The sequence below is a fragment of the Streptomyces sp. NBC_01260 genome, assembly GCF_036226405.1.
Lineage (GTDB): Bacteria > Actinomycetota > Actinomycetes > Streptomycetales > Streptomycetaceae > Streptomyces > Streptomyces laculatispora.
In genome coordinates, this window is record NZ_CP108464.1 from 4,741,111 (window position 1) to 4,971,796 (window position 230,686).

Genomic DNA, 230,686 nt, shown 5'->3' on the forward strand with positions numbered 1-230,686 from the left:
ACTGCCTCGTCGAGATCTGCGCGGCCGACGAGCTGCGTACGGTCCTGTGGCCGATGCCCACCGACAACGACCCCGACTCCTGGGCGCTGCGGCAGCGGACCTGGGAGCACGAGGACGTCATGCTGGGCGGCTCCGACGCGGGCGCCCACCTGGACCGGATGTGCGGCGCCCCGTACACCACCCGCTTCATCGGCGACTGTCTGCGCGGCCGCAAGCTCGTCCCGCTCGAAGCGGCCGTCAAGATGCTCACCGACGACCCCGCGCGCCTCTTCGGCCTGCGCGACCGCGGCCGCATCGAGGAGGGCTTCCACGCCGACCTCGTGCTCTTCGACCCCGAACGCATCGACGCGGGCCCCGCCACCCTCGTCCACGACCTGCCCGGTGACAGCCCCCGGCTCGACTCCAAGGCCCTGGGCATCGTGTCGGTCCGGGTCAACGGGGTGGAGACGCTCCGCGACGACAAGGTGACCGGCGCGGTTCCGGGTACGGTGCTGCGCTCCGGACGCGACACCCGGACGGTGAGCACCGTATGAGCGTCGACCGGTCCCATGAGCAGCGGCTGTTCATCGGCGGTGAGTGGACCGAGCCCGCCGACGGTCACTACGAGGTGATCAACCCGGCCACCGAGGACGTCGTCGGCCTCGCCCCCGAGGCGAGCCGCGCGCAGGTGTACGAGGCGGCCGCCGCCGCCCGGGAGGCCTTCGCCACCTGGTCCCGGACCCGCCCCGAGGAACGCGCCGCGATCCTCGACCGCGCCGCCGGCCTGATGCAGCGGGACTTCGCGGCCAACGCCGCCCTGGCCCAGGCGGAGAGCGGCGCCACCACCGGCACGGCGCGCGGGATGCAGGTGGCCGTCGGCGCCGCCCGGTTCCGGCGGTACGCGAAGGGCGCGCTGGAACCGGTGGAGGAGGCGGTACCGCCGCAGATCAACGAGGCCGGGCCGATGGGCCGGGCCGGGATCTTCGGGGCGCTCGCCGTCCGTCAGCCCGTGGGCGTCGTCACCTGCATCACCTCGTACAACAACCCCTGGGCCAACCCGGCCGGCAAGATCGCCCCCGCGCTCGCGATGGGCAACACGGTCGTCGTGAAGCCCGCACCGCAGGACCCGCTCTCCGTCTACCGGATGGCCGAGGCCCTCGCGGAGGCGGGTGTACCGGCGGGCGTCGTCAACGTCGTCAGCGGTTCGAGGGCCGAGGTGGGCGAGGCGGCCGTGGACTCGCCCGACGTCGACATGGTCAGCTTCACCGGCTCCACCTCGGTCGGGCAGCGCATCGCCGAGGTCTGCGGCCGGTCCATGAAACGGCAGCTGATGGAGCTGGGCGGGAAGGGCGCCGCCGTGGTGCTCGACGATGCCGACCTCGACTCGGCGGTGGCGGGCATCGGCACCACGTTCTCCTTCTACAGCGGTCAGATCTGTACGGCTCCGACCCGCGTCCTGGTCCAACGGGGCGCCCATGACGCCCTGATCGAGAAGCTCACGGGGTATGCCGGGTACCTGACGGTCGGCGATCCGACGGCGAAGGGCACCGTGGTCGGCCCGGTCATCTCCGCCGCCCACCGGGACCGCATCGAGTCGTACGTCGAACTGGGCCGCAAGGAGGGGGCCCGGATCGTCACGGGCGGCGAACGCCCCGCGCCGACCGGCCGCGGCTTCTACGTCGCGCCCACGCTGCTGGCCGACTGCACGCCGGACATGCGGGTCGTGCGGGAGGAGATCTTCGGCCCGGTCGTGGTGGTCGTCCCCTTCGACGACGAGGAGGAGGGCATCGCGCTGGCCAACGACAGCGACTACGGACTGATCGACTACGTCTGGTCCGGCGATGTGGCCCGCGCCTTCCGCGTCGCCCGCAGGCTGCGGGCGGGCGGGGTCGGCGTGAACACCATCGGCCGGAACATGGAGGCCCCGTTCGGCGGTTTCAAGCGGAGCGGTGTCGGACGCGATGTCGGCTCGTACGCCCTGCACGCGTACAGCGAACTCCAGGCGATCGTCTGGCCGGGCTGAGCCCGCGTCCGGCCGTTCCGGTACCCGCCGTCCCGCCCGGCCCACGCCGGCCGGGACCAGGGCCGCCCGGCCGGGGGCGCGTAGGACGAGCTCGTTCCCACGGGCAGGAACAGGTGCGTGAACAGGTGCGTGAACAGGGGCGTGATCAGGGGCTTTGACAGGGGCGGGGCGAGACGCCGAGCAAGTATCTCGCCATCAAGTATCTTGACATCGAGAATGACTCGCGGCAGGCTTCCCCCGGTCTGCGGGGCCGCAGAGCTGTTGATGCCGAGGTATCCGGGGGTGGGCGGTGCGACGCACCATGAGGGACAGGGGTGCGCGGGCGCCGAGGGGCGGGCCGGGGCTGCTGACGCAGTTGCGCAACCCGCCGGGCGGCCGGGACGCCCGGATCATGCTGCTCGCCCTGTCCGTCGACCGCACCGGATCGGGGCTGTGGGCGGCGTCGTCGGTTCTGTACCTCACCTTCGTGACGCATCTGAGCGCTCAGCAGATCGGTGTACTGCTGGGGGCGGCCGGGGTGGCGGGCATCGCCGGTTCACCCCTGGCCGGACGGCTGGCCGGCCGCCTCCCGCTGCGTCCGCTGCTGATCGGCTGCCATCTGCTCCGGCTGGTGACCCTGACCCTGGTGCTGCTGTGCTCGGGCTTCGAGGCGCTGCTGCCCGTCGTCGCCGTCACCTACCTGGGGGACAGGGCGGCGAAGACGCTGGAGATGCTGTTCGCCACCCGTGCGGCGGGTGAACGGCGCGCGGCCTACCAGGCGTTGTCCCGCAGCGCCGCCAACGCGGGCTACGGGGTCGGCGCCGGGATCGCGGCCATCGGCCTGGCCGTGGGCACCACGGACGCCTATCGCGCCCTGATCCTCGGCAACGCGCTGTCCTTCGTCGTCGCCGCGGTGCTGGTGTGGCGCACGGGCGAGCTGCGGGAGGCGACGGTCCAGGTGGCACGGGCGACGGCGGTCGCTGGGACCGCATCGCCGGAGACCGCGTCCCCGCAGGCCACGCACCCGGGAGGAACATCGTCGCGGACCGCGTCGAAGGCCGCCGTCGAGCGTGACTCCGCCCGGCCGAAGAGCCCTTGGCGGGACCGGGGCTACCTCCGGTTCGTCCTGCTCGACATCCCGATGAACCTCGACGACTCCGTCCTCGGCGTCGGCCTGCCGCTGTGGCTGGTGAACCGCACCTCCGCACCGCACGCCCTCGTACCGGCCTTCCTCGTCATCAACACCGTGCTGGTCGTCGTGCTGCAACTGGCCGTGTCGAAGCGGGCCGAGGGCCCGCACCGGACGGTCCGGGCACTGCTGGTGTACGGCGGCCTGATGTTCGCGTGCTGCGCGCTCCTGGCCGCCGCCACCCGGTGCGGGACCTGGACGGCCGCGGCGGTCCTGCTCGCCGCGGCGGTGCTGGTCACCCTGGCGGAGCTGATGCGGTCGGTGAGTTCATGGGAGCTGGCCGTCCTGTTGGCGCCCCCGGACGCGAGGGCTGTCTATCTCGGGGTGGCGGGCATGTCGCAGTCCATCCAGAAGTCCGCCGGGCCCCCGCTGCTGACCGGCGTGGTGATGGCTGCCGGACCGGCGGGATGGCTGGTGCTCGGCACGGTGGTCGCGGGGCTGGCGGTGGTGCAACGACGCGCCTGTGCCCAGCGGTTCCGTACCCTCGCGGCACCCGCCCCGGACCGCGCGCGGCCTGCCGGGCAGGTCCGGCTGGAGTAGCGCGGGTTCCCGGGCCCTGCGGACACGGCGCAGCGCCGCCCCGGCGGGCAGGCAGCCTGCCGCGCGCGGGGTCCGCCGGGCCGAGCGGTGTCCGAGGAGTGCAGCAGGGGTGCCCCCGTACCGCCCCGGGCGCCCGTTGGCCGACCGGGCCCGACGCGGTATCAATGGGAGGGACCGATGGCTGGAGGCCCCGTGCCCGAGCACGAGCAGGAACGCCGCACCACCCGAGCCCAGCGTCCACGACCGCAGGACCGCGAGTCCGACCGGCCGCCCGGTCCGGTCGCGGCACCGGGGTCCGCCGCGGAGATGGCGGTGCTGCAGCGAACCGTGGGCAACGCCGCGGTCGCCCGGATGCTCGCGGACCGCCCCGTTCAGAGGTCGGCGGTGCACGACGTGCTGGGCACGACGGGCCGCCCGCTCGAACAGCCGGTGCGCGAGGACATGGAGGCCAGGTTCGGCACGGACTTCTCAGATGTCCGGCTGCACACGGACGCCACCGCCCAGCGCTCCGCCGCGGAGATCGGTGCCCGCGCGTACACGTCCGGCAACCACATCGTCCTGGGCGGCGCGAAGACCGACGAGCACACCCTCGCCCACGAACTGACCCATGTGGTCCAGCAGCGTTCGGGGCCGGTGGCGGGAACGGACGACGGGACCGGGCTGAAGGTCTCGGACCCCTCCGACCGCTTCGAGCGGGCGGCGGAGGCCAACGCGCACCGGGTCATGGCCGCACCGCGTCCGCATGCCACCACCGAGGCCGGGGTGCAGCGCAGCACCGGGGGCGCGGCACGGGACCACGCCGCCGTGCAGCGGGCTCCGGCTGCCGCCGGGCCCGCGCCGGCCCTTGGCGCCGCGGTCCAGAGCGACGAGAACGCGGAAGGGGTCTGCGGCTACTTCTCCCGGGTGCGGGAGTGGGAGATCGCCAACCCGCAACAAGGAGTGATCATCCAGAAGGTGACCAGGGACTTCGCCGTGGAGCGGCACACCGGCCAGGGCTGGTCCCCGATCGACGGGCCGGGGCTGGACACCTACGTGAAGACCGGCGGGACGGTCAACGGGAGCGAGCTCCAGTACTGGGAGTTGTGGGTGGTCGGCGCCGACGGCACCATCAGCGACGGGGGCCACGACACCTTCGGCATGACCTCGCTGATCGAGAGCGACGCCCAGTTGCACAACACCACCCGGGGTTCTTTCACCATCAGTGGCGAGGCGCACTTCTACGCCACGGCGCAGGCCCCGACGGCCATGGGGTTCCAGCCCTCCGGGGCGGTCTCGGCGGGCGGCCTGTTCAGCCGCACCACCGATCCGCAGTCGGAGCTGGCCGCCCTCGGCATGACCCCGGCGGGCGGGCCGGTCCGGTACACCGCCCGGGCCAGCTGGGACAGCTCGGACCGGCGGACCCCCGCGGTGGCGGCCAAGCCCAGGACCACCGTGTACACACCGAAGTCGGCGTGGAGCCAGGTGCAGGAGAGCACGGCCTGATCCGGACGAAAGGGCCCGGGGTCTTTCGCCTAACCCTCCAGGAACACCGGATTGGTCAGTGCCGCCAAAGCCCCGGGCAGCCCCGCCACCGCGGCCGGGTGCCGGACCTCGGCCCGGACATAGGCGGCGTAGGCGGGCGTCGTACGCCACTCCACCGTCCCCGTGCCCGACGTCGGGAGCACCGCGGTGAACAGCGTCCCCTGGTCGGTGACGAAGTGCGCGGTGCAGTCCGGCACCCCGGTGACGTCGAGCCGGACGGTGACGGGGGTGCCGTCCCCCTCGACCCGCAGCCGCTCACCGATCCCGGCATGGCGCCCGCGCCCGCCGGAGGCGCCGAAGGACAGGCTGACGGCGGACGACTCGGCGATGTAGGAGCGCCCGGCGCGGATGCCCGTCACGATCGCCTCGCGCGACAGGTCGTCGGCCAGCACGACGGTCTGCGGGAGCCCGATCCGGTCCGGCTCCCGGTGCGCGTCGCTGTTGCCCATCGCCGGAATCCACGGCTTCGACGAACGGGTGGCCGCCACGAGGGAGTTGTCCCACTCGGCCAGGGCGATCTCGTCCTCCGGGGTGTACGCCCCGTTCCACACCTCCACCGCGTCGGCCTCGCCGAGGCCGAACTTCCAGTGGCAGCCGATGCAGGTGGCGTGCGGATGGGCGGGCACGACCAGGCCGCCCGCCCGGCGGACGGCCTTCGCGTAGCGCCCGAACCGGTTGTCCCGGGCCCGGTAGCGCCAGTCGACGAACGTCCCCGGGTCGGTGGCGAGCGCGAGCACGTGCCCGTTGCGGGTGGTGACCTCCTCGCCCGTGAGGACGAGCAGATCGTCACCCCACAGCCCGTCCCACGCGCCGTGCGCGGACGTGGTGTTGTGCTCGCTGCTGTTGATGAAGTCGAGCCCGGCCGCGCGCGCGGCGGCCGCGATCTCGGCCGGGGTCCGCTTGCCGTCCGAGTGGACGGAGTGCAGGTGGCAGTCCCCGCGATACCAGGCGCGCCCGCGCCCCCTGGCGCGCTCCGGCGGATACACGGGCCGCGGCGTGGCCGCGGTGGGCCCGGGGCGCAGGGTGACCGTCACCTCGTACGGCAGCCCCTCAGGGGCGACGGTGTAGGGGCCCAGCGCGATGTGCCAGGTCCCGGCCCGAACCGGTCCCGCGAGATAGCCGGGGGTCGCCTCGTCGGCCCGGATGAAGAAGGTGCCGCGCGCGCCGCCGGACCACCCCCGGAACCCCGGCCCGCCCAGCTCCGTGCCGCGCTCGTCGAAGATGCCGATGTCGAGGGCGTTGCCCTGCGTCCCGGCCGGGACGGGCGTCTTCTCGTACGTGTACGAGACCGCGATCTCGGCGACCCCGCGTGGGACGTCGACCGGCAGATACACGTAGTCGGGCGACCCGGCGGGCAGGACACCCCGCACGGTGCGGGTCCGGGGGCCGCCCTCGTCGGCGTCGGCGAAGCTCACGGTCCCCCACGTTAGGGCGGTGGCGGCCGTACCGACGACAAGGCCACGCCTGGCGATCGGGCGGTGTGCGGGATGCGGTGCGGGAATCGGTTCGGGCATGTGGGCGCTCCCCGGGGTGCGGTGGGCCGAGACGAGTGTGCGTACCGACACCGTGGCGGGGGGCGATGAATGCCGTGTGAACGCGGGGAGTTCGGGGCGGGACGGGAGGCCGGGGCCACAGATCCCGCTCGGCGTTGATCACGGCCGCCGGCGTTGCCCGGCCGGTACCGTGGCTGCCGGTCTCACCGGTACCCGCAACCCGCTCCCTCGCGGGAGTGAAGGACACGTGATGAGCAGTCAGATCGAGATACCCGCACGCCTGGTGCCGCTCCTGGACCAGTTCGACTTCGGTTGCGAGCGCCTGCTCGGCCGTATCGAGGGGCCGGTGGTGGACAGCGGCAACGGAGTGGAGGTCGAAGCCACCCCCATGACTGACGCGGAGTACCTCTGGGAGCCGGTGCCCGACTGCTGGTCGGTCCGCCGTCAGGTGGACCGGCCGGGAGCAGGCGCCACCGCGCTGGTGGGGGCGGGTGACTGGGGCCGGGACTCGGCGGACTCGCCGCACCCGGTGCCGCCGCCCTTCACCACGATCGCCTGGAGGCTGACCCACCTCGGTGAGATGCTGGCCGTCCGCGCCGATCACGCCGGCGGTACCCGCACGCTCACCAAGGGCGACTACCGGGTGAGCCCTGACGCCGCCGGGGCGATCGCGGGCTTCTCGGCCGCCGCCGCGGCCTGGCGCGAGGCCCTGCTCGCCGCCGACGAAGTCGTGCTCGACAGGATCGGCCACTGCACGTACCCGCACGGCAGTGACGCGGAAGAGCCGTTCATCGACATCGTCTGGTGGGTGAACCGGGAACTTCTGCACCACGGAGCCGAGATCGCCCTGCTCCGCGACCTCTACCGGTACCGGTCGTAGGGAGCGCTTCGCGGCGCTCGGGCAGGCCGCCGCGGCCGGGGCGGCCTGGGTTCCTAGTGCTCTGACCGCAAAGGTTCACCGGTTTGGGTATCTCCGGCCCTGCACCCGCTCAGGAGGCGGTCGTTGTTGCCCAGGTTCGGAACAGGGTGAGGGCCTCGGTGAGGTTTCCGGGACCGCACGCGGCGTGGAAGGTCTTCTCAGCTATCCAGGTGCGGACCCAGTCCTGCGTGCCGCGGTTGACCTCCTGGAGGTTGTAGTCGCGTCCTTCCAGGTCCGTCTCCGTCAAATCGATCTCGATGGTCCAGCCGGGATTGTCGAGCGTGGCAATCTTCACGCCCCACTCGTGCTCCCAGTCGCCGTCGCACTGCTGCGTGTACCAGTTCTGCAGCCAGTCGAGAAGGGACTCCGAATCGCTCATGGCAGGAGATGCTAGGCGAGTCGCGCGCCGGGTTCGGGCGGGACTGGTCCGTCCTGCAGGGGAGAAGCGATGGCGGAACCGGTGCGAGTACGCAGACTGACCGACCAGGAGGGGCAACGACTGCAGCAGATCGTGCGCCGGGGCAGCACCAGCTCGGTGCGCTACCGCCGCGCGATGATGCTGCTGGCGTCGGCCGGCGGGAACCGGGTGCCGGTCATCGCCCAGCTCGTGGCCGCTGACGAGGACACCGTGCGTGATCTCATCCACCGCTTCAACGGTGCGACGTGAGGTCGCACATTCCAAGTGAGAGAGGCAAGGGAAGGGAGCCGCTCTTCCGGTCGGTGATCAAGGACCGGTCCCCGACCCCGGGCGCGACGCTGGTAACGGCGTGGTGCTGAGCCGGGGTAGTTGCTCAAGGAGACTGCGGGGCCACCGCGGACTTACAAGCAGGGGAAGCCCAGCAGGACGAACGAGAGTGAACCCTTGTATTTACGGCTCGTAAGGTGGACGCCGCGTCTGTGGTCTGTAAACGGCGGCGGAAGGACTGGATGTTGCAAAGCATCAGGCGGCCTCGGTGTTCGTTATCGCCGAGGCGATGATCACCGCTTGTCCCGGGTCATAGAGGGCGTGCTCGCTGGGTGCAACTTGGATGTGTGGAACACGGTAACCCCGTAGTGGTCCGGAGGGTTATCCGGTAAGCCCGAGGCAACGAGGGCCCAACTCCGCTGCGGGAACAGGAAGATTCGAGAAGCGAATGCCGCTGGGGCGAAAGCTCAGAGGAAAGACCGGATAGACGAGACTTCCCTCGCCGGTTATAACTCGGTGGATACCGGGCCCCGTGCTCGGACCCGAAAGGGTGCAGACGCGAATCTGGTGGACCTTTGAAGTGAAACTGAACAGCAACCCGAACAGTGCTGCAAGTTAGATGCAAAGGAGGTGGGAGGATGAGCCGAAAAAATACGTGTGACGCCTCGCGCGTCCCGGCAAACGGAGGCATTGACGCGGAACTATCAGCCTACTGGCACAGTATCGACTGGGCCGGGGCTGAACTACGCGTAAGGCAGCTCAGGCAGCGAATCTTCAAGGCGGCAAATGCTGGAGATCTGAAGAGGGTTCGAAATCTTCAGAAGCTCATGCTGCGATCTCACGCGAACACGTTGGTCAGTGTGAAGCGAGTGACGCAGACAAGCTCCGGCAAGGCTACGGCGGGGATAGATGGAGAGCGTGCCCTGAATCCGAGGGACCGGGCGAGGCTAGTACGGCAAATAAGTGCCGAGTCCGGGCTCGAAGTCATGCCCGTCAAGCGTGTATACATCCCTAAGGCCAATGGGAAAGTGCGGCCACTTGGCATTCCGGTGATCCGGGATCGAGTCCACCAGGCCCGCGTGAAGAACGCGCTGGAGCCTGAGTGGGAGGCACGGTTCGAGGCCAGGAGTTATGGGTTCAGACCGGGCCGAGGCTGCCATGACGCGATCGGGTTCATTTTCAATGTGGCCTCGAAGAAGGCGTCCAGGAGGCTCTGGGTGCTGGATGCGGATTTGGCGGCAGCGTTCGATCGCATCAACCATGAGCGCCTGATGGAGGCGGTCGGCACGTTTCCCGGGAGGGAGGCAGTCGAGCGCTGGCTGAAGGCGGGGGTGATGGACAGGGGGAGGTTCGCGCCGACGGAGGAGGGCACTCCGCAAGGCGGCGTGATCAGCCCGTTGCTGCTGAACATCGCTCTGCACGGGATGGCGACGGCTATCGGGGCGGATGTCGACCCGACAAGTCGGGCGGGCGTAAGGAACCCGCCCCCTGCGCTGGTGAGATATGCGGACGACTTCGCGGTGTTCTGTGCCACGGAGGAACAGGCAGGAAAGGTCAGGAGACAACTGGGCCTTTGGCTGGCGCCGAAGGGGTTGGCCTTCAATGACGAGAAGACCCGCGTGGTCCACGTTGATGACGGATTCGACTTCCTCGGATTCAATATCCGAAGGTATCAGGGAAAGCTGATCATCAAGCCGAGCAGGGGTGCCGTGGAGAAGGCGCGGCGCAAGATCAAGGAGATCGTCCGGGATGGGCGGGGCGAGTCGGTGGATTCTTTAATCCGGCAGCTCAATCCTTTCATCAAAGGATGGGCGACCTACTATCGTACCGTTGTGTCAAGTGAGATATTCCATAATCTTGACGACTATGTCTTTACCGCCTTGCGGAGGTGGGGCATAGCAGGCCACAGGAACAAAAGCTGGCGATGGATTGCCCACCGCTACTGGGGCCAGTTCAAGAGTGGCAGCAAGGACAAGTGGGTATTCGGGGATCGCCGTAGCGGCCTCCATGTCCACAAGTTCTCTTGGACCAGGATCAGCAGGCATGTGATCGTCAAGGGCACATCGTCCAAAGATGATCCAATGCTGACCGAATACTGGGCGGCACGGAACCAAAAGCGCGGGTTCCCACAGGCGGACAAGAAGTCTCATGTCTGGCTTGCGGCGCGACAGAGGGGACTGTGTACCCAGTGCGGGCTGGATCTGGTTGCGGGGGCGGAATACGAGCCCGACAACGTCCGAGAATGGGCGAGATGGTTCGAATACGGCTCCCGTACGCTCAGCGTCCACCAGAAGACGGGCGCAGGTGCCGCTGGCTCCGCTTGGAAGAATCTCGAACTTCTGCACGCCGGCTGCCATCGGCAGCTCCATGCCGGGAGCCATGAGAATCAAAACAACTGCCGCCCACAGCGGTCTGCTTGAGCCGGATGCGCTTAATGGCGCACGTCCGGTTCTGAGGGGGGCCCGGCGCAGTAATGCGTCGGGCCTACCCGACAGATCGGCCTGGCCTGCCTGGACCCTCAGTGGGCGGGAGGCCGTCCCCGCCTACTCAACGCTGACGACGAGGACTTCGTCATCGCGATGGCCACCACCCGCCCGGTCAAACTAGGCCAGCCCTTCACCCGCTGGTCGATCCGCAAACTTGCCGCCTACTTGCGCAGAGTCCCCGACCGCGTGATCCGCATCGGCCGCGAGGCCCTGCGCATACTCCTGTCGCGACGCGGCGTTACTTTCCAACGCACCAAGACCTGGAAGGAGTCCACCGACCCGCAACGAGACGTCAAACTGGACCGCATCGAGCACGTTCTGGAGCACTTACCAGACCGTGTTTTCGCGTTCGACGAGTTCGGGCCGCTCGGCATCCGCCCCACCGCAGGATCCTGCTGGGCGCCACGAAACCGACCCCAGCGGATCCCGGCCACCTACCACCGCACCCACGGCGTCACCTACTTCCACGGCTGCTACTCCATCGGTGACGACGTCCTGTGGGGCGTCAATCGCCGCCACAAGGGCGCCGCGCAGTCCCTGGCCGCGCTGAAGTCGATCCGCGCTGCCCGGCCCGATGGCGCCCCCATCTACGTAATCATGGACAACCTGTCCGCCCACAAAGGCGCCAAGATCCGGGCCTGGGCGAAGAAAAACCGTGTTGAGCTGTGTTTCACCCCGACCAACGCCTCCTGGGCGAATCCGATCGAGGCCCACTTCGGGCCCCTACGACAGTTCACCCTGGCCAACTCCCACCACCCGAACCACACGGTTCAGACGCGCGCACTGCAGGCATATCTACGCTGGCGCAACACCAACACCCGCCACCCCGACGTCCTCACAGCCCAGCGACGAGAACGCGCCCGAATACGCAGCGAGAAGGGCATGCGCTGGGGAGGACGCCCCCTCGCCGTCGCAGCATGACCTGCAAACCCGGTGAACCTATGCGGTCACAGCACTAGTGTGATGCGCCAGAAATCCTGATGGTTAGTCAGTACCCTGTTGTCATGTCACATCCCGGCCCTTCTGCTGTGAAGATCACGTTGTCAGGGGAAGAGCGTGCCGAGTTGGTGCGCCGGACGGAATGGCCAGACCGGCGCTCGGCCGAGAAGGCTCGGATCCTCCTGGCGTGCGCTGAGGGCATGTCGAACGCGGGTGTCGCACGCGTCGTCGGTGTCCAGGCCAAGACGGTTGGCAAGTGGCGTCGGGCTTTCGCCGCAGAGCGGATGGCCGGGCTTGAGGACGCCGGCTGGATCGGCCGACCCAAGGCCGACCTGGTCCTGAACGAGGCTGAGCGGACGCAGCTGACGCAGTGGGCGCGGCGGGCGAAGACCGCTCAGTTCCTCGCGTTGCGAGCCAAGATCGTGCTGCGCTGCGCGGAGGGCGGGACGAACCAGCAGGCCGCGGCCGACCTCGGCGTCGACAGATCGACCGTGGACCGCTGGCGGGCCCGGTTCATCGCCAAACGCCTCGACGGTCTGCACGACGAGCCCCGCTCGGGTCGGCCACCCTCGATCCTTCTCGACCAGGTCGAAGAGGTCATCGTGGCCACCCTGGAGTCGACCGCGGGCAGAGACACCCACTGGTCACGGGCCTCGATGGCTCAGCGCACCGGCCTGTCGAAGTCGACCATCGGCCGGATCTGGAAGAAGTTCGACCTCAAGCCGCACCTGCAGGACTCCTTCAAACTGTCCACCGACCCGCAGTTCGTCGCCAAGGTCGTCGATGTCGTCGGTTTGTACCATCACCCGCCCGAGAAGGCGGTCGTGCTCTGCGTGGACGAGAAATCCCAGATCCAGGCCCTGGACCGCTCACAGCCGGTCCTGCCGATGATGCCGGGCATGCCCGAACGCCGGACCCACGACTACTACCGGCACGGCATCACCAGCCTGTTCGCCGCCTTCAACATCACTGACGGCACCGTCATATCTCAGCTTCACCGCCGCCACCGCGCGATTGAGTTCAAGAAGTTCCTGATCCGGATCGACAAAGCGGTGCCCGTCGGGCTCGACGTCCATCTCGTCTGTGACAACTACGCCACCCACAACACCGCCGAGATCAAAACCTGGCTGGGCAAACACCCCCGCTTCCACATCCACTTCACTCCGACCGGCTCCTCCTGGATGAACCAGGTCGAGCGGTGGTTCGGCCTACTGACCGACAAGCTCATTCGCCGCGGCGTCCACAGGTCCGTGAAGGCCCTGGAGGACGACATCACCGCATGGATCGACACCTGGAACGAGAACCCAAGGCCCTTCACCTGGACCAAGACCGCCGACGAGATCCTCAACTCCCTCGCCGATTACCTCGCCAAGGTCGGAACCGATAGCCAGCAGACAGGGCAGAACTAACCATCAGGATTTCTGGCGCATCACACTAGTGCCGCATCAGGCAACGTTCGCCCTGCTGACGACTTCGCGTAGGCGTTCATGGGTGGCGTGCTTGTTCCGCCAGATTATGTAACGGCGGATCATGCTGCCCTGGGCCTTGTGGCTGGAATGGTCGGTGCCGTCGAGGGCGAAGTACCGCAGGGCGGTGAACTGGGCCTCGATCCGGTTGAGCCAGGAGCTGTTGGTCGGGTGTAGGAGATCTCGACATTGTTCGCCGAGGCCCAGGCCCCGACCCGCTGGCACCGTTTCGTCGTCAGGTGCGGTGAGTAGTTGTCGCAGACGATCGCGATGCGCACGTCCGTCGGGTGAAGCGAGCGCAGGTAGCGGCAGAACTCCAGGAACTTGGAGCGGTTCTTGGTCTTCTTGATGTGACCGTAGAGCTGGTCCTTGGCGAGGTCGTAGGCGGCGAACAGGTGCCTCACCCCGTGCGGGCGGGTGTAGGTCGCCCGCCGGCGGGGCCGGGGCTCACGTTTGGGGTCCTTGTGCTGGCCGCCGCGTTCGGCCCACTGCCGGCCGGGATGAGGCTGGAGATTGAGCGGCCCGAACTCGTCCAGACAGAAGACGACTTCGGGCTCGTCGTCGTCGGGTATGACCTCGCCGTCGGCGATCGAGTAGAGGTGCTCGACACAGGCCTTCTTGGCCGCGTAGTCAGGGTCGCGTGAGGTCTTCCAGGTCTTCACGCGTTGAAAGGAGACGCCTTCCTCGCAGAGCATGATGCGCAGCCCCTCGTGGCTGATCTCGTCGACCACCCCCTCGGCGGCCAGGAAGTCGGCCAGCTTGGCCAGGCTCCAGGTCGAGAACGGCAGGCCGTGCTCAGCCGGCTTGGACTTGGCAATCTTCTTGATCTCCCGACGCTCGGGCAGCGAGAACGTCCTCGTCCGTCCGCCCTTGTATTTTGGGTAGAGCGAGTCGAAGCCGCCCGTGTTGAAGTTGTGGATCACATCGCGGACCCGGTCCGCGCTGGTGAACGTCACCTCGGCGATCTTCGCGACAGGCATGCGCTGGGCGGACAACAGCACCATCTGGGCCCGCCGCCAGGTCACTACCGACGCGGCGCTCCGGCGGACGATCCGCAGCAGCCGCCTGCCCTCGTCGTCATCGATCTCACGGACCTGCACGCGTTCAGCCACGTGATTATTCTGACTGCCCGCTTCCAGACCATGCCGGGCCGCAGACCTGGCTGCTGACGGTTCAGAAGAAGAGGCAAAATGGAATCATGGATGCTGGGATCGCCGCGCTACTCGGCGCCGCCGTAGGTTCTTTCGCCACCATCGGCGCGGCGATGGTGAACGGGCGTGCTACCGCACGCTCGCAGTTTCGCCAGTCGCGTAGGCAGCATCGCAGGGACGCCTACGCGAACTACCTCGGTGCTCTTCACGATCGAGACATCGCCATGGACGCGGTGTTGGGCGCACTCCAGCCAGGGACTCCTGACCTGCTGGATGTGGACGAGAAGGTCCACCGTTTCGTCGAGCTGGCGCGGGACGTCCACCGTGCCGTTGAAGTTGTCAGTCTTGAAGGTCCGCCTTCGATAGTGGAAGCGGCCGACCGTGTGGCTCACGCATCCGGCGACCTCTCCAACGTGATGCGGCGCATGGTGAAGAACGCCCATTCAGGAGACTCCTCCCAGAAGGTGGTGGACACCGCTCTCGCCGCCGAGCGAGAGCACGCCCTCTACCAGGCCGTGAAGGGCTTCCGCGCGGCAGCTGGCGATGTCCTCGGCAATGCGAACTGACCACTCCGTCCTTGCGCCACCAGGGCGACACGCCTCACAACGGTGCAATTCGGCATGGTCCGGTCACCAGGTCAATGCCGTCCAAACACGGCAACCGGGCAACACGTCACGACAGGGCGAACGTTGCCTGATGCGGCACTAGTGTGATGCGCCAGAAATCCTGATGGTTAGTTCTGCCCTGTCTGCTGGCTATCGGTTCCGACCTTGGCGAGGTAATCGGCGAGGGAGTTGAGGATCTCGTCGGCGGTCTTGGTCCAGGTGAAGGGCCTTGGGTTCTCGTTCCAGGTGTCGATCCATGCGGTGATGTCGTCCTCCAGGGCCTTCACGGACCTGTGGACGCCGCGGCGAATGAGCTTGTCGGTCAGTAGGCCGAACCACCGCTCGACCTGGTTCATCCAGGAGGAGCCGGTCGGAGTGAAGTGGATGTGGAAGCGGGGGTGTTTGCCCAGCCAGGTTTTGATCTCGGCGGTGTTGTGGGTGGCGTAGTTGTCACAGACGAGATGGACGTCGAGCCCGACGGGCACCGCTTTGTCGATCCGGATCAGGAACTTCTTGAACTCAATCGCGCGGTGGCGGCGGTGAAGCTGAGATATGACGGTGCCGTCAGTGATGTTGAAGGCGGCGAACAGGCTGGTGATGCCGTGCCGGTAGTAGTCGTGGGTCCGGCGTTCGGGCATGCCCGGCATCATCGGCAGGACCGGCTGTGAGCGGTCCAGGGCCTGGATCTGGGATTTCTCGTCCACGCAGAGCACGACCGCCTTCTCGGGCGGGTGATGGTACAAACCGACGACATCGACGACCTTGGCGACGAACTGCGGGTCGGTGGACAGTTTGAAGGAGTCCTGCAGGTGCGGCTTGAGGTCGAACTTCTTCCAGATCCGGCCGATGGTCGACTTCGACAGGCCGGTGCGCTGAGCCATCGAGGCCCGTGACCAGTGGGTGTCTCTGCCCGCGGTCGACTCCAGGGTGGCCACGATGACCTCTTCGACCTGGTCGAGAAGGATCGAGGGTGGCCGACCCGAGCGGGGCTCGTCGTGCAGACCGTCGAGGCGTTTGGCGATGAACCGGGCCCGCCAGCGGTCCACGGTCGATCTGTCGACGCCGAGGTCGGCCGCGGCCTGCTGGTTCGTCCCGCCCTCCGCGCAGCGCAGCACGATCTTGGCTCGCAACGCGAGGAACTGAGCGGTCTTCGCCCGCCGCGCCCACTGCGTCAGCTGCGTCCGCTCAGCCTCGTTCAGGACCAGGTCGGCCTTGGGTCGGCCGATCCAGCCGGCGTCCTCAAGCCCGGCCATCCGCTCTGCGGCGAAAGCCCGACGCCACTTGCCAACCGTCTTGGCCTGGACACCGACGACGCGTGCGACACCCGCGTTCGACATGCCCTCAGCGCACGCCAGGAGGATCCGAGCCTTCTCGGCCGAGCGCCGGTCTGGCCATTCCGTCCGGCGCACCAACTCGGCACGCTCTTCCCCTGACAACGTGATCTTCACAGCAGAAGGGCCGGGATGTGACATGACAACAGGGTACTGACTAACCATCAGGATTTCTGGCGCATCACACTAGTTGGTCGTGTGCGTGGGGTAGACCTGAACGTCGGTGTAGGCGCCCTTGATCTCCCCCGCGCCCGCGGGCCACTTCAGGCTCACGGTGTGGGTCTCGTTCGGGGGCGTCACCAGGATGTTGGTCGGGTCCGCGAGGCTGTTACCGCTGTTGTCGATGTCGTAGGCGAGGTTGAAGACAGCGGCGTCGCCGGGCTTCAGGGTGGTGATGCGCGGCTGGGCGTGGCCGCGCTCGATGGGGTTCGAGGTGTTGTCGGCGTCCTTGATGTCGACACCCGCGAAGCCCGTCGCCGAGCAGGTGGTCGAACCCCGGTTGATCATGGTGATGTCGATCCTGCCGGACTCCTCGTCGGGCGCGGCGTCCATGGCATCGATGGCCAGGTCCTCCGTCTTGCAGAACGTGGTCTTGCCGCCGGTCGTCGTCGCGCCGTTCGCGCCGTTCGCGGCGGCGCGGGACTCGGTGTCCTCGCCGGAGCCCGACTTCGCGCTGCCGGCCTCCGAGCCGCCCTCCGACTTCGAGCCACCGCCCGAGGACGAAGAATTCGAGGACGAGGCGGACGAGGAGCCCTTGGCGGACGAGTCCTTCCCGGAGCCGTCGTTGCCACAGGCGGTGAGCGAGAGGGTGGCGACGACCCCGATGGCGGCGAGAGCGGTGATGCGGGTGTACTTCATGGTGTTCCCCCGGAACGAGCGCGGTGCGTGTGGTCTGCATCATTTTTATCTCGCACCGGGTTACAGGCGGTCTTCAGCGACGTTCGCGTTCTGTCACAGGCGTATTGACCTCACGGTCCGCCGAGGCGCCACCGTACGGTCACTGGTGGGCGGCCGCCGCCGATCCCGCGGCCTGTGGCCCCTCTTCGGGCTGTGAAGGTGCTCCAGCGGCTGATCCGCGACGCGGGCGGGACGGTCGCCTGACAGACCACCGGCCCCTCCCGCTCACCCCCGTACGGAAAGCACGGAGTCACCTCTCCAACGCGTCCTAGAAGGCTCCTCCGCTGTCCACCGAGGTGGTGTCCTCGCGTTCCCACGGCTCGGTGCGCATGAGGCTCGTCCTCAGCCGCCCGCGCCGTTCCTCGTCGAGCGCCGCCGGTTCGGGGTGCGGGAGTCCGGCGCAGTGGGCACGGAAGGGGTCGCGGCGGTCCGGCCAGAAGCGCAGGGTGAGCCAGACCAGCGGGACGGCGAGCATCAGGCCGGTGATCACGACGAGGAACAGCCCGAAGAGGAGGTCCCCGGCCCCGGCAGGCGTCTCCTTGCCCAGGAACACCCGCTGCACGGGGTAGAAGAAGGACAGCGCGAGCGCGGTCGCGCAGGCCGCCGTGCCGAGACCGTCGTTCCTGCGGCCGGACCAGCGCGGCACCCTCGCGTCCTGCTCCCGCAGGAAGTCCTCCCGGATCGCGCGCAGTTCGGGAATGAGCCGCAGCTTCCGCAGAGTGACCGGACCGTGCCGCCGTACGGCGTCCAGCAGGGCGGAGGCGACGGGGTGGCCGGTACCGGCGTCGCCGCCGTCCGTCACGCTCAGCCGTCCCTCGGCGTCTATCGTCAGGCGTCCTTCGAGCATCAGGACGGCGGCCGCGTGTCCGTCGGCGTCGTGTGCCTCGCCCGCCGTGGCGACGGCATGGTACGGATCGATGTCCAGGTGTCCGAGCGAGGCGGCGGCCGCCCGGTCGGACCGGTCCCGCACCAGCCACAAGGCGGCCAGCACTCCGTACACACCCACAGCGGCCGCCAACGCGGCTCCGGAAAGCTGGAGTTGGGTCACGATGCCCATGATGGCAGCGCCACCCGGACCGGGCCAGATGGCATGCGCTCACGCGCCCGCGCACGGCCGGGAGGCCAGCCGTTCCGCGGCGCCCGGATTCCGGCCTCTACGCTGTGCCGACGCATCCGCACCGGCACCTGGTGCGGAGGGCGAGAAGGAGGGGACATGCGAAGACATGTGCTGTGGGGCACGGTGGCCATGACGGTGGCCATGACCGTGCTGGGGGCGTCATCGGCGCAGGCCGAAGGGCGGGGTGACATCCGTGTCACCAAGGCGGTGACCAACAACGGCAAGAGCGTCATCGTCGGCATCAGCAAGACGGTGACCTTCCCGATCAAGCTGACGATCAAGGACAACTCCGGCGTCAAGAGGCTGGAACACATCGACGCGAGCAGCACCGGCTCCACCGCGGGCGGCCCGGTCGAGTGGATGGGGACCAGCTGCAAGAAGCTGAGCCGCACCACCTCGGAGTGCACAGCGACGATGAGCATCAATCCGCACTCCTTCCCTTGGTACAGCGACACCAACGCCAACGTCACCGCCGGTGAGTGGGCCGCGTGGGGCAACGTCCAGGCGAACGACGGGGATTACTGGCTCTTCGACCGGGTCGCCCTGTTCAAGTTCAAGCGCGCCGCGACCCTGACGGCGGCCGCCACGCGCCCCAACCCCTTCAGCCACAGCAAGCAGGTCAAGGTCACGGGCACGCTGGCCCGTGCCGACTGGGAAGCGCTGAAGTACCGGGGGTACAGCGGCCAGAGCCTCAAGCTCCAGTTCAGGAAGACCGGCGCAGCCTCTTACACGACGGTGAAGACCGTGCGGACGAACAGCGCGGGCAAGGTCGCCGCCACCGTCGACGCGACCTCTTCCGGCAGCTGGCGCTGGTTCTACCAGGGCACCGCGGCCACCATGCAGGTCGCGTCGCCGGGCGCGGCCATGAGCCTGGCCAAGCCCACGCTGCACGCTGCCCCACGACTGGGTTAGCCAAGCTCCGAGGGGAGCCCTGTCCCGGCCGAACAGGGGGCCGGGACAGGGCGCGAGGAACGCCCACGAGGAGTCGCGCCGGCAGCGGACACCGGTACGCGGTACGGGCACGTCGGCGCACGCTCGACGGTTGGCCTCCCGGAGGCGCCGAGGGCTCGGTTTTGCGCACCGGACGGCATACGTTTGGGCGGTCACCCGACGACGACGGAGGTGTCCTCGCATGCGGATCGCCACAACGATCTTCCTCACCGACGAGACGATCACACCGGTACGGCTCGCGCGCCAGCTTGAGCAGCGGGGATTCTCCGGGCTCTACCTCCCGGAGCACACCCATATCCCGGTGAGCAGGCAGACCCCGTACCCGGCGGGCGGCGAGCTGCCGCCCGAGTACGGCCGCACCCTGGATCCCTTCGTAACGCTCGGGCAGGCCGCCGCGGTCACCGAACGCCTGGCGCTCGGCACCGGCATCACCCTGATCGCCCAGCACGACCCGATCGACCTGGCCAAGCAGATCGCCACCCTCGACCACCTCTCCGGCGGCCGCTTCACCCTGGGTCTCGGCTTCGGCTGGAACGTCGAGGAGGCCGCCGACCACGGCGTGGACTGGCGCACCCGCCGCGATCTCGGCCGCGACCGCATGGCGCTGATGCGCGCTCTGTGGTCCGACGAACCAACGGCTTACAAGGGCGAGTTCGGCTCGGTGCAGGCCAGCCACGCCCACCCGAAGCCCTTCCAGCAGCCCCGCGGCCCGGTGGTCGGCCCGCGCACCCTGATCGGCGGTGCGGCCGGACCGAAACTGTTCGCGCACATCGCGGAGTACGCGGACGGCTGGCTCCCGATCGGCGGCCGCGGCCTGACGGAGTCCGTGCCGCAACTCCGTACGGCCTGGGAGTCGGCGGGCCGCGACCCGAAGGACCTCCAGGTGGTCCCGTACGCGGTCCTGCCGGGCGCCGGCAAGCTGGCTCACTACACGGACCTGGGCATCGAGGAGGTCGTCCTCCAGCTGCCCCCGGCGGGCGAGGCGGAAGTGCTGCGGACGCTGGACGCGTACGCGGAATACCTCTAGAGCGGCTCACCGAAGGCTGCGGGCCGGTGGAAACCGGCTGGAGTGCCGCCGGCGGCGGTGATGGAATGACGCGATGCGAGATGACGCGTCAGCGGTGACGGTGGAGCGTGGGCGGTACCCGGACGCGGTGACGCCCTGGCAGGACCCGGCCTGGCGGGAGGCCGCCCTCGCCTGGGCGGAGCGCACTCTCGCCGCCCACGGCCTGCGCACGACCAGACGGCTCGCGGTGCGGCTGCGGCCGTGGTCGGTGCTCGTACGGATGACGGCCGAGGGTGAACCCGACGTGTGGTTCAAGGCCAACCCGGCCGCCGCCGCCTTCGAGGCGGGCCTGGCCGAGGCGCTGGCCCGCTGGGTCCCCGGCCACGTACTGGAGCCGCTCGCCGTGGACGCCGCCCGCGGCTGGTCGCTGCTCCCGCACGGCGGCACGCTCTTCCGGGACACGCTCCGCCAGGACCCCGCCGACGAGCGAGCGTGGGAGGAGCCCCTGCGCCAGTACGCGGCCATGCAACGCGCGCTCGGCCCCCGAGCAGGGGAAATGGGTCAACTCGGCGTCCCGGACGCCCGGATGGCCGTGCTTCCCGCCACCTTCGACCGGCTCGTCGAGGAGAACGCCACCCTGGACCCCGCCACCCGCACGGCACTGCGCGAACTGCGCCCCCGCTTCAACGGCTGGTGCGACGAACTCGCGGCGACCGGAATCCCCGACTCGCTCGACCACGCCGACCTGCACGACGGACAGTTCTTCGCCCCCGGACCGGGCCGCTTCACCTTCTTCGACTGGGGAGACGCCGCCCTCTCCCACCCCTTCTGCAGCCTCCTCGTCCCGCTGCGCACCGCAGCCGAGCGGCACGGACCACAGGTGCTGCCGAAGCTGCGTGACGCCTACCTGGACCCGTGGACGGACACCGGACTCACACCCGCTGAGCTGCGGCGCGCCGTGAGCCTGGCCTGGCGCCTGGCCGCCGTGGGCCGAGCGTGCTCCTGGGGCCGGCTCTTCCCCGGGGCGGGCGAGGCGCCGGCGACGACGGGGGACGCGGAGAGCGCACGGTGGCTGCGGGAGCTGTTCGCTGAGCCGGTGTTCTGACCAGGTGGGCCGACGCGAAAGCGCCCCGCCCCAGCGAATCCGGGGACAGGGCGCTTCGGGCCGAACAGAAGGCTCAGGACAGGAGGTTGTAGATGTCCCAGCCGTGGCCGATCCTCACCCGCTTGGCGATCGTGCCGGTGCCGGTCGGGGTTGCGTCGTGCACGCACCGCGGCGGGATGCCGGTGGCCGCTTCGGGCCGAACCTGCTGACCGGCCTGGCCGCAGTGGACTGGGCCAACCTGAACCACGCCCACGGAACGGCCACCAAGTCACCGAAGTGTCTTAGGGTGCGGCCATGGCCACCACCCGCCCCCACGAGCCCGCCCTGCTGGATCCCAAAGGCCCGGTGATCACGGTAATCGCCTGCACCGTGGGCGCGATCCTGATGCTGGGCGCGGGCGGGGCCTGCGTCTTCTGCGTAGTCCTGGCCACCACCGGCATCGGCGGAACCCACGGCGGGTGGACATGGGGCGCCGCAGGCCTCGCCCTGGTCGCAGCGTTCATTGCCTGGGTCGGGTACTGCACCATCCTCAACGCCCGCGTGGAGCGGCAGGCCACTCTCCAACTCGCCGCCGTCGGTGTCGACTCGACCGCCCTGGTCCTGACGGTTGCCTCCGCCCCGTCGAGCAACGAGGACCACGCCCAGATCCGGCTCCTGATGCGGATCAGCGGCCCGGGATTCGAAACGTTCGAGTCCACCAGCGACGTCCCGGCCTACCGCTTCGGAAGAGCCACGCAGGGCACGGTACTGCCGGCCCGGGTCAATCCGGCCAGCCGAGTGTTCACACTTGAGTGACCACCCGCGCCACCCGCACCGGATTCCTGATCGGCTTCGGTGAAGTTCGGCGCTGTTCCTCGCATGCGGTCCTGTTGGCGGGGCAGCGCCTGGTCGACGGCGGCCCCACCTGCCGGGTCACCCACTCACTACGCGGCACGGGACAGCATCTGCCTGGAGGATCTCGGCGACTGCGCCGTGGTCGAGGGCCGGTCGGCTCTCCTCCATGGAGGAGGTCTTCGATCCCGCAGGCCGCAGGGGTGGTCGAGTGATGAGTGAGCGGGACCCTAAGGGCTGTCCCGCAGCCTCACTCCGCGCGCATCAGCAGATGACCCCGGCGGAACCGCTCCCCGTCGAGGGGCTCGCGCAGCATCCGGCCGATCTCGACGAACCCGGCCTCGCGGGCCAGGCCGGCGAGTTCGTCGACCGGCCACCGGTAGGCCGTCGTCACCTTGTGGTCGAACGTCTCCACCGGCCCGCCCCCGGACTCGAAGAAGGCGAACAGGAGGGTGCCGCCCGGGGGCAGAAGCCGGCGGAACTCGGTGAAGTAGGGCGGCAGTTCCTTCGGTGGCGTGTGGATGACCGAATACCAGGACACGATGCCGCCCAGCTCGCCGTCGGCCAGGTCCAGCGCGTCCATCGAACCGACCTCGAACCGCAGGCCCGGGTACGCCTCGCGGGCAAGGCCGATCATCACCGGGGACAGGTCGATGCCGAAGGCGTCCAGCCCCAGGCCCCGCAGGTGCGCCGTGAGGTATCCGGGGCCGCATCCCAGCTCTGCGACCGGCCCGGCATCGTTCGCCCGCGCGAGCTCGGCGAAGGCGGCGAGCAGCGCACGGTCCAGGGGGAGGACGTCGAGGCTGTCACGGGCGAAGTCGGCGTAGACAACGGCCATGGCGTCGTAGGCATCCGCTGTCGCGCGGAGGTAAGAGGGTGACTCGGTCATGGGGACCGACCCTAGGGCCTGTGTGCTCGCCGGTCACCATCTCCGCGCCTCGATGACATGGATCAACGACACCCCGCCGGACACCGGTTGCGACTGAGAGTCCCGGTTTGCCGCAAGGGGCAACGCAGTTGGCCCCGGGACGGCTGCTCCGGGCGTGACTCCATCTACCGGAAGCCGAGGTGCGGATCGGTGCCGGCCAGCTCACCGCTGGCGGCCCACAGGCGAGCAGCGATCGCCGGATCGGCCATGTGGGAGGGGACGGGCTCACGCCGTGGTGTGCCACGCAGGCCGAAGAACCTCGGCCCCCACAGCTGCCCTCCCTGTACCGCCGGGTCGAGGACGGCACGGACGACGGGCCATGCTCCGGCGTCCTTGCCCTGCACCAGGAGCCCGGCGGGCAGCGCGCGCAGTCGCTCGGCGGGGGTGGTCACGCGTACCGGCGGGCGGGACGGGGTGAGAGAGTCGAGCGCGCCGCCGGGGTGGGCCACCACACTGAGCACCGTGCTGCCGACGGCCCGCAGACGGCGATCGAGTTCGAAGCCGAAGTACATCTGCGCCAGCTTCGACCGGCCGTAGGTGCGCTTGGGCCGGTAGTCCTGCGTCGACTGCAGATCGCCCAGGTCCAGTCGCTCGGACCGCGCCGCGAAGCTTCCCACCGTCACGATGCGGCCCGCCGGCGCCGCTGACAGCAGGGGGGCCAGCTGCTGGGTGAGCGTGAAGTGGCCGAGGTGGTTGGTGCCGAACATCAGCTCGTAGCCGTCCTCGGTCTCCCGACGCGGCGGGGCGTCGAGGGCGACCCCCGCGTTGTAGACCACCGCGTCGAGATGATCGAGGTCCAGCCCGTCCACGGCGGACTTCAGGGACGACAGGGCGGCGAGGTCCAGTTGAAGGTGCCGCAGCTGCGCGCCGGAGACGCGCGAGCGGATCGAGGCCATGGCGGCGTCGGCCTTCTCGGCGTCGCGGCTGCCCAGCACCACGACGGCGCCGGTGGCGGCGAGCTGCTCCGCGACGAAGTAGCCGATCCCGGCGTTACCCCCGGTGACCAGGAAAGTTCTGCCCTCGGCAGACGGCAGTCGGTGAACGTCCCACGGCCGGCTCTGGGATGCGAAAGACACGGTGACGGGCTCCTTGCGCTCGGGCAGCGTGCTCATGGCGAGCACCAACCCGGCCAACGTCGCAGCCTTCACCGACAAACCGCCGACACATCACCCGCAGACAGATCAGCCGCCGACAAGTCTCCGACGCCCCTCCAGACAACTGGTAGGAGGAAAAGCGGCTTTCGCGCGTCTGGTCAGCCTTGTCGGGACTTGCCGTAAGTTTCGGAACGGGCCGTCAGGGCATGGCTACACGTCGTGTGATGTGAGCAAAATAAGTACCCGGTGTGGAGAGATTCTTCCTGCGCAGATTGAACTGATTACGAGATGGTCACTATGGTTGGCCCTCGAACCTTCGCACGGTTGATCACCCATCCGGGGTGGCAGCGAAGGAACCGCCGATTCCGTGACATGCACGGAGCCGGGGATTCCCGTCCCCCCATAGCCCGGTAGGCGGCTCGAGGAAGAAGGAGCTCGCCTTCGTGGCGTCCCACCGTCGTCCCAAGAACCCGAGCCGCGCCCGTGTGACCGTGCTCACCGCGACCGCCGCTGCGGCCGTGGCCCTGACCTCCCAGGCCGCTCACGCCGACCCCAAGCCGACCAAGAGCGAGGTCAAGGCGGAGGTCGACAAGCTCTACCACGAGGCAGAGGTCGCCAACGAGCACTACAACGAGGCCAAGCAGAAGCAGGAGAAGCTCGAGAAGCAGGTCGGCGCGCTGCAGGACAAGGTGGCGCGCGGTCAGCAGGAGCTCAACACGCTTCGTGCCGGGCTCGGTTCGCTCGCCGCCGCCCAGTACCGCTCCGGCGGCATCGACCCCTCGGTGCAGCTCTTCCTCGCCTCGGACCCGGACAGCTTCCTCGACCAGGCCTCCGCGTTGGACCAGCTGTCGGCCAAGCAGACCGAGTCGCTGACGAAGATCCAGAGCAAGCAGCGGACCCTCGCGCAGGAGCGCAAGGAGGCCCAGGACAAGCTGAACGACCTGGCCGACGTCCGCAAGACGCTCGGTGCGAAGAAGAAGCAGCAGCAGGGCAAGCTCGCCGAGGCCCAGAAGGTGCTCAACACCCTGACCGCCGCCGAGCGCCAGCAGATGCGCGACGACGAGGCACGCGCCAGCAACGCCGCCAGCGACAAGGTGCGCGCCAGCCGGGGCACCGGTGACCGGGTCGAACTCGGCAAGGAGGTCCCCGCGTCCGCCCGCGGTGCGGCCGCCCTCCAGGCCGCTTCCTCGCGGATCGGTATGCCGTATCAGGCGCGCGCCACCGGCCCCGGCGCCTTCGACTGCTCGGGTCTGACCCAGTGGGCGTACCACCAGGCCGGTGTCGAGATCACCCGCACCACGTACACCCAGATCAACCAGGGCACCCGCATCGCGCAGAGCCAGCTGAAGCCGGGCGACCTGGTCTTCTTCAACGGCAACACGCACGTGGGGCTCTACGCGGGCGGCGGCAACGTGCTCCACGCCCCGTACCCGGGCGCCTTCGTCCGCTACGAGTCGATGAGCACCATCGGCTCCATCGTGGGCGCGGTGCGCATCTGATCACGCTCTGACGGGCGAACTTCCGCGCCCGTATCGGCTCTCAGGGCAGCATCGCGGTGAGATCCACTTCCACGAGCTGCCCTGTGAAGCCGAGTTGGGACACGCCGAGCAGGGTGCTGGCAGTGGTGAACGCCGGTCCGAGGGCCGAGTCGGTGAGTCGCTGCCAGGCGGTCCCCAGGACGGCCCTCTCGTCGCTGCGCACGTAGATCACCGAACGGACGACGTCGAGCGGCCGGGCGCCCACCGCCGCGAGGGCGGTCATCGCGTTGGCCACCACCTGGTCGATCTGGTCCTCAAGAGCCCCTTCGCCGACGAGCGCGCCGCTGCCGTCGAGCGGGCACTGACCTGCGAGGTAAGCCGTCCGGCCGGCCTCGACGACGGTGATGTGGTGATAGCCCGGCGTCTCGTGCAGAGAGGCGGGGTTGATGCGAGCGATCTTCGCAGTCATGCCGGTGAGTCTGACGGGCCCGAGCCCCGACCGCATCACCATTTCCCCGAGCTGCCGCGTCAGGCCGACGCCGCCTGGTCCTGCGATGCGGCGCATCCATCGCAGCAGCCCGGTTCGGGGGCTCTGAACGCGCGGTCGCAGTCGTCGCAGTTCTGGAGCGGCACGGCTCGAAAGGCGGCAGGGAGCGAGCGCCCCGACGGGAGGAGCGCCGTGAGCCGGTGCCGCAGCAGCTTCGCCGGGAACCTCAGCGGATGAGGCAGGTCCGCCGTGAGGGCGTGACGTACGGCGGCGGGCGAGGCGTCCCGCTCGAACCAGGCCGCGACGGCAGGCGCCAGGTACGCGATGTCGGCCTCGGTGAGCACGAGTTGGGGCGCCTGGTGCCGCAGCCCGGCGAGCAGTGCCGCCGCAGCGTGCAGCAGCTGGGGCCTGGGGTCCCGGGGCGCCGGGAGCGGCGGGGGCGGCGGCTTCTGCGCCGTGGGTACGGGCACGAGCCGGGGCGCGATGGCCTCTGCGGGCGGCTGCGGCTGCGGCTGGGGCTGCGGTGCTGCTGGTGCTGCGGGCGGAGCCGGACGCCCGGCCGGGCGCCTGGGCTGCTGTTCCTTGCCGAGGGCGGCGGCTTCCGGATGGTTGTAGGACACCGTGCGCGTGTGGACCCGGCCGTCCGGTCCGCGCTGCCTGGTCCGCTTCAGGTAGCCGAACTCCTCCAGCTCACGAAGGGCGGAGGCGATGCGGTGCTCACTGTCCGGCAGCCGCTCGACGAGGGTCTTGATGCCGACCCTCGCGCCGGGCGGCAGTGACTGGATGTGCACGGCGAGGCCTCTGGCGGCGAGGGAGAGCTCCTCGTGCTGGCTGAGGTGATTGCCCACCACGGTGAAGCCGCTGGTGTGACGGATGTTGACATGCACCACACCGGCGGACGGGGCAGGAGAGGGCGCGATAATCTGCTGGGTATCCATCGGGAAGGGTCTTCTTCCTCGTTGGTCAGGCCCTCGTTCGGGATTGCTGTCCCGCCGGGGGCCGTCTCATGTCTGAAGTTTGGTGCGGCGAGCATATGCCAGGCAACCGGTGCCAAATCCAGCTCAGTTGGGAAACCTCACCCGTGCGGGTGACGGGCCCGCCGGGTGGGGTCGGGTTGGTGAGATTTCTTTACCCAAGTGCTTTAAAGCCTTTTACGTCGTGGGTTACCGCGACGCGGCGGACCGGGTCGCGGCTCGTCGTTTCACCGGGACGCGGATTCCTGCGATCCGGTGCGGGTCAGCCCCGGCGGGCGTACGTGACGAAGGCGGACCAGGCGGCCGGAGCGACGTCGAGGCGGGGGCCCTGGACGTTCTTGGAATCGCGGACGTGGACGATGGTGGGGCAGGCGGCCACCTCGATGCACTCGCCGCCACCGCCACTGCTGTAGCTGCTCTTGAACCAGCGCAGTTGCTCGGCGTTCATCGCTCTCCCAGCATCTTCTCGATCGCGGCCAGAGACTCCCTCGGCGTGAGGGCTGCCGACTGGATCGTTCCATAGCGTGCAGCCAGCACACGGACCTCCTCCAGACCGGTGATCAGCCGGGGATACGTGTGGATCTCCAGGTATGCAACCTGCTGCCGTCCCTTGGGTGTGACCAGGGTGAACGGGCCGTCGAGGCTGGGCTGTTCCGTGCGGTCCAGCGGCATCAACTGGAGCTGCACCGTGCGGAGCCCACCGATGTGCAGCAGCTTCTGCAATTGCTCTCTGTGCACGTTCCGGCCGCCGATGGGACGGATCAGCACGCTCTCGTCCAGGACGAAGTGGAAGGTGGGAGAGGGCCAAGGAGCGAAGATCTGCTGACGGCCGAGCCGATCGGCCACTCTCTTGGTCAGCGTACGAGTGCTCGGACACGCTGAGTCACGTGAACGCCGAAATCACTCTTGTGGGCGCCGAGTTCGTCCAACGCTTCAGCGCCACCCGTCGCGGTGCGCGGCTCGCCCGCCGGCTCGCGGTGCATCAGCTGGACGAGTGGGGCGTGTCGTACGGCAGTGAGCTGTCCGACGACGTGGGGGTGATCGTGGCCGAGCTGGCGGCGAACGCCGTCCTGCACGGGTACCTGCCGGGGCGGGACTTCGAGCTGCGGCTGCTCCTGATCGCGGACGGGCTCCGCGTCGAGGTGTCGGACGCGCGGGGCGAGCGGCGGCCGGAAGTGGTTGATCGGGAGCCGGGTGCGGAGACGGGATACGGCCTCCATCTGGTCGCCGCGCTGGCGGCGAAGTGGGGCGTGGCCGAGCGGACGGTCGGCAAGACGGTGTGGGCGCAGGTGGACCGCCCGGTAGCCCGCACCAGTACGCAGTCCGGTACTGGCCAGGTGTCTCAAACGGAATCAACTGTGTGCTCAGTGACGGGTCTATCCAGTTGACCGGGAAGCGCGTGGACCGTGGAATATCGATGCCCGTCCCGGTTCCGGGGGGTGGCACCGAGCGGAGGATGCGTATGTACGACATCAGCGGCTTCAGGGACATCTCACCGACCACCCTCGCCGACATCCTGGGGCGCGGGCAGGTCATGGACACCGGGATTCGCCCCCTGTGGCCGTCGCAGCGGGTCGCCGGGCCGGCGTTCACCGTGCGGTGCCCTCCGGGGGACAACCTCATGCTGCACGCGGCCATTCATCGCGCCGAACCCGGTTCGGTCATCGTCGTCGAAGCGGGCGATGTGGAGTACGCGTTGGCCGGCGGGAACATGTGCGCCGTGGCGCAGCGCCGGGGGATCGCGGCGTTCGTGACGAACGGGGTGCTCAGGGATCTCGCCGAGCTGCGGGAGCTGGGCTTTCCCGTCTTCGCCCGGGGCGTCATCCCCTTCCCGGGGGCCAAGAAGGCCGTGACGCCGCTCAACGAACCCGTGCGGTGCGGCGGGGTGACCGTGGCTGCCGGGGACATCGTGGTCGCCGACGAGGAGGGCGTCGTCGTCACGCCGGGGGCCCGGCAGGAGGACGTGCTGCTCGACGCCCGTGCGAAGGTGGCCAAGGAGGCGGCCGAGACCCTCGACGAGTGGGAGGCGGCGCACCTCGCCCGTATCGACAAGATCCTCGCCGCCAACGGCTACGAGGGCTGACGGGACCGGGAGGACCCGCACGGGCGGCCGGGACGCCTGCGGCACGAACCTCAACGATCTGCCACTGGCGGAGTTGCGCGCGGAGCTGGGCGACCCCGAATTCACCGTGGACGACGGGACGCCACTTCGCCCCCGCTTGAGCGGCCGGTGCTCCACCAGTTCCGGCGTGAACGTACGCGTCAACGCGCCGATCCGTATCCGCTCCGGAAAGGGCCGGCCCTGGCCCGGCTGCCGTACGCCGAATGAGCCCCGAACCCCGGCGCGCGCGCATGAATGATCGAGATTACATTGGAGAGAGGGGGAAGACCGGCGGGCGGCGAGTCGGTTTCCTGGCTCATCCCGCGGAACCCTGAAACAGGCGTCCGAGAGGGGATCCTTGCCATGGCCAGGGTGCTTTTCATCGTGAGCGGAGCCACCTACTGGGTGTTGAAGGACGGCACGAGGCACGCGACCGGCTACTGGGCCGAGGAGTTCGCGAACCCGTACAAGATCTTGACGGATGCCGGCCATGAGATCGTCGTCGCGACGCCTGACGGCGTGACCCCCAGCGTCGACATGATGAGCCTACGGCCCGAGATGGTCGGCGGAAATGACAACGCCCTCGCATTGGAGGCTGTCATCCGTTCCGCGGAGGTGATGCGTCGGCCCCTGCGGCTGTCGGATGTCCGCCTCGACGACTACGACGGGGTGTACTTGCCGGGCGGCCACGGTCCGATGTCGGACCTCGCCTGGGACGCCGATGCCGGACGGCTGCTGACGCAGCAACTGACCTCGGGCAACCCTCTGTTCATCGTCTGTCACGCGCCTGCGGCGATGCTGGCGACCAGGATCCACGGCGAGTCGCCGTTCAAGGGTTTCGACATCACCTGTTTCACCAACGAGGAGGAAGAGGGCGTCGGACTGGCCCCCCTGGCCCCGTGGCTGCTGGAGACCGATGTGCAGGAGAAGGTCGGGGTCAACTTCAGCCGCGGCCCGATCTGGGGGCCGTACATGGTCGAGGATCGCAACCTGGTCACCGGGCAGAACCCGGCTTCGGCCGCGATCCTGGGCAACCGGATGCTGGAGATCCTCAAGTGAGCCTGGACGACGCGACGGATACGGGCACCGCCCGGAAAGTCGCGGTCATCACCGGTGCCAACGGGGGGATCGGCTCCGCAATCGTGACCGCCTACCGCGGCCTCGGGTTCGCGGTCGCGGCCACCAGCCGTTCCATGCCGGAATCCGAGGACCCGCAGGTGTTCGCCTTCAGCGCCGATCTGGTGGAGCCCGGTGCGGGCGAGCGGATCGTCGGGGCGGCGATGGATCGGTTCGGTCGGATCGACACCGTGGTCAACAGCGCCGGCGTCTACATCGGCAAGCCGTTCACCGATTACACCGACCAGGACTTCGACCTGATCGTCGGCGTGAACCTGCGCGGATTCTTCAACGTTTCGCGCAGCGCCGTCGGCGCGATGCTCTCCCGCGGCGAAGGCGGCGGTCACCTGGTGAACATCTCCACCTCCCTGGTCGACCAGCCGAACGCTCGGGTGCCGTGCGCGCTCGCGTCGTTGACCAAGGGTGGCCTCAACGCGGTCACCAAGGAGTTGGCGATCGAATTCGCAGGGCAGGGCATCCGCGTGAACACCGTCTCGCTCGGCGTCGTCCGTACGCCGATGAACCCGGAGGCCACGCCCGAACTCGTGGCTCGCCATCCACTCGGGCGGATGGAAGAGGTCGACGACGTCGTCCAGGCCATCGTGTACCTCGAGCAGGCGTCCTTCGTCACCGGCGAGGTCCTCCACGTCGACGGCGGCCAGAGCGCGGGCCGTGGAAAGGATTGAGATGGATGACAACGCAGACACCGGGTCCGTTCCGCGCGAAGGGCTCAACAGGGCCGCCCTGGAGGAACACTGGCGAGCATCGGAACGTGGGGACACCGACGCCGAGCACGCCGTCTACGCCGCGGACGCGATCCTCGACTATCCCCAGTCAGGTGAACGATTCCGGGGCCGCGCGACGATTTCGGCGCAACGTGGCGGGCACCCTGCGAGTCGGCACTTCACCGTCCACCGGATCGTCGGCAGCGGGGATCTGTGGGTGAGCGAGTGTGTCATCACGTATGACGGGGTGCCCACCCACTCGGTGAGCCTGATGGAGTTCTCCCACGGGCATGTGGTGCACGAGACGCAGTACTTCGCGGACCCCTTCGACGCGTCCGAAGGGCGGAAGGCACTCGCGGAGCCGATGCCGGGCAGGAATATTGCCAGGGCCTGACCGGAGCGGCCCATACCCAGGGCGATGTGCACAGCCGGATCGTGGCCATGTGCTCCGGTCCGTGTCCGGTGCGGACCGTGGGGGACCGTACGGATGGAGGAAGGGTCTATGCGCTGCGTGATACGTCCACTTCTCTACGGAGCCGCGGCCGGCGCCGCAGGTACGACCGCGCTCAACCTCGTCAGCTACGCGGACATGGCGTTGCGGGCCAGGCCGGCGAGCGCGACACCCGAGGTCACCCTGCGCAGACTCGCGGCGAGACTGCATGTGAGGATTCCCGGCGACGGCCCAGCCCTGGACAACCGGGTCGCGGGACTCGCCCCGCTGACCGGAATCGCCAGCGGTCTCGGGATGGGAGCCCTGCTGTCCCTGGCGCGCAGCGCAGGCCTGCACCCGTCCGGAGCCCCCGAATACGCTGTTGCCGCAGTTGGGGCGATGATCGGCACGAACGGTCCGATGACGGCTCTGGGCGTGACGGACCCGCGGACTTGGTCGATGTCGGACTGGGTCTCCGACATCGTCCCCCACCTCGCCTATGCGGCGGTGACGGTGGCGGTTCTCGACCGCCTTTACGCGACGCCCAGCGGTGGGAGCGTGTCCCGTTGAACTCGGCACACCCGGCCCGGCGGGATGTGCGCGGCCGGGGTTACAAGGCCCGCAGCGCCCTCGGGCGGGGCCGTTCCGGCACCTGGCCCAGGAGGGCCGGGAGGTCCGTCAGCGCGTTGAGGCGGAAGTCCGCGGCGGCGACGACATCGGGGTGGTCCGCCCACCAGTACCCGCACGCCCCCCGCCGGAGGTGCGCCGCCAGCAGCCCGCACGACTTGGCCGGGAACAGATCGCTGGCCGGGTGGTCCCCCACGTACAGGGTCGACCCCGGTTTCGCCCCGGACACCTCCAGCACCCGGGCGAAGAACTCCGGGTCCGGCTTGGCGACGGCCCACTCGTCCGAGGTGACGACGAGATCCGCGGGCAGGTCCAGCGCCCGCAGGAGTTCGCCCGCCCGCACCGTCCCGTTGCCCGCGACCACCACCCGTACGCCCAGAGCGCGCAGCTCCGCCAGCGCCGGCCTCACGTCCGGGTAGAGGTCCGACTCGGCCAGGTGCTCGCCTCTCCCGGCCGCGGTCCGGGCGAGCGAGGCCTCGTTGATGTCCATGCCGGGGCGCAGGATGCTCAGCGCGTCGGCGCTGTCCCGCCCCTGGGCGACCGCGGTCCCGACCAGCGCACTCAGCGTGTGCGGCGGGACGCCGAGCCAGTTGGCCCAGGAGGCCCAGTAGCGGTCGTCGCGGATGAGTGTCTCGCCGATGTCGAAGACGATCGTTTCCATCACCGTGCCGACCCTACGGGGCGCGGACCGCTGCGCGGCCGAGGCGCCAGGGGCGGGCGGGGCCTGCGAGAGATCCGGCGTCAAGGAAGGGCGCGACCTCCGGGAGACGGACTGCCGGGGAGGGCGCCGCCTGTGGCAGACGGGATGCCGGGGGCGGCTGCGACCTGCGGGAGATCCGGCCGGTCACCGGCCGGCTACTCGCTCGTATGCTCGGTTCATGACCGATCCTCAGCGCGGACGCCCCACCACCAATTCCATGCGACGTGCCCTCAAGCGTGCCCGCGACGGTGTCGCCCTCGACGTGACCGAGGCCGCCGTCCTGCTCCAGGCGCGCGGCGACGATCTGACGGATCTCGCCGCCTCCGCCGCCCGGGTGCGGGACGCGGGCCTGGAGGCCGCGGGCCGGCCGGGCGTCATCACGTACTCCCGCAAGGTCTTCATCCCCCTGACCCGGCTCTGCCGCGACAAGTGCCACTACTGCACCTTCGTCACCGTGCCCGGCAAGCTCCGGCGCGAGGGCCACGGCATGTTCCTGTCGCCGGACGAAGTCCTCGACATCGCCCGCAAGGGCGCGGCGATGGGCTGCAAGGAAGCGCTGTTCACGCTGGGAGACCGGCCCGAGGACCGCTGGCCGGAGGCGCGGGAGTGGCTGGAGGCCGAGGGGTACGACGACACCCTCGCGTACGTGCGGGCCATGGCGATCCGCGTACTGGAGGAGACCGGCCTCCTCCCGCACCTCAACCCCGGCGTGCTGACCTGGACCGACCTCCAGCGGCTCAAGCCCGTCGCCCCGTCCATGGGCATGATGCTGGAGACGACCGCGACCCGCCTGTGGTCCGAGCCGGGCGGCCCGCACCACGGCTCACCGGACAAGGAACCGGCCGTACGGCTGCGCGTCCTGGAGGACGCGGGGCGCTCCAACGTCCCGTTCACCACCGGCATCCTCATCGGCATCGGCGAGTCGTACGAGGAGCGCGCCGACTCCCTCTTCGAACTGCGCAAGACCGCCCGCGCCTACCACGGCATCCAGGAGGTCATCGTCCAGAACTTCCGCGCCAAGCCCGACACCGCGATGCGCGGGATGCCGGACGCGGAGCTGGAGGAGCTGGCCGCGGCCGTCGCCGTCGCCCGCCACATCCTCGGCCCGTCCGCCCGCATCCAGGCCCCGCCGAACCTCGTCGACGCGGAGTACGCGCTGCTCATCGGCGCCGGCATCGACGACTGGGGCGGGGTCTCGCCGCTCACGCCCGACCATGTGAACCCCGAGCGCCCCTGGCCGCACATCGACGAGCTGGCGTCGAGGACCGCCGAGAGCGGCTTCGCGCTGCGCGAACGGCTCACCATCTACCCGGAGTTCATCCAGCGCGGCGAACCCTGGCTCGACCCGCGCCTCCTCCCGCACGTGCGCGCCCTCGCCGACCCGGAGACCGGGCTCGCGAAGGAGGGGGCGATCCCCGTCGGGCTGCCCTGGCAGGAGCCCGACGAGGGCTTCAACGCCTCCGGCCGCACCGATCTGCACCACACCATCGACACCGAGGGCCGCACCACCGACCGCCGCGACGACTTCGACGAGGTGTACGGGGACTGGGAGGCGCTCCGCGAGGCCGCCGCCCCCGGCATGGTCCCGTCCCGCATCGACGGCGATGTGAAGGCGGCCCTGAGCCAGGCCGCCGACGACCCGACGAAGCTCACCGACGACCAGGCCCTCGTCCTGCTGCACGCGGACGGGCCGGCGCTGGACGAGCTGTGCCGGATCGCCGACACCCTGCGCCGGGACGTGGTCGGCGACGACGTCACGTACATCGTCACGCGCAACATCAACTTCACCAACGTCTGCTACACCGGCTGCCGCTTCTGCGCCTTCGCCCAGCGGCGCACCGACGCCGACGCGTACACCCTCTCCCTGGACCAGGTCGCCGACCGTGCCGCGCAGGCGTGGGACGTCGGCGCGGTCGAGGTCTGCATGCAGGGCGGCATCCACCCGGACCTGCCCGGCACCGCCTACTTCGACATCGCGCGGGCGGTGAAGGAGCGCGTCCCGGGCATGCACGTCCACGCGTTCTCGCCGATGGAGGTCGTCAACGGCGCGACCCGCACCGGCATGTCCATCCGCGACTGGCTGACCGCCGCGAAGGAGGCCGGGCTCGACTCGATCCCCGGCACCGCGGCCGAGATCCTGGACGACGAGGTCCGCTGGGTCCTCACCAAGGGCAAGCTGCCCACGGCGACCTGGCTGGAGGTCATCAGGACCGCGCACGAGGTGGGCCTGCGCTCCTCGTCCACGATGATGTACGGCCATGTCGACCAGCCCCGCCACTGGCTGGGCCACCTGCGGACGCTGGCCGCCCTCCAGCAGGAGACCGGCGGGTTCACCGAGTTCGTGACCCTGCCGTTCATCCACACCAACGCGCCCGTCTACCTGGCCGGTATCGCCCGCCCCGGCCCGACCGACCGCGACAACCGGGCCGTCATCGCGATGGCCCGCCTCCTCCTGCACCCGCACATCACCAACATCCAGACCAGCTGGGTGAAGCTGGGCACGGAGGGCGCGGCCGAAATGCTCCGCTCGGGCGCGAACGACCTCGGCGGCACGCTGATGGAGGAGACCATCTCCCGGATGGCCGGATCGAGTTACGGCTCGTACCGCTCCGTCCAGGACCTGGTGGCCATCGCGGAGCTCGCGGGCCGGCCGGCGAAGCCGCGTACGACGCTGTACGGAGAGGTGCCCGAGGAGCGGGTCACGGCGGCCGCCGCCTCGGACGGCCACCTGCCGGAGCTGCTGCCGGTGGTGCCCTAAGGGCTGTCCCGCACGTGACCGGCCGGCCCGGCGTCGGTCACGGGCGGGCCTTCCCGGCCCGGGAAGCGCGTCGTGCTTGATCGCGTGGACTGGTAACTTCCCTGCACTCAGGCCACCCTTGGAGCGCCTTGGGGCGCCTTTGCGGGCACGTCGCGATGTCGCGGCAGCCGAGGCGGGACCTTCGAAAGGGCGGGTGACGGTCTCCGGTGTACTGGATTCGGCTGACGCTGTGGGGCGTAACCCTGGCCTTCTTCTACGTGCTGTTCTTCATCCGGCCCGCCAACGGGCCGTTGGCGGTGACCCTCATGGTGCTGTGCGTGCTCCTGCCGGGATGCGGCGAGGCGTACGCGGGCCAGCGCCGCCGGCGGGACTGGTTACACGCGGGGCACGGCGATGGCTGAGGGGCCGGTGCGGACCGGGACGGGGCACGGGCCGGGGACGGACGGCCCTGAGACCGGGGCCCCGGGGTTCGGCACCGGGCTGGCGTGGCTGCTGGACCACAGAGGGCTCAGCGCAACGGAGTTGGCCGACCGGGCCGGGCCTGCCGCCGACGAGGTCCGGGCGGTGCTCGCGGGCGAGCGCCCCGGCGAGGCGTTGCTCCGGCGGCTCGCGCCCGCGCTGGGTCTTCACGCCGTCGACCTGTTCGTCCTCGCGGGTGCGACGGTCCCGGACGACCTGGCGCCGCTGGACACCGCGGCCGCCCAGCCGGCTTCGCGCATCGTGATGGACGCGGTCCACCTTCCCCCGGCGGGACGGCACGAGCTCCTCCGGTTCGTCCGCTCGCTTCCGCAGGAGGACCGCCGTTCACGCTTCGCCCCGGAGCAGCCCGCGCCCCTCGCCGACGGTCCGGGAGGACGGCTGATCCGCATGTTCCGGTACCGCAACTTGAACCGGTCCGGCCTGGCGCACGCCCTGGCGGTCGTGACGCCCACGTACCTGTCGGCACCCACTTACGGGGTGATCGGCGCGGGCGGCAAGGAGCTGACACCCCGCCTGGTGACGGACTTCGCCGCCCTGCTGGGGATCGACGCCCGCGAACTGGCCCTGCTGACCGGTGTCGTTCTGCCGGAGACGCCACAGCCCGCGGCCCCGGAGGCGGTGGACGCCGCGGCGTTGCTGTGGGAGGTGCGACGCCTGTCCGCCGCCCAGGCGCGGAACGTCGCCGAGCTGGCGAACTCCATGCGCGCAGAACCCCGTTCCGAGTACCGCGTCAACCTGCCCGGACGCTGACAGCGGCCGGTACCGGCCCGGCGGGGCCGCCCTCGGCGCGCCCCATGGCTGTGGCGAGAGGCTCCTCAGCCGAACCGCTCGTGGTCGGCCAGCACCGCGTCGACCACCCGCAGTTCGGCGGCGGCCCGCCCGGGGTCCGCACCGGCGGGTCCCGTCAGGTTCAGCAACGCCTTCCACAGCGCCCACCCGCGGGCCCGCGCCCAGGTCCCGGCGTCCTGGCCGGCCGCGCGCCGGAACGCCTCCCGGCTCTCGCCGGAGAACATCCCCCACGCGATCACCAGATCACAGGCGGGGTCGCCGACCCCCGACGTACCGAAGTCGATGACCGCCGACAGTTCGCCGTCGGCGACGAGCAGGTTGCCGGAGGCGATGTCGCCGTGGAACCACACCGGTTCCCCGCGCCACGGCGCGGCGAGCGCCGCCTCCCAGACGGTGCGGGCCCGGTCCGTGTCCACGCGGCCCTCCAGCGCGGTCAGACAGCGCCGGGTCTCCTCGTCGTAGTGGGCGGGCGAGGCGCCCCGGTACCAGCTGTGCTCCCCGGCGAGCGGCCCGCCGGACGTGTCGCAGCGCTGGAGCGCGAGGAGGAAGTCCGCCACGGAGCGCGCGAACCGGGGAAGGCCGTCGATGCGGTCGGGGCCGGCTGTCTCACCGCGCAGCCAGCGGCGGACCGACCACGGGTACGGATAGCCCTCGCCCGGAGCGCCCAGGGCCAGCACCGGGGGCACGGCGACCGGCAGCGACGGGGCGAGGCGCGGCAGCCAGTGGTGCTCCTTCGTCACCGCGGGGACGTATCCGGCGGCCGTGGGCAGGCGCACCGTCATCGCGTCGCCCAGGCGGTACGTCCGGTTGTCCCAGCCGTCGACCGCCACGGGCGTCACGGGCAGACCGCTCCACCGCGGGAACTGTGCGTCGATCAGGCGCGTCACGAGCGCGGCGTCGATTCCGGCGCGGCCGTCGGGGTGGGGGGATGCCATCCGGCGATCATCGCGCCGGTGACCGTGCCGCGCAACGAGATATCGGCGGTGCGGCGGATGCAGGGGGAATCCCCGGAGAATGCCGCGCAAAGCTGAACCGAACCGCCACTTCGTACATACTGTTCCGCCCCCTTGACCGTGTGGTCGTTCGATTACAGTGCTGCGCAGTTAACGCGCAGTCGCACACGGGCGGACCAAGGGGGAGGGGCACGGTGAGCACAGGGACCACAGCTGTCTGGGGCCGTGCCGAACAGCAGGACTTCCGCAGCCGGGTACGTGGCGCGCTGCTGGGCGGAGCCATCGGCGACGCGCTCGGCGCGGGCGTCAGCGGGCTCTCGCTGGAGGAGATCCGCGAGGCCCATGGCGCCGACGCCGTCACCGACTTCGTCCCCGCCCACGGCGGACGCGGCTGTGTCACCGCCGTCACCCAGCTCACCCTGTTCACCGTGGACGGGCTGATCCGCGCCCAGGTCCGCCGCGACACCGGCGCCTGGCACCCGCCCACCGATGTGCACCAGGCGCATCTGCGGTGGGCCGCCACCCAGCGCGACTGGGGGCCCGACGAACGCCGCAAGGACAACGGCTGGCTCGGCGGGCAGGAATGGCTCTACGCCCGCCGCGCCCCCACCCGGGAATGTCTGAACGGTTTCGGCGACACCACCATGGGCACCCTCGACCGGCCCAAGCACCCCGCCGCACGGGACTCGGCCGCACTCACCCGCTCCGCCCCGTTCGGACTGCTGGTCGGCTGGGAGCCGCAGCTGGTCCTCCAACTGGCGGTCGAGTGCGCCGCCCAGACCCACGGACACCCCACCGCCCTGCTCTCCTCGGGCGCCCTCGCGGTGATGGTGCACGGGCTGGCGCGCGGCGAGACACTGGACGGTTCCGTGCAGCACGCCCTCGCCCTGCTCGCCGGGCGTCCGGGCCACGAACCCGTCACCGAGGCGCTCCAGCAGGCCCTCGGCACCGTGCGGCAGGGGATACCCGGGCCCGCCCTCATCGAGTCCCTGGGTGCGACGGACTCCGCCGAGGAGGTGCTCGCCGTGGCCGTGTACTGCGCGCTGGTGGGCGAGGACGTCCGGCACGGATTGCGGCTGGCCGTGAACCACGGCGGGCCGTCCTCGGCGACCGGGGCCCTGTGCGGGGCGCTGCTCGGCGCGCTGCACGGCGAGACCGCGCTGCCGCCGGCCTGGCTCGCCGAACTGGAGGGCCGGGCGACCCTGCTCGAACTCGCCGACGACTTCGCCATGGAGATGACCCAGGGCCCCGCCCTGCACAGCCCGGCCGCCGTCGCGGCGGGCTGGCTCGCGCGCTACCCGCGCGGCTGAACGCGGGGGAGCCCGCCGTCCTCGGTGGTGGCTGCGCAGGATGGTGGCCAACGTCGAGGGCGACGGGGACCCCGGAAAGGCGTGAGGGGCGGGTCACCGGAAGCCGCCGCGTCCCGTGACCCGCCCCTCACCCACGTTCCGTACAGCCGCGAGCGTCAGTCCGTCACGCCCCGCATGCCCTTCGCGCCCTTGGTGAACGACTCGTCCCCGGGGACGCCCTGCGCCGGCACGGTCGCGCCGGTGCCGGGCCCGTCGCCGTCCGAGTTGATCTGCTCGATGACCGCGTCGCGCTCCGGGGTGTCCTCCGGCTTGATGAAGCCGATGGCGATGTAGAGCACCAGCGAGATCGCCAGCGGCAGCGCCACCTGGTACTGCAGCGCCACGTTCGTCTTCACCGAGCCGTCGAAGTTGTAGTTGGTGAAGTAGAACGCCAGCAGACCGGCCGCCCAGCTGGTGAGTGCCGCCGTCGGTCCCGACTTACGGAAGCGGCGCAGCAGACCCAGCATGAACGGGATCGCGATCGGACCCATCAGACCGGCGACCCACTTGATGACGACGGAGATGATGTCCTTGAACGTGGGCGAGTTGATCTGGGTCGCCAGCGCCATCGACAGGCCCAGGAAGCCGAGCGTGGAGAGCCGTGCGGCCAGCAGCCCGGCCCGGCTGCTCCAGTTGCGGGCCGCCTTGGAGAAGACCGGGGCGATGTCGCGGGTGAAGACCGCCGAGATGGCGTTGGCGTCCGAGGAGCACATGGCCATCGTGTGCGAGAAGAAGCCGACGACGACCAGACCCAGCAGACCGTGCGGCAGCAGCTGCTCGGTCATCAGCGCGTAGCTGTCGGAGGCGTCCGGCTTCTGCGCGTGGACCAGCAGCGGGGCGCACCACATCGGGAAGAACAGGACCGTCGGCCAGACCAGCCACAGGACGGCGGAGAGCCGGGCCGAGCGGGTCGCGGAGGCGGCGGAGTCCGTGGCCATGTAGCGCTGGGCCTGGTTCCACATGCCGCCGTTGTACTCGAAGGTCTTGATGAACAGGTACGCCAGCAGGAAGGTCACCGTGTACGGGCCGGCCGTCGGGTCCGTGTGGCCCTCGGGCAGCTTGTCCCAGACCGTCCAGAGCGTGCTGAAGCCGTCCAGTTTGCTCATCGCCGTGACCAGCATCGCGACACCGGCGAACAGCTGGATGACGAACTGCCCCAGCTCGGTGAGCGCGTCGGCCCACAGACCGCCGACCGTGCAGTAGATGGCCGTGATGATACCGGTGATGAAGATGCCCTGGGTGAGGCTGATGCCGGTGAAGACGGAGAGCAGGGTGGCGATGGCGGCCCACTTGGCACCGACGTCCACGATCTTCAGCAGCAGACCGGACCAGGCGAGTGCCTGCTGGGTCTGGATGTTGTAGCGGGTCTTCAGGTATTCGAGCGGCGAGGCGACGTGCAGCCGCGAGCGCAGCCGGTTGAGCCGGGGGGCGAAGAGCTTGGCGCCGATGCCGATGCCGATGGCGATCGGCAGCGACCACGTCACGAAGGACGTGACGCCGTACTGGTACGCGATACCGGCGTAGCCGGTGAACATCACGGCGCTGTAGCCGGACATGTGGTGCGAGATGCCGGACAGCCACCACGGCATCTTGCCGCCGGCCGTGAAGAAGTCACTGACGTTGTCGACACGCTTGTGGGACCAGAGTCCGATCGCGATCATCACACCGAAGTAGCCGATGAGCACGACCCAGTCGAGACTGTTCATGTGCCCCCTCCTGGGGTCCGCCTTGTGAACGGGTACGCACTTCGCCAGTACGGCCGTTCAGCGGGGCCCCCGTGCGGGAGCGGGGACATCGGGGATTGAACCGCCTGGCCGGTCCCCCGGTCAAGGTCCCTTGCGGTCAGGGATGTGAACCTGGATCAGTGAGTCGAACGATTTTGCTGGTTCTTGACTCGCGAGGGCGTTGTCGTGAACGTGACGACGGCCACACCATGAGCAGGCACTTCGTCAGGCTGTGCAGAGAACGAGGACACGTCCAGGAGCGCCGAAGAGCACAGAAAGACCGCACGGGATGCGGGTCCCGTGCGGCCGAGAAGGAGGAGAACTGATCCTGCCGAAAGGTCTGTTGAACTCCCGGGGCGGGCCGGCGCCTCAGCGCATCAGTTCGCCGGCGTTGACCAGCAGGGACTGCCCGGTGATCGCCCGCGCCCGGTCGGAGGCCAGGAACACCACGGCCTCCGCCACATCGCCGTCCGTGGCCAGCTCCGGAAGCGCCATGCGCTCGGAGAGCCTCCCCAGCACCTCGGCCTCGGGCACCTTCTCGGTGTGGGCCGTGAACTGCACGTAGGCCTGCACCGGCGGTCCCCACATCCAGCCCGGCAGCACCGTGTTCACCCGGATCCGGTCCGGCCCGAACTCCCGGGCCATGGAGTACATCGCGGAGGTGAGCGCGCCCTTGGAGGCCGCGTACGCCGCCTGCCGCACCTGGGACGGCGCGGCCACCGCGGACTGCGTACCGATGACGACGACCGATCCGCCCCGCTCCTTGAGGGCGGGCAGACAGGCGCGCGTCATCCGCAGGGTGCCGAGCAGATTGACGTCGATGACCGACTTCCAGGTGTCGAGGTCGGCGTCCTCGACACCGCCGAAGTAGCTGTCCCAGGCGGCGACATGGACCACCGCGTCGATCCGCCCGAACCGCTCGACGGCCAGCGCCGCGAGCGCCTCGCACTGCGCCTCGTCGGTGATGTCGGTGGGCAGGTGCGCGGTGTGGAGCCCCTCGGGGTCGATCTCGGCGGCCGACTTGGCGAGATTGGCCGCGGTGCGCGCCCCGAGGACCGCGTTGCCCCCGTCCCGTACGACCGTGGCCGCGATCCGGTGCCCGAGCCCGGCACCCACTCCGGAAACGATGACGGTCTTCCCCGCGAGCAACATCGGCGCCTCCCGGCTCTGGCAGTTCTTCTGACGGGGCGTCAGAGTAGGTGGCTCCGGCGGAGTACGGAAGGGGAACGGCATGAGCGAGGAAATCCCGGACGAGGCGGCGCGGGACAGCGGGACGCGGAGCGGCACCTACGCCGAACTGGCCGCGCTGGGACCGTACGGGGTCCGCCCCGGCCATGCGCTGATCACCATGGTGGAACCGCATCCGGGCCACGAGTACGCGTACAACCGCTGGTACGAGGACGACCACTACTACGCCGGCGCGATGGCGATGCCCTGGATGTCCGCGGGGCGGCGCTGGGTGGCCACCCGGGAACTCCAGGAGCTGCGGTACCCGGAGAAGTCGGCGGTCGCGACGCCGGTCGGTGCCGGCTGCTACCTGTCCACGTACTGGGTGACGGAAGGGCGCTACGACGACCACATGAAGTGGACCGTCGGGATCAACAAGCGGCTGAACCGGGACGGCCGGGTCTACCAGGACCGCACCCATGTCTTCACGGCGTTCCAGGACCACGAGGCGACGGTCTACCGGGACGGCGCCGCGGGGCCCCGTGACTTCCACGCCCTCGACCATCCGTACCGCGGGCTGGTCCTGGAGGTGATCGACGCCGAAGGGCCCGAGCAGCGGGCCGAGTTGCTGGAGTGGCTGCGCTCACGGCACCTGCCGAAGCGGCTGAGCGGGTCGCCCGCGGCGATGGTGACGGTGTTCCGTCCCACCCCGTTGCCGGGGGACCGGATGACGTATGTGAAGCAGGTCGAGGGCGTCGACACCCGGCTGACCCTGCTCTGGTTCCTCCAGGAGGATCCGAGGGAATGCTGGGACGAGCACTTCACCGGGCTCGACGCGTCGGTCGCGGAATCAGGTCTGGGGCGGGTGGAGCTGGTGGCGCCGTTCATTCCTACCGTGCCGGGCACGGACCGTTACGTGGATCAGCTGCGCTGACCGGGCGGGCCGCGGTCCCTTGCCCTCTCGCGCCTCCGGGCTCCCCGCGGACCCGCGGGGAGCCCTCTCGGCCAGGACGGCGAACCGGGCGAGAGGGCTACCGGCAGCACCTGGACCGGTGCGGCGACAAGGCGTGGGAACTCATCGGTCAGGCGTCGAGGGCGCCTTTCGCGACATCGCGCACGAATGAGTTCCAGGCGCCGGGGACGAAACCGATCGAAGGGCCCTCGGGGACCTTCGAGTCACGTACGGCGATCGCCTGTACGAGAGGGGACCTGACTTCGACGCACGCGCCGTTGCCCCCGGAATACGACGACTTCGTCCACTTGTCCGTAGCACCCTGACGAATGGCCATGTTCACTCCGGTTCAGAGAATTGTGTGAGTGGCGCCAACGATGTTCTGCTGGCGTGATCGACGCTACTCGCCAAGCTCCCCGAGTGAAGGGGCCGTTCACTCGACCGGATGGCGTGCACCATGCGGGTCTTCCATTACGAGGTGGCGACGGTGTACCGTTCCGCCGCCCCACCCGTAACATCGCTTCTTTTCCCGCATTCCGGACTTCACGGGCCGGCTGGTTCAATCGCCCGTTCGGCCGGTGTTCACGCCGGGTTCAGGCGGGTGTAGTCCTTCGCGATCCCGTCGATGAAATCCCGGGTCTGCTCCACATTCAGCGCCTGCGCCCGCAGATGCTCGTACATGACGCTGTACCGCTGCACGTCATTCGCCTTCTCCAGATAGAGGTCGCTGGTGACTCCCTCGATGTAGACGACGCTGGAATCCGCGGTATCCGGGAATTCCAGGATGGCGTACTGCCCGTTGATGCCCGGGTGGGCGCCCATGTCGAACGGCAGCACCTGGACGGTCACATGCGGCAGGTGCGACAGCTCCACCAGGCGCTCCAGCTGCTCGATCATCACCTGCTTGCCGCCGACCAGCCGGCGCAGCGCGGACTCGTCGATCACCGCCCACAGCCGCAGCGGGTGCTCCGGGGCGTTGATCCGGTCCTGGCGGCGTGAACGGACGCTGACGCGCTTGTCGATATCGGTCTGCGGCGCCTCCGGCAGCGCACCGTTGATCAGCGCCTCGGCGTACTGCCGGGTCTGCAGCAGGCCCGGGATCACCTGGGGTTCGTACACCCGCAGCGATTCGGCGTCGGTCTCCAGACCGATGTAGACGCTGTACGGGATGTCGCCGAAGGCATGCCACCAGCCCTGCTGGCGGGAGTCCTTGGCCATCTGCATGAGCGAGTCGACGATCCGGAGGTCCTCGACCTCGTACACCCCGCAGAGATCGCGGACATCGCGTTGGCTGATGGAGCGGCGGCCGTTCTCCAGGCGGCTGATCTTCGACTGCGAGACCAGCAGCCGCTCCGCCACCTCCTCGGCCGTCATGCCCTTGATCTCGCGCAGTCGGCGCAATTCCTGACCCAACCGGCGTCGTCTGACGGTGGGATTGACGTTGGACGGCACGGAAACGGCACCTCCGGCTATGTAGCTGTGCGTATCTACTGCTCAGCAGATTGCCACCCGCGCCCCCGGCCGCGCTGGAAAATGGCCACACGCAGCGGCGCGGGGCAGCCGGTGGTACCGGCTGCCCCGCGCTTGGTGCGGCTCCCGAACCGGGTCTTTGGGGACGTCGGTGCGGCGGTATTCGGTTGTTGCGGCGGTGCGGATGATGCCTCGGCGTCCGTGCTGCCCTAGTGGGCCGCGGTGTGCGCCATGCTGTCGCGGCGTGACTGCGACTGCGCTTGCGGTTGCAACGGCACGCCGGCCGCCTGATTGCGGCGCGGTTGTGCGACCGCCCCGTTCTGGACGTCCATCACGGCATGCGCCACGAGACCGCCCATCGGGTCGTGTCTGATCAGGTCCCGGAGCCGGGAGCGCGACGAGCGCCCCTCGTTCCCGGGGTACAGGTGCTTGCCGAGTCCGACCGCGTGGGCCAGGGCGGCGAGCGCCGCGGTCCGCGGGTCCGGCGGTACGCCGGTGCGGATCGCACTGTCCAGCCGGGCCTTGATGTCCCGGCTGATTGCCGTGTCCGTCGCCTGGTAGCGAGTCGTCGGCAGCACTCCGCACATCTGGCCCGCCACGGCATGCACCATGCCGCACCGCTCCAGATGAGCGAGGTAGATCTGGCGAAGCCCCAGTCGGGGTCCGCCTATCCAGTGGACGGCCCGGACCGGGCTGCCGCGTCTGCGCAGCAGTTCCAGTGCGGAGTCCAGAGTCGGATCTCCTGTCGGCCGTGGCATCACCACGGCGATACGATCCCCGTCAGGGGCTATCCGTCCTGCCAGGGCCAGCTCTACTAGCTGGGCTCCGGCGAGGCCGAGGTCGAGCGACTGCGGCTGCGCTGTGGTACCCGTGGTCGGGTCCAGAGCGAGCAACAGAAGCTCCTCCGGAATTGTTCTGCGGCTCCTGCCCATCCATGCCTCCCCGCGTGGATGAGTGACAGGGTGACCCCTCTCACATCTGTCTGTCGAGGGTGCCTGGGTGCTTTGTATGGGAACCAGTAGGTATGTCGTTCTCGTCTAGCAGCCCAGCCAATGGTTCACACGGGACACTGGTAGATGGTTCGGACAGCGCGGGGGTGCCCCCGCGCCGCATGGAGGAGGCATCGGTGGCGGGCGAGTCCCCCGACAAGTCGGAGCAGCAGAAGTCGTCGGGAACGGCTCGGAGCGAGCACGATCCGCGGCTCGCGGTCTTCCGCGAACCCGCCTCGCCGGCGGAGTCCGGTGGCAGGACGGACACGGCGACAGCCGTTTTCAGCACGCAGCGGGTCGAGTTGGGGTCCGAGGCGGAGTCCGAGGGCACGTCCGAGGGCGAGCCCTCGGCAGCGTCCGACGTGGTGGGCGACGGCCAGGAGCCCGGGGCCGCCGCAGCCGCGGAGAAGGCCTCTGAAGGCTCTGAGAGCTCGGTGGAGGCCCCTGGGGTGGAGCCGGGTGCCGCGGAGGCGGACGGGGAGCCCGAGGAGCCTGCGGAGGGTGCCGAGTCCGCTGGGGCGGCCGGTGCGGATGCCGCGGACGCCGAGGACGCCGAGGACGTCGCGGCGGAGGTTGATGCCGCTGATGCGGCGGAGGCCGGTGCGGCTGATCCGGCGGAGGAGCCGGAGAGCGCGGCCGCCGGGCCCGGGAGTGACGCCGCCGAGCCCGGGGAGGGCGATGCGCGGCTGCGTGCGGCGGTTGCCGCCTGGGTGACGAAGGACGGTGACGGGGACGAGCCGGCCGGGGACGGTTCGAAGCCCGAGCCGGTGGCGGAAGCCGAGCCCGAGCCGGTGGCGGACGCCGAGGAGCCGGCCGGGGAGCCGCGCGACGGTGACGAGGCGTCCGGCGAGGCCCGAGTGCCCAGGACCCGTGCGGAATCCGGCGCGGAGGCCGTCGAGGAGTCGAGCAAGAGCTCCGAGCGGGACGCCGAGCCGGACTCGGAGCAGGACCCCGAGCCGTCGGGCTCCAAGGAGGACCCCGAGCCGTCGGACCCCGAGCAGGACCCCGACAAGCAGACCCCCGACACCGAAAACGCGCAGGCCACCGACAAGAAGGGCGGGGTCGATCAGCCGACGGCCGTCTTCAAGGCGCCCGTGCTGCCCCGCGTCGACCAGCCGACGACGGCGCTGAAGATCACGCCTCCGACGACGGCGAAGCCGAAGCCGGAGTCCCCCGCCGAGCGGACCAGCAAGTTCGTACCGCTGCGCGCCGACGACGTGCGGCCGGCCCCCGCGCCGCGCAGCCCCGAGGCCGAGGAACCCGCCCCTCCGGCCGGTCCGTCCTGGGCCGCCCAGCTGCCGCCCGACATGTCGCTCAGCGGTGCCGAGCGGACCCGGCAGCAGCCGATGCCGCCCAGGCCGCCGCTCGACCTGCTGGCCGAGCTGACGAACACCCCCCCGCCGCCGGAGACCCCGGTCCGCACGGCCGTGCGCAGGGTCAAGATCTGGACGCCGCTGGCCCTCCTGCTGGTGATCGCGTTTGCAATCGTGCAGATGGTGCGCCCGCTGCCCGACCCCGTGCTCACGCTGTCGGCGAATCCCACGTACACCTTCAAGGGTGCCGACCTGAAGCTCGACTGGCCGTCGCAGGGGCAGTCGGCGGTCACCGTGGACGGTGTCGGTTCACTCGGTTCGGCGGGAGCGCAGAAGCCGGCGCCGATCGCCAGTGTCGCCAAGATCATGACGGCGTACGTGATCCTCCAGGGTCACCCTCTCGCCGGCAAGGAGCAGGGCGAGAAGATCACTGTCGATCAGCAGGCCGAGGACGAGTCCAAGGCCGAGGACGAGTCCAAGGTGGCGATCACCAAGGGGCAGAAGTTCACGGAGAGGCAGATGCTGCAACTCCTGATGATCCCCTCGGGCAACAACGCGGCCCGGCTCCTGGCCCGCTGGGACTCCTCCTCCGAGGCCGCCTTCGCCTCGAAGATGAATGACGCGGCCAAGAAGCTCGGCATGAACCACACCACGTACACGGACCCGAGCGGACTGAAGAAGACGACCGTCTCCACCGCCGACGATCAGCTCAAGCTGGCCGCCGCCGTGATGAAGAACGAGGTCTTCCAGGAGATCGTCGACACCCCGCAGATCAAGATCGAGGGCATCGACACGACGATCTACAACAACAACACCATCCTGCTGGAGCCGGGTGTGAGCGGTATCAAGACCGGTTCCTCCACCCCGGCCGGCGGCAACCTGATCTGGTCGGCCAACACCGTCGTGGACGGCAAGAAGCTGTGGATCTACGGCGCCGTCATGGGGCAGCAGGCAGGCACGGGCCAGCCGTACGACAGCCTGGCGATGTCGCTGTCCAACAGCCTCAAGCTGATCAAGGGCGCGCAGCAGGCCGTGACCTCGGCCAAGGTGGTCCACAAGGGCGATGTCGTCGGGTATGTGGATGACGGTTTCGGTGGCCACACGCCGCTGGTCGCGACCGCAGACCTGAAGGCGAAGGGCTGGCCGGGCCTCGACGTGGAGCTCTCGGTCGCGGGGAACGGCAAGGAGATCTCGCGCACCATGAAGGCAGGCACCAAGGTCGGGGTGGTGACCGTGGGAACGGGCAGTGCCAAGGTCAGTGCTCCCGTTGCCCTTCAGCAGGACCTGACGGAACCGGGCTTCGGCCAGAAGCTGACCCGCGTCAGCTGATCCGGGTCGGCTTCCGGCCGAACATCCGAAGGCCTGGTCCCTTGTGCTCCGCGGCTTCTCCCGCGGAGCACAAGGGACCAGGGAGAAGCCGGTCGAGCCGGTCAGAGGCAGCGGCAGTGGCTCCATCCGCTGGTCCACGACACTCACCGCCGGCCGCCGGACCGCAGGGGCGGTCGGATCTGCTGCGGCACGTGGAGCGGGGTCGGACCGAGTGCCGGGCATCAATGGATGATCTTGAGGGGCTATCGAGCATCCCGCATGAGTGAATGCCGCCCCAGGGCCCTTTTCGGACAGCGCCAGAAGCTGCGTGCTAGCGTCCCAGAAACAACGCGTGTATCCCGGAACGCGTTTTCTGGCAATTGACGCCCACGCTGCGAACAGGTCGGCGGGTTTCACCGCGTCCGGGGAGGGACGGGGAGATTCGCAGTGACCACTGCTGAGCCGACACGGGCGAAGCGCGACGCATACGGGATACGGAGCTCGGGCGGAGGAACCGCACCGGACGGCGCCGGTCGGCTCGACGCATTCAAGCGGGGCTGCGTTCGTCATCCGGTCCTGCTGACGACTGCGGTGGCCGCGGCGGTCCACATCCTCTGGTTCTTCTTCTTCGCGAACAGCGGCGGCGACATCGCGGCCCAGGACGCCTGGGCCGAGTTCGTGGGCCAGCACCCCGGTACCGCGTACAACCTGGCCTGGTACGGGGGCATGCACCCCGTCTCGTACAGCGTCGTGTCGCCGTATCTGATGTCGGTGCTCGGTGTCCGTACGACGATGATGATCGCCGGTACGGTCTCGGCGGGGCTGACCTCGCTGATCCTGGTCAGGGTGCGGGCCGTCCGCAATCCGATCGCCTGCTCGATGGCCGGTGTCTTCGCGTACCTGTGCAACGCGCTGTCGGGCCGGGTGACGTTCGGGCTCGGCATGATGTTCGCGCTCGGTGCGGTGGCGGCGGTGTTCTGCTGGCCGCACCGCTGGCGGTACAAGCGGTGGGCGAAGGCGGTCGTGGCCGCGCCCCTCGCCGGACTCGCGACGGCCGGCAGCCCGGTGGCGGGGCTCTTCCTCGGTGTGGTCGCGGCGGCGCTGTTCCTGAACAAGCGCCGCCCCGGGGCGTACGCGCTGGGGCTGGCTCCGGTCGTGGTGGTGGCGCTGTCCGCGTGGCTGTTCCCGTTCTCCGGTACGCAGCCGATGTCGATCGCGACGCTGTCGCTGCCGTTCGTCTTCGCGGCCCTGGTCTTCTTCCTCGTGCCGCGCGACTGGAGGACCGTACGGACCGCGGCCGCGGTGTACGGCATCGGGACGCTGCTGACGTACGTGGTGGATTCGCAGATCGGCTCGAACGTGTCGCGGATGGCGATGCTGTTCGCCGGTGTGGTGCTGCTGGCCGCACTGCCGTACGCGGAGCCCCGCTCCCGGCGGTGGTACGCGCTGGTCCTCGCCTTCGTCGGGCTGAACTTCTGGATCGGGTTCAAGGGCGTCGACGACATCGTCCGGACCGCGCCCACCGCGTCCTGGACGCGCGAGCTGGCTCCGCTGGTCAATCAGCTCCAGAAGGTCGGTGCCGAGCGGGGCCGGGTCGAGGTGGTCCCCCCGAGCAGTCACCGGGAGGCGTCCGCGCTGGCTCCGCTGGTGAACCTGGCCCGCGGCTGGAACCGGCAGGCCGACATGGAGCGCAACCCGCTCTTCTACGACGACACGCTGAACGCCGTCAACTACCGGCAGTGGCTCGACCGCTGGGCCGTGCACTACGTGGTGCTGCCGCAGGGCTCCCCCGACTCCAGCGGCGCGGAGCAGGAGGCGGAACTGGTGAGCAAGGGGCAGTCGTACCTCAAGCCCATCTGGTCCGACTCCAACTGGCGGCTCTACTCGGTGGACAGCCCGGTTCCGCTGGCCGATCCACCGGCGACGGTGGACGAGGCCGGCGCGGGTGAACTGACCATCCATGTGAAGAAGGCGGGCCGGGTGCTGATCCGCATCCCGTACTCGCGTTGGCTCGCCCTGGTCGACGAGGAGGGCCGCAGCCTGGAGCGGCCTCAGGAGACCGAGGAGTCCAAGCAGCGTGAGGACAAGGAGCTCCCCAAGGACTTCGTCAACACGAACGGCTGCCTGATCAAGCTGGAGGAGGACCAGTACGGCGACGAGTGGACGGAACTGCTGGCGCCGCGCGCCGGCGTGTACCGGCTCGGCGCCCCGTATCAGCTGGCGCCGGGAACACCGTGCCCGGACGAACTGCGCTGACGGGATGACGGGAGCTGACGCCTTCGCTCCGCCCCGGCAAGTACTTTCCATGGTGGAAAGTTAATGCCATGATGGCACATGCCAACGGGCGTCAGCCTGCTCGCGTGCCCTCGGGAAGGATTCGGTGTGCCCATGCCGTCGCAGGAGAACAAGTCGGCACCCCTGGAGGGTGAGGGCCGGTCGGTGGCGTACGCCGAGGACGCGCTGAAGGGCGTGGAGGCGGCCAGGGAGCGGGCCCGGCTCAGGTCCGGGCTGGCTCCGGAGTGGTACGGCCCGGCCGTGGTGGTGACTCTGGTGCTGCCGAGCGTGGTGCAGGCCTGGAGTCAGGGCAGGGGTGGCTGGGCGGCACTGGTGGCGCTTGTCGTGTCACTCCTGGGGCTCGCCGCCGTGCTCGCGCTCGTCCGGGCCGCGCGGCGGGCGGCGGGGGTACGGGTGACGCGGTCCTTGTCCTCGCGCCTGCGCCGGAGCCGGATCGTACTTCCGGCCGTCCTGGCGGCGGGCCTGCTGGCGGGAGTGTGCTGCTGGGGATTCGGGGCCGGAGGGGCCGCGACCCGGATCACGGCGTTCGCCGTATGGGGGCTCGGCGTGTGGGGCGTATGCATCGCCCGTAACGCGGCGATCAGTCGGGCGCTACGGGAACTCGCGTGAAAGGCGATCCGCCAGGACGGGAGCGGGCCGCCCTGGACGAGACCATCCACCATCCGACCCGGCTGGCCGTGGTCGCCTTCCTCTCCGCCTGCGACGAGGCGGAGTTCGCCACCGTTCGTGATGGCTGTCAGGTGTCCGACTCGGTTCTCAGCAAGACCGCGTCGGCGCTGGAGGCCGCCGGTTACCTGGACGTCCGCAAGGGGCATGTGGGCAAGCGTCCCCGGACCTGGCTGTCCCTCACGCCCGCCGGCCGGCAGGCCCTGGCCCGGCACATCACGGCACTCCAGGACATCGTGGCCACGGCCCGGAGCGCGGCCACGGGCGCGGGCGCGGCCGTCCCCGGGCACGCCGAAGGCGCCGAACCGGCGGTCCGGGCGGCTCCGTCGCCTGAGTGAAGCGCCCTCGGTGAAGCGCCCTCGCGGACGGGCGGCGACCGGACGGGCGCGAACGGCCGGTCGCCGGACGGCCGGCACCTCTCAGCTGTCGCGCCCGGCGCCCCGGAAGATCCGGTCGAGGTGGTGGCGCAGGACGGCGATGGCGGCCTCGGCGCCGCGCTGGCCGGTCATGACGCTGATCCCGAGCCCCGCCGTCATGGCGAGCAGGCTGACAGCCTCTGTCCGTACGTCCACGTCGGGCCGGACGAGACCCGCGTCCTGCGCCTGCGCGAGCAGGCCGGTCAGGGTGTCCTCGGCGGCGTCGGGGTTCTGGAGGAACGGCTGCGCGGCGAGTGCCTCGTCCGTCACGGCGAGTACGGCGTACGAGGTGTACACGAGGTGGAAGGCGCGGCTCTCCTCGTCGGTGGGCAGTGAGGCCAGCAACAGCGCCTCGACCGTCGCGCGCGGCCCCGGGGCGTCCCCGGCGGCCCGGACCCGGGCGGTGACCCGCTCGCCGAACTCCTCGGCCAGCTGCTGGAGTCCGTGGAGCAGCAGCTTCTCCTTGGTCTCGAAGTAGTACTGCACCAGCCGCAATGACACCCCGGCCTCCGCGGCCACGTCGCGCATCCCCACGGCGTGCAGTCCGCGCCTTCCCGCGACCCGGACGAGGGCCCGGGCGATCTCGGTGCGCCGTTCGTCGTGGTCCACACGTTTTGGCATCGGCCGCTTCTCCACCTGTCCGTACGTCTCGTCCGCCCAGGCCGGGCGCACTTCATGGTACCGCCGTACCACGAACGTGGTACGGTCGTATCACAAAAGCGAGCTGCTTCTGGAGGTGGCCCACCGTGCCCGATGCGACGACCCGCGACCGCGCCCCGGCCGACGTCGGCCGTTATGTGAACGACGCCCTGCGCGACCGGTACTTCGCAGCCTGCGACGCGCTGTACGCGATGGGCGCCCCCGTACGGTCGGAACTCGACGTGGAGACCGGCTTCGGGACGACGCACGTATACCGGTACGGCCCCACGGACCCCGCCGCCGCATCCCGCACCCCGGTCGTCCTGGTGCACGGCGCCGGCTCCTGCTCGGCCATGTGGTACCCGAACACCGCCGCGCTCAGTGCCGAACGCCCGGTCTACGCGATCGACACCCCCGGCGATCCGGGCCGCAGCGTGCAGCGCGAGCCCATCCACCAGCCGGAGCGCGCCGCGCAGTGGCTGGACGAGACGCTGTCCGGCCTGGGCCTCGACCGCGTACACCTCATGGGCTCGTCGTACGGCGGCTGGCTCACCCTGAACCAGGCCCATCGCGGCCCCGACCGCCTTGCGTCGGTCACCCTGCTCGACCCCGGCGGGCTGGAGAAGGTCGGGCTCCGCTTCTTCGTCTGGATCTTCGTCAGCCTCTTCGCGACCTCCGCCCCCAAGGCGCTGCGTCCTCGCCTGGCGGCCTGGCTGGAGCAACCGGTGATCATCGTGCCGGAACTGCGCGCGATGATCAGGGCGAGCGTCCGCGCCTACCGCGTACGCCGCCCGGCCCCGCTGCCCCTCACCGAGGACGAACTGCGCACCATCCGCACGCCGCTCTACCTGGTGCTGGGACAGCGGAGCCTGCTGGTGCACCCGCGGCGGCAGCTGGAACGCGTCCCGCGCCTGATACCGGGGGCGGTCGCCGAGATCGTCGGCCACACCGGACACGGGCCACAGATCGACCACGCCGCCGAGGTCAACGACCGGGTGCTGGACTTCCTGGCCGAGGTCGATGCCGACGCCGGTACCAATGTCGACTGACACGGCTCGACGGCTTTCGGCGCCGTACTGCCAGTACGCTGCCGCCCCATGACGCCACCTCAACAAGACACGGAGGCAAGCGCCGAGGCGGACGCCCGGGCAGCCGTGAAGGCCGCACCGGATCGCCCGACGCTGCTGTGGGGCGTCTCGCTCGCCTCGATGGGCGTCTTCCTGGCCACCTGGGTCCTGCTCTGGCTGAACGCGTACGTGATCAACGACGACCTGCCCAACACCTGCCACGACGTACGAAGACAGCGCTTCCCGCCGGAGGTGGCGTGCGCGTCCGCCAATGGGACGCTCACCGGCGCGAACGCCGGATGGCTGGTGGCCCTGTTCTTCGCCTCGCTCGTGGTGTCGGTGCTGGTCGTGGGCATGTCGCTGGCGATAGCCACGGCCGTTCGCAGGCGATAGCCACGGCCACCCACCGGCGGCAGCCACGGCCGTTGGCGAGCGATGACGGCATACCCGGAACTTCGCACCTGTTCGGCCACGTTGGAGGCAGCCGCCCACGGGGCCGCCCCCAGCCTGCGCATACCGGCACGGCCCTCAGGCGTACGTCATACGGGTACCAGCGCGTGGCCCATGCGAGCCCGCAACGTCGGCAGCCCTGTCACCCTCCGGGGCAACAGGGCTCCTGGCCCGACACTCCGCAGGGACCGCGAAGGCATCGTCGTCAGCATGACGGGTCCGACGACTTCCACGGCCGCCCCGGTTCGGCCGATGCCGCTCACACAGGCGCCGACCTACCGGGGCCGAGCCAGGGGCTGAGGTCGGTCAGGGGCTGGGGATCTCCTCGATTCGTTCGCGGTTGAGCAGGAACTGGGGCAGGTGCGACTGGGCGGGATCGATGGGGAACCCGTAGTCGAAGGCGAGGCTCGCGATCGCCAGCGGTCCCAGAGCCACGTGGGCACGCGGTGCCGCCGACCCGCCCCAGTGGGCCCGGTGTTCAGCCAGGGCTTCGCCGAGTGTCTTGGCGAAGGTGTCGTGGTCCCGTGCGACGAGACGGTGGAACAGCGCGATCGGCTGGTAGTCGACCGCGTTCACGAACTCCATCGGGGCGTGGGTCACGTGGTCGGGCCCGGACGCCTCCATGGTGGCGACCAGCTTCTCCACGACCCCGTCCATGGAGTGGTCTTCGGAGAAGTACGCCTGCAGGGTGTCGATCCAGTGCAGCACGTACGCGTCGACGGAGTCGTCCTGCCGCAGCGCCTCCAGCGGTACCTGGCAGAGCCGGTGGATCCGGTCCCCCTCTCGGCACGCGATCGCCAGGTAGAGGGCGTCGAGCCAGGCACGGGCGTCCGCGGGCGGCGCGGCGGGGCAGGCCGGCAGCTCGATGACGAGGTCCTCGCCGAGCCGGCAGTCCTGCGGCTGAGCGCCGGTGAACAGGGCGGAGCCGAGCTGTACGGCGGTGGCCCAGGCGTCCCACGTGCCGATCTTCGCCGCCTGGGGATCGGTGGCGCACCGGGCGTGCGCGTGGGCGACGGCGGAGGCGAAGGCGTCGCCCGTGCCGATGCCCGGATCCCGGGCGAGACCTGCTATCGACTCGGCCGTGGCGCGGCTGAGTTCGGCGAGGTCGGGGGCGGGCGCCTCGGCGGCGGCACGGGTGGCGAGCCGGCCGGCGCGGTCGAGGCGAACCAGGCCCTTCATCAGGCCGAGCAGGGACGGCGGCGGCTGGACGGACAAGGAACGGGTCTCCTCGTCGATCACCGTGAGCGGCTTCAGGCTGCCGCGGTGCCACCAGTGGAGCCGCGGTGACAGGGGGCCCTGCCCGTCCTCGAAGGCGCCCAGCGCGTAGGTGGCCAGCGCGTTGACGGCGTCGGCCACCGTGCCGTCGGCGATCGGGTGGTACACCAGGTTGTGCCGGCTGGGCATGACGACGAGGGCGCCGGCGTCCGGAAGCGAATCGCCGGTGACCTGCCGGACCGCCGCGGACAGGAACAGGGCCTGGCTGCCGACGAAGTGCGAGTCTCCGTAGAAGGAGTGCAGGACCGTGCCGTCGAGGGGGATCTCCTCGTGTGTGACGGGCAGGCGCATCAGGTTCCCGTACGCCGCCCGCCCCAGCTCCTCCGGGCCGACGCGCTCCACGTCCACGTCGGTGAGGATCCGTACGTCGGTGGGCCGGTCGAGGGCATAGACGAAGGCGAGGCCGTCGGCCACCACACGCGCATAGCGCAGGGAGCCGGCGATCTCAGGGGCGATCGACTCGGTGGGCAGCAGGCGTGCGTACGTACCGCGCAGCAGTTCGTCGGTGTCGGGAGTGTGGTCCGGATTCATTCGCCTGACTCTACGAAGGCCGTGCGCGGCCGGATCATGCGGCCCGTTTTCCGGTTCAGCCCCGTCGAAGCCCCAAGTGGGCTCGCCGGCACGGCGCTTGGCGCAGCAGACCCATTCGGGCCTGCCCGGCCCCTGCGTAGAGACGTCAGGCTGTGGGGGCGCCCAGAGTCCACAGCTGATTCTCCGCCCAGGCACCCACGATGGCCACATCGGGGTTCTGCTGCCGTATCCCGGCGAACCGGTCCGCGAGCAGTTGGAGCCGGGCGGTCATCGGCAGCTGGGCCAGGACCGGCGGCAGGCCGTCGGTGCCGTGGCCGAGGACGTGGACGGTGATGCCCTCCGCACGGGCTGCTTCGCCGAGCGCCGCGACCAACCCGTCCGGATCCTTCGCGGGTTCCAACAGGACCAGTCCGTCGGAGGTCCCGAACGGGACGGCCGAACCGTGGAGGAAGTTCTCCGCCTCGAAGCCCTCTGCGAGGGTCCGGGACGCCTCCCGGATCTTGAGTGCGCCCTCCCTCGCGGTGACGCCCCATGGGCCGGTGCCGATCAGGGCGAGGGAGCGGGCAGGAATGGCGATCCCGTCGATCCCCGGGTCGGCCACGGCTGCCCGCACCGCTTCGGCGGTGCGCCGCAGCGCCTGGGGGCCGTACTGCTCAGCGCCCAGGCGGGCGGCAATTCCAGCGAGCACGGCGAGCGCGGCGGTGTAGCCGGCGGTGTAGGTCTCGGAGCGTTCACGCTCGACGGTCTCGATGGCGTCGGCCCAGCCGGACCCGATGCCGGTGACGGAGACGACCGGCACGCCGGCGGCCAGAGCCTGCTCCCGGCAGGTGAGCGCGAAGGCGGTCTCGGCAGTGTGAGTGATCACCACCACGGCGTCACCGTCTCGCAGCGGTGCCCCCCAGCGAGCGAACTGAGCAGCGGAAGACCAGCGGGCGTCTATCCCGGCGTGGACAAGCATCATGGCGCCGAGTTCGGCAGCGTGCTGGCTGGTGCCGGTGCCGACGAGCAGGATGCGTCGCGCTCCGGCCAGCCTCTCCGCGGGGATCGACAGGTCGGTGTCCGCCAGCCGTGCGATGGCGTCAGCCTGGGTGTGGATCATGTCGTACAGGGCCGTCTTCGAGGGCACGCCAGATCACCTCTCATTCTTGGTAGCGGTGTTGCCGTTGCTGTCAGGAAGGATGCGGGGCACAGGGGCGGAAATGCTGGGTGGCCCGGTCTTCGGCGGCCGGGTACGTCTGCCAGATGTTTTCAGGTTCTGTCGGTCGTGGGCTGGGCCGTGATGATCAGGTGCGGCGTGCACGTGAGACCGACTCAGGTCGCAGCCGCTGTCCACTCTTTCGCCGTCAAGGAAGCTGCCCCGGAGCAGCAGCGTGCACAACTCGTGCGCGCTGCAATTTCGGTGGTCGGCGGTGGCGGAGCGCTCAGGGATGGTGCCCGCGCTGCGGATACGCCGGCGGATCCGGCTGGTCAGCGGTGAGAAAGCGCTCCGCGCCGCACAGACGGGTCACCGGGCCGTCGGTGTCGAAGTCGTGACCGCGTTTGCCGAGGGCTGTACCGAAAGGGATGCCGCATGACCGAAAGGGATGCCGCATGCGCGCGAGGTGGGGCATGCGGACAGAGGTGGACCGACACGCACCTGGACGCCGGGCTCCGCACGGTCGCCAGGCAACTCGTGGTGAACGGCTGGGAGGTGTACGAGGACGATCCCAAGACCGACGCCGGAGCGCGCACCATCGCCCTCGACTCCGACACGGTCCAGGCCCTCAAGCGGCACCGCGCCCAGCAGGACAAGGACCGTGAGAAGTGGGGGAGTGCCTGGGTGGAGACTGGGAGGTCTTCAGCACCTACCTGGGGGATAAACCCCAGCTCAGCGCCGTAATGCCTGGTGCCCCCGGCAGGATTCGAACCTGCGACACCCACTTCAGGAGTTCGATCAGTGGAGCTTCACGGCATGCTGAGACAGAGGGTGCGAGGGCACACCGGGCTGCTGAAGACCGTGTGTGTACGCCATCGTTGATGTCAGGTGTGGATGTCAAGCGGGCTGAGGCGCGATGTTCACCGCACGGTAGTCGTACCCGTCTTGTCGGTAGCCTGGAGCTTCCCACTGGAGATCCACCTTCTGTCCAGGCGACAGTGTGTGGAAGCCTCTCGTCTGGATGTTGGAGTAATGGCCCCAACACCCCCCGGGAGTCTCGGGGGAGTCGAGCACGCCCCACCCCTCCTCGTCGTGCCACTCGCGGACAGTCGCAGTCACCATGGGGGAAATCCTACGGTTCCCGTCTGCGCCGGCGTCCTGGGAACTCAGAATGGGAATCACTGGTGCAGCCTCGAACGGGCCGATGGGCTGGGTGACAGAGGCTGGCGCACCCGGGCAGTCCGGCCCAGCCTCTGTTGTTGCGGACGTCCACACCCGCGCGGTCCACGACACCCAGCGGGAGGCGATCAGCCACATGGCCCGCCTGCTCACGCGCCGTCTGTCGGGTGCCTGAGACGCGACTGCCGTCAAATGGTGCCGTCAAAAGGCCCCGGACCATGATCGGTCCGGGGCCTTTTGCCTGGTGCCCCCGGCAGGATTCGAACCTGCGACACCCGCTTTAGGAGAGCGGTGCTCTATCCCCTGAGCTACGAAGGCGGGGCTCTGTGGGAAAATGTGTGGGAAATTGCTGCGATGTCCGCAAGGTCCCACACGATCTTCCGTTGGAGCTGTGCAGTGCGCCGCCCGTGGAGGCTGCGCATCGCCGCCAGTGTAGCGGGTGAGGCTCGATGGTGGCTCAGGTGCCGGAGGCTGAGTCAGGGGCTGCTGGCTGTGGCGAGGGCGACGGAGTTGTTCGCCCAGGCGTAGCCGAGGTACCCGAGGAGCGCACCCTCGGCCCCGTACATGGGGACCCGTTTGTCGCGGTGTGAGTAGTCGAGCGAGGAGTTCGACGACTCGCTGTCTTCGCGGAAGCCGAGGAGCCGGTCACCGTGGTGCGTACCCGGGGGGATTTGCCGGAGGTGCTCGGTGCGGTTGAACCGCTTGCGCTTGGTTCGGGGGTCGATGGCGCTGTCTTCCTGTGTTTCATATACGGGGATCAGTTCGGCATGGGGTCCGTTACGGCAAGGGATCTCGACGCGGTGGTAGAAGCGCCAGTCCGTTTTTCCTTCGCGCGCGATGAGCTCTCGTACGGGTAGCGGGTTGTACATGGTTTTCCCCTCCACTGTGATCTGGCGCTCGCAAGATCTACCGGCGGCGGCGTACACGTCGTGTGTGCATTTCTTGTACTGGCACTCGCAGTCGTTCTTGCACTTGCACTTGTACTTGGTCAGGGGGTGGGGCTTGATTCCGTCGTGCTGCCGGGTGAAGACGATGAGGCCTCTGCGGATCAGTGGTGCGCGGTGTTTGCCTCGCCAGGCGGTGTCGAAGCTGGCGGCGAGTAGTCCGGGGGCGCGGTCCAGGATCTCGTGGGCCAGCCGGAGGGCGACGGATGCCTCTTCGTCGCGTTCGGGATCTTCTTCCGGGGGCCTGTGGCGGGCACTGTCGACGTTGAGGATGAAGCGACTGTGGCACTTTGCTTCCTGGCGCACGGAGAAGGAGACAATCTTCTTTCCGTAGACAGCTCTGTCTCCCCCCTCCATTTGGATGCCGGCGTCATGATCGACGCGGTGGCGTCGTCGTTCTCCGGTCTTCTCGTCGTCTGTGAATTCCTCGGTCTGATCTGAAGGAGGGCGGACCACGGTGCCGTCGCCGTTGATGGTCTGGCTGCGGTGCGGCCGGAGCCGATCTCCTCTCCTTCTCTCTTCGGAGAGCAGGCCGTGGGCAATGGCCTGCCTGATCCAGGCGTCCCTGCTCTCCTTGCGGAATTCATGGATGGAGGGACGGAACTTCTTCCGATAGAAGTCATTCCACTGATAGAGCGAGGGCCCGTTCTCGGGCAGGGCGTCCGCCGCTTCGTCGCCAAGGAAGCGGCGTATGCCGGTGCGAATGATTTTCCAGTTATCTGGCTCGTAGAAGGTGGATTGGGTGTGCCGGGAACTGTCGTAGATGGAGATGGCTGCGAGGTAGATCAGGTAGATGTAGGCCGGGTAGTGGGCGGGCCTGCCTGGACCCTTGCGGGTCTTGGGCGGGAAGACGGTGGCTGCTACCTCGTACAGGGCGGGGTTGGCGATGACGTGCTTCAGACGCGTGGTGTCGCAGACGCTGGGAGCTTCGGGCGTTTTGGGCTCGGGCCGGAAGTTCGCTGGGCTGAGGATGTCCTCAGGGATGGGGCCCAGGATCCAGTCAGGCTTCTTCCCTGAGACCTTTCGGGCCCCCTTCGCGACCTTCTTCGCTGCCTTCTTGATGGTCTTGCGGGCCGGTGCGGCCGAAGGCGCGCTCACTCCTCGCCCTCCCAGCTCAGCGCGGGACGCCACTCGTATCCGGCGAGGCGGGCGGCGCCGTCGAGGGAGGACAAGCCGAAGCGGAGGGCCACGTCGGCGATCTGGCCTGATGCGGCCAGGGTCTTGGCTGCGGTCCAGGTGTGGATGTCGCGGGGTTGTGCGGGGCGGCCGCCAGGTGCGGTGCCGCTGGCATGGACGGTTTCGCCGAACGCTGTGCAGACGCTGGACTGTCGGCGGTAGGCGGGTGAGTCGGCGATGGTAGCGAGGGTGTGCGGTTCGTTGGGGGCCGTGTGCGCGCGGACGAAGGCGGCGCGCAGGCGCAGGACCTCGTGGGCCCAGGTGTCGAGGGAGCAATATCGGGCGGCGACGCGGGTGGCACCACATGACCAGACGCGGTTGTGCTCGAAGTCGAGGTCGGTGGTGCGGGTGAAGCCGATCTCGGCGGTGTGCTGGCCGGAAAGGAGCAGGCCCAGGACGGCGGCGTGCCGGGTCTGGGGCATGCCGCGTTCGGCGTGGAAGCGCAGCTGGTCGATGTCGGTGTCAGTAAGGCGTCCGGCGGGGAGTCGGGTGGAGCGTGGGATAGGTGGCAGGTCGATGAGCGGGGCGTTGGTGGTCAGTCCGAGGCCACGGCAGGTGGCGAAGAGCGCGTCGACCGCTGACTTGCGTACGCGGCGGGTGCTGTCGGCTGGGGTGGGGGTGAGATGCCCGTGGCGGTTGCGGCCGGGGGCGTCGATGAATGCTTGGGCGACGGCGTCGGTGATGTCGTCGAGGCGGGGCAGGCCGAGGGCTGCTGCGTAGCGGACGAGACGCTCGCACGCCTGGATGTATTTCTCGGCGGTCTGCAGACGCATGGTGCCGGTCTCGACCTGCTCGGCCCAGGCCCGGCCTGCGCGGAGCACGGCTTGGCGCAGCGTGACCTTAGCCATGGCCGACTCCGAACTGCGGATTCGGTTCGGACTGCGCCGCGCATGGGCGTGTCATGTGTGTTGCGGGAAGTGCGGGAGCGTGCGGAGAGTGCGCGTTACGGTGGGTGGTGGCTCTCGTCTTGTGTGAGGGCACGCCAAAGCCCCTCTCTCGCGGCCTGTGCCGCGCGGGAAGTCGTCGGGTTGCGGCGGAGGGGTCCGGGGGCGCGTCCCGGCCAAGGAATCAGCGCCCTCGGGTCCCGTTCTCGTCTCAGGCGTTCGTCGGCTGCCTCCTGAACGGTGCGGCTGCGGCCAGCTGCCGCACCAATGCGTGGGTGTTGAGCCAGTCCTGTCGACTGCAGGCGGCCATGGCCGCGGGGGTCCACGGCGTCAGCAGCGTCGCGTTCAGCGAGTCGCTGTGGCGCTCGGATCGCTCGTGCATGTCGGACAGGATGCCGAGCAATCCGGTGAGGTGGTCATGCAAGGTGCCGGCCTCCTGTGAGGTCAGATGCAGGACGTCGTGCAGGCCGAAGGCGGTGCTGAGCAATTCTTCGGCGCTTGGCTGGCCCGGTGCAGGCGCGGCGGCGTTCGCGTGGCGCGCGGACGGGATGGAGGCCGCTACGCCAGCGGTGGCGCCCTCGGCCGTGTTGTGCGAACGGCCGAGTTGGGCCTCGGCCAGCTTCGCCGCCTGGGGTGGCACGGGCCGCGCGAGGTCGTCGTTTCCGCCCTCCGCTCGGGCGGGATATGGCGAAGCAGCGATGGGCTCATCCGTTGTCGTGAGTTCTGTGACGGAAGCCGGAGAGCTTTCGTGCCAACCGATGAAGCCGTCCGGCTCCTCCACGAGGAATCCTGTGGCGATCATCAGGTCGAGAAGTCGGTTGACCGCGGATACGTGCCCCGACTCGGGTAGTCGCCGTTGCAACGTGAGGAGCAGGCCTGCGCGGATGCCGGGGCCGTCGCGCAGCCTCGCCTGAGCCGACTGGACGAACCAGAGCTTGCCCCAGACCCGACGCAGGGCGTCGAGGCCTTCCTGTTCGCTGACCGGCCAGACCTGGGCGATGGACAGGGCTTGCGCAGTTGCCTGGTAGGTGCCGCGCGCGCCGGGAACCGGCTCCACCAGTCCGCAGTCCACCAGGAACTTCATCGCGATGCCGGTACCCCACACGCCGGTCCTGGCGGCTGCGGCGATGTCACGGATGTGGCAGGGCTGCGGCAGCGCCCCGACGGCGGGGATCAGCTTCAGGTACGTGCCCGCCGGGATGCGGGGATGGGGCAGCGGTGGCCGGGGAGCTGTGTCGGGCACCTGGCGGCTACGTGACCTGGACACGGGAGTGTCTCCTCAACTAGTTCTTACGGAACGGTTGTTGTCGTGTGACAGTGGTGAATTGGGTCGATCGCGGGGTGCGCAGCCAAGATGACGACAGGGGTGGGCATCCCCACAAAGAAACCTGCTACTGTAATAGCAGGTGGTGGTCAGGTGCGCACTCCGGGCGCGCTTCCGTCACACTGGTCGCGTGGCTGAAGGAACGAGGCGTGGGAGAAGGCCGAGGGCGTTCGTGGTCGGCGGTGTCTGGCCGCATGCCGTGATGGAACCGCACCGCGGCGCCCTCGTCGTTCAGGTAGTCGCGCGCCGGCTCGGCGAGGCCATGGCGGAGCAGAAATTGAGCGCGAATGCCCTCGCCCGAAAGAGCGGCGTCAATCGGCAGGTGATCGCCAACGTGCTCAACGGTGAGGTGTGGCCGGACATGGTCACCCTGGTCGACCTGGAGGGCGCGCTCGGCGTCATGCTGTGGCCCCAGCACGCCACGTGGTGCATCCCCGCGCCCGGCGAGGCTCCCGACGGCGTCACGGACGAGACGCTCTGAACGACCGCAAGTGACGGAAATCCGGCATCGCGCGCACCGTGACCGTGCGCGCGAGCGCGGCCGCAGGGGCGGCACTCCACGGCGGGAGAAGCAGGTGCGACGGATCCGCACTGGTGAATACGCATGATGATTCGGCACTCCATGGGGCAAAGCGGATCGGTGGAGAGTGGATGAAGCCGAATACCAAACGCTCCCGGCCGGGGCCGGGTATGGTCGGAAACGGCCTGTCTAGGTCAGGCCGTCACCGCGGTCGCCCTCTCTGATTCGACCCAGGCGGGAGCTCCGCGGTGACGGCCACAGCACGTCAATGCAGCGTGACGTGTGGGGAGTTTATGGCGTCAAAGTCACTCGAACTTCCAGTTCATGAGGGGGCGGAAGTAGACGTGGCGGTCGTCCTCGCGGGTGACCCGCTCCAGCGCACCAGACACGACCAGCGCCTGCAGGCAGTTCCGCAGAGCCTTGCGCGCCTTGGCCTCCCTGGGGGTGCCCAGTACCTTCGCGATCTCCTCGCTGCCCCACAGTGGTTCCGACTCGGGACGCGAGGTGAGCGCGGTCAGAACGTTCTGCTGCGCCTTGCTCCGGACCGTGACCTTGGCCGCTCGCCGCGCCGCCTGCTGCTCGGGGGGAGCCGCGTCGGAGGCAGGGCCGTGGCCGGAAGGGCTTTCATGGCCGGAGCCATCGTCGGAAGTGTGGCGGATCCCGGAACCTGACTCGTCGTGCCCGTTCGACTCGTCTTCACCATCCGGTACGAGATGCAGGGGCGCCTGGTGTGCCGGCGGTCCGTGCAGGACTCCGTACCTCGCCGCGTGCTCCCGCATGCTACGCAGGCGGGCGTCGACGCCGAGCAGGTTGGACGCCTCCTCGCGCAGGGCGCGGATCGCCTCGTACGTCTCGGTCTCCTCGCGGAGGGACTCCTGCAGTCGACTGATGGTGGCGCCGGACGCCTCGAGTTTGGCGTCGCACTCGCGAACCACCTGCGCAGCCTCGTCGCCGGTGTCCATCGGCCGACCGAGGAGGGCTTCTTGGTGCGTCATGGTCATCACCGTAGGCCGTCAGATAGCTAGCTGTCTGCCAAACGCGCTGCCTGAAGGCTGATTTGATGGCTGAAGTTGACGAGCTGACGGCGCCCTTGGTGGCAAACAGCCTTTGGCTAGCAGTAGTTCACCGAGGAACAAGCCGTCACACGGGAAGTCGTAGCTACCTCGCTACCCTTCTGTGTCTGGTCTCCACTGTCATGATCTATCGAGGCTGCGCAACTGAAGTTGGCCACTACGGGTTACTGATCGTTTCAGAATGAACCTTGTCTGGCTGGTTGTCAGTTGCCGGAGCCGTCGGCAAGATCTGCTATGTGTCTGCTGACCTTGTCCCTGATGACCTGTGGGAACGTGCCGCCCCGCTGCTTCCGGCTCGGCCAGCGCGGCGGCATCGGTATCCGGGGCAGTTACCGGTGGATGACCGTGCTGCTCTGCGGGGCATCGTTTACGTGCTGCGCACGAGCGTGAGCTGGCGGGACGTGCCCGCAGAGTTGGTGGGCTGCAGCGGGGTGACCGCCTGGCGACGTCTGCGGGACTGGACCGAGGCTGGTGTGGCCCCGCTTGCACGAGGTACTTCTCGCGGAACTGCACAGAGAGGGCCTGCTGGAGATGGACGACGCCGCGATCGACGCCTCGCACGTCAGGGCGCTCAAAGGGGGGCTCACACCGGACCTTCGCCGGTCGACCGCGCACGGCCCGGCAGCAAGCACCACCTCATCGTCGACCGGCACGGCACTCCGCTCGTCGTCTCTCTGACCAGCGGAAACCGTCACGACGTCACCCAGCTCATGCCCCTGCTGGACGCCATACCCCACATTCGCGGACTGCGCGGCCGGCCACGCCACCGACCCCAACGGCTGTGCGCCGACCGCGGCTACGACTACGACAAATACCGGCGTCTCGCCCGCGCACGTGGGATCACACCCAAGATCGCCCGGCGCGGCACCCCACATGGCTCGGGCCTGGGCAAGACCCGGTGGGTAGTCGAGCGGACCTTCGCCTGGCTCCACCAGTTCAAGCGACTACGCATCCGCTACGAGATACGCGCCGACCTCCACCTCGGACTACTCCAACTCGCCTGCAGCATCATCTGATTGCGACGACTCAGTGGACGTTAAGTCCGATCTTCCTCGGTTCGTGATCGCTCGATCGTGTGACTGATCGCTGCATCGACCTGTTGCTCGGCATGGACATGCTGAGATTTGGGTCATGGGCAGAGAGCCGTATCCGAGTGACTTATCGGACGAGCAGTGGGCCTTGCTGGAGCCGATGATCACGGGCTGGAAGCAGGAGCGGGTGGCGCGGTCGGCGACCGGCGACCCGGGTTCCTGTGATCTCCGGGAGGTCGTGAACGCGATCTTCTATCAGAACCGGACCGGCTGTCAGTGGCGCTATCTGCCGCATGACCTGCCGTCCTGGTCGGCGGTGTTCTACTACTTCACTTTGTGGCGCCAGGACGGTCTGGACCAGCGGATCCAGGAGCTGCTGCGCTGCCAGGTGCGCGAGAAGGCCCGCCGATTAGAGGACCCGTCCCTCGTGATCATCGACACCCAGTCCGTGCGTGCGGCCGCCGGTGTCCCGAAGACCACGACCGGACTGGACGTCAACAAGAAGGTGTCGGGCGTCAAGCGCGGGCTGGCCGTGGACGTTCTGGGCCTGGTCATCGGCGTGGTCGTCCTGCCGGCCTCCGCCCATGACAACGCCGCCGGCATCGCGCTGCTCGACCAGGCCGCCGAGAAGTGCGGAAACCGGCTGGAGAAGGCGTTGGTGGACCAAGGGTTCAAGGACGAGGTCGTCATTCACGGCGTGCTGAACGACATCGACGTCGAGGTCGTCCGCCGCAACCCCGACGACCAGGGCAAAGGCTTCGTCCCACAGCCGCGGCGGTGGATCGTGGAACAGGTCAACGGGACCCTGCTGCTGCACCGGAGGCTGGCCCGCCACTACGACCACCGGCCCGACACCTCCGTCTCCCGTGTCTACTGGGCCTCCACCGCGAACATGGCCCGCCGCCTCACCACGCCGAGCCCCGCCTGGCGTGACGATCTCGGACTGGCCGCGTGAACGTCACCGAACTCCTCGCCGGCCTCCAGGCCCAGCACGAGGCGGCCACCACGCGCGCCGCGGAAATCCAGGAGCAGATCGACCACCTCACCGCCGCCCTGGCCGAGGCCGAGACCCGGCTCACGGAACTGGACACCGCCCGGAAAGTCATCGCGGAAACCGCCCCGTCAGCAACCGAGCCCGACTCGCCGCAGACCGAGACGAGCACCGCCTACCAAGCCATCGTGAACGCCTTCAACCAGCATCCCGGCCAGGCATTCCGGGCCCGTGAACTACACGAACTCCTCGCCATGCCCACCGACGAAGCCTCCGTCAACATCACCCGGAGCCGTCTCGCACGCCTCCTCCGCCAAGGCTTCCTCACCCAACCCGGACGAGGCCGCTACCAGAAACGGACTTAACGTCCACTCAGAACTTCATTCTGAAACGATCAGTTAGGGCTTGCCGGGAAACAAGTCGTGGCTTCCAGCTGTGGGGCTCGTTGGTCTGGTATGGGGAGACCGGAGGGGATCGAGTCCGTTCTGGCGGCGAAGTTCCAGGTGCTGTTGCCGCATCTGGACGAGCGTCAGCGTCGGCTGGCCATAGGGGCGGAAGCACTGTCGCTGGGGCATGGTGGGATCAGGATCGTCGCCGCTGCGGCCGGGGTCCGGGAGGCCACGGTCTCGCGTGGGGCGGCTGAACTGGACTCCGGTCAGGCCCCGTTGGGGCGGGTGCGCCATCCCGGCGGAGGGCGGAAGAAGGCGGCCGAGCTGGACTCTGGGCTGCGGCCGGCACTGCTGGCGCTGGTCGAGCCCGACGAGCGGGGCGACCCGATGTCGCCGCTGCGCTGGACGACGAAGTCGACCCGGAAGCTGGCGGCGGAGCTCACCCGCCAGGGGCACCGGGTCTCCGCCGATACCGTCGCCGGCCTGCTGCGGGAGGAAGGCTTCAGCCTGCAGGCCAACGCCAAGACCATCGAAGGTGCCCAGCACCCCGACAGGGATGCCCAGTTCCGCTACCTCAACGAGCAGGCACGAGGCCACCGGGACGCCGGTGACCCGGTGATCAGCGTGGACAGCAAGAAGAAGGAGCTGATCGGCGACTACAGGAACGCCGGGCACGAGTGGCAGCCGGCAGGCCGTCCCGTGAGGGTCAAGACGCACGACTTCCCCGGACAGGCCGAGAAGGCCATTCCGTACGGAATCTACGACGTGGCGGCGAACACCGGCTGGGTCAGCATCGGCACCGACCACGACACGGCGGCGTTCGCCGTCGCCTCGATCCGGCGCTGGTGGCAGGCGGTCGGCCGGCACGACTATCCCGGCGCCCGCCGGCTGCTGATCACCGCTGACGGTGGCGGCTCCAACGGCTACCGCACCCGGGGCTGGAAGACCCAGCTCGCCGATCTCGCCGCCGAGACCGGCCTTGAGATCACGGTGTGTCACCTGCCGCCCGGCACCTCGAAGTGGAACAAGATCGAGCACCGACTGTTCTCCCACATCACCATGAACTGGAGAGGCAGGCCCCTGACCAGCCATGAAGTCATGCTCCAGACCATCGCTGCGACCACCAGCCGCACCGGCCTCACCGTCCAGGCCGAACTCGACAGCGGTGAGTACCCCACCGGCATCCGCGTCAGCGACGACGAGATCGCCGCCCTGCCCATCACCCGCCACCGCTTCCACGGCGACTGGAACTACACCCTCCACCCCCAGCGCCCGAAGGACACGACGACCACCACCAGCACACAGGACGAGGCCCTGGCGGACGGACCGGCCCGCCTCACGCAGCGTTCGTTACAGGACCCGGAACTGACCGGGATGACCCGCCGGCAGCTCAACGAACTCATCGACGTGCTGACTCCAGCGATGGAGATTCAACGCGAGCAAGTGCTCCGCACCCGCAGAGGCCACGAACGCCTGGTGGCCCCTGGCACAGGAGCCAAACCCAAGCTCACCTCAGCCGACCGGGTCCTGGCCACCGTGCTCCACCTGCGAAAACTCGCGACCATGGACCTCCTGGGCCAGCTCTTCAACACCACCGCCATGACCATCAGCCGCGCGGCGAAAGACGTCCGCCCACTCCTGGAAGCCCACGGAATTCACATCCCTGCCTCGACCGCTCGCTTTCGCACACCGACTGACATCGCGAGATTCCTCGACCTCGACAAAAACAAGATCAAACCGACGTGTTGATTCCCGGCAAGCCCTTAGCTGTAGCGCGCAGTTCAAATCCGCTGCCGGGCACCGGCAGCTCGGACAGCAGCCTGCCGGTCAGCTCCTCCGTGCCGTCCTGGATGGCGCGCACCGCCGCAGCACGGAGGAGGTAGGCCAGCCGGCCCACATTGCCGCCCGTTCGCCGGTGCAGGGTGCGGGATAGGGCCGACAGCGTGCCAGGCGGATGCGCGCTCAGCTGCAGGGCTTGTTCGGCGTTGAGCAGGAGTTGTGTCCAGCTCTCGTCCTCGGGAAGATCGGCCAGCACCACTGACAGTAGGCGGCGGTGCGGGACGCTGGTCAGGGACGAGGTCAGCAGGTCCGGCGCGTCGAGAGCCGCGTAGACGAAAGTGGCTGGCGTCGTGTCGCACAAGAAGTCCAGGGTGCTGGCGACCGCGGCCCTGGACCAGCCAGGACCGTGCAGGTGGTGGGCCTCGTCGATGAGGATGAGGCTGGTGCGGGCTTCCTCCAGTGCGTGGCTGACATGGTGTGCGAGGTCGCTCGTCGTGGGCGTACCGCGCAGCGGAGTACTCAGAGAGCGGGCTAGCTCCGTCAGAAGCTGACGAGGTGAGGTGGCAGGAGCCAGTCGGACGTGGATCGCAGGACGTCGGCCCTCGTCGGGCGGGTACTGCGCGCGCCGGGACTGGAGGTGGTAGCTGGCGGCCCACTGCAGGGCGACAGTCTTGCCGCTGCCGCTCGGGCCGTGCAGCAGGACTCCGTGGCGACTGCTCAGGGAGGTGCGGTTGAGGAGTACGGCCTCGCCGATCCGTCGCACGGCGGCGCCGACGGCCGGAACCTCCAATGGGAGTTGAGCGTGATAGGTGATGCGCGCGGCGTCGGACTGGGTGACAGCGTCGCTGCCGATCCGAGGCGAGGGTGAGGCTTCCGCCGCGTCCTCGACCGTGATCGTCCGGAGGAATGACGGGCGACCGGATGTGGGAGACGCCGACCGCTCGACATACGCAACAACCTCCTGCCGCCCACTGTGCCCAAGCGCGTCTCGCAGCACACTTGACGGCCTGGGCACCCGCGGGGCTTCCAGCCACCGACCGTCCGGGCCCTCCACCCACACGCGGCGCAGGTCGTTCGGATCCCAGCGTACCGAAACGCGCCGCCCGGCCGTGGCATCCGCGGGCCGCGTAGAACGCAGCGGATTCAGGGCCGGAGCGTCATAGGTCCGGCCCGCCAGATGTACACCGGACGGCCCGACGACTCGGGTGGCCACTTCGAGCAGTTCGGCAAACTCCCGTGGAGTGAAAGGGGTTGGAGTCCAATGCGCGGCAGCCACCAGGTACTCGTACCGTCCCATTGGTGTCCGGTGCGCATCCGGGCACGACGCGGCGATGGGATCGTCGGCATACGGCCATACCCGCGCGACCCAGGCGTCCAGCAGTTCCTGAACCTCCTCCGCCGGCCAACTGGACGTTCCCGAAGCGCGGGAGGCGAACGTCAGTAGATGGTCCGTGAACAGCGATGCGGCCCTCGCCAGGGAACGTTCCACGCCGCGGCGTTCCGGCAGCGCCCGGCTCGTTTGTCGTACGTTGATCCCCAGACGGCCACAGCAATCGCGCAGCACAGCCAAGCCTGGCCAGGCAGTGCTGTCGACCACGAGAGCGGACGGGCGGATCAGCGGCGCACTCTCGCCCGGCCCACTACCGGGCGCGTCTCCCGCTCCTCGGCTGCGATCGCAGCTGTCCAGGCCGACCCATCGGTGGTGCTGGTCTTGGGGAACACCCATCCGGGCCAGCAGGGCCGGTCCCACGGGCGGAACGGGCTTGTCGGCGAACACCACGGCCGTCAGGATGAGCCGCGTCGCCTCGTCCATGGCGAACAGGATCCCTAGGCCGCCGTGAGACCCGTGCCCGTCATGGGCCGGCACGGGCAGGTGCACCGTATTCAGATACACACGTTCCCCCACCTCCGAAGCGCTGTTGCTCCCGGCCTCGGGCGCGGACGGTTCACGCGTCAACTCGGTGCGCAACCGGTGGATCGCCGAGCAGGAGGGCGCGGACAACTCGCCGCGGCCGAGCGGCTCCGCAAGCCGCCGCAGGACTTCTGCCCGCACCCGCTCGCTGCCCGGCAGTCGACCCGCGGCGGGCGTCAGCACGATGTCCCGCACGGCCTCAACGATCCGCGGATCGAGCCTGGCCCCGGGCGCCTCCCGCCGCCCGGCCCGGCCGTCCGCCAAGCCGCCCACCCCCTGGGCCTGGTAGCGCTGCCGCTTGCGCCGCACGGTACGGGCCGACGCCCCGGGAACACCCATGCCCGCCAGCTCCCTGGCCTTGGCCTGCTCCCGCTCAGCCAGGGAATGGGACACGGGGTCGAAGCCAGGGCGCGGCCGCGCCCCGGGCGCGGCATCCGCCGGTAGCCCAGTGAGCACTTCGACGATGTGCGACTCCCACCACAGCCCCCGGCCCATCCTCGCGCCATCGGCGTCGAGGTCCCATGCCACGCGCTCGGAACCGGCACAGGATTCGAGCATGGCGAAATCAGGGGCGAACAACAGTTCCAGTACGTCCTCTTCGCGCGCACGGTCAGCGTTGTCCGTGAGGGCGATTTGCCGACCGCGTACCGACGTGATTGTGTACGCGGCACCGTCCCGGCGGACCCGGTCACCGACCGCCAGCCGGTGGGGCCACAGCCGTCCTTCCACCTTCGCTCCGACCTGCTTCTCGTACGCCATGACAAGGGGCATCCTGCCCGACCTCTTGCATGCGGAACACACCGCGCCGACTGGGGAAGTTCTCCGCGGCCTGCTCAGCACACCCCGAAACGCCGCAGGTGAAGCCCCGGGTCCAGGAGCTCTGCGACCCGGCCGAGTGCGTCGACGTACGGGTGTACGGAGCGGCGTAGCTCATCCAGGGCCTCCGCGAACGCTGCGTACTCCTCCCACTCCGCCGGAGCATCGCCGGGGTGCGCACGCTCGTACGCGGCCAGGCGCGGATGCCAGACGGTCAGGAACAGGCGAAGACCGCGGGTGAGGATTCTCAGGGCCAGCAAGTGGACGGGCGCGACGAGCGGACCGCCGAGAGCCGGGGGCGGCGGATCGGCCATCGCTTGGTCCCGGTATATGTTGAACAGGGAGTAGAGGGAGCTGAGGGCGTTACGCGGCGTGCTGCCGCTGTCAGCGTCCAGCCGTCGCCTGAAGCGAGGTGCAGCCTGGAAGAACATCCGGGTTGCGGCCTCCAGGGCCCTCGCGTCCGACGTGATTGTCAACACGCCCTCGGGCAGCGTGAGATGCGTCCTGCGTATGTATGGGTGCCTCACCATTCGAACGTACCCGACCGCTCAGCGCACGGCGAGGCCCTCAATTCCGGTGAACACCTGTGGTCGCGGTACGGCACAGGTGCGCACTCCTTGCTGCGCACCGTCGATGCGGCACTCGATTCTCTTCGGCACCTGTGGTGGCCTCGTAGTGGGACCGGCTCTGGTGCCGCCGTGTCATTCCTGGGAAGTAGACGAGAGAAGTACGCGACCGTGTCGCAGAGGGGTAGTAAGGAGGACGCCGTGACCCCCGGCCGTCGGTGAGACTGAGCCGGTGATGAACGTGTCAGTGGCCGACCGGTTGCGTGACGGGTCCGCGGCGCTGATGCGCCCGAGCGGTCCGCTGCCCCGGCCCAGCAACCGCAGCCGAGTGTTCGATGCCGTGCTCGCGTTGGCCTTCTGCGTCGCAGGGGTCAACTATGCGTTGAGCGTCGGAGTGGGCCAGAGCTACCAGCTCATCGATGGTGTGCGTCGCATGCGCCCTGAGGGAGCCAGCAGCTGGCTCGGTGCGGTGGCCCCGGCGATCCTGGCGACACTGCCGCTGGCGCTTCGGCGGCGCTATCCACTGGCCGTGCTCTGGGTCGTGATGGGAGCGGGGCTGGTGGCGCCGGACAGCGAGGCACGGCTCCTCTTCTATGCCTTTGTCGTCGCCACGTACAGCGCAGTCGCTTTTAGCCCCTACCGGGCACTGGCGCTGATGTCTGTGCCAGTGGAAATCCTTGTGCTCATCACGACCGGGGATTCGGCGCTGCCCACCGTCCCGAACGAATACGTACCTCTGCTTGTCCTGATCCCGCTTGCGGTGGCGGCCAACGGTCTGCGGATGTGGAGGCTTCGGGCCGACGAGCGGCAGGCTCAGATGGCCGCACTGGAGAGCGAGCGGGTGGAGGAACTACGTCGCGCGGCAGAGCGCGAGCGGGCTCGGATCGCCCGCGAGTTGCATGACGTCGTCACGCATCACGTCAGCATGATGGTGATCCAGGCCGGGGCCGCACGGAAGGTCCTGGACGTCGCACCCGACCAGACCCGCGAGGCGCTGCTCGCCGTCGAGGCAGGCGGACGGTCGGCCATGGTGGAACTGCGACATGCCATGGGGCTGCTCACGATGGCGGCCGATGATGGGAACGGCACCACTGATCCGGCTGCCGGTGCTGGTGCCGGCCTCGCCCCGCAGCCGAGCCTGGACCAGGTGGAGGCGCTGATCGGAAGGGTCAGGAGCTCCGGCCTGTCCGTCGAGCTGACCGTGGGCGGAGCGCCGCGTCCGGTGCCGCCGGGGATCGGCCTCGCCGCATATCGTGTCGTGCAAGAGGCCCTGACCAACGCCGTGAAGCACGCGACCGGAGCGAGCGTGAAGGTCCTCGTCGAATACGGCGAAGGCCTTCTGCGGGTGGAGATCACCGACTCCGGCGGCAGCCCGAGTGCGTCCGCCGCCACCGGCAACGGGCACGGCCTGATCGGCCTGCGTGAACGCGTTTCCGTCTACGGTGGAACACTGCATGCCGGGCCGCACTCCGGCGGCTATCGCATCCGAGCATCGATCCCTCTGGAGGCAGCGTGACCCGGCCCCTGCACGTTGTGGTCGCCGACGACCAGGCACTTGTCCGTACCGGCTTCAGGATGATCCTGAGTGCCGACGGCATCGACGTGGTCGCTGAAGCGCGCAACGGTAGGGACGCCGTGGAGGCGGTCGGGCGCACACGCCCCGATGTGGTCCTGATGGACATCCGGATGCCGGAGATGGACGGCCTTGAAGCCACTCGTCGCATTCTGTCCCGTGGCTCGGCTCCGGATCCTCAGCCCGCAGGGGAGGAGCCGTACGCCCATGAACCGCGCGTGATCATCCTGACCACGTTCGACTTGGACGACTTCGTGTACGCGGCCCTGTCCGCCGGCGCCAGTGGCTTTCTCCTCAAGGACGTCACGCCGGAACACCTGGTCGCTGCCGTCCGGATGGTCCGCTCAGGCGACGCACTGCTCTCACCGGCCATCACCCGCCGCCTCGTCGAGCGGCACGCCGTCCGTCGTGACACGGAGACCGAACCCGAGCCGATGGCTCTGAACGCCGAGCTGGCCGCTCTGACTCCGCGCGAGCGGGAAGTGATGATTCTGGTGGCGCAAGGCCTGAGCAACGCCGAACTCGCCGCCCACCTGCGCCTGTCGGAGACAACCGTCAAAACCCACGTCAGTCGCATCCTCGCCAAGCTCGGCCTGCGCGATCGCGTCCAGGCGGTAGTGGTGGCCTACGAGTTCGGGCTGGTGAAGCCGGGCGCGAACCAACCCGGACTCAGATCCTGACCGCCTGCACCATGACGCGAGGCACGCTGGAGAGAAGGTTGCTGGCTTCCGTCGCCTCATGCAGCAGGACATCGGCAGCGGCGGCTCCCATCTCCCTTGTGAGAGCGGCCCGTTCCTGAAGGATCCGCTCGTACACGGCGACCTGTCGGTCGGCTGACCCGGCGATTTCGTGTGTCTCGATTCCCGAGAATCCCGCCGGCTCCAGAAACCATGTGTAGTCGAAATGGGAAGGCGCCCACGTGGTGAAGACGAGAGGGCTGCCTGGCTGAAGGATACGAGCCAGCTCTTCGAAAGCCGCCATCTTGTTCATGACCATCCACAGCGCGTCGACGCTCATCGCTCCGTCGAAAGCGGCGTCGGGCAGCCCCGTATCGATGGCGCTCGCCGTATGGAACGTGGCTTCGGGAGATTTCTCCATCCTCGCCGCGAGCTTCTCCGCCTGGGAGACAGCTTCGGCCACGATGTCGACTCCGTGCAGAGTGGCGTCCGCTTCACGGGCCACCCAGAGCCCCGGTCCTCCGCGTCCGCACCCGATGTCGACCAGACGCTGTACGTTGTGTTCGCCCAGAGCATCGGCCAGGAATCGAAGGTCGCTCATCGTCACAAATCCGAACGGCTCGACTTCTTCAGGGTATTCGGCCCCGTAGACGCCACGGTAAATGTCACGCAGGGTCTCACTGTGGGCCTGGTTCGCCAGAACGGGGCGGTAGCGGTCTTCCATAACCGCAGTTACGTCGGGCTGGTTCATTCCGTCTCCAGATCCACTTCCGAGTAGCCGCACATCCTCAGTCGCGAGTGACCCGTGGCGCTGAACTAATCAACCAGTGGGCCCTGACGCTAAGTTGAGCGCAGTTGGCTTGTCAATGATGGGCCCAGGTCGCCGCCGGTCAAGTCTGTGACGGCGCTGCGGCGAGGGACGGAGCATCGTTTAACTGGTGCGACAGCGCAGTTGAACATCGCCGGTGATCGTCGAGGATTGATTAGCCATGAGGGCCTGGCGGATAGTGATCCAGGGCTGCCCATGGCTGCCCGATTTCATTCACCCCAGAAGGGACGGCGTGGTGACTAATCCGTTCGACGACCCCGATGCCAACTACCTGGTCCTGGTCAACGACGAGGGACAGCACTCGCTCTGGCCGGTCTTCGTCGACGTGCCCGACGGCTGGAAGACGGTTTTCGGTGAGGCGGCGCGTCAGGACTGCCTCGACTACATCGAGAAGTCATGGACCGACATGCGGCCCAAGAGCCTGATCGAGGCCATGGGGAACTGAGGCCCTCTTGCTCGGCCGGCCGTTTCGGCCGGCCGAGCAACAGCGGTCCCTTGTGAAGTGTTTCTGGGCGCTACGAGCAGCCCTCGAAACGCAAATCATTAAGGCACAGCTTTATCTCAGGGAAGCTGGGCGTTTTTCGGCATGCCTGGACGGCGGCTGACCCACTGCTTTTCCAGTAGGCGAGTCGGAATGTATGGGGTGGGCGGGAATGGCTATTTTCGGCAGTGAATCTCAGGACTTGATGGCTGGCCAGCTCGGCATTTGGCAGGCCCAGCAACTGGCACCTGAGAATCCGATCTACAACGTCAGCGAGTACTTGGAGTTCCACGGAGAGCTGAACGTGGACCTCTTCGTAGAAGCCCTGCGGCGCACGGTGGACGAAGCCGACACCGTCCGCCTTTGCTTCCGTGTGGAGGCGGGCACACCGAAGCAGTACGTTGCCGCCCCGAGCGACTACCCGATTCATGTCATCGACGTCAGTGGCGCGCCGGACCCGCGCGAGGCTGCCGAGGACTGGATGCACGCGGACCTCCGTCGACCGATCGCTCTGACCGGCGGAGTGCTTTCGACCTTCGCCGTCCTCAAGCTCAGTACGGACCGGTACTTCTGGTACCAGCGTCACCACCACCTGGTCCTGGACGGCACCGGCGGCAGGATTCTCGCCACCCGCCTGGCTGATATCTACGAATCGCTGCTCTCCGGCCAGGCCACCGATGAGGGAACCCTTGCGCCGCTGTCCGCGCTGATCGAAGCGGACCGTGCGTACCAGGACTCAGCCGATTTCCCCCAGGACCGGGAGTACTGGCTCGGCGTCCTGGCAGACCTTCCGGACTCCGCCACCGTGGGCGGGCACGGCGTCCGGCGGCTGCCGGACAGCCTGGTCCGGCACACCGACGGCATCGACGGTGACGACGCCGCGAAGATGAAGGCGGCAGCCCGGCGGTTCAGGACCAGCCTCGCCGGCCTGATGGTCGCGGCCGCAGCCATCTACCGGCACCGGGTGACCGGGGAGCGGGACGTCATCATCGGCCTGCCGGTGAGCGGCCGATCAGGGCGCCGCGAACTCGGGATTCCCGGCATGACCTCCAACAACATGCCGGTGCGCCTCAAGATCGACCGAGCGACATCCATCGCGGACCTCGTGCGCCAGATATCCAAGGCAGTCCGCGAAGGACTGCGGCACCAGCGCTATCGCTACGAGGACACTCTTCGGGACCTCAAGCTCGTGCACAGCGATTCGCTGTGCGCCATGCACGTCAACGTCATGTCGTTCGACTATCCGGAGCGGTTCGGAGACTGCGGCGTCACCTCCCACAGCCTTTCCACCGGACCGAGCGACAACAGCCGGATCGACATCTACGACAGGCCCGGCGAAGCCGATCTCCAGCTCGACGTCCTCGCGAACTCCGGCCTCCACGACCTGGCATCGGCGCAGGACATCTCACGGCGCTTCCAGAACATCGTTAACTGGCTCGTCACGGCCTCGCCCACCGACCTCGCAGGCCAGGTAGACCTCTTGGATGCGGACGAGCGCCGACGCGTCCTTACGGAGTGGAACGACACGGCGATCGACGTGGCCGGCACCACAGTCCCGGAGCTGTTCACCTCGTGGGTGGCACGGACGCCCGATGCGGTGGCGGTGGCTGCCGAGGACACCCAGCTTTCGTACGCGGAGCTGGACGAGCGCGCGAACCGCTTGGCGCAGCACCTGGTGAAGCTGGGCGTAGGACCGGAGTCGGTGGCCGCCGTCGTGATGGAGCGCGGTGTCGACCTGGTGGTGGCGCTGCTCGCGGTGTGGAAGGCCGGGGCGGCGTATCTGCCGATCGATCCGAGCTACCCGCCGGAGCGGATCAGGTTCATGCTCGACGACAGCCGGGCCGAGGTGCTCCTGTGCGAGGGAGGGCTGCTCGAGGGTCTGCAGCCCAGCCGAGCGCTTGCTGTCGCTCTGGACTCGGCCATGGTGCACGCCGCCCTGGAGGTGGCTCCAGCCACAGCGCCCGAAGTCACGTCGATCCCGGGTGGTCTCGCCTACGTCATCTACACCTCCGGATCCACGGGTGCACCGAAGGCGGTGATGCTGACGCACTCCGGTGCCGTGAACCTCGTGGCGGCGACGGCACAGCGGTGCGTGCTGGACGAGAACAGCCGAGTGCTGCAGTTCGCGTCGGTGGGCTTCGACGGCGCCACCTGGGAACTGCTGATGGCTCTGTGCTCGGGGGGACGCCTGGTGGTGGCTCCCGCCGAGAACCTGCTGCCGGGCGGAGGCCTGACGCAGACGGTGGCTCGCCATGGCGTGACGCATCTGCTGCTGCCGCCCGCGGCGTTGGGCGTGCTGGAGGCGGAGGACCTGGCATCGGTGTCCACGCTGTTCTCCGGTGGTGAGGCGTTGAGCGGGGAGCTGGTGTCCCGCTGGGCTCCGGGACGGCAGCTGATCAATGCCTATGGACCGACCGAGACGACCGTCGTCGCGACGATGGCGGGCCCGCTGGAGCCGGGTGATGAGCCGAACATCGGCACAGCCAACGCGAACGCGCGGGTGTACGTGTTGGACGACTCCCTGAATCCCGTTCCGACCGGAGTGGCCGGAGAGCTGTATGTCGCAGGCTCCGGAGTCGCCCGCGGATATCTGGGGCGCCCGGAGCTCAGCGCACAGCGGTTCATCGCCGACCCGTTCTCCGCCGACGGGACGCGGATGTACCGGACCGGGGACCGCGTCAAGTGGACCGTGGACGGTCAACTCGCCTTCGTCGGCCGTGCCGACGATCAGGTCAAGGTCCGCGGCTACCGGATCGAGCTGGGCGAAGTGCAGGCCGCGGTGGCCAAGCACCCCGAGGTCGAGCAGGCGATTGTCGATGTCCGGGAGGAAGCTTCCGGGGACAAGCGTCTGGTGGCGTACGTGATTCCGGCCGACGGTGCGCATGCTGACGAACTTCCTTCTTCTGTACGCGAGTTCGTCGCAGGAGGACTGCCCGCGTACATGGTTCCGGCCGCCGTCGTGGCCCTCGACGTCTTCCCTCTGACGGTCAACGGCAAGGTGGACCGCAGGGCCCTGTCGGCACCCGAGTACACGGTCGGTGTGCGCAAGGGCCGGGCCACGGCCCAGGAAGAGATCCTCAGCGCTGCCTTCGCCGAGATCCTTGACCTGCCGGGTGTAGGGGCCGACGACAACTTCTTCGACCTCGGCGGACACTCCTTGATGGCGACACGCCTCGCGAGCAGGGTCCGTACGCTGCTCGACGTCGAGGTCGGCATCGCCGATGTTTTCGAAGCGCCGACGGTGTCCGCACTCGCCGAGCGGCTGACCGGTTCGGGGGTTGCTCGGGCCGCGTTGGCCGCCAGGCAGCGCCCCGAGCGGATACCGCTGTCCTTCGCTCAGCGACGACTGTGGTTCATCGGCCAGTTGGAAGGCCCGAGTTCCACATACAACGCACCGCTCGTCCTGGGCCTCACCGGAAGGCTGGACCGTGAGGCGCTCAAGGCCGCGCTGGGGGACGTCCTGGATCGGCACGAAGCGCTGCGCACGATGTTCCCCTCCGAGGGCGGCGAGCCCTATCAGCGGGTCCTCGGCCTGGACGAGCTGGCGTGGGACCTGCCCGTCGTCGACGTCGTGAAGACGAAGGAGTCGTACGGCCGCCTCCGGGCGCTCGAGGACCTTCGGGAGTCGACGCCGAGGGATACCGACACGCAGCCCGAACTCGCCGATGAAGTGATCCACGCTGCTGGCTACGCGTTCGACCTGTCGGTCGAGGTGCCGGTGAAGGCCTGGCTGTTCGCGGCCGGGCCGGATGAGCACGTGCTGGTGCTGGTCGTGCACCACATCGCCGGCGACGGCTGGTCGATGGGCCCGCTGGCACGGGACCTGTCGGCGGCGTACGAGGCGCGGTGTGCGGGCGGTGCCCCGACGTGGGCTTCGCTGCCGGTTCAGTACGCGGATTACACGCTGTGGCAGCGCGAGCTGCTGGGTGCCGAGCAGGACCCGCAGAGCTTGATGTCACGGCAGGTCGGCTACTGGCGTGAGGCACTGGACGGCTCGCCGGCCGAGCTGGAGCTGCCGTTTGATCGTTCGCGTCCGGCGGTGGCGAGTCATGAGGGTCACAGTGCTCCGCTGGAGGTGTCGGCGGAGGTGCATGCGCGGTTGGTGGAGTTGGCGCGTGCTGAGGGTGTGACGGTGTTCATGGTGCTGCAGGCAGGGCTTGCGGTGTTGTTGTCCCGCCTCGGGGCGGGTACGGATATTCCGATCGGATCTGCGATTGCGGGGCGTACGGACGAGGCGCTGGACGACCTGGTCGGCTGCTTCGTCAACACCCTCGTGCTGCGAGCGGACCTGTCGGGAGACCCGACCTTCTCCGAGGCCTTGGGCCGGGTACGTGAAGCGGGACTTCGTTCCTTCGCCAACCAGGATGTGCCGTTTGAGCGCTTGGTGGAGGAGCTGGCTCCGGTCCGCTCCCTGTCCCGTCATCCGCTCTTCCAAGTCGTCCTCACCAAGATGAACGCAGTCTCGACCGTGCAGGACGGCACCAGCGGGCCGGTCCTCGAACTTCCCGGTCTGGGAGTTGAACTGCTGTCGACGGCACGTCCGGCGGCGAAGTTCGACCTAGACGTGATGGTTGGCGAGGAATTCGACGCCGAGGGCGCACCGACGGGTGTTCGGGGTGCCGTGACGGTAGCCGCGGACCTGTTCGACGCGGAGGCCGCGGCGGGGATCGCGCGCCGGTTCGCTCGTGCGCTCGAGCTGCTGGCCGAGAAGCCTTCAACTCGGGTTGGTTCGGTGGATGTGCTCGGTGAGGGTGAGCGTCGTCGGATTCTGACTGAGTGGAATGACACGGGTGTTGAGGTGCCCGGTCTTTTGACGCCTGGGTTGTTCGAGGCTCAGGTCGAGCGGACGCCGGGCGTGGTGGCGGTGGTCTCCGAGGGTGTCGGGGTTTCGTACGCGGAGTTGGATGAGCGCGCGAATCGGCTGGCGCACTATCTGAGGTCTCAGGGGATTGGTGGCGAGTCGGTCGTCGGCCTGTGTCTGCCGCGTGGTGTGGAGACGATCGTCGGGATTTTGGCGGTGTGGAAGGCCGGGGCGGGCTATCTGCCGATCGATCCTGCGCAGCCGGCGGAGCGGGTCGCGTTCATGATGCGTGACAGCCGGGCCGTGTTGACGTTGACGACCGAGGAGATCCTGGATGATCTTCCGGCGGGTCGTCAGCGGCTGGTGGCGGTGGACGGGACGCTGCTCCAGATGCAGCTGGCGTCTGCTGCGGTGACGGCACCCGACGTTACCGTTGCTGCGGGTCAGTTGGCGTATGTGATCTATACGTCGGGGTCGACGGGCCGTCCCAAGGGTGTCGCGGTGACGCACGGTGCGTTGGCGAATTACGTGGCCTCGGTTCCCGTTCGTGTCGGGTTCGGTGATTCTGCGGGCCGGTATGCGGTGCTGCAGGCGCAGGCCACGGACCTGGGCAACACGGTGGTCTTCGCGAGCCTGACGACCGGTGGCGAGCTGCACATCCTCCAGGAAGAGGCGGTCACCGATCCGGTGGCAGTCGCCTCCTACCTGCAAGAACGGTCCATTGACTTCCTCAAGGTGGTGCCCTCGCACGTGGCCGCGCTGGGAGCGGCAGCCGCGCTGCCGGCGAAGGCGCTGGTTCTCGGCGGTGAGGCGGCCTCGCCGGAGCTGGTCGGTGAGCTGCTGGCGGCCGCGGGCGAGTGCGGGGTGTTCAACCATTACGGTCCGACGGAGGCGACGATCGGCGTCGCGACCACCCGCCTGACGCCGGAGATCGCGGCGGCCGGTGTCGTTCCGGTGGGTACCCCGGTGGCCAACACCCAGCTCTACGTGCTCGACAGCGCTCTGCAGCCGGTGGCCCCGGGTGTGGTGGGTGACCTGTACATCGCGGGTGCTCAGCTGGCACGGGGCTACGTGGGCCAGCCAGGCCTGACGGCCGAGCGCTTCATCGCCTGCCCCTTCACCATGGGCACCCGTATGTACCGCACCGGGGACCGCGCCCGCTGGACGGCTGACGGGCAGATGGTCTTCACGGGCCGAGCCGATGATCAGGTGAAGGTGCGCGGCTTCCGCATCGAGCTGGGCGAGGTGGAATCGGCAGTGGCGGCGCATCCGCAGCTTGCCCAAGTGGCCGTCACCGCTCGCGAGGACATCCCCGGTGACGTCCGCCTGGTCGCCTATGTCGTCGCCGACGACGAGGACACCGATGGCACTGACCTGGTGGCTGCTGTCCGCGAGTTCGCCGTCGGGAAGCTCCCGGAGCATATGGTGCCCGCGGCCGTCGTAGTTCTGGACGCTCTGCCGTTGACGGGCAACGGAAAGCTGGACCGCAAGGCTCTTCCCGCCCCCGACTATGCGGCAGCAGTCTCTGGCGCCGGCCGAGGTCCGGCCAGCCTCCAGGAAGAGATCCTCTGCCAGGCGTTCGCCCAGGTCCTCGGCCTTGAAGGCGTGGGTGTCAATGACGACTTCTTTGAGTTGGGTGGGCATTCGCTGCTGGCGACGCGGCTGGTGAGCCGGATTCGTACGGTGCTCGGAGTGGAGGTGGAGATTCGGACGCTGTTCGAGACGCCGACGGTGGCTGGGCTTGCTGCGCGGCTGGCGGAAGCGGGTTCGGCTCGGGTGGCGCTGGTGGCTGGCGAGCGTCCGGAGCGGATTCCGCTGTCGTATGCGCAGCGACGCCTGTGGTTCATAGCCCAGCTCGAAGGACCTAGCGCGACCTACAACAGCCCGACTGTTCTGCGTCTGACCGGTCAGCTGGACCGGGACGCGCTGTCCCAGGCTCTGAAGGACGTCATAGCGCGCCACGAGTCGCTTCGCACCGTCTTTCCCATGGCTGACGGCGAGCCGCATCAGCATGTCGTGGACATCGACGACCCGGCCTGGGAACTGTCGATGACTCAGGTGGTTCAGAACGACGGCCAGGCAAGGCCGTCGGACGTGCCTTTGCTTGAACTCGATGGACTGTCATGGGACCAGCCTGTGATGGATCTACCGGTCATCGAGCCTGCCGAGAGTCTCCCGACAGACGAGATCAGCGCAGGACAGCTGCCTTCCGCAGTGGCTCGGGCAGCTGGGTACGCGTTCGACTTGTCGATCGAGGTGCCGGTGAAGGCCTGGCTGTTCGCGGCCGGCCCGGATGAGTACGTGCTCGTCGTCGTGGTGCATCACATTGCGGGGGACGGCTGGTCGATGGGGCCGCTGCTCCGTGATCTCTCTTTGGCGTACGAAGCGCGGAGATCGGGCGCTGCTCCTGAGTGGACCCCGTTGCCGGTGCAGTACGCGGACTATGCGCTGTGGCAGCGCGAGTTGCTGGGTGCGGAGGCGGACCCGGAGAGCCTGGCGGCGCGCCAGATCGATTTCTGGCGTGGAGCGTTGGAGGGGTCTCCGGAGGGCTTGGAGCTGCCGTTTGACCGCCCGCGTCCGGCGGTGACGACCCACCGTGGGCATTCGGCTGGATTCGAGGTCCCGGCGGAGGTGCATGCGCGTTTGGCGGAGTTGGCGCGTGCTGAGGGTGTGACGGTGTTCATGGTGCTGCAGGCGGGGCTTGCGGTGCTGCTGTCGCGCCTCGGGGCGGGTACGGACATTCCGATTGGGTCCGCGATTGCGGGGCGTACGGACGAGGCCCTGGATGACCTGGTCGGTTGCTTCGTCAACACCCTCGTACTCCGCACAGATCTGTCGGGCGATCCGACCTTCACGGAACTGCTCGGCCGGGTTCGCGAGTCGGGGCTTGAGGCGTTCGCCAACCAGGATGTGCCGTTCGAGCGCCTGGTGGAGGAGCTGGCACCGGCTCGCTCTCTGTCCCGGCATCCGCTGTTCCAGGTTGTCTTCACCAAGCTGAACGCATCCATGGGACACGAGGGCGCTTCCCCGGAGTTGGTGCTCCCGGGCATTAATTCCAAGGCTCTGTTCCTTGGTAAGCCCATGGCGAAGTTCGACCTGGACGTGATGGTTGGCGAGGAGTTCGACGCCGAGGGCGCGCCCGCAGGTGTTCGTGGCGCGGTGACAGTGGCTGCCGACCTGTTCGATGCGGAGGCCGCTGGCGCGATCGCGAACCGTTGGATTCGAGTGTTGTCGACGGTGGTCGAGGATTCGTCGATACCCGTGAGTGACGTTGATGTGCTCGGTGGGGGTGAGCGTCGTCGGGTTCTGACTGGGTGGAATGACACGGGTGTTGAGGCGTCGGGTGTGTTGGTGCCTGGGTTGTTTGAGGCTCAGGTGGCGCGGACGCCGGGCGCGGTGGCTGTGGTCTCGGATGGTGTGTCGGTTTCGTTTGCGGAGTTGGATGGTCGGGCGAATCGGCTGGCGCATTACCTGAGGTCGCAGGGGATCGGCGGCGAGTCGGTGGTCGGTCTGTGTCTGCCGCGTGGTGTCGAGACGATCGCCGGGATTTTGGCGGTGTGGAAGGCGGGCGCCGGGTATCTGCCGATCGATCCCGCGCAGCCGGCGGAGCGGATCGCGTTCATGATGCGGGACAGCCGTGCCGTACTGACCTTGACGACCGAGGAGATCCTGGATGATCTCCCGGCGGGTCGTCAGCGGCTGGTTGCGGTGGACGGGCCGCTGGTCCAGATGCAGCTGGCGTCTGCTGCGGTGACGGCACCGGACGTCACCGTTGCTGCGGGTCAGTTGGCGTATGTGATCTATACGTCGGGTTCGACGGGCCGTCCCAAGGGTGTTGCGGTGACGCACGGTGCGTTGGCGAACTACGTCAGCTCGGTTCCGGCTCGTGTCGGATTGGGCGGGTCGGGGGGCCGGTATGCGGTGCTGCAGGCGCAGGCAACCGACCTGGGCAACACCGTGGTGTTCGCGAGCCTGACCACCGGTGGCGAGCTGCACATCCTCGCGGAGGAGGCGGTCACCGACCCGGTGGCGGTCGCCTCCTACCTGGCGGAGCAGCGGATCGACTTCCTGAAGGCGGTGCCCTCGCATGTGGCCGCGCTGGGAGCCGCAGCGGCGCTGCCGGCGAAGGCGCTGGTGCTGGGCGGTGAGGCGGCCTCGCCGGAGTTGGTCGGTGAGCTGCTGGCGGCGGCGGGCGAGCGGGAGGTGTTCAACCATTACGGTCCGACGGAGGCGACGATCGGTGTCGCGACGACACGTCTGACACCGGAGATGGTCGCGTCCGGGGTGGTGCCGGTGGGTACCCCGGTGGCCAACACTCAGCTCTACGTGCTCGACAGCGCTCTGCAGCCGGTGGCGCCGGGTGTGGTGGGTGACCTGTACATCGCGGGTGCTCAGCTGGCACGGGGCTACGTGGGGCAGCCAGGCCTGACGGCCGAGCGCTTCATCGCCTGCCCCTTCACCATGGGCGTCCGTATGTACCGGACGGGGGACCGCGCCCGCTGGACGTCGGACGGGCAGGTGGTCTTCACGGGCCGAGCCGACGACCAGGTGAAGGTCCGCGGCTTCCGCATCGAGCTGGGCGAGGTCGAGTCGGCCTTGTCGATGCACCCGCAGCTTGAACAAGTGGCGGTCACTGCACGAGAGGACTCGTCGGGTGACGTTCGTCTGGTTGCCTACGTCGTTGCTGACGACGAGGACACCGAGTCCGCTGAACTCGTAGCCGCAGTTCGTGAGTTCGCGGCCGGCCGCTTGCCGGAGCAGATGGTTCCTTCGGCGGTCGTGGTTCTGGACGCTCTGCCGCTGACGGGCAACGGAAAGCTGGACCGCAAGGCCCTGCCCGCCCCCGACTACGCGGCCGCCATTTCCGCCGCGAGCCGCGGCCCAGCCAACCTCCAGGAAGAGATCCTCTGCGGCGCGTTCGCCCAGGTACTCGGCCTGGAGCATGTCGGCGTCGACGACGACTTCTTCGAGCTGGGCGGACACTCACTCCTCGCGACGCGGCTGGTGAGCCGGGTTCGTGCGGCGCTTGGCGTGGAGGTGGAGATTCGGGTGTTGTTCGAGACGCCGACGGTGGCTGGGCTTGCTGCGCGGCTGGCCGATGCCGGCTCGGCTCGGGTGGCCTTGGCGGCTGGTCGACGCCCGGAGCGGATCCCACTGTCGTACGCACAGCGACGCCTGTGGTTCATCGGGCAGTTGGAGGGACCGAGCGCGACCTACAACAGCCCGGTTGTGCTGCGCCTGACCGGTCAACTGGACCAGGAGGCACTGTCCGAGGCACTGCGAGACGTCATTGCGCGCCACGAGTCGCTTCGCACGGTGTTTCCCGTGGCCGACGGCGAGCCGTACCAGCTTGTCGTGGACGTCGACGATCTGGCGTGGGACGTACCGGTGACCGATGTCACCTCCGCGCAACTGTCGGATGCGATAGCTGGGGCCACTGGGTATGCCTTTGATCTGTCGGTCGAGGTGCCGGTGAAGGCCTGGCTCTTCACGACCGGACCGAGCGAGCACGTCCTTGCGTTGATGGTCCACCACGTTGCCGCTGACGGCTGGTCGATGGCCCCGCTTCTCCGTGACCTTTCCGTGGCGTATGAAGCGCGGTGTGTCGGCAGGGCTCCTGGGTGGACCCCGTTGCCGGTGCAGTACGCGGACTATGCGCTGTGGCAGCGCGAGTTGCTGGGTGCGGAGGCGGACCCGGAGAGCCTGGCGGCGCGGCAGATCGACTTCTGGCGTGGAGCGTTGGAGGGGTCTCCGGAGGCTCTGGAGTTGCCGTTTGATCGTTCGCGTCCGGTGGTGGCGAGTCATGAGGGTCACAGTGCTCCGCTTGAGGTGTCGGCGGAGGTGCATGCGCGGTTGGTGGAGTTGGCGCGTGCTGAGGGTGTGACGGTGTTCATGGTGCTGCAGGCAGGGCTTACGGTGCTGTTGTCCCGTCTTGGTGCGGGCACGGACATTCCGATTGGGTCCGCGATTGCGGGGCGTACGGACGAGGCTCTGGATGACCTGGTCGGTTGCTTCGTCAACACCCTCGTACTCCGCACAGATCTGTCGGGCGATCCGACCTTCACGGAGGCGCTGAGCCGTGTGCGGGAGGCGGGGCTGGGCGCGTTCGCCAACCAGGACGTGCCCTTCGAGCGCCTCGTCGAGGAGCTGGCGCCGACCCGCTCCCTGGCACGTCACCCCCTGTTCCAGGTTGTCCTCACGATGCATAACACCGCCGATGCCGTACTGGAGTTGTCCGGGTTGGTGGGCGAGCGAGTGCTCACGTCTCGTCCGGCGGCGAAGTTCGACCTGGACGTGATGGTGATCGAGACGTTCGACGCCGAGGGTGCGCCAGCAGGTGTTCGCGGTGCGGTGACGGTGGCTGCGGACCTCTTCGACGCAGAGGCCGCCGACGCGATCGCGAACCGTTGGGCTCGTGTGTTGTCGACGGTGGCGGACGACCCGGAGGTTCGGGTTGGTTCGGTGGACGTGCTCGGTGAGGGTGAGCGTCGTCGGCTTCTGACTGAGTGGAATGACACGACGGTTGAGGCGTCGGGTGTGTTGGTGCCGGGTCTACTTGAGGCTCAGGTGGATCGGACTCCCGAGGCGGCGGCGCTGGTCGCCCAAGGCGAGGCGTTCTCATACGCGGAGTTGGATGTTCGGGCGAATCGGCTGGCGCACTATCTGAGGTCTCAGGGGATCGGTGGCGAGTCGGTGGTCGGCCTGTGTCTGCCGCGCGGCGTGGAGACGGTCGTCGGGATTTTGGCGGTGTGGAAGGCCGGGGCGGGCTATTTGCCGATTGATCCGGGGCAGCCGGCGGAGCGGATCGCGTTCATGATGCGTGACAGCCGGGCCGTGCTCACCCTGACGACCGAGGAGATCCTGGATGATCTTCCGGCGGGCCGTCAGCGTCTGGTGGCGGTGGATGGTGCGCCGGTGGAGATGCAGCTGGCTTCGGCCCCGGCCACTGCTCCTGTAGTGGAACTCTCTGGCGGTCAGTTGGCGTATGTGATCTATACGTCGGGGTCGACGGGTCGCCCGAAGGGTGTCGCGGTCACCCATGGGGCATTGGCCAATTACGTTGCCTCGGTTCCGGCTCGTGTTGGGTTCGGTGAGTCGGGGGGCCGGTATGCGGTGCTGCAGGCGCAGGCCACCGACCTGGGCAACACGGTGGTGTTCGCGAGTCTGACGACCGGCGGCGAGCTGCACATCCTGGGCGAGGAGTCGGTGACCGATCCGGTGGCGGTCGCTTCGTATCTGGAGGAGCAGCGGATCGACTTCCTGAAGGCGGTGCCCTCGCATGTGGCGGCGCTGGGTGCGGCGACTGCGCTGCCAGCCAGGGTGCTGGTCCTTGGCGGTGAGGCGGCCTCGGCCGAACTGGTCGGTGAGCTGCTCGAGGCGGCCGCGGGTGAGCGGGAGGTGTTCAATCATTACGGTCCGACGGAGGCGACGATCGGTGTCGCGACGACGCGTCTGACGCCGGGGATGGCGGCGTCGGGTGTGGTGCCGGTGGGTACGCCGGTGGCCAACACCCAGCTGTACGTCCTGGATGGCTCGCTCCAGCCGGTGGTCCCGGGCGTGGTGGGTGAGCTGTACATCGCGGGTGCGCAGCTGGCGCGGGGCTATGTGGGTCAGGCGGGCCTGACGGCCGAACGTTTCGTCGCGTGCCCCTTTGTCCCGGGTGCGCGTATGTACCGGACGGGTGACCGTGCCCGCTGGACGTCCGACGGCCAGGTGGTGTTTGCCGGTCGAGCGGATGACCAGGTGAAGGTGCGCGGTTTCCGGGTGGAGCTGGGTGAGGTGGAGTCGGCGCTGGCCGCGCACCCGCTGCTCGACCAGGTGGCGGTCACCGCTCGCGAGGACACGCCAGGCGATGTCCGTCTGGTCGCCTACGTCGTCACCGACGACGAGGACACCGAACAGGCCGACCTCGCGACGTCGGTACGTGAGTTCGCGGCCACCCACCTGCCGGAGCACATGGTGCCCTCCGCGGTTGTCGCCGTGGACACCCTGCCGCTGACGGGCAACGGGAAGCTGGACCGCAAGGCTCTCCCCGCCCCCGACTACGCGGCCGCAGCCTCGAGCTCGGGCCGCGGCCCAGCCAACCTCCAGGAAGAGATCCTCTGCCAGGCGTTCGCCCAGGTACTCGGCCTGGAGCATGTCGGCGTCGACGACGACTTCTTCGCGCTCGGCGGGCACTCGCTCCTCGCGGTCTCCCTGGTGGAGCAGTTGCGGACGCGTAGTGTGTCGATCTCGGTGCGGGCGCTGTTCCAGACGCCCACGGTCGCCGGGCTCGCGGCGGAGGCGGCTCCGGAGCAGGTGGAGGTGCCCGCCCGCCGGATTCCGGTAGATGCGGACGTGATCACCCCCGGAATGCTTCCGCTGCTCGATCTCTCGGCCGACGAAGTCGAGCAGGTCGTGGCGCAGGTGCCGGGTGGCGCGTCCAACGTGGCGGATGTGTACCCCTTGGCTCCGCTGCAGGACGGCATCTTCTTCCACCACTTGATGGCGGACAAGGACAGCCGTGATGTCTATGTGCTCCCCATTGTCCTCGGGTTTGACTCTCGAGACAGGCTGGACGCGTTCCTTGAGGCTCTGCAGCGCGTGGTCGACCGGCACGACATCTACCGCACGTCGATCGTCTGGGAAGGCCTGCGCGAACCGGTCCAGGTCGTGGCGCGTCATGCGGAACTCCCGGTTCATGAGCTCGAACTCGACGCTGTTGGGTCCGACGCGGTCGAGCAGCTGCTGGAGCAGGCCGGCGGATGGATGGACCTCCGCAGTGCGCCGTTGATCCGGATGAGTGCCGCTGCGGAGCCGGGCAATGGCCGGTGGCTTGGCCTCTTGCAGATCCACCAGATGGTCAGGGACCACACGACGCAGGAAGCGCTCCTGAGGGAACTGGGCGCATTCCTCTCCGGACAAGGTGACTCGCTGCCTGAGCCGCTCCCGTTCCGGGAGTTCGTGGCGCAGGCCCGCCTCGGTGTGTCGCGCGAGGAGCACGAGCGCTACTTCGCCGGACTCCTCGGTGACGTGGAGGAGACGACGGCGCCGTACGGGCTGCTGGACGTACACAGCGACGGCATCTCGTCGGAGCGTGCCCAGCTCGCGATCGATGACGAGCTCTCCTCGCGTATACGAGAGTTGGCCCGCACGCTCGGTGTGAGTGCTGCCACGGTGTTCCACCTGGCATGGGCGCGAGTACTCGCGACGGTCAGCGGCCGGGACGATGTGGTGTTCGGAACGGTGCTGTTCGGACGGATGAACTCCGGTGCCGGTGCGGACCGGGTCCAAGGCCCCTTCATCAACACCCTGCCTGTGCGCGTCCGGGTCGACTCGACCGGTGTGGGCAAGGCGCTGTCCGGGCTGCGGGAGCAGCTGGCCGAGTTGTTGGCCCACGAGCATGCGCCGCTCGCACTGGCGCAGAAGAGCAGCGGAGTACCCGGAACGAGTCCGCTGTTCACCTCCCTGTTCAACTACCGGCACAACCAAGTCGCGGCCAGGGCGATGGCTCGCGAGTCGGAGCAGGGAGCTGACACTGGGCTCGAGGGCGTCAGCGCGCTGCTCACCAGGGAACGCACCAACTACCCCCTCGTGGTGGCGGTGGACGATCTCGGAGTCGGCTTCAGGCTTACCGTCGACGCTGTGGCCCCGGTCGACGCGCAGGCGGTGTGCGCACTGCTGTGCACCGCTGCGGCGAACCTGGCGGCCGCTCTGGACGAGGTACCGGATGTCCCGCTGAATCGCGTGGACGTGCTCGACGACGGTGAGCGGGATCGGCTCCTGACGGAGTGGAACGACACGGCGGTCGACGTCGAGGCTGCGACGATGCCGGAGCTGTTCGAGGCCCAAGTGGCTCGCACCCCCGACGCCGTGGCTCTTGTGTCCCAGGGCACTGAAGTGTCGTACGCGGAGCTGGACGCACGGGCGAACCGGTTGGCGCGGCTGCTGGTCGGGCGAGGCGTGGGACCGGAGTCAGTGGTCGCCGTGTGCATGGAACGCGGCGTTGATCTGGCCGTTGCCCTGCTCGGCGTGCTGAAGGCCGGAGGCGCGTATCTGCCGGTCGACCCGGCGTATCCGGCCGAGCGAATGGCCTTCATGCTCGAAGACGCCTCGCCGGTGGTTGTGCTGACCACGACCGAGCCGGGCCGGACGCTTCCCGCGGGCGCGCACCGGATCACACTGGACGAGCCAGCCGTGGCCGAGACGCTCGAGTCTCTCGACACGAGTGTCCTGGGCCAGGGCGAGCGGCTGGCCGCGCTGACATCCGGGCACCCCGCCTACGTGATCTACACCTCGGGTTCCACGGGCCGCCCCAAGGGCGTACTGGTGGAGCATCGGTCGGTGGCGGGACTGCTGGCTTGGGCCGCCGACGCCTTCAGCGACGGTGAGCTGTCGCGGGTCCTGGCCTCGACCTCTCTCAACTTCGACGTCTCCGTGTTCGAGCTCTTCGGACCGCTGGTTTCGGGCGGCAGCGTCGAGATCGTCCGCGACCTTCTCGCCCTGGTCGACGAGCCGGCCGAGCCCTGGTCGGTGAGCCTGATCAGTGCTGTTCCGTCCGCGCTCGCCCAGGTCATCGGCGGCGGCGAGCTGGAGGCGCGGCCGCGGACAGTGGTCCTCGCGGGCGAGGCGCTGACGGCCGATGCCGTGGGCAGCGTCCAGGACGCCTTCCCGGGCGCCAAGGTCGCGAACATCTACGGTCCGACTGAGGCGACCGTCTACTCGACGGGCTGGCACACGGTCGGTGTCGGCGACGCGACTCCGCCGATCGGCCGTCCGATCTCGAATGCCAGGGTGTACGTCCTCGATGGACAGATGGCACCGGTTCCCACCCGAGTCGTGGGCGAGCTCTACATCGCGGGTGGAGGACTGGCACGCGGCTATCTGCGGCGTCCGGCCCTTACCGGCGAGAGGTTCGTGGCCGACCCGTTCGGTCCGGCCGGATCGAGGCTGTACCGGACCGGGGACCTGGTGCGCTGGCGCGCGGACGGAAACCTGGAGTACGCGGGCCGCGCCGATGAGCAGGTCAAGGTCCGGGGCTTCCGAATCGAGTTGGGTGAGGTGCAGACCGCTGTGACGGCGCACCCGTCGGTGGCGCAGGCCGTCGTGATAGCCCGTGAGGACGGAGCAGGGGACAAGCAGCTGATCGCGTACGTCGTCGCCGCCGATGACGCCGACGTGAGCAGCGTACTGTCGGACAGCGTCCGGAAGTTCGCCGGAGATCGGCTTCCCCAGTACATGGTTCCCTCCGCTGTCGTGGTGCTTGACGCGCTGCCTCTGACAGCGAACGGAAAACTGGACCGCAAGGCCTTGCCTGCCCCCGACTACGCAGCAACGGCGGGTACGGGCCGAGCTCCCGCGACAAGGCAGGAAGAAGCCCTGTGCCACGCCTTCGCGCAGGTGCTCGGAGTGCCCGTGGTCGGGGTCGACGACAACTTCTTCGCCCTCGGCGGGCATTCGCTGCTGGCCACCCGCCTCGTGAGCAGAGTGCGGTCGCTGCTGGACGTGGAGATGTCGATTCGGGCGGTATTTGCCACCCCGACGCCGGCAGGACTCGCGGCTTGGCTCGCGGATCAAAGCAGTCGACAGAAGAGAACCAAGCCCATGCTGCGGCCGATGCGCAAGCAGGAGGAGTCCCGGTGATCCCACTCTCATTCGCTCAGCGCCGGTTGTGGTTCCTGGGACAGCTGGAGGGGCCGAGCGCGACCTACAACACACCGATGGTGCTGCGTCTGTCCGGCAAGCTCGACTGCGAGTCGCTCGAGGCCGCGCTCCGGGATGTGATCGCGCGGCACGAGGTGCTGCGGACCGTCTTCCCCGCAGTGGCCGGTGAGCCGTGCCAGCGAATACTCCCGCTTGAGGAGACCGGGTTCGAGCTGCCGCTCGTGCCGGTGGCCTCCGAGGAACTCACAACGGCGATCGCCATGGTGACGCAGCGCCCGTTCGAACTGGGCGTTGAAATCCCCCTGCGTGCCTCACTGCTCGTCGAGAGCCGAACAGAGCATGTGCTCGTTCTGACGGCACACCACATCGCCGTCGACGGCTGGTCTACGGGGCCGTTGGCGCGGGACCTGTCGGCCGCGTACGAGGCGAGGTGCGCGGGCCGGGCACCGGAGTGGGAGCCGCTGCCGGTGCAGTACGCCGACTACGCGCTGTGGCAGCGGGAGGTGCTCAGCGACGAGGACGGGGTTCTTGCGGAGCAGGTCGCGTACTGGCGGAAGGAACTCGCGGGCGCACCGGAGGAGCTGGAGCTGCCTGTCGACCGGACACGTCCGGCGGCCTCCTCGCATCAAGGCCATCGGGTAGCGCTGGAGATTCCGGCCGATGTGCATGAGCGGCTGGCCGCGGTGGCGCGTGAGCGCGGCGTGACCCTGTTCATGGTGATGCAGGCCGCAATGGCCGTGACGCTCAACCGGGTCGGTGCGGGAACCGACATCCCGATCGGTGCTGCCGTGGCCGGGCGTACCGACCTGGCGCTGGAGGATTTGGTCGGCCTCTTTGTGAACAGCTTGGTGATCCGGACCGACCTGTCCGGGGACCCGACGTTCGACGAGGTCCTCGGCCGTGTTCGGGAAGCCGGGGTCGGTGCGTTCGAGCACCAGGACGTGCCGTTCGAGCGGCTGGTGGAAGAGCTGGCTCCAGCCCGCTCGCTGTCTCGCCACCCGCTGTTCCAGGTCATGCTGACGGTGCAGAACGCGGGTTCGTCGAGCATGCTCCTGCATGGGCTGGAGGTTGAAGGGATTTCGGCCGGCGGGACGACTGCGAAGTTCGATCTCGAAGTGTCGGTGGGAGAGAAATTCGACGCCCAGGGCGCCCGCGCCGGGGTGAGCGGACGGCTGGTGGTGTCGGCGGACCTCTTCGATGCGGAGACGGCCGAGCGGTTCGCGGGCTGGCTGCTGAAGGTTGTCGAGACGGCCGTCACAGCCCCTGAGACGCGGCTCTCGGCCATCGACGTACTGAGTGTGGCGGAGGGTCGGCAGCTGGTCGAGGGCTGGAACGCCACCAGCATTGCGGTGCCGGAGGCGACGGTGCCGGGACTGTTCGCGCAACGAGTGGCGAGCGCCCCGGAAGCAGTGGCCCTGCTGTCCGGGGACGCTGAGCTGTCGTACGCCGATCTGGACGCGCGGGCCAATCAGCTGGCACGGCTGTTGGCGAGCCGGGGTGTGGGACCCGAGTCGATGGTCGCCGTGTGCATGAAGCGCGGCGTCGACTTGGTGGTGGCCATGCTGGCTGTCCTGAAGGCCGGCGGCACATACCTGCCTGTTGACGTGGACTATCCCGCTGAGCGGATCGCATTCATGTTCGCGGACGCCGGCCCGGTGTGTGTGCTGACGTCGACCGAGTTCGCCTCGGTGGTGCCGGAGCCGGCGGGGATGCCGGTGCTGACGGTGGATGGCCCGGAGACAGCGGTTGAGCTGGCGTGGCTGGACGGGTCGGCGTTGAGCGACGAAGAGCTCAATGGGTCTCTGGCACTCGAGAATTCGGCGTACGTGATGTACACGTCGGGCTCGACAGGGGTGCCGAAGGGCGTCGTGACGACGCATCGCGACCTCGTGGAGCTGGCTTCCGCGTCGCACTGGGGTCTGTCGGGTGCGTCTCGCGTGTCGTTCCTGGCGCCACATGCCTTCGACGCGTCGTCGTACGAGGTATGGGTCGCGCTGCTGTCTGGTGCCGGCATCGTGGTGACGCCGCCCGACGTGGTCCTCGACGGTGGGGCGCTGCGGGGGTGGGTCGACGAGTTCGGGCTCACGCACGCGCATGTGACCGCGGGGCTGTTCAGGGTCCTCGCGGAGCGGGACCCTGAGTGCTTCGCCGGTCTTCAAGAGGTGCTGACCGGCGGTGACGTGGTGCCGGTGGGCGCTGTGGAGCGGGTCGTGGAGGCGTGTGCCGGGCTCGTCGTGCGGCATCTGTACGGGCCGACCGAGGTGACGCTGTGCGCGACGCAGCATGTGGTGACCGGGCCCGGAGCGTTGGACGGCGTACTGCCGATCGGCGGGCCGTTGGACAACACCCAGGTGTTCGTTCTGGACGAGCGTCTCTCCCCGGTTCCGGTGGGAGTCGCAGGCGAGCTGTATGTGGCAGGCGCCGGTCTGGCACGCGGCTACCTCGGGCGCGCGGATCTGTCGGCCGAACGGTTCGTGGCCTGCCCGTTCTCCGGTTCTGGCGAGCGGATGTACCGGACCGGCGACCGGGCCCGGTGGAGGGCCGACGGCCAGATTGTGTTCGGGGGCAGGGCCGATGAACAGGTGAAGGTCCGCGGCTTCCGAGTGGAGCCGGGCGAGGTCCAGGCGACGCTAGCCGTGCACGCCGGGGTCGCTCAGTCGACGGTCCTCGCGCGCGAGGACACTCCCGGCGACAAGCGCCTGGTCGCCTACGTCGTGCCCGCGGCAGTGGACGCCGTGCCGGAGGAATTGGCGGACGAGGTCCGTGCGTTCGCCGCGGAGTGGCTGCCCGCGCACATGGTGCCTTCAGCGGTCGTGGTGCTGGACGCGCTGCCGTTGACGGCGAACGCGAAAGTGGATCGCAAGGCTCTGCCTGCACCGGAGTACGCGGCGGGTGGTGGACGGGCGCCCGTCACGGTGCAGGAGGAGATCCTCTGCCAGGCGTTCGCGCATGTGCTGACCTTGGAGAGCGTGGGCGTCGAGGACGACTTCTTCGTGCTCGGCGGGCATTCGCTCCTTGCCGTGTCGCTGGTGGAGTACCTCCGAAGCCGTGGCGTGTCCGTCTCGGTGCGCGCGCTGTTCCAGACGCCGACGCCTGCCGGGCTGGCCGCCGCGGTCGGTCCTGCCGAGGTCACGGTCCCGCCGAACCTGATTCCCTTGGGCACCGAGCAGATCACGCCGGAGATGCTGCCGCTGGTCGATCTGACCGTCGACGAGATCGCGCGGGTTGTCGCGACGGTGGAGGGTGGCGCCGTCAACATCGCCGACGTGTACCCGCTTGCTCCGCTACAGGAAGGCATCTTCTTCCACCACCTCATGGGTGGTGAGCACGGCAACGATGCGTACACGATGCCTACGGTGCTGGCGTTCGAATCACGGCGGCGGCTTGACGCGTTCCTCGGAGCGTTGCAGCGGGTCGTGGACCGCCATGACATCTATCGCACAGCGATCTTGTGGCAGGGCCTGCGCGAGCCGGTCCAGGTAGTGATGCGCGACGCCGTGCTCCGGGTCAAGGAAGTCGCGCTCGACCCTCAAGGCGGGGATCTGACACAGCAGTTGCTGGAAAGTGGCGGGTCGTGGATGGACCTGAGCCGGGCACCCCTGATGGACGTGCACCTCGCTGCCGAGCCTGGCAGCGACAGGTGGCTCGTCCTGCTGCGTAGCCATCACCTGGTCCAGGACCACACCACGCAGGACGTGCTCCGCGGTGAGCTGAGCGCTCTCCTGGCCGGCCGCGGTGATCAGCTGCCCGAGCCGCTGCCCTTCCGCAACTTCGTGGCGCAGGCCCGCCTCGGTGTGGCGCGCGAGGAACACGAGCGCTACTTCGCAGAGCTGCTCGGCGACGTGGAGGAGACGACGGCGCCGTACGGGATGCTGGACGTTCGCGGCGACACGAGTGGTGCTCAGCGGGCGCGACGGTACGTCGACGGTGAACTCGCGGCTCGGGTACGGGAGACGGCCCGTTCGCGCGGCGTGAGCGTGGCCACGGTGTTCCACCTTGCGTGGGCGCGGGTACTTGCGGCGGTCAGCGGCCGGGACGACGTGGTCTTCGGAACGGTCCTCTTTGGACGGATGAACGCCGGAGCGGGTGCCGACCGGGTGCCGGGACTGTTTCTCAACACGCTGCCGGTGCGGGTACACGTCGACTCGACCGGCGCAGACGAGGCGCTGTCGGGGGTCCGGGAGCAGTTGGCCGAGTTGCTGTTGCACGAGCACGCGCCGCTGGCGCTGGCTCAGCAGGCCAGCGGGGTGCAGGGAGACAGCCCGCTGTTCACCTCGATCTTCAACTACCGACACAGCCAGACGGCTGGACAGGCAGCTGCCCAGAGAGCGGACACCGGGCTCGAGGGCATCAGGACCGTACTGACAAGGGAGGCGAGCAACTATCCCGTCAGCGTGTCGGTCGACGACCACGGCACCGGATTCGGCCTGAGCGTCAACGCGATCGGTCTGGCCGAGTCGGAACAGATGTGCGGATTGCTGCACACGTGCATGGAGAACCTGGTCACCGCCCTGGAGGACGCGCCGACGACTCGGATGTCGGCGGTGGAGATCCTCGAAACCGGTGAGCGGAACCAGCTCCTGGCGGAGTGGAACGACACGGCGGTCGAGGTGGCGGATATGACGCTGCCGGAGCTGTTCGCCGCGCAGGTGGCGCGAACCCCTGACGCGGTGGCGGTGGTTTCGCAGGGCGTGGAGGTCTCGTACGCGGAGCTCGACGCGCGTGCGAACCGGCTGGCCCGGCACATGCTGGGACAGGGTGTGGCACCGGAGTCCTTGGTCGGGGTGTGCCTGGAGCGCGGCATCGACATGGTGGTGGCCCTGCTGGGTGTCCTGAAGGCGGGAGGCGTGTGCCTTCCGCTCGACCCGGAGTATCCGGCGGATCGCAACGCGTACATGCTGGACGACGCGGCACCGGACGCGGTGCTGGCATCGGTGGCCACGGCGTCGCTGCTGCCGCGCTCCGTGGCGCCGGTGGTCCTCGACTCGCCGGAAACGGTGCAGGCGCTTGCCGCCCTGTCGCCGGACACGGCCGCCCCGGGTGAATGGGCCGGCCCGCTGCCCGCGAACTCCGCGTATGTGATCTACACGTCGGGGTCGACCGGCCGTCCCAAGGGAGTGGCCGCGCGGCACGAAGGCCTCAGCAACCTGTACGCCTTCCACCGCACCCGAGTGATGCCGCAAGGGCCGGACCGCATGCGGATGGCGTTGACGGCCTCGTTCTCCTTCGACACCTCGTGGGAGGGCCTGCTGTGGATGGTGGCGGGACACGAGCTGCATGTCATCAGCGACGAAGAGCGCCGTGACGCAACGGCTCTGGTCCGGCACATCGAGGCCCGAGAGATCAATGTCATCAACGTGACGCCCACGCACGCCGAGCAACTTGTCGCGGAAGGGCTCCTGGACACACCTGAGTCGGTCCTCCAACTCGTGATGCTGGGGGGCGAGGCGCTCGGCGGGCCGCTGTGGGACCGGGTGCGGCAGGCCGGGGGCGTTCAGGTCCTCAACCTGTACGGCCCGACCGAATGCACTGTGGACACACTCTGGTTCGACGCGGAAGGAAGTGAACGGCCCTTGGTGGGCGGGCCGCTGGCCAACGCGCGGGTGTACGCGCTGGACGGGGAACTGCGGCCGGTGCCCGCCGGCACTACAGGCGAGTTGTACGTGGCGGGTGCGGGGCTGGCCCGCGGCTATATACGCCGGTCGGCTCTGACGGCTGAGCGTTTTGTGGCGTGCCCGTTCGAGCCCGGTACGCGGATGTACCGGACGGGTGACCTGGTGCGCTGGGACCGGGAAGGCCGTCTGGAGTACCTGGGGCGCGCGGACGACCAGGTCAAGATCCGTGGCTTCCGGATCGAGCCGGGCGAGATCCAGGCTGTGCTGGGCGACCATCCGCAGCTGAACCAGGCCGCGGTCATCGCGCGTGACCACAGCACGGGGGACAAGCGGCTGGTTGCCTATGTCGTCCCGGCCGAGCCGGATGCCGCGCCAGCCGAACTGGCTTCGGAAGTAAGGCAGTTTGCCGCTGAGCGTCTGCCGCAGTACATGGTGCCCTCGGCCGTGGTCGTGCTTGATGAGCTGCCGCTTACGGTGAACGGGAAGCTCGACCGCAACGCCCTTCCCGCTCCGCAGTACGCCTCGGGCGCCGGGCGCGGACCTGCCACCGCACAGGAGGAGATCCTCTGTGGGGCGTTCGCCCAGGTGCTCGGCGTGGACAGCGTCGGGGTGGATGACGACTTCTTCGCGCTCGGCGGCCATTCGCTGCTGGCGATGCGGCTCGTGGGCCGGGTGCGCGCGGTGCTGGGCGTGGAGTTGCCGCTGAGGGCGTTGTTCGATACACCGACGCCGGCCGGAGTGGCCGCACGGCTGGACACGGTGGGAACGGCCCGCCCCGAACTGGTACCCATGGTGCGTCCGGAGCGGATCCCGCTGTCGTACGCGCAGCGCCGGCTGTGGTTCTTCGGCGAGCTGGAGGGGCCGAGTGCGACCTACAACATCCCACTGGTGCTGCGACTGTCCGGCCGACTGGACCGAACAGCACTTGAAAGCGCTCTGCGGGACGTGATCGGGCGCCACGAGGTGCTCAGGACCATATTCCCGGCGGTCGCCGGTGAGCCGTATCAGCGGATGCTTCCGGTCGAGGAATCCGGCTTCGAGCTGCAGGTCGTAGACGTGGCCCCGGAGGAATTGGCCGAAGCAGTGGCCGAAGGGGCGACTCGCTCGTTCGATCTGGGTGCTGAAATCCCCTTGAGGGCAGCCCTGTTCGCTGTGAGTCCTGACGACCACGCCCTCTTGGTGGTGGTCCATCACATCGCCGGGGACGGCTGGTCGAGCGGTCCGCTGGCACGAGACCTGTCGGCGGCGTACTCGGCCCGTTGCTTGGGCGCGGCTCCCGAGTGGACCCCGTTGCCGGTGCAGTACGCGGACTACGCGCTGTGGCAGCGAGAGCTGTTGGGCGCGGAGGACACCTCCGACGGGGTCATGTCGGAGCAGGTCGCGTACTGGCGGGAAGCGCTCGTAGGAGCCCCCGAAGAGCTGACGCTTCCCGCCGACCGGCCACGGCCGACGGTGTCGACCCATCGGGGACACCGCATCGCGCTGGACGTACCGGCCGAGGTGCATGAGCGGCTCGTGGAGGTGGCGCGCGAGCGCGGAGTGACCGTGTTCATGCTGCTGCAGGCCGGACTGGCGGTGACGCTCAACCGGATCGGAGCAGGAACGGACATCCCGATCGGGTCCCCGATCGCGGGACGTACCGACAAGGCACTGGACGATCTGGTCGGCTTCTTCGTCAACAACCTCGTGCTGCGTATCGACGTGTCGGGGGATCCGACGTTCGCCGAGCTGCTGGAGCAGGTTCGGGAAGCGGGCTTGCTGGCGTTCGCGAACCAGGATGTGCCGTTCGAGCGCCTGGTGGAGGAGCTGGCCCCGGCCCGCTCGCTCGCCAGGCACCCGCTGTTCCAGGTCATGCTGACGGTGCAGAACACGGGTGCGGCGGAGGTGAGCCTGCCCGGTCTCGAGATTGCCGGGCTGCCTGCCGCGGGAGCGGCGGCGAAGTTCGACCTCGAAGTCTCTGTGGGGGAGAAGTTCGACTCACAGGGAGCACCGGCAGGTCTGCGGGGATCGCTGATCGCGGCGGCGGACCTCTTCGAGGAGAGGTCCGCCCAGCGCATCGCCGGTCACTGGGCGAAGGTCCTGGAAGCCCTGGCCATCGATCCGCAGACGCGGATGTCGGCGGTGGAAATCCTCGACACCGGCGAGCGGAACCAGCTCCTGGCGGAGTGGAACGACACGGCGGCCGACGTGCCGGACGCGACGCTGTCCGAGCTGTTCGCGGCCCAGGTGGCCCAGAACCCCGAAGCGGTCGCCGTTGTCTTTGAGGGCGCAGAGGTCTCGTATGCGGAACTCGACGCCCGCGCAAACCGGCTGGCCCACCACCTTGTGGACCGGGGAGCCGGCCCTGAGTCGATCGTCGCCGTATGCATGGAACGCGGTGTCGACCTGGTGGTCGCGCTGCTGGGCGTGCTGAAGGCGGGAAGCGCCTATCTTCCCGTGGATCCGGAGTACCCGGCGGATCGGATCGCCTTCACGTTGGCCGATGCCGGTGCGGTCTGCATGGTGACTACGGCGGCGTTCGACGAAGCGTTGCCCGAGCACGTGGCGCGGGTCGTGGTGGACGCCCCGGCGACCGCGGAGGACCTCGACTCCAGGCCGGAAACTGCCCCCGAGGCATCGACGACATCAAGCAATCCGGCGTACGTGATCTACACATCGGGCTCGACAGGCCGTCCGAAGGGCGCGGTGGTCCCGCACGCGGGCATCGTCAATCGGCTCGCGTGGATGCAGTCCCGGTACAGCCTGACTCCGGGCGAACGTGTGCTGCAGAAGACACCGTTTGGTTTCGACGTGTCGGTGTGGGAGTTTTTCTGGCCACTGCTGAGCGGCGCCGCCCTCGTCCTTGCCCGGCCGGGCGAGCACCGGGACCCCGTCTACATCGCGGAACTCGTACGCGAGCAGTGGGTGACGACTGCCCATTTCGTGCCCTCGATGCTGGACGCATTCCTGTCCGAACCCTCGGCGAGCGAGTGCGTGACCCTGCGGCGGGTGCTCTGCTCGGGCGAGGCGCTGCCCCTGCCGACTCAGACGCGCTTCTTCGACCTCTACGACGGAGTGGAACTCCACAACCTGTACGGCCCCACCGAGGCGGCGGTCGACGTGACGGCGTGGCACTGCCGGCCCGAGCAGACGGACGGATCCGTACCGATCGGCACGCCGATAGCCAACACCCAGGTGTACGTCCTTGACGCTTCGCTGAATCCGGCCCCGGTCGGGGTGGGCGGCGAACTGTACCTGGCAGGGGTGCAGTTGGCGCGCGGATATGTCGGCGACAGCGCACGGACGGCAGAGCGGTTCGTGGCGTCCCCGTTCGTGCCCGGCGAGCGGATGTACCGCACGGGCGACATCGCGAGGTGGAACGCCGACGGTCACCTGGAGTACCTCGGGCGCGAGGACGAGCAGGTGAAGATCCGGGGATTCCGCGTGGAACTCGGCGAGATCCAGGCCGTGATCGCCATGCATCGGGCAGTCACGCAAGTCACCGTGTCCGTTCGCGAGGACATACGGGGGGACAAGCGTCTGGTCGCGTACGTCGTTCCGTCGGACGACGCTGAAACCGGTGCGCTGCCTGACGCCGTGCGTGCCCACGCGGCCGGACTGCTGCCGCAGTACATGGTCCCGTCGGCCGTCGTCGTCCTGGACGAGCTGCCGCTGACGGTGAACGGAAAGCTGGATCGCAAGGCCCTTCCTGCCCCGGAGTTCGCCTCGGGCGCGGGGCGCGGACCAGCCACCGCACAGGAGGAGATTCTCTGCGGCGCCTTCGCGCAGGTACTGGGGCTTGCCTCGGTCAGCGTGGAGGACGACTTCTTCGCGCTCGGCGGCCATTCGCTTCTGGCGACCCGGCTGGCGAGCCGGATCCGCGCGTTGCTCGGCGTGGAGCTGCCGCTGCGGTCGCTGTTCGAGGCTCCCACGCCGGCGGGCGTCGCTGCCCGTCTCAGCGGAGAGCAGATGGCACGCCCCGTGCTGCTGCCGATGGCACGTCCGGAACAGATCCCGCTGTCGTACGCGCAACGCCGACTGTGGATCATCGGTCAGCTGGAGGGGCCGAGCCCCACCTACAACATCTCCGTGGCGCTGCGCCTCACCGGTGAGCTCGACCGGAAGGCGCTCGAGGGCGCGTTGCGTGATGTCATCGGCAGGCATGAGGCGCTCCGCACGGTGTTCGGAGTGGCTGACGACGGTGAGCCCTACCAGCGGATTCTTCCGGTCGAGGAGACCGGGTTCGAGCTGGCCTTCACTGAGGCGGACTCGGACGCGCTGACGGACAAGCTGTCTAACGCCACGCGGTACGCGTTCGATCTTAGTGCCGAGATCCCCTTGCGGGCATCGCTCTTCGCGGTGGCACCGACGGAGCACGTACTACTTCTGACCGTGCATCACATTGCCACGGACGGCTGGTCGAACGGTCCGTTGGCGCGGGATCTGTCGGCTGCGTATGAGGCGCGGTGTGCGGGTGGTGCTCCGGAGTGGTCTGCGTTGCCGGTGCAGTACGCGGATTACGCGCTGTGGCAGAGGGAGCTGCTGGGTTCGGACGATGATCCGGAGAGTGTGCTGTCCCAGCAGGTGGCGTACTGGCGCGATGAACTCACCGGTATCCCTGACGAGTTGATGCTGCCGCACGACCGCCCCCGTCCGGCTGTCCCATCGCACCAGGGCCACCGGGTGGCCCTTGACGTGTCCGCCGAACTGCACGGCGAGCTGCTGGCGTTGGCGCGCGAGCGCGGCGTGACTCTGTTCATGCTGATGCAGGCCGGTCTGGCCGTGACGCTGTCGCGGTTGGGCGCGGGTTCTGACGTGCCGATCGGTGCGGCGATCGCAGGTCGCACGGACGAGGCACTTGACGAGCTGGTCGGGTGTTTCCTTAACACTCTCGTGATACGGAGCGAATTGTCCGGCAATCCGACGTTCGCTGAACTTCTGGAGCAGGTGCGAGAGACAGGGCTGCGAGCCTTCGCACATCAGGATGTGCCGTTCGAGCGGTTGGTGGAGGAGCTGGCTCCGGCTCGCTCTCTGTCCCGTCATCCGCTCTTCCAGGTCATCCTCACTTTCCAGGACACCGCCTCGATGGAAGGAGCCGACGCGAGTGCTGCCGCCGGGCTTTCCGGGCTTCAGGTGAGCGGCATGCCAGCGGGCAAGGCGGGGGCGAAGTTCGACTTGGCCTTGGCCGTAGGGGAGGTCTTCGACGAGCAGGCCGCTCCGGCGGGGCTGCGTGGTGCTTTGATCGCGGCGGCGGACCTCTTCGACGTCGAGACCGCTGAGCGGCTCATGGGTTATCTGGTTCGGGTGCTATCGACGGTGGTCGAGGATTCGTCGATACCCGTGAGTGACGTTGATGTGCTCGGTGGGGGTGAGCGTCGTCGGGTTCTGACTGGGTGGAATGACACGGGTGTTGAGGCGTCGGGTGTGTTGGTTCCTGGGTTGTTTGAGGCTCAGGTGGCGCGGACGCCGGGCGCGGTGGCTGTGGTCTCGGATGGTGTGTCGGTTTCGTTTGCGGAGTTGGATGGTCGGGCGAATCGGCTGGCGCATTACCTGAGGTCCCAGGGGATCGGCGGCGAGTCGGTGGTCGGTCTGTGTCTGCCGCGTGGTGTCGAGACGATCGCCGGGATTTTGGCGGTGTGGAAGGCGGGCGCCGGGTATCTGCCGATCGATCCCGCGCAGCCGGCGGAGCGGATCGCGTTCATGATGCGGGACAGCCGTGCCGTACTGACCTTGACGACCGAGGAGATCCTGGACGATCTCCCGGCGGGTCGTCAGCGGCTGGTCGCGGTGGATGGTGCGCTGGTGGCGATGCAGCTCGCCGCCGCCCCGGCAACGGTTCCTGAAGTGGCGCTCTCTGGCGGTCAGGTGGCGTATGTGATCTATACGTCGGGTTCGACCGGGCGCCCCAAGGGTGTTGCGGTGACGCACGGTGCGTTGGCGAACTACGTCAGCTCGGTTCCGGCTCGTGTCGGGTTGGGCGGGTCGGGGGGCCGGTATGCGGTGCTGCAGGCGCAGGCCACCGATCTGGGTAACACGGTGGTGTTCGCGAGCCTGACCACCGGTGGCGAGCTGCACATCCTCCAGGAAGAGGCGGTCACCGACCCGGTGGCAGTCGCCTCGTACCTGGAAGCACAGCGGATCGACTTCCTGAAGGCGGTGCCCTCGCATGTGGCCGCGCTGGGAGCGGCAGCCGCGCTGCCCGCCAAGGCGCTGGTGCTCGGTGGTGAGGCGGCCTCGCCGGAGCTGGTCGGTGAGCTGCTGGCGGCTGCGGGCGAGTGCGGCGTGTTCAACCATTACGGTCCGACGGAGGCGACGATCGGTGTCGCCACGACACGCCTGACTGCGGAGATGGTCGCGTCCGGGGTGATTCCTGTCGGGTCCCCGGTGGCCAACACCCAGCTGTACGTGCTCAACAGCGCTCTGCAGCCGGTGGCGCCGGGTGTCGTCGGTGAGCTGTACATTGCAGGCGGACAGCTGGCGCGCGGTTACGTGGGTCAGCCGGGTTTGACGTCAGAGCGTTTCGTCGCCTGTCCGTTCGTCCCGGGTGTGCGCATGTACCGGACGGGGGACCGTGCCCGTTGGACGTCGGACGGGCAGGTGGTGTTCGCCGGGCGTGCGGATGACCAAGTGAAGGTCCGCGGCTTCCGCATCGAGCTGGGCGAGGTCGAGTCGGCCTTGTCGATGCACCCGCAGCTGGCGCAGGTGGCCGTAACCGCGCGCGAGGATGTCGCCGGCGATGTCCGCCTGGTCGCTTACGTCGTTGCGGACGACGAGGACACCGAGACCTCGGAACTCGCCACGTCGGTACGTGAGTTCGCAGCATCTCGCCTGCCGGAGCACATGGTTCCCTCGGCAGTCGTGGTTCTGGACGCTCTGCCGCTGACGGGCAACGGAAAGCTGGACCGCAAGGCCCTGCCCGCCCCCGACTACGAGGCCGCCATCTCCTCCACGGGCCGCGGTCCAGCCAACCTCCAGGAGGAAATCCTGTGCGGCGCGTTCGCCCAGGTACTCGGCCTGGATCATGTCGGCGTCGACGACGACTTCTTCGAGCTGGGCGGACACTCACTCCTCGCGACCCGGCTGGTGAGCCGCGTGCGCGCGGTGCTCGGAGTGGAGATGGAGATTCGGACGCTCTTCGACGCGCCCACCCCGTCCGGAGTGGCTGCCGCGCTGGGCCGGGCAGATGTCGCCCGCGCGGCGCTGGTGGCCGGTGAACGTCCGGAGAGGATTCCGCTGTCGTACGCGCAGCGACGGCTCTGGTTCATCGGGCAGTTGGAGGGGCCGAGCACGACCTACAACATCCCGACGGTGCTTCGCCTGGATGGCGACCTGGACCGTGGCGCTCTTGAGGATGCCCTCAGGGACGTGATCGACCGGCACGAGGTGCTGCGCACCGTCTTCGGAGTGGCGGCCGATGGGGAGCCGTACCAGCGCATCCTCCCGGTCACGGAGTCAGGCTTCGAGCTGCCGGTGGTGGACGTGGCGGCTGGGGAAATCGCCGCTTCGGTAGCCGGGGCGACGGGATACGGATTCGATCTGGGCGCGGAGATTCCGTTGAAGGCCTCGCTGTTCGCGGTGGGCCCGGAGGAGCACGTGCTGGTGGTCGTGGTGCACCACATCGCGAGCGACGGCTGGTCCAACGGCCCGTTGGCGCGGGACCTTTCGGCAGCGTACGCGGCCCGACGCGCAGGTGAGGCTCCAGAGCGGACACCGCTCCCGGTGCAGTACGCGGACTACGCCCTGTGGCAGCGCGAGCTGCTGGGAGATGCCGACGATCCGGAGAGTGTGCTGGCCCAGCAAGTGGCGTACTGGCGCGAGGAACTGGACGGTGTTCCGGAGGAGTTGGCGCTTCCCTTCGACCGCCCGAGGCCAGCGGACTCCTCCCGTCAGGGGCACACGGTAGGACTGAACGTGTCGGCCGAGGTGCACGCTCGACTGCTGGAGCTGGCCCGCGAGCGCGGGGTGACTGCGTTCATGTTGATGCAGGCCAGCTTGGCGGTGACGCTGTCGCGGCTGGGTGGGGGCTATGACGTCTCGATCGGGGCTGCGATTGCGGGGCGTACGGACGAGGCACTGGACAATCTCGTCGGTTGCTTCCTGAACACCTTGGTGATCCGCAGCGACCTCTCCGGTGACCCGACCTTCACCGAAGTTCTGGAGCAGGTGCGGGAAGCGGGGCTGCGAGCCTTCGCCAACCAGGATGTGCCGTTCGAGCGGCTGGTGGAAGAGCTGGCACCGGCTCGCTCGTTGTCCCGGCATCCGCTGTTCCAGGTCATGCTCGCCTTCCAAGACACCACGTCGATGGCAGGTGATGACGCCGATGCGGGCCTGGGATTGACCGGGCTGCAAGTGAGGGGGTTGTCCGCCGGGAAGGTCGGGGCGAAGTTCGACCTCGCTGTCTCGATGGGCGAGAAGTTCGACGCTCAGGGTGTACCGGCCGGTCTTCGCGGTCGGCTGATCGTCGCGGCGGATCTGTTCGACGCGGAGACTGCCGAGCGGATCGCGGGCCGGCTCCTGCGAGTTGTCGAGACCGTCGCTGCCTCACCGGAGACGCGGATCTCGGCGGTGGACGTGCTGGATGACGCTGAGCGTCGTCGGGTTCTGACCGACTGGAACGACACGGCTGTTGAGACTACGGGTGTGCTGGTTCCGGGGCTGATCACAGCGCAGGTGGCTCGCACCCCTGAGGCGGTGGCTCTGGTCGATCAAAGCCAGCAGGTGTCGTTCGCGGAGTTGGATGAGCGGGCGAACCGTCTGGCGCATTACCTGAGGTCGCAGGGGATTGGTGGCGAGTCGGTCGTCGGTCTGTGCCTGCCGCGTGGCGTGGAGACCATTGCCGGGATTTTGGCGGTGTGGAAGGCAGGGGCGGGGTATCTGCCGATTGATCCGGGGCAGCCGGCGGAGCGGATCGCGTTCATGATGCGTGACAGCCGGGCCGTACTGACCCTGGCCACCGAGGAGATCCTGGACGATCTTCCTTCGGTCGATGGTGCTCTGGTGGCGGTGAACGATGCGGCGGTGGCGATGCAGATCGCCGCCGCTCCAACGACCGCTCCGGAAGTTGTCCTGGCATCGGAGCAGTTGGCGTATGTGATCTATACGTCGGGTTCGACGGGCCGTCCTAAGGGCGTGGCGGTCACCCATGGCGCGCTGGCGAACTACGTCCACTCGGTTCCGGCCCGTGTCGGGTTCGCTGATTCTGCGGGCCGGTATGCGGTGCTCCAGGCGCAGGCCACGGACCTGGGCAACACGGTGGTGTTCGCGAGCCTGACGACCGGGGGTGAGCTGCACATCCTCCAGGAGGAGGCGGTCACCGATCCGGTTGCGGTCTCCTCGTATCTGGCGGAGCAGCGGATCGACTTCCTCAAGGCGGTGCCCTCGCATGTGGCTGCGCTGGGTGCGGAAGCGGCCTTGCCGGCGAAGGCGTTGGTCCTTGGCGGTGAGGCGGCCTCGCCGGAGCTGGTGGATGAGCTGCTGGCGGTGGCCGGCGACCGTGAGGTGTTTAACCACTATGGGCCGACGGAGGCAACGATCGGTGTCGCGACGACGCGCCTGACTGCGGAGCTGGTGGCGTCCGGTGTGGTGCCGGTGGGTACTCCGGTGGCCAACAGCCAGCTGTACGTCCTGGACGGCTCGCTGCAGCCGGCGGCGCCCGGTGTCGTGGGAGAGTTGTACATCGCGGGTGCACAGTTGGCGCGCGGCTATGTGGGCCAGGCCGGTCTGACCGCCGAGCGCTTCAACGCCTGCCCCTTCATTCCCGGCGTTCGCATGTACCGCACGGGGGACCTGGCCCGCTGGACAATGGACGGCCAGGTGGTGTTCGCCGGCCGAGCTGACGAGCAGGTGAAGGTCCGCGGCTTCCGTGTGGAGCCGGGCGAGGTGGAGTCGGCTCTGGCCGCGCACCCGCAGGTCACGCAGACAGCAGTAGTCGCCAGAGAGGACATCCCAGGGGACGTCCGTCTGATTGCGTACGCAGTCGCCTCAGGAGGCGGCATTGGATTCTCCGAGGAACTGCGGGAGTTCGTCGCCAAGAGGCTCCCTGAGCACATGGTTCCCTCGGCGATCGTCGTCCTGGACGCGTTGCCGTTGACCGGCAACGGGAAATTGGACCGCAGGGCCCTGCCTGCCCCCGACTACGCGGCGGCAGCCTCACGGGCGAGCCGGAAGCCGTCCACCCCCCAGGAGGGGGTTCTCTGCTTGGCGTTCGCAACGGTCCTCGGCCTGGACGCGGTCGGCGTCGAGGACAACTTCTTCAAGTTGGGCGGGCACTCGCTCCTGGCGACCAGGTTGGTCAGTGAGTTGAGGGCTGAGTCGGGTGTGGAGCTGCCTATCCGGGCGGTCTTCCAAACGCCGACACCGGCCGGACTCGCCGCCTGGCTCGCAGATCAAGGCAGTCATGAACAGAAAGCTAGGCCCGCGCTGCGGCCGATGCGTAAGCAGGAGGAGTTCTGATGATTCCACTCTCGTTCGCTCAGCGCCGTCTGTGGTTCCTGGCGAAGCTCGAAGGCCCGAGCGCCACATACAACAGCCCCAATGTGCTGCGCCTTACCGGAACGCTCAACCGAGAGGCGCTGGAAGCGGCGTTTCGGGATGTGATCGGGCGGCACGAGGTGCTGCGCACCGTGTTCCCGGAGACCGACGGTGAGCCGTATCAGCGGGTTCTTTCATTGGATGAGGCTGATTTCGAGCTGACCGTCGCTGAAGTCGCTCCTGGAGAGCTGACGGATACGGTGGCCGCGTCGGCGCGGTACTCGTTTGATCTCGGTACGGAGATTCCGCTGCGGGCCTGGCTCTTCGCGACGGGCCCGGACGAGCACGTCCTGATGGTCGTCGTGCATCACATTGCGAGCGACGCCTGGTCGTGGGGCCCGTTGGCGCGCGACCTGGCCGCGGCGTACGCGGCCCGGTGCGAGGGCGGGCAGCACGAGTGGAAGCCCCTGCCGGTTCAGTACGCGGACTACACCTTGTGGCAGCGGGAGTTGCTCGGCGACGCGAGCGACCCCGAGAGCGTCATGTCGCGTCAGCTGGCCTACTGGCGTGCAGCGTTGGCGGAGATCCCGGAAGAGCTGACGCTCCCGGCTGATCGCCCGAGGCCGGCAGTGGCTTCGCACCGGGGACACACCGTTCCTTTGGAGGTGCCGGCCGAGGTGCATGAGCGGCTGGTCAGGGTGGCGCGTGATCGCGGTATGACCCTGTTCATGCTCATGCAGGCCGCCATGGCCGTGACACTCAACCGAGTGGGTGCGGGCACGGACATCCCGATCGGTTCGGCGATCGCCGGGCGTACCGACAAGGCCCTGGACGACCTGGTCGGCTTCTTTGTCAACACTCTGGTGATCCGTACCGACTTGTCCGGCGACCCAACCTTCGACGACGTTCTGGACCGTGTACGTGAAGCGGGAGTCGGGGCTTTCGAGCATCAGGATGTGCCGTTCGAGCGGCTCGTGGAGGAGCTCGCTCCGGTCCGCTCGCTGTCCCGCCATCCGCTGTTCCAGGTCATGCTGACGGTGCAGAACGCGGGTTCGTCGAGCCTGAGCCTGTCCGGGCTCCAGGCCGAAGGGCTGTCCGCGGGCGGGTCGGCCGCGAAGTTCGACCTGGAAATGTGGGTGGGCGAGAGGTTCGGCCCTCAGAGTGCACCGGCAGGCCTGCGCGGGGCTCTGATCGCCTCGGAGGACCTGTTCGACGTGGAGTCGGCCGAGCGTGTCGCACGCCGTTGGGCGCGCGTGATCGAGGCACTCGCCGCCGATCCCCGCACTCGGCTCAGCGAGATCGACGTTCTCGATGCCGGTGAGCGTGACCGTCTGCTGACGGAGTGGAATGACACGGCGATCGAGGTGGCGGATGCGATGCTGCCTGAGCTGTTCGCGGCTCAGGTGGCGCGGACCCCTGACGCCGTGGCGGTGGTTTCGCAGGGTGCGGAGGTCTCCTACACGGAGCTCGACGCGCGTGCGAACCGGCTGGCCCGGTTGCTGGTCGGCCGTGGCGTGCGCCGGGAGTCTGTGGTGGGCGTCGTGCTGGAGCGCGGCGTCGACACGGTGGTGGCGCTGCTGGCTGTGCTGAAGGCGGGAGGCGTGTACCTCCCGGTCGACCCGGAGTACCCGTCCGACCGGATCGCGTACATGCTGAAGGACTCGGCGACGGTCGCGGTGTTGGTGTCGGAGGCTACGGATTCGCTGGTGCCGCATTCCGTGGCCTCTGTGGTCCTCGACTCGCCGGAGACGGTGGAGGCGCTGGCCGCGCTGTCGCCCGCGGACACTGACGGATGGGCGAAGCCGCTGCCCGGGAACTCCGCGTACGTGATCTACACGTCGGGCTCGACAGGCCGTCCCAAGGGTGTGGTCGCCCGGCACGAAGGCCTCAGCAACCTCTACGCCTTCCACCACTCCAAGGTGATGCCGCAGAGGTCCGGACGCATGAAGGTGGCGTCCACCTACTCGTTCTCCTTCGACACTTCGTGGGAGGGCCTGCTGTGGATGGTGGCAGGTCACGAGCTGCATGTGATCAGCGACGATGTACGCCGTGACGCGAGTGCCATGGTCCGGCATGTCGCGGAGCACGGAATCAATGTGCTGGACCTGACTCCGACGTACGCCGAACAGCTGGTGGCCCAGGGCCTGCTGGACAACCCCGAGTCACGCCCCGGCCTCATCGTGCTGGGTGGCGAGGCGGCCGGCAGCGCCCTGTGGGAGCGTATGCGAGGGGCGGAGGGAACTCAGGTCCTGAACGTCTACGGCCCGACCGAATCCACTGTGGACGCGCTGTGGTTCGACGCGGCGGACAGCGAGCGTCCGCTGGTGGGCCGGCCCGTCGCGAACACGCGCGCGTACGTGCTCGACCACCGGCTGCAGCCCGCTGCTGAGGGCACGGTCGGAGAGCTGTACTTGGCGGGTGCGGGGCTGGCCCGCGGCTACCTGGGCCGAGCCGATCTGACGGGTGAGCGTTTTGTGGCGTGCCCGTTCGAGGCTGGTGTGCGGATGTACCGGACGGGTGACCTGGTGCGCTGGGACCGGGAAGGCCGCTTGGAGTACCTGGGGCGGGCGGACGACCAGGTCAAGATCCGTGGCTTCCGGATTGAGCCTGGCGAAATCCAGACGCTCCTCACAAGTCATCCCTCGGTGGCCCAGGCAGCGGCCGTGGTGTCGCGGGCGTGGACCAATGGAGACCTGCGCCTCGTCGCCTACGTCGTGCCGTCCGACGACCAGGATGCCGTTGACGGCGCTGCGCTGTCCGAGGCCGTCCGAGCGTTCGCGGCTGAGCGGGTGCCGCAGTACATGGTGCCCGCTGCCGTGATCGTCCTCGACGCGCTGCCGTTGACGGTGAATGGGAAGCTCGACCGCGAGGCCCTGCCCGCCCCCGACTTCGCCGCGATCGCCGGCACCGGCCGCGGTCCTGCCACCGTGCAGGAAGAGATCCTCTGTCAGACCTTCGCCGAGGTTCTGGGCCTGCCCTCGGTCGGTGTGGACGGCGACTTCTTCGCGCTGGGCGGGCATTCGCTGCTTGCGGTGTCGTTGGTGGAGCGGCTGCGGGGCCGGGGTGTGTCGGTTTCGGTGCGTGCGTTGTTCCAGACGCCTACACCGGCCGGACTCGCGGCCGCGGCAGGGCCGGCTGAGGTCACGGTTCCGCCGAACCTGATTCCTGCGGGCGCAGCGGAGATCACGCCGGACATGCTTCCACTGGTCGACCTCTCACCCGAAGAGATCGAGCGGATTGTCGCGCAGGTTCCGGGAGGCGCCGCCAATGTCGCGGATGTCTACCCGTTGGCTTCGCTTCAGGAAGGGATGTTCTTCCACTACTTGCTGCAGGCCGACAGCGATGTCGACGTGTACGCGTCGCCGAGGGTCGTCGGATTCGAGTCGCGGGGACGCCTCGACGCGTTCCTCGCAGCCTTGCAGCGAGTGGTGGACCGGCACGACATCTACCGCACGGCGATCGTGTGGGAGGGCGTGCGTGAGCCGGTCCAAGTCGTGGTGCGCGAAGCGGTGCTTCCCGTTGAGGAGGTCGTGCTCGAGGACCAGGGATCTGACGCGGTGGAGCAGCTGCTGGACGTGTGCGGTTCGAGGATGGACATGGGCAGTGCTCCGCTGATCCGGGTGCACGTCACTGCCGAGCCGGGCGGGAACCGGTGGCTCGCGCTGCTGCGCATCCATCACCTGGTGCAGGACCACACCACGCAGGACGTGCTGCTCGCGGAGCTGCGCGCGTTTTTGACCGGGCGCGAGGAATCGCTGCCCGAGCCGCTGCCGTTCCGCAACTTCGTGGCGCAGGCCCGTCTTGGTGTGTCGCGCGAGGAGCACGAGCGCTACTTCGCCGGGCTCCTCGGCGACGTGGAGGAGACCACGGCACCGTACGGACTGCTGGACGTCCATGGCGACGGCAGCGGCGTCGAGCGCGCGCGCATGCTCGTCGACGACGCTGTGGCCGAACAGATCCGTGACCTGGCGGGCTCCCTCGGGGGCAGCGCGGCCACCGTGTTCCATCTCGCCTGGGCGCGGGTGCTGTCTGCCCTCAGTGGCCGGGATGACGTCGTCTTCGGCACGGTCCTGTTCGGCCGCATGAACGCCGGCATCGGCGCGGACCGGGTTCCGGGACTCTTCATCAACACCCTGCCGGTGCGTGTGCGTGCCGGCGCGTCCGGTGTCGGGGAGTCTCTGTCCGGGTTGCGGGAGCAGTTGGCCGAGCTGTTGGTGCATGAGCATGCGCCGTTGGCGTTGGCTCAGCAGGCCAGTGGTGTGCAGGGTGACAGCCCGTTGTTCACCTCGATCTTCAACTACCGGTACAGCAACAACGCTCAGGCAGGAACCGGCCAGCAGACTGACGCCGGGGCCGAGGGCATCAGCACGGTGTTCACGCGGGACGTCACCAACTACCCGGTGTCCGTTGCCGTCGACGACAGAGGAATTGGCTTCGGTCTGACGGTCGACTCGGTGGGACCGGCCGACCCGGAGCAGGTGTGCAGGCTGCTCCACACCTGCGTAGAGAACCTTGTGGCCGCCCTGTCCGGCAACTCGGAATCCCGCATGTCGGCGGTGGATGTGCTCGACGCCGGTGAGCGGGAGCGCGTCCTCGCCGAGTGGAACGACACCCGGGTCGAGACGGCGTGCTCGACTGTGCCGGAGTTGTTTGCGGGGCAGGTGGTGCGTTCGGCGGATGCGGTTGCTGTGGTGTCGGGTGGTGTGGGGGTTTCGTTTGCGGAGTTGGATGGTCGGGCGAGTCGGCTGGCGCATTATCTGAGGTCTCAGGGTGTGGGTGCGCAGTCGGTGGTGGGTTTGTGTCTGCCGCGTGGTGTGGTGATGGTCGAGGCGATTTTGGGGGTGTGGCGTGCGGGGGCGGCTTATGTGCCGTTGGATCCGGAGTATCCGGCGGACCGGTTGGCGTTCATGCTTGCTGACAGTCGTGCGTCGGTTCTGATCGGTACCGGTGAGGTGCTTGATGATCTGCCGGTGGGCCGTATCCGTACGCTGGATCTGGATGATCCGATGGTGGTCGGTGCGCTGGCCGTTCAGCCGACGACGGCACCTGAACTCGCTCTCCACCGCGACGAGCTCGCCTACGTGATGTACACCTCCGGATCCACGGGCGTGTCGAAGGGCGTGGCGGTCACTCACGGCGGCCTTGCTAACTACGTGACCTGGGCCGCGCAGGCGTACGGGATGGAAGAAGGCGGCGGAGGCGCCGCCCTGCACTCGTCGCTCGCGTTCGACCTGACGGTCACGAGCGTCCTTGTCCCGCTGGTGTCGGGTTCGGCCGTGGTGGTCAGCGAGGCCGGTGGCGCCGAGGGGCTCGCGGAGCTCGTGCGGAACCATGATGAGTTCGGTCTAGTGAAGGTGGTGCCGGGGCATCTGCCGCTGCTGGCTGAGACGCTGTCGGCCGCCGAGGTCGAGAACGCGGCACGGCGTCTGGTCGTGGGTGGTGAGGCTCTGCCGGGTGCGGATGTCAGTGCTTGGCTGGAGCGGGTGCCGCGATCGGTGGTGATCAACGAGTATGGCCCGACCGAGACGGTGGTCGGCTGCTGCATCTTCGAGGTGACGGTCGGCGACGCCGTCGGAGAGGTTGTGCCGATCGGCCGTCCGGTCGCCAACACACAGCTGTACGTGCTCGACGGGCAGCTCCAGCCGGTGCCGGTGGGTGTCGCGGGTGAGCTCTACATCGCCGGTGATCAGTTGGCGCGGGGATACGCGGGGCGTGCGGGTCTGACGTCGGAGCGGTTCATCGCGTGCCCCTTCGAGACCGGTACGCGCATGTACCGGTCCGGTGACTTGGCTCGTTGGTCAGCGGATGGGCAGTTGGTGTTCCTCGGCCGGGCGGACGAGCAGGTGAAGATCCGCGGGTTCCGCGTGGAGCCGGGCGAGGTGCAGGGCGTACTGGTGGGACATCGGGCCGTGGCCCAGGCCGCCGTGGTCGCCCGTGAGGATCTGCCGGGCGACAAGCGACTCGTCGCCTACGTGGTGCCCGCAGACGAGGAGAACGCCGACGAGCTTGCCGCGCTGGTCGAGGAGTTCGCTGCCGAGCGGCTGCCGGAGCACATGGTGCCGTCTGCGGTCGCCGTCCTGAACGCGCTGCCGCTGACGGTGAACGGAAAGCTGGACCGCAAGGCCCTGCCCGCCCCTGACTACGCGGCGGGATCCTCCGGTGCGCGTCGCGGTCCTGTGACCCTGCAGGAGGAGATTCTCTGCGGCGCGTTCGCTCAGGTTCTCGGCCTGGAGAGCGTCGGTGTCGACGACGACTTCTTCGAGCTCGGCGGGCACTCGCTTCTCGCGACGCGACTGTCGAGCCGTGTGCGGGCGGTCCTTGGCGTGGAACTGCCGATGCGTGCTCTGTTCGATGCGCCGACACCGGCCGGCGTCGCCGCCCGCCTGGGGGCCGAGGGCACGGCACGGACCGCGCTGGCGCCGATGCAGCGTCCGGAGCGGGTTCCGCTGTCGTACGCGCAGCAGCGACTGTGGTTCATCGGGCAGCTGGAAGGCCCGAGCGCCACTTACAACATCCCGATGACACTGCGCCTGACGGGCGCGCTGAACCGCACCGCACTCGAAGACGCACTGCGGGACATCATCGGCCGGCACGAGGTGCTGCGCACTGTGTTCCCCGCGTTCGACGGACGGCCCTGCCAGCGGATTCTGCCCGTGGAAGAGAGCGGCTTCGGCCTGACCGTCACTAGCGTGACGCAGGAAGGCCTCACGGATGCCCTGGCCGATGCGATGGGGCTCGGCTTCGATCTGGCCGCGGAGATACCTCTGCGGGCCACGTTGTTCGAGGTGACCCCGGACGAGAGCGTTCTGCTGCTGCTGGTGCACCACATCGCCGGTGACGGATGGGCGACCGCTCCGCTGGCAAGGGACCTGACACTCGCCTACGCGGCTCGCGTCGAGGGCCGCGTTCCGGAGTGGACTCCGCTGCCCGTGCAGTACGCGGATTACGCCCTGTGGCAGCGGGAGCTGCTGGGGGAGGAGAACGACGAGGGCAGCCTCTTGTCCGCTCAGGTCGGCTACTGGCGCGAGGTGCTCTCCGACCTGCCTCAGGAGCTGGAACTCCCCTTCGACAAGCCGCGTCCGGCGGTGGCGTCCCACCAGGGACACCGCGTGCCTCTGGACCTCTCGGCCGAACTGCACGCACGCCTCCTCGAAGTGGCTCGTGCCGAGGGCGTGACGGTGTTCATGGTGCTGCAGGCCGCCCTCGCGGCACTGTTGTCCCGGCTCGGTGCCGGCACGGACATCCCGATCGGCTCCGCGACCGCGGGGCGCACGGATGAAGCACTGGACGATCTGGTCGGATCGTTCGTCAACACCCTGGTGATCCGCACGGACCTGTCGGGCGACCCGACCTTCACCGAGCTGCTCTCTCGGGTGCGGGAGAGCGGACTTGGTGCGTACGCCCATCAGGATGTGCCGTTCGAGCGGCTCGTGGAGGAGCTGGCCCCGGACCGCTCGCTCGCCAGGCACCCGCTGTTCCAGATCATGCTCACCCTGCAGAACAACGCCCGAGCGGTCCTGGACATGCCGGGAGTGCGGGCCGGTGGTCTGCCGGCCGGAACAGGTGGGCAGACCGGGGCCACCAGCGTGAAGTTCGACCTGGAGGTGACCGCCGCCGAGACGTTTGACGCGGAGGGCGCTCCGGCCGGACTGCGTGGTGCGATCGTCGCCGCGGCGGATCTCTTCGACACGGAGTCGGTCGAGCGATTCGTGACACGGTGGGCACGTGTCCTGGAAGCGCTGGCCGGTGACCCGAGCCTGCGGCTGAGCACGGTCGACGTGCTGGGCGACGCGGAGCGCCGACAGATCGAGGAGTGGAACGACACCGCACGCACCCTGCCGGACGCGCTGGTGCCGGAGCTGTTCGCTCAGCGGGCGGCCGCCGACCCCACCGCGGTCGCGGTGGTGTGCGACGGCGTCGAGGTGTCGTATGCGGAGCTGGAGGAGCGGTCCAACCGTCTGGCGCACTACCTCAGGGCTCAGGGCGTGGGCTCCCGGAGCGTGGTGGGGCTGTGCCTGCCCCGCGGGGTGGACATCGTGGTCGCCCTGTTCGGTGTGTGGAAGGCGGGTGCGGCCTACGTGCCGCTGGACCCGGAATACCCCTCCGACCGGCTCGCGTTCATGCTCGCCGACTCCGAGGTCGACGTCCTCGTAGGGATCGGAGGGTCGACCGCGGAGCTGAGCGCGGCCCACGTCGTCATGCTGGATGACCCGGAGGTGCTCGCGGCGCTCGCCGCGGCGCCGACGACGGCACCTGAGATCACGCTGGTGCCGAAGCAGCTGGCTTACGTGATCTACACCTCGGGCTCGACGGGCCGTCCGAAGGGCGTGCAGGCCACGCACGGCGGACTGACGAACCTCGCGGTGGCGTTGGGGCCGGTCCTCGGCGCGGCGCCTGGCGTTCCGGTACTGCAGTTCGCCTCGTTCAGCTTCGACGCGTCCGTACTGGATGTGGCGGTGACCCTGGTGGCTGGAGGCACTCTGGTGGTTGCCGCCCCGGCCGAACGGTCGGACACGGAGCTGTTGGTGGGCATGGTCCGCGATGCGGGCGTGCGGTCGACCAGCGTGGTGCCGTCGCTGCTCGGGGTGCTCGAGCCCGGGGAGCTTCCGGACGTCTCCACCATCCTGGTGGGCGCGGAACCGATCGGCGTGCAGCAGGCCGATGCCTGGGCGCGCGGACGGCGCCTCGTCAACACGTACGGTCCCACCGAGGCGACCGTGATGGTGACCACCGGGGTCGTCGACCCCGGGTGCGGGCCGGTGGTCCCCATGGGGGCACCGATCGCCAACACACGCCTGTTCGTGCTCGACGACTCGCTGAACCCCGTTCCGGCAGGCGTTGCAGGCGGGTTGTACCTGGCCGGTGCCGGGCTCGCGCAGGGCTATGCGCGACGGCCCGACCTGACCGCTGAGCGCTTCGTAGCCTGCCCGTTCGGGACGCCCGGTGAACGGATGTACCACACCGGGGACCGGGCACGGTGGACCGACGACGGACAGCTGGTCTTCGCAGGGCGTGCGGACGAACAGCTGAAGATCCGCGGCTTCCGGATCGAGCCGGGGGAGATCGCGGAGGTGCTCGCCGGACATCCGGAGGTGGCGCAAGCCGTGGTGCTCCCCGTCGAAGACTCGGCCGGGGAGCAGCAGTTGATCGCCTATGCCGTGCCGTCCGGCCAGGACGCGGACACCGGCTCGCTCGTCGGGGAACTGCGAGGCTTCGCCACCGGCAAGCTGCCGGGGTACATGGTGCCCGCGGCCATCGTCCTCATCGACGCTGTGCCGTTGACGTCGAACGGGAAGCTCGACCGGGCGGCGCTGCCCGCACCGGACTTCGCCGCGGCGGCCGGCGCGGGCCGGGCGCCCGCCACCGTGCAGGAGGAGATCATCTGCGGCGTGTTCGCAGAGGTGCTCGGACTGCCCGAAGTGGGAGTCGACGACGGCTTCTTCGCGCTGGGCGGGCATTCGCTGCTTGCGGTGTCGTTGGTGGAGCGGCTGCGTGGCCGGGGTGTGTCGGTGTCGGTGCGTGCGTTGTTCCAGACGCCCACACCGGCTGGACTCGCGGCCGCGGCAGGGCCTGAGCACGTAGTGGTCCCGCAGAACGGGATACCTGACGGCGCGCAGGAGATCACCCCCGAGATGCTGCCGCTGGTCGACCTCACGGCCGAGGAGATCGCGCGTGTCGTCGCGGGGGTGGAGGGCGGTGCGGCCAACATCGCGGACGTGTACCCGCTCGCCCCGCTCCAGGAGGGCTTCCTCTTCCACCACCTGCTGGCGGACGGCGGAGATGACACCTACGCCATCCCGACGGTGCTCGGGTTCGACTCGCGGGATCGGCTGGACGCTCTCCTCGAAGCATTGCAGCGGGTGGTCGCGCGGCACGACATCTACCGCACTGCGATCGTGTGGGAAGGCCTGCGCGAGCCGGCCCAGGTGGTGGTGCGTCAGGCGGTGCTGCCGATCCAGGAGGTCGTGCTCGACTGCCATGGCACCGCACCCGCACAGCAGTTGATGGCGGCAGCAGGCGTCGGCATGGACTTGAGCCGCGCCCCCTTGATCGACGTACACACGGCTGCCGAACCGAACGGCGACGGGTGGCTGGCACTGATTCGCATCCACCACCTGGTGCAGGACCACACCACGCAGGAAGCGCTGCTGGGAGAGCTGCGTGCGTTCCTCTCCGGGCAGGGCGATTCACTGTCCGAGCCGCTGCCGTTCCGCAACTTCGTGGCGCAGGCCCGCCTTGGCGTCTCGCGCGAGGAGCACGAGCGCTACTTCGCCGAGCTCCTCGGCGACGTGGAGGAGACAACCGCTCCCTATGGTCTGCTCGACGTCCTCAGCGGCGGAGCGGACGCCGAGCGGGCACTGCTCCTCCTGGATGGAGAACTGGCACGACAGGTACGTCAGTTGGCGAGCAGGCTCGGTGTGAGCGCGGCCACCGTCTTCCACTTGGCGTGGGCGCGAGTACTGGCCACGGTGAGCGGCCGGGACGACGTGGTGTTCGGCACGGTGCTCTTCGGCCGCATGAACGCCGGAGAGGGCGCGGACCGGGTGCAAGGCCCCTTCCTCAACACCCTGCCGGTGCGTGTACGGGTCGACACGACCGGTGTCGGGGAGTCTCTGTCCGGGTTGCGGGAGCAGTTGGCCGAGCTGTTGGTGCATGAGCATGCGCCGTTGGCGCTGGCGCAGCAGGCCAGTGGTGTGCAGGGTGACAGCCCGTTGTTCACCTCGATCTTCAACTACCGGCACCGCCACAGTGCGACCGACGGAGCGGACGAGGCGCGTGGCACCGAATCTCAAGGCATCCGGACCGTCTTCACGCGGGACATCACCAACTACCCGGTGTCTGTAGCCGTGGACGACACCACGGCCGGATTCGTCCTGAAGGTCGGCGCGGTAGCCCCCGTCGACCCGGAGCAGATGTGCAAGCTGCTGTACACCTGCGTAGAGAACCTTGTGGTCGCCCTGGAGCAGGCTCCGGAGACCGGGATGTCTGCGGTGGACGTCCTCGACGCGGATGAGCGGGATCAGGTCCTGACGGAGTGGAACGATACCGAGGCCGACATTGAGACCGCACTGCTACCGGAGTTGTTTGCGGGGCAGGTGGTGCGTTCGGCGGATGCGGTTGCTGTGGTGTCGGGTGGTGTGGGGGTTTCGTTTGCGGAGTTGGATGGTCGGGCGAGTCGGCTGGCGCATTATCTGAGGTCTCAGGGTGTGGGTGCGCAGTCGGTGGTGGGTTTGTGTCTGCCGCGTGGTGTGGTGATGGTCGAGGCGATTTTGGGGGTGTGGCGTGCGGGGGCGGCTTATGTGCCGTTGGATCCGGAGTATCCGGCGGACCGGTTGGCGTTCATGCTTGCTGACAGTCGTGCGTCGGTTCTGATCGGTACCGGTGAGGTGCTTGATGATCTGCCGGTGGGCCGTATCCGTACGCTGGATCTGGATGATCCGATGGTGGTCGGTGCGCTGGCCGTTCAGCCGACGACGGCACCTGAACTCGCTCTCCACCGCGACGAGCTCGCCTACGTGATGTACACCTCCGGATCCACAGGACGCCCTAAGGGCGTGCAGGTCACGCACGGAGCGATGGCGAACCTGGCGGTGACCGCGGGGCCGAACCTCGGTGCGGTCGCCGGCGCTCGTCTCCTGCAGTTCGCTTCGTTCAGTTTCGACGCGTCTGTGCTGGACGTGGCGGCGACGCTTGCTGCGGGTGCCACATTGGTGGTGGCCAACGAGGCCGAGCGCGCGGATACCGGCCTCCTGGTCAGCATGATCCGCGAGCAGGGGGTGCAGGCGGTCAACGTGCCGCCGCCGCTGCTCGGCGTGCTCGACCCGACGGCACTGCCGGACGTGACCACTGTGCAGGTCGGCGCCGAGGCGATTCCCGTGGAGCAGGCCGCACGGTGGAGCTCCGGTCGACGCCTGGTGCATGCCTATGGCCCGACCGAGTCGACCGTGATGGTCACCGGGGGCTTCGTGGACGGCTCGGGACCGGTGGTCCCCATGGGCTCTCCGATCGCCAACACCAAGGTCTTCGTACTGGACGGCTCGCTCGGCCCGGTGCCGGTCGGCGTCGCGGGCGAGGTATACATCGCCGGTGACCAGCTGGCCCGTGGCTACGTCGGCCGCAGCGCGATGACAGCCGAGCGGTTCGTGGCCTGCCCGTATAGCGGTTCGGGCGACCGGATGTACCGCACGGGTGACCTGGCGCGGTGGACCGATGACGGTCAGCTGGTGTTCGCGGGTCGATCCGACGAACAGGTGAAGGTCCGCGGCTTCCGCGTGGAGCCAGGCGAAGTCTCTGTCGCACTAGCGGCATCCCCTGAGGTCGCTCAGGTCGCGGTCATTGCCCGGGAGGATGTGCCGGGCGACAAGCGACTGGTCGCCTACGTGGTCCCGGAAGACGAGGAGACGACTGAAGAACTGCCCTCTCTCGTCAGGGAGTTCGCCGCCGACCGGCTGCCCGAACACATGGTGCCGTCGGCCGTCGTCGTCCTGGACGAGCTGCCGTTGACGGTGAACGGCAAACTGAACCGCAAGGCCCTGCCCGCGCCGCACTATGCAACGGCGTCGTCGGGCACGGGCCGAGTCGCCTCCACCCCGCAGGAAGAGATCATTTGCGGGGCCTTCGCGCTGGTTCTCGGCTTGGAGAGCGTCGGCATGGACGACGACTTCTTCGAGTTGGGAGGGCACTCGCTGCTCGCGACTCGTCTTGTGAGCCGCCTGAGAGCGGTTCTGGGAATGGAGCTGCCGATCAGAGCGCTGTTCGACGAGCCGACGCCGACCGCGGTCGCCGCGCACCTGGGCAGCGAGGAAACGACCCGAACCATGCTGGCGCCGAAGGAGCGTCCGGAGCGGATCCCGCTGTCGTACGCGCAGCAGCGGCTTTGGTTCATCGGGCAGCTGGAAGGCCCGAGCTCCACCTACAACATCCCGACGGCACTGCGTCTGACCGGCAGGCTGGACCAGGACGCGCTGGGCGCGGCTCTGCGGGACATGGTCGAGCGGCACGAGGTGCTGCGCACCGTCTACGCGGTGGCTGCCGACGGCGAGCCCTACCAGCAGATCCTGGACCCGTCGGAACTGTCGTGGGACCTGCAGGTGGTGGACCTCACCGACTCCGACGGTCCGGTGGATCCGACGGACGCCGTCGCGCAGGCAACCGGGTACGCCTTCGACCTTGCCGCCGAGGTGCCGATCCGTGCATCGCTGATCGCGGTGGGGCCGGACGAGCACGTCCTGGTGGTCGTGGTGCACCACATCGCGAGCGACGGCTGGTCGACGGGCCCGTTGGCGCGGGATCTGTCGGCTGCCTACTCGGCGCGATTGGAGGGGCAGGCTCCGGAGTGGTCTGCGTTGCCGGTTCAGTACGCGGACTATGCGCTGTGGCAGAGGGAGCTGCTGGGTTCGGACGATGATCCGGAGAGTGTGCTGTCCCAGCAGGTGGCGTACTGGCGTGACGAGCTCGCGGATGTTCCGGATGAGTTGTCACTGCCGCACGACCGTCCTCGTCCGGCAGTCCCGTCGCACCAGGGGCACACCGTGAAGCTGGACGTCCCGGCTGACGTGCATGGCCGACTCCTGAACCTGGCGCGTGAGCGCGGCGTGACCCCGTTCATGCTGATGCAGGCCGGTCTGGCCGTAACCCTCTCCAGGATGGGGGCTGGTACGGACGTCCCGATCGGGACCGCGATCGCGGGACGCACCGACGAGTCGCTGGACAACCTGGTCGGATGCTTCCTCAACACCCTCGTGATTCGAAGCGACTTGTCCGCCAACCCGACGTTCGGCGAACTGTTGCAGCAGGTCCGCGGAACGGGCCTGCGCGCGTTCGCACACCAGGATGTGCCGTTCGAGCGCCTGGTGGAGGAGCTGGCACCGACCCGCTCGCTGGCGCGCCAGCCGCTCTTCCAGGTCATGCTCACGTTCCAGGACACCCTCGCGATGGCCAGCACGGATGGTGAGGCCGCGCGTGGCCTGGCCGGGCTGCAGGCGAGTGGGATGCCGATGGGCCAGGCAGGGGCGAAGTTCGACCTCTTCGTGCAGGTGGGGGAGAAGTTCGACGAGCAGGGTGTCCCTGCGGGCATAGGCGGAATGGTCGTCGGCGCGGCGGATCTCTTCGAGGAATCCACGGTCGAGTGGGCTGTTGAATGCCTGGTTCGTGTGTTGTCGACGGTGGTCGAGGATCCGTCGATACCCGTGAGTGACGTTGATGTGCTCGGTGAGGGTGAGCGTCGTCGGGTTCTGACTGGGTGGAATGACACGGGTGTTGAGGCGTCGGGTCTTTTGACGCCTGGGTTGTTTGAGGCTCAGGTGGCGCGGACGCCGGGCGCGGTGGCGGTGGTCTCGGATGGTGTCGGGGTTTCGTTTGCGGAGTTGGATGGTCGGGCGAATCGGCTGGCGCATTACCTGAGGTCGCAGGGGATCGGCGGCGAGTCGGTGGTCGGTCTGTGTCTGCCGCGTGGCGTGGAGACCATCGCCGGGATTTTGGCGGTGTGGAAGGCCGGGGCGGGGTATCTGCCGATCGATCCCGCGCAGCCGGCGGAGCGGATCGCGTTCATGATGCGTGACAGCCGTGCGGTGTTGACGCTGACGACCGAGGAGATTCTGGATGATCTCCCGGCGGGTCGTCAGCGGCTGGTGGCGGTGGACGGGACGCTGGTCCAGATGCAGCTGGCGTCTGCTGCGGTGACGGCACCGGACGTCACCGTTGCTGCGGGTCAGTTGGCGTATGTGATCTATACGTCGGGTTCGACGGGCCGTCCCAAGGGTGTTGCGGTGACGCACGGTGCGTTGGCGAACTACGTCAGCTCGGTTCCGGCTCGTGTCGGATTGGGCGGGTCGGGGGGCCGGTATGCGGTGCTGCAGGCGCAGGCAACCGACCTGGGCAACACCGTGGTGTTCGCGAGCCTGACCACCGGTGGCGAGCTGCACATCCTCGCGGAGGAGGCGGTCACCGACCCGGTGGCGGTCGCCTCCTACCTGGCGGAGCAGCGGATCGACTTCCTGAAGGCGGTGCCCTCGCATGTGGCCGCGCTGGGAGCCGCAGCGGCGCTGCCGGCGAAGGCGCTGGTGCTGGGCGGTGAGGCGGCCTCGCCGGAGTTGGTCGGTGAGCTGCTGGCGGCGGCGGGCGAGCGGGAGGTGTTCAACCATTACGGTCCGACGGAGGCGACGATCGGTGTCGCGACGACACGTCTGACACCGGAGATGGTCGCGTCCGGGGTGGTGCCGGTGGGTACCCCGGTGGCCAACACTCAGCTCTACGTGCTCGACAGCGCTCTGCAGCCGGTGGCGCCGGGTGTGGTGGGTGACCTGTACATCGCGGGTGCTCAGCTGGCACGGGGCTACGTGGGGCAGCCAGGCCTGACGGCCGAGCGCTTCATCGCCTGCCCCTTCACCATGGGCGTCCGTATGTACCGGACGGGGGACCGCGCCCGCTGGACGTCGGACGGGCAGGTGGTCTTCACGGGCCGAGCCGACGACCAGGTGAAGGTCCGCGGCTTCCGCATCGAGCTGGGCGAGGTGGAATCGGCGCTGGCCGCGCACCCGCAGCTTGCCCAGGTGGCCGTCACCGTTCGCGAGGACATCCCCGGCGATGTCCGCCTGGTCGCTTACGTCGTCGCCGATGACGAGGACACCGAGACCTCGGAACTCGCCACGTCGGTACGTGAGTTCGCAGCATCTCGCCTGCCGGAGCACATGGTTCCCTCGGCGGTCGTGGTTCTGGACGCTCTGCCGTTGACGGGCAACGGAAAGCTGGACCGCAAGGCCCTGCCCGCCCCCGACTACGCGGCCGCAGCATCGAGCTCGGGCCGAGGCCCGGCGACGGTGCAGGAAGAGATCATCTGCTCCGGCTTCGCAGAGGTCCTGGGCCTGCCTTCCGTGGCGGTCGACGACGACTTCTTCGCGCTCGGCGGGCACTCGCTGCTCGCCGTGTCGTTGGTGGAGCAGCTGCGGGCGCGCGGCGTATCCATCTCGGTCCGGGCACTGTTCCAGACGCCGACGCCGGAGGAGCTGGCCACGGTGGCCGCTCCAGGACAAGTGGAGGTACCGGCCCGACGGATTCCGGACGGTGCCACCGCGATCACACCTGACATGTTGCCGCTGGTCGACCTTTCGGCCGAAGAGGTTGATCAGGTCGTCGCCCAGGTGTCAGGGGGTGCGATCAACACGCTGGACGTGTACCCGCTCGCACCGCTGCAGGAAGGCATCTTCTTCCACTACCTGCTGCAGGCCGAGAGTGGCGCGGATGTCTACGCCGCCCCCAGGGTCATCGGATTCGACTCGCGGGACAGGCTGGACGCCTTCCTAAAGGCATTGCAGCGCGTGGTCGACCGGCACGACATCTACCGCACGTCGATCGTCTGGGAAGGCCTGCGCGAGCCGGTACAGGTCGTCGCGCGCGAAGTGGTGCTGCCGGTCGAGGAGGTCACTCTCGACCCCCAGGGTCCTGATGTGATCGAGCAGTTGCTGGCGGCGTCCGCGGCGAGGATGGACCTGGTTCGTGCCCCGCTGATCCGGGCGCATGTCACAGCCGAGCCCGGCAGTGGCCGGTGGCTTGCGCTGCTGCGCATCCACCACCTCGTGCAGGACCACACCACGCAGGATGTGCTCCTGGGTGAGCTGCGCGCGTTCCTGACGGGACGGGAGCACACACTGCCCGAGCCGCTGCCGTTCCGTGACTTCGTCGCACAGTCCAGGCTTGGTGTGCCGCGCGAGGAGCACGAGCAGTACTTCGCCGAGCTCCTCGGTGACGTGGAGGAGACCACGGCACCGTACGGACTGCTGGACGTCCATGGCGACGGCAGCGGCGTTGTGCGCGCCCACTTGTCGGTGGAGGACGAAGTCAGCGTCCGGGTACGTGAGCTGGCACGCTCCCTCGGGGTGAGTGCCGCCACCGTGTTCCACCTCGCGTGGGCGCGAGTGCTCTCCGCGATCAGCGGTCGTGACGACGTCGTGTTCGGAACGGTCCTGTTCGGGCGTATGAACGCTGGAGCGGGCGCGGACCGGGTGCCCGGCCTGTTCCTCAACACGCTTCCTGTGCGTGTGCGGGTCGACTCGACCGGCGTACGCGAGACGCTGGCGGGGCTGAGGGAGCAGTTGGCAGATCTGCTGGTGCACGAGCACGCGCCCTTGGCGCTGGCTCAGCAGGCGAGCGGAGTGCCGGGCGACAGCCCGCTGTTCACGTCGATCTTCAACTACCGGCACCGCCAGCGGGTGGCTCCTGAGCCGGCCCAGGGGAGCGGGCCCCGTTCGCAAGGCATCAAGACGGTGTTCACACGGGATGCCACCAACTATCCCGTGGGTGTGGCCGTCGACGATTCCGAGACCGGGTTCGCTCTGACGGTCGATGCCGTGGTGTCGGTCGACGCGGAGCAGGTGTGCCGACTGCTGCACACATGCCTGGAGAACCTGGTGGCTGCTCTGGAGGACGCCCCGGAGACACGTGTGTCGGCGGTGGACGTCCTCGGCGACAGCGAGCGGGACCGGCTCGTGAGTGAGTGGAACGACACGGCGACGTCGGATGTCGTGGCCGCGACGGTGCCCGACCTGTTCGCGGTCCAGTTGGCACGGACCCCGGACGCGGTGGCGGTAGTGGCCGGAGGCACTGAGGTGTCGTACGCCGAGCTCGACGCTCGTGCCAACCGGCTGGCTAGGTACTTGGTCCGTCGGGGCATTGGTCCGGAGTCTTTGGTCGGGGTGTGCCTCGAGAGAGGGATCCAGCTGCAAGTGGCGCTGCTGGCCGTGCTGAAGGCGGGGGGCGCGTATGTGCCGCTGGATCCCGAGCACCCGGCGGAGCGAATCAGCTACGTCGTTCAGGACGCCGGCGTCGGGGTCGTGCTGACCTCCGAGGCGCTCGACAAGGTGGTGCCCGCGGAGGTGTCGCGGGTGGTGCTCGACGATGTGGCGGTAGCCGCGGAGCTGGCAGCCTTCGACGCTGCGCCGCTGACCGGTGATGAGCGGGGCGGGCTGCGGCCGCAGCACCCGGCGTACGTGATCTATACGTCGGGTTCGACGGGCCGCCCCAAGGGTGTGCTTGTCTCGCACGTGGGCGCGGCGAGCCTGGTGGCAGGTCATGTGCGATACCTGGGCGTGGGCTCCGGGGCTCGGGTGGCGCAGTTCGCGTCCGCGGCCTTCGACACCTTCGGCTGGGAGTGGATGATGGCCCTGCTGTCGGGGGCAGCCCTGGTGGTGGTGCCTGCTGACCGGCGCCTCGGCGCTGCTCTGCCGGAGTACTTGACCGAGGAAGGAGTGACACACGCGACGCTGCCGCCCGCAGTCCTCGCCACCCTCGATGAGGGATCGATCAGTGAGGAGACCGTGCTGGTGGTGGCGGGAGAGGCGTGCCCGCCCGAGGTGATGGCCCGCTGGGCGCAGGGCCGGGCGTTGTTCAACTCTTACGGCCCGACGGAGACCACGGTCGATGCGACGCTGTGGCGCTGTGACGCCGATGCAGGGCAGGTCGCCATCGGTTCACCAGTGGTGAACACCCAGGTGTACGTACTGGACGAGAATCTGGCGCCGACACCGGTGGGCGTCGCCGGTGAGCTGTACGTCGCGGGTGCGGGGCTGGCGCGTGGCTACGTGGGGCGTGCGGGCTTGACCGCCGAGCGGTTCGTGGCGGACCCGTTCGCTGGGGACGGCTCACGGCTCTATCGGACCGGGGACCGGGCGCGATGGACGCCGGACGGTCAACTGGTCTTCGCGGGCAGGACGGACGATCAGGTGAAGATCCGTGGCTTCCGGATCGAGCCGGGCGAGATCGAGGCGGTGCTCGCCATGCAGGCACAGCTGAGCCAGGCCTCGGTCATCGCACGTGAGGACGCCCCGGGAGACGTGCGCCTGGTCGCCTACGTCGTTCCGTCCGACCGGGACGTCGAGCCTGGCGTGCTGGCCGGTGCTGTACGGGAGTTCGCGGCCGAATGGCTGCCTCAGTACATGGTGCCGTCCGCCGTGGTCGTCCTGGACGCGCTGCCGTTGACGGTGAACGGCAAGTTGGACCGTCGAGCCCTGCCGGCGCCGCAGCACACTGCCGGGCCCGCTGGTGAACGTTCGGGCAGCCGCGGCCCCGCCGGCGTGCTGGAAGAGTCCGTGTGCGAGGCATTCGCCCAGGTGCTCGGGATTCCGTCGGTCGGGGTGGACGACGACTTCTTCGCACTGGGCGGGCATTCCTTGCTCGCGGTGTCGCTGATGGAGCTTCTGCGGACCAGGGGAGTCTCCGTGACCATGCGGGACCTGATCATGAACCCGACACCGGCGCGGCTGATGAGCACGCTGAACCTGTCGTCCGTCCAGGACGCGCTCGGCGGACTCCTGCCGATCCGGACAGGTGGCACGAAGCCCGCCTTCTTCTTCGTCCACCCAGGAGGCGGACTGAGTTGGTGCTACCTGCCGTTTGCCCGGTACATCCCGGAGGACTATCCGCTGTACGGCCTCCAGGCCCAAGGGCTCGACGGAACGGCCGAGTTCGTGGGCTCCGTCAAGGACATGGCCGCGGAGTACGTGCGTCAACTTCGCTCCGTGCAGGAGTCCGGGCCCTACCACCTGGTGGGCTGGTCCTTCGGCGGAACTCCGGCGCACGAGATCGCGGTTCAACTGCGGGCGGAGGGCGAGCAGGTGTCCTTGATCCTCATGGATGCCTACCCGCCGATGGCAACCGGCAGCTCCGATGTCCGTTCCGGTGACGCACAGCCCGGTGACGACGCCGGACTGGCGGACAGGATCCGTGCCGAGCTGGGGCACCTGCTCGGTGGCTTCTCGGACGAGGAGCTCAAGCTCATGGCGCGTGCGTACCACAACAACGCGGCGATCAAGGATGAGCACGAGTTCGGTCGATTCGATGGGGACGCACTGCTCCTCGTCGCAGAGGAGGGCAAGCCGGCAGGTATCTCGCACACTGCTCCGTGGGAGCCCTTCATCGAACGCCGGATCTCCGTGGTCTGCCTGCCCTGCGAGCACTCCAACATGGTCATGCCCGACATGTTGGCGATGGCATGGGAGGCCATCTCGGATTGGCTGCGCCGAGACTAGGAACGACCTGAGCCAAGCGAGGCCTCGTCTGAACATGCAGGTCAGACGGGGCCTCTTGGCGTCCGAGCACTGCTGGTCCTCATCTCCTCAACAGTCCCTTGGGGCTGGCAATCTATTGTGCTAGGGTCCTAGTACAAGGAGGTGGAGATGCCTTGATCGACTTTCATCTGGATGTCCAAACCGGCGTGTCGCCGTACGCTCAGCTGGTTCAGCAGGTCCGACAGGCCCTGCGGCTAGGTCTGTTGGACGTCGGGGACCAGTTGCCGACGGTCAAGGAAGTCGTGGCCAAGGTGGCGATCAACCCCAATACGGTCCTCAAGGCCTATCGAGAACTTGAGCATGAGGGCCTGGTGTCCCCCCGCCCGGGAGTGGGGACTTTCGTAACCCGCACTCTCACCGACGATTCACTTCCCGCTCATGAACCTCTTCGGCAGGAATTGCAGCAGTGGCTCGAGAAGGCACACCGTGCGGGGCTTGATACGGACAGTATCGAAGCCCTCTTTATGACCACATTCCGAACTTCCGTAAAGGTGAGGAAATGACGCTTGTCCTTGAGGCTGACGGCCTCGGTAAGAAGTACGGCCGCCATCAGGCGCTGGCCGACTGCAACCTCAAGATTCCAGTCGGCCGGGTCATCGGCCTCGTTGGTCCCAACGGAGCTGGCAAGTCCACGCTTCTCGGGCTGACGTGCGGGATGATCAAGCCAACCGACGGAACCATCAAGGTTCTTGGCAGTGAGCCGACGGATAGTTCGGAACAGCTGGCGCGTGTTGGTTTCGTGGCCCAGGACACTCCGGTCTACGCGAACCTGACCGTTGCTGAACACCTTCGACTGGGCGCGAAGTTGAACCCGCGCTGGGACCAGTCGTTGGCGGAGCGGCGAATCCAGCAGCTCAATCTCGGGCTCGACCAGAAGGCCGGGGGGCTTTCAGGTGGGCAGCGCGCGCAGCTCGCGCTCACCGTTGCCGCCGCCAAGCGGCCGGAGCTGCTCATCTTCGACGAGCCGGTCGCCGCATTGGATCCGCTGGCTCGCAGGGGGTTCCTGCAGAACCTGATGGAATTCGTGGCCGAACTCGAGGCCAGCGTCATGCTCTCCTCGCACCTGCTCGGCGACTTGGAGCGGGTCTGCGACTACCTCATCGTCATGGGATCGGGCCGCGTGCAGATGGCGGGGGAGGCCGATGACCTGGTGGCCAGCCACTACCGGCTCGTGGGAGCTCCCGGCGACTTTGATGACCTGCCCTCGACGATCGAGGTCATCCAGGCGGACAACACCGCTCGCCAGAGCACGCTGATCGTGCACTCACCAGGCCCGATTCCCTACTCGATCTCGGGAGCGACGCACCTCGATCTCGAGGACATCATCCTCGCTTACATGAGCCGCGCCGCGAACGCTTCCCTGACTGGAACGACGCCGAAGACTCTGGAGGCTCAGCGATGATCTGGCTCACCTGGCGCCAATTCCGTGTGCAGGCCCTGGCTGCCGCAGCCGCCGTGGCAGCCATCGCGATTTACTTTGTCATACTCGGCATGCAGCTTCGCAGCTCATACGACTCCGATATCGCCGGTTGCGGAGCGAAGGACAGCTGCGATACCGCCAAGAGCTTCTTTCTTGAGCAGTACGAGACTCAGCTTACCCTGGCCAGTATCGTGCTCGTCGTTGCCCCCGCCTTGATCGGGATCTTCTGGGGTGCGCCTCTGATCACCCGCGAGGTTGAGACAGGCACGCATCGCCTGGTCTGGAATCAGAGCGTGACCCGCGCGCGCTGGCTCACGGTCAAGCTCCTCTTCGTCGGCCTCGCCAGCACGGCGGTGATCGGTGTCCTGAGCATCTTGCTCACCTGGGCAGCCAGCCCGTACGACCAGGTAGAAGGCGCGAGGTTCGGCGCTCTGGCCTTTATTTCCAGGAACATCGCTCCGATCGGGTACGCGGTCTTCGCCTTCGTCCTTGCGACGGCCATCGGTCTCCTGACGCGCCGTACCATGCCGGCGATGGCCATCACTCTCGCCGTCCTCGCTGTCACCCAGGTCCTCGTTCCCTTCGTCGTCCGCCCGTACATGCAGTCCCCCGTCAAGACGACGATGGCGATGAGCAGCGATCCCACCAAGGCCCCGAGTCTCGTGCTCGCGAATGGGCAGATGAGTATCGCGGACTTCTCCATTCCTGGGGCCTGGGTGCTGGATTCCAGGGTCAAGCTGCTCAACTCGAGTGGCAAGCCGGTCACGGAGAAGATGATCAGTGACTGCCCCACGCGCACCTTCTCCGAGGAAGTGAAGTGCATGGCCGAGAAGGACCTGCACTTCAACGTGTCCTACCAGCCTGCTGATCGCTATTGGACATTCCAGTGGATCGAGCTCGTGGGCTATCTGGTACTCGCGGGTCTCCTCTCGCTCTTCTGTCTCCGGCGGATCCGTCAGCCCCTCCTCTGAGGCGGTACTGCGGATGTCTTCAACGAGGCGGTAGCCACGTCAGCGAGTAGCCCTCCGGTTAGTCGCTGATGTGGCTACTTGCCTTTGTAGCTGGTGAACGTGTCCCGGCGTGTGCGTATGCCTGCATTGTGTTCGCTTCCACGGGGGAGAGGTCTCTTATGGCCCCGATCGCCATCTTCGCTCGGTTCGTACTCTGTGGTGGCGGAGTGGGCGTCGCCACCAGTGCCGCAGTGCCCCTGCTCGCAGCGCAGTTGCCCTGGGCTGTCGCGAATGCCCTGGTGACCGTCGCCGGGACACTCCTCGGCACGGAATTACATGCGCGCTTCACTTTTGGATCGGACCACCGCTGTGGGATACGCAGACATCTGCAATCCGCCGGAACAGCGGTGGCGGCGTACGCGGCCACGACCGCCGCGGTGCTCGCGATCCAACCTCTTCCCGGCTCTCTGCGGGAGCAGGCGGTGTACCTGATGGCGTCAGCCTTGGCAGGTACCGGTCGCTTCGTGGTGCTACGACTCTTCGTCTTCGCCTCCGTTGGGAACCGGGAGCCGGCTTCCGTAGGCGTACGGACCGAGTTCGTTCCGGGCGATCTCAACGCGTCGGCGAACGCCCTGCGCTCATGTCACGCTCTGCCTCACGCCTCGCTTCACGGACCGCCGCGTCGTGTCGCGCCTTGTCGGCGGGCAGCGCGATGTCGTCCGCTCGGGCGAGACAGGACGGGGCCTCTAGCGGTGACGACTCCCTGCGGGCGTGGGAGACCCCGCGGGTGCGCGGCGGTGACCGGCTCTGCGCAGCGTCCTCTGCTTTTCGTGGGCAGGATCGATCGCGAGAAGGTCGGCCGACAGGCCGCACCGCCGTGTGATCTGATCTGGGCGACGACGCGGATCGCCGACGCCAACGAGTGCGTCGCGCTGCGGACCGGTCTGCCCGAGCCGGCAGTGATGATGTGGCCGGAACGACCCGAGTGGGACGCGCCGGACGGCCTGCACGGGAAGACGCGTGCTTGGGGCGACCGGGCCGCAGGGGCCCCGTCGCCTGGGTCGACGACGAAGTCACTGAGCATTTTCAGAGTGGCCACCGATGGGGTGACGGCGGCGGAGGCACAACGCACGAGGCACCCGTGCCGTTGAGGGGGGTGTTCTAAGTCTCAACTTATCAGCGCGGGTGCCTCGTTGGTTTCCTATCCTGCCGCACTCGATCTGCCTCATGCGCTGGTCGAGTGGGTCACCATGCTCATCGTCACCCGCGAGGGTGACCGCCGCTGCAAGCTCCCGCCGCACCAACGCGCGCTCGTCGGTCTGGTGTACCTGCGCAAGCACGACACTCTGGCCCAGATAGCGGCCGGCTTCGGCATCTCGGTCGGCACCGCCCACGCCTACGCCACCGCGGTGATCGGCCTCCTGGCTGGCCGTGCACCCGGCCTGCTGAAGGTCCTGCGTGAGCACGAACCGGAGTACTTACTGCTCGATGGGACGCTCGCCGAGTGCGACCGTGTGGGCGACGGCAGGGCCGACTACTCGCACAAGCACCGTCGCCACGGCGTGAAGGTGCAGGTCGTGACCGACCCGACCGGGCAGGTGCTGTGGATCTCTCTGGCCTTGCCAGGCCGGTGCCACGTCCTGACCGTGGCCCGCACTCACCGGATCATCCGGATCTGCGAACGCCAAGGCGTCCCTGTCCTGGCCGACCGCGCCTACCAGGGCGCCGGCCCCTGGGCCACCACCGGACGCAGACGGCCGGCCCGTCGGGCAGTTGCCCCCTACACAGCGGACGGTCAACCGGGCTCTGGCCAGGTCCCGCGCGCCCGTCGAACAAGGCATGGCACTGCTGAAGTCCTGGCGGATCTTCCGAAGATCCCGGATCAGCCCGAACCGCATGACGTCAGTCGCCAAGGCCGTCCTCACCCTGGAGAGGCAACGCTGAAAATGCTCACTGACGTCGACCGGGCGTGGGTTTGGGCATCACCACGGACCGGCCCTGCTCCACCGCGTGGACCCCGGCTGTGACCGGTCACGACTCTCCCACTTCAGCCCGTGTGAACTGGTCATCACCAGCAACCGGGCGCCCAGCGGTATCCGCTCTTCCCCGATCCCGTCGTCGCCGAGTTGCTACTGGACCGGCTGAGCAACACCAGCCACCAGGTCATCATGAACGGCTTGAGCTACCGCCCCAACAAACGTCCCAAGAATCGAACGAATTAACTTGAACCCAAGAAGAAGTAGCCGCAGCCACCTCCAGGGCTGAGGACTTGCGCGACCTCGGCCCTGGGGAAGCGCCTTCGTTCACACTCCGGCCAAGGCCCTACCGCAGGGGACCTCGCTGCTCTGAGCAAAGTGACTTCGTGGCCATGGATACGCACGGTGCTTCTCTCAAGCCATCGCAAGTGCCGCACCGTTCGCTCAATCCAATGTGGCTGTCTGCGCAATCGGTGCACCAGAAGGCAATTCCGGTGCCTGGTGGGCAAACTGGGTGTTGTAAAGGTCGGCGTAGAGACCGCCCATCGCCAGCAGTTCATCGTGCGTTCCACTTTCACGGATCCGTCCGGAGGCGACGACCAGGATGAGATCGGCCTCGCGGATGGTGGAAAGCCGGTGCGCGATCACCAGCGAGGTACGGCCGGCGAGCGCGGTCTTGAGCGCGTGTTGGATGGCCGCTTCCGACTCGGAGTCCAGGTGGGCGGTCGCCTCGTCGAGGACGACGATCGGCGGTGCCTTGAGCAGCAGCCGCGCCAAAGCAATCCGTTGCTTCTCTCCGCCCGAGAGACGATAGCCGCGGTCACCTACCATCGTGTCCAGGCCATCGGGGAGAGCTTGGACTGTGTCCCAGATCAGGGCTGCTTTGCAGGCCCGGATCAGGTCTTCCTCACCAGCATCCGGCCGGGCGTACGAGAGGTTGAAGCGGAGCGAGTCGTGGAACAGATGCGCGTCCTGTGTGACCACGCCGACGGTGTCGCGCAGAGACTGCAGCGTCAGGTCCCGAATGTCGTGGCCGCCAATGCGCACGGCCCCCGAAGTCGGGTCGTACAGACGCGGTACCAGGTGAGTGATCGTTGTCTTGCCGGCGCCTGAGGGGCCGACCAGCGCGGTGAGCTTCCCGGCCGGGGCACGGAAGGTCAGCTCCTCAAGGGTCAACACGCTACTCGCGTTCTCCGGCTTGCGCATCGCGACCGACTCCAGTGAGGCGAGGGAGACCTCGTCGGCGCCTGGATACCTGAAGGAAACTTCGTCGAACTCGATGTCCGGTGCGCTTGAACGCTCGCCACCGAGCTCATCGACTGGGGCCGGGTCTGTCAGCTCCTGGGCGTCCGGCCGCTCAGCGATGAGCGGCTTTAGGTCGAGCACTTCGAAGACCCGCTCAAAACTCACCAGGGCTATCAGCGCGGTGGTGTGCATGCTCGACAGCTGGTTGATGGGCCCGTACAGCCGGAGGAGGAGCGCAACCATCGCTACCAGCGTGCCGATTTCGACCGTGCCGTTGATCGTGAGGGCTCCGCCCAGGCCGTAGACGAGAGCCGTGGTGACGGAGGTGAGCACGGTGACGATGATGAACAGCAGACGGCCCCAGACGACCCCCTTGGCGGCGACGTCGCGAACCTGGCCCGCCTTGCCGGCGAACAGCTCTGACTCTTCTAGCGTACGGCCGTAGAGTTTGACGAGCATCGCCCCGGAGATGTTGAAGCGCTCGTTCATCATCGAGCTCATCTCCGCGTCCAACTGCATGGATCGTTTGGCGATCCCCTTCAGCTTGCGTGCGATCAGCCGCGCGGGAATCAGGAAGAGCGGGATCATCACCATGGCGGCGGCGGTGATCTGCCAGGACAGGTAGAACATCGCCCCAAGAGTGAGCACCAGGGTCAAGACGGTCGAGACCGCCTGCGACAGCAATGTGGTGACAGCCTGTCGGGCCCCGATCACGTCGGTGTTGAGTCTGCTGATCAGCGCGCCGGTCTGCGCTCGCGTGAAGAATGCCAGCGGCTGTGCCTGTACGTGCGTGAACACCTTGGTGCGCAGCTCGAAGACGAGCCCCTCACCCACCCGCCCCGAGCACCAGCTCTGGACGAAGATGGCCGCCGCGTCCACGAGGGCCAGACCGGTCAGCCCCAGACAGAGCCACACCACGACTGCGAGGTGCCCGGGCAGGATGCCGTCATCAATGATTTTCTTGAGGATCAATGGGCCCGCGGCCGCGATGCCCGCGCTGATGACGGTGGTCACCAGCAGCAGGGCGACCTGCCTGCGGAACGGCCGCGCATAGGGCAGGATCCGGCGCACAGTACTCGCCTTGACCCGAGCACCCTTGATGGCGTCTTCACCTCGCCGCACGCCTGCCGGGCCCAATTGTGGACCGCCAAGAAGGGTCACGGAAACCTGCCTCGCTCTCTTGCTTTCCTCTTGTGCGCGGTGAGATGTGGCCAGTTGAGGCTCGATGAGGGATGGGAGCGTCCCTCAGTCAGTACTTGTCGAGGAATTCGATGATGGCCGTATTGACCTCGTCTGGGCGCTCTAAGTATCCGAGGTGGCCGCAGTCGGCAATCTCTATGAGGTCGCAGTTCGGAATCGCATCAGCAACCTCGGTGACGAGATGCGGAGGACAGACGAGATCGTCGGTGAAAGCTATGGCGCGGCACGGGACGCTGATTTTCCGTAGGGCCGCACGATGGTCCTTGGAATGGTCGATGGCCGCAGCTTGACCTGCAGCGGGCTCTCCGCCATCGGACAGCTCGAAGATGTCCAGCCACGTGGAGACAGAGCTGTCGTCGTTGAGAGTTGCGGGGGAGAGCATTTCGATCGCTTTCTTGGCGGCCGCGTATTTAGGCGGCAACTGGATGCCGCTGCCCCTCAGCGCGCGGTCCGCCGCCGACTGCGCGCGCCGAATGGCATCAGAGCGTGCTCTGCTCGCCAAGAGAACTGCAGAGCGGACGAGTTGCGGCCAGCCGCGTGCCAACTCCTGGGCGATCATGGATCCCAGCGACGTCCCGACGATGTGGCACGGGCCGAGATCCAGGGCCTCGATCAGCCCGCGGGTGTCGGCGACCATGTCGTCGAGCGAGTAGTCACCGTCGGGAGCGTCCGAGGGGGCAATGCCGCGGTTGTCAAAGGTGACCGTCTCGTATCCGGCCCGGTTGAGCGCGGGTGTCTGGTGCATGGTCCAGACTCGGCCGGCAGCCGACGAGCCCATGATCAACATGACGGGCTCTCCATGCCCTGAGCGCTGGTAGGAGAGCCGGATGCCGTTGGTGTTCACGAAGGGCATGGGCGACCAGTTCTCGTGGTGGGCAAGGCACTCTCCTCGTCGTAGGGCGGGGAGTCTCGGGTGGTCTGCGCTCGCGGTGTCCGCTGACGCCATGGCAGGCGCCAACTGAATCTGCCCGCGCGTGGCGCGCGTCCGAACTCTCGCTCACACGGCTCGTTCTGGCACCCGGACTCAGCATGCAGCACGTCACCTTGGCACTGCTCCGCCGTGTGGATCAATCCCGATCAGGTGCGGTCACTCCTACACCCTCGCATTCGTTCAACTGCGTCCTGAAGCAGGGATGGCAGGACTTGACGGCATGGGGGACGGAGCCTGGGAGAAGCTCGACGAGAGCAATGCTGTTTAACTGACGTGACAGCGCAGTTGAACAGGCGCACTGAGTTGTCCGGGGTGACACCGGCGGCCACGCGTTCAACCGGTGTTGGGGCTGTTGAGCATTGTTCGTTCGAGTGCGCCCGAGTCATCCTGTTGGAGGGCAACACCCCATCGGTGCCGTGAACTTCAGGCCATTTTTCCCTGATGGTGTCGATTCAAGTTCCCAATGAACTGTGGCCCGAATAGTGAGCCACGGGGAATCGGCCTGCCCGCGTTCCGGGTAAGCCGATGCTTTTGTCTTTCTCCTGGAGGTAGGGGTACAGATGACTGACCAGCCGCTGTTCCTGCGGTCGAAGGTTATTGCCGAGCCGCTGGTGGACAGGTTCTTCGCCTGGCCATACACGATGGCGCCGGTGCAAGCGGCAATGAACCTCGCATTCCTTCAAGTGCCGCTCCTCGAGTCATATCTGCAGTCTCCGCAGGTGCATATCGCTGCGAGCAACAACCCGGAGCTGCGCGGCGGCTACTTCATCAATATCCCGGAGGAGCGCGCCGACGAGGTACGCGACCTGCTCGCCGCGATCAAGCGGGACAGGGCGGGCATCCTGCAGTTCGCCGAGGCGATCGCCGCCGGCCAGGAGCTGCTGCGAGCCAACGCGACCGGGTTCGACCTGACCCCCCTGTATCCGAAGCTCCCGCCGGAGCTGGGAGGCCTGGTCGAGCTGGCCTACGACACCGACAACCAGGCGCAGATGCGCTTCATGGAGCCGATCGTCTACACCAGCGACTACTACCAGGAGTCGCGTCAGTCGGTCCAGCTGTCGTTCGAGACGGGGATCGAGCGCCCGTTCGTCCTGAGTACGCCTCGGCTGCCTTCGCCGGACGTGCTGGAGCTGGACCTCCCGTTCCGGCACGCCGGACTAGAGGAGCTGTTCAAGTCCCGTGTGCACCCCACCACTCTGGGGCATTTGCGTGACGAGCTTGGTCTGAACGACGCCCAGGCGGGACAGCTGTCCGGGATGCTGAGCCCTGAGCCCAGTCTCGCGGAGGACCGGCACATCGAGGGCGGCGGGCGCATCCGCTACTTCGGGCACGCCTGTCTGGTTCTGCAGACACCGCAGGCCGCCATCGTGACCGACCCGTTCATCAGCGCCGACAGCTCTGCCGGTGACCGCTACACCCTCGATGACCTGCCTGACTTCATCGACCTGGTGGTGATCACCCACGGGCACCAGGACCACATCGTCCTAGAGACCCTGCTGCAGCTGCGCGGCCGCATTGGAGCGATCGTGGTGCCGCGTTCCTCGCGGGGTAATCTCGCCGACCCGTCGATGGCGCTGATGCTCAAGCACCAGGGCTTCCCGGTGATCGAGGTCGACGACTTCGACGAGGTGGAGTTCCCCGGTGGCAAGATCACCGCGACACCGTTCCTGGGTGAGCACTGCGACCTGGACATTCGCGCCAAGTCGACGTACTGGGCCGAACTCGCCGGCAAGAAGATCTTCATCGGAGCCGACTCCTCCGGCATCGACCCGCAGCTCTACCGCTACATCAAGCAGCACCTAGGCACCGCGGACATGGCCTTCCTCGGCATGGAGTGCGACGGCGCGCCGCTGACCTGGCTCTACCAGGCTCTGCTGACCATTCCGATCACGAAGAAGATGAGCAACTCCCGCAAGCTCTCGGGGTCAAATGCCGAGCAGGCCGCCGCGATCATGACTGAGCTGGGCGCCAACGAGGCGTATGTGTACGCCATGGGTGAGGAGCCCTGGCTCGGCCACGTCATGGCCACGACGTACACCGAGGACACGTACCAGATCAAGCAGATCGATGAGTTCATGACTTGGTGCAAGGACCGCGGCATCAAGGCCGGCCACCTCTACGGCCAGCAGGAATGGCGCTGGTAGCCACTCCCCGTTGTCATCGAGAGGCGGGACATCCAAAACGCAGCGCGCGTCAAGCGGACGTCCCGCCTCGGGCGGTGTCTGACAAGAACCGACCATCTTCCTTAGCCCTGGCCCTTCAGGAGGAACCCCCAATGGCTGTGCGGGACATAGCGCACGTCGAGATGTACACGCGGGACAAAGTGTCGACTGTCGAGTATTTCGTCTCAGCCATGGGCTTCACCCGGGTCGCGGACTCAGTGGAGGTCGACCGGAGTTCCGCACTCCTTCGGCAGGGTGAACTGCAGCTGGTGGTCACCTCGGGCCGGGGAGTCTGGAAGTTCCTTGACGAGCACGGGGACGGGATCGCTGACATCGCATTCACCTGCGACGACGTGACGGTGACCCACGATTCGGCGGTGGCGGCCGGTGCCAAGTCGATGGGGGCGCCGTACGGAAGCCCTGTCGTGTCGGGATTCGGCGCTGTCTCCCATACGCTCGTCCCCCTGTTGGAGAGCCCGGCCACCACGTTGCCCGCCGGTCGCCGGTGGGTCGCCGCGCAGGAGTCGCAGCCACGGTCGGCAGGATCCGTCCGGCTGCTCGATCATGTCGCGATCTGCCTCGAAGGGGGCAGTTTGGAGGACTACGCCGACTTCTACCGGGACGCCTTCGGGTTCTCACGCTATTCCTCCGAGTACGTGGCCGTCGGCGGACAGGCGATGGACTCGCTCGTCGTGCGCAGCGAGTCCGAGCGCGTCATCTTCACTTTGGTGGCACCTGACCCGACGAAAGAGGCCGGTCAGCTCGACGCCTTCCTGCAGCGGAACGCCGGCCCGGGCGTGCAGCACCTGGCCTTCCTGGTGGACGACATCATCCCCGCGGTGCGCGATTTCCGGGACCGTGGCGTGGAGTTCCTCAGCACCCCTGACAGCTACTACGACATGCTCTCCGACCGACTGGCTGGGATGGGCGAGGAGATCGCGGGACTCCGGGAGGCGCAGGTGCTGGCCGACAGCGATGAATGGGGCCACCTCCTGCAGCTGTTCACCCGCTCGCCCTATGAGAGGAACACACTCTTCTTCGAGCTCATCCAGCGTCAGGGTTCCCGCGGATTCGGAAGCGCCAACATACGTGCCCTGTACGAAGCGGTGGAGCGCGACCGTCTGACTGCCTCGTGAACGGCTCAGGGGCCAGCAGTGCCGCGTCGAGCGCGCTCACCTTGGCGGACTATGCCGCCCAGGCAAGCGAGAGAATGTCCCCCGGCGTCTGGGACTTCATCGACGGCGGTGCCGGGCAGGAGCGCACGCTCGCAGCCAACGTGGAGGCCTTCAACCGGGTACGTCTGAACACGCGTGTACTCAGCGGCGTCGCCTACCCCGACACTGGAACACGGATCCTCGGCCGCGCCTGGGCGGCACCGCTTGCCATCGCCCCTGTGGCCTACCACACGCTGGCCGACCCGGAGGGCGAGGTTGCCACGGCGCGGGCCGCAGGAGAGACCGGCGTGCCCCTCGTTGTGAGCACCTTCGCGGGGCGCACGTTTGAGGACATCGCATCGGCCGCGTCTTGTCCGTTGTGGCTGCAGGTGTACTGCTTCCGCGACCGCGACACGACACGTCAGCTGATCGAGCGTGCCGAGCGAGCCGGCTTCGAGGCTCTGGTCCTCACGGTGGACGCCCCGCATCTCGGCAGACGACTGCGCGACCTGCGTAATGACTTCCGGCTGCCGCCGGGAATCGAACCCGCGAACCTCACTGGTACCGGTTTCGATTCGCCCAGTGGACACGCGCGGTCCGAGTTCGACGCCACCCTCGACTGGTCGGTGATCGAGTGGCTGCGTTCCTTCAGCTCACTCCCTGTGCTGGTCAAGGGGATTCTGACGGCCTCCGATGCTCAGCAGGCGATCGCGTCCGGCGCCCAAGGCATCGTGGTGTCGAACCACGGAGGTCGGCAGCTGGACGGTGCTCCGGCGACACTCGACGTACTGCCGGAGATCGCGGAGGAGGTAGCGGGAGCCTGCCCGGTGCTTCTCGACGGAGGCATACGGCACGGCGCGGACGTACTTGCGGGGCTGGCGCTTGGTGCCGACGCGGTTCTGCTGGGGCGGCCCGTGCTGCACGGCCTGGCGGTAGGTCAGGAAGAGGGCGTCCGACGTGTTCTGAGCATCCTCACGGAGGAGCTCAGGGAGGCGATGACGCTCACGGGTACGAGCGCGGTAACGGCAGTGCGGCCGGACCTGGTGCGGTCTGCTGCGGCCGTTGCCCGGCCGAACGTTCCAGCACGGGTGGGGACTGCACTCGGGCGGTTGCCGTCGAACGGCTCGAGCCTGCTCAAAGAGGATCTGCACGGTAGCCTCGGTGACCCGGTCCTCGACACCATGAACTTCCTTAACGAGATCACGCACCGCTACCCCGACGCGGTTTCGTTCGCTCCCGGCCGTCCCTACGACGGCTTCTTTGAGACCGAGCAGATCTTCGAGTACCTCCGTCGCTACATGGAACACCTGGTGGCGGGTGGAGCCTCGCCGGACCAGGTTCGCTCCGCACTCTTCCAGTACGGTCCGACCAGCGGTCAGATCCGCGATGTGCTCGCTGACTGGCTTCGCAAGGACGAGGACATCGACGTTCCCCCCGAGTCGATCGTGGTCACCGTCGGCTGCCAGGAGGCGATGCTCCTCGCGGTGCGGGCGCTGATCTCAGGTCCGGAGGACGTCCTTCTGGTCTCCAGCCCTTGCTACGTCGGGATCACGGGTGCGGCCCGCCTCCTCGATGCCGAGTTGACCGCTGTGGCGGAGCACATCGACGGCTTCCGGTGCGCCGATCTCGAAGCGGCGATCCGCGCGGAGCGGGCTCAGGGACGCCGCCCTCGTGCGTTCTATGTCATCCCGGACCACGCGAATCCCTCGGGCACCACCATCCCTCTGAAGACCCGTCATGAGCTCCTCGAACTGGCGGCCCGCGAGGACATCCTCCTGCTGGAGGACAGCCCCTACAGGCTGGTGAGCGAGGGTAACCAGCTGCCCAGCCTCAAGTCCCTGGACCGTGACCGACGGGTTGTTCACCTCGGCTCGCTCTCCAAGACGCTCTTCCCCGGCGCGCGTGTCGGCTTCGTCGTCGCGGATCAGACGGTCGTCGACAGCACGGGCGGCACAGGACTCCTGGCCGAGGAACTCACCAAGATCAAGAGCATGGTCACGGTGAACACATCGCCAGTGGCTCAGGCCATGGTGGCCGGCATGCTCCTCGCTGCCGACGGACGGGCTTCGGAATTCAACTCCAAGACGGCTCAGTACTACGGCGACGCGATGCGGGTGACGCTCCAGCAGCTCGAGGAGACGTTCCCGAAGGACGAGAGAGAAGCGCTCGGCATCCGATGGAACGAGCCCAGTGGGGGCTTCTTTCTTGCCGTGAGCGTCCCGTTCCGCGCCGACAACGCCGCGTTGGAGCGTTCAGCGGAGGAATTCGGGGTGATCTGGACACCCATGTCGTACTTCTACCCGCAAGGGGGTGGCGAGCACGGCCTTCGCCTCTCCGTGAGCTATCTGAGCCATGCGGAGATCGCCGACGGTATCGGACGCCTGGCTCGCTTCATCAAGGCGCAGTCGGCTGCCCCGCGGCCTACCACCTGAGCTCGCCCCGCTCCTCCAACACCTCGGCCAACCTCCCGGAAGGGTGATCGACATGCTGTCAGCAGTACCTCTTATCCGCAGCAAGGTCCGTATGTGGGGGTGGACATTCCGATGACCAGCAGCGCGGGTGTTCAGGACCTCCTCCTCGCTGAAGTCCTGGCACCCGAGGGAAAGAACAACACAGGCGCCGCCAGAATTGTCGGCGTCGGCACGGCGAATACGGAGAATTCCTATTCGCAGCTTGAGCTACTCGAGCTCTTCAAGATCACGGATCCGAAGGTCCGCTCGGTCTTCCTCAACAGCGCGATCGACCGACGGTACTTGACCGTCCCGCCACAGGACGCCGATGGCAACTGCCTCCCGGAGGTCCAAGGCGAACTGCTCGCCAAGCACAAGAAGCTCGCCCTGGACATGGGTGCTCAGGCCGTACGGGCCTGCCTGGAGGCCTCCGGCATCGAGCTGACCGACATCGACTACCTGTGCTGCGTGACCACCACCGGTTTTCTCGCCCCCGGCCTGAGCGCCCTCCTCATGCGCGAGATGGGCATCCTCCCTAAGACCAGCCGGGTCGATGTAGTGGGTATGGGCTGCAACGCAGGTCTCAACGCCCTCAATGCGACGGCCGGCTGGGCTGTGGCCAACCCCGGCAAGGTCGCTGTCATGCTGTGCGCGGAGGCATGCTCGGCCGCCTATATCATCGATTCGACGATGCGTGCCGCGGTGGTGAACAGCCTGTTCGGCGACGGTGCGGCCGCGATCGCTCTGGTGGCCGACACTCCTGACGCCGCGCACGGGCCTTCCGATCCCGCATCGGGTTCCGGCAGCCCCCGCCTCCTCGGGTTTGCAAGCCACCTCATCACCGACGCGATCGACGCGATGCGCTTCGACTGGGACGACGCGCAGGGGAAGTTCAGCTTCTATCTCGATCCCAACGTCCCGTACGTGGTCGGTGCCCATGCGGAGCGGGTCGTCGACCGTCTACTGACGGGGGCCGGACTGCGGCGCAGCGACATCAGTCAGTGGCTGGTGCACTCGGGCGGGAAGAAGGTCATCGACGCGGTCCGGGTGAACCTCGGCCTCACGCGCCATGACGTCCGGCACACGACCGGCGTACTCCGCGACTACGGAAATCTGTCGAGCGGCTCGTTCCTCTTCTCTTACGAGCGGCTGCTCAAGGAGAAGGTCACCAAGGCCGGCGACTACGGCGTCCTGATGACTATGGGCCCTGGCTCGACCATCGAGACCGCGTTGGTGCAATGGTGATGGAGAATCAGATGAGAAATGGGACCGTGGTGACCAAGGCCGCAGCCCAGAAGAACGTGGACGACCAGGTGTTGCGAATCGACGGACGCCAGAGACTGTCGGCTGAGCAGGTGGCAGCTGTCGCAGCGTTCTGCGACAGCGTCGAGGACCGAGCAGAGCAGACCAGGGGCATCGTCCACGTGTCCGGCGCGCCGGTAGGGCAGCCGCGGCCCGGAGATCTGACGGTGGCCTTGGTGAGCAAGTGGGAACGCGCGCTGCGCCGTCTGGAGCGGCTGCCCGCGGCCACCATCGCGATCGCCGACGGCGACTGCGGGGGCCTGGCCCTGGAGGCGCTGTTGGCGACCGACTATCGGATTGCGACTGCCTCCGTATGCCTCACGGTGCCCGTCGAAGACGGGGCCACCTGGCCGGGAATGGCGCTCTACCGTCTCGCGCAGCGGGGACCGAACGCCGCCGTGATCCGCCGGGCGGTGCTCTTCGGAACACCCGTCGAAGCGGCCGATGCGCTGGCCCTGAACCTGGTCGACGAGCTGGCGGACGACGTGGCGACCGCCCTGGCCCTTGCGCGCGAGCGTGCCGGGGCCATCTCGGGATCTGAACTCGCCATCCGGCGACAGCTGATGATCGACGCACCGACCACAAGCTTCGACGACGCTCTGGGCGTTCACCTGGCCGCTTGCGATCGCGCCCTGCGCCGAGCCGCTGGCGAGGTGACCTCATGAGCACGGCTGAACTCCGAACGGAACTCCACGACGTACACGCGGACCTGGAAGCTGCACGTTCGGCGCTCGCCGAGGCCGCAGCGCGCACGGACCAACTGCTCGCGAGCTTGCCCGAGCCGGAGCAACGAACATCGTCGCAACGACTCGTGGCCACGGCGGCGATCGGTGCCACTCGGGCGCTGCGGGCCGCCTTCCTGGACACCCATGCCGACGCCGTCTATGAAGAACTCACCGAGGGCCGCACTCGGTACCTTCGGGTGGACGAACTGGTCGAGGCCGCAGCCACGGCGTTCCCAGGCCTTGTGCCCGACGCCGAGAGGCTCGAGGTCGAGCGCGTCCGACCGCAGGCAAGTAAGGAGGGCCATGAGATCGACCAGGGCATCTTCATCAGCAGGGCCCTGCGCTCGCGGCTGTCCGGCCCGCACCTGATCGACGCCATGCTGCGCCCGACGCCCAGGGCGCTCGCCCGGTTGCCGGAGTTCACCAAGGTGGGCACCGCAGATCTGGGATCCGTCAGGCTGGAACGCGTCAACGGTACGGCCCACTTGACCATGTGCCGCGAAGACTGCCTGAACGCGGAGGACAACCGGCAGATCGAGGACATGGAGACGGCGGTCGACCTCGCTCTGCTGGACCCTGGTGTGGAGGTCTGTCTGCTGCGGGGCGGCAAGATGACCCACCCGCGCTACCGCGGCAAGCGAGTGTTCAGCGCCGGCATCAACCTCAAGTCCCTACACGGGGGTAGCATTTCCCTGGTCGACTTCCTGTTGCGACGCGAACTCGGGTACATCCACAAGATCCTGCGCGGACTGCTCGTCGACGACGGCGCCGCCTGGCAGGCGAAGACCGTCGAGAAGCCCTGGGTTGCTGCGGTGGACACCTTCGCCATCGGCGGCGGTGCCCAGCTCCTGCTCGTCTTCGACCACGTGATCGCGGCGTCGGACGCATTCGTCAGTCTTCCCGCGGCGAAAGAGGGGATCATTCCCGGCGCTGCCAACTTCCGTCTGGGCAGGGCTGTGGGATCCAGGCTCTCCCGGCAGGTTGTCCTGGAAGGCCGCAGGATATGGGCGGGTGAGCCCGATGCACGGCTACTGCTCGACGAGGTTCACGAGAACGATGACCTGGACCTCGCGATCGAGCGCAGCATCGAGCGGCTCCGGGGCCCGGCGGTGGTTGCCAATCGGCGGATGCTCAACCTGGCAGAGGAGCCGGTGGATGACTTCCGCCGCTACATGGCCGAGTTCGCGCTCCAGCAGGCACTTCGGCTGTACAGCGCGGACGTGCTCGACAAGGTGGGACGCTTCTCAGCGGCCAAGGAGGCGAGCCCGCGGTGAGCGGACCGCAGGAGCCACACGTCATGTACGAGAAGAAGGACCACGTCGCCCGGGTCACGTTCAACCGTCCGGCTGTACTCAATGCCATGGACTTGCGGATGCACGCGGAGCTGGCTGACATATGGGACGACGTCGAGGCGGACGACGAGGTTCGGGTCGTGGTGCTGACCGGGGCGGGCGACCGCTCCTTCTCGGTCGGACAGGACCTGCGAGAGCGAGCTCGCCTAGATCGGGAAGGGGTGCCGCGGTCGACCTTCGGGAGCCGCGGACAGCCCGGCTGGCCGCGGCTGACCGAGCGGTTCAACCTGACCAAACCAGTGATCGCCAGGGTCAATGGTTACGCGCTAGGTGGGGGATTCGAGCTGGCACTGGCGTGTGACTTCGTCATCGCATCCGACCAGGCGGTGTTCGCTCTGCCGGAGGCCCGGTTGGGGCTGGTCCCCGGCGCTGGCGGGGCCTTCAGACTGGCCAGACAGATCCCTCTGAAGGCTGCGATGGGCTACCTGCTGACTGGCCGCCGTATGACGGTGCAGGTCGCGCAGCAGTTCGGTCTGGTCAACGAGGTGGTTCCACCTGAGCAGCTCGACGACTGCGTGGATGCGTGGACTGGTGACTTGCTGCGCAGTGCCCCGTTGGCTGTCCGGGCCATCAAGGAGGCCGTGATGAGTTCGGTGGACATGCCCCTGGAAGAGGCGTTCACCACGGCGTACGAGTGGGAACAGCGCCGTCGTCACAGCGAAGACGCCATCGAAGGTCCGCTGGCCTTCGCCGAACAGCGCGAACCTCGCTGGCAGGGCCGCTGAGGAGACCGTGCTCCAGCGCCTGCGGCGCTGTCCTTCATGGGCGGCGCCGTAGAGCTGTTTCTACGCTTAGGGGAACCCCGTGGGAGGATCGGGCCGCTCGGCTTGTCCGCAGCGCGCGCCGATGTCAGTGTGAGACTGCCCAGCCGCCCGCGCCCAGCAGACGGGCCAGCTTCGCGGCCGAACCTTGGTGCACGTGGAGTTCGACGAGCCCTTGGCCGTGCCCGGGAGAGTGCTCGATGCGGATGTCCTCGATGTTCACCCCGATCTCACCCACGGCCGTGAACACTCGGGCCAACGACTTCGGTTGATCGGGAATGGCCACGGTCACTGTGGAGAGATCGACGAGCGTCGTACCTGGTTTGTGCTCGATGCGGGTGTGCCCCTGGTTGCCGCGTTCGAGTAGCTCCTCCACGTCGTCCGTCGCGCGCTTCTGCACCTCCGGATCGCCAGCGGCCAGGGCGCGCAGCGCGGCGATGGCCCTATCCAGGTCGGCTGCGTACGCGTCGAGGACGTCCGCCACCGCCTCGGCGTTGGTGTTGAGGATGTCCCCCCAGAGCCCGGGATCCCCCGCTGCGATGCGGGTTACATCCCGCAAGCCTTGCCCTGAGACACGGATGCTCGCCTCTGTGGCGTGGGTGAGTTGAGCCGCCATCAGCGAGGAGACCAGGTGTGGGGCATGAGAGGTGAGAGCGACGGCGCGGTCGTGCGAGACGGCGTCCATGATGACCGGAGTGCCGGCGCACAGCGTGACCAGCTCCAGGGAGTAGTTGACGACCGACTGCTCGGTCTGTGTTGAGGGAGTGAGGACCCAGGGTCGGCCTTCAAAGAGATCGGCTCGAGCAGCCAGCGGGCCGGAGCGTTCCGTGCCGGCGAGTGGGTGTCCCCCGATATAGGTGGACAGGTCGGTGCTCGCCGCCCGCATCTCGTCGTGCGTGCGCGCCTTGACACTGGCGACATCTGTGTAGGCGCGTGCGAGCCCAATGTGCTGCAGGCGCGTGAGCACCGGGGCGATATGTGCCGGGGGCACCGCAAGCACGGCGAGGTCCACTTGCTCGTCCGGTGCCTGGAAGAAACCCGCGCCCATGGCTTCGGCGGTCCTGGCCGCCGTGCTGTTGACGTCGTCCAAATGAACCGACACACCGGTGCGGGTGAGGGCGAGTGCGATAGAGGTGCCTATCGCGCCGGTGCCGATGACCGCGGCACTCTTCATCGGCCGCGGCCCTCAGGAGCTGGCGTACTGGCTCGTGACGCGAAGTTTACGGGCGCGATGCTGGGTACGAGCATGTTGATCCCCTTCGAGAGCCGAGGCGGCTCGGGCACTTGGCCCGGCTCGCTGCGTTACACGAGCAGGACGGTTCACAGATATTCCATAGCGATGGCTCATGGCCGGGCTGCCGAAGCTTCCCTGAGCGAGCGCCGGAACGTTTCAAACGGCCAAGAGCCGGCTGTCAACTGAATATTGCAGGCCGCTCGGCGGCGTTGTCAGCACCGGAGTGCAGTGTGCCCGGAGGGCGCCTAACCCACTCTTTCGGACGCGGGTGGACCGTGGAGACTCGCTCCAGTTTGCCATCAAGTAAGGCTCACGGGAATGAAGTGCCGCCGAACGTAGTACTAAGAGGATGTCTCACGTGGCGAGCTTCGCGAGTCTCTTGTAGCAGGTGAGGGCTGCGGCGAGGCCGAGAAAGGCGAGGAAGTGGCTGCCTTTTCGTTCGTACCGGACGGTGAGGCGTCGGTATCCGAAGAGCCAGGAGATCGACCGCTCGATCTTCCAGCGGTGCTGGCCGAGCCGCTCGCCGGACTCGATACCGGGGCGGGCGATCCGTGCGATGAGGTTGCGGCCGCGGAGCCAGCGGAGGTGCTCGGCGGAGTAGTACGCCTTGTCCGCACGGACCTTCACCGGCTTCCTCCGACGTGGTCCGCGCCGGGACCGGACGGCGGGGATGCCGAGAATCAACGCCTTGAACGCTTGGCTGTCGTGCAGGTTGGCGCCGGACACCGCCACGGCCAGCAGCAGGCCCTGGGCCTCGGACAGCACGTGGAGTTTGCTGCCCTTCTTACCGCGATCGACCGGATTCGGCCCGGTCAGCGAGCCCCCCTTTTTGCCCGGACCGACGCGGCATCGACGATCGCGGACGACCAGTCCAGCTCACCCCGGGCGCCGAGTTCGTCCAGCACCGCCCGGTGCAGCCTGCGCCACAACCCGGCCTCGGTCCACACCGTGAACCGGCGGTGCGCGGTGGCCGGTGAGACACCGAACGACTCCGGTAGATACCGCCACGCACACCCACTCGTCAGCACGTACACCACGGCCGTGAACACCGCCCGCTCGTCCACCGGAGCCGTACCACCACCCTGCGGACGGGACGTGAACCTCGGCAACAACGGAGCGGTCAGCTCCCACAGTTCGTCCGGCACCAGCCGACGCGACAGATCAGCACCCACGATCCAACATCATGCCGCATCAGCGGAACAGCCACGTGAGACATCCTCTTAAACCCACGGCCTGGTAAGTGAGTTCGCTGCCGTGCTCGACTCCCGCGGCACCGCCTTGCTGGCATGCTGGCTCGAACGGCTCCCTGCCTCCCACCTTGGTTGGCCTGGCCGACGCCATCCGCGAGGACCAACCCGCGGTCGTCGGCTAGGGCAATCACCACCCTGTTCTACTCCGGTGTCAACGACGACCGCGTCGCCGACCTCAAGCTCCAGAAGTGGATCATGGTCGGAATGCCCAGGAGTTCTACTGCCCCGTCGCCGCATCATTCTCATGACTCTGCTCCGACGCCAATTCCCGGAGCAGAGGGGGTATATCTCAACTTTACGAAAGCTTGCCAGGGCCAAATATGGCCGTACGCCGACACGCGCCATGCGGCAGCTGATCGACGCCCGATTATGACTGATCATCTACCAACTACGCACCTACGCCCCCGTGTTCAACCCGGTTGAGGACGTGTGGTCACACCTGAGACCTGCTGGTCAACCTCGCCAGACACAGTCCCGACCGGCTCACCCGCACTGGTGGAGACCCGCCGCAAACGGATGCAGTAGCCACCCGGGCTCATCGATGGCCTCATCGCCAAGACCGGCATCGGCTTCCAGTCGAGGCAACCTGAGCCATTGAAGATCTCTACAGTAGTGACGGCCAATGAATGACCTTATCCCGGGGCGCTGCTGTTTCTGGTTAATAAGCGCATGGGGCAGACCATTGCATCAGGCGGTGAAACATTCCTTTTTTCCTCCGCTTTGGGAGGGGTGGGCAGGAGTTGGTGCAGTTTGGTCATGTATTTCCCGTTGGGTTCCAATTCCGGTTGACTATGTTTTTGGCCAAGTTTTCTCGGCCTCGCTGAAAAATCTGCTTCCTGTCACCGCTGCTACATGCTTATCGTGGCCACCATGTTCGTAGGTCCAGCCCGCAGGCCGTAGGTGTAATTGGGGGGAGGCGCTTAGCGCGATACTCGGTGGGGCGTCGCAGTCCGTCCGGACTCTGGCCCCATTCTTGAAATATGCTGGCAAATGGGACGCGGTCGGGCCGATAGGGCCAGGCGTAAGGTCTGTGCCCTGCCCCCTTTCGGGGAAAAGGGGCAGGGTATTGTTCGGGGGATGACTGTGGCGAGGCTTGGGGGTGAACGATGACGCGGGCGTCGAAGGAAGAACGTGGCGTGGGGCTTATGAACAGAGCTCTCGACCAGATACGGACCCGGCGTAAACAGCGTCTGCTGCGGCGTGAGACCGAGGGCCTGGTGGCCTCTATGCCGATCCCGCGGCCTTTCGATCTCGATCAGTTTGTTGCGAATATCGAGCAGGCTCGAGGTCGGCGCATCGTTCTGAAGCCGATGCCGGCCCATCTAGCCAATCTCACCGGATTTTGCGGTCTTTGGATCAGGCACGATACCCGGCCATTCGACCTGATCCTTCACCTCAAGGGCGGTTCGCCCTCACACGAGCTCCAGATACAAGTGCATGAGCTCGTCCACCTCTGGGCGGAGGATGCCACCGGTGTCGTTGGTACCGACGAGGTCCTGCGAGACCTCACACCAGCGCGAGTCGAGCAGCTGGTAGCCGCTGGCCAAGCCGCCGGACGGCGCCGCTACGACACCGCGATTGAGAAGCGCACCGAGGACGCGGCCTCCCTCATCAGCCAGCGAGCCAACAGCTCCAACCTGATCGAAGACTCCGTGGCCCGACGCCTCGCCGAAGACTTCGCCTACCCGTTCAGTAGCGATACCCCGCTTTAAGGAAGCCATGACCGTGACCGATGCGTTCGCCTACGCGATCGCAAGCATTCTGCTCATTCAGGCCGTCCTGAGAGTCAAGTCTGCCTGGAGCGGGCGCCGTCGCGAGCGTTCACTGTGGGGTGCATTCGCCGCACTTGCGGTGAGCTGGTTGTGCCGAACATCGACTGCCAACGATCTCCTGGATGCGACGGGCATCCTCGATCTCGGCTTCCTGGTCAAGCACGCCACGGCGATTGTAGGGATCTGCGTCCTGCTGCGCTACGTCACTGCGGTCTACACGGACGCCGATCGCGCCGTAGGCGCGCGACGTAGCGCCCGCGTATCCGCCGTCGTCCATCGGGTTGCCACGCGCGCCTCGGGCGGCACGATCGCCGTTATGGCGGCCGTGTTCATTTTCCTACTGAACCCGCCGGACACCAGAACCCTGTTCTTCCTGGAGCGCCATGAAGGAGATCTGGGCCTGCCGATCTACATGGGTCTGTTCTACGTCTACATGGGTGCCGCCGCCGCGGTCTGCGCCGTCCAGTGGGGCGGCGCAGCCCGAGTAACTCCGATTCGGTCGGTCCGTATAGGCATGATCCTTATGTCCTGCGCGATGGTCCTGGCTGTGCTCTACGTGCTGCTGCGTACCGCCTTCGTCGTGACGATCACTGTTACGGCGGTGTCCGACAGCACCAGCCAAGCCCAGGAGACACTTACCGATTCCTTGCTCTACCTGTTCTCGCTACTCTGGGGGATCGGCGCCATTGCGCCCGTCAGCCGAGCGGGGGCCGAGCGATACCGGGCGGCCCGCAGCCTCCTCTCGCTGCACTGGCTCTGGAGGGAGTTGGCGATGGCCGCACCTGACGTCGTCCGCTACCGGCCCAGCCGGCTCTTCGCGCGTCTGCCGTTCGGCCAGGCCCTCGATACCTTCCGTGACGTGTTCGCGAGCCCTGATGCTTCCTTGCTCGTGCGGCTCAACCGTTTCACGGTCGACATCCGCGACGCGATCTTCGAACTGCAGCGACGAGCCCCGACAGGCCTTGCCGAGCAGGCCCGCGACCATGCGCAGGGCACGCCGAATGGCTTCCAGGACACCGAGATCCAGGCCGAGGCGCTGTGGATCCGTTCAGCCCTGTTGTGCGGGGGCCCTGCAATTTCCGGCAAGCCAGGCGGTCCAGCACCGTACCCCTTCGACCCCGGCACCGACTCACGGCACGAAGTGCAGCACTTGCGGGCTGTGGCTGCTGCGTACAGGCGCATCCGCAACGCCGAAGCCCGCGCCCTGCTGGCCAGCACCACTGCCAACTACGCCTGATCTCCAGACGCAAGGAGTCACTGGTGAACGCCAGCCCTGCTCAACCGACCATGTCGGCTGCCGCCGTCCTGACCAACGGCGATGGCGAGTACCTCATCGTCAAGCCCGGATACAAGCACGGCTGGAACCTGCCAGGCGGCCGAGTCGACGAGGGCGAGACACCCAGACAGGCATGTACGCGTGAACTCAAGGAAGAACTTGGTATCGACCAGACACCCGGGCGCCTCCTGCTGTCCGCCTATGTGCACACTTCGGATGGTCCGCACATCTACTGGGTGTTCGACGGCGGAACGCTCACCACTGAGCAGCAGGAAGCGATTGTGCTGCAGGAAAGTGAACTCACCGCATTCCGCTTCAGTGCCCCCGGCGAGATCTCTCCGGACGAGATCCCGCCGTCACGCAAACCCCTGTGGGACGCGGCGCTCGGTGCACTCACAGACGGCGGTACAGCTCACCTTGAGGTGGTCGGCTAGGGAGGGCCTATCGGGGGCTACGTCGGCATGTTGTCCGCATCGGTGCCGAGGATCTCCGCCATGGTGTCGCTGATGAACTCCCGGAGCTGATCCCGCGCTTCCTGTGAAATCTCCCTCTCTCCGCCGCGCGCGGCCATGACAGTGAACTGACTGCGCACGGCGCGTGCCGAGACGACCAGGCGGTCGATCTCCGGATCGCTGCTACGGAAGAACACCGGAGGGACGTCGAAAGCCAGAGCCAGGGCATCGAGAACGTCATCCGGGGCAGTCGGCAGCGTACCCGCGCGCAAGTCCCTGACCAGGTCCTCCGTCAGGAGAGACCTGCCACTCTTACGGTTGCCGTCCGAGGCGAGGGCTGCGTCCAGGGGCGCAGTCCCGCGGTAGATCTCTGTCTGCAGGTACTTGATCTTCTCGGCAACAGTGTTGACGACCTGTGGCGACGTCTTCTTCACAGCAGGCACGCTGTGGCCGAACGATCGCTTCTGTGCCGCCAACAGTTCGGTGCGGGTGACCTTGTAGGCGGCTGCCAGCGCCGTCACCGCCTCATCGGATAGTGCGCGTTTCCCCTGCTCGGCTGCACGGATTGGCATCGGCGACGTGGTGTTGGTGTAGCACGTGGTGTCCGACTGTCTCATGCCGGCGTCGCAGCGCAAATCGGCGAGATTGGGCGGCTCCAGCCGCGGAAAGAGCTCGTCAAGTTCGGCCCCGACCAGCGCAGCGATCGCCGGCAAACGCTCCTGCGGCGGCGTGGCCAGGTGGTTTTCCCAGCGGTAGACGGCGTTCACCTTGACGTTCAAGCCTGCGGCCAGATCGGCCTGCGACAGGCGCTTGGCCACGCGGCGATCGCGCAGCTTGCTGCCGTCGAAGACGCGGTCGGGCATACAGGAACTCCATGAGGTTGGCGCAAGGAACTCTGACCACCTGATTGAATCACTCAAAGGCGATGGTGTAACCTTTCGGTGATCTGCGAGGCGGGTGGTCTACGCCTCAATCGCTCAATCCGTCCACTGTAGAGCGACCTGCTTCTCGGGGGGAAGCGGGTCGACCTTTTTGGCGAAGGTGCGAGGCTGCGTGATGGCCGGGCTCGGCCGTGCGCGATGTCAAAGGTCGGGTCGATGGTGCCAGTGTTGGTCGCCCTTGCGTATGCGTGAGAGGCGTCACCAGTGCAGGTCGTATCAAATCGTAGCCAAGACCGAATGAAGAGCAGCCAGTTCTGGAATGTTGCTTGACTGTGACCAAGGGGGCAGGGTGGTATCAGTGGCCATTCTGAGGGGGGATGGCGCCATGGGCGCGTTTTATCAGCATGTTGCCGTAGCTGGCTTGGTGGATGCTACGGGCAAATAACGCACACGCTTCCGATCGCTGCTGCCGCAGATTTTTTTGACGGCTGGAGAAATCGTTGGCCCCATATATTCAGGCCAAGGCGAATCTATCGTCACTCGCGACTAATTCGCCTGCTGTCACGGCCCCGGTGGGTGTCGAGCGTGAAGGAACTCGTCTGTAACAACTCAAACTGACAGGATCAGGGTCGCGAGACGCCAGATTCTGATCGCATATCTACGTGGGGGATAAGCTTGAATCGTCACATTGTTGCCGACCTCATCGAAACCACGCGGACCGATCGCGTCGTCAGTCTGACCAAACCGACCATCGCCGGAAGGGGCGGTGAGCGAGTGATCATCTCGGTTCCCATTTCCATGCTCCTGCCCGGTGAGTCTCCGCGCCTGGAAGGGCAGGAAGCGGATCACGTCGCCCGTTTAGCGGAGCTGGACGTACCGCTTCCGCCGATTCTCGTGGATCGACGCAGCATGCGCGTCATTGACGGTATGCATCGCCTCATGGCTGCCCTCCTGAAGGGCGATGAAACGATCGATGCTGAGCTTTTCGAAGGCACCACGGAGGAGGCATTTCTGCGGGCTGTCGAGGCGAATGTGACGCATGGCCTTCCGCTTTCTCGTGAGGATCGTCGAGCCGCGGCCGCGCGGATAATCGCCTCTCATCCAGAGATGTCGGACCGGGCGATCGCGCGCGCGGCAGGATTGGGCGCGAAGGCGGTCGCTACGGTGAGGCGAACGGCACTCGAAACGGCGCCGCTTGGCGCGCGTGTCGGCAGAGACGGCAAGGTGCGTCCGCTAAGCAGCGTGGAAGGCCGGAGGCGGGCCGCCGAGCTGATTGCCGAGAACCCGCAGGCATCTCTGCGCGAGGTGGCGCGGCACGCTGGAATCTCGCCGGCGACAGTGAGCGATGTCAGGAAGCGCCTGATGTCAGGCGAGTCGCCAGTGCCGGAACAGCGAGCCGGCACGTCCCACTCTGGTGCTGATCAGGCTGAATCAGCCGATCGATCGCAGTCGGGCGAGCAGCGCACCGGGCAGAAGATGCGGCTCGTGCAGCCAGCCCCCGCCTCACTAGTGGAGAAGCTTCTGCGCGACCCATCCTTGCGTCACAAGGAGGAGGGGCGACACCTTCTGAGGGTTCTCCAGCAAAACGCACTCGGGGATCAGGGGTGGGCCAAGCTGGCCGCCGCAGTTCCATCGCACTATGGGGACTTGGTCGTCGACCTTGCAAGGCAGTACGCAGAGACCTGGATGGAGTTCGCGAAGGAACTCGACGGCCGAATCCAGAAACGTCGGTGAGACGCCTCAGGCTTGGCTGTGAAAGCGGGTCGGGTTACGGGTACTACAGCCGGAGATCTTGTGACCGTGTCCTGTCATGCTCGTTGACCGGGTCATGATGGCGGATGTGACGGCTAAAGAGCTCGTAACACGATCTTGTTGATGTTGGCTGGTGGGGCGTTACCGGTGTGACGATTCGGCCGTTCGTGAGGGTGTGGGTACTCGACCGTGGATCGTGGACGATGAGTTGTGGGCGTTGATCGAGCCGTTGCTGCCGCCGTGGCCGGAGCGGTCGCCGGTGTCGGACCGGCTCTGCCTGCAGGGCATCCTGCTCGTCCTCTACAACGACATAGCCTGGCAACTGCTGCCTCTGGAGCTGGGGTTCGGCTCAGGGCAGACGTGCTGGCGTCGCCTGGACCGGTGGCAGAAGGCAGAGGTTTTTGACCGGTTGCACCGGGTCCTGCTCACCGAGCTGAACGCGGCAGGCGAACTCGACTGGTCACGCGCGTGCGTGGATGGCTCCCACAGCCGCGCGAAAAAGGGGGGCCCGACACCGGTCCGTCGCCGGTCGACCGGCGGAAGACGGGCAGCAAACACCACTTGATCTGCGACGGACGCGGCACCCCGCTCAAGGCCATCACCACCGCGCCCAACGTCAACGACGTCACACAGACCCTCGCCCTGGTCGACGGCATCCCACCCGTCGCGGGCCGCCCCGGCCGGCCCCGTCGACGACCAAAAGCCCTCCTCGGCGACAAGGGCTACGGCTCCAACGCGCACCGCGACGAGCTGCGTCACCGACTGATCCTGCCCGTCATCTCCCGCAAGGGATCACCCAACATCAAAGGCATCGGCAAGCTCCGCTACGTCGTTGAGCAGACCTTCGCCCTGCTCCACCACTTCAAACGCCTCGCCGTCGGACTGCAGATCGCGAGCGGTGCACGACATGCGGCGGGCTGGACGGATCAAGCCAATCTCGATTGCGTACAGCGGCACGTTCAGTCTCCTCGGTGACTCAGTACAGGGAAATTGGGCCGTCGGGAAGCCAGCCCTCGACGTATCCGAGGGCAAGGAGAATGACGCCCTCCGGGGAGATCATGCGTCGGTGCTGGGCGAGATCTCGTGCGCCCCATCTCGCGTGATGCGGCGACATCGCCACGAACGACGCCGAGTCCCCGGCGCTGACGCGCACGATGAATACCTGCGAAACGGTCGGTCGGTCCCGTTCCCAGCAGTCCTTCATACTCGTCTTGTGGATGCCGAGTACGCGGCCGTACTGCGGATTATCGATACGGAGTCTTGTCGAGAGGAATTGAGTGGTCGCCGCCCGGAAACTGACATCTGGATCGACCGGGAACTGGGGAACGGTCCAGCCGCCGCAGCAGCTTCCGCACAGCATCAGTCGATTCTCGTCGTCCAGCAGGAGTGCGTAGACGCGACGCTCGGCCCATGTGGTGGAGGGCGGGAAGGTGGCGCGGTTCGTGGGCATACCCGCAGCCTGCGGGTATGCTATTTCTATAGCAAGGCGTGGCCGTCGTATGGGTGAGTCAAGGGGTAGCTTCAGGGGGCGGCAGGCTGTGCGGAGGGTTCAGGCTGGACCGTCTGGGTCGGCCCGCACAAGCCTGGCGCCCCATCCCGCCTGACCTGGACAAGCCTGGCGGAGCGTTCGGAATTCGGGGCTGACTCGTTCGCAAGCCCGCCAGTAGCCACGCTCTGACCTGCGGCGACGTAATTTCCCACAGACCCCACGAAGGCGTGGGCTTGGAGGGAGCCTTGCTGAAGACCCGGTGGACGGGTCATCGCCAAGGGCTACAAGCCCGCTGGTCGGACAGGGTGTGGCGCCTTCTGCGATCCTGCTGGGGCAGGCGGCGGGACATACCAATGACCGATCAGGGACAGCCTAGCGGATTCATCCCTGCGAAGGGCCTCCCCATGGGGTTGGCGGCATCGGACGCCGTGCGCCCGCTCCTGACCTGCTATTTCTGTGAGCCTGGGGTCCTCCGGTAGGGAGGCGCTGCCTGCCCGGCCATGCGGCGCGCATGGCGGCTCCCCGCCTTCCCGTCTCCCTGATGTCCATGCTCAACTGCGCAACGTCCAGCGAAGGCGTTTTCGGTGGTGATCGCGGAGTCGGCGGTATCTCCTCCGGCAAGGGCGCAATCTCGCAGCGTTGCTCTCCGTCCTGATCGCCGGGGCGCCGACCGTGCTGGGCCTCACCCTGTACCCGTGCTCACGGTTCACCCGGCAGGCCTGTCGGTGGCACACTTCGCCGGCCGTGTGGCGGGACGTATCTGTGACGGCGGCCGCCGTGGCGCCGGTCCTCTGTCTGTTATCTGTGGGGGTGTCTCCTCGCCCTTTTCCTCGAAGGCCAGGGAAAGGGCGAGGTGCGCGGGCGGGGGCGCCCCGAGGGTGTGCCGATGCTCGTCGACCGCAGAGGCGACTTCATCAATCCGGCCCTCGCCGCCCCGTTGCCGATCGCGCTCGCTTGCGCCCTCGTCGCCACCGTCCTTCACCGTGAGCGGCGCACGACGAGTTGATGACGCATCACGGACACTTGGAGTGTGACGTGGGTCACTGGAACTTGTGAGGGTGGGCGGACAAGACAAGACGTGAACTACTCGATGCATGTCCGCATTCGCGCGGGAGATCCTGATGCCTTCAGGGAGCTCTTCCGTGACTACGCGCAGCTGGTCTACCGGCACGCCGTGCGTAATACGGGGAATTGGGCCGTGGCCGAGGACGTCGTGTCGTTGACCTTCCTGGAGGCGTGGCGGCTGCGGGAGAAGTTGCGGGACGAGGGGGAGAGCCCCCGGCCGTGGCTGATGGGGATCGCGGTCAATGTGCTGCGTAATACGGGGCGCGCGGCCCGGCGCCATGACCGGGCCCTGGCGCGGCTGCCCCTCCGGGACGTACTGCCGGACTTCGCCGACGAGTTGGTCGGGCGGATAGCGGATTCCGAGGAGTTGGCTGCGGCGAAGGTCGCGCTGGGGAAGCTGCGGCGGTCCGAGCGGGAGGTGTTCGCGCTGTGCGTGTGGTCAGGTCTCGGTTACGCGGAAGCCGCCGAGGCACTGGGAGTGCCGGTCGGGACGGTGAGATCGCGGCTGTCGCGGGCGCGGATCCGGCTGCGCAAGCTCACGGACGGGGAGCTGTGGCGCTCACGAAGCAGGGCGGAACCGGTCGGGGTGTGCGGACAAGTACAGGGTGACCGCATCGCAGCGGTCCGGTCGAACGAGGAGAGTGACCGATGATTCGCGCCCCTTGGCGGCGGCGAAAGCCGCTCGACCGTGTGGAGCTGGCCCGGCTGTTCCCGGGGCCGGGCGATCCGGAGCTGCCTCAAGACCGCTTGACCACGCTTGAGGAGCACTTGATGAACGAGATTCAGCAGCACCAGGCGCGTCAGCAGGCTGAGTTGCGGCAGATCCCGGTCTTTCCGCCGCCTCCGGTAGTGGAGCGCCGGTCCCGTCGCAAGGTTGCGTTGATCAGTGCGGCGGTCGCGGTGGCCGTGCTGGCCGGTGTGGTGGGCGTCGGACGGCTGGGGCTCGGGCAGGGAGGCGGGGGCGGTGCGGAGGCCTTGGTGCCCGCCCCTGTCGTGCGGGTGGTGCCGGGGACGACGCGGGGGCTGGGCGGCACGGTGGACCGGATCTCGGTGGCGGCCGGCAAGGATGCGCTGCCGGAGCCGGGGCCGGGGCAGTTCATTTACGTCAAGAGTCAGGTGTCATGGCTCGCTTCGGAACACAACCTCAGCACCGGCGAGGAGAAGACATGGGTGCAGAAGCTGCATCCGCGCGAGGTGTGGATGTCGCCGGACGGACGCAAGGGCTGGCTGATCGAGGCGGACAACGGCACCACCTCGAAGGAGGGCATGGATCTGGACAGCGACGTCGAGCCCCATCTGTCCGCGCCCAGCTACGACTACCTCAAGACCTTGCCCACCGACCCGGACGCGCTGCTGAAGAAGATCTATGCCGAGACCGAGGGGCTGGGCAATGGAAGGAACCAGGAGGCCTTCACCGTCATCGGTGATCTGGTGATGGAGCAGTTGATGACACCCGAGCTGACTGCCGCCCTGTACCGGGCTGCCGCGAAGATTCCGGGTGTGGTGCTGGTGGACGAGGCGAAGGACGCGGAGGGGCGGAGCGGAATCGCCATAGCGCGGGTCGACGAGGAGGCGGGTGAGCGCACGGAGTGGATCTTCGACGCGAAGTCGTACGACTACCTCGGTGAGCGCACGGTCCGGATTCGGGAGGCCGACGGAATAGCGGCCGGCACCGTCACCGCGCGGACCGCGATCACCCAGCGGGCCGTGGTCGACGAGATGAAGGCGCTGCCGGGGACGGGCAAGGCCTAGGCGGGGAGGGGGTGAAAGTGGCAAGGATGGGAGGTAGCCCCTGTGACAGGGGGTGGGGTGATGGGGAGGCTGCCCAGGCACCCAGGCACCCCAGACACTCCAGGTGCCGGGTGATCTCTTGACGGGGTGCGGGCGCGGGCATAGCGTCACGAAAGCCCTGAGCAAGCGCTTAGAAAGGTCGTTCGTGTCGCACACCGACCCGACTCCAGCCACACCCGCTCCCGAGCCTGCTGAAGGGGCTGAAGAGCCCGCTGCCGCTGCCGAATTCGATTCCGAGCCTGGTGCCGCCCCCGCGCCCCGGCCCCTCGCCCCCGCCGCCACCGAGGCAGCCACAGCTGTTGCCGAGGCTGCTGTCCGGGTGGAGGCCGCGCTGACCGGACCCGGGGGCCCGTTCGCCGTCGTACGTGCTGAGGACGGGCCGCAGGCGGGCTCACTCGTCTATGCGGACGGGCCCAGGACCCTCCGTGAGTTCGTGGAGACCACCTGGGCGTTCGGGGACCAGCCGTTCCTGATCGCGGGGGAACGCAGCTATTCGTACGGGGAGTTCTTCGCCGCGGCATCCGCGCTGGCGTGCCGGCTGAGCGAGACGTACGGGCTTCGGCCGGGCGACCGGGCCGTGGTGGCGATGCGCAATCACCCGGAGTGGCAGATCGCGTTCTGGGCCGTCCAGCTGGCCGGACTGGTCGCCGTCCCGCTGAACGCCTGGTGGACCGAGGAGGAGTTCACGTATGCGCTCGACGACTCCGGACCGCGGGTGCTCCTGGTCGACGGGGAGCGGATGCCGCGGGTCGCGGCCTGGGCCCGTAGCTCCGAGGCGCGCGTGATCGTCTTTCACGACGAGGAGCGCGAGGCCCGCGGGGCGGTGCCGCCGCGCGGGGTCGAGTGGTACGAGGACCTGCCCGCGCCCGATCCCTTCGCCGCGCCGCCGGAGGTCGAGATCCGGCCCGAGGACGACGCGACGATCATCTACACCTCCGGCACCACCGGCAGGCCCAAGGGTGCCGTCGCCACACAGCTCGCCCAGGCGGGTGCCGCGCGCAATCCGCGGTTCCACGCGGCGGCCTCCGCGCTCAGCCGGGGCGTCATCCCGGGACAGGGGCCGGCGCCGGTCTCGCTGCTGACGTTCCCGTTCTTCCACGTCGCCGCGTTCACCAGCTTCTATGCCGCGATGTCGGCGGGTGGCGCACTCGTTCTGATGCGCAAGTGGGACGCGGAGGAAGCGCTGCGGCTGATCCGTGAGCACGGGGTGACGCACTACGCCGGAGTGCCGGCCACCGCGCTTCAGCTGCTCGCCGCGGCCACCCGGGAGGGAGACGGTCTGGAGAGCCTCCAGATGCTCAACACGGGCGGGGCCGCCGCTCCGCCGGATCTGGTCGCTCGGCTGACCGCCCGCTACGGCGAGCGGATCGAGCCGCGCAACGGGTACGGGTTGACCGAGACCAGTGGTGGAGTCATGGCGAATTTCGGCGAGGACTACCGGCTGCACCCGGGCAGTGTCGGCCGCCCGACCCCCACCACGGAGGTGCGCATTGCCGGTCCGGCGGGTGACGTGCTGCCCGAGGGCGAGGTCGGCGAGCTGTGGCTGCGCGGCCAGGCGCTGGTCCGGGGCTACTGGCGGGACGAGGCGGCGACGGCGCAGGCGTTCAGCGGTGGCTGGTTCCGTACCGGAGACCTGGCGGTGGTCCACGAAGGGCGGGTCAGCGTTGTCGACCGGCTCAAGGACATGGTGATCCGCGGCGGTGAGAACGTGTACTGCGTCGAGGTCGAGGGCGTGCTGCACGACCACCCGGATGTCGAGGACGCGGCGGTTTTGGGGGTGGCCCACCCGGTGCTGGGCGAGGAGGTCGCCGCGGTCGTCCGGCTCCGCCCCGGTGCCGTCGCCACGACCGAGGACCTGCGGGCCCATGTGAGGCGGAGCCTGGCCGCGTTCAAGGTCCCGGCGCATGTGCTGGTGTCCAGGGAGCCATTGCCCCGCAACGCCACTGGAAAGATCCTCAAGCTGGAGCTGCGCGGGCCGGTCGAGCGGGAGGTGCGGGAGGCGCGGGCGGTCAGGGGCGAGTGACCCGTACCCGGTAGTTCCCCTTGGCCTCCTTGTCGACCACCGATATGCGTATCCCGCTGGCCTGGTCGGTGAAGGTCTGGCCGGGCTGGAACGGGGCGTCGGAGAGTTCGGCGTGCACATTGGGCAGCCGGGTGCAGCCGCTGCTGTCCTTGGTGCTGTCCGCGACGGAGATGGGCCCCTGGCCGGTGTCGATGTCCGAGCTCACCTTGTAGATCAGTACGCCGGGGCGGCAGACCGCTTGATCGTTGCCCGACTGGGTCCGTACCTCCACCGCAAAGCCGGACTCCGCGGTCAGCGGCACGAACGCCAGCTTCGGGCCGCCGCGGGTGGCCAGCGGCTCGAGGACGTGGTCGCTGGTGCCGGTCCCGGAGGCGCAGCTGATCTGGCTGTCGTCCAGCCAGCCGAGCTTCCACTTGTGCCAGCCCAGCAGGTCGTTGTTGGCGCCCCAGTCCTCGGACATGATGTCCCAGTGCCCGACGGAGCCGCCGCCCTGCATCGTGTAGAGGTCGGGCAGGCCGAAGACGTGGCCGTTCTCGTGCGGGAGGACGCGGTATCCGTTCTGGGCGTACGACCCCGAGCCGTCGTCCTGCCGGCTGTAGATGAAGGACGTGTTGGCGAGCGGCACGCCGTCCGCGTACGGGGCGTCGTTGTTGCCCGAGAAGGTCACGGACAGCACGGTGTCCAGGGCGGAGGGTCCGGCGTTCGGGCTGACGAGAATGTTGACCAGGTCGTACGCGCTGAAGTCCACCTTCGGGTCGGCGGCGGCGACTATGTCCTTGACGAGGTGGCGGTAGCCCGGTTCGTACGGTGATCCACGCTCGATCCCGTATCCCGAGAACGGCAGCGGCATCCGCAGCCAGGACTTCACCGGGGCCTCCGGCACGTAGGTGAGCCGCCCGTACGAGCTGGTGCGGAACCAGTCGGTGGTCTGCGGGAAGAATTCGGCGAGCCGGTCCATGGCCGGCTCCTTCCCCGGCGCGTCCGGGAAGTCGACCATCAGATTGAGTGCGTGGATCTGACCGGTGGAGCGGGCGTAGCCCGGCTGTGTCGGCATGCCCTCCGACATTTGTACGCCCATGGTCGACGAGATCCGGCACGGGCCGATCCCGGCCGGTCCGGTGCTGGACACCGGACCGGCGGAGGCCCGGCTGGGAAGGGGGAGCGTGTTGCTGGCCGAGGCCAGCGCCGCGATGACCAGGGCTGTTGCCGCGCCAAGGGCGACCGGGTGACGGTGCTTGCGTATCCGGTGGCGGGGCTGCTGCATGGAGCCGCCTTCGGGGCCGCGGCAGCCGGCCGACCCTGGCTGCGCTCTGCCGATCAGCCTGTGACGGGTGGTACGGCGCCGCGCGTTGGGTGCGCCGAAGGGGTGGGATTTTCCCGCTTCAAGGTGATGTGACGTAGGTCACATTGGGTCGGGAAATAACCGGGGATCCTTTCCCCGTTTGAACCTGTGTCTCTGCGAAGCGGGGAAATGCTCCCCGGTTACGCGGAGGGGTCGCCCGAGTAACGCACGCACGAACACGCACGAACAGCACGGACCGCAAGAGCAGTCGGAAGGTCGGCCGGAAGGCCAGGAAGAGAAGGAGTGCCGTCGTGGACACCGTCGCCCGTACCGCCGCCGGAACCGCGCAGCCGCGTACACCCCGCCCGCGGGCCGACGCGCTGCGCAACCGGGAGCGGATCGTGACGGCCGCGCGCGAGATGTTCGTCGAGTTCGGGCCGGATGTGCCGCTCGACGAGGTCGCCCGCCGCGCGGGTGTCGGCAACGCCACGCTCTACCGGAACTTCCCCGACCGGGCCGCACTGACCCATGAGGTCGTCCTCGCGGTCACCTCTCGCACCACCGATCGCGCCGAGGAAGCCGCGAACGATGAGGGAGACCCCTTCATTGCGCTCAGTCGCTTCGTGCACGCGGCGGCCGACGAACGGATCGGTGCGCTGTGCCCGATGCTGTCCGGCGGCTTCGACAAGGACCATCCCGAACTGCTCGCCGAGCGGCGACGCCTCGAAGAGGCCGTCGAAGGACTCGTCGGGCGTGCCATGTCCGCGGGGCGCCTGCGTACCGACATCGCCGTCGGTGACGTACTGGTCGCCCTCTCCCAGCTCACCCGGCCGCTGCCAGGCACTGCCTGTATGAACATCGACCGGTTCACCCACCGCCACATCCAGGTGTTCCTGGACGGTCTGGAGGCCCCGGCCCGGTCCCGACTGACCGGAACGGCGGCGACTTTGGAGGATCTGCGGCGCCGGACATGACCATCGCGCCGGGCTCCTGAGACGGCTGCCCGGCCGCGCGTCCGCCACGCCTCGACCACCCCTTTCGTCCCGACCCACGCCCGACCCACGCCCGGTCCGCGCCTGGTCCGCGCCTGGCCCAGGCCCTCACCGAGCTTCTCCGAGCCTTCTCCCCCGCATTCCGGTCCACGACCGCTTTCCCGGTTGACGACCACATCCACGGTTCACGACCGCTTTCACGGTTCACGGTTCACGACTTCGCGCGCCCGAGCGCGCTCTTAGGTGGCTACTCCCATGTCAAAAACACCTGATATACGACTCCCTGATCCGAGTCGCTGGAAGGCGCTGGCGTTCATCGCGCTCGCTCAGCTGATGGTCGTGCTCGATGCCACGATCGTGAACATCGCGCTGCCGCACGCCCAGACGGACCTGGGCATCACGGATGCCAACAAGCAGTGGGTCATCACGGCCTACGCCCTCGCCTTCGGCGGACTGCTGCTCTTCGGAGGCCGGATCGCCGATCTCTGGGGCCGTAAGCGCACCTTCGTCGTCGGTCTGATCGGCTTCGCCCTGGCCTCGGCGCTCGGCGGAGCGGCTCAGAACCAGGGCATGCTCTTCGGCTCGCGCGCACTCCAGGGTGTGTTCGGCGCCCTGCTCGCCCCTGCGGCGCTCTCGCTGCTCGCGGTGATGTTCACCGACGCCAAGGAGCGCGCCAAGGCGTTCGGCATCTACGGTGCGATCGCCGGTGGTGGTGGCGCCGTCGGCCTGATCCTCGGCGGCTTCCTCACCCAGACGCTGAACTGGCGCTGGACCTTCTTCGTCAACATCCCGTTCGCGATCGTCGCCGCCGTCGGCGCGTACTTCGTGATCCGTGAGCCGGTCGGCAGCCGCAACCGTTCCTCGCTCGACATTCCGGGCGTCGTCCTGTCCGCGCTGGGTCTGGTCTCGCTGGTGTACGGATTCACCCGCGTCGAGTCCAGCGGCTGGTCGGACCCGCTGACCATCGGCACGTTCGTCGCCTCCGCCGTGCTGCTGCTGGCCTTCGTTCTGACCGAGTCCAGGGTCAAGTCGCCGCTGCTCCCGCTGCGCGTCGTGATGGACCGCAACCGCGGTGGTGTCTACCTCTCGCTGGGCCTGGCCATCATCGCGATGTTCGGCCTGTTCCTCTTCCTCACGTACTACCTGCAGGTCGTCCAGGGCTTCTCGCCGATCAAGACCGGTTTCGCCTTCCTCCCGATGATCGCGGGAATGATCACCGGTTCGACGCAGATCGGCGCCCGGCTGATGACCCGGGTCCCGGCCCGCATGCTGATGGGCCCCGGCTTCCTGACCGCCGCCATCGGCATGCTGCTGCTCACGCAGCTGGAGATCGACTCGTCCTACGCGGCGGTCATCCTGCCGGGGCAGCTCCTGCTGGGTCTGGGCATGGGTACGGCGTTCATGCCCGCCATGTCGCTGGCCACGCACGGTATCGAGCCGCGTGACGCGGGTGTCGCCTCCGCGATGGTCAACACCTCGCAGCAGGTCGGTGGTGCGATCGGTACGGCGCTGCTCAACACCATCGCCGCCTCGGCCGCCACGGCGTACGCCACCTCGCACGCCGCGCTCGGTGCCACCGACCCGGAGCTGCTGAAGCTCCAGTCGATGGTGCACGGCTTCACCGGCGCCATCTGGTGGGCCGTCGGCATCCTGGTGGTGGCCTCCGCGATCGCGGTGACCTTCATCAACGCCGGCCGTCCCTCGTCGATCACGACGTCCGGTGGTACCGGCTCCGGCTCCGGTTCAGGCTCCGCCGACGGTGTCGAGGACGAGTTCAAGATCCCGGTCGTCGCTCACTGAGCCACCTTGAGCCATCCAGAGCCATCTGGAGCCGCCTCACAGGCCTCTGCCCCGGTTCCGTTCGGCGGAACCGGGGCAGAGGTGCGTGCGGTGGGCGGTGGGTCAGCGGAGCCAGGGCAGATCGGCGTTCGTGCCCTCCGGCTGCAGTCCGGCCGCGATGACCTGCATGATCTCGCCGAGCGAGCGCACCTGCTCGGGGGTGAGCCGGTCGAACATGGCCTGGCGTACGGCGCTGACGTGGCCCGGTGCCGAGCGCTGGAGCATCTCGTGGCCCTCGTCGGTGAGGACCGCGTTCTGGCCGCGCTTGTCGGACGGGCAGTCCTCGCGGCGCACCCAGCCGCTCTTCTCCAGCCGGGCGACGGCGTGTGAGAGCCGGGAGCGGGTGATCTTGGCGTCCTTGGCCAGCTCCGTCATCCGCTTCTGGCGGCGGGGCGCCTGGGACAGCTGGACGAGCAGTCCGTAGTAGATGTGCGGCATACCGGCATCGCGCTGCAACTGGCGGTCGAGGTGATCCTCCAGCAGCGTGGTGGCGTGGAGGTACGCCCGCCACACGCTCTGTTCTTCGTCGGTGAGCCAGCGCGGCGCACCGGTGGATGCCGTGGTCATGTACTCCACTGTACGACCTTTTCTTGAAAGTTGAACTAGATAGAGCTAAGGTCTCCGAACATGGGAACTTGAAGGTTAAAGAAGTGTTCCTTCTGAAGGCCCAGTAGAAGACTTACCTTGAGCAGCAGCGGATGGGGAGTGCCATGACAGTCACTGCGGAGCGCATGCCCGCCCTCTACCTCTCCCACGGCGCCCCGCCGCTGGCCGACGACCCGGTCTGGCCCGGTGAGCTGGCCGCCTGGTCCGCCGGGCTGCCGCGGCCCACCGCCGTTCTGATGGTCTCGGCCCACTGGGAGGAGGCCCCGCTCGCTCTCGGCTCCACCGAGACGATTCCGCTCGTCTACGACTTCTGGGGCTTCCCCGAGCACTACTACCAGGTGCGGTACGCCGCGCCGGGCGCCCCGCGACTGGCCGAGAGCGTCCGGAAGCTGCTGCGCGGCGCCGGTACGCCGGTCCAGGACATCCCGGACCGCGGGCTCGATCACGGGGCCTACGTCCCGCTGGTGGAGATGTTCCCGGAGGCCGACATCCCGGTGCTGCAGATCTCCATGCCGACGCTGGACCCGCAGAAGCTGATGGACATCGGACGCAAGCTCGCGCCACTGCGCGACGAGGGCGTCCTGATCGTCGGCAGCGGCTTCTTCACCCACAACCTGGCCGCCCTGCGGCATCAGGGCGGTGGCACCCCCGGCTGGTCGGCGGAGTTCGACGACTGGGGGAGCCGCGCACTGCAGGCGCAGGACATCGACGCGCTGCTGGACTTCGAGAACAAGTCCCCGGCGGGCCGGCTCGCCCATCCGCGCACCGAGCACTTCGCCCCGCTCTTCGTGACGCTGGGCGCCGCGGAGCACGATCTCGACCGGGGGCGCAGCGTGATCGACGGATTCTGGATGGGACTGGCCAAGCGCTCGCTGCAGTACGGCTAGGGCGACCGGGACCCCGCAGCCCGCGGGGCCTGTCCGGCGGCTCGTTCGCCGGCCGGACAGGCCCCGGTTCATGGCAGGGTCAGAGCATGGGGTCAGAGCGCCGGAGGGTTCAGCTCGATCGAGCGGAGCGCGGCGGCCAGCGCGGTCGGGCCGCCGACGTCCAGCGCGGTGTCGGTGAACTTGATGGTGTGGTCGTCACCGTGTGCGGCCGCCCGCGCGAAGACCTCCTCCGGGGTCAGGCCGTCGGGCACGGCCGGGTAGTCGGCCGGCTTGGCCGGGGAGTACGCGGCGATGACCGCCGCGCCGGCCGCCCATGCGGCGTCCAGGCTCGGCGCCCACAGGTCCCGGGGGAGCGCCGGCAGCGTACGCAGCACGGCATTGGGTGCGGTGGCGGCGTGCACCAGCATGATCGGCGAGCCGTGCGCGTATGCCGCGTAGCGGTGGGTCGCGGCGCGTACGAGCTCCTCCAGCCGGGCTCGGGCGAGGTCGGGGTCCGCCACGGGCTGCTGCGGCCACAGCGGGAACGCGGTGAGCTGTCCGAGCCGTTCCCGGATGCCGCCGCTCTGGTCCGGCACCCGGTCCACCGCGTCCAGCGCGGCCGCGGCGTCGGCTGCGGGGGCTAGGGAGGCCAGCGGGGGCAGCGGCTGGTGGCGGGCGGCCCAGTAGCCGAGTCCGTGGGCGAGTTCCGCGACCCGGGGCGCGTTCTCCCCGGAGGCCAGCAGGGTGCGTACGCAGTGGCCGACCCGGATCACCGGGTGCGTGGCGCCGGCCGCGATGCCGGGGAGCAGCCGGGGCCACCACTCGGCGAGGACCTCGCGCCAGGGCCGGTCGGCCGTCTCCCGCTCGAAGTACGCCGTCCAGTCGGCGATGCGGCGCGGGTCGCCCAGGGCCTCGCGCCAGTTGGCCGGGGTCACCTCGGTGAACCGGTCGGGCATGTCCTCCAGCTTCGCGCGGTAGTGGTCCAGCCATCGGTGCACACCGGGTGCCTGGCCGTGGTGCACCAGCGCCTCGACGGCCATCGGGGCGTGATTGCTGAGCCAGCCATCCCGTTCGGGGCCGAAGGAGTGAAGCCGCTCCAGTGCTTCGTCGAGCGTGCCCGAGGTGTCGGGTGTCCTGCGTGTCGTGTCATCCATGCGGAGTCACGCTAGGCACCGCACCGGCTCCCCGTAACGGGCTGTGGACCTAGGTAGGCAAGGGGCTGTGGACCTAGGGACGTAACGGGCTGTGGTCCTAGGGATGTAACGGCTGCGGTCCTGGGGAACACCGTGGCGGGAGGCGCTGCTCGTGGCACAGCCCAGGATCCGGGGATCCGGTCCGTCGACATTACGGACATCCTGAGCAACCAGGAGCCGGTGCGGGCCGTCTTGGGAGTGGGAGCACGCAACCAGGGCAGACGCCGGTCGAGAGTGAAGGGAACCGTGTCGAATGTGAGGGCGGTCTCACGTACGTCATGGTCGTAGATGTCCGTGAGGGCCTCCAAATCGCTCTCGACACCTGGCCTGACCTGCGTTTCCGTGCCGAACTTGGCCATGCGCCCTCCCCGGGTGGCGCGACAGGGTACTGCATGATCGCGAAAATGAATGCCAGGCATGGGAATTCTGTCCGGATTCCAGTCGTTGTTTCCATCGGAAGCTGGGCACCCGAAAGGGTGTCGCGACCTACTCAGCAAGGAGCACGCATGGCAACCCGTGCCGTCGCCCGTCGTTCGTCCGCCACCGGCGGGACCAACCGGGCAAGCAGTGTTCGCGCCGTGGGCGGGGAGATCGCCGATCGCGACCTGGTCGGCATGTACTTGGACGAGATCGCGCGGACGCCGCTGCTCGATGCCGCCAAGGAGGTCGAGCTGTCGCAGACCGTCGAAGCGGGCGTCTTCGCACAGCGGATCCTCGACGGCGTGGTGGAGAGCGATGCCGGCGGGGCCTCGCGCGAAGAGCTGGAGGCGCTGGTCGCCGAGGGCGAGCGCGCCAAGGACGTATTCATCCGGTCGAACCTCCGACTCGTGGTTGCCGTCGCCCGCAGGTATCCGCGGGCCGGGCTGCCCCTGCTCGACCTGATCCAGGAGGGCAATGCGGGCCTGGTGCGCGCGGTCGAGAAGTTCGACTACGCCAAGGGCTTCAAGTTCTCCACGTATGCGACGTGGTGGATCCGGCAGGCCATCACCCGCTCCATAGCCGACCAGTCGCGCACGATCCGGCTCCCCGTCCACCTGGTGGAGGAGCTCGGCCGGATCCGCCGGGTGCAGCGCGAGTTCAACCGCGAGCACGGGCGCGACCCGGAGCACGCGGAGATCGCCGCCGAGCTGGACTCCACCACGTCGCGGGTCGGTGACGTGCTGGACTGGGCCCGTGACCCGGTCAGCCTGAACATGTCCGTGGACGACGACGGCGACACGCAGTTCGGCGATCTGCTGGAGGACACCTCGGCGGTGTCTCCCGAGCAGTCGGTGATGACGCTGCTGCGCAGCGAGGAGCTGGAGGACCTGATCGGCAAGCTCGACAACCGCACCGCCTCCATCATCCGAATGCGGTACGGCATTGAGGACGGCCGTGAGCGGACGCTGACCGAAGTGGGCAAGCAGCACGGGCTGACCCGCGAGCGAATCCGCCAGATCGAGAAGCACGCACTGCTCGAATTGAAGCGAATGGCTCACGACACGGGCTTTGACGCTGCGGCGTGAGCCCAAGTCCAGTAACCTCCGAATTGGGCCGCTTCATATCGGCCCCCTGAGCTGAGTCCCGGCGCCCACCCCCCCCTGGCGCCGGGGCTCATCCTTTTTGAGCCGGCGAGGACGCCGCGCGGGTGAGCCTGCCGCCCAGGTCGTTCAGATACGCCACCAGCTGCGGCGGCCGGTGCGCGGTGAATTCGCAGTCGACCAGCGCCAGCCGCACCGCCACCCACTCCAGCGAGTCCGACAGCACCGCACGCAGCCGGCAGCTGTGCTCGCCGGTCGGCTCCAGCGGGCCGATCGCGGCGGGCAGCCGCGCGGCGACGAACTCCGCCGGAGCCTCGAAGCTCACGTCGACCGCCAGCTCCGGCTTGATGCGCGCCATGGAACTGCTCAGGAACGCCGCCGCATCCCCGGTGGGCAGCTCACGGGGTGTGAAGCGGACCCCGGTCGCGAACGGATCGTTCACCCGGTCGACCCGGAAGGTGCGCCAGGCATCCCGCTCCAGGTCGTACGCCACCAGATACCAGCGCCACCCGGTGCTCACCAGGCGATACGGCTCGACCTGCCGCCGTGTCTCGGCGCCGTCCCCCGCGCGGTACGCGAAGCGCAGCCGCTCCCGTCCGGTGACCGCCGACGCCATCACGGTCAGTGTCTGCGGGTCGATCGTCGCACCGTCACCGCGGGTCAGCGGCACCGTCGCGTTCTGGAGGGTGGAGACCCGGTGGCGCAGCCGCGACGGCAGCACCTGCTCCAGCTTGGCCAGCGCCCTGACGGAGGCCTCGTCGACACCCTCGATGGCGTGACCGGCCCCGGCCCGCAGCCCCACCGCGATGGCCACCGCCTCCTCGTCGTCCAGCAGCAGGGGTGGCATGGCCGTGCCGGCCACGAGCCGGTAGCCGCCGACCGAACCGCGCGATGCCTCGACCGGGTATCCCAGGTCGCGGAGGCGGTCGACGTCCCGGCGGATGGTGCGGGGGCTGACGTCGAGCCGGTCGGCGAGTTCACTGCCCGGCCACTCGCGCGGCGTCTGGAGCAGTGACAGCAGATTCAGCAGTCGTGCCGGGGTGTCGGTCATGTCACCCAGGATGCCCGCCCATTGGGTCACGTTCTGACCTAATAGGCCTTTAACTTCTTCATATGACTTCTTCCGCACCCCAGCCGTCCGGGGCGGCCGCTCCCGCGGTGTCCTCGGACTCCTCGGACCGCCGCCGGTGGTTCGCGCTGGCCATCGTGATGACCGCGGCCTTCATGGACCTGGTCGACGTCACGATCGTCAACATCGCCATCCCGAGCATCAAGCGCGACACCGGTGCCTCGTTCAGCTCGATCCAGTGGATCACCGCCGGATACGCCCTGGCCTTCGCCGCCGGGCTGATCACAGGTGGCCGGCTCGGTGACATCTACGGCCGCAAGCGGCTGTTCCTCATCGGGATCGGCGGCTTCACCGTGGCCTCCGCACTGTGCGGCTTCGCCGCCAACCCGGAGATGCTGGTCGCCTCCCGCATCCTCCAGGGCGGCACGGCCGCGCTGATGGTCCCGCAGGTGCTGTCGATCGTGCACGCCACCTTCCCGGCGCACGAGCGCGGCAAGGTCTTCGGTCTCTTCGGTGCGATCGTCGGCCTCGGCGCCGTGTCCGGGCCGCTGCTGGGCGCGCTGCTCACCGAGTGGAACATCGCCGGTCTGGAATGGCGCCCGATCTTCCTGATCAACCTGCCGGTCGGCATCGCGGGCCTGATCCTGGGCCGCAAGTTCATCACCGAGTCCAAGGCGCCGAAGGCGCTGCGCCTCGACCTGACCGGGGTGGCACTGGTGACGGCGGGGATGCTCATGCTGATCTACCCGCTGACCCGCGGCGAGGAGCTGGGCTGGCCGCTCTGGGGTTACCTCTCGATGGCCGGCAGCCTCGTGGTGTTCCTGGTCCTCGTGCTCTTCGAGCGGTCGAAGGCGCGCCGGGACGGTTCGCCGCTGGTCGAGCTGTCGCTGTTCCGGGTCAAGAGCTTCGCCGCCGGTATCGCCGTGCAGCTGACCTTCGGCGTCGGCCTCGGCATCTTCTTCCTGGTGTGGACGCTGTACATGCAGGAGGGGCTCGGCTGGAGCGCGCTGCGGGCCGGTACGACCGGTATCCCGTTCTCGGTCGCCGTCTCGTTCGCCGCCGGGATCTCCGTACAGAAGCTGGTGCCACGCTTCGGCCGCAAGGTCCTCCAGGCGGGGGCGCTCCTGATGGTCGCCGGGCTGCTGCTCTACATCTGGGAGTCCGACCGCTACGGCATGGGGATCACGTCCTGGCAGATGGCGTTGCCGCTGGTGGTCATGGGCGTCGGTATGGGGCTGATCGTGGCTCCGCTGGCCGACGCGGTGCTGTCCGAGGTGCCCAAGGAGCACTCCGGCTCCGCCTCCGGGCTGTTCAACACCGTGCAGCAGATGGGCAACGCCCTGGGGCTCGCGCTCGTCTCGGTCGTCTTCTTCGGGGCGATCGGTGACAGGCTCACGCCCGCACAGGTGGGTCCGGCGTTCGCCGACGCCTTCGAGCACTCGCTGTGGTGGGTGGCCGGCGTGCTCGCGGCCATCTTCCTGCTGATGTTCGCGCTGCCGGCCCGGCCGAAGCAGCACGTGGAGGGCGGCGAGGTGGCCACCGACACCACCGCGGAACCCGCCAAGGAGCCCGCGCTCACGCACTGAGCGGACGCAGGACGCGACGCAGAGCGGACGGAGGACATGACGGTGCCCGCACCCGGGGGGTGCGGGCACCGTCATGTCCTGTCCGCGGAACCGGCCGTCGGCCCGCAGCGCGGGTCGGCGGGTGGCGCGGTGCCGTCGTGTGCCGTGCGCGCGCCGTGGGTCAGCAGATGCGCGTACGGCTCTCCATCGCGCCGCGCGCGGCCCGCTCGTCGCCGTACACCTCGCACATGTGGCGGCCGTCAGGCGTCGCCGTGTGCTCGACCTCCCACAGGCTCGTCTCGCTGCCGTCCAGGAGCAGGAAGGCGTGCTCGTACAGGGTGAAGCCCGCGTCCCGCCCGTCCACCTGGCACTGCCGGCCGAAGATCTGCGTGATGTGGTGGGCGAAGGCGGCCCGCAGCAGGTGGGCGGTCTCCTCGCCCGGGACGTCCCGGTTCTCCGCGCGGCGCAGCACGCGGCGGGCGTGGTCCGCGGAGTTGTCCGGGGCGTACATCCGGGGGAGCGGTGCCGGGGGCGCGGCCATCAGGGCCGTGAGGATGTCCAGGTCGGCCTGCGGCCCGTCGTCCCCGAAGACCGGGTCGTCGCAGAAGCCGCCTGCGAGCCGGGCCGCGGCGATGTGCACGTCGCCCTCGTCGTCGTACAGCTCGTGCTGCCGGAAGCCGGGCTGCGAGCCGTGCCGGGTGTCCTCGGCGTGCCGCTGACCGCAGTGCACCAGCTCCCAGAGGGTGAACGGGCTGCCGTCGGCCAGCAGATACGTATGCCGGTAGGTCTCGCGGTGCAGGGCCGAGCTGTGGTGCGAGGAGTGCAGGGAACTGCTGTGGGCGAGCGCTGTGCCGAGCCGCTCCACCGTGCTGTCGGGCAGGTCGAACGAGTTGAGAGCCCGTCGCAGGAGTCGCTCGAGGTGCTGCTCGGTTGTCTCGTACGGATCGCTCAAGGTGCTTCTCCAGGCCGTCGCCGCGTGTTACCCGATGCGTGCATAACGTAGTCCCTGGGTCTGACATCGTGACCGGGGTTCAGAAAAACGTACGACGCACGCAGAAGGTTCCCGGCGTTTTGCCCGAACTTCCTTATACGGCGGGCGAGTCGGTTGCCGGTCCGCTGCCGTCCGTCGGCCGCCGCGGGTGCTGCTCCGTGCCGTAGAGATCGCTGTACGAGAGATATGCGCCGCCGCCTTCGCGGCCGCTGACGCCCGCCGCCGCCCGCACGGCCTTCACGATGGCGCGTGCCACGGCCTCCGCACCCGCCGCCAGCAGGTCGTTGAGCGCGATCGGGTTGGCCGGGTCCAGCGTTCGTCCGCCGGTCGCCAGCGCGAAGACGGTGTCCCCGTCCGTCAGCAGATGTACGGGCCGGATGGCGCGTGCCAGCCCGTCGTGCGCCGTGCCCGCGAGCTTCTGCGCCTGCGCCCGGCTGAGGTCGGCGTCCGTGGCGACGACGGCGAGCGTGGTGTTGAGCGGGGGGCGCGTGTTCGCGTCGTGCGCCCGGGCCAGGCGCTGTTGCGCCGCGTGGTGGATCTCCGGCGCCGGGGCGACGGCCGGCTCGGCGGCGCCGTACTCCCCGTACAGCACCCCGGTACGGGGATCGAGCACCGAGCCTGCCGCGTTCACCACGGCCAGCGCGCCCACCGTGATCCCGGACGGCAGCACGACGCTCGCCGTCCCCACTCCGCCCTTCAGCTGCCCGGCGACCGCGCCGGTACCCGCGCCGACGCATCCCTCGTCGACCGCCGCCCCCGGCTCCGTGCGCGCGGCGTCCTCCACGGCGGCCCGGCCGGTCGACGCGTCCGGGCGGGCCCGCCAGTCACCGCCCCGGCCCAGGTCGAAGATGCACGCCGCCGGGACCACCGGAACGACCTGTGCCGGATCGGCGCCGACCCGCACGCCGCGCCCCTGCTCCTCCAGCCAGGCCATCACCCCGGAGGCCGCGTCCAGTCCGTACGCGCTGCCGCCGGTGAGGACCACGGCGTCGATGCGCTGCACCAGATTGCGCGGGTCGAGCGCGTCCGTCTCGCGGGTGCCGGGGCCGCCCCCGCGCACATCGACGGCGGCGACCGCACCGCCCTCCGGGGCGAGGATCACGGTGGTGCCGCTGAGCGCCCCCTCGCCCGCGAGCGCCGCATGACCGACCCGCACTCCGGCGACATCGGTCAGCGCGTCCAGCCGCCGGTCCGCCGGCGGCGGTGCATCCGAGGGCTGTGGCGGCTGTGGCGGCTGTGAAGGGCGGTTCGGCGGGTCCGCGCTGTCCTGGCCGGTCATCCGGTGCTCCTCGTGCTCGGGTCGTGATCGTGGTGGTGATCGTTGTGCGGGCGGCTGACTGCTGGGCAGCGCAAGGCGAACGTACCCGCGGGAGTGTGGGGAGCAGGTGCGGCCGAAATATCGTGAACACATTCACAAGCGAACGATGGGTGAGGTCCGTGCTGATGCCCGGGCTGACGGACGACCCTGCCGGCGTCGAGGGTGTCGCCGCCTTCGCCGTCTCCCCGGCCACGCAGTCTCACGCAGACGCGCTCACCCCGTAAGGCCATAAAACAGGGCGAATATCCCCATACGGCCCTACGGTGACCGAGTGACCGAGCCACCAGAACCCTCTGCTGCCGCCGCGCAACCCGCCCCCGGTGCCGGCACCGGCTCGTCCGCCGCGGCCGGTACCTCACCGTCCGCCGACGGGTCCGCCCGTCCCGGTGCGACGAGCCCCCGGTCCGCCACCGCCCGCGCGACCGCGGTCGGCGTCATCGTCTCCCTCCTGCTCGTCATCGCGATCGTGCTCGGCAGCAGGCTTCTGGAGAACTTCGACTCGGCCCTCCTGCCCTATGCCGTGGCCACCGTCTTCCTCGCCTTCGGAGTGGCCCACCGCTACACGGTCTGGGTCTCCGCGCCCGGCGCCCGGCGGCTGTTCAAGAAGGGCTGGGGGAGCCTCTTCTCGGTCGCCAACTTCCGCAGGGCCCCCACCGCCCTGCCGAAGATGATCGCCACCTACCTCGGCTTCCAGAAGTTCCTCGGCGCCCGCTCCCACGCCCGCTGGGCCGCCCACCAGCTGATCTTCTGGGGCTGCATCCTCGCCTCCCTGATCACCTTCCCGCTGACCTGGGGCTGGTTCACCTTCACCTCCGGCAACGGGTCCGGGCCCGGTTACGAGATGCGCATCTGGGGCTTCAAGATCATCGGTTTCGACTCCCTGAACATCCTCGGCTGGCTGATGTTCCACGGCCTGGACATCGCGGCCGTTCTCGTCATCCCCGGCGCCTCCTATTTCCTGTGGCGCCGGATGAAGGACCGCGGCGCCATCACGGGCCAGCGGTTCGCCTACGACCTGGTGCCGCTGATCGCGCTCATCGTCATCTCCGTCACCGGTCTGCTGCTCACCTTCTCCTCGATCTTCCTGCACGGCGGCGGATACGAGTTCCTGGCGATCCTCCACATGGTGTCGGTGGTCTTCACCCTCATCTACATCCCGTTCGGGAAGTTCTTCCACATCGTCCAGCGGCCCGCCGCGGTCGGTATGCAGCTGTTCAAGTACACCGGCCGGCAGGACCAGGAGGTCTTCAGCTGCCGCCGCTGCGAGGAGCCCATCGACACCGCCCCGTACGTCGACAACCTCCGCGGCACCATGCGCGACCTCAGCCTCGACTTCGACGCGTGGGCCGAGTACTGCCCGCGCTGTAAGCGGGTGCTGCGCGGCAGTGCCTATCTCTCCCAGGTGAAGAAGGGCTTCAAGTGACCGCGGACCCCCGAGCGGCCGACCCCCGAGCGGCAGACACCCGTGCGGTCGTTCCCCTCGACCCCTCCCTCGCACCGCCGGGCACCCGCGCGTTCCGGGACGCGGGCGGCATCCCCGCCGACCAGTGGCACGCCGACCAGAACGGCGAGACGCTCGTCCCCACCCACTGCTGCTTCTGCGGCGTCCAGTGCGGGATGTATCTCCGCGTCGACCGCGGCGGCAAGGTCTTCGGCGTCGAACCCCGCAACCACGACATCAACCGGATGCGCCTGTGCCCCAAGGGCATCAACGCCTACCAGCAGGTGAACCACCCCGACCGGCTCACCGCCCCGCTGATGCGCCGCTCCCGCGACGAGGACTTCCGGGAGGTCTCCTGGGACGAGGCCCTCGACTTCACCGTCGCCGAGATCAAGCGTATCCAGCAGACCCACGGGAACGACGCCTTCGGGCTGCTCGGCGGGGCCAGCCTGTTCTCCGAGAAGACCTATCTGGTCGGCAAATTCGCCCGGGTCGCCCTCAAGTCCCGGCACGTCGACTACAACGGCCGGCTCTGCATGGTCAGCGCCGCCGGTGCCAACAAGCTCGCCTTCGGCATCGACCGGGCCGGCAACCCCTTCTCCGACATCCTGCTCACCGACTGCCTGCTGATCGCGGGCTCCAACGTCGGCGAGTGCTTCCCGGTGATGACCCAGTACGTGTGGGGCGCCCGGGACCGCGGGGCCAGCCTGATCGTCATCGACCCGCGCGAGACGGCCATCGCCCGCACCGCCGACATCCATGTCGCCCTCAAACCCGGCACCGACTCGGCGTTCTTCAACGCCGTACTGAACGTGGTCATCGAGGAAGGGCTCACCGACGAGACCTATCTCGCCGCCCACGCCACCGGCTGGGCGGAGGTGAAGGCCAAGGCCGCCGAGTACCCGCCGTCCAGGTCCGCCGAGATCTGCGGTGTCCCGGCCGAACAGATCGTCCAGGTCGCCCGCACCTTCGCCCGTGCGCCCAAGGCCATGGCCTGGCACGCCCGCGGTATCGAGCACCACTCGCAGGGCGTCGAGAACTGCCTCACCGTGATCAACCTCTGCGCGGCCACCGGGCACATCGGCAAACCCGGTGCCGGATACGGAACCATCACCGGCCAGGGCAACGGGCAGGGCGGCCGCGAACACGGCCAGAAGTCCGACCTCCTGCCGGGCGGCCGCTCGATCGTGAACGAGGAGCACCGCCGGCAGATCTGCGAGATCTGGGGCATCGAGGAGTCCGAACTCCCGCCCGCCGGAACGTCGATGATGGAGATGGTCTGGCAGATGCAGCGCCGCGAGATCCGCGGACTGATCGGTATCTGCAACAACCCGTTCGTCTCCCTCCCCAACTACAAGGTGGTCAAGGAGGGGTACGACGCGACAGAGTTCCACGCTCAATTCGACTTCTTCCTTTCCGAGACCGCCGCCAACGCCCATGTCGTCTTCCCCGTCACCACCTGGGCCGAGGACGAAGGGGTGATGGCCAACGCCGAAGCCCGCGTGGTCAAGCACAACAAGGCCCAGGACCCGCCCCCCGGCGTACGGACCGACACCTGGGTGATGTGCGAACTGGCCAAACGCCTCGGCGCGGGCGACAAATTCGCCTTCACCGATTCCCGCGAGGTCTTCGACGAACTCCGGATCGCCTCCGCCGGCACCGTCAACGACTACTACGGCATCACCTACGAACGGCTGGAGGAGACGGGCGGAATCGCCTGGCCCTGCCCCTCCACCGACCACCCCGGTACCCCGCGTCTCTTCGAGGACGGCAGGACCTACCACCCCGACGGCAAGATCCATATGCAGGTCGTCGAGTGGCACCCGCCGATGGACCCGTACGACGACGAGCACCCGATGTCCCTCACCACCGGACGCACCGTCGCGCATTTCCTCTCCGGCAACCAGACCCGCCGCCTGGGCGCCCTCGTCGAACAGACCCCGCGTCCCTGGGCCGAGATCCACCCCTCCCACGGCTTCCGCAACGGCGAACCGGTCCGTGTCGTCACCCGGCGCGGCAGCGAGGTCTTCCCCGCTCTGGTCACCGAGGCGATCCGCCCCGACACCGTCTTCATCCCGTACCACTGGCCCGTTCCCACCTCCGCCAACGCGCTGACCATCGACGCCCTGGACCCCCGCTCGAAGATCCCCGAGTACAAGGTGTGCGCCTGCCGCATCGAGCACGCCGAGAAGATCGACGAGGTCCCCGCGCCCCCTGTCGCGCCGGGCCATGTCGCCTATCCGGAGACCCAGGTCTCCCGTACCGACCCGTTGCCGCCCACGTCCCCGCAGGGCCGTGGCACCTCGGAGAGGAGCTGAGTCCCGCATGATGGGCAGAACGATCTTTATCGACCCGGGGCGCTGTATCGGCTGCCAGGCCTGCGTCTCCGCCTGCCGGGAATGCGACTCGCACCGAGGCAAGTCGATGATCCACCTCGACTACACCGACGAGGGCCAGTCCGTCGCCTCCCTTCCCACGGTCTGCATGCACTGCGAGGACCCCGTCGCCCCGTGTGCCGAGGTCTGTCCCGCCGACGCGATCCTGGTGACCGCGGACGGGGTGGTGCAGCAGGCGGACACCACCCGCTGCATCGGATGTGCCAACTGCGTCAACGCCTGTCCCTTCGGTGTGCCGAAGATCGACCTCCAGGCCAAGCTCCAGATGAAGTGCAACCTCTGCTACGACCGCACCGCCTACGGCCTCGCCCCCATGTGCGCGACCGTCTGCCCGACGGGGGCGCTCTTCTACGGAACCGTCGAGGAGCTCCAGGCCGAACGCCCCGGCGTCCAGGTCGCCGACACCTTCGTCTTCGGCGAGAGCGAGGTCCGCACCGGCGTCGCCATGGTCGTCCCCGCCGACAAGGTCCAGTGGCCGGTGCCCGGCGGCCTGCCTGTCGTGGAGATCAACGGGAAGGACGTCCGCCGATGAGCATCACCGACCCGCCGCCCTCCCAGCCGCCCGGCGGGGACCCGCGTGAGGCCCTGCGCGACCGGATCTCCGCGGACTCCCTCACCACCCGGCGCGACTACCTGCGGATCGTCGCCACCGTCTCCGGCGGACTCGCCGTCGGCGGTCTCGGCGTCGCCTCCGGCATCCTCCCGCGCCATGGCGACCCCGACGACGCCAAGGCACCCGCACCGAAGAGGATCAGCGCCCAGCTGCTGCCCGGGGAGTCCGTCGCCTTCCGCTACCCGGACGAGGAGGACCGCGCGGTCGCCGTCCGGCTCAATGACGGGACCCTCGTCGGCTACTCGGCGATCTGTACCCATCTCGCCTGCGCCGTGCTCTGGCGGAAGGACCGGGGCTCCGAGGGCGAGCTGTACTGCCCCTGCCACGAAGGCGTCTTCGACGCCCGTACCGGCGAGGTCACCGCGGGACCGCCGCCGCGCGGACTGCCCAAGGTGGTGCTCACCGAGCAGACCGACGGCAGCGTCTGGGCCGTGGGCACCACGTACTCCGGCGAGAGCGTCGAGCACGGGCTCTGCCGCCAGTTGGGCGAGGACCGCCCGGACCTCGCCTCCCGGATCGGCTGCCCCGGAGCCAAGCGGGGCGCCGAGGCCCCCGCGGCCGCCGGCCCCTCCCGTACCCCGGCGTCGCCGGCCACCCGGGCGACGGACGCCACCGACGCCGAGACCTCCGGCAGGCGGACATGACCGACGCCCAGCAGCCCGAGCCCGAGCCTGTCCCGCACTACCCGGAGTACCACCCGGGCAGCTCCCGGCCCGAACTCAACCGGCCCGTCCATGAGCGCTACCCGCAGATCCGGGCCACCAGTGGTTACGGGGACCCCCGCGTCCGCCACACCGGACCGGGGCCGGGAGCCGGCAGCGACCAGGAGCCGGAGCGCTCCTCGAAGCTCACGGCCCGGCTGACCCTGGCCATGACCGTGGTCATCGGGCAGCTCTGGGGCCTGACCGTGATCATCGACGAATGGATGGAGGGCAACTCCGGCACCGCCTGGTGGGGGGCCGGTTTCCTCTGCCTCTCGTTCCTCGTCGTGCTCGGCCTCTGGGCGCTCGACCCGAAGGACCGCTGACCACGGCCGCACCGCCGACCGCACCCGCACCGCTCATCACGGCTGCGCCGCGGAGGGCGGCCGTACCCCGGAGGGCGGCCGTACCCTGGGGGTATGAGTACCGCCCCCGCACCCGGACCGCGTGATCCGAAGCCGGATCCGTCGGACCGGCCCGAGCCCAAGCCGAAACCGGCACTGATCTTCGACGATCCGCTGGACCAGCAGTCGGCGGACGACACGGACCGGGGGTGGGGGGAGCGGGCCCCCTCCGGCGGCAGCACCGCCGACCTGGCGCGTTTCCTCGACGAGAAGCCGCCGCACCACGTCTGACTGCCGGCAGGTGCCATGATGGTTCGTCAGTACGAATCAGCACAGGACCACCGCAAGTCCGGCCGAAACCCCCGCACCCGCCAGCGTCGCTGCCGTGGCTCGCGGCACGGACAGCACGATGAGTGCCCCGTTCTCCATCGAACCCCCGGTGGACGGCTCCGGCACCTGGGCCACTCGCGCGCTCTTCGCCAGCACCCGGGCGTCGGTCCCGGACCCCGCGGACGCGATCACATCCACGCGGTCGCCGGGCCGCAGCAGTCGCACGGTCGCCGCATCCGCGATCCGCACCGGCGCCGATACCAGCCGCACTGGCGGCGATGCCCGCTCCCGCGCCGTCCCGGCCGGGTGTGCCGTGCCCGTGGCCGCGCCGGCCGCTTCGTGTGCCGCGTCACCGCCCCCGCTCCCTCCGAGCCCCGAGGCGGCCAGCGCGGCCGCTGTCAGAGCCAGCCCGGCAGCCACCGCCCGCCGCCGGCGCCACACCGCCCGCCGCAGCCGGTGCCCGCCGCCCCCGCGTACCCGCAATGGCGGGAACGCGGGCACCCCGCAGGGTGCGGGCGCGGGCGCACACATCAGTGGAGAGCCGGCGGACGGGGGAGCGGGTTGCGGGGACGCGGATGAGCCTGATGAGCCGGATGAGCGCATGTCGAACACCGCCTGGGGTGAGGGAGTCGGGGAATCGATCGGCCCCGCATGAACAGACCTCACGATCCGGCATCCGGGAGATTCCCGCTGAGCCCTGTGGACGGCTCAGCCGATGTGGAGATCTCCCTCGCCCGCCCCCGACCTACGGCAGCTCGATCCCGGTGTCGATCCCGTCCAGCGCGTGCGCGCACGGACAGTCGCGGTCCGCCTCGGCGGGCAGCGCGGCCACCGCGTCGAAGAGGACCGAGCGCAGCCGGTCGACGTTGGCCGCGAACACCTTGAGGACTTCGCCGTGGGAGACGCCCTCGCCGGTCTCCGCGCCCGCGTCCAGGTCCGTCACCAGCGTCGTCGTCGTGTAGCAGAGCGCCAGTTCGCGGGCGAGGACGGCCTCCGGGTGCCCGGTCATGCCGACCACCGACCAGCCCATCGCCGCGTGCCAGCGCGATTCCGCCCGGGTCGAGAAGCGCGGCCCCTCGACGACCACCAGCGTCCCGCCGTCCACGGGCTCCCAGTCCCGGCCCCGGGCCGCCGCCAGCGCGACCTTGCGTCCCTTGGGGCAGTAGGGGTCGGCGAAGCCCAGGTGCACCACGTTCGGCGCCACCCCGTCCGTCCGGGTCTCCCCGTCGTAGAACGTCTGGGTGCGGGCCTTCGTACGGTCCACCAGCTGGTCCGGTACGAGCAGCGTGCCCGGCCCGTAATCCGGGCGGAGCCCGCCGACCGCGCACGGGCCGAGCACCTGGCGTACGCCGACCGAGCGCAGCGCCCACAGGTTGGCGCGGTAGTTGATGCGGTGCGGCGGCACATGGTGGCCGCGTCCGTGCCGGGGGAGGAAGGCGACCCGGCGGCCGCCGATCTCGCCCATGAAGACGGAGTCGCTGGGCTCTCCGTAAGGGGTCTCCACGCGAACCTCGGTGACGTCCTCCAGGAAGGAGTACAGCCCCGATCCGCCGATCACACCGATCTCTGCGTTCACCATGCGGTCACAGTAGCGGGGCCGCAAACGCCGGGAACCCCGCCGAGTGGATCAGCGGGGTCACGGTCGAAGCAGGTGGGCCGGCGGCTCAGGCGGCCGACGTACCGCTCGACGAAGACGAGGACGAGGACGACGACGAAGCACTCGAAGAGGAGGACGTCGAGGAGGACGAAGAGGCCGAGGACTTGGTGTCCGACCCCGTCGAGGACGACGATCCGGAACCGGAGGCCTTCGCGGCGGCCGGCGCAGGCGTGCTGCTCGACGAGGAGCCGCGGCTGTCGTTCCGGTAGAAGCCGGAGCCCTTGAAGACAATGCCGACCGCCGAGAACACCTTCTTGAGGCGTCCTTCGCAGTTCGGGCACACCGTCAGGGCGTCATCGGTGAACTTCTGCACCGCTTCGAGGCCCTCGCCACACTCGGTGCACTGGTACTGATAGGTCGGCACTTGTTCCTCCTGGCACTCTGACTCAATGAGTGCTAACGACGCTCCATAGTGACGCATTCCGCTGGATCAGTCCACCGTGACCGGCCCGCGGTGACCGACACCACGTGCCACGGTCCGCCCCGAAGTGCTCGGTACGAGCCTGGAACGCAGTGCCAGCAGGGTCACCAGCGCCAGCACCGTACCCACCAGCGGCACCAGGAATCCGGTGCTCGCGCCATGGGCGTCCGCGAGTTGCCCCGCGACCGTCACGGCCGCCGCCTGCCCGAGCGCGACCGCGCCCGTCAGCCAGGTGAACGCCTCGGTCCGGGCGGACGCCGGCACCAGCGCCTCGACCAGCGTGTAGCCGCTGATCAGGGCGGGGGCGATGCAGAGTCCGACCAGCAGCCCGAGCGCGGCCAGCAGGGGCACGGAGTGCACCGCCCACAGGCCCGATGCGGTCAGGGTCAGTGCCGCGTATCCGGCGATGAGCCGACGCCGCGGTCCGGTCTTCCAGGCGATGGCGCCGCAGGCGATCCCGGCCAGCATGTTGCCGGCCGCGAAGATTCCGTACAGCACCCCGTTCGAGCCGGGGCTGCCGATCTCCTCGGCGAACGCGGTCAGCGAGACCTGCATGCCGCCGAAGACCGCGCCGATCCCGAGGAAGGCCACCGCGAGCACCCGTACGCCGGGTACCGACAGGGCGGAGGCGTGCCGCGGGGAGCCGGCGGGACCGACGTCGCGCACGGTCGGCTGGGTGGCGCGCTGCGCGGCGAAGAACAGCCCGCCGATCAGTGTCAGCGCGGCTTCCGCGATGAGTCCCGCCGCCGGATGCACCCCCGTGCACAGCGCGGTGGCGATGACCGGTCCGATGACGAAGGTGAACTCGTCCGTCACCGACTCGAAGGCGGCGGCGGTGGACATCAGGGGTGAGGCCTCACGGCCCGGCGCCGCCCCGAGCACGGCCGCCCAGCGGGCGCGCACCATGGGGCCGATCTGCGGGATGGAGGCACCCGTCGGCACAGCCGCCAGGAACAGCGCCCAGATCGGCGCGTCCGCCAGCGCGAGTACCGTCAGGGCCGACACGGACGCCGCGTGCACCAGGACACCGGGCAGCAGTACGGCCCGCTGTCCGAAGCGGTCGGCGAGCTTGCCGGTCTGCGGCGCGAACAGGGCCATGGAGACGCCGCTCACGGCCGCGACGGCGCCCGCGCTGCCGTAGGAGCCGGTGGTGTGCTGGACCAGCAGGACGATGCCGATGGTCAGCATGGCGAAGGGCTGCCGTGCGGCGAAGCCCGGCAGGAGGAAGGTCCACGCACCTGGAGTGCGCAGCAACTGCCCGTATCCGGGGCGGTCGGAGACCGTGGACGCCACGGTCCATGCCTTTCTGCCGCCTGGTGGCCTTGCTCCTGCGGGACGGGCTGGCACCTGGGTGCGGGCCCGGTCAGGGGCTGCCGAGAGCTGTCCTCTTCGCGCGGAACTGCGGTAGATGCCGGGCGCTCACAGCTGAGGCGGAGGACGCCACGACCGCCATACGGTCGCGCCAGCTCTGCGTCAGGCAGAGTTGGTCGATCAAGATCATTGAGTGTCGGTGGATCTGGTGGATCTGAATGCCGGTGGATCAGTCACTGCCGGACGCGCGCGGTACGGCTGTGCGGCACCGGGGTGCGTCACAGCCGTACGGAGCATGGGCAGGTTTCCTTCATGGTACAGGCAGAGTTCCGTATGAACCTGCGATTGTGCGCCAGTCACCCTCCGTAACCTGCGAACGCGGGCGCACTCTCACTGGTGGGCCTTCGCTTCTCGCGCCTTCGCTTCACGGGCCTTCGTCTCGCGGGTCTTCATCTCCCGGGCCGTCGTCTCGTGCGCCACTGTCTCGTCCGGCATCCGGCCCAGTTTCTTCACGGCCTTGAGCGCATTGGAGACATGTGGCCCGGTGAAGGGTTCCGCGCCGGGATTCCCGTCGGTCCCCAGCCAGCCGGCCAGCTTGCCGCCCTCGCCGACCGCGTGCAGCCGCGCCTCTGTCGCGTCGCGCACCGGATCGGTCGTGACCACCAGCAGTTCGTCGCCGCGGCGCAGCACGGTCGGCGGGGTGGGGACGAAGCTCTTGTCGTCCCGTACGACGAGGGTGACCGCGGCCCCCGCGGGCAGTCGCAGTTCGCCGACCTCGACACCGTGCATCTTCGACTTGGCGGGGATGGCCACCGACAGCAGATGTCCGCGCAGCCGCTCCAGGGGCGCCGACTCGATGCCCAGGTCGGCCGCCTCGGACGGGTCTTCGGCGATCTTGAGGGCCTTCGCGAGCCAGGGCAGCGTCGGGCCCTGGATGAGGGTGTAGACGATGACGAGTACGAAGACGATGTTGAAGACCCGGGTGGAGCCCTCGATACCGGACACCATCGGAATGGTCGCCAGGATGATGGGCACGGCGCCGCGCAGCCCCGCCCAGGACATCAGGGCCTTCTCCTGCCACGGCAATCGGAACGGCGCGAGCGAGAGGAAGACCTCCAGCGGCCGGGCCACCACCGTGAGCACCAGGCCCACGACGACGGCGGGCCAGAAGTCGTCGAGCAGGTCGTGCGGGGTGACCAGCAGGCCGAGCAGCACGAACATGCCGATCTGGGCCAGCCAGCCGAGCCCGTCGGCGAAGCCGCGGGTGGCGGGCCAGTGCGGCAGCTTGGCGTTGCCGAGGATCATCGCCGCGAGGTAGACGGCGAGGAAGCCGCTGCCGTGGACCAGGGCACCCGCCGCGTACGCGGACACCGCGATCGCCATCACGGCGATCGGGTAGAGGCCGGAGGCGGGCAGCGCCACATGCCGCAGCCCGAACGAGCCGAGCCAGCCGACCGCGATGCCGACGGCCGCGCCGATCGCCAGCTCCAGTGCTATCTCGCCGACCAGTACGTACCAGCTGTCCACCGGCCCGACGGTCGAGAAGGCCACCACCAGAATCACCACGGGGGCGTCGTTGAAGCCGGATTCGGCTTCCAGGACGCCGGTGATCCGGGCGGGCAACGGCACCTTGCGCAGTACGGAGAAGACCGCGGCGGCGTCCGTGGAGGAGACGACCGCGCCGATGATCAGCGCCTGCCGCCAGTCGAGGCCGACCAGGTAGTGCGCTCCGGCGGCGGTCACGCCCACGCTCACCGCGACGCCGACGGTGGAGAGCAGCGCCGCCGCGGGCAGGGCGGGTCTGACCTCTTTCCACTTCGTGCCGAGGCCACCCTCGGCGAGGATCACGACCAGGGCCGCGTACCCGATGACCTGCGTCAGTTCCGCGTTGTCGAACTTGACGTCGAAGAGCCCGTCCTGCCCCATGACGACGCCGATGCCGAGGTACAGGAGCAGGCTGGGGAGCCCGCTGCGTGACGAGATCCGTACCGCCGCCACCGCGACGAGCAGGACAAGTGAGCAGACGAGCAGGAGCTCGTTGAGCGCGTGGACAGTCAGTGGCCGGTCCTTCCCTGCGAGCGCCTGCCGGAGCGTGTTCCGGCGGCCGGTACTTCGTTACCTTACCTAATCTTTAACGTTTTCTTGATGCGTTCGAGTACTCGTGCGATCGCTACGCAATTCGAACCATCCCGATACCGCGTCAGAGAGGCTTCGGCGCTGCGCCTATGGTTGCTCCTGCACTCCCAGGACCACCCTGCCCCTCGAAGGACAGCGATGCCCGCCAACACAACCGCCTCTTCCGGCTCCACCGGTACCGCCGGTGGCGGGTCGCGCAAGAAGAAGGGGCGACGCGCCCGCCTGATCGTGATCGTCCTGGTGCTGGCGCTTGTCGCGGGTATCGGATACGGCACGTACTGGTCCGTATCCACCGTGCGGGCCTCGTACCCGCAGACCAACGGGACCGCCCAGCTCGCCGGCCTCGACAGCGATGTCGAGGTGAAGCGCGACAGCTACGGGATTCCGCAGATCTACGCCGACTCCGATGCCGACCTGTTCCGCGCCCAGGGATTCGTCCAGGCGCAGGACCGCTTCTGGGAGATGGACGTCCGCCGTCACATGACGGCCGGCCGGCTCTCCGAGATGTTCGGGTCCGGCCAGGTCGAGACAGACTCCTTCCTGCGCACGCTCGGCTGGCGCAAGGTCGCACAGGAGGAGTACGACCACGTCCTGTCCGCGGAGACCAAGAAGAACCTCCAGTCGTACGCGGACGGGGTGAACGCCTACCTCAAGGGCCGCGACGGCAAGGACATCTCCGTCGAGTACGCGGCGCTGGGCCTCACCAACGACTACAAGCCGACGCAGTGGACCCCGGTCGACTCGGTCGCCTGGCTGAAGGCCATGGCCTGGGACCTCCGCGGCAACATGCAGGACGAGATCGACCGTTCGCTGATGACCAGCAGGCTCGACGCGAAGCAGATCGAGGACCTGTACCCGCCCTACCCGTACGACAAGCACAAGCCGATCGTCGCCGAGGGCGCGATCTCCCCGGTCACCGGGAAGTTCGACCCGCAGGCGACGCCGTCCGACGGCCTCGGCTCGTCCACCGCGCAGGGCGCCACACAGGGGCTCAACACCCAGCTCGGCGCGCTCTCCGACACCCTCGACAAGATCCCCTCGCTGCTCGGGCCTAACGGCACCGGCATCGGGTCGAACTCCTGGGTGGTCTCGGGCAAGTACACGACGACCAACAAGCCGCTGCTCGCCAACGACCCGCACCTGGCGCCGCAGCTGCCCTCGCTCTGGTACCAGATGGGGCTGCACTGCCGCACTGTCTCGGCGACCTGCAAGTACGACGCCGCCGGCTACACGTTCTCCGGTATGCCGGGCGTGATCATCGGCCACAACCAGGACATCGCCTGGGGCTTCACCAACCTGGGCGCGGACGTCACCGACCTCTTCCTGGAGAAGGTCTCCGCGGACGGCTACCAGTACGACGGCAAGGTGAAGCCCTTCACCACCCGCGAGGAGACCATCAAGGTCGCCGGCGGCAGGGACCGGCACATCACCGTCCGTGAGACCAACAACGGTCCGCTGGTCTCCGACCGTTCCAGCGAGCTGGAGAAGGTTGGCCAGAAGGCGCCCGTCACCAACGCGGCTCCGGACCGTGCGGACGGCTACGGGGTGGCGCTGAAGTGGACCGCGCTGGAGCCCGGCAAGTCCATGGACGCGGTCTTCGAGCTCAACCGCGCCAAGGACTTCACGTCCTTCCGTGCGGCGGCCGAGCACTTCGAGGTTCCCTCGCAGAACCTGATCTACGCCGACACCAAGGGCCACATCGGCTACCAGGCGCCGGGCAGGATCCCGCAGCGCAAGTCCGGCGACGGCACGATGCCCAGCCCCGGCTGGTCCTCGGCCTACGGCTGGAAGAAGGACCCGATCCCGTTCGACGAGCTGCCGTACGAGTACGACCCGAAGCGCGGGTACATCGTCACCGCCAACCAGGCGGTCATCGACGAGGAAAAGTACCCGTACATGCTCACCAAGGACTGGGGCTACGGCACCCGCAGCCAGCGGATCAACGACCTCATCGAGTCGAAGATCAAGGGTGGCGGGAAGATCTCGACCGATGACATGCAGAAGATGCAGATGGACAACACCAGCGAGATCGCCACGCTGCTGGTGCCCGAGCTGATGAAGATCAACATCTCGGACAAGGACGTCCGGGAGGCGCAGAAGCTGCTGGAGGGCTGGGACTACACCCAGGAGTCCGACTCGGCGGCGGCCGCGTACTTCAACGCGGTCTGGCGAAACATCCTCAAGCTGGCCTTCGGCGACAAGCTCCCCAAGGAGCTGCGGGTCAAGGGCGAATGCCTGAACGTGCCCCCGGCCAAGAGCTCCGGTCCGGTCGACGAGCAGGACAAGCGGGTACGCGAATGCGGCCAGCGCGCCCCCGACTCGGCGCAGCCGGACGGCGGTGACCGCTGGTACCAGGTCGTCGAGAACCTCATGGACAAGCCGGACAGCGACTGGTGGAAGGCGCCGGCGAACCGCAAGGACAAGGCGACCGGGAACCGCGAGGAGCTCTTCGCCCGCGCCATGGAGGACGCCCGCTGGGAGCTGACGGCCAAGCTCGGCAAGGACATCACCACCTGGAACTGGGGCCGGCTGCACCAGCTGACCCTGAAGAACCAGACCCTCGGTACGGAGGGGCCCGGACTGCTCCAGCGGGTGCTGAACCGGGGCCCGTGGAACCTGGGCGGCGGCGAGGCCGCGGTGGACGCCACCGGCTGGAACGCGGCGGGCGGCTACGAGGTCGTCTGGGTCCCGTCGATGCGGATGGTCCTCAACGTGGGGGACTGGGACAAGTCCCGCTGGATCAACCTCACCGGCGCCTCCGGGCACGCGTTCAGCGCGCACTACACCGACCAGACGGACAAGTGGGTCAACGGCGAGCTGCTCGACTGGTCCTACGGGACGAACGCGGTCACCGGGTCGACGAAGGACACGCTGACCCTGAAACCGTAAGGGGCGCGCCGCCCCCGAAGCCGTGGGCACGGGCCCGCTCCCGGAGTTCCGGGGGCGGGCCCGCGGTGCTTCAGCCGTCGCTGAAGCGCCGTGATCCAGCCGGTGTCACGACCGCGTCCACGGGGTGGTCGTGCGGTTCCTCCGGGACCCGCGCGGCCACCTCGTCGTCGTACAGCAGGACGATCAGGGCCGGATGCGCCCCGGCCGCCGAGAGCCGGGCCAGCACCCGGTCGTAGCTGCCGCCGCCGCGGCCCAGCCGCATTCCGCGCCCGTCCACCGCGAGGCCCGGCAGCAGTACCGCGTCCGCCTCCAGAACGGCGCCGGGGCCGAGCCGCTCCCCGTCCGGTTCCAGCAGTCCGCGACCGGCCTTCTCAAGCCTCCCGGCGCCCTCGTACGGCGCCCAGTCCAGGTCGTTGTCCGGCAGGAGCACCGGCAGCAGCACCCGCACGCCCCGTGCGCGCAGCGCGTCCAGCAGGGCGCGGGTGCCCGGTTCGCGCCCCACCGAGACATACGCGGCGACGGTGCGGGCCGCGGAGAGCTCGGCGAGTCCGAGCGCGCGGCGGGCCAGAACCGCGGCGGCCCGTTCGACGTCCTCCTCTGTCAGGAGGCGTCGTGCGGCGAGCAGTTCACGCCGCAGCAGTGCCTTTGCGGACATGTCGTCGTTCAACGGGGCACCCACGGATCTCTCGTACTGGCATATATGAGGACAAAGTTAACCGGAGACTCATCTTCCGCCCATGTCTGCCGGTTAAGGTTCTGCGCATGACTCAGTCGAACCCCAGGATCAGCAAGGCTGTCATTCCGGCGGCGGGCCTCGGTACCCGCTTCCTGCCGGCCACCAAAGCCACTCCCAAAGAGATGCTGCCTGTCGTCGACAAGCCTGCCATCCAGTACGTCGTCGAGGAGGCGGTGGCCGCCGGGCTCTCCGACGTACTGATGATCACCGGTCGCAACAAGCGTCCCCTGGAGGACCACTTCGACCGCAATTACGAACTGGAGTCCGCGCTCACCCGCAAGGGTGACGCCGAACGGCTGCGCAAGGTCCAGGAGTCGAGCGACCTCGCCACCATGCACTACGTCCGACAGGGCGACCCGCGCGGCCTCGGCCACGCCGTCCTGTGCGCGGCGCCGCACGTCGGCGACCAGCCGTTCGCGGTGCTCCTGGGCGACGACCTGATCGACCCGCGCGATCCGCTGCTGGCCCGCATGGTGGAGATCCAGGAGCGCGAGGGCGGCAGCGTCATCGCGCTCATGGAGGTCCCGCCCGAGCTGATCCACCAGTACGGCTGTGTGGCCGTCGAGCCCACCGCCGAGGGCGATGTGATGCGGATCACCGGCCTGGTCGAGAAGCCGGAACCGGCCGACGCGCCCAGCAACCTCGCCATCATCGGCCGCTATGTCCTGGACCCCGCGGTGTTCGGGATACTGCGCCGGACCGAGCCCGGCCGCGGTGACGAGATCCAGCTGACCGACGCCCTGCAACTGCTGGCCGAGGACGAGAAGGCCGGCGGCCCGGTGCACGGGGTCGTCTTCAAGGGCCGCCGCTATGACACCGGCGACCGGAGCGACTACCTCCGTGCCATTGTCAGACTCGCGTGCGAACGTGAAGATCTGGGACCGGAGTTCCGGACCTGGCTCCGCAGTTACGTCACCGAGGAGATGTAAGACCTTGAGCAGCACGATCTGGTCGGTGGACGAGCACCTGGAAGACATCCTCGCCGCGGTGAAGCCGCTCGAACCCATCGAGCTGCAGCTGCCCGATGCGCAGGGCTGCGTCCTGGTGGAGGACGTCGTGGTGGAGATCGCCCTGCCGCCCTTCGACAACAGCTCGATGGACGGCTACGCGGTCCGCGTCGCCGATGTGGAGGGTGCCACCGAGGAGTTCCCCGCGGTCCTCACCGTCATCGGTGACGTCGCGGCGGGCGACGCCGGACTCCTCGGCGGCCAGCGGGTGGGGCCGGGCGAGGCCGCCCGCGTCATGACCGGCGCCCCGCTGCCGGCCGGTGCGGAGGCCGTGATCCCGGTCGAGTGGACCGACGGCGGCACGGGCGAGGGCCCCGTCGCCGCGATGCGCGCCCACAGCGACGCCCCGGAGGGCGCGCGCGGCGAGGTCCGCGTCCACCGCCCGGTCGAGGCCCGCGCCCACGTCAGGGACCGGGGCAGCGACGTCCGGCCGGGCGATCTGGCCCTGCGCGCCGGGTCGGTGGTCGGACCGCCGCAGATCGGCCTGCTCGCGGCGATCGGCCGCTCGACGGTGAAGGTGCGGCCCCGGCCGCGCGTCGTCGTCATCTCCACCGGCAGTGAACTGGTCCAGCCCGGCGAGGAACTGACCGGCGGCCAGATCTACGACTCGAACAGCTTCGCGCTGACGGCCGCCGCGCGCGACGCCGGAGCGATCGCCTACCGGGTCGGCGCCGTCACCGACGACGCCGAGACGCTGCGCGCCACCATCGAGGACCAGCTGATCCGTGCCGACATCGTCGTCACCACCGGTGGCGTCAGCGTCGGCGCCTACGACGTGGTCAAGGAGGCCCTGTCCTCGGTGGGCGACGAGGACGAGCCGGGGAGCGGCATCGACTTCCGCAAGCTCGCCATGCAGCCCGGCAAGCCGCAGGGCTTCGGCTCCATCGGCCCCGACCACACCCCGCTGCTGGCGCTGCCGGGCAACCCGGTCTCCAGTTACGTCTCCTTCGAGCTGTTCGTGCGGCCCGCGATCCGTACCCTGATGGGCCTTCAGGATGTGAACCGCCCCACCGCCAGGGCCACCCTGGTCGGCGACAAGGCGCTGTCCTCGCCCGCGGGCAGGCGGCAGTTCCTGCGCGGGACGTACGACGCCGAGGCGGGCACCGTCACGCCCGTGGGCGGTTCCGGATCGCATCTGATCGCCGCTCTCGCCCAGGCGGACGCGCTGATCGTGCTGCCCGAGGACGTCACCTCCGCCGAGCCCGGCACGGACACCGAGGTGATCCTGATCCGCTGACCCGCGCCGGGTGGCGGTACGGTATCTGCCGCTGTGCCTTCCGGGGGACACCCCCCGGACCCCGGGCCTGCACCCCGGTGCGGCCCAGGGGCAACCGGCGCCCTACCGCTAGGCGGAGTTAGTTGAGTACGCAGAACAGGCTGACGCATATCGACGAGGCGGGCGCCGCCCGCATGGTCGACGTCTCCGAGAAGGACGTCACCGCGCGCGTTGCACGTGCCAGCGGCCGGGTCCTCGTCTCGCCGCGCGTCATCGAACTGCTCCGGGGCGAAGGGGTCCCCAAGGGCGACGCCCTCGCGACCGCGCGCATCGCCGGGATCATGGGGGCCAAGCGCACCCCCGACCTGATCCCCCTCTGCCACCCGCTGGCCGTCTCCGGTGTCACGGTCGACCTGAGTGTGGCCGAGGACGCGGTGGAGATCCTCGCGACGGTGAAGACCGCGGACCGCACGGGCGTGGAGATGGAGGCCCTGACCGCGGTGTCCGTCGCCGCGCTCACCGTCGTCGACATGATCAAGGCGGTCGACAAGGCCGCGGTCATCACCGACATCCGGGTCGAGGCGAAGTCGGGCGGCAAGTCCGGCGACTACCGGCGCACCGCACCCGGCGGAGCGGACGCATGACCACACCGGGGACATCGCCGTCCGGGTACCGCGCCCTCGTGGTGACCGCGTCCAACCGCGCCGCCGCCGGGGTCTACGCCGACAAGGGCGGCCCGCTGATCGCCGAGGCGCTGACCGGGCTCGGCCTCACCGTCGACGGGCCGCGGGTCGTCCCCGACGGCGATCCGGTCGAGCAGGCGCTGCGGGCCGGGGTGGCCGCCGGGTACGACGTCATCGTGACCACCGGCGGTACGGGCATCTCGCCCACCGACCGCACCCCCGAGGCGACCGGGCGTGTCCTGGACCGGGAGATTCCCGGTATCCCCGAGGCGATCCGTGCCGAGGGCCGGGACAAGGTCCCCACGGCCGCGCTCTCGCGCGGTCTGGCGGGCGTGGCCGGCCGTACCCTCGTCGTCAACCTGCCCGGTTCCACCGGCGGGGTGCGCGACGGGCTCGCGGTCCTGACCCGACTCCTGGTGCACGCCGTCGACCAGCTCCGCGGCGGCGATCACCCCCGACCCGGGAGCCCGAGCTGAACGTCCCGACCTGGCCGGTGACCCTGGTGGACGGCGACGTCACCCTCCGGCCGATAAAGCTGCGCGACCAGACCATGTGGCGCGAGGTCAACCGGCGCAACCGGGACTGGCTGCGCCCCTGGGAGGCGACCGTGCCGCCGCCCGCCCCCGGCGGTCCGGTGGCCCAGCGCCCCACGTACCGGCAGATGATCCGCCATCTGCGGGCCGAGGCCAACGCCGGCCGGATGCTGCCCTTCGCCATCGAGTACCGGGGCCTGCTGGTCGGCCAGCTGACCGTCGCCGGGATCACCTGGGGCTCGATGTGCTCGGGCCATGTCGGCTACTGGGTCGACCAGGAGGTGGCGGGCCGCGGGGTGATGCCGACCGCGGTCGCCCTCGCCGTCGACCATTGTTTCCGCGCGGTCGGACTGCACCGGATCGAGGTGTGCATTCGCCCGGAGAACGCGCCCAGCCGGCGGGTGGTGGCGAAGCTGGGATTCCGTGAGGAAGGGATCCGGCCCCGCTATCTGCACATCGACGGGGCCTGGCGGGACCATCTGATCTACGCGCTCACCGCCGAGGAGGTGCCCGAGGGGCTGCTCCGGAGATGGCAGCGGGCCCGTCCGGAGCACCCCGAACATCGCACTAAATGAAATATGTGTTCGAAATTGATCGCGATTTGACCGCTAACGGACACGCAAACGCCGACTGTTGATCCGAACAATCACAAAAAAAGTCTGTGATATCAGCCGGATCGCGCGACACACCGCGTCAATTGGCGGATGCCTCCATGCAAACCCCTCTACGGTGTGAGATGTGAGCAGCAGCGGCCTGATCTACGCAGTCATCGTCGGGGCCTGGGCCGCCTACTTGGTGCCGATGTGGCTCCGCAGGCAGGACGAGCTCAACGAAGCCCGTCCGACGGAACGCTTCAGCACGGCCATCCGGCTGCTGTCCGGACGGGCGGCGATGGAGCGCCGGTATGCCAAGGGGCTGCAGGAGCGCACCGACGATGAGGCGGCGCCCGACGCCGACCCGGACGCGAGCACGGATCGAATGGATACCGTCGACGTCCGGAACTTCTCCGCGCCTCCGGCACACACCGAGGCCCGGGTGCACGACCCGGCTCGTGCGCCGGAGGAGCGCCCGGCCCGGGAACGGCCGGCTTCCCCCTCCGACTCCGCACCCGCCCGGCGCAGGCGTCCGCGCCCCGGCGGGATCGACGCCGAGCGGGCCCGGCGTGCGCAGCGCACCCAGGTCCTCGCACGCCGTCGGCGTACCACCGTCGTCCTGTTCCTCGGCTTCACGCTCGGCGCGGTCGTCGCGGCGGTCGGCGGCCTCGGCTTCCTCTGGGCCCCCGCGGTTCCCGCGGTGCTGCTGAGCACGTACATCGTGCATCTGCGCGCCAAGGAGCGGCACAGATTCGCCTTCACCATGGACCGGCGACGGGCCGAGGTGGCGGCGCAGCGCCTCCGCGAGAACCGCCCGCGCAGGCACCAGCCCACCGCGACGGCCCCCGCGGAGTCGGACGAGGACTCCGAAGCGCGCCACCCCGTCCCCGAGCCCACCCCCACGGTCTCCCCGCAGGAGGCCGGCCGCCGCGCCCTCGTCGAGCAGACGGACCACGCGGAGTGGGTGGACCAGCAGCGCGAACGAGGCCGGGTCCACGGCGACAGCTGGGAGCCGGTCCCGGTCCCGCTGCCGACCTATGTCACCGCCCCGGTCGCCCCGCGCGCCACGGGCGGCGTCGAGGTCGGCAACCCGGAGACCTGGAGCGCGGCCCGCTCCAGCACCGCCGAACCCACCCAGCCGGCCGCCCCGCACCCCGCGGCACCCCCCGTGGACCCGGCGCCCCGCCAGCGCACCAACCAGTCCCGCCGCTCCCGCGACCGGGGCCGGACCCCCCTCTTCGACCAGTACGACGAGGACGACCGCCCCCGCGCGGCCAACGAGTGAGACCTCCGCGCCGCGCCGCGACACCGGCTCGGCTGACCAGCGCGGAACGGATTTCCGAGCACCCCGGTGAGGGTGCTAAAGTTTCACTCGTTGCAAGGGCCTGTGGCGCAGTCTGGTAGCGCACCTCGTTCGCATCGAGGGGGTCTGGGGTTCAAATCCCCACAGGTCCACCGCAGCAACTGTTCTTGAGCTGGCTCAGGAAGAGTTCACAAGATCCCGTCCGATCTGATTGATCGGGCGGGATTTTGGCGTTTCCGGGGTTTGTTCGAGGAGTTGTCCGAACGCGATCGGTGCCGGAGGCGGTTGCCGGGCGGTCGTCGGCCTGATGTTTTCGGGGTGGTTCGGGTGCGTGAGGCATTTCTGGGCTGTATGCGGGCGCGCGTGATCCCGGCCTGTGGTGCTGGGGTCTCAGATGGTCTTGCAGATCTCCGGCCGTATGGGCGGCGGCAGCCCGGCCGCGTCGGGGGGCGTGGATGCCGATCCAGCGAGCGCGGTGACTCCGTGGGCGGTCCCGGTCGCCTGTGTTCGGGTGGTCTGGTGCCAGCTGAAGAGGATGTGCAGGTTGATGCTGCAGATCATCAGCGCGAGCAGGATGGTCTGCGCGACTCTCCCGTGAGCGAGTCGCTTCGTGGGGTCGGAGATGTCGATGCCGTGGCTCTTGGCCCTGCCGTTGAGGCCTTCGATGTTCGCTCGCTCGGGACGGTAGGCGTCCTGCCAGGTGGGGTGGAGGTAGTGCCGGTCCTGGCGGAACTTGTCGAGCTTGCCGAGGGCGCCGGGGCGGACGGTGATCGTGGGCTTCTGGCAGATCCGCGGAAGCTCGTCCTGGGGCAGGGGCCGCAGCCGTTCACCTTGAGGGATCGGGACGGTGGGTTTGGCCGCGCTGTGTGCGGCGGTGGCCCGCTTGTCGGTGAGGTCGACCACGGCCGGCCGTGGTGCCGGGACGCGGTGGACCTGGTTGAAGCGGGGACACACCACGGCGGGCGAGGGCCCGCTTGCCGGGCACTGGAGCCTGATCGCGCCCCGCTCGTCGGCGGACTCCTTGAGCTTGAGGAAGTACGGTTCCCGGCCCGCGATTCGCTCGCTGAGTTCGGTGCCGTCATCGAGGCTGCGTACGGCTTTGTCGTTGAGCCCTGTGGTCGCGTGGGCCAGTGCTGGCGGCATGGCGGGGCAGGCGAGGGATCCGTCGACGAGAAGGGCGCCTTGGTGGGTGCCCTGGACTCCACGGTGTTGCTGTTTGTAGTCGAGGTCACTGATCTCCTGCAACAGCTCCCGCCGACGCGTGCGCTCGACGTCCGCATCTTCCCAAGCAGCAGCGACAACTCTCGCCTCTTCGGCCGGCAGGCGGCTGCGCCGGTCACAGCGGTGAGGGTCGACGACTGTGGTCAGCCGGTCGAAGGAACGGTAGATACGACGGGAGAACGCGATCCTGGCGTGGCCATCAACACGACTGCCCTCCGGAACACCGAGCCAGGAGCGCGCAGGGGCCCGCAGCTCATCGAGGAGCACCCGGCAGACAACCGCGAGGCTGGCGCTCTGGTGATAGTGCAGCGCAAGCAACAAGCCCACCAGCACGGTCCGCACCGGGAGCCCTTTCGGGCCTGGCCGATTTCCCAGCTCGGTGTCGATCAGATGGAGGACTCCGGACTCGTGCAGGAGCGCATCGAGTTGTCCGACCTTGGAGTCCGGAATCTCCATCGGCGCGTCGGTGACCGGCCGTGGCCGGCACTGCTTGATCTTCTCCGGGCTTCGCCAGGCCCGGGGTTTGGTCACCTCGCCTTCGGGCCTCGCAAGAGCCGGGCCGCAGTCAGCTCGTCCACGGGTGGGACCAGGTGCTGCCAGCGGGCCAGAGACGCGGCGGAAGAGAGCCCGGCTGCCTGGGCGATCAGCTGGTGATCGATATGCGCGCGCATCAGCTCGACGATCCACGTCGCCCGCAGTCGGCCCACCGACACCGCGGGGAGCTCCTGCGGAGGCCGGTGGATCAGGGACCAGGAGCCGATCAGGTTCTTCGCGTACTCGACAGTCCGCCTCGGCCGGAACAGGTAGCCGCCGCCCGCCGTTTCTGCCAGCTCCCCCAGAACTGTGTCCCAGGCCGCCCTGGCGACAAGCGGGACCAGCCGGTCGACGCCCCGGTGCAGCAGCGGGCCGCCCCGGCTCGGACGGTACAGATCGAGACCTCGGCTGGCCGCGACCTCCTTCGGCATCAGGCCCAGACCGGCACCCAGCCCCAGCAACGCGAGCGCGTCGGTCCGCTGCTGACGGGGCAGATGGGTGGCCCAGTGCCGCAGCCCCGCCAACTCAGCTGCGCAGTAGGGCTGGTGCGGGCTTGTGTCCGCACGTATCCGTGCCGGGGGCGCCTCCCCGCGCTCGCTCCAGGCGAGGGCGTCGCGGACACGCAGCAGCCACGTCCGGTACGTCCGTACCGACGCCCCCTGGATTTCCCCCACCCTCGAGAGTACGAACGCGTCGATCACCTCATTGCGCAACCACGCGTCCGGGGATCGTTCGAGCCCTGCCGCCTCGGCCCACAACGCCAGCCGGCCGACCACGTGCAGCAATCGCTCCACGTCATAGGGAACGGCCGTCACGGCGGCGGCAACGATCGACCGCACCAGCGGAGCGACCTCGGCCCAGACAGGTGGAGCGCTCTTGGGCCGATAGCGAGTGATCTTTACGGACGTGACGGGATCAAGGACCACGGTCCATACATACCGGCTGGACAAGCAGCCATTCACAGCTGATCAACTTCAACGGACAGGATGGTGCGCGCATGGTCGGCGGACGCGCCCGCGCACGCTCCCCCCGGGAGCTGACCGACGATCCGAAAGCCTGGCCCGAACAGCCGAGCGCCGACGTGGCCGCTGAAGCGGTCCGCCTCATCGCACGTACCCTCGCCCTGGTCCTGAACGACCAGGGCCTGAGCCTGCGTGCGACCGCCGCCGGCTCTGGAGTGAACAGGCAGGCCATTGCCGACCTCGTCGCGGGACGGTCCTGGCCGGACGTGGCCACCGTCGCCCGCCTCGCACACTTCACCGGCACCACCCTGTGGCCGAACGGCACCAACATCGATCGAAAGAGAACGCATTGAGCCTCGATCCATGCCCGAAGACGCCAAACAGCGACCGGGCATGACGTTTCGTGGCTCCGCGCATCGAGAGGAGACTGCCTCAACTACCCTCGAAAACGCGGGAGCCACCTGTCAGACGGCGCTCACGCACCCGGCACCGCCGAGTCGATGGGTAATCCCTCGGCGGTGCCACCCTCTCCTGCCGCGCGCTCGCGGCCCCGGATCACCCCCGAGGATCCTCCTGCCGCTCGTTACCGGCGCCGACCGGAGAGATCGTGAACCAGGCCGTTGGACCTTCAGTGACGCGGCCGTCCTTCGCCAGGCGCTTCAGCCGGGACCTGGTCGTCTCCACCCGCCGCCCCTTCGACGTGGCCGAGACGTCCTCGCCGATCGCCGACGCAATGTCCTGCACCTTCATCGCCCGACCCACCCCCGCCAGCAGCACCAACATCCGCTCTCGCGCCACTTCCCACTCCAACGGGCCGCCCGAGGCGGGCCCACCGGCAGGTACTTCCGCATCGGCAGGTTGGGGATCAGAGGCAAGACCATTCGGCATCGGCTCGGCTGCGGGCCTCGCCGTCGCCTGTTGCGTGGCATCACCTTGGTTGACGCAGTCCTCGCCGCCCAGGGACAGCAGCGTCTCCCGAGTGATCGTCAGGTGAGCCAGCCGCTCCTCGGCCACCGCGACCTTCTCGCGCAGCGTGGCCAACTCGCCACGAACAACCGCCTCTTCCTGATCCAGACGCTCGAACAGTGGCGTCATCCCGGCCCCGCCTTCGCTTGCCGATCCCCGAGCCCGATGGCACTCCGAGCCCCAGCCAAACGTAGGGGCGGGCATAGCAAGATCGCAGAAGGTGACCGCAGATGCCCCCAACCGACAACTCCTGCCCGCCTTGAGTCCACCATTCGAAATGGATCGACCACTTCCACCCATGACTGCAGTCATCGGTAACGGGCCTCGGGCTGGCCTGATCCACGTCGCGAGACAAATTAGCGATTGAGCGGCCGATTCCCGCAGGAATCGGCCCCTCATCGACGCGGAGATCAGGTGGGTTCGGCAAAGTGGTGCCGATGTCCGTATACAGCTCAAGTTCCAGCGACTGGACCGTGAGCGGCTCTCCCTGACGCAGCACCCGGGCCCCATCTGTGCGCCGCCGACGTTGTATGGACCCACACCCACGACAGCGCCGCCATGCTGCCGTAACTGGGTGGCCCCTTTCGTCAGTCGGCCGCCGGCTTCCAGTTCTGGGCCTCGCGGGCTGCCGCGCGTGCACCAAGGAGTCCGACAGCCAGGGAGACCGCGGCACAGGCTGAGATGCCGGCTGCCAGGACTGCCCAGGACACAGAGCCTTCATTCACCAGGGCGATGAAGAACACGGAGTGCCACGCGGTCACTGCTCCCGTGATGACGGTCGCAATGAGCAGGGGCACGGTGAGGTGCCACGAGGTTACTGACCGGAACACGCGGCGTCGTCCGGTCAGTACGGACAGCGGGGCGAGAGCGTGCCGGATCCGGACGAACTCGGCCGCCGCACTCACCGCGCCGGCGACGAGAATGAAGAGGATGCCAGTGATCCCGAACAGTTGGATCCAGTTCGGCAGGCGGGTACGCGATGAACCCAGCCAGTTCCCCCCCAATGCCTCCACTTGTACCGAAGGGTTGGGAAGCGTGAACCCGGCCTGCTTCACCGCGGCAAGCTGCCCAGCGGCAGGGGCCACGACAAGGAGCGACTGTTCTCCGTCTGCCTTCACGGTGATCCGGGAGGCCTGTACAAATCTCACGTCGCCGTACCAGCGGCGCATCTCCTCCACCTGGGCGTTTCCTCCCGTCGGTGCCGTCGTGCTGCCGTGGCACTCCACCTCCAGCACGCGCAGGTCGTGACACGTCCCTCCGACCGTGACCCACGGATCCTTCGGCGGCCCTGGATCATGGAACGTACGACTCAGCAGAACCGTGCCTGCCGGCAGAGATGAGCGAAAGTGGTCGGTCTGGGCCGCGGTCATGTTGCTGGCGGCCACCTCGATGACGGTGTCCTTGATCCGCTGATGCGTGGCAACGGCCGCTTGCGAGTGAGCCCCCAGCCTGCTGGTCCATACCTGCATCTGGGCGACGATGCCGATGCCGATCACCATCGCAAGGGCTAGGCGCACGATCACGCCAGGGTGGGCGTGCGTCCATCGTCCGCCGATCAGGCGGCCCGGATGGCCCTTCCGCCTTCCGCTGTCGGCGACCCAAGAGCCCAAGTGGCGGGTGAGGAGGGCCACGACGGACGACAGGAAAGCCCACATGGCTACGGTTCCGGAGGTGAAGACAATGAGCTGTGCCCTGCGAGGCACGTACTGGCTCGTCAGGACTAGTGCAACCCCCACACCGCAGAGAGCCAGGCGCCACGCGGGAACCCGGGAACTGAAAGAGGTGGGGCGGGTGGACGTGCCGTTGCGTTGAATGCGGTGCGTGCCCACCACGATACCGAGGACTACCAACAGGGATACGGCGGCCATGGCGCAGGCCATAAGCCAGGCGTCCCACACGTCGCGGTGATCGAGGATGTATCCGGTGGGCGCCAGGCGTGTGCTGTGTACGGACGCGATGGCATATGGGACGAGCGCGGTGAGTGTTCCCAGTGTGGCTGGGATCGCGGCTTCGCCGGTGTTGACGATCATGCGGTGGCGCCAGGTGCCGCCGAGTGCCTGCAGCAGGCCGCTGCGCCGATCGCGAGTGCGAGAGCCGACCCGTGCGGCCACGACCGTCAGGGCGAGGGCGGGCAGCCCGGTCAAGGCCCACAGCGCGAGGATCGGAGAGGTTACCGTCGGCTGATCGACCATCTCTCCCGTCGCCCCGCCGTTGCTCCCGAAGCCGGACACATGCATCCACCTGGGATCGTTCCTCGGCGCCCCGTCCCCTACTCGGACATAGGCAATCCGTTCGGAGGGAGTAACCAGGCCGTCCGTGGTGACGGTGCCGGCGAACCTTCCAAAACGGGTCAGGATTCCTTCCCCGCTGCCGGTCCTGATGAGTTCGGGAGAGAGTAGAACCTCGCCCGGCTTCGGCCAGCGGGTCACGCCGGCGGGAACCGGAGCCTCGGCAGTGAGCGGCCGGACGAATACTACTGAGAATGGTCTGCTGCCGACAGTGTCGGCCCCCTCCCGGTACAGCAGGGCGGCATCCTTCCCGAAGGTGATCACCGGCCCTCTGGCGTCTGCCCTAGTTTCCCGGCCGTCGTACGTCGCGACCGTGGCCACGGTCGCCAGGACGACGAAGGCGACGGCAGCCGCCGCACAGAACAGCCCCCACCATCGCAAGCGGTCGCCCGGAGTGGAGCGGCCTGCGGCAAGACCGATCCGGAGCAGCGTGGCCGCGGTGCGGATCACGTTCCCCATCACAGGGCCCCAACTTCGGCCAGGATCCCGCCACGCAGTTCGTGGCGTCGGTCGGCACGCTCAGCCACCGAGAGGTCATGGGTGACGACCAGCAGCGCGCACCCCCGGTCTCGGGCGGCCGTGAACAGGAGCGTGGCGACTCCCTCTTTGGCCTCCGGATCGAGGGCCCCGGTGGGCTCGTCAGCGAGTAGGACGGCGGGCTCGGTGATCAGGGCGCGGGCGACGGCGGTCCGCTGTCGTTCGCCGCCGGAGAGCATGCCGGTGGGAGTGGAGCCGGTGGGGACACCGAGATCCCCGAGGAGTTCTTCCGCACGCCGGTAGGCCTCCTGATGCCGGCCTCCGTCGAGCAGAACGGGCAGAGCGACATTCTCTACCGGGCTGAGCTCAGGCAGGAGCTCACCGAACTGGAACACCATGCTCAGCGTCTTCCGCCGCGCCTGGGCGAGCCGTGCCGATCCGACTCTGGTGATGTCCATACCCCCTGCGCTGATAGTGCCCGCCTGCGGTTTGATCAGGCCGAGGATGCACATCAGCAGGGTCGACTTGCCCGATCCGCTGGGGCCGGTCACGGCGACCGACTCAGTCCGGCGTACGGACAGCCCCACGCAGTCGAGGAGAGTCCGCCCGCCGACCTGGTAGCTCAGACCGCTGACGTCGAGCCCTGACGAATCGTTCTGGTTCACGAAGAATTGCCTCTTATCGCGGGAACGGGGACGCCGCACCAGCCGTGTGCTGGCTGGTGCGGCAGTGACGCCTCGGAGCTTCTGCCTACGAAATCTTCCACCCCGAGCAATCGTCCGGCGTTCCGTAGTTCTCGTCGCATACCTGGAACTTGTAGATTCTTGCCCCGTCAGCCGAGTACGACGTAGTTCCCGGGCCGCTGTGGTTCCACAGGGTCCGCTTCGTCTCCGTGGTGTCGGTCCGGTAGTACTCGGCCTTCACCGGGTCGCCGTCGCTGCTGTTGTCCTTGACGGCCACCTTTCCGCTGTCGTTCGTGGCCGGAGTCCAGCCGTGTGCGCCCCCGCCGTAAGCATCCACCGCCGCCGCCGTGGCCGTGGGCACGGCGAGCGCCAGCGTGAGTAGCGCAGCTGCGACGATCTTCGTTCGGGTCATTCGAGTACTCCTCAGCTGATGATGTCGAGGACACGGAAGGACCATCAGTCAGCGACAGGAAGTGATGCTGCCACTGATGAGTGGCGCTTCCTTGACGTGTCCGAATCAAGGCCCCCAACGGGACGGCCGAAAGGAATCACGCCCAAGGTCGCGGAGGCAAGGGATGGCTCGGGTCGCCCCTCCCTGCCTCCTGGGCGCATTCTGTATTGCGCTCCGTGCAACGCAGCAGCTCCGGCGCTGCTTCATCCCGCCTTCGCGGAGGAAGTCCGAGATCGGGGATGAACTTGATCCGAACATGATCGACCGAAAACTGCCTCTGGAGTCGAGGCCTCCGGTTTGTGAATTGCTCGTCCACGATCGCGGATTTCCTCCCGGGACTCCGTGAAGTCTCAGAACTGAGACCAATTGGCGGTGGAGCACGCGCGATGATGTGGTGCGTGGCCTGACCTGCGATGCTGAGCTGCTGCGGCAACTCGGAAATGTCGATGGATGCCAACTTGACATCCAGCGTGAGTTCCTGGGTGACCCGAGCTCAGTCGGCGGTAACCAGACTCACACCGCTGTTTCTCCAGGTTTCTCAGCAGACTGGCCGCGACCATCCAGGCGTGCCCGGTGATCCCGAAGGGAGGGGCTTGCGGCAGGGAGCTCCCCGGCCCGCTCGTTGGCCCGTCCACCGGGCGGGCCTCACGTCCATCGGCTCGTTCCTGCGCCGTACGGACCGGTCCCATCTTCATCGTCAACTTCTGGCCTCTGCGGTCGTCCGGGCCGCCTCCATTACGACCCGCAGAGCAGTGTGTGCCAGACCGGCGACGAACTCGACCTCTCCCACCAGCTCCTGACGGGGCGCGACCTGTGCGCCACCATCCTCGCCACCCAGATCGCCGCCCTCGTAGCGGCGCGGGAACCACCCCGTGCACCCGCCTCCTGTGCGCACGGAGGCCGCTGGCGTTGTCTCCGCCCAGGTCATGACCCAACTTGCCGCAGGAGGAGCCTTGCAGCGGGGTGGGAAACGATCTCCGTTGGTTTGGGAAGCGATCTTCGTGCGCCTCGGGAGCGCCTGGTCAGGGGGACTCGTGAACACCCCACCGCAGCAACTGTTCTTGAGCTAGCTCAGGAAGAGTTCACAAAATCCCGTCCGATCTGATTGATCGGGCGGGATTTTGGCGTTTCCGGAGGGCGTCGGGACAGCTCTCGTCCGCGTCGTGGCCGCGGTCGCTGTCAGTGGCTCCTGCCAGGATGCTCACACGGCCCCGGGCGGGCGAACATCCACCGGGTGCGGGGCGCGCTCCTGCCACAACCTGCTGGGGTGCGGCTCCCGCCTGGCCTGGGACACCCCGACCACCCGACGAGTCCTACCCGGAAGATCTTCATGAGCTGGGACGTGCTTCTTCTCCGCCTGCCTGACGAGATCACCTCGGTCCAGGACATCCCCGACGACTACTCCCCGCCCCCGCTCGGCCGCCGCCGCGACGTACTCGCGGCCGTCACCCGGGCCGTCCCCGCAGCAGATCTCTCGGACCCCGCCTGGGGCGAACTGCTCGGACCCACCTGGTCCATGGAGCTCAGTATCGGCTCGGCGGACCGCGTGGACACGATCATGCTCCACATCCGGGGCTCCGGCGACGGCGTACTCACGACCGTCTTCCGTCTCGCCGAAGCTCTGAGCTGCAAGGTGCTGGACTGCTCCGAGGGAGACCTGATCACTCCGGGGGAGACGTCGGGATGGCATGGCTTCCAGCAGTACCGCGACCGTGTGGCCGGCGGCGTGCACTGACCACCGCGGGGCCGTTCGCGAGCCGGCCCGTGGACGGATCACGAACGCCCGCCCGGTCACTTCGACCGGACGGGCATGCGTCTTCACAGGGCCGGTGCGGTGGTCATGCCGCACCCGGGCGAGCCAGGTACTCAGGCCCTAGCAGGGGCTGAGGTACCAGACCCACCGCCAGTCCGCGGCAGCGTCCTGGCTGTAGCCACCCGGCGAGGTCCAGCGCAGAATCTCGTCGCTGTCGTAGAACTTCGCGCTCAGCCCGGCCCGCTGGTTGTTCTTCCACGATCCGGTGGTGTTCCAGTAGATACGGACCGGGTAGTTGCAGGTGAAGAGGCGCAGCTCGTCACCGGTGAAGTTCGTTCCCGAGTACGCGCACACATAGGTGTACGGGCAGGAGGAGGCGGCAGCCCGCGCGGCGTCCTTCGTGCCGAGGTTGCGGGCGTGCTTCTCCCCGGGCAGGGCGAGCGTCAGCTCTCCACCCGGCACCCGGATCTTGTTGGCGGCCACCTGAGTGCCGCCCCACTTGGCCACGTTGGCGTCGGCCTCGGCCTGAAGTGCCCTGGCCTCGGAGCTGCTCAGCCCGGCGCCCTTCGCCTGAGCCGAGAAGTCCGGCCGGCTGTCCGCGTCGGCCGAACCCGCCGTGGCCACACACGCGGCCAGCACCATCATCAGCGCGACGACAACCCTCCCCACCCCGGTCGGTCTGTACGTCCGCTGCTGGATCCGAGTCACTGGGACACCCCTCCGTTTGACGTTCCCCCCATGGGGATCGTCACCACTGTGCGGCGCGGTGCGTGGTCCGGTCGTTGGCCGGGAGCGCAGACATTCTGTGCACGGAGTGCATCGAGCGCCGCCGCTCGCCCGGTGCGATCCCGTACGCGGCGCGGAACATCCGGCTCAACGCCGCCCCGTTCCCCAGACCCCACCGCGCCCCGATGTCCTGGACCGACAGCCGTCGGAGCCGCGGGTCGGCCAGATCCGCGTAGCAGCCCTCCAGCCGCTGCCGTCGTATGGAGGCGGCCACGGTCTCCTTCCGCCGCCGGAAGAGCTGATGGAGCAGCCGTACGGAGATGTGATGCCGCGCGGCGATCGCACCGGGGGTGAGCGCCGGGTCAGCCAGGTTGTCCCGGACGAAGACGTCGATACGGGCCAGCAGCAGCTCGTGCCGCGCCTCCGGGGGCAGGAACTCCTGCGCGTCGAGCCGGTGGGCGAGGAACCCGGCAGCCAGGTCGAGCCCCGTGTCGCCGAGCCGTGCGCGGCTGCGCTCGTCCAGCACCGCCGCCTCTGCCATCGACGAGCCGAGAAAGTCGCCGAGCACCTTCCCGAGTCCGGCTCGGGCAGGCAGACCGTGTGCGAGAAGGGCACCGACCCGGGCCTCGGGCAACGGCACGAGCGCGCGCGGCAGATGCAGGATGAGCGCGCGCGAGGCCCCGGTCACCGGCCCGCTCACCGCCTCCCCGCTGTAGGGCCGCGACGATGTCCACAGGGTGATGTCACCGGCGGCGAGGCGGGTGGTGTGACGCCCCTGCGAGACCCCCATCGACCCGCCCAGGATCAGGGTCAGTTCGTACGTCTCGGGGTCGGCCCGCCGGATCAGTTCCGGAGTGCGCCGCGACCGCAGGGCGGGAAACGACATCCTCGTCAGCTGAAGCCGTCCCAGATCGAGGGAGCCCACACTTCCCACGAAGTCGGGGGCGAAATCGCTGCTGATGTGAGTCGGCGCGACCCCCTGCCCGACGGCCTGACGCCACCAGTCGAACCGCTGCTCCCGCGGTAGCAGCCCGGTGTCGAACTCCGTGAACGCCATCAGATCCCCCGTATGAGCGGCACATGGATACAGCACTCACAGTGGCTATCGGGGCGTGGGACGCGCAATCGTGCCTCGGCGGCCCGCCGGAGCGCGAGGCCGGAAACCGTCTTTGTGCTCCGGCGGGCCGCGCGGTCACCCGCGATGCCCGCCGGGCCGGGGCGTCAGTGAGCCCCGTCCAGCCGGGCCCGCTGCTCGTCCGTCAGCTCCAGGTCGACCGCCGCCAGGTTCTCCTTCAGCTGGGCCACCGATGACGCCCCGGCCAGCGGGATCACGGGGAGCCGGCCGCCGATCTGCCAGGCCAGGACCACCTGGTTGACGCTCGCCCCGGTCTCGGCGGCGATCTCGCGCAGCACCGTGAGCCGCTCCCGGCTGCGCTCGGCGGCCTCGCGGACCGCCTTCGCCGACAGGCCCTCCGGGTTGTCGGTGTAGCCGGTGCCGGGTGCGAGGGGCGCGGCGCCCAGCTTGGTGGCGATGACTATCTCGTCACCGACACCGCGGCTGCGCCGCCACTTCCCGAGCAGCCGCTCGCTCTGGCCGCCGAGGCCGCCGTCGACCCAGAAGGCGTAGTTGTCGGAGGTGTCGATGAAGGTGCCGCCGGCCTCGACGTAGTGGTCCAGGACGGCGAACGAGGTCCTCTCGTCGGTCACCGACCCGAACAGCATCGCGCCGAGTGCGAGGACGCTCACCTCGCGCCGGGTGGCGGGGTCCGTTCCGATGGTGCGGTACTTCATGGCTGTCCCCTCCGTCGGGCCGCCGTCGCCCGGTGGCCGTGGGAGGGAGTGTGGTTGTTGAAGTGCGCTTCAGGGCAAGGGGATTGCTCAGGCGGGTCCACCGCCGGTCGCGGAACGTGCGGCGCGGATCGTCGGCCCGGGCGTCCGGGACAGCCCTTACGCTGAGGGCGCTCGCAAGCACCGTGTTTCCCGTACAGAGGAGCGTCCTGTGACGGCCGGCATACCCCACCCGCGGATCGACACCAGCAAGCCTCATCCCGCGCGCGTCTACGACTGGCTGCTGGGCGGCAAGGACAACTATCCGGTCGATCAGCAGGTGGCGGAGAAACTGCCGGAGGCGGCTCGGGGCAACGCGGCCCGCAACCGGGCGTTCATGCACCGGGCGTCGGCCTGGCTGGCGCGGGACGGGATCGACCAGTTCCTCGACATCGGCACCGGAATCCCCACGGAGCCGAATCTGCACCAGATCGTCCAGGCGATCAGGCCGACGGCCCGGATCGTGTACGCGGACAACGACCCGATCGTGCTGCGTCACGCGGAGGCGCTGCTCGTCAGCAGCCCAGAAGGGGCCACGGACTACCTCCACGCCGATGCGCGGGAACCGGAGGCGATCCTCGAACGGGCCAGGGAGCTGCTGGACTTCGACCGGCCCATCGCCCTGTCGCTCATCGCGCTGATGCACTTCCTGCCGGACGACCAGGACCCGTACGGCATCACCCGCACCCTGGTCGACGCGCTGCCCCCGGGCAGCTTCCTGGTGCTTTCGCACGGCACCGCCGACCAGCATCCGGAGCTCAGGCAGGAGACCGAGACGGCGTACAAGAAGGGCGCCATCGCGCTGCGGATGCGTACACGCGTCGAGGTGGAGCGGTTCTTCGACGGGCTGGAACTCGTCGAACCCGGGCTCGTCCCGGCCACCGAGTGGTACCGGCAGGAGCCGGCGCCGGTCGTGGAGCGCAGCGGTTTCTACGTGGGCGTCGGGCGGGTCCGGTAGGTGTCCGGGAGCCTCAGGGCGTGATGTCCAGCAGCGGCTTCGCGAAGCAGCGGCTGCTGTCGTACGTCCGGTAGTGGCCGAACTTCTCGCAGGGCTCGTAGCCGCTGGAGGCGTACAGGGCGATCGCCTCGGGCTGCTGGTCGCCGGTCTCCAGGACCATGCGGACGCGGCCGGCCGCACGGGCGTCGGCCTCCAGGGCGGCCAGGATGCGGCGGGCCAGGCCGTGGCCGCGCCCCTCGGGGATCACGTACATCCGCTTCAGCTCGGCGTCCCCGTCCGAGTACCCCTCGGTGTTCCGCTCCTGCGGGCGCCAGCCGCCGGTGGCGACCGGGCTGTCCGACGCGTCGTAGGCGATCAGATAGCGACCGTGCGGCGGATCGAACATCGTGGCGTCCAGCGGTGTGACATCGCCCTCGTCCCCGTAGCGCTCGGCGTATTCGAGCTGCACGCGATCGTTGAGTTTGACGGCGTCGGGGTGGTCGAACGCACGGGTGTGGATATTCATACGGGCGATGGTACATGTATGCGGATGGCGGGTGTCGGTATCGTGCCGGAATGCTCACCGTTACCAGCGTGAATGTAAACGGTCTCCGTGCCGCCGCCAAGAAGGGCTTCGTCGAGTGGCTGGCGCAGACCGACGCCGATGTGATCTGCCTCCAGGAGGTGCGGGCCGAGGCGCAGCAGCTGCCCGAGGAGGTGCGTGAGCCCGAGGGCTGGCACACCGTCCACGCGCCGGCCGCCGCCAAGGGCCGTGCCGGGGTCTCGCTCTACTCCCGCCGGGCGCCCGAGCGGGTACAGATCGGCTTCGGCGCCTTCGGTGACGCCGGGAGCGAGGAGTTCGACGCGAGCGGCCGGTACGTCGAGATCGACCTGCCGGGTGTCACGGTCGCGAGCCTGTATCTGCCCTCCGGCGAGGTCGGCACGGAGAAGCAGGAGGAGAAGGAGCGCTTCATGGCGGCCTTCCTGCCCTACCTGGCCGGGCTGAAGGCGCGGGCCGCCGCCGGTGGGCGCGAGGTGGTGGTGTGCGGCGACTGGAACATCGCCCACCAGGAGGCCGACCTCAAGAACTGGAAGGGCAACAAGAAGAACTCCGGCTTCCTCCCCGAGGAGCGGGAGTGGCTGACCCGGGTCTTCGGGGAGGCCGCGTACGTCGATGTCGTACGGGCTCTGCACCCGGACGTCGAGGGCCCGTACTCGTGGTGGTCCTACCGCGGGCGCGCCTTCGACAACGACACGGGCTGGCGCATCGACTACCAGGTGGCCACCCCGGGACTGGCCGCCCGCGCGGTGAAGGCGTGGGTCGAGCGGGCCGCCACGCACGGCGAGCGGTGGAGCGATCACGCGCCGGTGACGGTGGTGTACGAGCAGTAGGGGAGCGTCTGCCCCGGAGCGGGGATTCGCCGGACGCCCGGGGCGCGTGCGCCGCCCGTGCGGGAGCCCGCATGGGGCAGCACGCGGCCGGGGCCCGGAAGAAGAAGCCACACATCCCGCGAAAGGAGAACGCCCCGGCATCACCGTTCCGAGGCACCGTCACCGTCGCGGCGGTCCGCCCATGGCTCCGCCCGTGATGCGTCGGACGGAACTCAGGGGTGCATGACGATCTTTCCCACGTGCCCCCTGCGGGACAGCTCCTCCTGCGCCTGAGCGGCCTGGTCCAGTGGGAAGGCCGCGGCGATGACGGGCTGAATCTCCGCCCGCCGGGCCAGGTCCATGAGGAGGTCGAAGTGCGTGGGCGTGTGCATCGCGGACCCGATGACCTGAGCGTTGTGCAGGTAAAGGCGGCGCACGTCAAAGGCCACGTCGTAGCCACCGAGTGCGCCGGCGATGACCCACCGGCCCCCTTCGCGAAGCAGCGGCAGCCCCTCACCCACCAGCTCGCCGGCCACGACGTCGAGTGCGACGTCGATGCCCTCGGGGGCGGCAGCGCGAATCTGTTCGGCGACGTCTCCTGCGCGGTCGATGACTCCGTGCGCGCCTGCCTCGCGCACCGCATCGATCTTGGGTCCGCTACTGATGGCGAGCACCCTTGCGCCGCGCGCACGCGCGATCTGCACCAGCGCGAGGCCGACGCCGCCGGACGCTCCCGAGACCAGGGCGGTTTCTCCCTTCCGCAGCCGGCCTCGCTCGATCATTCCCAGCGCCGTGCCGTAGGCAGTCGGCAACGTCGCGAGCTGGTCGTCCGTGAGCGGGGATTCCGTCACGTCGTGTACACGCTCTACGGGTGCTGTCACGTACTCGGCGTACCCGCCGTCGCGTTCGCTCCCCATCAGACCCACCGGGTTGGCGTCCGGCCCTACGGTGTCGTAGATCGCGGGATCGACGACCACGCGGCGGCCGATGAGGCTGTCCTCCACCCCGGCCCCGACGGCCACGACCCGGCCGGCTACGTCGGCACCCTGGATACGCGGAAAGTCGATCTGGCCGCGCCAGCCCGACAGTGCCTTCGGGTCTCCCGGGCAGCCGTAGGCGCCCTCTCGGGTCCACAGGTCGGTGTTGTTCAGCGCTACCGCGCTGACCTGGATCAACGCCTCTCCTGCCTGCGGCGCGGGGACAGCGACCTCCGTCAGCTCAAGAACCTCCGGTCCTCCGTGCCCTGTGATCCGCACCGCTCGCATGAACGGGGACGCACTCATCGCTTGAACCTCCCTGAAGGTATACTGATCTGTGAACATCTCCCACCGTACACCGATCAGTGAAGGGGCTCGCAGTGCAGGAAGCGCCGTCTATGACTCCGGCCGGTCGGCGCATCGTGGCGGCCGCCGAGGAACTGTTCTACAACCGCGGGATCACGGCGGTCGGCGTGGATCTGATCGCCGAGCACTCAGGGGTGTCCAAGCGGACCCTGTACAACCAGTTCGGTTCGAAAGACCATCTCGTGGCGGCCTACCTCACGGAACGCGACCAGCGCTGGCGGTCACTTGTCCGTGCCGCCGTTGACGCCAGTGCCACTCCCGCCGAGGCCGTCACCGCACCCTTCGAGGCGCTGCGGACCTGGAGCGAAACCAACACCCGCGGGTGCGCCTTCATCAACGCACTGGCCGAACTCCCGGACCCCTCGCATCCCGCATACCGCATCGCCGCGAACCAGAAGCTCTGGTTGCTGAGCCTGTTCAAGGAGCTCGCCGCCACAGCGGGGTGCTCGCACCCGGCCACCCTCGCCAACCAACTCCTCGTACTGCACGAGGGTGCCGTCGCCACGCAGCCCCTCCCGCTCGACAGCCTTCCGGGCAGCACTGACCTGGCACGATTCCTGGTTCAAGCCGCCGCATCGCCCCGCCGCTAGAGCGTTTTCGACAAGGTGGCGTCGTTCGGCCAGGCCGGGCGGCGCCCGGTGCCTGCGATCGCACGGCGGAGGGTCGTCCTCGTGCGGGGTGCACGGATGCAATTCCTACTAGGGCGGGTGGACGCAACGCCGAGCGCAGCGCGAAGGCACAGGAGCAGGAGCCCCGCTCCTGACCCCGGCCACCTGAGACGCAGAGGGGGCCTTCCCGTTCCGGTCGTACGGAACGGGAAGGCCCCCCTCGTCGCTGCCACCGGCCGGCGGCGGCGAGCCGCTGCCCGTCAGCCGATGTTCGGCCCGTTGTCGTTGGACAGGTCCAGACCGAACCGGGATCCCGGCACCGGGGCGCCCAGGTCGACCGGGTCGAACGCGAAGGCGCCCGTCGTGCTCAGGCCGGCGGCGGCGCCACGCAGCGCCCACACCGCACCGCCGTCCGCGACCGCGTCGAGGTTCTCGTCGGGGGCGCCGGCCGCCAGGTCCGCCTTCCCGTCCTTGTTGATGTCGAGCAGCCGGACCGATCCGCCGAAGTGGTCACCGGTCTCCGCCACGCCCGGCACGCCCGCGCTGTCCTGGTGGAAGGACTGCGAGCCGGTACCGCTCAGACCGCCCGCGCCGCCCTTCAGCAGCACCACGGCGCCCGCCCCCTTGGTCTTCTCGATGGCCTCGAAAGGCACACCCGCGGCCAGGTCGGCGTAACCGTCGCCGTTGACATCACCCGCGCTGAGCCGGGCGCCGAACTGGTCGCCCTTCTCGCCCACCCCGGGCACGCCTGCGGTGTCCTGGGTGATCGTCTTCGTCCGGGTGGTGCTCGGACCGGACGCGGAACCGTAGTAGATCTTGATGGTTCCGGGGTCCGTGGGCAGGTCCTCCGTGATGCCGTTCGGGATCACCCGGGTGGCGAGGTCGTCCTTGCCGTCCTTGTCGAAGTCACCGACCGCTGTGGCCGCGGCGCTCGGGAGTGGGGTCGAGGTCGTGGACAGGCCCTTCGGGGTGCCCAGCCACAGCTTGCCGCCCTCGGCGTGGTTCTCGTACACGTAGAACGTGCACAGGTCCTCGATGCCGTCGCCGTTGAAGTCACCGGCCGCGGTGTTCGACATGTAGTTGTCCGTGTCGAACATGTTGATCCGCTGCTCGCGGGCGGGCGACCCGGCCCGGGTGAACGGCCCGTAGAGCACGCTGCGGAAATCCCCGTCGTCGCCGTGAAGCATCATCAGGTCCCTCGTCCCGTCGCCGTCGAAGTCACCGGCGGTGAGGTTGTCCCCCACCTGGGTGTCGCTCGAAGCCGCGATACGGGCCGCGCCCTGCCCGGTGATGCCGCCGGTGTTGCCCCACAGCACGATGACGGAGCCGTTGATGGCAGAGCCTTCGGACGAGAACCATTCATGGGTGACCAGGGCGAGGTCGGTCAGCCCGTCGTGGTCGAGGTCCTCGGCGAACATCCGGTAGCCGAAGCCGTGATCGTCACCGGGCACCCCCGGCACGCCCGGGGTGTTCTGATCGATGACCGTGGTGTTCGCTGTCGTCAGGCCCTTGGCCGAGCCGTAGCTGACGGTGAGGTAACCGGCCCAGGAGTGGCCGGCCACCGTGGCGGCGGGGGCGGCGACGGCGAGGTCCTGATAGCCGTCCCCGTTGAAGTCCTCGCGCACGGTGGTAGCTGCTGTACTCCCGGCCGTACCCGCGGACGTGCCGCCGGGAGCTGCGACGGCCGTGCCGCCCGACAACGCCGTGGCAGCACAGACGGCTATGGCCAGCATGGTGCGAATGCCCACAAAATTCTCCTTGGTCGCGTACGTGGAGCCAGCGGCGTACGAGGTGTGAGGGCTCGCATAGGAGACACCCGCGACAGGCAGATGGTTGCCCCGTTGACGGAAGGTGAACTCGACGGCAGCGGAGGGGAGTCGGCACCGGGCGTGGGCCGGCGCACCCATGGGCGGGGTCGTGGCCGCCCCCGCGTCTCGCTCAGCTGCCGGCGAGGAGGGTGAGGGTGTCGATATACCAGCAGGAACCACCAGGACGACCGCTTGCCCAGAGACGTAACAAAGCCCTACCAGGCCGGCGGCCCCGCCCCCTCCGCGTCGCGGCGCAGCCGCCGGTCCAGGGCCATGGAGAGTTCCGCGTCCACCACCGCGCGTGCCAGCGGCCGCAGTTGGGGAGGTTCCTGCTGCGTGCTGTGGTCGCGCAGGGTCGCGACGAAGAGGTCGGCCAGCGCGTCCGCGTGCTCGCGGACCCGGCGGCCGGCGGCGAGGACGGTGGCGAGCGGGACCCCCTCCCGCACCAGTTCGGCCGACACCTCCAGGAGGCGGCGGCTGATGTGCACGATCTCGTCGCCGTCCGTGCCGAGGTAGCCCAGCTCCATCGCGGCCGCCAGGTTCTCCGGGGTGGACTCGCCCTCGAAGTAGTCCGCGAGCTGCTCGGGCGTGAGCCGGACCGGGGTCTCCTCGGTCGGTTCGCCCAGGCCCAGCACCTCGGCGACATCCCGGCCGCTCTCGAAGGTGCGGGCCAGGTCGGCGATGCCGGTGAGGGTGTGGCCCCGCTCCAGCAGGCCCGTGATGGTGCGGAGCCGGGCCAGGTGGTGGTCGTCGTACCAGGCGATGCGGCCCTCGCGGCGCGGCGGTGAGATCAGGCCGCGTTCCCGGTAGAAGCGCAGGGTCCGGACGGGGATGCCGGCCTCCTTGGCCAGCTCCTCCATGCGGTATTCGCGGTGCTCGTGTCCGTCAGCCACCCCCGCACCCTACCGGCCTGCCCCGCGGCGGAGGCCGCTTGTTGTACCGCCGGTAACTTTCCCTCGCCGCACCCCTACCCATCGGTACGGAGCTGCTCTAGTCTCCCAACAGTGCCAGTGATTGCTGGCAGAGTCGTGTGACGTACCGCGGGGAGGCGGCAGCATGGCCCAGCACGAACATGTACGAGTGGCGGTGATCGGATCCGGATTCGGGGGCCTCGGAGCCGCTGTCCGGCTCCGCCGCGAAGGCATCACCGATTTCGTGATCCTGGAACGCGCCGGTTCGGTGGGTGGCACCTGGCGCGACAACAGCTATCCGGGCTGCGCCTGCGACGTACCGTCCCACCTCTACTCGTTCTCGTTCGCTCCCAACCCCGAGTGGCCGCGCACCTTCTCCGGGCAGGAGCACATCCGCGCCTACCTGGAACATGTCGCGGACACCTTCGGACTGCGTCCGCACCTCAGGCTGAACCATGAGGTGACGATGATGCGCTGGGACGGGGACGAGCTGCACTGGGTCATCGAGAGCGCGAACGGCACCACGGTCCTGGCCGATGTCGTCGTCTCCGCGACCGGTCCGCTCTCCGACCCGAAGATGCCCGACATCCCCGGACTCGCGGACTTCCCCGGCAAGGTCTTCCACTCCGCCCGCTGGGACCACGACGCGGACCTGACCGGCAAGCGCGTCGCGATGATCGGCACCGGCGCCTCCGCGATCCAGATCGTGCCGTCGATCCAGCCGAAGGCCGCGAAGCTCACGCTGTTCCAGCGCACCCCGCCCTGGGTCATGCCGCGGATGGACCGCACCATCAGCGGCGCCGAGCGCTGGCTGCACCGCACGCTGCCCTTCACCGGCACCGCGCGCCGCGGACTGCTCTGGGGCATACGGGAGTTGCAGGTCAGCGCCTTCACCAAGCACCCGGACCAGCTGGGTCTGGTCGAGCGGATAGCCAAGTCCAACATGGCGCGCTCCATCAAGGATCCGGCGCTGCGGGCCAAGCTGACCCCCTCGTACCGCATCGGCTGCAAGCGCATCCTGCTCTCCAGCGCCTACTACCCGGCGCTTGCCCGGCCCAACGTGGACGTCGTCGCCTCCGGCCTCGCCGAGGTGCGCGGCTCCACGGCCGTCGCGTCCGACGGTACGGAGGCCGAGGTCGACGCGATCGTCTTCGGCACCGGCTTCCATGTGACGGACATGCCGATCGCCGAGCGGGTGGTGGGCGCTGAGGGCGGCACGCTCGCCGAGTCGTGGAAGGGCGGCATGCAGGCGCTGCGTGGCGCGAGCGCGGCCGGCTTCCCCAACTGGATGACGATCATCGGCCCCAACACGGGCCTGGGGAACTCCTCGATGATCCTGATGATCGAGGCCCAGCTGAACTACATGGCCGACTACCTCCGCCAACTGGACGTACTCGGCGGACGGGTGGCGCTCGACGCGCGGCCCTCGGCGGTCGGGTCCTGGAACCGCCGCGTCCAGGAGCGCATGAAGCGCACGGTCTGGAACACCGGCGGCTGCACCAGCTGGTACCTGGACGCCAACGGGCGCAACACCACGGTCTGGCCGGGCACCACCGCCGAGTTCCGCAAGGTGACGCGGACGGTCGACCTCTCGGAGTACCAGGTCGTACGGGTGCCCGCGCAGCGGGACGCGAGGCAGGCCGTCGCCGAGGAGGTCGCCGGATGAGCCGCCCGCTGCGGAGCGGGAGCACCCGGCCGGTCCCCGTGCGCGAACTCATGGCCGTCTCCGCCGACGGCTCCCGCCTCCACGTCGAGGTGCACGGACAGGACGGCGCCCCCGCGGTGGTCCTGTCCCACGGCTGGACCTGCAACACCAGTTTCTGGGACGCGCAGATCCGGGACCTGGCCGTGGACCACCGCGTCATCGCCTACGACCAGCGGGGCCACGGCACCTCACCCGCGGTCGGCCCCGCCGGATACACGACCGGCGCGCTGGCCGACGACCTCGAAGCGGTGCTCGCCGCCACGCTGGAACCGGCGGAGAAGGCCGTACTCGTGGGGCACTCCATGGGCGGCATGACGATCATGGCCGCCGCGCGCCGGGCCGGTCTGCGCGAGCACGCGGCCGCCGTACTGCTGTGCAGCACCGGCAGCTCAGGGCTGATCGCCGAATCGCGGGTCGTGCCCTTGCGGGCCGGTGCGGTCCGGACTCGGATCACCCGGGCCGTCCTCGGCGCGCGGGCACCGCTCGGACCGGTCACCCCGCTCTCCCGCCGCATCCTCAAGTACGCGACGATGGGGGCGGGTTCGGCTCCCGACCGGGTCGACACCTGTGCCCGGATCGTGCACGCCTGTCCTCGCGTCCCCCGGGTCGCCTGGGGCCATGTCCTGGCCGGCCTCGATCTCGACGAGGGCGTACGGGAGCTGCGGGTGCCCACCGCGGTGATCGCGGGTACGGAGGACCGGCTGACCCCGCCCGTCCACGCCCGCGCCATCGCGGCGGCGCTCCCGGACTGCCTGGGGCTCACCGAGCTGGCGGGCCTGGGGCACATGACGCCGGTGGAGGCGCCGGAGGCGGTCACGGAGAAAATAAGGGAACTGGTGACCGCGTGCCTCCCGGTGCGCGAAACGGCTGAAGTCGAGAGCAAGGAAGAGGAGGTCGCATGAGCGGCAGGCGCAGTCTCGAAGGTCAGGTCGTCGTCGTCACGGGCGCGGCGCGCGGTGTGGGCGAGCTGCTGGCCCGCAAGCTCTCGGCGCGCGGCGCGACACTGGCGCTCGTCGGCCTGGAGCCGGACGAGCTGAAGAAGGTCTCGCAACGGCTGCACGGCGACAGCGACCACTGGCACGCGGACGTCACCGACCACGAGGCGATGTCCCGGGTCGCGCAGGAGGTCAAGGAGCGGTTCGGCAAGATCGACGTCGTCGTCGCCAACGCGGGCGTCGCCTCGGGCGGCCCGTTCGTCGACTCCGACCCGGTGGCCTGGCGACGGGTCATCGAGGTCAACCTGATCGGCGGCGCGGTCACCGGCCGGGCGTTCCTGCCGATCCTGATGGAGAGCCGCGGCTACTTCCTCCAGATCGCCTCGCTCGCCGCGATCACCCCGGCGCCGATGATGACCGCGTACTGCGCGTCCAAGTCGGGCGTCGAGGCGTTCGCCCACAGCCTGCGCGCGGAGGTCGGCTACCGAGGAGTGAAGGTCGGCGTCGGCTACCTCTCCTGGACCGATACGGACATGGTGCGCGGCGCCGACGAGGACGACGTGATGCGGGAGTTGCGGCAGCGGCTGCCCTGGCCGTCGAACCGGACGTACCCGCTCGGCCCGGCCGTCGACCGGATAGTGGCCGGCATCGAGCGGCGCTCGGCGCATGTGTACGCACAGTGGTGGCTGCGCGGGATGCAGTCCGTGCGGGGCTACCTGCCGACGCTGATCGGCGTCGTCGGCCAGCGCGAGATGAAGAGGTACGGCTCGCGGCTGGAGGGCGTCGGCAAGGGCCTTGTGGGCGCCGGAGGCGCCGCTGACCAGGACGAACGGGCGGCGCGTACGCAGCGTAACTGATCGAAATGCGATGGATGTCCGGCCGTGTCAGTCTGGTCGAGGCCCCTCCGGGGGCCAACCCCCACGCACCACACAGAGGAGTGAACAGCATGGGCATCGCCGACCAGTTCAAGGACAAGGCGCAGGATCTTGCCGACCAGGCGCAGAAGAAGATGAAGGACGGCAAGGGCGAGGGCCGGGACCGGCCGCAGGACCGGTCCGACCGGACCTCCGGCGCGTCTGAGCGGGGTCGCGACAAGGCCCGGGGCGCGGCGGACGACATGCGCGAGAAGTTCGACCGCTGACGCGGCTGTCGCTTGCGTGTCTGCGCGTTAGCTGTGAGGGGCGTGCCCGGGTTTCCGGGCGCGCCTCTCGCGCGTGTCATGAGCCGACGCCTTCCACCCCGATCGCGATGCCGGGGGCCACCCCCTCGACCGCGTAGGCGGTTCGCGAGGCCGGCGTCGCCGGTTCGTCCTGGCCATCGTTCGGCGTGTCGTCGCACGGCGGCTCGGTGGCGGTCCCGAGCTTCTCCCCGACCGTGACCTTCACGTTCCCCGGCCCAAGTAGGTGCGGTTCTGGTACTCGACCAGGGCCGCGCACGACGACGCGGCCTCGCCGCCGTCGCTGTCACTCGACATCGTGCAAGCGGCGGACAACGCGAGGACGGCTACCGCGAGGAGCGTCCGCACCGGGCCGCTCCATGAGCCGGACAGTGCAACGTTCGCCGGTGTGCTTACTCGGACGGCGTGACGAGAACAGTGCTGCTTTCAGGCGGACTTGACGGACTCCACGAAGGGCGCCCAGGCAGCCGCGTGCACGATGAGCGCGGGGCCGTCGGGGCGCTTGGAGTCGCGTACGGGGACGAGACCGGGGAGGCCGTCGGCTACTTCAAGGCAGTTGCCGCCGTCGCCGTTACTGTGGCTGCTTTTGTGCCAGGTGGCAGCGCTGAGGTCAAGATCGGTGCTGGCCATGCCGGTACTCCTCAGCCGCCCTTTTGATCAGGGTGAGGGACACCTCCGGCGGCAGTGCGGCGGCCCTCAGCCGATCGTATGTCTTGCGGTACTGCATCACGAGCGCCGGATCGTCGATGGTCTGGCCGTGGTAGGGCCCCTCGGTGTAGAGCAGGGGTGGCTCGTTGTCGAAATCCATGAGAAAGAGCGGCAGTTCGGTGAGCGCGCGGGTCGGACCATTCCACGGAAGGATCTGCGCAACGATGCGGCCGCGCTGCACCAAGGCGGCGATGTGATCCAGCTGCTCGGCCATCTCCGCAGGCGGGAGAATGGGTTGGTGCACCAGAGACTCGTGCAGGATCACCCAGTACTCGGGCTTCTTGGGGTTGTCGAACAGCCGGGCCCGCCGCAGTCGACCGTCGACCTTGGCTTCGGCCTCCTCCGTTGTGTCCAGGGAGTGCGCGGACTGGACGACGGCATGGGCGTACGACCTGGTCTGGAGCAGCCCCGGGATCAGCGTGCCTGACCATTCGCCGATGGAGCGGGCTCGCGTCTCGGCTTCCGTGAGCTCGGCGAAGTATTCGGCGTGAGGACCCCGTTTCGCCTTCCGCACGTCCTCGCACCGCCGCTGGAAGAACCCGTCCGTCCCCAGGACCCGGTCCACATGCCGCGCCAGCTCCACCGGCATCCGGCGGTGGCCGTGCTCGATCTCGCTCAGGTACGTGATGCCGAAGAAGCTGCCGTCCACCAGCTTCTCCAGGGTCAGGCCCGCTTCCTCCCGTTTGAAGCGGAGCTCGTTCCCGTAGAACTGCGGGACTCCCGCCGAGCCGTCGATCTCCTTGCGTGTGGCCACCGTTGACCGCCTTTCGCGCTGTTCTCTGTGGAGCGGTAATCCCTTCCACGGTAGAGACCCGTGCGGCAGCGTGTGAGGCGTTCGTCACAGTCAGCAACGAAAGGTGTACGGCTCCTCATGGGCGAGAAGATGGACGGCTCGGCGCACGACAGGCAGGACACACCCACGTACGACATCGTCGAGGACATCGACGCGCTGCGCGCCGCGCTCGCCGCGCACGGCATCACCCTGCCGTCGCTTGGCGTCGACCCGCTGACGCTCGCCGGGTGGACGAACCACCCGCCGCTCGTCGCCCTCGGCAACTGCACGGTGGTGACCGCGCGCCGGCTGACCGATGCGCTGCGCCTGGCGGCCGGGGGATGACGCCGCTGCCGTTCACGGTGGACCTGCTCGCCGTGCCGGAGGCCGTACCGGAGATGCGTCGCATGCTGCGGTCGCGGTTCGGGGAAGCGGACGTTCCCGGTCTGCTGCTCTGCGTCAGTGAGTTGCTGACCAATGTGATCGTGCACGTCGGTGAGGGAACACCGGTCACGTTGCGGGTCAGCGGCACGGGTTCCGGACGGGTCCGCGTCGGGCTGAGCGATCCCGCGCCCGATGTCTGGCCGGTCATACGGATCGCGGCGCGAGGTGAGGAGTCCGGGCGGGGGCTGCTGCTCGTGGACGCGTTCGCGCTGCGGTGGGGCGTGGAGCAGGGGCCGTACGGGAAGACGGTGTGGTGCGAGCTACGGGCGCCCGCCGGGCTCCGGCCCGGGCAGGTCCGGGGCCGGGCCGACGCGGTGAGCCCCGGGGTGAGCGGCTGACGCGGCGGCTGGTGGTCGGGCCGGGCGCTGAGGGGGGAAGGGTTCCGCCTCTTGACGTACGCGGCAAGCGCATCAACGACGGCACCCCCGAAGGCCGGCTACTCAGCGGCACCGTCTCCTTCATGTCCGCGGTGGACCGGACGCCTACCGCGGCGGCAGCGGCGGCCGCTGCCGGTTGGGGGCCGCCTCGTACGTCGGCGGGGTCGCCTCCGGGTGCGCGGCCAGGAGGTCCAGGGCCATCCAGACCGCGTCGTCCAGAACCGCGTGCCGGCCCTCCGCCCAGTCCAGGGGGGTGCGCAGGGCCTCCACGTCGGGGGAGACGCCGTGGTTCTCCACCGACCAGCCGTACGCGTCGAACCAGGCCGCGTTCATCGGCACCGTGATCACCGTGCCGTCGCCCAGCCGGTGGCGGCCGGTCATGCCGACCACGCCGCCCCAGGTGCGCTGGCCCACCACCGGGCCCAGTTCCAGCAGGCGGAACGCGGCGGTGATCATGTCGCCGTCGGAGGACGTCGCCTCGTCGGCGAGGGCGACCACCGGGCCGCGGGGGGCGTTGGAGGCGTAACTGACGGGCTGGGCGTCGCGGGTGAGGTCCCAGCCGAGGATCGTGCGGGTGAGTTTCTCGACGACGAGTTCGCTGATGTGGCCGCCCGCGTTGCCGCGTACGTCCACGATCAGGGCCGGGCGGGAGACCTCCAGGCGCAGGTCCCGGTTGAACTGGGCCCAGCCGGAGCCGCCCATGTCGGGGATGTGGAGGTAGCCGCAGCGGCCGTCGCTCATCTCCCGTACGACCTCGCGGCGCTTGGCCACCCAGTCCTGGTAGCGCAGCGGGCGTTCGTCGACCAGGGGGACGATCGCGACCCGGCGGGAGCGGCCCTCGCCCTCGGCCGGCCGGAAGGTCAGCTCGACCGTGGTGCCGCCCGCGGCGGAGAGCAGCGGGTAGGGGCCGGTGACCGGGTCCACCGGGCGGCCGTCCACGTGGGTGAGGACCGCGCCCTCCCTGATGCCCGTACCGGCCAGTGGGGAGCGGGCCTTGGAGTCCGAGGAGTCGCCGGGCAGGATGCGCTGGATGGTCCAGTCGCCGTCCCGGCACACCAGGTTCGCGCCGAGCATGCCCATCGCCCGCTGGTAGTGCGGCGGGCCCTCGTTGCGGCGGGCGGGGGCCACGTACGCGTGCGAGGTGCCCAGTTCGCCCAGGACTTCGCGCAGCAGATCGGCGAACTCGTCGGGGGTGGCGACCCGTTCGACCAGGGGGCGGTACTGGTCCAGGATCGCGTCCCAGTCGATGCCGCACATGTCCGGCTCCCAGAAGTAGGAGCGGATGATGCGCCCGGCCTCGCCGTACGCCTGCCGCCACTCCGCCGCCGGGTCGACGTCGTGCAGGATGCGGCGCAGGTCCAGGTAGACCGTGGAGTCGTTGTCGCCGGGCTCGGTCGCGGGGACGGCGCGCAGCTCGCCGTCGTCCATCACGACCAGCCGGGAGGCGTCGCCGCTGACGGCGAACCAGTCGAGGTGGCCGACGAGTTCGGTCTTCTTCGCCTTGGCGATGCTGAAGTGCTCCAGGGTCGGCCGGCCCGACATGTCCGCCGGGTTGGCGAACGTCTCGCCGAGCGCGCCGGAGATCGGCCAGCGCAGCCAGACCAGTCCGCCGCCGCTGACCGGGTACAGCGCCGAGTACTTGGAGGCGGAGACGGGGAAGGGCGTGACCCGGTTCTCCAGTCCCTCGAACTCGACGGTGACCGTGGACCCCTCGGCCGTACCCGCCTCGGCGGAGTCCAACGGGTCGAGGCCGCCCGCGGCCGGCCGGCCGTCGGGGGAGAGCGCGAAGGGGGAGGGGGTCGCCGAGGAGAGCGGGACCAGGTACGGGCGGCAGCCGAGCGGGAAGGAGAGGTCGCCGGTGTGCACGTCGTACACCGGGTCGAAGCCGCGCCAGGAGAGGAACGCGAGGTAGCGGCCGTCGCCCGTGAAGACGGGGTTCTCGTCCTCGAAGCGGCCGTTGGTGACATCGACGATCACGGGGGAGTCGGCACCCATGATCCGGGCGAGTTTGATCTGGCGCAGCGAGCGGCCGATGCCGGGGTGCGACCAGGTCAGCCAGGCCCCGTCCGGGGAGAACGCCAGATCGCGGACCGGGCCGTTGACGGAGCGGATCAGTTCGACGGGTTCGCCGGTTGCGTCCTCCGCGGTGTCCAGGAGGAGCAGCCGGCCGTCGTGCGAGGCCATCGCGAGCGTCTCGCCGTCCGGGTCGGCGATCAGCTCCTGGACCCGGCCGACCAGGCCGGAGGCGAGCCGGCGCGGGGCGCGGTCGCCGCTGGCACGCGGCAGGTAGGCGATCTCGATCGCATCCTCGCCCGCCGCGTCCGTCACGTACGCCACCTGGCCGCCGCTGCCGAGCATCTCCGGCAGCCGGACCCGTACGCCCGGGGTGTCGGCGATGGTGCGGGCGGGCCCGTCGCGGTGGGTGAGCCAGTACAGGCTGCCGCGTACCGATACGGCGCTGGCGCGGCCGGTCTCGTCCACGGAGAGCGAGTCGACATGGCTGGCGGCCGGCACCTGGTAGGTGCGCCGGCCGGCGCGCGGACCGCCGAGCCGTACCTCCAGCTTGCGGGGCACCGCGCCCGGCGACTCCAGGTCGTCGGCCAGCCACAGCTCGCCCGCGCACTGGTAGACGACCCGCCGCCCGTCGCTGGAGGCGTGCCGGGCGTAGAAGGCGTTGTGGTCGCTGTGGCGGCGCAGATCGCCGCCGTCGGGCAGGCAGGAGTAGAGGTTGCCGACGCCCTCGTGGTCGGAGAGGAAGGCGATCCGGCCGGCGACGAACATCGGCGAGGCGAGGTGTCCGCCGATGTCCGGGAGCAGCCGCTCGCCGTGCAGCCACAGGCGCCCCGTCGCCCCGCCCCGGTACCGCTTCCAGGCGGCCGGCTCGTGCGGCGGGGTGCCGGAGAGCAGCAGGGTGCGGCGCTCGCCCCCGATGTCCGCGACGGCGATGTCGGAGACCGGGCCCCAGGGCAGCCTGCCGCCGGGGCTGCCGTCCGTGGGCAGACTGTAGGCCCAGGAGAAGTACGAGAACGGCTGCCGGTGCGAGGAGACGGCGAGGATCTGCGCGGCGTCCCCGGCGTCCGGCGTCCAGCCGCAGACCCGGGCGTCCGTCGAACCCCAGTAGGTGAGCCGGCGGGCCGGACCGCCGGTGACCGGCGCCAGATGGATCTCGGGGTCGAGGCTGCGCCAGGTCGTGTACGCGATCCGGGTCCCGTCGGGGGAGAAGCGCGGATGGCTGACTCTGGTGCGGTCGACGGTCACCCGCCAGGCGCGTCCGGGCCGGTCGCCCTCGGGGACGAGGGGGGCGACCCAGAGATCGTCCTCTGCCGCGAAGCAGAGCTGATCCTCGTGGAGGTGCGGGAACCGGAGATACGAGACGTCGTCACTCACCCCTCAATGCTTTCCGTGCACGAGGGCGGCGGCAACTTGTGGTGCGGAACACAAGCGAAACGACTTCGTTTCGCTGGATGCCCGGGGTACCGTCGATGTGTACGAAACAGTTTCGTTCGATTGACTGACATTCGATCGAGTGACATACGCATCGCGCGAGCTGAGGATCGGGGGTCGACACATGGCACGCACACGGCTCACGCCCGAGCGTGAGGGCGAGCTGTACGCCGCCGTGCTCGACCTGCTCCGCGAGGTCGGCTACGACGCCCTGACCATGGACGCCGTCGCCGCGCGCACCCGTTCCAGCAAGGCCACCCTCTACCGCCAGTGGGGGAGCAAGCCCGAGCTCGTCGTCACGGCTCTGCGGCACAACAAGCCCGTATCCCTCGGCGAGGTCGACACCGGCTCGCTGCGCGGTGACTTCCATGCCGTCCTGAGCCGTACCGATGACTGCCAGATGGAGAAGGACGCCGCGCTGATGCGGGGTCTGAGCCATGCCGTCCACAACAACCCCGACCTCCTCCAGGCCCTGCGCGAACTGCTGGTCGAGCCGGAACTGACCGGTCTCGAAGCGCTGCTGGGCCGAGCCCTGGACCGGGGTGAGCTGAGCCCGGACAACCCGGCGCTGAAGTACGTACCGCACATGCTGATCGGCGCGTTCACCGCTCGGCAGCTGATCGAGGACCGCGCCGTAGACCACGCGTTCCTCACCGACTACGTCGACTCCGTGATTCTCCCCGCTCTCGGACTCTGACCCCCGTCCCTCGCACCGCCCTCTCCCCAAGCCCCACCTGACACGCCGCTCTCGTCGTCGGGCTGGTTCGTCATGCCTTTTTCCACTCACGACCTGACCGGGAGTACGCCTCCGTGGCCACATTCCTCTACAGAATCGGACGGCTCGCCTTCCGGCGCCGCCGCTATGTCGCCCTGATCTGGGTGGCACTGCTGGCGCTCGCCGGATTCGGCGCGGCCTCCGCGTCCACCGCCACCTCCAGCTCCTTCTCGATCCCGGGCACGGAGGCCCAGAAGGCCTTCGACCTGCTGGAACAGCGATTCCCCGCTGCCAGTGCCGACGGCGCGACCGCGCGCATCGTCTTCAAGGCCCCCGGGAACGAGAAGATGACGGACCCGGCCAACAAGGCCGACGTCAAGAAGATCACCAGCCGGCTGAAGTCCGGCTCGGACCAGGTGGCCTCGGTCGTCGACCCGTACACGGGCAACGCCGTCTCCAAGAACGGCTCGACCGCGTACGTCTCGGTGACCTACAAGGTCAACTCGATGGAGCTGACCGACGACACCCGGACCGCCCTGGAGGACGCGGGCGAGGCGGCGCAGAAGACCGGCATGACCGTGGAGATCGGCGGTGACGCGCTCCAGGTGATGCCGGAGACCGGCGCCACCGAGATCATCGGTGTCGCCCTGGCCGCGGTGGTGCTGGTCATCACCTTCGGATCGCTCATCGCGGCGGGGCTGCCCCTGCTCACCGCGCTGATCGGCGTCGGCATCGGCGTCTCGTCGATCACGGCGCTGGCCAATGTGCTGGACCTCGGCTCCACCACCTCGACCCTCGCGATGATGATCGGCCTCGCGGTCGGCATCGACTACGCGCTCTTCATCGTCTCCCGCTACCGCGCCGAACTGGCCGATGGCCGGGAGCGCGAGGAGGCGGCGGGACGCGCGGTCGGCACGGCTGGTTCCGCGGTCGTCTTCGCCGGCCTCACCGTGGTCATCGCCCTGGTCGGCCTGGCCGTCGTCAACATCCCGATGCTGTCGAAGATGGGCTTCGCCGCGGCCGGCACGGTCGCCATCGCCGTCCTCATCGCGCTCACCCTCGTCCCGGCCCTGCTGGGCTTCGCGGGCAAGCGGGTCATGGGGCGCAAGGCACGCAAGGCCGCCGAGGCCGAGAACAGGCCCGAGGCCAAGCCGAACATGGGCACCCGCTGGGCGCGGTTCGTGCTGCGCAAGCCCGTGTGGGTGCTGCTCGTCGGCGTCCTCGGCCTGGGCGCGATCGCGATCCCGGCCGCCTCCCTGGAGATGGGCCTGCCGGACGACGGCTCCCAGCCCACCAGCACCACGCAGCGTCGCGCCTACGACCTGCTCTCCGAGGGCTTCGGCCCCGGGTTCAACGGCCCGCTGATGGTCGTCGTCGACACGGAGAACAGCTCCGACGGCAAGGCCGCCGCCAAGCGGGTCGGCGACGAGATCTCCGACATGCCCGGTGTCGTCGCCGTCACCCCGGCCAACTTCAACAAGGCCGGCGACGCGGCGATGATCACCGTCGTCCCGAAGGACCGGCCGAGCTCGGTCGAGACCGAGAACGTGGTCCACGCGATCCGCGACGCGGGCACGGACATCAAGTCCGACACCGGCGCCGAGGTCCTGGTCACCGGTTCCACCGCGATGAACATCGACTTCTCGCAGAAGATGAACGACGCGCTGCTGCCGTACCTGGCACTCGTCGTCGGCCTCGCCTTCCTGCTGCTGATGGTGGTCTTCCGGTCGGTGCTGGTGCCGCTGAAGGCGGCGCTCGGCTTCCTGCTCTCGGTCGTCGCGGCCCTGGGCGCGGTCGTCGCGGTCTTCCAGTGGGGCTGGCTCGGCTCGCTCTTCGGGGTCGAGCAGACCGGTCCGATCATGTCGATGATGCCGATCTTCATGGTGGGTGTGGTCTTCGGTCTCGCGATGGACTACGAGGTCTTCCTCGTGACCCGGATGCGTGAGGCGTACGTCCACGGGGAGAAGCCCGGCCAGGCGATCGTCACCGGCTTCAAGCACGGCGCCCGGGTGGTCACGGCCGCGGCCGTGATCATGATGGCGGTCTTCTCCGGCTTCATCGGCTCCAGCGAGCAGATGATCAAGATGATCGGCTTCTCGCTGGCCATCGCCGTCTTCTTCGACGCGTTCGTCGTGCGGATGGCCATCGTGCCCGCGGTCCTCGCCCTGCTCGGCAAGCGCGCCTGGTGGCTGCCGCGCTGGCTGGACCGGGTGCTGCCCAACGTGGACGTGGAGGGCGAGGGGCTGCGCAAGGAGCTCGGCGCCCCGGCCGGGGACGGCGCCGGTCCGGACCCCGGCGGTGAGCGCGAGCTGACCCGCGTCTGAGCCGCCGCCGGAGAGCCGCTGACCTCCGGAGCCGCGCCTGAGCGGAGCGCGGCCCCGGAAGCGCCGGTTACCTGTGGGGACGGGGGACCGGAGCGACGAGAGCCCCCGTGCACCTGGTGCACGGGGGCTCTCGGCATGGGACTACGTACGCTCGAATCCGTGGGTCCGGAGCGCCCGGTCCAGGTGCCAGAACGTCTTGTCGATGGCGTTGCGCGGGAAGGTGATCGTGTACGGCGCGGCGACCGCGGGAACGGACTCGCAGCCCTCTTCGGCCAGGACCAGCACCCGGTCGAACCCGCAGTGGCCCTGGAACAGGCCGATCTCGTGGATCACGTTCTGGCGGGCGACCAGGTGCCCGTCCCCCGTGGTGTCCTCCGCGGTGAGTACGCAGATCGCGAAGCTGCAGCGCTGCATGTAGTCCGCGAGCGCCTCGGTGACCTGGCGGCTGCCCCACGCATCGGACTCGAAGGAGTAGACGGGCAGACCGAACCGCCGCTCCACGAAGGCCTTGACGGCCAGCCATTCGGGATTGCGTCCATGGGCGACGAAGACCCCCACGGGGCGGCCCGCCGTACGACGGGCCGCGTCCAGGGAGCGGATGAAGTCCCGGGTGACCTCGGCGAACTGGCCGTGGCCGTGGCTGCCCACGTAGCGCAGCTTGTGGCGTGCGAGTGCCATGCCGAGCAGGGAGCCGAGTTCGACCTGAAGCCGGTCTCCGGTGATGACGGCGATCAGGCCGGCGGCGAAGACGTCGCCGGCGCCGGTGGCGTCCTCGACCTGGTCGTCGGGGAGCACCGCCTGGGAGTAGAAGTCATCCAGGGCCTTGCCCCTCTCGCGGCGCCAGGACTGGATTCCCGCGCGGCGTTTCACCACGATCACACTGCGGTCGCCGGTGACCCGATCCAGGAGGCGCGCGGCGACATCCGCCTCGGTGTCCTGGTCGGTGCGGCGGCCCAGTTCGTGGAACTCGCGGTGGTTGAGCAGCAGGTAGTCGGCCAGCGCGACGATCGCTTCGGTCTCCGGGGTGGGCTGGGCGCTCCAGACGTGGCCGGGGTCGACGCTGATCAGGGTGTGGGGGCTGGCCCGCTTGACCGCCGTGAGAAGGGCGAGGAGCTGCGCGGGGGTGCGGTCGTCGAGGAAGGAGGTGACGTGGATGACCCGGGCGTCGGACAGGTAGGCGACGAGCTCGTCGAAGGAACGGTCAAGGTGGTCGGCCATGGCGGCATTGGCACCGGCATGGGTGAGCAGGGTGCGTTCACCGTCCTCGGTGAAGGAGAAGCACACGCCGCACAGGTGCTCGTCGTCGCGGAAGACGAACGAATGGTCCACGCCCAGTGCTTCCATCTGCTGAACGGCCGACAGACCCGGGCCGGGCACGCGCCCGGCGACGCCGACGTATCCGAGGCGCAGGTCGAGCTGGAGCTGCGCGAGCGTGTGGATGGCGTTGTAGGCGGAGCCTCCGAGCGAGGTCTGGAGGGACGCGGCGTTGACGGCTTCCAGTGCCGCGTACACGGTGGCCTCGTCAACGGCACTCTCCGTGCCCCACTCGGGTGCCGGCCGCCCGGCGTCGAGCAGACCGGCGATCCGTTCGACGAGCGGCGTGGGGCGCTCGGTGTCCTTTCCCCGCTCGGAGCCCCTCTCCCGGTCGGAGTGGGTGATGTAGTCGAGGTTCAGGGCTCCGATCCCGACCACATCCAGCGCGAAGCCGGGGCGTGGCGAAACCGCCGGCCTGTTGGTGGGGTCACTGGTCATGGCGACTGCCTCCTCGCGTCAGAATGCCCTCCCTGATCAGCATCCGCTCCAACTCCAAGAACGTGCTGTGGATACGGTCGGGCCCGTAGTCGAGCCGAATCAGACCCGCGTTGTTGGAGAACGGTTCGCATCCCTCCTCGGCCAGGATGGCGACGCGTCCGAAGCCGTAGTAGCCCTGGAAGATGCCGACCTGGTGAACGGTGTCCTCGCCGGCGCGCCTGCTCCCGCCGCCCATCAGGCGGGTGGCGGAGAGCACGCACACCGCGAAGCCGCTGCGGGCCAGCTGCTCCCGCATCAGCCGGGCGTACTCAGGGCCGGACGCGTGCTCGACGCTGAGCGCATGGACCGTGAGGTGACAGTCCTCGACCAGGAACTGCCGAAGGGTCTGCCACTGCGCGCCGCCGTCGTGGGCCACCAGTACCGCGGTGGCCCGGGCTCCCGGCCCGGTCAGGGTCTCGGCCGACTGCAGGAAACCGTCCCGGCCCAGCGCTGACGCGCCGGAGGCCGGGCGGTGTGCGGTGCGGTGCCGTGACAGGCTCAGGCCGAGGTAGGAGCCGAGCTCCACCTGCAGCCGCCGGGAGGTGGCTGCCGCGAGGACGGAGGCGGCGAACACGTCTCCGGCACCGGTGGCGTCCTCCAGTGGCTTCTCGCGTACGGGCCTGCGCAGTTGGAACCGCTGCTCAAGGACGCCCTGCGGGGAGGAACGGAAGACCTTCACGAAGTCGTAGCGCTTGGTGACGAACACCGTCGCCGTGGCAGAGCACCGGGCCAGAACCCGGGCGGAGAGCACCTCGTCGGACTCGCCGAGCGCGTACTCGCCCAGCGCCCTGAATTCGCGGTGGTTGACGAACAGCAGGTCGCTCAGGGCGAGGATTCCGTCGATCGCCTCGCTCCGGTGCTCGGCCCAGTCGAATCCCGGGTCGAAGCTGATCCTCAGTGCCGGATTGCGCAGGCGCGCGTCGGTGAGCACGCGCAGCATCAGCGGGGGCGTGTCCGCGTCCAGGAAGGAGGTGACATGCACGATCCGTGCCGCGGCGAGGTAGTCGGCGATCTGATCGCCGTACCGAAGCAGGTGATCCGCCATCGCGAAGTTCGCGCCCGGATGCGTGAGCATCACCCGCTCCACGTCGTCCGGGTAGGACAGGCACACCCCGCACAGCAGGTCGGGGCGCCGCCCCACGAACCGCCGGTCGATCCCGAGCCGGTCCATCTGTCCCACGAAGGACAGCCCGGGGGTCTCCATCCGGCCGACCACCCCGACGTACCCGAGCCGGATGTCGAGCCGCATCTGGGCCAGCGTGAAGATGGTCAGCCACGCCGACCCGCCCAGCGAGGCGTCCAGCGACGAGGTGCCCAACCGCTCGATCGCCCTGGCGATGGTCGCGGCGTCGACCGGTCCCTCGGTGTTCCACTCGAAGCGGGCCGTCGATTCCGACACCTGCTCCGTCATCCCGGCCGACAGCCGGGACGCGCTCGCGATGTAGTCGACGTTCAGTGCCCCGAACCCCACCACCTCGACGGACCGCAGCCCCTGCGCTAAGTCTCCAACACCGTCCACGGCGCCCCCCACCAGATTCGTCGCTTCCTCTGCGCCGAGTCATACCCTCCCCGGGGGTTCATCCACCGCACGACGGGGGAGCGCTCAGGCGCGGGCGGTCTCGGTCCTGGTCTCGGTGTGGGTGCGCCGCAGGAAGCGGATCAGGGGGGCGCTGTCGAACTGCACCACCTCGACGCCGGTCGCCGAATGGAGCTCGACGACCAGCTGGGCCCGGCCGCACGGCCAGATCCGGTAGCCGTCGTGCTCGACCGGGGCGCGCAGCCCGCGCTCCAGTAGCTCGCGTTCGAGGGCCCACTCCGCGCCGCCGGGGAAGGCGACACGGATGGTATGCGGAGCGGCGGCGGTGTCGTATCGCAGCTCGACCGGGACCGTGGGCAGGTCGCGGGCGTCGGTGACGAGCCGGGCGCGGGCATGTTCTTTGATCACGGGGGACATGGGCCGGCTCCTCCTGTATGTGTGACTTCGTCCTCTAATGTCCCATATTTTACGTAAAGAGCACTGTGGGAACCCTGGGCAGTTGTGACGGAAGCGCTCTTGCGAACAGTTCGCAACAAGGTCCTATTATTGAGAGGTTCATGACCCCGCGCAGCAATGCAGGAACGCAGGAAGCGGAGCCTCCCCATGCATGTACCCGACGGATTCATCAACGCACCCGTCTCCGCCGTAGCCGGAGTCGTGGCCGCCGGTGCCGTGGCCGTCAGCCTGAAGGGGGCCCGCCGGGAACTGGACGAGAAGACCGCGCCGCTGGCCGGACTGGTCGCCGCCTTCATCTTCGCCGTACAGATGCTGAACTTCCCGGTCGCCGCCGGTACCAGCGGCCACCTGCTGGGCGGGGCGCTGGCCGCGATCCTGGTCGGGCCGTACACCGGCATCCTCTGTATTTCCGTCGTCCTGCTGATGCAGGGCATCCTGTTCGCCGACGGCGGGCTCACCGCGCTCGGCGTGAACATCCTGGACATGGGCATCGTGACCACCGTCGTCGCGTACGCCCTCTTCCGCGGACTGGTCGGCCTGCTGCCGCGCACCCGCCGCTCCACGACCGGCGCCGCCTTCGTCGCCGCACTCGTCTCCGTACCGGCCGCGGCCTGCGCCTTCACGCTGATGTACTGGATCGGCGGCACCACCGACATCCCGATCGGCAAGGTCTTCACCGCGATGGTCGGGGTCCACGTCCTGATCGGCATCGGCGAGGCCGTGATCACCGCGCTGACCGTCGGCGCCGTCATCGCCGTACGCCCCGACCTGGTCCACGGCGCCCGCGGGCTCACCGCCCCGCTCAAGCTCCGGATCGACGGCGAACTCGTCGACGCACCCGCCCCCGAGCCCGTCGCCGCGGCCCCGGCCGCCCGCTCCAACCGGGGCCTGTGGGCCACCGGCCTGGTCACCGCGCTGGTGCTCGCCGGCTTCGTCTCCTTCTACGCCTCCGCCAGCCCCGACGGCCTGGAGAAGGTCGCCGGCGACCAGGGCATCGACAAGAAGGCCGAGGAGCACGCGTCCAAGGACTCCCCGCTCGCCGACTACGGCGTCAAGGACATCTCCGACGCCCGGATCTCCGGGGGACTGGCCGGAGTGATCGGCGTCGGCGCCACCCTCGTCGTCGGCAGCGGCGCCTTCTACGTCGTGGCCCGCCGCCGTCGTGCGACGGACGAGCCCGCGGACGGCACCACCCGTACCGACGAGAAGGTCTGATGGGCGCGGGGCACGCCCACAAGCTCTACCGGCACGGGCACTCGCCCGTCCACGACCTGCCGCCGCACTGCAAGCTCGCCGCCGTCTTCTGCTTCGTCGTGGTCGTCGTCACCACCCCGCGCGAGGCGGTGTGGGCCTTCGGGCTGTACGCGCTGCTGATCGCCGGCGTCACCGCACTCGCCCGCATCCCGGCCGGCTTCCTCCTCAAACGGCTGCTGATCGAGGTGCCGTTCGTCGCGTTCGCGCTGCTCATGCCGTTCGTGGTGCCCGGCGAGCAGACCCATGTGCTCGGCCTCTCCGTCAGCGTCCCCGGCCTCTGGGGCGCCTGGAACGTCCTGGCCAAGGGCACCCTCGGCGTCGCCGCCTCCGTGCTCCTCGCCTCCACCACCGAACTGCGCTCCCTGCTGCTCGGCCTCCAGCGCCTGAAGCTGCCGCCGCTGCTCGTCCAGATCGCCTCCTTCATGATCCGGTACGGCGATGTGATCACCGACGAGATGCGCCGGATGTCCATCGCCCGCCGCTCGCGCGGCTTCGAGGCGCGCGGGGTACGGCAGTGGGGCGTGCTGGCGAAATCGGCCGGCGCGCTCTTCATCAGGTCCTACGAGCGCGGCGAACGCGTCCACCTCGCGATGGTCAGCCGCGGTTACACCGGCACCATGCCGGTCATCGACGAGGTGACCGCCTCGCGCACCCAGTGGGCGTACGCCTCGGCACTCCCCCTGCTCGCCCTCGTCGTGTGTCTGCT

164 protein-coding genes, 2 tRNA genes and 7 pseudogenes (2 of these 173 running past the window's edge) are annotated in these 230,686 nt (G+C 68.7%); 102 read left to right on the forward strand and 71 right to left on the reverse strand.

What is annotated here, in order from left to right; translation table 11 throughout:
• From OG322_RS21270 to OG322_RS21285, 4 genes are all read left to right on the forward strand, one after another.
• Nucleotides 1–533: the 3' end of an N-acyl-D-amino-acid deacylase family protein gene (locus OG322_RS21270; RefSeq protein WP_123459941.1), read on the forward strand. 1,207 nt of this gene lie to the left of the window's left edge; only the last 533 of its 1,740 coding nucleotides appear in the window; its start codon lies beyond the left edge, outside the window; the stop codon is at nt 531–533.
• Nucleotides 530–2,002, forward strand: coding sequence for an aldehyde dehydrogenase family protein (locus OG322_RS21275; RefSeq protein WP_329306801.1), 1,473 nt, complete (start codon nt 530–532; stop codon nt 2,000–2,002). Before OG322_RS21270 ends, OG322_RS21275 begins: the two co-directional genes overlap by 4 nt.
• A gap of 301 nt (nt 2,003–2,303) precedes the next feature.
• Complete coding sequence (locus tag OG322_RS21280; RefSeq protein ID WP_329306802.1) at nt 2,304–3,710, forward strand: MFS transporter; 1,407 nt, start codon at nt 2,304–2,306, stop codon at nt 3,708–3,710.
• A 192-nt stretch (nt 3,711–3,902) separates the two neighbouring features.
• The gene (locus OG322_RS21285) at nt 3,903–5,192 is read left to right on the forward strand and encodes an eCIS core domain-containing protein (RefSeq protein ID WP_329306803.1); all 1,290 of its coding nucleotides are present in this window, start codon (nt 3,903–3,905) and stop codon (nt 5,190–5,192) included.
• A 29-nt stretch (nt 5,193–5,221) separates the two neighbouring features.
• Here OG322_RS21285 and OG322_RS21290 read toward each other — a convergent pair whose 3' ends face one another.
• A complete protein-coding gene (locus OG322_RS21290; RefSeq protein ID WP_329306804.1) occupies nt 5,222–6,745 on the reverse strand; it encodes a CehA/McbA family metallohydrolase in 1,524 nt (507 codons plus the stop codon).
• A 241-nt stretch (nt 6,746–6,986) separates the two neighbouring features.
• Here OG322_RS21290 and OG322_RS21295 point away from each other — a divergent pair, with 241 nt between their 5' ends.
• Entirely contained in the window at nt 6,987–7,604 is a 618-nt protein-coding gene (locus OG322_RS21295) for a DinB family protein (RefSeq protein ID WP_329307754.1), read from the forward strand.
• 109 nt (nt 7,605–7,713) lie between these two features.
• Here OG322_RS21295 and OG322_RS21300 read toward each other — a convergent pair whose 3' ends face one another.
• The gene (locus OG322_RS21300) at nt 7,714–8,022 is read right to left on the reverse strand and encodes an immunity 53 family protein (protein ID WP_123465949.1); all 309 of its coding nucleotides are present in this window, start codon (nt 8,020–8,022) and stop codon (nt 7,714–7,716) included.
• Nucleotides 8,023–8,091: 69 nt separating this feature from the next.
• Between OG322_RS21300 and OG322_RS21305 the strand changes: the two are divergent.
• The 4 genes and pseudogenes from OG322_RS21305 to OG322_RS21320 form a co-directional block, all read left to right on the forward strand.
• A pseudogene (locus OG322_RS21305) lies at nt 8,092–8,298 on the forward strand (helix-turn-helix domain-containing protein); the annotation flags it as partial.
• 668 nt (nt 8,299–8,966) lie between these two features.
• On the forward strand, nt 8,967–10,748 hold the full coding sequence (gene ltrA / locus OG322_RS21310) for a group II intron reverse transcriptase/maturase (RefSeq protein WP_329306099.1): 1,782 nt from the start codon (nt 8,967–8,969) through the stop codon (nt 10,746–10,748).
• Nucleotides 10,749–10,820: 72 nt separating this feature from the next.
• Nucleotides 10,821–11,735: pseudogene (locus OG322_RS21315) on the forward strand (IS630 family transposase); the annotation flags it as partial.
• A gap of 107 nt (nt 11,736–11,842) precedes the next feature.
• Nucleotides 11,843–13,162 carry an IS630 family transposase gene (locus OG322_RS21320; RefSeq protein WP_221198154.1) on the forward strand — a complete coding sequence of 440 codons (1,320 nt, stop codon included), beginning with the start codon at nt 11,843–11,845 and terminating at the stop codon, nt 13,160–13,162.
• A gap of 36 nt (nt 13,163–13,198) precedes the next feature.
• On the opposite strand, the pseudogene OG322_RS21325 reads toward OG322_RS21320, so the two are convergent.
• A pseudogene (locus OG322_RS21325) lies at nt 13,199–14,331 on the reverse strand (IS630 family transposase).
• 86 nt (nt 14,332–14,417) lie between these two features.
• Between OG322_RS21325 and OG322_RS21330 the strand changes: the two are divergent.
• Entirely contained in the window at nt 14,418–14,936 is a 519-nt protein-coding gene (locus tag OG322_RS21330) for a proline dehydrogenase (RefSeq protein ID WP_123459710.1), read from the forward strand.
• A 167-nt stretch (nt 14,937–15,103) separates the two neighbouring features.
• Here the strand turns inward: OG322_RS21330 and OG322_RS21335 are convergent, their stop codons facing one another.
• The 3 genes from OG322_RS21335 to OG322_RS21345 all read right to left on the reverse strand — a co-directional run bounded on the left by OG322_RS21335 (nt 15,104) and on the right by OG322_RS21345 (nt 18,251).
• Nucleotides 15,104–16,423 (reverse strand): IS630 family transposase, encoded by a 1,320-nt coding sequence (locus tag OG322_RS21335; RefSeq protein WP_221198154.1) that lies wholly within the window; start codon nt 16,421–16,423, stop codon nt 15,104–15,106.
• Between the two features lie 69 nt (nt 16,424–16,492).
• The gene (locus OG322_RS21340) at nt 16,493–17,164 is read right to left on the reverse strand and encodes a DUF4232 domain-containing protein (RefSeq protein ID WP_124284260.1); all 672 of its coding nucleotides are present in this window, start codon (nt 17,162–17,164) and stop codon (nt 16,493–16,495) included.
• Nucleotides 17,165–17,471: 307 nt separating this feature from the next.
• Nucleotides 17,472–18,251, reverse strand: coding sequence for a hypothetical protein (locus tag OG322_RS21345; protein ID WP_148085512.1), 780 nt, complete (start codon nt 18,249–18,251; stop codon nt 17,472–17,474).
• Between the two features lie 165 nt (nt 18,252–18,416).
• Between OG322_RS21345 and OG322_RS21350 the strand changes: the two genes are divergently transcribed.
• From OG322_RS21350 to OG322_RS21365, 4 genes are all read left to right on the forward strand, one after another.
• Nucleotides 18,417–19,232, forward strand: coding sequence for a hypothetical protein (locus tag OG322_RS21350; RefSeq protein WP_164494340.1), 816 nt, complete (start codon nt 18,417–18,419; stop codon nt 19,230–19,232).
• Nucleotides 19,233–19,452: 220 nt separating this feature from the next.
• Complete coding sequence (locus OG322_RS21355; protein ID WP_329306805.1) at nt 19,453–20,298, forward strand: LLM class F420-dependent oxidoreductase; 846 nt, start codon at nt 19,453–19,455, stop codon at nt 20,296–20,298.
• A 73-nt stretch (nt 20,299–20,371) separates the two neighbouring features.
• Nucleotides 20,372–21,382 (forward strand): phosphotransferase, encoded by a 1,011-nt coding sequence (locus OG322_RS21360; protein WP_266411708.1) that lies wholly within the window; start codon nt 20,372–20,374, stop codon nt 21,380–21,382.
• A gap of 294 nt (nt 21,383–21,676) precedes the next feature.
• Nucleotides 21,677–22,177 carry a hypothetical protein gene (locus tag OG322_RS21365; protein ID WP_123459932.1) on the forward strand — a complete coding sequence of 167 codons (501 nt, stop codon included), beginning with the start codon at nt 21,677–21,679 and terminating at the stop codon, nt 22,175–22,177.
• Between the two features lie 286 nt (nt 22,178–22,463).
• Here OG322_RS21365 and OG322_RS21370 read toward each other — a convergent pair whose 3' ends face one another.
• Both OG322_RS21370 and OG322_RS21375 read right to left on the reverse strand, forming a co-directional pair.
• On the reverse strand, nt 22,464–23,102 hold the full coding sequence (locus tag OG322_RS21370; RefSeq protein WP_123459931.1) for a class I SAM-dependent methyltransferase: 639 nt from the start codon (nt 23,100–23,102) through the stop codon (nt 22,464–22,466).
• Nucleotides 23,103–23,266: 164 nt separating this feature from the next.
• Entirely contained in the window at nt 23,267–24,217 is a 951-nt protein-coding gene (locus OG322_RS21375; protein ID WP_164494339.1) for an SDR family NAD(P)-dependent oxidoreductase, read from the reverse strand.
• A 461-nt stretch (nt 24,218–24,678) separates the two neighbouring features.
• Here OG322_RS21375 and OG322_RS21380 point away from each other — a divergent pair, with 461 nt between their 5' ends.
• The gene (locus OG322_RS21380) at nt 24,679–25,734 is read left to right on the forward strand and encodes a C40 family peptidase (protein ID WP_185095303.1); all 1,056 of its coding nucleotides are present in this window, start codon (nt 24,679–24,681) and stop codon (nt 25,732–25,734) included.
• A 40-nt stretch (nt 25,735–25,774) separates the two neighbouring features.
• Here OG322_RS21380 and OG322_RS21385 read toward each other — a convergent pair whose 3' ends face one another.
• The 4 genes from OG322_RS21385 to OG322_RS21400 form a co-directional block, all read right to left on the reverse strand.
• Nucleotides 25,775–26,182, reverse strand: coding sequence for a RidA family protein (locus OG322_RS21385; protein ID WP_123462042.1), 408 nt, complete (start codon nt 26,180–26,182; stop codon nt 25,775–25,777).
• Nucleotides 26,183–26,241: 59 nt separating this feature from the next.
• Nucleotides 26,242–27,138, reverse strand: coding sequence for a helix-turn-helix domain-containing protein (locus OG322_RS21390; RefSeq protein ID WP_329306806.1), 897 nt, complete (start codon nt 27,136–27,138; stop codon nt 26,242–26,244).
• A gap of 298 nt (nt 27,139–27,436) precedes the next feature.
• The gene (locus OG322_RS21395) at nt 27,437–27,622 is read right to left on the reverse strand and encodes a DUF397 domain-containing protein (RefSeq protein ID WP_123459928.1); all 186 of its coding nucleotides are present in this window, start codon (nt 27,620–27,622) and stop codon (nt 27,437–27,439) included.
• Nucleotides 27,619–28,020, reverse strand: a complete 402-nt coding sequence (locus OG322_RS21400; protein WP_123459927.1) for a DUF5753 domain-containing protein — start codon at nt 28,018–28,020, stop codon at nt 27,619–27,621. The genes OG322_RS21395 and OG322_RS21400 overlap by 4 nt, the downstream gene beginning before the upstream one ends.
• A 41-nt stretch (nt 28,021–28,061) precedes the next feature.
• On the opposite strand from OG322_RS21400, the gene OG322_RS21405 reads away from it, so the two are divergent.
• The 6 genes from OG322_RS21405 (at nt 28,062) to OG322_RS21430 (ending at nt 32,116) form a co-directional block, all read left to right on the forward strand.
• The gene (locus OG322_RS21405; protein WP_124284254.1) at nt 28,062–28,562 is read left to right on the forward strand and encodes an ATP-binding protein; all 501 of its coding nucleotides are present in this window, start codon (nt 28,062–28,064) and stop codon (nt 28,560–28,562) included.
• A 74-nt stretch (nt 28,563–28,636) separates the two neighbouring features.
• A complete protein-coding gene (locus tag OG322_RS21410) occupies nt 28,637–29,257 on the forward strand; it encodes an RraA family protein (RefSeq protein ID WP_124284253.1) in 621 nt (206 codons plus the stop codon).
• A 381-nt stretch (nt 29,258–29,638) separates the two neighbouring features.
• Entirely contained in the window at nt 29,639–30,334 is a 696-nt protein-coding gene (locus OG322_RS21415) for a type 1 glutamine amidotransferase domain-containing protein (protein ID WP_123459924.1), read from the forward strand.
• Nucleotides 30,331–31,077 (forward strand): SDR family NAD(P)-dependent oxidoreductase, encoded by a 747-nt coding sequence (locus tag OG322_RS21420; RefSeq protein WP_260146687.1) that lies wholly within the window; start codon nt 30,331–30,333, stop codon nt 31,075–31,077. Before OG322_RS21415 ends, OG322_RS21420 begins: the two co-directional genes overlap by 4 nt.
• Nucleotide 31,078: 1 nt before the next feature.
• On the forward strand, nt 31,079–31,510 hold the full coding sequence (locus OG322_RS21425; protein WP_124284252.1) for a nuclear transport factor 2 family protein: 432 nt from the start codon (nt 31,079–31,081) through the stop codon (nt 31,508–31,510).
• Nucleotides 31,511–31,627: 117 nt separating this feature from the next.
• Nucleotides 31,628–32,116, forward strand: coding sequence for a hypothetical protein (locus OG322_RS21430; protein ID WP_260146686.1), 489 nt, complete (start codon nt 31,628–31,630; stop codon nt 32,114–32,116).
• Between the two features lie 40 nt (nt 32,117–32,156).
• On the opposite strand, the gene OG322_RS21435 is transcribed toward OG322_RS21430, so the two are convergent.
• Nucleotides 32,157–32,834: an HAD family hydrolase gene (locus OG322_RS21435; RefSeq protein ID WP_329307755.1), complete on the reverse strand. Its 678-nt coding sequence runs from the start codon at nt 32,832–32,834 to the stop codon at nt 32,157–32,159.
• A gap of 217 nt (nt 32,835–33,051) precedes the next feature.
• Between OG322_RS21435 and OG322_RS21440 the strand changes: the two genes are divergently transcribed.
• The 3 genes from OG322_RS21440 (at nt 33,052) to OG322_RS21450 (ending at nt 36,861) form a co-directional block, all read left to right on the forward strand.
• Nucleotides 33,052–35,631: a bifunctional FO biosynthesis protein CofGH gene (locus tag OG322_RS21440; protein WP_123459921.1), complete on the forward strand. Its 2,580-nt coding sequence runs from the start codon at nt 33,052–33,054 to the stop codon at nt 35,629–35,631.
• Nucleotides 35,632–35,837: 206 nt separating this feature from the next.
• Complete coding sequence (locus OG322_RS21445) at nt 35,838–36,032, forward strand: hypothetical protein (protein ID WP_123459920.1); 195 nt, start codon at nt 35,838–35,840, stop codon at nt 36,030–36,032.
• Nucleotides 36,025–36,861, forward strand: a complete 837-nt coding sequence (locus tag OG322_RS21450) for a hypothetical protein (RefSeq protein WP_329306807.1) — start codon at nt 36,025–36,027, stop codon at nt 36,859–36,861. Before OG322_RS21445 ends, OG322_RS21450 begins: the two co-directional genes overlap by 8 nt.
• A 65-nt stretch (nt 36,862–36,926) precedes the next feature.
• On the opposite strand, the gene OG322_RS21455 is transcribed toward OG322_RS21450, so the two are convergent.
• On the reverse strand, nt 36,927–37,835 hold the full coding sequence (locus tag OG322_RS21455) for an aminoglycoside phosphotransferase family protein (protein WP_329306808.1): 909 nt from the start codon (nt 37,833–37,835) through the stop codon (nt 36,927–36,929).
• 212 nt (nt 37,836–38,047) lie between these two features.
• On the opposite strand from OG322_RS21455, the gene OG322_RS21460 reads away from it, so the two are divergent.
• On the forward strand, nt 38,048–39,163 hold the full coding sequence (locus OG322_RS21460) for an ADP-ribosylglycohydrolase family protein (RefSeq protein ID WP_123459918.1): 1,116 nt from the start codon (nt 38,048–38,050) through the stop codon (nt 39,161–39,163).
• Between the two features lie 155 nt (nt 39,164–39,318).
• On the opposite strand, the gene OG322_RS21465 is transcribed toward OG322_RS21460, so the two are convergent.
• Nucleotides 39,319–40,908: a sodium:solute symporter family protein gene (locus OG322_RS21465; RefSeq protein WP_329306809.1), complete on the reverse strand. Its 1,590-nt coding sequence runs from the start codon at nt 40,906–40,908 to the stop codon at nt 39,319–39,321.
• 387 nt (nt 40,909–41,295) lie between these two features.
• A complete protein-coding gene (locus OG322_RS21470; protein ID WP_306089894.1) occupies nt 41,296–42,078 on the reverse strand; it encodes an SDR family oxidoreductase in 783 nt (260 codons plus the stop codon).
• Nucleotides 42,079–42,157: 79 nt separating this feature from the next.
• Between OG322_RS21470 and OG322_RS21475 the strand changes: the two genes are divergently transcribed.
• Nucleotides 42,158–43,027 carry a hypothetical protein gene (locus OG322_RS21475; protein WP_123459915.1) on the forward strand — a complete coding sequence of 290 codons (870 nt, stop codon included), beginning with the start codon at nt 42,158–42,160 and terminating at the stop codon, nt 43,025–43,027.
• A gap of 148 nt (nt 43,028–43,175) precedes the next feature.
• Here OG322_RS21475 and OG322_RS21480 read toward each other — a convergent pair whose 3' ends face one another.
• The 3 genes from OG322_RS21480 to OG322_RS21490 all read right to left on the reverse strand — a co-directional run bounded on the left by OG322_RS21480 (nt 43,176) and on the right by OG322_RS21490 (nt 45,447).
• Nucleotides 43,176–43,382, reverse strand: a complete 207-nt coding sequence (locus tag OG322_RS21480) for a DUF397 domain-containing protein (protein WP_123459914.1) — start codon at nt 43,380–43,382, stop codon at nt 43,176–43,178.
• Between the two features lie 245 nt (nt 43,383–43,627).
• Complete coding sequence (locus OG322_RS21485; RefSeq protein WP_123459913.1) at nt 43,628–44,497, reverse strand: helix-turn-helix domain-containing protein; 870 nt, start codon at nt 44,495–44,497, stop codon at nt 43,628–43,630.
• Between the two features lie 227 nt (nt 44,498–44,724).
• On the reverse strand, nt 44,725–45,447 hold the full coding sequence (locus OG322_RS21490) for a GOLPH3/VPS74 family protein (RefSeq protein ID WP_024491270.1): 723 nt from the start codon (nt 45,445–45,447) through the stop codon (nt 44,725–44,727).
• A 194-nt stretch (nt 45,448–45,641) separates the two neighbouring features.
• On the opposite strand from OG322_RS21490, the gene OG322_RS21495 reads away from it, so the two are divergent.
• The 4 genes from OG322_RS21495 (at nt 45,642) to OG322_RS21510 (ending at nt 51,424) form a co-directional block, all read left to right on the forward strand.
• A complete protein-coding gene (locus OG322_RS21495) occupies nt 45,642–48,146 on the forward strand; it encodes a serine hydrolase (RefSeq protein WP_329307756.1) in 2,505 nt (834 codons plus the stop codon).
• A gap of 426 nt (nt 48,147–48,572) precedes the next feature.
• On the forward strand, nt 48,573–50,381 hold the full coding sequence (locus OG322_RS21500) for an MFS transporter (protein WP_123459911.1): 1,809 nt from the start codon (nt 48,573–48,575) through the stop codon (nt 50,379–50,381).
• A 132-nt stretch (nt 50,382–50,513) separates the two neighbouring features.
• Entirely contained in the window at nt 50,514–51,029 is a 516-nt protein-coding gene (locus OG322_RS21505; RefSeq protein WP_241200008.1) for a hypothetical protein, read from the forward strand.
• Entirely contained in the window at nt 51,026–51,424 is a 399-nt protein-coding gene (locus OG322_RS21510; protein ID WP_123459909.1) for a winged helix-turn-helix domain-containing protein, read from the forward strand. The genes OG322_RS21505 and OG322_RS21510 overlap by 4 nt, the downstream gene beginning before the upstream one ends.
• 81 nt (nt 51,425–51,505) lie before the next feature.
• Here OG322_RS21510 and OG322_RS21515 read toward each other — a convergent pair whose 3' ends face one another.
• Nucleotides 51,506–52,123 carry a TetR/AcrR family transcriptional regulator gene (locus OG322_RS21515; RefSeq protein WP_266411718.1) on the reverse strand — a complete coding sequence of 206 codons (618 nt, stop codon included), beginning with the start codon at nt 52,121–52,123 and terminating at the stop codon, nt 51,506–51,508.
• Between the two features lie 125 nt (nt 52,124–52,248).
• Here OG322_RS21515 and OG322_RS21520 point away from each other — a divergent pair, with 125 nt between their 5' ends.
• Both OG322_RS21520 and OG322_RS21525 read left to right on the forward strand, forming a co-directional pair.
• The gene (locus tag OG322_RS21520) at nt 52,249–53,190 is read left to right on the forward strand and encodes an alpha/beta fold hydrolase (protein ID WP_123459908.1); all 942 of its coding nucleotides are present in this window, start codon (nt 52,249–52,251) and stop codon (nt 53,188–53,190) included.
• 48 nt (nt 53,191–53,238) lie between these two features.
• Nucleotides 53,239–53,601, forward strand: coding sequence for a hypothetical protein (locus tag OG322_RS21525; RefSeq protein ID WP_148085511.1), 363 nt, complete (start codon nt 53,239–53,241; stop codon nt 53,599–53,601).
• Between the two features lie 363 nt (nt 53,602–53,964).
• Here the strand turns inward: OG322_RS21525 and OG322_RS21530 are convergent, their stop codons facing one another.
• Nucleotides 53,965–55,464: an immunity 49 family protein gene (locus OG322_RS21530; RefSeq protein ID WP_124284244.1), complete on the reverse strand. Its 1,500-nt coding sequence runs from the start codon at nt 55,462–55,464 to the stop codon at nt 53,965–53,967.
• 145 nt (nt 55,465–55,609) lie between these two features.
• Nucleotides 55,610–56,590, reverse strand: coding sequence for an SIS domain-containing protein (locus OG322_RS21535; protein WP_123459905.1), 981 nt, complete (start codon nt 56,588–56,590; stop codon nt 55,610–55,612).
• A 444-nt stretch (nt 56,591–57,034) separates the two neighbouring features.
• Between OG322_RS21535 and OG322_RS21540 the strand changes: the two genes are divergently transcribed.
• Nucleotides 57,035–57,343 carry a hypothetical protein gene (locus OG322_RS21540; protein ID WP_241200007.1) on the forward strand — a complete coding sequence of 103 codons (309 nt, stop codon included), beginning with the start codon at nt 57,035–57,037 and terminating at the stop codon, nt 57,341–57,343.
• Between the two features lie 153 nt (nt 57,344–57,496).
• On the opposite strand, the gene OG322_RS21545 is transcribed toward OG322_RS21540, so the two are convergent.
• The 5 genes from OG322_RS21545 to OG322_RS21565 all read right to left on the reverse strand — a co-directional run bounded on the left by OG322_RS21545 (nt 57,497) and on the right by OG322_RS21565 (nt 62,025).
• The gene (locus OG322_RS21545) at nt 57,497–57,721 is read right to left on the reverse strand and encodes a cold-shock protein (RefSeq protein WP_124284243.1); all 225 of its coding nucleotides are present in this window, start codon (nt 57,719–57,721) and stop codon (nt 57,497–57,499) included.
• 299 nt (nt 57,722–58,020) lie between these two features.
• Nucleotides 58,021–58,096, reverse strand: a tRNA-Arg gene (locus OG322_RS21550).
• 158 nt (nt 58,097–58,254) lie between these two features.
• Nucleotides 58,255–59,820, reverse strand: coding sequence for a hypothetical protein (locus tag OG322_RS21555; RefSeq protein ID WP_266411740.1), 1,566 nt, complete (start codon nt 59,818–59,820; stop codon nt 58,255–58,257).
• Nucleotides 59,817–60,746, reverse strand: a complete 930-nt coding sequence (locus OG322_RS21560) for a hypothetical protein (RefSeq protein ID WP_266411741.1) — start codon at nt 60,744–60,746, stop codon at nt 59,817–59,819. Before OG322_RS21560 ends, OG322_RS21555 begins: the two co-directional genes overlap by 4 nt.
• Nucleotides 60,747–60,993: 247 nt before the next feature.
• Nucleotides 60,994–62,025, reverse strand: coding sequence for a hypothetical protein (locus OG322_RS21565; RefSeq protein WP_329306810.1), 1,032 nt, complete (start codon nt 62,023–62,025; stop codon nt 60,994–60,996).
• Nucleotides 62,026–62,236: 211 nt separating this feature from the next.
• On the opposite strand from OG322_RS21565, the gene OG322_RS21570 reads away from it, so the two are divergent.
• Entirely contained in the window at nt 62,237–62,587 is a 351-nt protein-coding gene (locus OG322_RS21570; protein WP_266411743.1) for a helix-turn-helix domain-containing protein, read from the forward strand.
• 344 nt (nt 62,588–62,931) lie between these two features.
• On the opposite strand, the gene OG322_RS21575 is transcribed toward OG322_RS21570, so the two are convergent.
• The gene (locus OG322_RS21575) at nt 62,932–63,621 is read right to left on the reverse strand and encodes a hypothetical protein (RefSeq protein ID WP_266411745.1); all 690 of its coding nucleotides are present in this window, start codon (nt 63,619–63,621) and stop codon (nt 62,932–62,934) included.
• Nucleotides 63,622–63,935: 314 nt separating this feature from the next.
• On the opposite strand from OG322_RS21575, the gene OG322_RS21580 reads away from it, so the two are divergent.
• The 4 genes from OG322_RS21580 (at nt 63,936) to OG322_RS21595 (ending at nt 67,859) form a co-directional block, all read left to right on the forward strand.
• A complete protein-coding gene (locus tag OG322_RS21580; RefSeq protein WP_266411746.1) occupies nt 63,936–64,715 on the forward strand; it encodes an IS5 family transposase in 780 nt (259 codons plus the stop codon).
• 115 nt (nt 64,716–64,830) lie between these two features.
• The gene (locus OG322_RS21585) at nt 64,831–65,685 is read left to right on the forward strand and encodes an IS5 family transposase (protein ID WP_266411748.1); all 855 of its coding nucleotides are present in this window, start codon (nt 64,831–64,833) and stop codon (nt 65,683–65,685) included.
• Nucleotides 65,682–66,086 carry a hypothetical protein gene (locus tag OG322_RS21590; RefSeq protein ID WP_266411749.1) on the forward strand — a complete coding sequence of 135 codons (405 nt, stop codon included), beginning with the start codon at nt 65,682–65,684 and terminating at the stop codon, nt 66,084–66,086. The genes OG322_RS21585 and OG322_RS21590 overlap by 4 nt, the downstream gene beginning before the upstream one ends.
• A 90-nt stretch (nt 66,087–66,176) precedes the next feature.
• Nucleotides 66,177–67,859, forward strand: coding sequence for an ISAzo13 family transposase (locus OG322_RS21595; protein ID WP_266411580.1), 1,683 nt, complete (start codon nt 66,177–66,179; stop codon nt 67,857–67,859).
• Here the strand turns inward: OG322_RS21595 and OG322_RS21600 are convergent.
• A complete protein-coding gene (locus tag OG322_RS21600; protein ID WP_266411750.1) occupies nt 67,843–70,560 on the reverse strand; it encodes an AAA family ATPase in 2,718 nt (905 codons plus the stop codon). The two genes, OG322_RS21595 and OG322_RS21600, sit on opposite strands and share 17 nt — an antisense overlap.
• A gap of 74 nt (nt 70,561–70,634) precedes the next feature.
• Nucleotides 70,635–71,096 carry a hypothetical protein gene (locus OG322_RS21605; RefSeq protein ID WP_266411751.1) on the reverse strand — a complete coding sequence of 154 codons (462 nt, stop codon included), beginning with the start codon at nt 71,094–71,096 and terminating at the stop codon, nt 70,635–70,637.
• 322 nt (nt 71,097–71,418) lie between these two features.
• Between OG322_RS21605 and OG322_RS21610 the strand changes: the two genes are divergently transcribed.
• Together OG322_RS21610 and OG322_RS21615 are read left to right on the forward strand one after the other, a co-directional pair.
• The gene (locus tag OG322_RS21610; protein WP_266411752.1) at nt 71,419–72,699 is read left to right on the forward strand and encodes a sensor histidine kinase; all 1,281 of its coding nucleotides are present in this window, start codon (nt 71,419–71,421) and stop codon (nt 72,697–72,699) included.
• Nucleotides 72,696–73,436, forward strand: a complete 741-nt coding sequence (locus OG322_RS21615; protein ID WP_266411754.1) for a response regulator — start codon at nt 72,696–72,698, stop codon at nt 73,434–73,436. Before OG322_RS21610 ends, OG322_RS21615 begins: the two co-directional genes overlap by 4 nt.
• Here OG322_RS21615 and OG322_RS21620 read toward each other — a convergent pair.
• Entirely contained in the window at nt 73,426–74,184 is a 759-nt protein-coding gene (locus tag OG322_RS21620; protein ID WP_266411755.1) for a class I SAM-dependent methyltransferase, read from the reverse strand. The two genes, OG322_RS21615 and OG322_RS21620, sit on opposite strands and share 11 nt — an antisense overlap.
• A 313-nt stretch (nt 74,185–74,497) precedes the next feature.
• On the opposite strand from OG322_RS21620, the gene OG322_RS21625 reads away from it, so the two are divergent.
• From OG322_RS21625 to OG322_RS41610, 9 genes and pseudogenes are all read left to right on the forward strand, one after another.
• Entirely contained in the window at nt 74,498–74,707 is a 210-nt protein-coding gene (locus OG322_RS21625) for an MbtH family protein (protein WP_323179822.1), read from the forward strand.
• A gap of 208 nt (nt 74,708–74,915) precedes the next feature.
• The gene (locus tag OG322_RS21630) at nt 74,916–91,166 is read left to right on the forward strand and encodes a non-ribosomal peptide synthetase (protein WP_266411758.1); all 16,251 of its coding nucleotides are present in this window, start codon (nt 74,916–74,918) and stop codon (nt 91,164–91,166) included.
• On the forward strand, nt 91,163–107,233 hold the full coding sequence (locus OG322_RS21635; RefSeq protein ID WP_266411759.1) for a non-ribosomal peptide synthetase: 16,071 nt from the start codon (nt 91,163–91,165) through the stop codon (nt 107,231–107,233). Before OG322_RS21630 ends, OG322_RS21635 begins: the two co-directional genes overlap by 4 nt.
• A complete protein-coding gene (locus OG322_RS21640; protein WP_266411760.1) occupies nt 107,233–127,272 on the forward strand; it encodes a non-ribosomal peptide synthetase in 20,040 nt (6,679 codons plus the stop codon). The genes OG322_RS21635 and OG322_RS21640 overlap by 1 nt, the downstream gene beginning before the upstream one ends.
• Nucleotides 127,273–127,424: 152 nt before the next feature.
• Nucleotides 127,425–127,814: a GntR family transcriptional regulator gene (locus OG322_RS21645; protein WP_266411761.1), complete on the forward strand. Its 390-nt coding sequence runs from the start codon at nt 127,425–127,427 to the stop codon at nt 127,812–127,814.
• Nucleotides 127,811–128,713, forward strand: a complete 903-nt coding sequence (locus OG322_RS21650) for an ABC transporter ATP-binding protein (protein ID WP_266411762.1) — start codon at nt 127,811–127,813, stop codon at nt 128,711–128,713. Before OG322_RS21645 ends, OG322_RS21650 begins: the two co-directional genes overlap by 4 nt.
• Complete coding sequence (locus OG322_RS21655; RefSeq protein WP_266411763.1) at nt 128,710–129,702, forward strand: ABC transporter permease; 993 nt, start codon at nt 128,710–128,712, stop codon at nt 129,700–129,702. Before OG322_RS21650 ends, OG322_RS21655 begins: the two co-directional genes overlap by 4 nt.
• 1,172 nt (nt 129,703–130,874) lie before the next feature.
• Nucleotides 130,875–131,625: pseudogene (locus OG322_RS21665) on the forward strand (transposase family protein).
• Nucleotides 131,626–131,742: 117 nt separating this feature from the next.
• Nucleotides 131,743–131,903, forward strand: a pseudogene (locus OG322_RS41610) (ATP-binding protein); the annotation flags it as partial.
• Nucleotides 131,904–132,101: 198 nt separating this feature from the next.
• Here OG322_RS41610 and OG322_RS21670 read toward each other — a convergent pair.
• Both OG322_RS21670 and OG322_RS21675 read right to left on the reverse strand, forming a co-directional pair.
• Nucleotides 132,102–134,063: an ABC transporter ATP-binding protein gene (locus tag OG322_RS21670; RefSeq protein WP_266411765.1), complete on the reverse strand. Its 1,962-nt coding sequence runs from the start codon at nt 134,061–134,063 to the stop codon at nt 132,102–132,104.
• Between the two features lie 88 nt (nt 134,064–134,151).
• Nucleotides 134,152–134,955 (reverse strand): alpha/beta fold hydrolase, encoded by an 804-nt coding sequence (locus OG322_RS21675; RefSeq protein WP_266411767.1) that lies wholly within the window; start codon nt 134,953–134,955, stop codon nt 134,152–134,154.
• Nucleotides 134,956–135,593: 638 nt separating this feature from the next.
• Between OG322_RS21675 and OG322_RS21680 the strand changes: the two genes are divergently transcribed.
• From OG322_RS21680 to dpgD, 7 genes are all read left to right on the forward strand, one after another.
• Nucleotides 135,594–137,177: an MBL fold metallo-hydrolase gene (locus OG322_RS21680; protein WP_266411768.1), complete on the forward strand. Its 1,584-nt coding sequence runs from the start codon at nt 135,594–135,596 to the stop codon at nt 137,175–137,177.
• Between the two features lie 74 nt (nt 137,178–137,251).
• The gene (hppD, locus tag OG322_RS21685) at nt 137,252–138,331 is read left to right on the forward strand and encodes a 4-hydroxyphenylpyruvate dioxygenase (RefSeq protein ID WP_266411769.1); all 1,080 of its coding nucleotides are present in this window, start codon (nt 137,252–137,254) and stop codon (nt 138,329–138,331) included.
• Nucleotides 138,328–140,781 carry an aminotransferase class I/II-fold pyridoxal phosphate-dependent enzyme gene (locus tag OG322_RS21690; RefSeq protein ID WP_266411770.1) on the forward strand — a complete coding sequence of 818 codons (2,454 nt, stop codon included), beginning with the start codon at nt 138,328–138,330 and terminating at the stop codon, nt 140,779–140,781. Before hppD ends, OG322_RS21690 begins: the two co-directional genes overlap by 4 nt.
• 111 nt (nt 140,782–140,892) lie before the next feature.
• A complete protein-coding gene (gene dpgA, locus OG322_RS21695; protein WP_266411771.1) occupies nt 140,893–142,044 on the forward strand; it encodes a 3,5-dihydroxyphenylacetyl-CoA synthase DpgA in 1,152 nt (383 codons plus the stop codon).
• Between the two features lie 26 nt (nt 142,045–142,070).
• A complete protein-coding gene (gene dpgB / locus OG322_RS21700) occupies nt 142,071–142,766 on the forward strand; it encodes an enoyl-CoA-hydratase DpgB (protein WP_266411772.1) in 696 nt (231 codons plus the stop codon).
• Entirely contained in the window at nt 142,763–144,100 is a 1,338-nt protein-coding gene (gene dpgC, locus OG322_RS21705; protein ID WP_323179824.1) for a (3,5-dihydroxyphenyl)acetyl-CoA 1,2-dioxygenase DpgC, read from the forward strand. Before dpgB ends, dpgC begins: the two co-directional genes overlap by 4 nt.
• A gap of 23 nt (nt 144,101–144,123) precedes the next feature.
• Nucleotides 144,124–144,903 carry an enoyl-CoA-hydratase DpgD gene (gene dpgD / locus OG322_RS21710; protein ID WP_266411774.1) on the forward strand — a complete coding sequence of 260 codons (780 nt, stop codon included), beginning with the start codon at nt 144,124–144,126 and terminating at the stop codon, nt 144,901–144,903.
• A 124-nt stretch (nt 144,904–145,027) separates the two neighbouring features.
• Here dpgD and OG322_RS21715 read toward each other — a convergent pair whose 3' ends face one another.
• Both OG322_RS21715 and OG322_RS21720 read right to left on the reverse strand, forming a co-directional pair.
• Nucleotides 145,028–146,113 carry a prephenate dehydrogenase gene (locus OG322_RS21715; protein ID WP_266411775.1) on the reverse strand — a complete coding sequence of 362 codons (1,086 nt, stop codon included), beginning with the start codon at nt 146,111–146,113 and terminating at the stop codon, nt 145,028–145,030.
• 414 nt (nt 146,114–146,527) lie between these two features.
• Nucleotides 146,528–147,345 (reverse strand): IS5 family transposase gene (locus OG322_RS21720; protein WP_266411776.1). Its coding sequence is split into 2 segments (ribosomal slippage): nt 146,528–147,006 and nt 147,006–147,345, totalling 819 coding nucleotides; the frame shifts between segments, so codons are not numbered across the junction.
• 412 nt (nt 147,346–147,757) lie between these two features.
• Between OG322_RS21720 and OG322_RS41615 the strand changes: the two are divergent.
• From OG322_RS41615 to OG322_RS21735, 4 genes and pseudogenes are all read left to right on the forward strand, one after another.
• Nucleotides 147,758–147,948, forward strand: a pseudogene (locus OG322_RS41615) (IS630 family transposase); the annotation flags it as partial.
• 611 nt (nt 147,949–148,559) lie between these two features.
• Nucleotides 148,560–149,135, forward strand: coding sequence for a hypothetical protein (locus OG322_RS21725; RefSeq protein WP_266411777.1), 576 nt, complete (start codon nt 148,560–148,562; stop codon nt 149,133–149,135).
• A 7-nt stretch (nt 149,136–149,142) separates the two neighbouring features.
• The gene (locus OG322_RS21730) at nt 149,143–150,432 is read left to right on the forward strand and encodes an MAB_1171c family putative transporter (RefSeq protein WP_266411778.1); all 1,290 of its coding nucleotides are present in this window, start codon (nt 149,143–149,145) and stop codon (nt 150,430–150,432) included.
• A 23-nt stretch (nt 150,433–150,455) separates the two neighbouring features.
• Entirely contained in the window at nt 150,456–150,905 is a 450-nt protein-coding gene (locus OG322_RS21735) for an NUDIX domain-containing protein (protein ID WP_266411779.1), read from the forward strand.
• 17 nt (nt 150,906–150,922) lie between these two features.
• Here OG322_RS21735 and OG322_RS21740 read toward each other — a convergent pair whose 3' ends face one another.
• Nucleotides 150,923–151,786 (reverse strand): helix-turn-helix domain-containing protein, encoded by an 864-nt coding sequence (locus tag OG322_RS21740; RefSeq protein ID WP_266411780.1) that lies wholly within the window; start codon nt 151,784–151,786, stop codon nt 150,923–150,925.
• Between the two features lie 693 nt (nt 151,787–152,479).
• Between OG322_RS21740 and OG322_RS21745 the strand changes: the two genes are divergently transcribed.
• From OG322_RS21745 to OG322_RS21755, 3 genes are all read left to right on the forward strand, one after another.
• Complete coding sequence (locus OG322_RS21745) at nt 152,480–153,538, forward strand: ParB/RepB/Spo0J family partition protein (RefSeq protein WP_266411781.1); 1,059 nt, start codon at nt 152,480–152,482, stop codon at nt 153,536–153,538.
• A gap of 214 nt (nt 153,539–153,752) precedes the next feature.
• Nucleotides 153,753–154,121 carry a transposase gene (locus tag OG322_RS21750; RefSeq protein WP_266411783.1) on the forward strand — a complete coding sequence of 123 codons (369 nt, stop codon included), beginning with the start codon at nt 153,753–153,755 and terminating at the stop codon, nt 154,119–154,121.
• A complete protein-coding gene (locus OG322_RS21755; protein ID WP_266411784.1) occupies nt 154,118–154,531 on the forward strand; it encodes a transposase in 414 nt (137 codons plus the stop codon). Before OG322_RS21750 ends, OG322_RS21755 begins: the two co-directional genes overlap by 4 nt.
• A 1-nt stretch (nt 154,532) precedes the next feature.
• Here OG322_RS21755 and OG322_RS21760 read toward each other — a convergent pair whose 3' ends face one another.
• Nucleotides 154,533–155,006 carry a hypothetical protein gene (locus OG322_RS21760; protein ID WP_266411785.1) on the reverse strand — a complete coding sequence of 158 codons (474 nt, stop codon included), beginning with the start codon at nt 155,004–155,006 and terminating at the stop codon, nt 154,533–154,535.
• 892 nt (nt 155,007–155,898) lie between these two features.
• On the opposite strand from OG322_RS21760, the gene OG322_RS21765 reads away from it, so the two are divergent.
• From OG322_RS21765 to OG322_RS21780, 4 genes are all read left to right on the forward strand, one after another.
• A complete protein-coding gene (locus tag OG322_RS21765; protein ID WP_241200006.1) occupies nt 155,899–156,051 on the forward strand; it encodes a hypothetical protein in 153 nt (50 codons plus the stop codon).
• Nucleotides 156,052–156,135: 84 nt separating this feature from the next.
• Nucleotides 156,136–156,762 carry an RNA polymerase sigma factor gene (locus OG322_RS21770; RefSeq protein WP_443066597.1) on the forward strand — a complete coding sequence of 209 codons (627 nt, stop codon included), beginning with the start codon at nt 156,136–156,138 and terminating at the stop codon, nt 156,760–156,762.
• Entirely contained in the window at nt 156,759–157,862 is a 1,104-nt protein-coding gene (locus OG322_RS21775; RefSeq protein ID WP_277426227.1) for a CU044_5270 family protein, read from the forward strand. Before OG322_RS21770 ends, OG322_RS21775 begins: the two co-directional genes overlap by 4 nt.
• Nucleotides 157,863–158,220: 358 nt before the next feature.
• Nucleotides 158,221–159,924, forward strand: coding sequence for a class I adenylate-forming enzyme family protein (locus OG322_RS21780; protein ID WP_329306812.1), 1,704 nt, complete (start codon nt 158,221–158,223; stop codon nt 159,922–159,924).
• On the opposite strand, the gene OG322_RS21785 is transcribed toward OG322_RS21780, so the two are convergent.
• Nucleotides 159,911–161,188, reverse strand: coding sequence for a M6 family metalloprotease domain-containing protein (locus OG322_RS21785; protein WP_123459901.1), 1,278 nt, complete (start codon nt 161,186–161,188; stop codon nt 159,911–159,913). The two genes, OG322_RS21780 and OG322_RS21785, sit on opposite strands and share 14 nt — an antisense overlap.
• A 329-nt stretch (nt 161,189–161,517) precedes the next feature.
• Between OG322_RS21785 and OG322_RS21790 the strand changes: the two genes are divergently transcribed.
• Nucleotides 161,518–162,180: a TetR/AcrR family transcriptional regulator gene (locus tag OG322_RS21790; RefSeq protein WP_123459900.1), complete on the forward strand. Its 663-nt coding sequence runs from the start codon at nt 161,518–161,520 to the stop codon at nt 162,178–162,180.
• A 273-nt stretch (nt 162,181–162,453) separates the two neighbouring features.
• Entirely contained in the window at nt 162,454–163,998 is a 1,545-nt protein-coding gene (locus OG322_RS21795; protein WP_124284242.1) for an MFS transporter, read from the forward strand.
• Nucleotides 163,999–164,100: 102 nt separating this feature from the next.
• On the opposite strand, the gene OG322_RS21800 is transcribed toward OG322_RS21795, so the two are convergent.
• Nucleotides 164,101–164,613, reverse strand: coding sequence for a MarR family winged helix-turn-helix transcriptional regulator (locus OG322_RS21800; protein ID WP_185095302.1), 513 nt, complete (start codon nt 164,611–164,613; stop codon nt 164,101–164,103).
• A gap of 134 nt (nt 164,614–164,747) precedes the next feature.
• On the opposite strand from OG322_RS21800, the gene OG322_RS21805 reads away from it, so the two are divergent.
• Nucleotides 164,748–165,530, forward strand: a complete 783-nt coding sequence (locus OG322_RS21805; protein WP_123459898.1) for a dioxygenase family protein — start codon at nt 164,748–164,750, stop codon at nt 165,528–165,530.
• 92 nt (nt 165,531–165,622) lie between these two features.
• Here OG322_RS21805 and OG322_RS21810 read toward each other — a convergent pair whose 3' ends face one another.
• A complete protein-coding gene (locus tag OG322_RS21810; protein WP_329306813.1) occupies nt 165,623–166,663 on the reverse strand; it encodes a questin oxidase family protein in 1,041 nt (346 codons plus the stop codon).
• A gap of 135 nt (nt 166,664–166,798) precedes the next feature.
• Nucleotides 166,799–167,061, reverse strand: a pseudogene (locus OG322_RS21815) (GNAT family N-acetyltransferase); the annotation flags it as partial.
• Between the two features lie 147 nt (nt 167,062–167,208).
• On the opposite strand from OG322_RS21815, the gene OG322_RS21820 reads away from it, so the two are divergent.
• Entirely contained in the window at nt 167,209–168,207 is a 999-nt protein-coding gene (locus OG322_RS21820; RefSeq protein WP_123459896.1) for a sigma-70 family RNA polymerase sigma factor, read from the forward strand.
• 88 nt (nt 168,208–168,295) lie between these two features.
• On the opposite strand, the gene OG322_RS21825 is transcribed toward OG322_RS21820, so the two are convergent.
• Nucleotides 168,296–169,273: a helix-turn-helix transcriptional regulator gene (locus OG322_RS21825; protein ID WP_123462029.1), complete on the reverse strand. Its 978-nt coding sequence runs from the start codon at nt 169,271–169,273 to the stop codon at nt 168,296–168,298.
• Nucleotides 169,274–169,335: 62 nt separating this feature from the next.
• Here OG322_RS21825 and OG322_RS21830 point away from each other — a divergent pair, with 62 nt between their 5' ends.
• Nucleotides 169,336–170,877, forward strand: a complete 1,542-nt coding sequence (locus tag OG322_RS21830) for an MFS transporter (protein WP_123459895.1) — start codon at nt 169,336–169,338, stop codon at nt 170,875–170,877.
• 160 nt (nt 170,878–171,037) lie between these two features.
• Here the strand turns inward: OG322_RS21830 and OG322_RS21835 are convergent, their stop codons facing one another.
• Nucleotides 171,038–171,808 (reverse strand): DUF6227 family protein, encoded by a 771-nt coding sequence (locus OG322_RS21835; protein WP_124284239.1) that lies wholly within the window; start codon nt 171,806–171,808, stop codon nt 171,038–171,040.
• A 133-nt stretch (nt 171,809–171,941) separates the two neighbouring features.
• Nucleotides 171,942–173,126 carry a P1 family peptidase gene (locus tag OG322_RS21840; RefSeq protein WP_123459893.1) on the reverse strand — a complete coding sequence of 395 codons (1,185 nt, stop codon included), beginning with the start codon at nt 173,124–173,126 and terminating at the stop codon, nt 171,942–171,944.
• A gap of 122 nt (nt 173,127–173,248) precedes the next feature.
• Between OG322_RS21840 and OG322_RS21845 the strand changes: the two genes are divergently transcribed.
• The 7 genes from OG322_RS21845 (at nt 173,249) to OG322_RS21875 (ending at nt 178,951) form a co-directional block, all read left to right on the forward strand.
• The gene (locus OG322_RS21845) at nt 173,249–173,389 is read left to right on the forward strand and encodes a hypothetical protein (RefSeq protein WP_206432404.1); all 141 of its coding nucleotides are present in this window, start codon (nt 173,249–173,251) and stop codon (nt 173,387–173,389) included.
• A 47-nt stretch (nt 173,390–173,436) separates the two neighbouring features.
• A complete protein-coding gene (locus tag OG322_RS21850; RefSeq protein ID WP_329306814.1) occupies nt 173,437–174,588 on the forward strand; it encodes an MFS transporter in 1,152 nt (383 codons plus the stop codon).
• Nucleotides 174,585–176,924, forward strand: a complete 2,340-nt coding sequence (locus OG322_RS21855; protein ID WP_124284238.1) for a molybdopterin oxidoreductase family protein — start codon at nt 174,585–174,587, stop codon at nt 176,922–176,924. The genes OG322_RS21850 and OG322_RS21855 overlap by 4 nt, the downstream gene beginning before the upstream one ends.
• A 7-nt stretch (nt 176,925–176,931) precedes the next feature.
• Nucleotides 176,932–177,534: a 4Fe-4S dicluster domain-containing protein gene (locus OG322_RS21860; RefSeq protein ID WP_124284237.1), complete on the forward strand. Its 603-nt coding sequence runs from the start codon at nt 176,932–176,934 to the stop codon at nt 177,532–177,534.
• Entirely contained in the window at nt 177,531–178,259 is a 729-nt protein-coding gene (locus OG322_RS21865) for a QcrA and Rieske domain-containing protein (protein ID WP_123459889.1), read from the forward strand. The genes OG322_RS21860 and OG322_RS21865 overlap by 4 nt, the downstream gene beginning before the upstream one ends.
• Nucleotides 178,256–178,642 carry a hypothetical protein gene (locus OG322_RS21870; protein WP_123459888.1) on the forward strand — a complete coding sequence of 129 codons (387 nt, stop codon included), beginning with the start codon at nt 178,256–178,258 and terminating at the stop codon, nt 178,640–178,642. Before OG322_RS21865 ends, OG322_RS21870 begins: the two co-directional genes overlap by 4 nt.
• Nucleotides 178,643–178,735: 93 nt before the next feature.
• The gene (locus OG322_RS21875; protein WP_123459887.1) at nt 178,736–178,951 is read left to right on the forward strand and encodes a hypothetical protein; all 216 of its coding nucleotides are present in this window, start codon (nt 178,736–178,738) and stop codon (nt 178,949–178,951) included.
• A 36-nt stretch (nt 178,952–178,987) separates the two neighbouring features.
• Here the strand turns inward: OG322_RS21875 and OG322_RS21880 are convergent, their stop codons facing one another.
• The 5 genes from OG322_RS21880 to OG322_RS21900 form a co-directional block, all read right to left on the reverse strand.
• Nucleotides 178,988–179,521: a hypothetical protein gene (locus tag OG322_RS21880; RefSeq protein ID WP_185095301.1), complete on the reverse strand. Its 534-nt coding sequence runs from the start codon at nt 179,519–179,521 to the stop codon at nt 178,988–178,990.
• Between the two features lie 214 nt (nt 179,522–179,735).
• Nucleotides 179,736–180,569 carry an S-methyl-5'-thioadenosine phosphorylase gene (locus tag OG322_RS21885; RefSeq protein ID WP_329306815.1) on the reverse strand — a complete coding sequence of 278 codons (834 nt, stop codon included), beginning with the start codon at nt 180,567–180,569 and terminating at the stop codon, nt 179,736–179,738.
• Between the two features lie 85 nt (nt 180,570–180,654).
• A complete protein-coding gene (locus OG322_RS21890; protein ID WP_124284236.1) occupies nt 180,655–181,011 on the reverse strand; it encodes an FmdB family zinc ribbon protein in 357 nt (118 codons plus the stop codon).
• A 66-nt stretch (nt 181,012–181,077) separates the two neighbouring features.
• A complete protein-coding gene (locus tag OG322_RS21895) occupies nt 181,078–182,361 on the reverse strand; it encodes an MFS transporter (RefSeq protein WP_329306816.1) in 1,284 nt (427 codons plus the stop codon).
• Between the two features lie 408 nt (nt 182,362–182,769).
• The gene (locus OG322_RS21900) at nt 182,770–184,377 is read right to left on the reverse strand and encodes a potassium/proton antiporter (protein ID WP_241200004.1); all 1,608 of its coding nucleotides are present in this window, start codon (nt 184,375–184,377) and stop codon (nt 182,770–182,772) included.
• A gap of 276 nt (nt 184,378–184,653) precedes the next feature.
• Between OG322_RS21900 and OG322_RS21905 the strand changes: the two genes are divergently transcribed.
• On the forward strand, nt 184,654–187,404 hold the full coding sequence (locus OG322_RS21905) for a penicillin acylase family protein (RefSeq protein WP_329306817.1): 2,751 nt from the start codon (nt 184,654–184,656) through the stop codon (nt 187,402–187,404).
• A gap of 70 nt (nt 187,405–187,474) precedes the next feature.
• Here the strand turns inward: OG322_RS21905 and OG322_RS21910 are convergent, their stop codons facing one another.
• Nucleotides 187,475–188,059, reverse strand: coding sequence for a 5-formyltetrahydrofolate cyclo-ligase (locus tag OG322_RS21910; RefSeq protein WP_329306818.1), 585 nt, complete (start codon nt 188,057–188,059; stop codon nt 187,475–187,477).
• A gap of 107 nt (nt 188,060–188,166) precedes the next feature.
• Between OG322_RS21910 and galU the strand changes: the two genes are divergently transcribed.
• The 7 genes from galU to OG322_RS21945 all read left to right on the forward strand — a co-directional run bounded on the left by galU (nt 188,167) and on the right by OG322_RS21945 (nt 193,627).
• Nucleotides 188,167–189,069: a UTP--glucose-1-phosphate uridylyltransferase GalU gene (galU, locus tag OG322_RS21915; protein ID WP_123459880.1), complete on the forward strand. Its 903-nt coding sequence runs from the start codon at nt 188,167–188,169 to the stop codon at nt 189,067–189,069.
• 4 nt (nt 189,070–189,073) lie between these two features.
• The gene (gene glp / locus OG322_RS21920; protein WP_123459879.1) at nt 189,074–190,384 is read left to right on the forward strand and encodes a molybdotransferase-like divisome protein Glp; all 1,311 of its coding nucleotides are present in this window, start codon (nt 189,074–189,076) and stop codon (nt 190,382–190,384) included.
• A 122-nt stretch (nt 190,385–190,506) separates the two neighbouring features.
• Entirely contained in the window at nt 190,507–191,007 is a 501-nt protein-coding gene (gene moaC, locus OG322_RS21925) for a cyclic pyranopterin monophosphate synthase MoaC (RefSeq protein ID WP_123459878.1), read from the forward strand.
• The gene (locus OG322_RS21930; protein ID WP_123459877.1) at nt 191,004–191,522 is read left to right on the forward strand and encodes a MogA/MoaB family molybdenum cofactor biosynthesis protein; all 519 of its coding nucleotides are present in this window, start codon (nt 191,004–191,006) and stop codon (nt 191,520–191,522) included. Before moaC ends, OG322_RS21930 begins: the two co-directional genes overlap by 4 nt.
• Before the next feature lie 17 nt (nt 191,523–191,539).
• Entirely contained in the window at nt 191,540–192,154 is a 615-nt protein-coding gene (locus tag OG322_RS21935) for a GNAT family N-acetyltransferase (protein WP_123459876.1), read from the forward strand.
• A gap of 163 nt (nt 192,155–192,317) precedes the next feature.
• A complete protein-coding gene (gene sepX / locus OG322_RS21940; protein ID WP_123459875.1) occupies nt 192,318–193,457 on the forward strand; it encodes a divisome protein SepX/GlpR in 1,140 nt (379 codons plus the stop codon).
• A gap of 96 nt (nt 193,458–193,553) precedes the next feature.
• Nucleotides 193,554–193,627 (forward strand) — tRNA-Ala (locus OG322_RS21945).
• A 238-nt stretch (nt 193,628–193,865) separates the two neighbouring features.
• Here OG322_RS21945 and OG322_RS21950 read toward each other — a convergent pair.
• Together OG322_RS21950 and OG322_RS21955 are read right to left on the reverse strand one after the other, a co-directional pair.
• Nucleotides 193,866–195,227 (reverse strand): hypothetical protein, encoded by a 1,362-nt coding sequence (locus tag OG322_RS21950; RefSeq protein WP_329306819.1) that lies wholly within the window; start codon nt 195,225–195,227, stop codon nt 193,866–193,868.
• Complete coding sequence (locus OG322_RS21955) at nt 195,224–196,069, reverse strand: hypothetical protein (RefSeq protein WP_329306820.1); 846 nt, start codon at nt 196,067–196,069, stop codon at nt 195,224–195,226. The genes OG322_RS21950 and OG322_RS21955 overlap by 4 nt, the downstream gene beginning before the upstream one ends.
• Nucleotides 196,070–196,227: 158 nt before the next feature.
• On the opposite strand from OG322_RS21955, the gene OG322_RS21960 reads away from it, so the two are divergent.
• Nucleotides 196,228–196,545, forward strand: a complete 318-nt coding sequence (locus tag OG322_RS21960) for a helix-turn-helix domain-containing protein (RefSeq protein WP_123459872.1) — start codon at nt 196,228–196,230, stop codon at nt 196,543–196,545.
• A gap of 202 nt (nt 196,546–196,747) precedes the next feature.
• On the opposite strand, the gene OG322_RS21965 is transcribed toward OG322_RS21960, so the two are convergent.
• The 4 genes from OG322_RS21965 to OG322_RS21980 all read right to left on the reverse strand — a co-directional run bounded on the left by OG322_RS21965 (nt 196,748) and on the right by OG322_RS21980 (nt 201,018).
• Nucleotides 196,748–197,287 carry a hypothetical protein gene (locus tag OG322_RS21965; protein ID WP_329306821.1) on the reverse strand — a complete coding sequence of 180 codons (540 nt, stop codon included), beginning with the start codon at nt 197,285–197,287 and terminating at the stop codon, nt 196,748–196,750.
• A gap of 458 nt (nt 197,288–197,745) precedes the next feature.
• A complete protein-coding gene (locus OG322_RS21970) occupies nt 197,746–199,905 on the reverse strand; it encodes a permease (RefSeq protein WP_329306822.1) in 2,160 nt (719 codons plus the stop codon).
• Entirely contained in the window at nt 199,905–200,588 is a 684-nt protein-coding gene (locus tag OG322_RS21975; protein WP_329306823.1) for an ABC transporter ATP-binding protein, read from the reverse strand. The genes OG322_RS21970 and OG322_RS21975 overlap by 1 nt, the downstream gene beginning before the upstream one ends.
• An 85-nt stretch (nt 200,589–200,673) precedes the next feature.
• Entirely contained in the window at nt 200,674–201,018 is a 345-nt protein-coding gene (locus OG322_RS21980) for a hypothetical protein (RefSeq protein ID WP_241200003.1), read from the reverse strand.
• Nucleotides 201,019–202,399: 1,381 nt separating this feature from the next.
• Between OG322_RS21980 and OG322_RS21985 the strand changes: the two genes are divergently transcribed.
• The gene (locus OG322_RS21985) at nt 202,400–202,792 is read left to right on the forward strand and encodes a hypothetical protein (RefSeq protein WP_241200002.1); all 393 of its coding nucleotides are present in this window, start codon (nt 202,400–202,402) and stop codon (nt 202,790–202,792) included.
• Nucleotides 202,793–202,930: 138 nt separating this feature from the next.
• Here OG322_RS21985 and OG322_RS21990 read toward each other — a convergent pair whose 3' ends face one another.
• From OG322_RS21990 to OG322_RS22000, 3 genes are all read right to left on the reverse strand, one after another.
• Entirely contained in the window at nt 202,931–203,479 is a 549-nt protein-coding gene (locus tag OG322_RS21990) for a peptidase inhibitor family I36 protein (RefSeq protein ID WP_241200001.1), read from the reverse strand.
• A gap of 79 nt (nt 203,480–203,558) precedes the next feature.
• Entirely contained in the window at nt 203,559–204,593 is a 1,035-nt protein-coding gene (locus tag OG322_RS21995) for a helix-turn-helix domain-containing protein (RefSeq protein ID WP_266411801.1), read from the reverse strand.
• A gap of 164 nt (nt 204,594–204,757) precedes the next feature.
• The gene (locus tag OG322_RS22000; protein WP_266411803.1) at nt 204,758–205,327 is read right to left on the reverse strand and encodes an aldo/keto reductase; all 570 of its coding nucleotides are present in this window, start codon (nt 205,325–205,327) and stop codon (nt 204,758–204,760) included.
• 208 nt (nt 205,328–205,535) lie between these two features.
• On the opposite strand from OG322_RS22000, the gene OG322_RS22005 reads away from it, so the two are divergent.
• Nucleotides 205,536–206,321: an SAM-dependent methyltransferase gene (locus tag OG322_RS22005; RefSeq protein WP_124284229.1), complete on the forward strand. Its 786-nt coding sequence runs from the start codon at nt 205,536–205,538 to the stop codon at nt 206,319–206,321.
• A gap of 13 nt (nt 206,322–206,334) precedes the next feature.
• Here OG322_RS22005 and OG322_RS22010 read toward each other — a convergent pair whose 3' ends face one another.
• Complete coding sequence (locus tag OG322_RS22010) at nt 206,335–206,826, reverse strand: GNAT family N-acetyltransferase (RefSeq protein WP_123459864.1); 492 nt, start codon at nt 206,824–206,826, stop codon at nt 206,335–206,337.
• A gap of 50 nt (nt 206,827–206,876) precedes the next feature.
• On the opposite strand from OG322_RS22010, the gene OG322_RS22015 reads away from it, so the two are divergent.
• Nucleotides 206,877–207,692: an exodeoxyribonuclease III gene (locus OG322_RS22015; RefSeq protein WP_124284228.1), complete on the forward strand. Its 816-nt coding sequence runs from the start codon at nt 206,877–206,879 to the stop codon at nt 207,690–207,692.
• Between the two features lie 212 nt (nt 207,693–207,904).
• Here OG322_RS22015 and OG322_RS22020 read toward each other — a convergent pair whose 3' ends face one another.
• Nucleotides 207,905–208,954, reverse strand: a complete 1,050-nt coding sequence (locus OG322_RS22020) for a zinc-binding dehydrogenase (protein ID WP_329306824.1) — start codon at nt 208,952–208,954, stop codon at nt 207,905–207,907.
• Between the two features lie 92 nt (nt 208,955–209,046).
• Here OG322_RS22020 and OG322_RS22025 point away from each other — a divergent pair, with 92 nt between their 5' ends.
• Nucleotides 209,047–209,604 carry a TetR/AcrR family transcriptional regulator gene (locus OG322_RS22025; protein WP_329306825.1) on the forward strand — a complete coding sequence of 186 codons (558 nt, stop codon included), beginning with the start codon at nt 209,047–209,049 and terminating at the stop codon, nt 209,602–209,604.
• A 278-nt stretch (nt 209,605–209,882) separates the two neighbouring features.
• On the opposite strand, the gene OG322_RS22030 is transcribed toward OG322_RS22025, so the two are convergent.
• Nucleotides 209,883–211,370, reverse strand: a complete 1,488-nt coding sequence (locus tag OG322_RS22030; protein ID WP_329306826.1) for an FG-GAP repeat protein — start codon at nt 211,368–211,370, stop codon at nt 209,883–209,885.
• Nucleotides 211,371–211,645: 275 nt separating this feature from the next.
• Complete coding sequence (locus OG322_RS22035; RefSeq protein ID WP_123459854.1) at nt 211,646–212,290, reverse strand: MerR family transcriptional regulator; 645 nt, start codon at nt 212,288–212,290, stop codon at nt 211,646–211,648.
• 196 nt (nt 212,291–212,486) lie between these two features.
• Here OG322_RS22035 and OG322_RS22040 point away from each other — a divergent pair, with 196 nt between their 5' ends.
• The 4 genes from OG322_RS22040 (at nt 212,487) to OG322_RS22055 (ending at nt 216,122) form a co-directional block, all read left to right on the forward strand.
• A complete protein-coding gene (locus OG322_RS22040; RefSeq protein ID WP_329306827.1) occupies nt 212,487–214,007 on the forward strand; it encodes a flavin-containing monooxygenase in 1,521 nt (506 codons plus the stop codon).
• Nucleotides 214,004–214,948: an alpha/beta fold hydrolase gene (locus tag OG322_RS22045; RefSeq protein ID WP_329306828.1), complete on the forward strand. Its 945-nt coding sequence runs from the start codon at nt 214,004–214,006 to the stop codon at nt 214,946–214,948. The genes OG322_RS22040 and OG322_RS22045 overlap by 4 nt, the downstream gene beginning before the upstream one ends.
• A complete protein-coding gene (locus OG322_RS22050; RefSeq protein WP_123459851.1) occupies nt 214,945–215,838 on the forward strand; it encodes an SDR family oxidoreductase in 894 nt (297 codons plus the stop codon). The genes OG322_RS22045 and OG322_RS22050 overlap by 4 nt, the downstream gene beginning before the upstream one ends.
• Nucleotides 215,839–215,927: 89 nt before the next feature.
• Nucleotides 215,928–216,122: a hypothetical protein gene (locus tag OG322_RS22055; RefSeq protein ID WP_123459850.1), complete on the forward strand. Its 195-nt coding sequence runs from the start codon at nt 215,928–215,930 to the stop codon at nt 216,120–216,122.
• 76 nt (nt 216,123–216,198) lie between these two features.
• Here the strand turns inward: OG322_RS22055 and OG322_RS22060 are convergent, their stop codons facing one another.
• The 4 genes from OG322_RS22060 to OG322_RS22075 form a co-directional block, all read right to left on the reverse strand.
• A complete protein-coding gene (locus OG322_RS22060) occupies nt 216,199–216,366 on the reverse strand; it encodes a DUF6281 family protein (protein WP_164494338.1) in 168 nt (55 codons plus the stop codon).
• Complete coding sequence (locus tag OG322_RS22065) at nt 216,363–216,506, reverse strand: hypothetical protein (protein ID WP_164494337.1); 144 nt, start codon at nt 216,504–216,506, stop codon at nt 216,363–216,365. Before OG322_RS22065 ends, OG322_RS22060 begins: the two co-directional genes overlap by 4 nt.
• Nucleotides 216,507–216,584: 78 nt before the next feature.
• Nucleotides 216,585–216,788: a DUF397 domain-containing protein gene (locus OG322_RS22070; protein ID WP_124284223.1), complete on the reverse strand. Its 204-nt coding sequence runs from the start codon at nt 216,786–216,788 to the stop codon at nt 216,585–216,587.
• Entirely contained in the window at nt 216,769–217,620 is an 852-nt protein-coding gene (locus OG322_RS22075; protein ID WP_124284222.1) for a helix-turn-helix domain-containing protein, read from the reverse strand. Before OG322_RS22075 ends, OG322_RS22070 begins: the two co-directional genes overlap by 20 nt.
• Nucleotides 217,621–217,737: 117 nt before the next feature.
• Here OG322_RS22075 and OG322_RS22080 point away from each other — a divergent pair, with 117 nt between their 5' ends.
• Both OG322_RS22080 and OG322_RS22085 read left to right on the forward strand, forming a co-directional pair.
• A complete protein-coding gene (locus OG322_RS22080; RefSeq protein WP_241199999.1) occupies nt 217,738–217,983 on the forward strand; it encodes a hypothetical protein in 246 nt (81 codons plus the stop codon).
• Nucleotides 217,980–218,420, forward strand: coding sequence for an ATP-binding protein (locus OG322_RS22085; RefSeq protein WP_124284221.1), 441 nt, complete (start codon nt 217,980–217,982; stop codon nt 218,418–218,420). The genes OG322_RS22080 and OG322_RS22085 overlap by 4 nt, the downstream gene beginning before the upstream one ends.
• Nucleotides 218,421–218,564: 144 nt before the next feature.
• Here the strand turns inward: OG322_RS22085 and OG322_RS22090 are convergent, their stop codons facing one another.
• Complete coding sequence (locus OG322_RS22090) at nt 218,565–221,846, reverse strand: S41 family peptidase (protein ID WP_266411815.1); 3,282 nt, start codon at nt 221,844–221,846, stop codon at nt 218,565–218,567.
• A gap of 181 nt (nt 221,847–222,027) precedes the next feature.
• Here OG322_RS22090 and OG322_RS22095 point away from each other — a divergent pair, with 181 nt between their 5' ends.
• Complete coding sequence (locus tag OG322_RS22095) at nt 222,028–222,600, forward strand: TetR/AcrR family transcriptional regulator (RefSeq protein ID WP_123459845.1); 573 nt, start codon at nt 222,028–222,030, stop codon at nt 222,598–222,600.
• Between the two features lie 113 nt (nt 222,601–222,713).
• A complete protein-coding gene (locus OG322_RS22100; protein WP_123459844.1) occupies nt 222,714–224,942 on the forward strand; it encodes an MMPL family transporter in 2,229 nt (742 codons plus the stop codon).
• A 141-nt stretch (nt 224,943–225,083) separates the two neighbouring features.
• On the opposite strand, the gene OG322_RS22105 is transcribed toward OG322_RS22100, so the two are convergent.
• The 3 genes from OG322_RS22105 to OG322_RS22115 all read right to left on the reverse strand — a co-directional run bounded on the left by OG322_RS22105 (nt 225,084) and on the right by OG322_RS22115 (nt 228,687).
• Complete coding sequence (locus OG322_RS22105) at nt 225,084–226,694, reverse strand: PfkB family carbohydrate kinase (RefSeq protein ID WP_241199998.1); 1,611 nt, start codon at nt 226,692–226,694, stop codon at nt 225,084–225,086.
• Complete coding sequence (locus OG322_RS22110; RefSeq protein ID WP_266411816.1) at nt 226,684–228,252, reverse strand: carbohydrate kinase family protein; 1,569 nt, start codon at nt 228,250–228,252, stop codon at nt 226,684–226,686. The genes OG322_RS22105 and OG322_RS22110 overlap by 11 nt, the downstream gene beginning before the upstream one ends.
• A gap of 84 nt (nt 228,253–228,336) precedes the next feature.
• Entirely contained in the window at nt 228,337–228,687 is a 351-nt protein-coding gene (locus tag OG322_RS22115; RefSeq protein ID WP_123459843.1) for an SsgA family sporulation/cell division regulator, read from the reverse strand.
• 186 nt (nt 228,688–228,873) lie between these two features.
• On the opposite strand from OG322_RS22115, the gene OG322_RS22120 reads away from it, so the two are divergent.
• The gene (locus tag OG322_RS22120) at nt 228,874–229,941 is read left to right on the forward strand and encodes an energy-coupling factor ABC transporter permease (RefSeq protein ID WP_123459842.1); all 1,068 of its coding nucleotides are present in this window, start codon (nt 228,874–228,876) and stop codon (nt 229,939–229,941) included.
• Nucleotides 229,941–230,686: the 5' portion of a cobalt ECF transporter T component CbiQ gene (gene cbiQ / locus OG322_RS22125; RefSeq protein WP_123459841.1), read on the forward strand. 16 nt of this gene lie beyond the right edge of the window; only the first 746 of its 762 coding nucleotides appear in the window; it begins with the start codon at nt 229,941–229,943; its stop codon lies beyond the right edge, outside the window. Before OG322_RS22120 ends, cbiQ begins: the two co-directional genes overlap by 1 nt.

Bases quoted from the DNA above. Each gene is read 5' to 3' on its own strand.
- OG322_RS22115 (WP_123459843.1), bottom strand. From the start codon at position 228,687: ATGTCCCCCGTGATCAAAGAACATGCCCGCGCCCGGCTCGTCACCGAC.
- OG322_RS21965 (WP_329306821.1), bottom strand. From the start codon at position 197,287: ATGACGCCACTGTTCGAGCGTCTGGATCAGGAAGAGGCGGTTGTTCGT.
- OG322_RS21450 (WP_329306807.1), top strand. From the start codon at position 36,025: ATGGCTGAGGGGCCGGTGCGGACCGGGACGGGGCACGGGCCGGGGACG.
- OG322_RS21995 (WP_266411801.1), bottom strand. From the start codon at position 204,593: ATGGCGTTCACGGAGTTCGACACCGGGCTGCTACCGCGGGAGCAGCGG.
- OG322_RS21360 (WP_266411708.1), top strand. From the start codon at position 20,372: ATGCGAGATGACGCGTCAGCGGTGACGGTGGAGCGTGGGCGGTACCCG.
- OG322_RS21910 (WP_329306818.1), bottom strand. From the start codon at position 188,059: ATGTCCGCAAAGGCACTGCTGCGGCGTGAACTGCTCGCCGCACGACGC.
- OG322_RS21540 (WP_241200007.1), top strand. From the start codon at position 57,035: ATGACCGAAAGGGATGCCGCATGCGCGCGAGGTGGGGCATGCGGACAG.
- OG322_RS21290 (WP_329306804.1), bottom strand. From the start codon at position 6,745: ATGCCCGAACCGATTCCCGCACCGCATCCCGCACACCGCCCGATCGCC.
- OG322_RS21425 (WP_124284252.1), top strand. From the start codon at position 31,079: ATGGATGACAACGCAGACACCGGGTCCGTTCCGCGCGAAGGGCTCAAC.
- OG322_RS21860 (WP_124284237.1), top strand. From the start codon at position 176,932: ATGATGGGCAGAACGATCTTTATCGACCCGGGGCGCTGTATCGGCTGC.
- OG322_RS21370 (WP_123459931.1), bottom strand. From the start codon at position 23,102: ATGACCGAGTCACCCTCTTACCTCCGCGCGACAGCGGATGCCTACGAC.
- OG322_RS21470 (WP_306089894.1), bottom strand. From the start codon at position 42,078: ATGTTGCTCGCGGGGAAGACCGTCATCGTTTCCGGAGTGGGTGCCGGG.
- OG322_RS21560 (WP_266411741.1), bottom strand. From the start codon at position 60,746: ATGGCTAAGGTCACGCTGCGCCAAGCCGTGCTCCGCGCAGGCCGGGCC.
- OG322_RS21435 (WP_329307755.1), bottom strand. From the start codon at position 32,834: ATGGAAACGATCGTCTTCGACATCGGCGAGACACTCATCCGCGACGAC.
- OG322_RS22020 (WP_329306824.1), bottom strand. From the start codon at position 208,954: ATGAGTGCGTCCCCGTTCATGCGAGCGGTGCGGATCACAGGGCACGGA.
- OG322_RS21515 (WP_266411718.1), bottom strand. From the start codon at position 52,123: ATGCCAAAACGTGTGGACCACGACGAACGGCGCACCGAGATCGCCCGG.
- OG322_RS21970 (WP_329306822.1), bottom strand. From the start codon at position 199,905: ATGGGGAACGTGATCCGCACCGCGGCCACGCTGCTCCGGATCGGTCTT.
- OG322_RS22025 (WP_329306825.1), top strand. From the start codon at position 209,047: ATGACTCCGGCCGGTCGGCGCATCGTGGCGGCCGCCGAGGAACTGTTC.
- OG322_RS21505 (WP_241200008.1), top strand. From the start codon at position 50,514: ATGCCGTCGCAGGAGAACAAGTCGGCACCCCTGGAGGGTGAGGGCCGG.
- OG322_RS21630 (WP_266411758.1), top strand. From the start codon at position 74,916: ATGGCTATTTTCGGCAGTGAATCTCAGGACTTGATGGCTGGCCAGCTC.
- OG322_RS22035 (WP_123459854.1), bottom strand. From the start codon at position 212,290: ATGGAGGAGCTGGCCAAGGAGGCCGGCATCCCCGTCCGGACCCTGCGC.
- OG322_RS21475 (WP_123459915.1), top strand. From the start codon at position 42,158: ATGAGCGAGGAAATCCCGGACGAGGCGGCGCGGGACAGCGGGACGCGG.
- OG322_RS21810 (WP_329306813.1), bottom strand. From the start codon at position 166,663: ATGGATGACACGACACGCAGGACACCCGACACCTCGGGCACGCTCGAC.
- OG322_RS21330 (WP_123459710.1), top strand. From the start codon at position 14,418: ATGGATGCTGGGATCGCCGCGCTACTCGGCGCCGCCGTAGGTTCTTTC.
- OG322_RS21390 (WP_329306806.1), bottom strand. From the start codon at position 27,138: ATGGATACCCAGCAGATTATCGCGCCCTCTCCTGCCCCGTCCGCCGGT.
- OG322_RS21300 (WP_123465949.1), bottom strand. From the start codon at position 8,022: ATGAGCGATTCGGAGTCCCTTCTCGACTGGCTGCAGAACTGGTACACG.
- OG322_RS21870 (WP_123459888.1), top strand. From the start codon at position 178,256: ATGACCGACGCCCAGCAGCCCGAGCCCGAGCCTGTCCCGCACTACCCG.
- OG322_RS21905 (WP_329306817.1), top strand. From the start codon at position 184,654: ATGCCCGCCAACACAACCGCCTCTTCCGGCTCCACCGGTACCGCCGGT.
- OG322_RS21840 (WP_123459893.1), bottom strand. From the start codon at position 173,126: ATGACCGGCCAGGACAGCGCGGACCCGCCGAACCGCCCTTCACAGCCG.
- OG322_RS22040 (WP_329306827.1), top strand. From the start codon at position 212,487: ATGGCCCAGCACGAACATGTACGAGTGGCGGTGATCGGATCCGGATTC.
- OG322_RS21440 (WP_123459921.1), top strand. From the start codon at position 33,052: ATGACCGATCCTCAGCGCGGACGCCCCACCACCAATTCCATGCGACGT.
- OG322_RS21620 (WP_266411755.1), bottom strand. From the start codon at position 74,184: ATGAACCAGCCCGACGTAACTGCGGTTATGGAAGACCGCTACCGCCCC.
- OG322_RS22085 (WP_124284221.1), top strand. From the start codon at position 217,980: ATGACGCCGCTGCCGTTCACGGTGGACCTGCTCGCCGTGCCGGAGGCC.
- OG322_RS21795 (WP_124284242.1), top strand. From the start codon at position 162,454: ATGTCAAAAACACCTGATATACGACTCCCTGATCCGAGTCGCTGGAAG.
- galU (WP_123459880.1), top strand. From the start codon at position 188,167: ATGACTCAGTCGAACCCCAGGATCAGCAAGGCTGTCATTCCGGCGGCG.
- OG322_RS21355 (WP_329306805.1), top strand. From the start codon at position 19,453: ATGCGGATCGCCACAACGATCTTCCTCACCGACGAGACGATCACACCG.
- dpgA (WP_266411771.1), top strand. From the start codon at position 140,893: ATGACCAGCAGCGCGGGTGTTCAGGACCTCCTCCTCGCTGAAGTCCTG.
- OG322_RS22010 (WP_123459864.1), bottom strand. From the start codon at position 206,826: ATGAATATCCACACCCGTGCGTTCGACCACCCCGACGCCGTCAAACTC.
- OG322_RS22045 (WP_329306828.1), top strand. From the start codon at position 214,004: ATGAGCCGCCCGCTGCGGAGCGGGAGCACCCGGCCGGTCCCCGTGCGC.
- OG322_RS21415 (WP_123459924.1), top strand. From the start codon at position 29,639: ATGGCCAGGGTGCTTTTCATCGTGAGCGGAGCCACCTACTGGGTGTTG.
- OG322_RS21545 (WP_124284243.1), bottom strand. From the start codon at position 57,721: ATGGTGACTGCGACTGTCCGCGAGTGGCACGACGAGGAGGGGTGGGGC.
- OG322_RS21885 (WP_329306815.1), bottom strand. From the start codon at position 180,569: ATGGTGAACGCAGAGATCGGTGTGATCGGCGGATCGGGGCTGTACTCC.
- OG322_RS21740 (WP_266411780.1), bottom strand. From the start codon at position 151,786: ATGCCCGACCGCGTCTTCGACGGCAGCAAGCTGCGCGATCGCCGCGTG.
- OG322_RS22105 (WP_241199998.1), bottom strand. From the start codon at position 226,694: ATGACCAGTGACCCCACCAACAGGCCGGCGGTTTCGCCACGCCCCGGC.
- OG322_RS21980 (WP_241200003.1), bottom strand. From the start codon at position 201,018: ATGACCCGAACGAAGATCGTCGCAGCTGCGCTACTCACGCTGGCGCTC.
- OG322_RS21410 (WP_124284253.1), top strand. From the start codon at position 28,637: ATGTACGACATCAGCGGCTTCAGGGACATCTCACCGACCACCCTCGCC.
- OG322_RS22015 (WP_124284228.1), top strand. From the start codon at position 206,877: ATGCTCACCGTTACCAGCGTGAATGTAAACGGTCTCCGTGCCGCCGCC.
- OG322_RS22095 (WP_123459845.1), top strand. From the start codon at position 222,028: ATGGCACGCACACGGCTCACGCCCGAGCGTGAGGGCGAGCTGTACGCC.
- OG322_RS21655 (WP_266411763.1), top strand. From the start codon at position 128,710: ATGATCTGGCTCACCTGGCGCCAATTCCGTGTGCAGGCCCTGGCTGCC.
- OG322_RS21640 (WP_266411760.1), top strand. From the start codon at position 107,233: ATGATTCCACTCTCGTTCGCTCAGCGCCGTCTGTGGTTCCTGGCGAAG.
- OG322_RS22055 (WP_123459850.1), top strand. From the start codon at position 215,928: ATGGGCATCGCCGACCAGTTCAAGGACAAGGCGCAGGATCTTGCCGAC.
- OG322_RS21465 (WP_329306809.1), bottom strand. From the start codon at position 40,908: ATGAACAGTCTCGACTGGGTCGTGCTCATCGGCTACTTCGGTGTGATG.
- OG322_RS21775 (WP_277426227.1), top strand. From the start codon at position 156,759: ATGATTCGCGCCCCTTGGCGGCGGCGAAAGCCGCTCGACCGTGTGGAG.
- OG322_RS21830 (WP_123459895.1), top strand. From the start codon at position 169,336: ATGACTTCTTCCGCACCCCAGCCGTCCGGGGCGGCCGCTCCCGCGGTG.
- OG322_RS21770 (WP_443066597.1), top strand. From the start codon at position 156,136: ATGCATGTCCGCATTCGCGCGGGAGATCCTGATGCCTTCAGGGAGCTC.
- OG322_RS21825 (WP_123462029.1), bottom strand. From the start codon at position 169,273: ATGACCGACACCCCGGCACGACTGCTGAATCTGCTGTCACTGCTCCAG.
- OG322_RS21730 (WP_266411778.1), top strand. From the start codon at position 149,143: ATGACCGTGACCGATGCGTTCGCCTACGCGATCGCAAGCATTCTGCTC.
- OG322_RS21480 (WP_123459914.1), bottom strand. From the start codon at position 43,382: ATGGCCATTCGTCAGGGTGCTACGGACAAGTGGACGAAGTCGTCGTAT.
- OG322_RS21525 (WP_148085511.1), top strand. From the start codon at position 53,239: ATGACGCCACCTCAACAAGACACGGAGGCAAGCGCCGAGGCGGACGCC.
- OG322_RS22000 (WP_266411803.1), bottom strand. From the start codon at position 205,327: ATGAAGTACCGCACCATCGGAACGGACCCCGCCACCCGGCGCGAGGTG.
- ltrA (WP_329306099.1), top strand. From the start codon at position 8,967: ATGAGCCGAAAAAATACGTGTGACGCCTCGCGCGTCCCGGCAAACGGA.
- OG322_RS21530 (WP_124284244.1), bottom strand. From the start codon at position 55,464: ATGAATCCGGACCACACTCCCGACACCGACGAACTGCTGCGCGGTACG.
- OG322_RS21600 (WP_266411750.1), bottom strand. From the start codon at position 70,560: ATGGCGTACGAGAAGCAGGTCGGAGCGAAGGTGGAAGGACGGCTGTGG.
- OG322_RS22080 (WP_241199999.1), top strand. From the start codon at position 217,738: ATGGGCGAGAAGATGGACGGCTCGGCGCACGACAGGCAGGACACACCC.
- OG322_RS21805 (WP_123459898.1), top strand. From the start codon at position 164,748: ATGACAGTCACTGCGGAGCGCATGCCCGCCCTCTACCTCTCCCACGGC.
- OG322_RS21490 (WP_024491270.1), bottom strand. From the start codon at position 45,447: ATGGGCAGGAGCCGCAGAACAATTCCGGAGGAGCTTCTGTTGCTCGCT.
- OG322_RS21875 (WP_123459887.1), top strand. From the start codon at position 178,736: ATGAGTACCGCCCCCGCACCCGGACCGCGTGATCCGAAGCCGGATCCG.
- OG322_RS22070 (WP_124284223.1), bottom strand. From the start codon at position 216,788: ATGGCCAGCACCGATCTTGACCTCAGCGCTGCCACCTGGCACAAAAGC.
- OG322_RS21880 (WP_185095301.1), bottom strand. From the start codon at position 179,521: ATGTGTGCGCCCGCGCCCGCACCCTGCGGGGTGCCCGCGTTCCCGCCA.
- OG322_RS21350 (WP_164494340.1), top strand. From the start codon at position 18,417: ATGCGAAGACATGTGCTGTGGGGCACGGTGGCCATGACGGTGGCCATG.
- OG322_RS22120 (WP_123459842.1), top strand. From the start codon at position 228,874: ATGCATGTACCCGACGGATTCATCAACGCACCCGTCTCCGCCGTAGCC.
- OG322_RS21675 (WP_266411767.1), bottom strand. From the start codon at position 134,955: ATGCCCTTCGTGAACACCAACGGCATCCGGCTCTCCTACCAGCGCTCA.
- OG322_RS21865 (WP_123459889.1), top strand. From the start codon at position 177,531: ATGAGCATCACCGACCCGCCGCCCTCCCAGCCGCCCGGCGGGGACCCG.
- OG322_RS21760 (WP_266411785.1), bottom strand. From the start codon at position 155,006: ATGCCCACGAACCGCGCCACCTTCCCGCCCTCCACCACATGGGCCGAG.
- dpgC (WP_323179824.1), top strand. From the start codon at position 142,763: ATGAGCACGGCTGAACTCCGAACGGAACTCCACGACGTACACGCGGAC.
- OG322_RS21785 (WP_123459901.1), bottom strand. From the start codon at position 161,188: ATGCAGCAGCCCCGCCACCGGATACGCAAGCACCGTCACCCGGTCGCC.
- OG322_RS21820 (WP_123459896.1), top strand. From the start codon at position 167,209: ATGGCAACCCGTGCCGTCGCCCGTCGTTCGTCCGCCACCGGCGGGACC.
- OG322_RS21715 (WP_266411775.1), bottom strand. From the start codon at position 146,113: ATGAAGAGTGCCGCGGTCATCGGCACCGGCGCGATAGGCACCTCTATC.
- OG322_RS21595 (WP_266411580.1), top strand. From the start codon at position 66,177: ATGGGGAGACCGGAGGGGATCGAGTCCGTTCTGGCGGCGAAGTTCCAG.
- OG322_RS21365 (WP_123459932.1), top strand. From the start codon at position 21,677: ATGGCCACCACCCGCCCCCACGAGCCCGCCCTGCTGGATCCCAAAGGC.
- OG322_RS21340 (WP_124284260.1), bottom strand. From the start codon at position 17,164: ATGAAGTACACCCGCATCACCGCTCTCGCCGCCATCGGGGTCGTCGCC.
- OG322_RS21280 (WP_329306802.1), top strand. From the start codon at position 2,304: ATGAGGGACAGGGGTGCGCGGGCGCCGAGGGGCGGGCCGGGGCTGCTG.
- OG322_RS22050 (WP_123459851.1), top strand. From the start codon at position 214,945: ATGAGCGGCAGGCGCAGTCTCGAAGGTCAGGTCGTCGTCGTCACGGGC.
- OG322_RS21650 (WP_266411762.1), top strand. From the start codon at position 127,811: ATGACGCTTGTCCTTGAGGCTGACGGCCTCGGTAAGAAGTACGGCCGC.
- OG322_RS21275 (WP_329306801.1), top strand. From the start codon at position 530: ATGAGCGTCGACCGGTCCCATGAGCAGCGGCTGTTCATCGGCGGTGAG.
- dpgD (WP_266411774.1), top strand. From the start codon at position 144,124: ATGTACGAGAAGAAGGACCACGTCGCCCGGGTCACGTTCAACCGTCCG.
- OG322_RS21455 (WP_329306808.1), bottom strand. From the start codon at position 37,835: ATGGCATCCCCCCACCCCGACGGCCGCGCCGGAATCGACGCCGCGCTC.
- OG322_RS21395 (WP_123459928.1), bottom strand. From the start codon at position 27,622: ATGAACGCCGAGCAACTGCGCTGGTTCAAGAGCAGCTACAGCAGTGGC.
- OG322_RS21585 (WP_266411748.1), top strand. From the start codon at position 64,831: ATGGGCAGAGAGCCGTATCCGAGTGACTTATCGGACGAGCAGTGGGCC.
- OG322_RS21385 (WP_123462042.1), bottom strand. From the start codon at position 26,182: ATGACTGCGAAGATCGCTCGCATCAACCCCGCCTCTCTGCACGAGACG.
- OG322_RS21960 (WP_123459872.1), top strand. From the start codon at position 196,228: ATGGTCGGCGGACGCGCCCGCGCACGCTCCCCCCGGGAGCTGACCGAC.
- OG322_RS21680 (WP_266411768.1), top strand. From the start codon at position 135,594: ATGACTGACCAGCCGCTGTTCCTGCGGTCGAAGGTTATTGCCGAGCCG.
- OG322_RS21610 (WP_266411752.1), top strand. From the start codon at position 71,419: ATGAACGTGTCAGTGGCCGACCGGTTGCGTGACGGGTCCGCGGCGCTG.
- OG322_RS21575 (WP_266411745.1), bottom strand. From the start codon at position 63,621: ATGACGCACCAAGAAGCCCTCCTCGGTCGGCCGATGGACACCGGCGAC.
- OG322_RS21930 (WP_123459877.1), top strand. From the start codon at position 191,004: ATGACCACACCGGGGACATCGCCGTCCGGGTACCGCGCCCTCGTGGTG.